This window comes from Streptosporangium sp. LJ11 (assembly GCF_051918945.1).
Taxonomy (GTDB): Bacteria; Actinomycetota; Actinomycetes; order Streptosporangiales; family Streptosporangiaceae; genus Streptosporangium.
The window spans coordinates 1-183,597 of record NZ_JBPXMB010000024.1; the positions used below are offsets into that span (position 1 = coordinate 1).

157 protein-coding genes and 2 pseudogenes are annotated in these 183,597 nt (G+C 72.2%); 71 read left to right on the forward strand and 88 right to left on the reverse strand.

From position 1 onward, the window contains the following. Window positions 1–206, reverse strand: a pseudogene (locus ACTOQ3_RS31085) (LacI family transcriptional regulator); the annotation flags it as partial. 802 nt (window positions 207–1,008) lie between these two features. Here ACTOQ3_RS31085 and ACTOQ3_RS31090 point away from each other — a divergent pair. The 13 genes from ACTOQ3_RS31090 (at window position 1,009) to ACTOQ3_RS31150 (ending at window position 13,371) form a co-directional block, all read left to right on the forward strand. After that, on the forward strand, window positions 1,009–1,923 hold the full coding sequence (locus ACTOQ3_RS31090) for an RNA polymerase sigma-70 factor (RefSeq protein WP_440086987.1): 915 nt from the start codon (window positions 1,009–1,011) through the stop codon (window positions 1,921–1,923). A gap of 125 nt (window positions 1,924–2,048) precedes the next feature. Continuing rightward, window positions 2,049–2,477 (forward strand): pyridoxamine 5'-phosphate oxidase family protein, encoded by a 429-nt coding sequence (locus ACTOQ3_RS31095; protein WP_440086988.1) that lies wholly within the window; start codon window positions 2,049–2,051, stop codon window positions 2,475–2,477. Window positions 2,478–2,900: 423 nt separating this feature from the next. Further along, entirely contained in the window at window positions 2,901–3,785 is an 885-nt protein-coding gene (locus ACTOQ3_RS31100) for a helix-turn-helix domain-containing protein (protein ID WP_440086989.1), read from the forward strand. Then, window positions 3,782–4,567 carry an SAM-dependent methyltransferase gene (locus ACTOQ3_RS31105; protein ID WP_440086990.1) on the forward strand — a complete coding sequence of 262 codons (786 nt, stop codon included), beginning with the start codon at window positions 3,782–3,784 and terminating at the stop codon, window positions 4,565–4,567. Before ACTOQ3_RS31100 ends, ACTOQ3_RS31105 begins: the two co-directional genes overlap by 4 nt. A gap of 218 nt (window positions 4,568–4,785) precedes the next feature. Next, window positions 4,786–4,914: a hypothetical protein gene (locus tag ACTOQ3_RS31110; RefSeq protein WP_440086991.1), complete on the forward strand. Its 129-nt coding sequence runs from the start codon at window positions 4,786–4,788 to the stop codon at window positions 4,912–4,914. Then, a complete protein-coding gene (locus ACTOQ3_RS31115) occupies window positions 4,911–5,693 on the forward strand; it encodes an SGNH/GDSL hydrolase family protein (RefSeq protein ID WP_440086992.1) in 783 nt (260 codons plus the stop codon). The genes ACTOQ3_RS31110 and ACTOQ3_RS31115 overlap by 4 nt, the downstream gene beginning before the upstream one ends. Before the next feature lie 455 nt (window positions 5,694–6,148). Continuing rightward, on the forward strand, window positions 6,149–7,819 hold the full coding sequence (gene mdcA / locus ACTOQ3_RS31120; RefSeq protein ID WP_440086993.1) for a malonate decarboxylase subunit alpha: 1,671 nt from the start codon (window positions 6,149–6,151) through the stop codon (window positions 7,817–7,819). Between the two features lie 7 nt (window positions 7,820–7,826). Continuing rightward, window positions 7,827–8,729 (forward strand): triphosphoribosyl-dephospho-CoA synthase, encoded by a 903-nt coding sequence (locus tag ACTOQ3_RS31125; protein WP_440086994.1) that lies wholly within the window; start codon window positions 7,827–7,829, stop codon window positions 8,727–8,729. After that, window positions 8,717–9,010, forward strand: coding sequence for a malonate decarboxylase subunit delta (locus tag ACTOQ3_RS31130; RefSeq protein ID WP_440086995.1), 294 nt, complete (start codon window positions 8,717–8,719; stop codon window positions 9,008–9,010). Before ACTOQ3_RS31125 ends, ACTOQ3_RS31130 begins: the two co-directional genes overlap by 13 nt. Next, window positions 9,007–10,764, forward strand: a complete 1,758-nt coding sequence (locus tag ACTOQ3_RS31135; RefSeq protein ID WP_440086996.1) for a biotin-independent malonate decarboxylase subunit beta — start codon at window positions 9,007–9,009, stop codon at window positions 10,762–10,764. The genes ACTOQ3_RS31130 and ACTOQ3_RS31135 overlap by 4 nt, the downstream gene beginning before the upstream one ends. Continuing rightward, entirely contained in the window at window positions 10,755–11,366 is a 612-nt protein-coding gene (locus ACTOQ3_RS31140) for a malonate decarboxylase holo-ACP synthase (protein WP_440086997.1), read from the forward strand. The genes ACTOQ3_RS31135 and ACTOQ3_RS31140 overlap by 10 nt, the downstream gene beginning before the upstream one ends. Then, window positions 11,363–12,466: an acyltransferase domain-containing protein gene (locus tag ACTOQ3_RS31145; protein ID WP_440086999.1), complete on the forward strand. Its 1,104-nt coding sequence runs from the start codon at window positions 11,363–11,365 to the stop codon at window positions 12,464–12,466. The genes ACTOQ3_RS31140 and ACTOQ3_RS31145 overlap by 4 nt, the downstream gene beginning before the upstream one ends. Then, entirely contained in the window at window positions 12,463–13,371 is a 909-nt protein-coding gene (locus tag ACTOQ3_RS31150; RefSeq protein ID WP_440087000.1) for an alpha/beta hydrolase, read from the forward strand. Before ACTOQ3_RS31145 ends, ACTOQ3_RS31150 begins: the two co-directional genes overlap by 4 nt. Before the next feature lie 473 nt (window positions 13,372–13,844). On the opposite strand, the gene ACTOQ3_RS31155 is transcribed toward ACTOQ3_RS31150, so the two are convergent. Continuing rightward, the gene (locus tag ACTOQ3_RS31155) at window positions 13,845–14,744 is read right to left on the reverse strand and encodes a LysR family transcriptional regulator (RefSeq protein ID WP_440087001.1); all 900 of its coding nucleotides are present in this window, start codon (window positions 14,742–14,744) and stop codon (window positions 13,845–13,847) included. Window positions 14,745–14,831: 87 nt separating this feature from the next. Between ACTOQ3_RS31155 and ACTOQ3_RS31160 the strand changes: the two genes are divergently transcribed. Together ACTOQ3_RS31160 and ACTOQ3_RS31165 are read left to right on the forward strand one after the other, a co-directional pair. Further along, window positions 14,832–15,677: an LLM class flavin-dependent oxidoreductase gene (locus ACTOQ3_RS31160; RefSeq protein WP_440087002.1), complete on the forward strand. Its 846-nt coding sequence runs from the start codon at window positions 14,832–14,834 to the stop codon at window positions 15,675–15,677. A 55-nt stretch (window positions 15,678–15,732) separates the two neighbouring features. Continuing rightward, window positions 15,733–16,581, forward strand: a complete 849-nt coding sequence (locus tag ACTOQ3_RS31165) for an alpha/beta fold hydrolase (protein WP_440087004.1) — start codon at window positions 15,733–15,735, stop codon at window positions 16,579–16,581. Window positions 16,582–16,673: 92 nt separating this feature from the next. On the opposite strand, the gene ACTOQ3_RS31170 is transcribed toward ACTOQ3_RS31165, so the two are convergent. Next, on the reverse strand, window positions 16,674–17,069 hold the full coding sequence (locus ACTOQ3_RS31170) for a RidA family protein (RefSeq protein ID WP_440087143.1): 396 nt from the start codon (window positions 17,067–17,069) through the stop codon (window positions 16,674–16,676). A gap of 136 nt (window positions 17,070–17,205) precedes the next feature. On the opposite strand from ACTOQ3_RS31170, the gene ACTOQ3_RS31175 reads away from it, so the two are divergent. After that, entirely contained in the window at window positions 17,206–18,180 is a 975-nt protein-coding gene (locus ACTOQ3_RS31175; RefSeq protein WP_440087005.1) for a helix-turn-helix transcriptional regulator, read from the forward strand. 46 nt (window positions 18,181–18,226) lie between these two features. On the opposite strand, the gene ACTOQ3_RS31180 is transcribed toward ACTOQ3_RS31175, so the two are convergent. Both ACTOQ3_RS31180 and ACTOQ3_RS31185 read right to left on the reverse strand, forming a co-directional pair. After that, complete coding sequence (locus ACTOQ3_RS31180; protein WP_440087006.1) at window positions 18,227–18,763, reverse strand: dihydrofolate reductase family protein; 537 nt, start codon at window positions 18,761–18,763, stop codon at window positions 18,227–18,229. 200 nt (window positions 18,764–18,963) lie between these two features. Continuing rightward, on the reverse strand, window positions 18,964–19,776 hold the full coding sequence (locus ACTOQ3_RS31185) for an aminoglycoside 3'-phosphotransferase (RefSeq protein ID WP_440087007.1): 813 nt from the start codon (window positions 19,774–19,776) through the stop codon (window positions 18,964–18,966). 219 nt (window positions 19,777–19,995) lie between these two features. Between ACTOQ3_RS31185 and ACTOQ3_RS31190 the strand changes: the two genes are divergently transcribed. From ACTOQ3_RS31190 to ACTOQ3_RS31200, 3 genes are all read left to right on the forward strand, one after another. Further along, window positions 19,996–20,574 (forward strand): DsbA family protein, encoded by a 579-nt coding sequence (locus ACTOQ3_RS31190; RefSeq protein ID WP_440087008.1) that lies wholly within the window; start codon window positions 19,996–19,998, stop codon window positions 20,572–20,574. 102 nt (window positions 20,575–20,676) lie between these two features. Next, the gene (locus ACTOQ3_RS31195; RefSeq protein ID WP_440087009.1) at window positions 20,677–21,585 is read left to right on the forward strand and encodes a LysR family transcriptional regulator; all 909 of its coding nucleotides are present in this window, start codon (window positions 20,677–20,679) and stop codon (window positions 21,583–21,585) included. After that, the gene (locus tag ACTOQ3_RS31200; RefSeq protein WP_440087144.1) at window positions 21,567–22,469 is read left to right on the forward strand and encodes a serine hydrolase; all 903 of its coding nucleotides are present in this window, start codon (window positions 21,567–21,569) and stop codon (window positions 22,467–22,469) included. The genes ACTOQ3_RS31195 and ACTOQ3_RS31200 overlap by 19 nt, the downstream gene beginning before the upstream one ends. 56 nt (window positions 22,470–22,525) lie before the next feature. Here the strand turns inward: ACTOQ3_RS31200 and ACTOQ3_RS31205 are convergent, their stop codons facing one another. From ACTOQ3_RS31205 to ACTOQ3_RS31215, 3 genes are all read right to left on the reverse strand, one after another. Continuing rightward, a complete protein-coding gene (locus ACTOQ3_RS31205) occupies window positions 22,526–23,470 on the reverse strand; it encodes a hypothetical protein (protein ID WP_440087010.1) in 945 nt (314 codons plus the stop codon). A gap of 23 nt (window positions 23,471–23,493) precedes the next feature. Then, on the reverse strand, window positions 23,494–24,015 hold the full coding sequence (locus tag ACTOQ3_RS31210) for a SigE family RNA polymerase sigma factor (RefSeq protein ID WP_440087011.1): 522 nt from the start codon (window positions 24,013–24,015) through the stop codon (window positions 23,494–23,496). 218 nt (window positions 24,016–24,233) lie between these two features. Continuing rightward, window positions 24,234–25,838, reverse strand: a complete 1,605-nt coding sequence (locus ACTOQ3_RS31215) for a condensation domain-containing protein (protein WP_440087013.1) — start codon at window positions 25,836–25,838, stop codon at window positions 24,234–24,236. Window positions 25,839–26,106: 268 nt separating this feature from the next. Between ACTOQ3_RS31215 and cseB the strand changes: the two genes are divergently transcribed. The 6 genes from cseB to ACTOQ3_RS31245 all read left to right on the forward strand — a co-directional run bounded on the left by cseB (window position 26,107) and on the right by ACTOQ3_RS31245 (window position 31,688). Then, window positions 26,107–26,829, forward strand: coding sequence for a two-component system response regulator CseB (gene cseB, locus ACTOQ3_RS31220; protein ID WP_440087014.1), 723 nt, complete (start codon window positions 26,107–26,109; stop codon window positions 26,827–26,829). Window position 26,830: 1 nt separating this feature from the next. Beyond that, window positions 26,831–28,099, forward strand: a complete 1,269-nt coding sequence (locus tag ACTOQ3_RS31225; protein WP_440087015.1) for a sensor histidine kinase — start codon at window positions 26,831–26,833, stop codon at window positions 28,097–28,099. A gap of 270 nt (window positions 28,100–28,369) precedes the next feature. Next, the gene (locus tag ACTOQ3_RS31230; protein WP_440087017.1) at window positions 28,370–29,467 is read left to right on the forward strand and encodes an acyltransferase family protein; all 1,098 of its coding nucleotides are present in this window, start codon (window positions 28,370–28,372) and stop codon (window positions 29,465–29,467) included. Then, window positions 29,464–29,745: a zinc-binding dehydrogenase gene (locus tag ACTOQ3_RS31235; RefSeq protein ID WP_440087018.1), complete on the forward strand. Its 282-nt coding sequence runs from the start codon at window positions 29,464–29,466 to the stop codon at window positions 29,743–29,745. The genes ACTOQ3_RS31230 and ACTOQ3_RS31235 overlap by 4 nt, the downstream gene beginning before the upstream one ends. Window positions 29,746–30,308: 563 nt before the next feature. Next, window positions 30,309–31,460, forward strand: a complete 1,152-nt coding sequence (locus tag ACTOQ3_RS31240; RefSeq protein ID WP_440087019.1) for an RNA-guided endonuclease InsQ/TnpB family protein — start codon at window positions 30,309–30,311, stop codon at window positions 31,458–31,460. Between the two features lie 27 nt (window positions 31,461–31,487). Further along, window positions 31,488–31,688, forward strand: coding sequence for a zinc-binding dehydrogenase (locus tag ACTOQ3_RS31245; protein WP_440087145.1), 201 nt, complete (start codon window positions 31,488–31,490; stop codon window positions 31,686–31,688). Window positions 31,689–31,759: 71 nt separating this feature from the next. Here ACTOQ3_RS31245 and ACTOQ3_RS31250 read toward each other — a convergent pair whose 3' ends face one another. From ACTOQ3_RS31250 to ACTOQ3_RS31270, 5 genes are all read right to left on the reverse strand, one after another. Further along, window positions 31,760–32,155 (reverse strand): hypothetical protein, encoded by a 396-nt coding sequence (locus ACTOQ3_RS31250; protein WP_440087020.1) that lies wholly within the window; start codon window positions 32,153–32,155, stop codon window positions 31,760–31,762. 114 nt (window positions 32,156–32,269) lie between these two features. After that, complete coding sequence (locus ACTOQ3_RS31255) at window positions 32,270–33,592, reverse strand: hypothetical protein (protein ID WP_440087021.1); 1,323 nt, start codon at window positions 33,590–33,592, stop codon at window positions 32,270–32,272. Window positions 33,593–33,749: 157 nt separating this feature from the next. After that, a complete protein-coding gene (locus tag ACTOQ3_RS31260) occupies window positions 33,750–34,739 on the reverse strand; it encodes an alpha/beta fold hydrolase (RefSeq protein WP_440087022.1) in 990 nt (329 codons plus the stop codon). Continuing rightward, window positions 34,736–35,170 (reverse strand): helix-turn-helix domain-containing protein, encoded by a 435-nt coding sequence (locus tag ACTOQ3_RS31265; RefSeq protein WP_440087023.1) that lies wholly within the window; start codon window positions 35,168–35,170, stop codon window positions 34,736–34,738. Before ACTOQ3_RS31265 ends, ACTOQ3_RS31260 begins: the two co-directional genes overlap by 4 nt. A 96-nt stretch (window positions 35,171–35,266) precedes the next feature. Beyond that, window positions 35,267–35,977 carry a TetR/AcrR family transcriptional regulator gene (locus ACTOQ3_RS31270; protein WP_440087024.1) on the reverse strand — a complete coding sequence of 237 codons (711 nt, stop codon included), beginning with the start codon at window positions 35,975–35,977 and terminating at the stop codon, window positions 35,267–35,269. A 145-nt stretch (window positions 35,978–36,122) separates the two neighbouring features. On the opposite strand from ACTOQ3_RS31270, the gene ACTOQ3_RS31275 reads away from it, so the two are divergent. Both ACTOQ3_RS31275 and ACTOQ3_RS31280 read left to right on the forward strand, forming a co-directional pair. Beyond that, entirely contained in the window at window positions 36,123–37,781 is a 1,659-nt protein-coding gene (locus tag ACTOQ3_RS31275) for an ABC-F family ATP-binding cassette domain-containing protein (protein WP_440087025.1), read from the forward strand. A 63-nt stretch (window positions 37,782–37,844) separates the two neighbouring features. Further along, a complete protein-coding gene (locus tag ACTOQ3_RS31280; RefSeq protein ID WP_440087026.1) occupies window positions 37,845–38,720 on the forward strand; it encodes a hypothetical protein in 876 nt (291 codons plus the stop codon). A 101-nt stretch (window positions 38,721–38,821) separates the two neighbouring features. Here the strand turns inward: ACTOQ3_RS31280 and ACTOQ3_RS31285 are convergent, their stop codons facing one another. Then, a complete protein-coding gene (locus ACTOQ3_RS31285; protein WP_440087027.1) occupies window positions 38,822–39,328 on the reverse strand; it encodes a hypothetical protein in 507 nt (168 codons plus the stop codon). A gap of 110 nt (window positions 39,329–39,438) precedes the next feature. After that, a complete protein-coding gene (locus tag ACTOQ3_RS31290; RefSeq protein ID WP_440087028.1) occupies window positions 39,439–39,885 on the reverse strand; it encodes a MarR family winged helix-turn-helix transcriptional regulator in 447 nt (148 codons plus the stop codon). Between the two features lie 222 nt (window positions 39,886–40,107). Between ACTOQ3_RS31290 and ACTOQ3_RS31295 the strand changes: the two genes are divergently transcribed. Then, on the forward strand, window positions 40,108–40,695 hold the full coding sequence (locus ACTOQ3_RS31295) for a DinB family protein (RefSeq protein ID WP_440087029.1): 588 nt from the start codon (window positions 40,108–40,110) through the stop codon (window positions 40,693–40,695). A 9-nt stretch (window positions 40,696–40,704) separates the two neighbouring features. Continuing rightward, window positions 40,705–41,721: an NAD-dependent epimerase/dehydratase family protein gene (locus ACTOQ3_RS31300; RefSeq protein ID WP_440087030.1), complete on the forward strand. Its 1,017-nt coding sequence runs from the start codon at window positions 40,705–40,707 to the stop codon at window positions 41,719–41,721. Between the two features lie 118 nt (window positions 41,722–41,839). Here ACTOQ3_RS31300 and ACTOQ3_RS31305 read toward each other — a convergent pair whose 3' ends face one another. Then, window positions 41,840–43,186, reverse strand: a complete 1,347-nt coding sequence (locus tag ACTOQ3_RS31305; protein ID WP_440087031.1) for a hypothetical protein — start codon at window positions 43,184–43,186, stop codon at window positions 41,840–41,842. 91 nt (window positions 43,187–43,277) lie between these two features. Between ACTOQ3_RS31305 and ACTOQ3_RS31310 the strand changes: the two genes are divergently transcribed. Genes ACTOQ3_RS31310 through ACTOQ3_RS31325 form a run of 4 tightly spaced genes read left to right on the forward strand, consistent with a single transcriptional unit; the run spans window position 43,278 to window position 45,584 of the window. Next, the gene (locus tag ACTOQ3_RS31310) at window positions 43,278–43,478 is read left to right on the forward strand and encodes a hypothetical protein (protein ID WP_440087032.1); all 201 of its coding nucleotides are present in this window, start codon (window positions 43,278–43,280) and stop codon (window positions 43,476–43,478) included. Continuing rightward, the gene (locus ACTOQ3_RS31315) at window positions 43,475–44,086 is read left to right on the forward strand and encodes a methyltransferase domain-containing protein (RefSeq protein WP_440087033.1); all 612 of its coding nucleotides are present in this window, start codon (window positions 43,475–43,477) and stop codon (window positions 44,084–44,086) included. The genes ACTOQ3_RS31310 and ACTOQ3_RS31315 overlap by 4 nt, the downstream gene beginning before the upstream one ends. Beyond that, the gene (locus tag ACTOQ3_RS31320) at window positions 44,065–45,165 is read left to right on the forward strand and encodes a molybdopterin-dependent oxidoreductase (RefSeq protein ID WP_440087034.1); all 1,101 of its coding nucleotides are present in this window, start codon (window positions 44,065–44,067) and stop codon (window positions 45,163–45,165) included. The genes ACTOQ3_RS31315 and ACTOQ3_RS31320 overlap by 22 nt, the downstream gene beginning before the upstream one ends. Next, window positions 45,162–45,584 (forward strand): hypothetical protein, encoded by a 423-nt coding sequence (locus ACTOQ3_RS31325; protein WP_440087035.1) that lies wholly within the window; start codon window positions 45,162–45,164, stop codon window positions 45,582–45,584. The genes ACTOQ3_RS31320 and ACTOQ3_RS31325 overlap by 4 nt, the downstream gene beginning before the upstream one ends. A 59-nt stretch (window positions 45,585–45,643) precedes the next feature. Here the strand turns inward: ACTOQ3_RS31325 and ACTOQ3_RS31330 are convergent, their stop codons facing one another. The 4 genes from ACTOQ3_RS31330 to ACTOQ3_RS31345 form a co-directional block, all read right to left on the reverse strand. After that, window positions 45,644–46,408: an SDR family NAD(P)-dependent oxidoreductase gene (locus ACTOQ3_RS31330; protein ID WP_440087036.1), complete on the reverse strand. Its 765-nt coding sequence runs from the start codon at window positions 46,406–46,408 to the stop codon at window positions 45,644–45,646. 77 nt (window positions 46,409–46,485) lie between these two features. Then, window positions 46,486–49,614 (reverse strand): BTAD domain-containing putative transcriptional regulator, encoded by a 3,129-nt coding sequence (locus tag ACTOQ3_RS31335; RefSeq protein WP_440087037.1) that lies wholly within the window; start codon window positions 49,612–49,614, stop codon window positions 46,486–46,488. A 201-nt stretch (window positions 49,615–49,815) separates the two neighbouring features. After that, window positions 49,816–50,373, reverse strand: coding sequence for an Ig-like domain-containing protein (locus ACTOQ3_RS31340; protein ID WP_440087039.1), 558 nt, complete (start codon window positions 50,371–50,373; stop codon window positions 49,816–49,818). A gap of 332 nt (window positions 50,374–50,705) precedes the next feature. After that, window positions 50,706–51,422, reverse strand: a complete 717-nt coding sequence (locus ACTOQ3_RS31345; protein WP_440087040.1) for a polyprenol monophosphomannose synthase — start codon at window positions 51,420–51,422, stop codon at window positions 50,706–50,708. Window positions 51,423–51,744: 322 nt separating this feature from the next. Here ACTOQ3_RS31345 and ACTOQ3_RS31350 point away from each other — a divergent pair, with 322 nt between their 5' ends. Further along, entirely contained in the window at window positions 51,745–52,770 is a 1,026-nt protein-coding gene (locus ACTOQ3_RS31350) for a DUF3800 domain-containing protein (protein WP_440087041.1), read from the forward strand. A gap of 177 nt (window positions 52,771–52,947) precedes the next feature. On the opposite strand, the gene ACTOQ3_RS31355 is transcribed toward ACTOQ3_RS31350, so the two are convergent. Continuing rightward, window positions 52,948–54,444 (reverse strand): aldehyde dehydrogenase family protein, encoded by a 1,497-nt coding sequence (locus tag ACTOQ3_RS31355; RefSeq protein ID WP_440087042.1) that lies wholly within the window; start codon window positions 54,442–54,444, stop codon window positions 52,948–52,950. A gap of 265 nt (window positions 54,445–54,709) precedes the next feature. On the opposite strand from ACTOQ3_RS31355, the gene ACTOQ3_RS31360 reads away from it, so the two are divergent. After that, window positions 54,710–55,255 (forward strand): DoxX family protein, encoded by a 546-nt coding sequence (locus tag ACTOQ3_RS31360; RefSeq protein WP_440087043.1) that lies wholly within the window; start codon window positions 54,710–54,712, stop codon window positions 55,253–55,255. A gap of 99 nt (window positions 55,256–55,354) precedes the next feature. Here ACTOQ3_RS31360 and ACTOQ3_RS31365 read toward each other — a convergent pair whose 3' ends face one another. The 4 genes from ACTOQ3_RS31365 to ACTOQ3_RS31380 form a co-directional block, all read right to left on the reverse strand. Then, entirely contained in the window at window positions 55,355–56,158 is an 804-nt protein-coding gene (locus ACTOQ3_RS31365; RefSeq protein ID WP_440087044.1) for a (2Fe-2S)-binding protein, read from the reverse strand. 249 nt (window positions 56,159–56,407) lie between these two features. After that, window positions 56,408–57,772 carry an FtsX-like permease family protein gene (locus ACTOQ3_RS31370; protein WP_440087045.1) on the reverse strand — a complete coding sequence of 455 codons (1,365 nt, stop codon included), beginning with the start codon at window positions 57,770–57,772 and terminating at the stop codon, window positions 56,408–56,410. Beyond that, the gene (locus tag ACTOQ3_RS31375; protein WP_440087046.1) at window positions 57,769–58,431 is read right to left on the reverse strand and encodes an ABC transporter ATP-binding protein; all 663 of its coding nucleotides are present in this window, start codon (window positions 58,429–58,431) and stop codon (window positions 57,769–57,771) included. The genes ACTOQ3_RS31370 and ACTOQ3_RS31375 overlap by 4 nt, the downstream gene beginning before the upstream one ends. Next, entirely contained in the window at window positions 58,424–58,948 is a 525-nt protein-coding gene (locus ACTOQ3_RS31380) for a PadR family transcriptional regulator (protein ID WP_440087047.1), read from the reverse strand. The genes ACTOQ3_RS31375 and ACTOQ3_RS31380 overlap by 8 nt, the downstream gene beginning before the upstream one ends. Before the next feature lie 508 nt (window positions 58,949–59,456). Between ACTOQ3_RS31380 and ACTOQ3_RS31385 the strand changes: the two genes are divergently transcribed. Further along, window positions 59,457–60,284 (forward strand): nitroreductase/quinone reductase family protein, encoded by an 828-nt coding sequence (locus ACTOQ3_RS31385; RefSeq protein ID WP_440087048.1) that lies wholly within the window; start codon window positions 59,457–59,459, stop codon window positions 60,282–60,284. A 42-nt stretch (window positions 60,285–60,326) separates the two neighbouring features. Here the strand turns inward: ACTOQ3_RS31385 and ACTOQ3_RS31390 are convergent, their stop codons facing one another. Then, window positions 60,327–60,917, reverse strand: coding sequence for a helix-turn-helix domain-containing protein (locus tag ACTOQ3_RS31390; protein ID WP_440087049.1), 591 nt, complete (start codon window positions 60,915–60,917; stop codon window positions 60,327–60,329). A gap of 83 nt (window positions 60,918–61,000) precedes the next feature. On the opposite strand from ACTOQ3_RS31390, the gene ACTOQ3_RS31395 reads away from it, so the two are divergent. From ACTOQ3_RS31395 to ACTOQ3_RS31405, 3 genes are all read left to right on the forward strand, one after another. Beyond that, window positions 61,001–62,665 carry an FAD-dependent oxidoreductase gene (locus tag ACTOQ3_RS31395; protein WP_440087051.1) on the forward strand — a complete coding sequence of 555 codons (1,665 nt, stop codon included), beginning with the start codon at window positions 61,001–61,003 and terminating at the stop codon, window positions 62,663–62,665. A gap of 200 nt (window positions 62,666–62,865) precedes the next feature. Beyond that, window positions 62,866–63,780: an alpha/beta fold hydrolase gene (locus ACTOQ3_RS31400; protein ID WP_440087052.1), complete on the forward strand. Its 915-nt coding sequence runs from the start codon at window positions 62,866–62,868 to the stop codon at window positions 63,778–63,780. 259 nt (window positions 63,781–64,039) lie between these two features. After that, window positions 64,040–64,429 (forward strand): hypothetical protein, encoded by a 390-nt coding sequence (locus tag ACTOQ3_RS31405; protein WP_440087053.1) that lies wholly within the window; start codon window positions 64,040–64,042, stop codon window positions 64,427–64,429. Window positions 64,430–64,532: 103 nt separating this feature from the next. Here ACTOQ3_RS31405 and crcB read toward each other — a convergent pair whose 3' ends face one another. The 4 genes from crcB to ACTOQ3_RS31425 all read right to left on the reverse strand — a co-directional run bounded on the left by crcB (window position 64,533) and on the right by ACTOQ3_RS31425 (window position 67,704). Beyond that, entirely contained in the window at window positions 64,533–64,919 is a 387-nt protein-coding gene (gene crcB, locus ACTOQ3_RS31410; protein WP_440087054.1) for a fluoride efflux transporter CrcB, read from the reverse strand. Next, a complete protein-coding gene (locus tag ACTOQ3_RS31415; RefSeq protein ID WP_440072199.1) occupies window positions 64,916–65,257 on the reverse strand; it encodes a DUF190 domain-containing protein in 342 nt (113 codons plus the stop codon). Before ACTOQ3_RS31415 ends, crcB begins: the two co-directional genes overlap by 4 nt. Then, a complete protein-coding gene (locus tag ACTOQ3_RS31420; RefSeq protein WP_440087055.1) occupies window positions 65,254–65,811 on the reverse strand; it encodes a fluoride efflux transporter FluC in 558 nt (185 codons plus the stop codon). The genes ACTOQ3_RS31415 and ACTOQ3_RS31420 overlap by 4 nt, the downstream gene beginning before the upstream one ends. A gap of 324 nt (window positions 65,812–66,135) precedes the next feature. Continuing rightward, window positions 66,136–67,704, reverse strand: coding sequence for an acetyl-CoA acetyltransferase (locus ACTOQ3_RS31425; RefSeq protein WP_440087056.1), 1,569 nt, complete (start codon window positions 67,702–67,704; stop codon window positions 66,136–66,138). Window positions 67,705–68,190: 486 nt separating this feature from the next. On the opposite strand from ACTOQ3_RS31425, the gene ACTOQ3_RS31430 reads away from it, so the two are divergent. Continuing rightward, a complete protein-coding gene (locus ACTOQ3_RS31430) occupies window positions 68,191–71,952 on the forward strand; it encodes a S8 family serine peptidase (protein WP_440087057.1) in 3,762 nt (1,253 codons plus the stop codon). 121 nt (window positions 71,953–72,073) lie between these two features. Here the strand turns inward: ACTOQ3_RS31430 and ACTOQ3_RS31435 are convergent, their stop codons facing one another. Then, the gene (locus ACTOQ3_RS31435) at window positions 72,074–72,913 is read right to left on the reverse strand and encodes an SDR family oxidoreductase (RefSeq protein ID WP_440087058.1); all 840 of its coding nucleotides are present in this window, start codon (window positions 72,911–72,913) and stop codon (window positions 72,074–72,076) included. A gap of 62 nt (window positions 72,914–72,975) precedes the next feature. On the opposite strand from ACTOQ3_RS31435, the gene ACTOQ3_RS31440 reads away from it, so the two are divergent. Both ACTOQ3_RS31440 and ACTOQ3_RS31445 read left to right on the forward strand, forming a co-directional pair. Continuing rightward, window positions 72,976–73,953 carry a helix-turn-helix transcriptional regulator gene (locus ACTOQ3_RS31440; protein WP_440087059.1) on the forward strand — a complete coding sequence of 326 codons (978 nt, stop codon included), beginning with the start codon at window positions 72,976–72,978 and terminating at the stop codon, window positions 73,951–73,953. Between the two features lie 342 nt (window positions 73,954–74,295). Beyond that, window positions 74,296–76,449 (forward strand): RICIN domain-containing protein, encoded by a 2,154-nt coding sequence (locus ACTOQ3_RS31445; RefSeq protein WP_440087061.1) that lies wholly within the window; start codon window positions 74,296–74,298, stop codon window positions 76,447–76,449. A 109-nt stretch (window positions 76,450–76,558) separates the two neighbouring features. Here the strand turns inward: ACTOQ3_RS31445 and ACTOQ3_RS31450 are convergent, their stop codons facing one another. Then, window positions 76,559–77,293 (reverse strand): helix-turn-helix transcriptional regulator, encoded by a 735-nt coding sequence (locus ACTOQ3_RS31450; protein ID WP_440087062.1) that lies wholly within the window; start codon window positions 77,291–77,293, stop codon window positions 76,559–76,561. Between the two features lie 278 nt (window positions 77,294–77,571). Here ACTOQ3_RS31450 and ACTOQ3_RS31455 point away from each other — a divergent pair, with 278 nt between their 5' ends. Continuing rightward, entirely contained in the window at window positions 77,572–78,756 is a 1,185-nt protein-coding gene (locus tag ACTOQ3_RS31455) for a globin domain-containing protein (RefSeq protein WP_440072190.1), read from the forward strand. A 104-nt stretch (window positions 78,757–78,860) separates the two neighbouring features. Here the strand turns inward: ACTOQ3_RS31455 and ACTOQ3_RS31460 are convergent, their stop codons facing one another. Together ACTOQ3_RS31460 and ACTOQ3_RS31465 are read right to left on the reverse strand one after the other, a co-directional pair. Next, window positions 78,861–79,211 (reverse strand): PRC-barrel domain-containing protein, encoded by a 351-nt coding sequence (locus ACTOQ3_RS31460; protein ID WP_440087063.1) that lies wholly within the window; start codon window positions 79,209–79,211, stop codon window positions 78,861–78,863. Between the two features lie 168 nt (window positions 79,212–79,379). Then, the gene (locus tag ACTOQ3_RS31465; RefSeq protein ID WP_440087146.1) at window positions 79,380–79,865 is read right to left on the reverse strand and encodes an NUDIX domain-containing protein; all 486 of its coding nucleotides are present in this window, start codon (window positions 79,863–79,865) and stop codon (window positions 79,380–79,382) included. A gap of 123 nt (window positions 79,866–79,988) precedes the next feature. Between ACTOQ3_RS31465 and cobF the strand changes: the two genes are divergently transcribed. From cobF to ACTOQ3_RS31480, 3 genes are all read left to right on the forward strand, one after another. Further along, the gene (gene cobF, locus ACTOQ3_RS31470) at window positions 79,989–80,774 is read left to right on the forward strand and encodes a precorrin-6A synthase (deacetylating) (protein WP_440087064.1); all 786 of its coding nucleotides are present in this window, start codon (window positions 79,989–79,991) and stop codon (window positions 80,772–80,774) included. A gap of 320 nt (window positions 80,775–81,094) precedes the next feature. Next, window positions 81,095–82,000: a putative protein N(5)-glutamine methyltransferase gene (locus ACTOQ3_RS31475; protein WP_440087065.1), complete on the forward strand. Its 906-nt coding sequence runs from the start codon at window positions 81,095–81,097 to the stop codon at window positions 81,998–82,000. Between the two features lie 82 nt (window positions 82,001–82,082). Then, window positions 82,083–82,922: a pentapeptide repeat-containing protein gene (locus ACTOQ3_RS31480; protein ID WP_440087066.1), complete on the forward strand. Its 840-nt coding sequence runs from the start codon at window positions 82,083–82,085 to the stop codon at window positions 82,920–82,922. Window positions 82,923–82,961: 39 nt separating this feature from the next. Here the strand turns inward: ACTOQ3_RS31480 and ACTOQ3_RS31485 are convergent, their stop codons facing one another. The 4 genes from ACTOQ3_RS31485 to ACTOQ3_RS31500 form a co-directional block, all read right to left on the reverse strand. Next, window positions 82,962–85,082: an MMPL family transporter gene (locus tag ACTOQ3_RS31485; RefSeq protein ID WP_440087067.1), complete on the reverse strand. Its 2,121-nt coding sequence runs from the start codon at window positions 85,080–85,082 to the stop codon at window positions 82,962–82,964. Window positions 85,083–85,315: 233 nt separating this feature from the next. Then, window positions 85,316–85,978 (reverse strand): response regulator, encoded by a 663-nt coding sequence (locus ACTOQ3_RS31490; protein WP_440087147.1) that lies wholly within the window; start codon window positions 85,976–85,978, stop codon window positions 85,316–85,318. Next, window positions 85,975–87,174: a sensor histidine kinase gene (locus ACTOQ3_RS31495; RefSeq protein ID WP_440087068.1), complete on the reverse strand. Its 1,200-nt coding sequence runs from the start codon at window positions 87,172–87,174 to the stop codon at window positions 85,975–85,977. Before ACTOQ3_RS31495 ends, ACTOQ3_RS31490 begins: the two co-directional genes overlap by 4 nt. Before the next feature lie 239 nt (window positions 87,175–87,413). Continuing rightward, window positions 87,414–88,352 carry an NADP-dependent oxidoreductase gene (locus ACTOQ3_RS31500; protein WP_440087069.1) on the reverse strand — a complete coding sequence of 313 codons (939 nt, stop codon included), beginning with the start codon at window positions 88,350–88,352 and terminating at the stop codon, window positions 87,414–87,416. Window positions 88,353–88,542: 190 nt separating this feature from the next. Between ACTOQ3_RS31500 and ACTOQ3_RS31505 the strand changes: the two genes are divergently transcribed. Beyond that, window positions 88,543–89,451, forward strand: coding sequence for an alpha/beta fold hydrolase (locus ACTOQ3_RS31505; protein WP_440087070.1), 909 nt, complete (start codon window positions 88,543–88,545; stop codon window positions 89,449–89,451). 17 nt (window positions 89,452–89,468) lie between these two features. Here the strand turns inward: ACTOQ3_RS31505 and ACTOQ3_RS31510 are convergent, their stop codons facing one another. Together ACTOQ3_RS31510 and ACTOQ3_RS31515 are read right to left on the reverse strand one after the other, a co-directional pair. Continuing rightward, the gene (locus ACTOQ3_RS31510; RefSeq protein WP_440087071.1) at window positions 89,469–89,894 is read right to left on the reverse strand and encodes a nucleoside deaminase; all 426 of its coding nucleotides are present in this window, start codon (window positions 89,892–89,894) and stop codon (window positions 89,469–89,471) included. Between the two features lie 11 nt (window positions 89,895–89,905). Further along, entirely contained in the window at window positions 89,906–90,742 is an 837-nt protein-coding gene (locus ACTOQ3_RS31515; protein ID WP_440087072.1) for an LLM class flavin-dependent oxidoreductase, read from the reverse strand. 111 nt (window positions 90,743–90,853) lie between these two features. Here ACTOQ3_RS31515 and ACTOQ3_RS31520 point away from each other — a divergent pair, with 111 nt between their 5' ends. After that, entirely contained in the window at window positions 90,854–91,309 is a 456-nt protein-coding gene (locus ACTOQ3_RS31520) for an Lrp/AsnC family transcriptional regulator (RefSeq protein WP_440087073.1), read from the forward strand. Window positions 91,310–91,466: 157 nt separating this feature from the next. Here ACTOQ3_RS31520 and ACTOQ3_RS31525 read toward each other — a convergent pair whose 3' ends face one another. The 7 genes from ACTOQ3_RS31525 to ACTOQ3_RS31555 all read right to left on the reverse strand — a co-directional run bounded on the left by ACTOQ3_RS31525 (window position 91,467) and on the right by ACTOQ3_RS31555 (window position 104,753). Continuing rightward, complete coding sequence (locus ACTOQ3_RS31525; RefSeq protein WP_440087074.1) at window positions 91,467–92,657, reverse strand: ice-binding family protein; 1,191 nt, start codon at window positions 92,655–92,657, stop codon at window positions 91,467–91,469. A gap of 265 nt (window positions 92,658–92,922) precedes the next feature. Further along, on the reverse strand, window positions 92,923–95,226 hold the full coding sequence (locus ACTOQ3_RS31530) for a hypothetical protein (protein ID WP_440087075.1): 2,304 nt from the start codon (window positions 95,224–95,226) through the stop codon (window positions 92,923–92,925). A gap of 4 nt (window positions 95,227–95,230) precedes the next feature. After that, complete coding sequence (locus ACTOQ3_RS31535) at window positions 95,231–97,558, reverse strand: AAA family ATPase (protein ID WP_440087076.1); 2,328 nt, start codon at window positions 97,556–97,558, stop codon at window positions 95,231–95,233. 101 nt (window positions 97,559–97,659) lie between these two features. Next, on the reverse strand, window positions 97,660–99,282 hold the full coding sequence (locus ACTOQ3_RS31540) for a hypothetical protein (RefSeq protein WP_440087077.1): 1,623 nt from the start codon (window positions 99,280–99,282) through the stop codon (window positions 97,660–97,662). Further along, entirely contained in the window at window positions 99,263–102,724 is a 3,462-nt protein-coding gene (locus ACTOQ3_RS31545; RefSeq protein WP_440087078.1) for a DEAD/DEAH box helicase, read from the reverse strand. The genes ACTOQ3_RS31540 and ACTOQ3_RS31545 overlap by 20 nt, the downstream gene beginning before the upstream one ends. After that, a complete protein-coding gene (locus tag ACTOQ3_RS31550) occupies window positions 102,721–104,091 on the reverse strand; it encodes a protein kinase domain-containing protein (RefSeq protein WP_440087079.1) in 1,371 nt (456 codons plus the stop codon). Before ACTOQ3_RS31550 ends, ACTOQ3_RS31545 begins: the two co-directional genes overlap by 4 nt. Beyond that, window positions 104,088–104,753, reverse strand: a complete 666-nt coding sequence (locus ACTOQ3_RS31555) for a vWA domain-containing protein (protein ID WP_440087080.1) — start codon at window positions 104,751–104,753, stop codon at window positions 104,088–104,090. The genes ACTOQ3_RS31550 and ACTOQ3_RS31555 overlap by 4 nt, the downstream gene beginning before the upstream one ends. A gap of 527 nt (window positions 104,754–105,280) precedes the next feature. Between ACTOQ3_RS31555 and ACTOQ3_RS31560 the strand changes: the two genes are divergently transcribed. Then, complete coding sequence (locus ACTOQ3_RS31560; protein WP_440087081.1) at window positions 105,281–106,915, forward strand: alpha/beta hydrolase; 1,635 nt, start codon at window positions 105,281–105,283, stop codon at window positions 106,913–106,915. Window positions 106,916–107,089: 174 nt separating this feature from the next. Here the strand turns inward: ACTOQ3_RS31560 and ACTOQ3_RS31565 are convergent, their stop codons facing one another. The 6 genes from ACTOQ3_RS31565 to ACTOQ3_RS31590 all read right to left on the reverse strand — a co-directional run bounded on the left by ACTOQ3_RS31565 (window position 107,090) and on the right by ACTOQ3_RS31590 (window position 112,473). After that, the gene (locus tag ACTOQ3_RS31565) at window positions 107,090–108,247 is read right to left on the reverse strand and encodes a winged helix DNA-binding domain-containing protein (protein ID WP_440087082.1); all 1,158 of its coding nucleotides are present in this window, start codon (window positions 108,245–108,247) and stop codon (window positions 107,090–107,092) included. Between the two features lie 160 nt (window positions 108,248–108,407). Beyond that, on the reverse strand, window positions 108,408–108,716 hold the full coding sequence (locus ACTOQ3_RS31570; protein ID WP_440087083.1) for a winged helix-turn-helix domain-containing protein: 309 nt from the start codon (window positions 108,714–108,716) through the stop codon (window positions 108,408–108,410). After that, window positions 108,713–109,198: a hypothetical protein gene (locus tag ACTOQ3_RS31575; protein WP_440087084.1), complete on the reverse strand. Its 486-nt coding sequence runs from the start codon at window positions 109,196–109,198 to the stop codon at window positions 108,713–108,715. The genes ACTOQ3_RS31570 and ACTOQ3_RS31575 overlap by 4 nt, the downstream gene beginning before the upstream one ends. Window positions 109,199–109,271: 73 nt before the next feature. Next, a complete protein-coding gene (locus ACTOQ3_RS31580) occupies window positions 109,272–110,087 on the reverse strand; it encodes a helix-turn-helix transcriptional regulator (RefSeq protein WP_440087085.1) in 816 nt (271 codons plus the stop codon). 104 nt (window positions 110,088–110,191) lie between these two features. After that, window positions 110,192–111,556, reverse strand: a complete 1,365-nt coding sequence (locus ACTOQ3_RS31585; RefSeq protein ID WP_440087086.1) for a sensor histidine kinase — start codon at window positions 111,554–111,556, stop codon at window positions 110,192–110,194. Then, entirely contained in the window at window positions 111,550–112,473 is a 924-nt protein-coding gene (locus tag ACTOQ3_RS31590) for a helix-turn-helix transcriptional regulator (protein WP_440087087.1), read from the reverse strand. The genes ACTOQ3_RS31585 and ACTOQ3_RS31590 overlap by 7 nt, the downstream gene beginning before the upstream one ends. Before the next feature lie 285 nt (window positions 112,474–112,758). Here ACTOQ3_RS31590 and ACTOQ3_RS31595 point away from each other — a divergent pair, with 285 nt between their 5' ends. Together ACTOQ3_RS31595 and ACTOQ3_RS31600 are read left to right on the forward strand one after the other, a co-directional pair. Beyond that, window positions 112,759–113,763, forward strand: coding sequence for a sensor histidine kinase (locus ACTOQ3_RS31595; RefSeq protein ID WP_440087088.1), 1,005 nt, complete (start codon window positions 112,759–112,761; stop codon window positions 113,761–113,763). A 17-nt stretch (window positions 113,764–113,780) separates the two neighbouring features. Then, entirely contained in the window at window positions 113,781–114,668 is an 888-nt protein-coding gene (locus tag ACTOQ3_RS31600) for a helix-turn-helix domain-containing protein (RefSeq protein WP_440087089.1), read from the forward strand. 116 nt (window positions 114,669–114,784) lie between these two features. Here the strand turns inward: ACTOQ3_RS31600 and ACTOQ3_RS31605 are convergent, their stop codons facing one another. Both ACTOQ3_RS31605 and ACTOQ3_RS31610 read right to left on the reverse strand, forming a co-directional pair. Beyond that, window positions 114,785–116,092, reverse strand: coding sequence for a DUF2716 domain-containing protein (locus tag ACTOQ3_RS31605; protein ID WP_440087090.1), 1,308 nt, complete (start codon window positions 116,090–116,092; stop codon window positions 114,785–114,787). A gap of 438 nt (window positions 116,093–116,530) precedes the next feature. Continuing rightward, complete coding sequence (locus tag ACTOQ3_RS31610) at window positions 116,531–116,824, reverse strand: hypothetical protein (protein ID WP_440087091.1); 294 nt, start codon at window positions 116,822–116,824, stop codon at window positions 116,531–116,533. Between the two features lie 203 nt (window positions 116,825–117,027). Between ACTOQ3_RS31610 and ACTOQ3_RS31615 the strand changes: the two genes are divergently transcribed. Next, window positions 117,028–117,681, forward strand: a complete 654-nt coding sequence (locus ACTOQ3_RS31615; protein ID WP_440087092.1) for a hypothetical protein — start codon at window positions 117,028–117,030, stop codon at window positions 117,679–117,681. 12 nt (window positions 117,682–117,693) lie between these two features. On the opposite strand, the gene ACTOQ3_RS31620 is transcribed toward ACTOQ3_RS31615, so the two are convergent. After that, complete coding sequence (locus tag ACTOQ3_RS31620; protein WP_440087093.1) at window positions 117,694–117,882, reverse strand: DUF6203 family protein; 189 nt, start codon at window positions 117,880–117,882, stop codon at window positions 117,694–117,696. Window positions 117,883–118,058: 176 nt separating this feature from the next. Between ACTOQ3_RS31620 and ACTOQ3_RS31625 the strand changes: the two genes are divergently transcribed. After that, window positions 118,059–118,544, forward strand: a complete 486-nt coding sequence (locus tag ACTOQ3_RS31625; protein WP_440087094.1) for a hypothetical protein — start codon at window positions 118,059–118,061, stop codon at window positions 118,542–118,544. 27 nt (window positions 118,545–118,571) lie between these two features. Here the strand turns inward: ACTOQ3_RS31625 and ACTOQ3_RS31630 are convergent, their stop codons facing one another. Then, window positions 118,572–119,363, reverse strand: a complete 792-nt coding sequence (locus ACTOQ3_RS31630; protein WP_440087095.1) for a TetR/AcrR family transcriptional regulator — start codon at window positions 119,361–119,363, stop codon at window positions 118,572–118,574. A gap of 76 nt (window positions 119,364–119,439) precedes the next feature. On the opposite strand from ACTOQ3_RS31630, the gene ACTOQ3_RS31635 reads away from it, so the two are divergent. The 3 genes and pseudogenes from ACTOQ3_RS31635 (at window position 119,440) to ACTOQ3_RS31645 (ending at window position 123,113) form a co-directional block, all read left to right on the forward strand. Continuing rightward, complete coding sequence (locus tag ACTOQ3_RS31635) at window positions 119,440–121,836, forward strand: ATP-binding cassette domain-containing protein (RefSeq protein ID WP_440087148.1); 2,397 nt, start codon at window positions 119,440–119,442, stop codon at window positions 121,834–121,836. A 145-nt stretch (window positions 121,837–121,981) separates the two neighbouring features. Continuing rightward, a pseudogene (locus ACTOQ3_RS31640) lies at window positions 121,982–122,062 on the forward strand (IS5/IS1182 family transposase); the annotation flags it as partial. A 559-nt stretch (window positions 122,063–122,621) separates the two neighbouring features. Then, window positions 122,622–123,113: a hypothetical protein gene (locus tag ACTOQ3_RS31645; RefSeq protein WP_440087096.1), complete on the forward strand. Its 492-nt coding sequence runs from the start codon at window positions 122,622–122,624 to the stop codon at window positions 123,111–123,113. A gap of 248 nt (window positions 123,114–123,361) precedes the next feature. Here the strand turns inward: ACTOQ3_RS31645 and ACTOQ3_RS31650 are convergent, their stop codons facing one another. Both ACTOQ3_RS31650 and ACTOQ3_RS31655 read right to left on the reverse strand, forming a co-directional pair. Further along, window positions 123,362–124,108 carry a DUF6069 family protein gene (locus ACTOQ3_RS31650; protein WP_440087097.1) on the reverse strand — a complete coding sequence of 249 codons (747 nt, stop codon included), beginning with the start codon at window positions 124,106–124,108 and terminating at the stop codon, window positions 123,362–123,364. A gap of 5 nt (window positions 124,109–124,113) precedes the next feature. Next, the gene (locus ACTOQ3_RS31655; protein WP_440087098.1) at window positions 124,114–125,112 is read right to left on the reverse strand and encodes an RNA polymerase subunit sigma-70; all 999 of its coding nucleotides are present in this window, start codon (window positions 125,110–125,112) and stop codon (window positions 124,114–124,116) included. Window positions 125,113–125,410: 298 nt separating this feature from the next. Between ACTOQ3_RS31655 and ACTOQ3_RS31660 the strand changes: the two genes are divergently transcribed. From ACTOQ3_RS31660 to ACTOQ3_RS31690, 7 genes are all read left to right on the forward strand, one after another. Further along, on the forward strand, window positions 125,411–126,172 hold the full coding sequence (locus ACTOQ3_RS31660) for a Mut7-C RNAse domain-containing protein (RefSeq protein WP_440087099.1): 762 nt from the start codon (window positions 125,411–125,413) through the stop codon (window positions 126,170–126,172). 461 nt (window positions 126,173–126,633) lie between these two features. Further along, entirely contained in the window at window positions 126,634–127,416 is a 783-nt protein-coding gene (locus ACTOQ3_RS31665; protein WP_440087100.1) for an SAM-dependent methyltransferase, read from the forward strand. 42 nt (window positions 127,417–127,458) lie between these two features. After that, window positions 127,459–128,676 carry a BTAD domain-containing putative transcriptional regulator gene (locus tag ACTOQ3_RS31670; RefSeq protein ID WP_440087149.1) on the forward strand — a complete coding sequence of 406 codons (1,218 nt, stop codon included), beginning with the start codon at window positions 127,459–127,461 and terminating at the stop codon, window positions 128,674–128,676. A 500-nt stretch (window positions 128,677–129,176) separates the two neighbouring features. Continuing rightward, on the forward strand, window positions 129,177–129,824 hold the full coding sequence (locus ACTOQ3_RS31675; protein WP_440087101.1) for a glycosyltransferase family 2 protein: 648 nt from the start codon (window positions 129,177–129,179) through the stop codon (window positions 129,822–129,824). After that, complete coding sequence (locus ACTOQ3_RS31680) at window positions 129,821–130,477, forward strand: TIGR04282 family arsenosugar biosynthesis glycosyltransferase (protein WP_440087102.1); 657 nt, start codon at window positions 129,821–129,823, stop codon at window positions 130,475–130,477. Before ACTOQ3_RS31675 ends, ACTOQ3_RS31680 begins: the two co-directional genes overlap by 4 nt. A 164-nt stretch (window positions 130,478–130,641) precedes the next feature. Further along, window positions 130,642–130,842: a hypothetical protein gene (locus ACTOQ3_RS31685; RefSeq protein ID WP_440087103.1), complete on the forward strand. Its 201-nt coding sequence runs from the start codon at window positions 130,642–130,644 to the stop codon at window positions 130,840–130,842. A gap of 30 nt (window positions 130,843–130,872) precedes the next feature. Then, window positions 130,873–131,544 carry a haloacid dehalogenase type II gene (locus tag ACTOQ3_RS31690; RefSeq protein ID WP_440087104.1) on the forward strand — a complete coding sequence of 224 codons (672 nt, stop codon included), beginning with the start codon at window positions 130,873–130,875 and terminating at the stop codon, window positions 131,542–131,544. Window positions 131,545–131,784: 240 nt separating this feature from the next. Here ACTOQ3_RS31690 and ACTOQ3_RS31695 read toward each other — a convergent pair whose 3' ends face one another. Continuing rightward, a complete protein-coding gene (locus ACTOQ3_RS31695; protein WP_440087105.1) occupies window positions 131,785–132,840 on the reverse strand; it encodes a DUF3466 family protein in 1,056 nt (351 codons plus the stop codon). Between the two features lie 295 nt (window positions 132,841–133,135). Here ACTOQ3_RS31695 and ACTOQ3_RS31700 point away from each other — a divergent pair, with 295 nt between their 5' ends. Then, window positions 133,136–134,089 (forward strand): cyclase family protein, encoded by a 954-nt coding sequence (locus ACTOQ3_RS31700; RefSeq protein WP_440087106.1) that lies wholly within the window; start codon window positions 133,136–133,138, stop codon window positions 134,087–134,089. Between the two features lie 343 nt (window positions 134,090–134,432). Here the strand turns inward: ACTOQ3_RS31700 and efeB are convergent, their stop codons facing one another. The 15 genes from efeB to ACTOQ3_RS31775 all read right to left on the reverse strand — a co-directional run bounded on the left by efeB (window position 134,433) and on the right by ACTOQ3_RS31775 (window position 160,148). Further along, window positions 134,433–135,692: an iron uptake transporter deferrochelatase/peroxidase subunit gene (gene efeB, locus ACTOQ3_RS31705; RefSeq protein WP_440087107.1), complete on the reverse strand. Its 1,260-nt coding sequence runs from the start codon at window positions 135,690–135,692 to the stop codon at window positions 134,433–134,435. A 35-nt stretch (window positions 135,693–135,727) separates the two neighbouring features. Next, a complete protein-coding gene (gene efeO / locus ACTOQ3_RS31710; protein WP_440087108.1) occupies window positions 135,728–136,888 on the reverse strand; it encodes an iron uptake system protein EfeO in 1,161 nt (386 codons plus the stop codon). 21 nt (window positions 136,889–136,909) lie between these two features. After that, on the reverse strand, window positions 136,910–137,788 hold the full coding sequence (gene efeU / locus ACTOQ3_RS31715) for an iron uptake transporter permease EfeU (RefSeq protein ID WP_440087109.1): 879 nt from the start codon (window positions 137,786–137,788) through the stop codon (window positions 136,910–136,912). A gap of 342 nt (window positions 137,789–138,130) precedes the next feature. Then, window positions 138,131–138,709 carry an OmpA family protein gene (locus ACTOQ3_RS31720; protein ID WP_440087110.1) on the reverse strand — a complete coding sequence of 193 codons (579 nt, stop codon included), beginning with the start codon at window positions 138,707–138,709 and terminating at the stop codon, window positions 138,131–138,133. Continuing rightward, window positions 138,693–139,115, reverse strand: a complete 423-nt coding sequence (locus ACTOQ3_RS31725) for a hypothetical protein (protein WP_440087111.1) — start codon at window positions 139,113–139,115, stop codon at window positions 138,693–138,695. The genes ACTOQ3_RS31720 and ACTOQ3_RS31725 overlap by 17 nt, the downstream gene beginning before the upstream one ends. A gap of 326 nt (window positions 139,116–139,441) precedes the next feature. Continuing rightward, on the reverse strand, window positions 139,442–140,086 hold the full coding sequence (locus tag ACTOQ3_RS31730; RefSeq protein WP_440087113.1) for a TetR/AcrR family transcriptional regulator: 645 nt from the start codon (window positions 140,084–140,086) through the stop codon (window positions 139,442–139,444). Further along, window positions 140,076–140,861, reverse strand: coding sequence for an SDR family NAD(P)-dependent oxidoreductase (locus tag ACTOQ3_RS31735; RefSeq protein WP_440087114.1), 786 nt, complete (start codon window positions 140,859–140,861; stop codon window positions 140,076–140,078). The genes ACTOQ3_RS31730 and ACTOQ3_RS31735 overlap by 11 nt, the downstream gene beginning before the upstream one ends. A gap of 52 nt (window positions 140,862–140,913) precedes the next feature. After that, window positions 140,914–141,117: a hypothetical protein gene (locus ACTOQ3_RS31740; protein WP_440087115.1), complete on the reverse strand. Its 204-nt coding sequence runs from the start codon at window positions 141,115–141,117 to the stop codon at window positions 140,914–140,916. Then, the gene (locus ACTOQ3_RS31745) at window positions 141,114–142,268 is read right to left on the reverse strand and encodes an anion permease (protein WP_440087116.1); all 1,155 of its coding nucleotides are present in this window, start codon (window positions 142,266–142,268) and stop codon (window positions 141,114–141,116) included. The genes ACTOQ3_RS31740 and ACTOQ3_RS31745 overlap by 4 nt, the downstream gene beginning before the upstream one ends. Before the next feature lie 175 nt (window positions 142,269–142,443). Next, a complete protein-coding gene (locus ACTOQ3_RS31750; RefSeq protein WP_440087117.1) occupies window positions 142,444–143,313 on the reverse strand; it encodes a sulfotransferase family protein in 870 nt (289 codons plus the stop codon). A gap of 110 nt (window positions 143,314–143,423) precedes the next feature. Then, on the reverse strand, window positions 143,424–144,581 hold the full coding sequence (locus tag ACTOQ3_RS31755; RefSeq protein WP_440087118.1) for an alkaline phosphatase PhoX: 1,158 nt from the start codon (window positions 144,579–144,581) through the stop codon (window positions 143,424–143,426). Between the two features lie 449 nt (window positions 144,582–145,030). Beyond that, window positions 145,031–145,336: a hypothetical protein gene (locus tag ACTOQ3_RS31760; RefSeq protein WP_362691486.1), complete on the reverse strand. Its 306-nt coding sequence runs from the start codon at window positions 145,334–145,336 to the stop codon at window positions 145,031–145,033. 129 nt (window positions 145,337–145,465) lie between these two features. Then, window positions 145,466–146,740, reverse strand: a complete 1,275-nt coding sequence (locus tag ACTOQ3_RS31765; RefSeq protein WP_440087119.1) for a lysine N(6)-hydroxylase/L-ornithine N(5)-oxygenase family protein — start codon at window positions 146,738–146,740, stop codon at window positions 145,466–145,468. Between the two features lie 99 nt (window positions 146,741–146,839). After that, window positions 146,840–147,871 carry an iron-siderophore ABC transporter substrate-binding protein gene (locus ACTOQ3_RS31770; RefSeq protein ID WP_440087120.1) on the reverse strand — a complete coding sequence of 344 codons (1,032 nt, stop codon included), beginning with the start codon at window positions 147,869–147,871 and terminating at the stop codon, window positions 146,840–146,842. Window positions 147,872–147,962: 91 nt separating this feature from the next. Further along, entirely contained in the window at window positions 147,963–160,148 is a 12,186-nt protein-coding gene (locus tag ACTOQ3_RS31775) for an amino acid adenylation domain-containing protein (protein ID WP_440087121.1), read from the reverse strand. A 130-nt stretch (window positions 160,149–160,278) separates the two neighbouring features. On the opposite strand from ACTOQ3_RS31775, the gene ACTOQ3_RS31780 reads away from it, so the two are divergent. Further along, window positions 160,279–161,688, forward strand: coding sequence for a salicylate synthase (locus ACTOQ3_RS31780; RefSeq protein ID WP_440087123.1), 1,410 nt, complete (start codon window positions 160,279–160,281; stop codon window positions 161,686–161,688). Between the two features lie 101 nt (window positions 161,689–161,789). On the opposite strand, the gene ACTOQ3_RS31785 is transcribed toward ACTOQ3_RS31780, so the two are convergent. Together ACTOQ3_RS31785 and panD are read right to left on the reverse strand one after the other, a co-directional pair. Next, window positions 161,790–163,421 carry a (2,3-dihydroxybenzoyl)adenylate synthase gene (locus ACTOQ3_RS31785; RefSeq protein ID WP_440087124.1) on the reverse strand — a complete coding sequence of 544 codons (1,632 nt, stop codon included), beginning with the start codon at window positions 163,419–163,421 and terminating at the stop codon, window positions 161,790–161,792. 3 nt (window positions 163,422–163,424) lie between these two features. After that, complete coding sequence (gene panD, locus ACTOQ3_RS31790) at window positions 163,425–163,832, reverse strand: aspartate 1-decarboxylase (protein WP_440087125.1); 408 nt, start codon at window positions 163,830–163,832, stop codon at window positions 163,425–163,427. A gap of 78 nt (window positions 163,833–163,910) precedes the next feature. Here panD and entS point away from each other — a divergent pair, with 78 nt between their 5' ends. Continuing rightward, window positions 163,911–165,152, forward strand: coding sequence for an enterobactin transporter EntS (entS, locus tag ACTOQ3_RS31795; RefSeq protein WP_440087126.1), 1,242 nt, complete (start codon window positions 163,911–163,913; stop codon window positions 165,150–165,152). Window positions 165,153–165,197: 45 nt separating this feature from the next. Here entS and ACTOQ3_RS31800 read toward each other — a convergent pair whose 3' ends face one another. From ACTOQ3_RS31800 to ACTOQ3_RS31810, 3 genes are all read right to left on the reverse strand, one after another. Next, entirely contained in the window at window positions 165,198–165,899 is a 702-nt protein-coding gene (locus ACTOQ3_RS31800; protein WP_440087127.1) for a hypothetical protein, read from the reverse strand. Window positions 165,900–165,970: 71 nt separating this feature from the next. Then, a complete protein-coding gene (locus ACTOQ3_RS31805) occupies window positions 165,971–166,621 on the reverse strand; it encodes a response regulator (RefSeq protein WP_440087128.1) in 651 nt (216 codons plus the stop codon). Next, window positions 166,612–167,781, reverse strand: coding sequence for a sensor histidine kinase (locus tag ACTOQ3_RS31810; protein WP_440087129.1), 1,170 nt, complete (start codon window positions 167,779–167,781; stop codon window positions 166,612–166,614). The genes ACTOQ3_RS31805 and ACTOQ3_RS31810 overlap by 10 nt, the downstream gene beginning before the upstream one ends. 311 nt (window positions 167,782–168,092) lie before the next feature. On the opposite strand from ACTOQ3_RS31810, the gene ACTOQ3_RS31815 reads away from it, so the two are divergent. Beyond that, entirely contained in the window at window positions 168,093–168,317 is a 225-nt protein-coding gene (locus ACTOQ3_RS31815) for a hypothetical protein (RefSeq protein ID WP_440087130.1), read from the forward strand. A gap of 1,216 nt (window positions 168,318–169,533) precedes the next feature. Further along, window positions 169,534–169,962, forward strand: coding sequence for a hypothetical protein (locus ACTOQ3_RS31820; protein WP_440087131.1), 429 nt, complete (start codon window positions 169,534–169,536; stop codon window positions 169,960–169,962). A gap of 533 nt (window positions 169,963–170,495) precedes the next feature. On the opposite strand, the gene ACTOQ3_RS31825 is transcribed toward ACTOQ3_RS31820, so the two are convergent. The 7 genes from ACTOQ3_RS31825 to ACTOQ3_RS31855 form a co-directional block, all read right to left on the reverse strand. Further along, window positions 170,496–171,908, reverse strand: coding sequence for a xylulokinase (locus tag ACTOQ3_RS31825; protein WP_440087132.1), 1,413 nt, complete (start codon window positions 171,906–171,908; stop codon window positions 170,496–170,498). A gap of 381 nt (window positions 171,909–172,289) precedes the next feature. Continuing rightward, window positions 172,290–172,964 carry a hypothetical protein gene (locus ACTOQ3_RS31830; RefSeq protein ID WP_440087133.1) on the reverse strand — a complete coding sequence of 225 codons (675 nt, stop codon included), beginning with the start codon at window positions 172,962–172,964 and terminating at the stop codon, window positions 172,290–172,292. Continuing rightward, window positions 172,961–173,506 (reverse strand): RNA polymerase sigma factor, encoded by a 546-nt coding sequence (locus ACTOQ3_RS31835; RefSeq protein ID WP_440087134.1) that lies wholly within the window; start codon window positions 173,504–173,506, stop codon window positions 172,961–172,963. The genes ACTOQ3_RS31830 and ACTOQ3_RS31835 overlap by 4 nt, the downstream gene beginning before the upstream one ends. Before the next feature lie 594 nt (window positions 173,507–174,100). Next, window positions 174,101–174,262, reverse strand: coding sequence for a hypothetical protein (locus tag ACTOQ3_RS31840; protein ID WP_440087135.1), 162 nt, complete (start codon window positions 174,260–174,262; stop codon window positions 174,101–174,103). A 38-nt stretch (window positions 174,263–174,300) separates the two neighbouring features. Beyond that, window positions 174,301–177,753, reverse strand: a complete 3,453-nt coding sequence (locus ACTOQ3_RS31845) for a non-ribosomal peptide synthetase (RefSeq protein WP_440087136.1) — start codon at window positions 177,751–177,753, stop codon at window positions 174,301–174,303. A gap of 156 nt (window positions 177,754–177,909) precedes the next feature. Beyond that, window positions 177,910–178,932, reverse strand: coding sequence for a FecCD family ABC transporter permease (locus tag ACTOQ3_RS31850; RefSeq protein WP_440087150.1), 1,023 nt, complete (start codon window positions 178,930–178,932; stop codon window positions 177,910–177,912). A gap of 2 nt (window positions 178,933–178,934) precedes the next feature. After that, window positions 178,935–179,954: a FecCD family ABC transporter permease gene (locus ACTOQ3_RS31855; protein ID WP_440087137.1), complete on the reverse strand. Its 1,020-nt coding sequence runs from the start codon at window positions 179,952–179,954 to the stop codon at window positions 178,935–178,937. A gap of 355 nt (window positions 179,955–180,309) precedes the next feature. On the opposite strand from ACTOQ3_RS31855, the gene ACTOQ3_RS31860 reads away from it, so the two are divergent. The 3 genes from ACTOQ3_RS31860 to ACTOQ3_RS31870 all read left to right on the forward strand — a co-directional run bounded on the left by ACTOQ3_RS31860 (window position 180,310) and on the right by ACTOQ3_RS31870 (window position 182,338). After that, window positions 180,310–180,774: a nuclear transport factor 2 family protein gene (locus ACTOQ3_RS31860; RefSeq protein ID WP_440087139.1), complete on the forward strand. Its 465-nt coding sequence runs from the start codon at window positions 180,310–180,312 to the stop codon at window positions 180,772–180,774. Between the two features lie 168 nt (window positions 180,775–180,942). After that, complete coding sequence (locus ACTOQ3_RS31865) at window positions 180,943–181,617, forward strand: pyridoxamine 5'-phosphate oxidase family protein (protein WP_440087140.1); 675 nt, start codon at window positions 180,943–180,945, stop codon at window positions 181,615–181,617. Window positions 181,618–181,696: 79 nt separating this feature from the next. After that, complete coding sequence (locus tag ACTOQ3_RS31870) at window positions 181,697–182,338, forward strand: response regulator (RefSeq protein WP_440087141.1); 642 nt, start codon at window positions 181,697–181,699, stop codon at window positions 182,336–182,338. 113 nt (window positions 182,339–182,451) lie between these two features. Here the strand turns inward: ACTOQ3_RS31870 and ACTOQ3_RS31875 are convergent. Further along, the coding region (locus tag ACTOQ3_RS31875; protein WP_440087142.1) for a GAF domain-containing protein at window positions 182,452–183,597 on the reverse strand (1,146 nt) is incomplete at its 5' end.

The window sequence follows — 183,597 nt, forward strand, 5'->3', positions numbered from 1 at the left end:
GTCTTCGCCGACTCCTGCACCGACTTGGTGTTGGCCGTACGCCAGCCGCTTTCCGCGCCGACCTGGGAGAAACCCATGACGATCTTGCCGTCGTCGGCGACCTTGCCGCTGTCGGTGCCGGTGGCCGGCGTGCTCGTGCTACCGCAACCCGTCATCGCCGTGGCGATGACGCCCGCCAGGACGAACGCTGAGACTTTTCGGAACATGGGGGGTGTCCTTTATGTGAGCGTTAACATTTTGGGCGGAAAACCGTGAATTGTGCTGGTCGTCCGATTTGACGGCTACCTCGGCCGAGTGCCGTTCTCCCGCAGGGTGAGCGAGGGCGTGCGCGAGATGTTCACCTGGCGCGCCCTCCGCGCGGACCCGCCACGGCAGTGCGCAGGCACTGCGTCGCCGCGCGGCTTCGCGGTTTCCGGACGCCCGTTCCGCGCGCGCCCGGAGACTTGTCGAGCATCCGGGCGACCGTCCGGCGTGACACGCTCGCCGACCCGGACGCCTTGGCAGCCACCGGCGGGTGGAGCCCCACACTTGTCTGCACGGCCGCTCCTCATCTTGCGTTGGACAAGACTGTGAACGCTAACAACCATGCCGTCAAGCGATCGCCTTATTACGGTCTAATCACACCGGAAACGTGAAGCCGTGAGCCACCGCGGTCCTCGCGGTCGCCGGCGGTGGCCGGGCGAGGGTGTTCGGCGTGGCCACGCCCGCCGGGGCACACCGAACACCCCGGGCCGGCCGGCGGAAATCCACGCCCACCAGATCGCGAAGAAGACCTGGAGGAAGGGGAGGAGCCCGGCAGAGCCGTGACCGTCGGCGATGCCGTGCACGAGCCGGCCTGTGACACCCCGGCGCCGGGAATTCGCGACCGGGAGGATCTCCGAGGGCGAGGTCGCGGGCCCGGCCGGCACCGGGCACGCACGCGAGGCAGCCGTGGACACCGGGCACGGGAAGCCGGCGGGGAGGGTCGTCAGCCCGGGACGTGGTCCCCGATAAGGTGAGAAAGGGGCGATGACCATGGCGGATACCGCGCCGACGAACGAACCCGGTGAATCAATAGATCTCGAACAGGCCGCGATGATCTTCGCGGACATGCGGCCGCGCCTGTTCGGGATCGCGTACCGGATGCTGGGCAGCGCCGGGGAGGCCGAGGACCTGGTGCAGGACGTCTGGCTGCGCTGGCAGACCTGTGACCGCCGCGCGGTGGTCAACCCGGCCGCGTTCCTGGCGACGGTGACCACGCGGCTGGCCATCAACGCCGCCCGGTCCGCGCGGGTCCGCCGCGAGACCTACATCGGCCCGTGGCTTCCGGAACCCGTCGACACCAGCACGGATCCGTATCTCGGCGCCGAGCGGGACGAGGCCCTGGGGTTCGCGGTCCTGCTCCTCCTGGAGAGACTTTCGCCCAGCGAACGCGCCGCGTACGTGCTGCGGGAGGCGTTCGACTACCCGTACCGGCAGATCGCCGAGATCATCCGGCTCAGCGAGGCGGCGGCCCGCCAGCTGGTCAGCAGGGCCCGCAAACACGTGGTCGCCGAACGTCGCGCGCCGGTGACCGGCGCCGAGCAGCACAGGCTCCTGAGGGCCTTCGTCGCCGCCGCCCGTTCCGGCGACCTGGCCACGCTGGAGGAACTCTTCGCGGCGGACGTGATCAGTTACTCCGACGGCGGTGGCGCCGTCCGGGCCTCTCGCATCCCCGTGGTGGGCGCCTTCCGGGTGGCCAAGTACCACAGGGCGTTCGCGAACCGGTTCTGGGCCGGTGTCGAGGTGGAGTGGGCGAGCCTGAACGGGCAGGCGTCCGCTCTGCTGAGCCGCGACGGCGTGGTGTTCGCGGTGGCCACCGTCAACGCCTCGGCCCAGGGCATCGACCAGGTGCTGTGGATGATGAACCCGGCCAAGATCGCCGCGGTGTCCGCCGCGGGCTGACCCGCCGCCGCGCGCCGCCGGCCACGGGTCGCGGCCATGGCCGCCCGCCTGAGGGCAGATCGGCGGGGATGCAGGGGACTTTCGTCCCTAACGTCGTCGTAGAGCGAACGGGCAGCCTGGAGGGTATGAAGCTCGACTCGGCAGGTCTGCAGATCCTCTCGCGCCAGGAGTGCGTCGCGCTCCTGGCGTCGGCCTCGATCGGGCGCATCGTGTTCACCGACCGGGCCCTGCCCGCGGTGCAGCCGGTCAACTTCGTCCTCGACGGCGAGGACATCGTGATCCGCACGGGCATCGGCTCCAAGCTCGCCGCCGCGGCCGGCGACGCGATCGTCGCCTTCGAGGCCGACGAGTTCGACCACATCACCCGCACCGGCTGGTCGGTCACCACCGTCGGACCCGCACGCGCCGTACGCGAACCGGACGAGATCGAACGCCTGTCCGCACTTCCCCTGCGCACCTGGGCACCGGGCAGCCACGACCACTACATCGTGGTACGCACCGAGCAGATCACCGGCCGCCGCCTCGCCTCCGGACACGACGGGCAGGAGAGCTGACCGTCCGGGGCTCTCGGCCCCGGAGCCGTCCCGCACGGACCTTCCGTCCCATCCCGGCGAGCCGGTCGTCATCAAGGACGCCGAGGTGCGACGGCGACCTGCGGTGGACGTCAACCGCATCGTCCTCGGCGTGACATGCCGGCACGCGTCCGGCCCGTGGACGCCCGCCGTCCCTCTTCGCCGCGCGGCCGGCCCGCACCGCCTCGACCGGCCGGCCGAGGGGGCGGGCAGGCCTTGACCGGACGCGCCTTCCGCAAGTTTTGTGATCTTGAAATTTCGCGGAACGGTATCCCGAATTCCTGGACAGCCGGAGAAAACAAGCAATAGCCTCAATTCCACTTTCCAGGTGATCTTGCCATGGCAAGTCGACGGGGGCGGGGGTTCCCACTGATCATCCGGCGGGCGGAGACACTCGGAGGGGATGTGGGCGCTCAAGCGGAGGCCGGCGACATGGCGCGCCAGATCGTCGGCGCCCGGCTCCGGCAGCTCCGGCTCCAGTGCAACCTGACCGCCGCCGAGGCCGGCAAGGCCATCCGTGCCAGCGAGTCGAAGATCAGCCGTATGGAGACCGGTCAGCGAGGCTTCCGCAGGGACGACCTGCGTGACCTCTTCACGCTGTACGGAGTCACCGACCCGTACCAGCGGGAGATGCTGCTGTCCGTGGCGTTCGGCGAGCGCAGGCCGGGCTGGTGGGACAGCAAGGAGCTTCCGCTGGACGCGGCGGTGGTGATGCGCCTGGAGCAGACCGCGGACCTCATCCGCACCTACCAGCCGTTCGTCGTCCCGCCGCTCCTGCAGACCCCGGAGTACGCGGCGGCCGCCTACCGGATGAGCCGGTACCCGGTCCCGCCCCGCCACGTCGAGAGAAGCGTCGAGCAGTTGCTGCGCCGCCAGAAGGTGCTCGCCGGCGCCGACCGGCCCGTGCTGTGGGCCGTGATCGAGGAGCCCGTGCTGTGGCGGCCGATCGCGGGAGTGGAGGCGCACATCCGCCAGCTCATCGCGCTGACCGCCTCGGCCCAGATGAAGGGCATCAGCATCCAGGTGAATCCGATGGGTTCACGGTTCATCCCCGGGCACGGGCCTTTCACGATCTTTCGCCGCGGTTACGGCCGGCCCCAGATGATCGCCGTCCACGGTGAGAGGGAGGAGGTCGCCGAGCGATCCCTTCGGGAGGAGCACGCCATCACGTTCGACCGGCTCTCGGTCGCGGCCTGCGAGAGCGGCGACACGACAGCGCTTCTGATGAGGATCTGTGACCGCATTCACGTAATGGACGACCACACACCTTCACCGAAAGGCGCCCAGTGACCCATCCCAGTGACGCATCGCAGGCGAGTGCGGCCCGCATGTACGACGTCATGCTCGGCGGCCAGGAGAACTTCGCGGCGGACCGGGAAGCCGTCAAGATGCTGGTGGCTCATTTCCCGACGGTCCCCGACGCGTGCCGGGCCAACCGCGGGTTCCTGCTGCGAGCCGCCAAGACCATGGCCGACGCCGGTATCGACCAGTTCCTGGACATCGGCTGCGGTCTGCCCACTCCCCCGAACCTCCACCAGGTCGTGCGGAGCGTCCACCCGGATGCCCGCGTGGTGTACGTCGACAACGACCAGACGGTCGTCACGCACAATCAGTCGACGGTGGACCACTCCGGCGTGTTGACGATCCACGGGGACCTGCGCCGGCCGCAGGAGATCCTCGACCACCCCCGGGTGCGGGCCACGCTCGACTTCACCCGGCCGATCGGCGTGTTCACCGTCGCGGTGTGGCATTTCGTCACCGGCGACACCGCGCACGACCTCATGGCCCGGTTGCGTGACGCCCTCGCGCCGGGCAGCTACCTGGGGCTGACCCACGCCTGTTCCGACACGATGCCGGAGGACGAGGCGTCCGCCGGGCTGGCGGTGTACGGGCAGACCCGCAACCCGGTCAGGCTCCGCACCATGCGCGAGGTCGGCGAGCTGTTCGAGGGGTTCGAACTCCTCGAGCCGGGACTGGTCCTGGCGGCGGACTGGCGTCCCGTCGACGACGACCCGTTCCCCGAGCGCGCGTTCGAGGTCGTCGCCGGTCTCGGCAGGATCCCGCCGCGCTGAACCACCCGTGGGCGAACGCCGGATCCCGCCGCGCCGAACCGCCCTTCGGGCCGGGAGGCACCTGCGGAAACCAGCCGTCGGCCGGCCGTCCGACCACGAACTCGGCTCACGTGCGCGAGGTGCGTCCTCACATGCGCGAGGCACGTCCGGAACGGCCCGATCGGTCCGGCCGCTCCCCGCTCCGAGACGAGGTCGCCGCCGCTCCTAGGATGAGCCGCATGCACATTCTCGAACTCGAGCGGCGGGCGAGCGACGCCTCGGGGAAGGTCACCGCCACCACCGACGGCGCACCGGTCCGCCGGCCGCCGGTCGCCCACCTCGGACGTGACGCGCGGTGGACCCCATGACGGACTTCGGCTTCGTCGCGCTCGGCGACAGCTTCACCGAAGGGGTCGGCGACCCTCTTCCCGACGGCACGTTGCGCGGGTGGGCGGATCTCGTGGCGGCGGATCTCGACGCGCCCGGCTTCGGCTACGCGAACCTGGCCATCCGGGGGCGCAGGTTCGACGACGTCGTCGCGCAGCAGGTCGACGTGGCGATCGCGATGAACCCGTCACTCGTCAGCATCGCCGCGGGCGGCAACGACGCGCTGTGGCGCGGCTTCGACCTGACCACGATGCGCGACCGCTTCGACCAGGTGGTCGCCCGCCTGCGCGCGTCGGGCGCGGACGTGCTGCTCTTCACCTTCCCCGACCTGAGCGTCCGGCTCCCGCTGCCCCACGTGCTGCGGCCCCGCATCGTCGCGATGAACGACCTCGTCACAGAGGTGGCCGAGCGGCACGGGGCCCACCTGGTCGACCTGTTCGGCGACCGGGCGTTCGACGACCACAGGCTGTGGAGCGCCGATCGCCTGCACCTCAACCCGCTGGGCCACCGCCGGGTCGCCGACCAGGTCCTGGCCGCGCTCGGCCGCGCCGCCGCCCCTCCCCCGCCCCCTCCCGGCCCGCCCGCGGCCGGACCGGCGCTGCTCGCCGACCTCCGCTGGGCCTCGGCGCACCTCACCCCCTGGCTGCGCCGCCGCCTGACGGGCCGCTCCTCGGGTGACGGGATCCTGCCCAAGCGTCCCGTCCTGACGGGCGGGTTCGAGTCGCCGTCCGGCCCGCCCCCGGACCCGCGGTCCGGCTGAGCGGCCCGCCGAGAGCCGCGCACGATCGGCCGGGGGCGGGCCGGGGATGGCGTGGCCCGGCGAGATTCGGATTCCTGTGCCGCTTTCCGTGTGGGGCGCCGACGGGCGCCCCACACCGGGCCCTCGGAACGGCCGAGGCGTTGCTCGCCCGCCGCGTTCCCGGCAAGGTCGTCCTCGACCTGTGAGGGGGGCCGCTCCTTTTCCCCGGGAGATCTCCTCGCTTTCCCTGGAAGTCTCCCCCCGCTCGGGAGATCTCCCCCGCCGGCTTTCCCGGGAGAGCTTCCCGCTCGGCGGGGACGCCGTATGCCCTTCCCCGCGTCGGCTCACCCACGGCGGCGAAGACTGCCGGATCGATACCGAACCCCGATCACCGACTGTAATGCTTTAACGTAATTTGAGTTAATTCTTATATTTCGCGAGGTATTAGCCCCAAAGACCTTAATTGGGGGCAGGCGATGGCACTCACGAAGGTGGCAACCCGGGACTGGACACGGCGGCGGACCGTGAAACGCGAGCGGCTGGAGGCGGTGAGACCCTTCACCTCCGGCACCTCGGGCACCTCGGGCCGGGTCCTGGACACCGGGCGCACGCGCGACGCCCTGCAGGCGCTGTTGCGGCCGGGCGACCGGGTGGCTCTGGAGGGCGACAACCAGAAGCAGGCGGACTTCCTCGCCGAGGCACTGGCCGGGTGCGACCCGAAGGTGGTGCACGACCTCCATCTGCTGATCTCCTCGATCAGCCTGCGTGAGCATCTGGACGTCTTCGAGCGCGGTGTGGCCCGCCGTCTCGACTTCTCCTACGCCGGCCCGCAGAGCGTGCGCATGGCGCGGCTGCTCGCCGACGGCACGGTCGAGGTCGGGGCGATCCACACCTATGTCGAGCTGTACGCGCGGATGTTCGTCGACCTCACCCCCGACGTCGCGCTGCTCTGCGCCGAGCAGGCCGACCGCGAGGGAAACCTCTACACCGGACCCGGCACCGAGGACACCCCGACCATCGCCGAGGCGACGGCGTTCCACGACGGCGTGGTCCTGGTCCAGGTCAACGAGCTGGTGGACAGGGTTCCCCGGGTGGACATCCCCGGCGACTGGGTGGACCTGGTCGTGGAGAGCCCCCGGCCGTTCGCGCTGGAGCCGCTGTTCACCCGGGACCCCCGCCAGATCGGCCAGGTGGAGATCCTGATGGCCATGCTGGCGCTGCGCGGGATCTACGAGCGGCACGGCGTGACCACGCTGAACCACGGGATCGGCTTCGACACCGCGGCGATCGAGCTCATCCTGCCCACGTACGGCGAGGAGCTGGGCCTGCGCGGGAAGATCTGCAAGCACTGGACGCTCAACCCGCACCCGACGCTCATCCCCGCCATCGAGAGCGGCTGGGTCGAGTCGGTGCACTGCTTCGGCGGGGAGCCCGGCACGGAGCGCTACGTCGCCGCCCGCCCGGACGTGTTCTTCACCGGCAGGGACGGGTCGCTCCGGTCGAACCGGGTGCTGTGCCAGCTCGCGGGCCAGTACGCCGTGGACATGTTCATCGGGTCGTCGCTGCAGATCGACGCCCGCGCCAACTCCTCGACGGTCACCGAGAGCCGGCTGACCGGTTTCGGCGGAGCGCCCAACATGGGACACGACCCGCACGGCCGCAGGCACGCCTCCCCCGCCTGGCTGAGCCTGCTCACCGGCAGGGCGTCCGCGCCCCGGGGGCGCAAGCTCGTCGTGCAGATCACGCAGACCTTCCGTTCCGGCGGCGTCCCGGCGTTCGTGGAGTCGCTGGACGCCGTCCAGGTGGGCAAGGACGCCGGAATGCCCATCCCGCCGGTCATGATCTACGGCGACGACGTCAGCCACGTGGTGACCGAGGAGGGGGTGGCCTACCTCTACAGGGCCGTCTGCCTGGCCGAGCGGCGCGAGGCGGTGGCCGCGGTCGCGGGGGCCACCCCAATCGGCCGCGACATCGCCGAGCGGCGCGTGGACGAGCTGCGCCGCGACGGTCTGGTCGCGCTGCCGGAGGACCTCAAGGTCGACGTCCGCAAGGCGGACCGGTCCCTGCTGGCGGCCCGCAGCATCGAGGATCTCGTCGCCTGGTCCGGGGGCCTGTACGATCCGCCCGCGCGGTTCCGGACCTGGTGACCGGCCGATGACCGTCACCGGCGGCGCGCTCGCGGCGGGGGAACGGACGGCGAGGCCCTCCGCGGCCCTGCTCGCCGACCTGGCCGTCCGCGCGCTGTGCCAGGAGGCGTGCCTGAGCCCCAAGCCGGGCCTGGCCGACCGCCGTGGGCGCGGCGCGCACGACGACATGGACCTGCCGCTTCTCCTGGCCTCCGCCCGGGCGCTGCGCCCCATGTTCCGCTCCCTCGCCGAGGCGGCGGAGCGGACGCCCGCCGGGATCGAACGCCGGGAGGAGCTGGGCCGGCTCAGCCGCGAGGGCGAGGCGGCCATGCTGCGGACCACCGGGGGGGTGAACACGCACCGCGGGGCGGTATGGGCGCTCGGGCTGCTCGTCGCCACCGCCGCGGGCGCCGCCGACGAGCGGGAGGCCGCCGGCCGGGCGGCCCGGCTCGCCGCCCTCCCCGACCGGTACCTCCCCGCGAGGGCGCCCTCCCACGGCGAGCGGGCCCGGCGGCGGTACGGGGTGCGCGGCGCCCGCGGCGAGGCCGAGGCCGCCTTCCCGCACGTCGTCGAGGTCGCCCTGCCGCGGCTGCGCCGGGCCAGGGCGGCCGGGCTCCCCGAGGAGGCGGCCCGGCTGGACGCGTTGCTGGCGGTGATGAGCCTCCTGGACGACACCTGCGTCCTGCACCGCGGCGGCCCCGAGGGCCTGCGCGTCGTACGGTCCGGTGCCGGGCGCGTCCTGGCCGGGGGAGGCGCGGGCACGGCCCGCGGCCACGCCGCCCTCGCCGAACTGGACGAGCGGTGCGTCGCACGGCGGCTGTCGCCGGGCGGGAGCGCCGACCTGCTGGCCGCCGCGCTCTTCCTCGACATGGTGCCGTGGCCGGAGCCCGTCACCCGGGCCGGACGGAAGGTGCTCACGTGCAGACGCTGAACTACGAGTTCCCCGCCGACCGTCCGGCCGCCCGGCGAGCGCACGTCGGGGTGGTCGGTTCGGGGGATCTGGAGGTCCTGATGACCCCGGAGCGGGCCGCCGTCGCCCGGGTGCGCGTACGCACCAGCGTCGACGGGTTCGACACGGTGTGGCGGACCGTGCTGGAGCGGTTCTTCGCCCGCCACGGGGTCGCGGGGAGTTTCGAGCTCAACGACTTCGGGGCGACCCCCGGCGTGGTCACCCTGCGCCTGCGGCAGGCCGTCGAGGAGGGCAGGGCATGACGTCACAGGACACACGAACGGACTGGACGGACTGGAACGCGCTGCTCGCCCGTACCGGCTTCATAGAGCTGGGCGCCCGGGCGCGCGCCGTCGCGCTGCTCGACACCGCCACCGCCCGCGAGCTGTGCGGCCCCTTCGACCGGATCGAGTCGCCCTGGCTGGAACCCCAGGGCGTCGTCCCGGAGTCCGACGACGGCGTCGTCGTGGTCAAGGGGAGACTCGGCGGGCGGCCCGCGGTCGTGATCGGTGTCGAGCAGGCCTTCCAGGGCGGCGGCATCGGCGAGGTCTCCGGCGCGAAGATCGCCGCCGCGCTCTCCCTCGCCGCCGCCGACAACCGCGCCGGCACCCCGACGGCCGCGATCCTACTGCTGGAGACCGGAGGCGTACGCCTGCAGGAGGCCAATCTGGGCCTGGCCACGATCGCGGAGGTGTGCTCAGCGCTGCTGGAGCTGCGCGCCCTCCAGCCCGTCGTCGGCGTCATCGCCGGAGCGCTGGGCTGCTTCGGCGGCATGAGCATCGCCGCCGGGCTGTGCACCTCCCTGATCATGACCAGGGAGGGCCGTCTCGGGCTCGACGGTCCCGAGGTGATCGAGTCCGAGGCCGGCGTCGCCGAGTTCGACGCCTCCGACCACACGCTGATCTGGTCGATCGACGGCGGCACGCGGCGCACCGAGACCGCGCTGGCCGACGCGCTCGTCCTCGACGACGTCACCGCCGTGCGAACCGCCGTGATCGACGCGGTGGGGCGCGGCGTGCCCGGCGAGCACCGCTCCCGGCGAATCGGCGAGCTGCGGGCCCGTCTCCAGGCCGTCGACCCGGCCCATCCGCCGGAGCCGGCCGATCTCGCGGCCGTCTGGGCGAAGGCCGTACCGCGGAAGGCCGCACCGCCGGAAGACCGCGCCACAGCAGCCCGTACCGCGGGAGCCCGCGCCGAGGGGAGACAGGTGCCGAGCCGGGGCCGGAACTGGACGCGGGCGCTCGCCGACGGCGACGTGAGCGACACGGTCCCGTCGGTGATCACGGCGGACGCCACCCTGGGCGGCGACGTCGCCCGCCTGATCGCCGTCGTGCCGGACCCGCGGAGCCCCTACCACCGGGCCCGCCTCGGCGAGGTCGGCCTCCGCGAGGGGCTCGCCCTCGCCGAGGCGGTGACCGAGGTCGTCACCGGGGACGCGCACCTGCCCGACGACCGCCGCCGCCCGATCGTCGCCGTCGTCGACGTGCCCAGCCAGGCCTACGGGCGCGTCGAGGAGGTGCTCGGCATCCACCACGCCCTGGCCGTCGCGGTGGACGCCTACGCCCGCGCCCGCACCGCGGGGCACCCCCTGATCACCCTCATCGTCGGAACGGCGCTGTCCGGCGGATTCCTGGCGCACGGCGCGCAGGCCGGCCAGATCCTGGCGCTCGACGACCCCGGCGTGGTGGTGCACGCCATGCACAGGAAGGCCGCCGCGAGAGTGACCCGCCGGACCGTCGACGAGCTCGACGAGCTGGCCCGGCGCATCCCCCCGCTGTCCTACGACGTCACCGACTGGGCGAAGCTCGGCCTGTGCGACGAGCTCCTGGACGTCGAGAACGCCGGCGACCCGACCGGCGAGGACGCGGGAAAGGTGAGGGAGGCGCTCACCGCCGCCGTCGAACGGGCCCGCCGCGGCCCCCGCGACCTGGGCAACCGGCTCACCTCGCCCGCCGCCCGGCGAACCCGGGCCGCCTCCCGGCGCGTCCGCGAGGCGCTCGCCGCCCAATGGCCGTGACCGCGCGCCCGCACGACCTGCTGCGGCTCTCCGGAGCCGCGGCGCTCGGCGACACGCCCCCGGGGTGGGTACCCGCGTCGATCGCCGCCTGCCCCTGGTGTGTCGTACGGCGGGCGCCGCGCCCGCCCGGCCTCGTCCCGGTCGGCATCCGCGGGACCGAGCGATGGCAGCGCCACGCCGCCCTGGTCCCCCGCGACGCGGTCATCCGCTCCGTACCGCCCGAGGAGCTGAGGGGGCGGCCCTGGCTCCCCCTGCTCGCCGTCACCCTCTCCGCCGTCACCCTCCTGCTCGCCGGCGAGCTGGAGGCCGACACCACCTGGGGCCCGATCGGCGGGGTCGGCTTCGAACTGGCCACCGGGCAGCCGGTCACCCACCCCGGAAGCGACCTGGACCTGCTGATCCGGGCACCGCGCAGGCTGGACCGCACCCTGACCACCCGGCTGGCGGCCTTTTTCGTCGCCCTCCCCGGTAGGGTCGACTGCCAGCTGGAGACACCCGGAGGCGGGATCGCCCTCGCCGAGTGGGTCCGCACCGGCGGCCCCGTCATGGCCCGTACCGACCACGGCCCGCGCCTGGTGGACGACCCGTGGGCCCCCGCATGAGCGTCGCGTTCCTCTACCCGGGCCAGGGCACCCAGCGGCCCGGGATGCTCCACGACCTGCCCTGCCATCCGGCCGTCACCGCGACCCGCGCCGAGGCCGAGCGGATCCTGCCCGGCTCGTCCCTGCGGGACACCGCCGAGGCGCTGGAGTCCACCGTCACCGCGCAGGTCGCGCTCTGCGTCGCCGGAGTCGCCGCGACCCGCGCCCTCGCCGGCGAGGGCGCCGTTCCCGACGCCGTGGCCGGGCACTCCGCCGGAGCGTTCCCGGCCGCCGTCGCGGCCGGCGCCCTGACCTTCGCCGAAGCCCTCACGGCCGTGCGCCACCGCGGCGAGCTGATGCGCGACGCCTACCCTCGCGGGTACGGCATGGCCGCCGTTCTCGGGCTGACCGTGCCCCAGGTCCGGCGAGTGGTCGAGTCGACCTGCACCGGCGACGACCCGGCCTACCTGGCCGTCGTCGACACCGACCAGCAGGTCGTGGTCGCCGGCAGCGACCGCGCCCTGGAACGCCTCGCCGCGGCGGCCGCCCGGGCCGGCGCCCGGCGCGTGCGGCGCCTGGACATCGCCGTCCCCTCACACTGCCCGCTGCTCGGCCACGTCGCCGACGCCATGGCGGACCACCTCGCCGCGATCCCCCGGCGTCACCTCGCCGTCCCCTATCTCGGCGACGCCACGGGCCGCCTGCTGCGCGACTCCGCCGCCGTCCTCGACGACCTCGCCCGTGGCGTCGCCACCACGGTGAGATGGCGCGACGTCATCGCCGTGCTCGGTGAGCTCGGCACGACCCTGTTCGTCCAGACACCCCCGGGGGACGTCCTCGCCAGGATCGCCCGGGCCGCGCACCCCCGTACCCGCGTCATCAGCCTCGCCGACACCGGCGTCGCCGACGCGGCGCTGCTCACCCGCCGCGCCCGGGGGGACGGAGCCGATCGACACGCGACCGCCCGGAGAACGGACGCCTCGACGAGACCGGCTCCCCGACGAGACCGGTTCTCCGACAAGACCGGTTCTCCGGCGAGACCGGCGACCGGCCGCGAAGACGCCGGGCACCACTCACCGGAACCCGAAGATCGCCCATCACGTCAAGGGGGAGAAAGATGAGATCCGCACGCACCTGCCGGCGGCTCCGGGGGATCGCACCCGCGGTGGCACTCGCCGCGGTCGCCGCCTCCGCGGTGGCGTCGCCGGCGACCGGCACCCAGACGGCCACGGCCGTCAGGGCGTCCACGGCGGCGCACGGGTCGCCGGCGCTCACGGCCGAGCCGTTGCCCTGCCGGTCGCCGGGCCGCGTCAAGCCCACGGTCGTCCTGGTGCACGGCGCCTGGGCCGACACCTCCAGCTGGAACGGCGAGGTGAGCTCCCTGCAACGAGCGGGCTACGTCGCGCGGGCCATCGCCAACCCGCTGCGGAACCTCAACGGCGACGCCGCGTCCGTCGCCGACTTCCTGAGAACCGTTTCCGGCCCGATCGTGCTCGTCGGGCACTCGTACGGAGGCTCGGTGATCACGAACGCCGCCGCGGACGTCCCGAACGTCAAGGCCCTGGTGTACGTCGACGCGGCGGCGCCCGACGTCGGGGAGACCACCGGCGGGCTCAGCGGCCGCCGCTCCGCCCTCTCCGCCGATCCCGCCTCCCTCTACGACATGGTGTCCTACCCGGACGCGCCCCGGGGAGCGACGGACCTGTACCTCAAGCAGGACGTCTTCGTCCGCTCGTTCGCCTCCGACCTGCCCCGGGACACCGCGGTGCGTCTGTGGGCCACCCAGCGGCCCGCCTCCACCAGCGCGTTCACGACGCCGTCGAAGGCCGCGGCGTGGAAGACGATCCCCTCCTGGTACTTCATCAGCACCGGCGACCGGATCATCACCCCGTCCTCGGAACGGTTCATGGCCCACCGGGCGCGCTCGAAGGTCACCGAGTTCCCCGGCGGCTCGCACCTGACCCTGGTGTCGCACCCGGACGCGGTGACGGCGGTGATCGGGTCGGCGATCTGCTCCGTCCGCTGAGCGGTGACCTCCGATCAGGCCGCGAGTCCGATCCGAAGCCTGAGCGGGCAGGATGGCCAGGGGCCCGGCGGCGACGGCCTGACGCAGCGAGCTCAGCTTCGCCTCCACGACGCTTCGAGCCGTCGGGCCCTCGGCGGGGCGGAGCGACGGATGTGGGATGAACTCGTCCCCGTTCCGCTCCACCAGCCCGGCCGCCTCCAGCACGGCGGTCCGTTGCGGAGCGGCGGCCAGCACGTCGGCCAGCGGGGCCGTCAACGCGTCGCGCGTCGTCCCGATCACGTCGGCCAGCGCCCAGGAGGCGGCCTCCGGCGCGGCCACCGGATCGTCGTCGAAGACCGGATCGACCTTGCCATCGAAGGACATAAAGCCCACAAAAGAGCATTTATGGGCACCAAGAGGGGGAAATAGTACAGGAACTTCTTGGCGCGTCCCGGCGAGCGATCCGTCTGCCGGTGGCACGAGGGAAGGCCGCCTCACCGACCGCGTTCGAGGTCGCCGGCGATCTCGGCGGCCAGCCGCGCGGCGCGGGCGGCGAGAGGCGAGGGAGTGCGGTGGGCCTGGCGCACCAGATAGATCTTTCGCGGGGCTATCGGCGGCCGTAGCGCGTGGACGCTCAGCGCCTCGTCTGCCGCGGCGCCGGCGGCGTGAACGACGAGCCAGGGGAGGATCACCGAGCCGAGGCCGGCCCGGACCATGGAGAGCACGGTTTCGTTGCCGGCGGCGCGAAAGACGATCTCGGGGTGGACGCCGTTGCCGGCGAGGGCCTCCTCGAGCGCCGGCTGCGCGCAGTCGGGTGGCCAGGCGACCATCGGCGCCCCGTCGAGCTCCACCAGGTCGACATGCCCGTCGGGAAAGCGCCCGCGGGGGGACACCAGGTGGTACGGGTCATGGAGGAGTTCGAGGTGCTCGACGTCGGTGCCGGCGATGCGGTGGTCGTGGAAGAGCAGGTCGACCTCCGACAGGTCCGGAGACCCCGGCTCCTCCTCGGAGAGCCGGATGTCGCAGCCGGGGAACTCCTCGCGGAGCCTGCGGACCAGAACCGGCAGGAGCGTGGTGGACACGCTCTGGAAGGTGCCGATCGTGAGGCGGCCTTCGCCGGCCTTGAACCGCTCGATGGCGGTGCGCATCGCGTCGGCCCTGGCGAGCAGCTCCGCGGCGTGGGTCAGCGTCACCTCGCCGAGCGGCGTGAGCCGGACCCTGCGCGGGCCGCCCGGACGGTCGAAGAGGAGGCCGCCGACCGCGCGCTCGAGGGCGGCGACGTGCTGGCTGACGGTGGACTGGGTGTAGCCGAGCCGCGATGCCGCCCTGCCGAAGGAACCCTCGTCGGCGACAGCGGTGAGGGTGACCAGATGTCGAAGCTCTACGTTCGCCACACCGGCCACGGTACTTCGCCAAATCCGATCATAAGCATCGAAAATCATCGCTTTTCACGATGGAGAAGGAGACCTAGCGTCGGTGGCATGCCTGCTAATCACCGATCGGCGTTGTGGGTCCCGCTCTTCGACGAGCTGGCCGACCCTCTTGTGGTGGCACGACTCGCGGCCGAGGCCGAGGAGGCCGGCTGGCACGGGTTCTTCGTGTGGGACAGGCTCACCTGGCCCGCACCGGTCCAGCGGGTCGCCGACCCGTGGATCTCGCTGGCGGCGGTGGCGACGGCGACCGGCTCGCTGCGGCTGGGCCCGATGGTCACGCCGGTCGCGCGCCGCCGGCCCGCGAAGCTGGCCCGGGAGACCGTCTCGCTGGATCGGCTCAGCGGGGGCCGGCTGACGCTGGGCGTGGGGCTGGGCGGCGATGTCTACGGCGCGGAGTTCGCACGCACCGGGGAGCAGGTCGACGACCGGGTCCGGGCGGAGATGCTGGACGAGGCGTTGGGCATCCTCACGTCCGCCTGGTCAGGGCGCCCCGTGCGCCACCGCGGACCGCACTACGTGATCGACGATCTCGCGTTCCTGCCCGCGCCGGTCCAGCGGCCGCGCGTGCCGATCTGGGCCGCGGGCTACGCGGGTCGCCGCAGACCGCTGCACCGGGCGGCGCGTGCCGACGGGTTCTTCCCGGTCGAGCTGCGGCACCCCGACCAGCTCGCGGAGATCGACGAGACGATCCGCGGCCTGCGCCCCGATCCCACGGCGCCCTACGACATCGCGGTGCCCCTGCCACCCGGCGCCGATCCCGCCGCGTACGTCGCCGCCGGCGCCACCTGGTGCCTGACGGAATTCGAACCGGAGGCGATGGCGCTCGACCACGTGCGCGGAGTGCTCAGGGACGGCCCCGCCGTCCCGGCCCCGGAGGAGGTCGCATCCTCATGACCACCGCGACGCGAACGGCGGCCCCCAGGGCGCGCGGCACGGGAAGGGACCCGTCGTGACCGAACGCATGATCACGGTACGAGGGGTGCGGCTGTGCGCCGAGTCCTTCGGCGACCCGGGCCGGCCGCCGGTGCTGCTGATCATGGGGACCGGCGCCTCGATGCTGTGGTGGGAGGACGGCTTCTGCCGCGAGCTCTGCGAGGGTGGAAGGTTCGTCATCCGTTACGACCATCGCGACACCGGCCGGTCCGTCACCTACCCGCCCGGGCATCCGGGCTACGACTCAGGCGACCTCGTCGAGGACGCGGTCGGTGTGCTCGACGCCTTCGGAATCCAGGCGGCGCACCTCGTGGGGGTTTCCGCGGGAGGCGCCCTGGCGCAACTGGTGGCGCTCGATCATCCCGGCCGGACCGGCACCCTCACCTTGATCAGCACCACGTTCGCCCTGCCCACCCCTCGCGGTCGCGATCTGCCCGGGCCGGCCCGCGAGTTCGCCGGGTTCCCGCGGGCGGCACGGCCCGGCCGGGCGGACCACGAGTCGGCGATCGACCACCTGGTGAGCCACGCGAAGATGCTCACCGGTGGCCGCCGGCCGTTCCCCGAACAGCAGGTCCGGGAACTGGTGCGAGCCGACACCGGCCGCGCGCGCGACCCCGCCTCGGCGCGGAACCACGACCTCCTCGAGGACGCGCCGCGGGAGCGTCCGCCACTCGCGAGCATCCGGGTGCCGACGCTGGTGGTGCACGGTGCCGCGGACCCGATGTTCCCGCTTCCGCACGGACACGCGCTGGCCGAGGAGATACCGGGCGGCCGGTTACTGGTCCTGCCGGACTCCGGCCACGGCGTGGAACGCGCCGACTGGCCCGTCCTCGCCTCGGCGATCCTCGAGCACACCGCCGGTTAGTCCCGATGCCGGTTAGTCCCGATGCCGGTTGGTCGAGGGCCGTGGGCGGGTGTCGAACCCGGGCCGGTCAGGACGGTGTTCGCGAGGCCGCGTCACGCGACGGCGGTCCCCTCCAGCTCGACCATCAGGTCGGGGATCGCCAGCCGTACCACCCCGAGCATCGTGGTGGACGGTGCCACCCCGGCGGCGCCCAGCCGCGACGCCAGCACGCCGTAGTGCTCGAAGAGCCGATCGACGTCGGTGGTGTGGACGTTGAGCCGGACGAGGTTCGCGAGGGACATGCCGGCCTCGCCGAGCACGGCCTCCAGGTTGTCGAGGCTCAGCGCCAGCTGCGCCGCCATGTCACCGGCATGCTGGGGTTTGCCGTCGCCGCTCATCGCGGTCTGCCCGGCGCAGTACAGGGTCCGGGTGTGCCCGGAGACGATCTCACCCTGGTTGTAGCCCAGCTCCACCGACCACGCCCACGGGTTGACCGCCGTTCGCTCCATCGCCACATCAGCTCCATTCGATTCGTCGACATCACGTACGTCGCCCGGCCCGGTAGTCACCGTCTTCGTCGTGATGTCGACAAGCCTCCCGGCAAATCACGACATCCTGTGTCGTGTATTTCTGTAGGGTTTTCGTATGCGTGCCGACCGGTTGGTCTCGCTGGTGCTGCTGCTGCGGCAGCACGGTCGGCTGTCCGCGGCCGCGCTGTCCCGCGAGCTGGAGGTTTCCACCCGCACCGTGCTGCGCGACATCGAGGCGCTGTCCGCGGCCGGCGTCCCGGTCTACGCCGAACGCGGCCGGCACGGCGGTTTCGCGTTGTTGCCCGGTTTCCGGACCGAGCTCACCGGGCTGAACCACGACGAGGCCCTCGCCCTGCTGGTCGCCGGATCGCGGCGCGGCGCACAGGCGTTCGGCCTCGGCTCGGCACTCGCTTCGGCGATGCTCAAGGTGGTCGACGCGCTGCCGGAAAGCTATCGGGACACCGCGGCCGGCGCGGCCGGGCGATTGCTCGTCGACCCGGAGACCGACCTGCTCTCACGCCGGCTGGCCGACGAGGAGGTGTCCGACGCCATAGCGGCCGAGGTCCTGCGCGCGGTGTTCGCCGGACACAAGCTGCGCATCCACTACGCGGCCGTGGACCAGACCCCGCGGTGGCGCACGGTGGACCCGATCGGCCTGGTCACCGTACGCGACCGGGGCTACCTGCTGGCCACGAGGTCCGGCGCGGACCGCACCTACCGGCTGTCCCGGATCCTGGCGGCCGAGGAACTCGACGAACCCGCACAGCGACCGGACCGGGTCGACCTGGACCGGGCCTGGCAGGAACGCGGCACCCGGTTCCGGACCGGCGGCGACCAGGTCACCGTGCTGGTACGGGTGGACCCCGCGCGGCGGGAGGACCTGGTGGGCACCGCGCTGGCCGTCCTCTCCGAAGAAGCCGGTCCGGACGGCCGGCTGCGGCTGGAGGTGACCTTCCAGGATCCGAGACACGCCGAATGGGCGCTGTGGCAGCTCACCACGAACGCGGAGGCCCTGGCCCCGCAGTGGCTGCGCGACTCCCTGCGCGACCGCGCCACCGCGATCGCCACCCGCTACGGAGTGCCGTCCTGAGAGGTGAGGTGGAGAAGCAGCCGGTCCCGCGCCCCGGAAGCGACGGTCAGTCGGCCGGGCGGTAGTCCAGGACGATGGCGCCGGAGCTGAAGGCCGCGGTGCCGGCCAGCTTCCAGGCGGAGGTGGTGACGCCGTCGGGGAACAGCCGCTTGCCGGAGCCGACCACGACCGGGTGCAGGAAGAGCTTCAGCTCGTCGATGAGCTTGTGCTCGATCAGGTAGGCGACCAGCTCGCCGCTGCCGTAGATCAGCAGGTCCTGGCCCTGCTCGGCCTTGAGCTTGGCGACCTCCTCGGCGACGTCCCCCTCGATCACGGTGGCGTTCCACTCGGGGTCGCGCAGGGTGGTCGAGGCGACGTACTTGGGCAGGCCGTTCATCTGCTCGGCCCCCGGCGTGCCCTCCATCTTCGGCCAGGCCTGCGACATGCCGTCGTAGGTCTTGCGTCCCAGCAGCAGCGCCCGGCTGGCGTGCAGCTGACCGCTCTGGAACCTGGCGTGCTCGTCGTTCCAGTACGGGCCGGTCCAGGCGGGCTCCTCCACGACGCCGTCCATCGAGATGTAGATGACTGCGACGACCTTGCTCATGATCTGCTCCTCGGAGGTGGCGGCCCGTCCGGCCCGCTGTTTCGATGTGCCTTCAGCGTGGCGGAACCCGTTTACGGATTGTTTACGGCTTCCGCTCCACCGGTCGCGCGGATCCGGCGACCCCGGCCCCCGGGCGGCGGAACCCGCACGAGCGTGGCCGCCGTGCCGGGCGCTCGCCGGGCGATCCGGGCCGGGGCCGGTCAGGCCATGTCCCAGAGCAGGCGGTAGTAGGCGATGCGCTCCGGGTCGGGGGCGATCCCGTACGCGTCGTACACGACGCCGTCGTAGCCCGGCTCGTAGTTCCACTCCATGCTCCACACCGCGACCGCGAGGTCCGCCCACCGGTCGGCCACGCCGAGCGAACCCAGGTCGACGTGCGCGGCGAACGTGCCGTCGTCGTGCAGCAGGGTGTTGGGGACGCACGCGTCCCCGTGGCAGACGACGAGGCGGTCGACGGCGGGCGGCTCGCCGATGCGCGCCCGGGCCTCCGCGAGGTCCAGGTGCCGATGCTCGGGAAACCGGTCGGCCGGCCCCTCGCCGCCGGCGATGCGCTCGTCGGCACGGACGAGCCGCCGGTCGACGCCCCAGTCGTACGGGCACAGGTCGACGGGCAGGGCGTCGTGGAGCAGGCGCAGCCCCCGGCCGATCGCGGCCGCCGCGGTCACCGGGTCGACGCTCCACCGGGGATCCACCGCCGAGAGGCCGGGAACCGCCTCCGTGACCAGCCACGCGCCGTCGGCGTCCGTACCGTGCTCGACGACCCGCGGGACGGTCACCCATCGCCGCGCCCAGGTCAGCCGCTCCGCCTCGCCGGAGAGGTCGATCTCCGGGGTGCCCGCGGAGACCCACTTGACGTATCTGGTGGCACCGTGCCCGCCTTCGAGGCGGAACGTCAGGCCGCCGAGCTCGTTGCGCCACACCGGGGTGACGGTGTCATCGCCGGCGAGCGCCGCGACGACGCCGGGGACGGCCACGGGGCCGGTCGGGATCTCTGAGATGACAGGACGGCTCATGAGAACCTGATCCTCCTGGCAGAGCGGTGCCGGTGACAAACGGGTTTCCGAACCGGTGAAGGCCCCCGGAGAAGCCGGTGCCGGGAGCGGCGCGAAGCCCGTTCCATGATTCCGGCTTTGACCGCTCTTAAGCTGCGGCGCCCCGGGGGTGGGTAGGAAGAGGGGAGTTCTCGGGCGCACGGGTCCGGGTCTCTCCCCGAACATCGCGAGGAGGACCTCATGAGCACGCGACCACAGCGGGCGACGGCGCCCGTCCGGGTGCCGGCCGGTGCCTCCGCCGAGGGGGACGGCATCGTCGTCGGTGCGGGCCCGGTCACCGTTGACGTCTACGTCGATTTCCTGTGCCCGTTCTGCAAGACGTTCGAGCAGACGTCCGGGCCGGCACTGAACGGGATGGTGAGGGAACGGGCGATCAGCCTGGTGTGTCACCCGATGGGCTTTCTGGACAGGTTGTCGACCACCCGGTACTCCTCCCGCGCGTCGGCGGCCTCCGGCTGCGCCTCGGACGGCGGGAGATTCGTCGAGTACACTCGCGCGCTCTTCGCCGGCCAGCCCCCCGAGGAAGGACCGGGACTCACCGACGACGAGCTGATCGAGCTCGGCGGCCCGGCCGGGCTCACCGGCCCGGCGTTCGGCGAGTGCGTGCGCGACGGCGCCTACCTCGACTGGACCGCCTACGTGACGCGGAAGGCCATCGAGCGGGGGGTGAGCGCCACGCCGACCGTCCTTGTCGAGGGCACACCCGTGCCGGCGACCCCCGAGGCGATCGTGGCCGCCGTGACCGCCGCCGCCCGCTGACCCCGCCCCTGGAGGGGCCGGCCCTCGCCCCCGATCACCGGGGCTCGATGCCATCCAGGATGGAAAAGGCGATTCAATGCTGAAATAGCATAAACTTGCTTCGTGGACGTCCTTGGCGCCTGGAGAGCGTTCGTCAACGTGAGCGATCGAGGAAGCTTCACGGAGGGTGCGGCGGCCACGCGCGTGCCGCAGTCGGTCGCGAGCCGCCGGATCGCCGCCCTGGAGAAGCACCTCGGGGAACGGTTGTTCGATCGGTCGTCACGCGGGGCGATGCTCACGCAGTTCGGCCGCGACATGCTTCCGTCGGCGAAGCGTCTCGTCCGCCTGGCCGACGACATGGAGCACGAGGCGGAACGGGCCAGGCTCAATCCCCTGCGTCTCGCCGTTCCCGACATCTGCACCGTTCGCGACCTCGCGCACCTCGGCGCGGAGGCCCGCGGCAACGACATCCACCTCGACTTCCATGCCGCCGCCCCGGCCGAACGGGCGGAACTCGTCCGATCTCGCGAGGTTCGCGCCGCCCTCACGGTGACACCGCCCGGCGACGCGACCTGGTCCGTACGGCTGGGCCTCGCCGGCGCCACGGATCTCCCGGTGGCAGCCGTCTACGTCGAGACCCTCCGGGCCGGCCGCGCCGCGCGGTCGTCGCGAAGAAGCCGGATCTGGATCCAGCCCGAGGACGACGTCCCTCACATCCGCGACCGGATGTTCCGGATCCGGGACGCCGTCGGCCTCCAGCCCGCGCAGGTCGTCGTCGCGGCCACGCTCGCCTCCGCCGCGGCGGAGGTCTTCGGCTCGGCGGATCTCCTCCTGTGCTCGGTCCGGCAGGCCGAGGAGCTCGGACTACACTGGCGCCCGATCGGCGAGGTCCACCTCGCCCGCGGCTTCGAGGTGTCGGCCGCCGTCGGGGACGACGCGGAGCGCATCAGGATCCGGCTGTGGCACGCGATCGCCCGCTGTCTCGGCGCGCGCGAACAGGACGGAGGGACGCCATCAAGGTCGAGAGCCTGATCCGCGAACTCCGGCGAACGCTCGACGACGCCGGGCTGCGCGGATCGTTCCTCGTCCGGGACCTGCACTCCGGTGACGAGGTCGGCATCGAGCCGGACCTCGAGTTCCCGATCGCCTCGCTCGTCAAGATTCCGCTCGCCATCGCGACGCTCGAACGCATCCGGAGGGGCGAGCTCGACGCCTCCACGCAGATCCTCGTGCGGCCGGGCGGGATCGTCACTCCGGGGCCGACCGGGCTGAGCAGGTTCCGGCATCCGGCCAGGATCGCCGTCGACGACCTGCTCTACCTCAGCACCTCCCTGAGCGACAACACCGCGGCGGACGCGCTGTTCGCCCTCACCCCGCCCGCCGAGGTCTCGGCGGTGCTGCACGGGCTGGGGCTGCGCGGCATCACGGTCCGCCACACCATCCAGGAACTCGTCGAGACCCCGATGGAACGCCTCGACCCGGCCGACGCCCACCTCGCCCACTTCCTCGCCATCGAAGCGGGGACGGCCGGGCGGGGGCATCGGATCCCGCAGCTCGACGTGACGCGCGCGAGTTCGGGATCCGCGCGAGCGTTCATCGACCTCCTGCGGGCGCTGTGGACGCCGTCCGCGATCGACCCGGGCGTCGCCGAGCGCGTGCGGGGCCTCATGGCCGACAACATCCTGCGGCACCGGCTGGCACCCGATTTCACCTCCGACGCGTCGAAGTGGTCCTCCAAGACCGGGACGCTTCTCAACCTCCGCCACGAGGTCGGCGTCGTCGAGCACGCCGACGGCCAGGTCTTCGGCGTCGCCGTCCTCACCGAGTCCCGCGTGCCGGCCGCCAGCCAGCCCGGAGCCGAGGCGCTCATGGCACAGGTCGCGCGCGCACTCCGCGATCGGTTACGCCACATGTGAGCCGCCGGACCCCGTGTGCCCGGGCACACGGGGTCCGGCGGATGCCGGACGGCCGGTCAGGGGTTCTTGACGATCGGCTCCTCGGCCGGCTTGTGGTCCGGCGCGCCCGCCGGTCCCTGGTCCGGCTTGACGATCGACTCCTCGGCCGGCTTACGGTCCGGCGCGCCCGCCGGTACCCGGTCCGCCTTGTGGTCCTGCTTGCCGGCCGGTAGCTGCTCCACCTGGTCGGCGGGCGGGGCCGTGACCGTCACCGGGGTGCCGAAGTCCCCGAAGTCCAGGACGTTTCGCTGGCTGGTGTCGCCGAAGACGACCTCCAGACGCCGGACCCGCCCCTGGTCGTCCACGTTCACGGCTCCGGTGATCTCCACCGGCCCGCCGGCGACCCCCTTGAGACCGGGATCGTCCGCGCCCTCCAGCGAGAACGTGAACCTCTGGCCGGTCCAGCCCTGGCCGGAGGCGGAGCCGTCCTCACGGACCTCGGTGGCCGAACGGAGTCGTTGCAGGGCCGCCTGGGGGTCCAGCGGAGCGAGCTTGACCAGGGCGACGGCCTGCGGAGCGCTCCTCAGCTCCGCTTCGACGCGCGGAGAGACCATCCACTTCGCATCGCGCTGCTGCCGGACGTACATCAGGTCGCCGACGAACCGGGTTTCCGCCCCGTCGCCGGCCCTCGTGATGACACCCACGCGCTGGGCGGGGTCGAAGGCACCGTCGAACGTCTTGGCACCGCTGGTGCTGTGAATCCGGTAGCTCTCCCGGCCGGTGTTCTCGGCCGCGGCGGCCACCTGGGCCTGCGCCGAGGACTGGCTCGCGGGCAGGAGCAGCGCGACCATCCCCACCGCCGCCGCGGCGGCCAGCGAGGCGATCGGGGCCAGGACCCGGGCCGGGCCGCGCCTCGGCGCCGCCGGTGCCGGTATCGCCGGCATCGCCGGCATGAGGTCGATGCCCGCCGGCCGATCCTCGGTGGCCCTGACGAGCAGTGCGCGGAGTTCCTTCTCGTTCATGAACGGCTCCTCGTGTCGGTGTCTCACCGGATCCCACTCCCCTCCGCCTCGGTTCGGTTGACCATCGTGTCCGGCGAGATCATCCGGCGCATCGCCCGCAGACCGCGGTGCGTGTGGGTTTTGACCGTTCCCGCCGAGCAGCCCATCAGCTCGGCGACCTCCGTTTCCGGCAGGTCCACGAAGAAGCGCAGCACCAGAGCCGTCCGCTGCCTGACCGGCAGCCTCGCCAGCGCGTTCCGGACCTCCTCGGCCACCGCCCGATCCTCCCCCACGTCCCCGGGGCCGGGCAGATCGGGCAGTTCGGCGCGCGGGATCTCACGGCGCCATCGGGCACGCCACCAGGATCGATAGGTGTTGACCATGATGCGGCGCAGATAGGCGTCCGGTTCGCTGCTGGTGTCCAGCCGGTGCCACACCCGGTACAGCTTGCCGAGGCAGGACTGCACCAGGTCCTCGGCCGTGTGCCAGTCGCCGGTGAGCAGGACCGCCGTTCTCAGATGGTGGTCTCCCCGATGTCGCACGAAGTCCGCGAAATCCGCGTCCACCCGGTCTCCTCTCGTCGGTGAAAGCCACCCCTGACACTCCCTGAGCCACACCCCGGGTTGACCGGAAGGTCATGGAGTATCCAGAAATTTCCGCTAGGCGCGGCAATCACCCCGAGCAAGCGGCCCGGCGAGCGCCGGCATCGCTCCCCCGGCGACGGCGAAACCGCCCCGGCGGGACGGTTTCGCCGTCGCCCCTCAGGCTCGGAAGGACCCTCGGTTCACCCGCCGGCCGTCCCGGCCACGACGGGTGCGGACGCGTCCGGCGCCTTCGCCGGGTCCTCGGCGGTACCGCCGTGGGAACGTTCCCGGCCGGGGGAACGCTCGGCCGGGGTGATGCCGCACAGGTCGGCGACGGTGTCGAGGGGGACGTCGGCGGCGACCGCGCGGACCAGCAGGGTCTCCATCCCGCGCAGCAGCGCGTACACCGTGGTGCGGGGCAGGTAGGCGGTGTCGGCCAGCAGGTGGAGCTCGCAGGCGTCCCTGGCCTGACCGGTGATGAACTGGACCGTGGTGGCGTCCACGTGCTCCCAGGAGCCGGCCGGGGAGAAGGTGGTCCGCGCGGTGAGGGCGGCGATCGCGGCGGGATCTCCCGGCGGCTCCACCGCGGGCAGGTCGGGCCAGTCGCCGCCGCCCCGCGTGTCGTTGAAGTAGGCCGACAGGTCGATGGGCCCGCCCCGTTCGCGGCCGAGATCCTCGCGCATCGCCATCAGCCTCAGCGGTTCGTAGAGCGCGTGGCGGTAGGCGGTCAGTGCCTGCCGGTGCCCGGCCCGGGTGGCCCCGGCCAACGTGCCGCCGGGCGGCACGTCCAGCGTGAAGATCCCGTCTTGCGCGGCCGGGCCCACCAGCACACCGATCCGCGGATCATGCCGGTTGGCCGCGATGAGCTGCATCACCACCCGCCGATGCCCGGTCAGCGCCGACAGCAGCACCGCGCTCGCCGTGGTCAGCACACTGGCCGAACTCACCCGCCAGCGCGCCGCCAGCGCCTCCGCGGCCACCCCCAGCGCCACCGACTCCATCCGCACCCGGATGAACCGCGGCTTCTCCGCCACCGCCGGCGGATAGTCGAACATCGACCGCGGCGCCTCCTCCAGCACCGCCCGCCAGTGCCGAAACGCCCGCTCCCCCCGCTCGGCCCCCGCCCCCTCCCGCTCGAAGAACGCCTGATCCATCGGCTGCCACCCCGGATCAGATCCCTCGGTCCCGGCCAGCAGCGCACGCCAATCGGCCGCCAGCAGATCCAGCGCACCCCCATCGGCCGCCAGGTGCGACACCCCGAACGCCACCGCCCGAGGCCGCCCCTCCACCGTCACCACCGCGCACCGCACCGGCAGCCCACCCGCGTAGTCGAACACCTCCGCCGCCAACCCATCGGCCACCTCCCTGGCCACCGCCATCGGCCGGACCCGCCCGCCCACTTCGACGATCTCGACCACCAGCCGCCCGCAACGCGCCACATGCTGCACCACGCCGTCGACGCCCGGCCGGAAATTCGTCCGCAACGTCTCGTGCCGCTCGAACAGCCGCCGCACCGCCCCCAGCACCACATCAAGATCACGCCTGCCGTACACCGGCAACGTCCAGGGCATGTTGAAATAGGGATCATCGTCACCCCGCCACGTGGTCAGCCGCCAGATCGACGCCTGCCCCCAGGTCAGCGGAGCCACCCCACCCCGCGCACCGGCGAACTCCACCACGACCGCACGCCGCGGCAGCTCGGCCACCACCACTCCCGGCCCGTCCGGCGGCCGTACCCGTGCCGCCGGGGCCGGATCGTCGATCCCGGCCCGGGCCAGTTCAAGATCAGATCGCGGAGAAATCACGCCGTCGGAATCCACGCCACAAGGCTGATCTTCCCGAACCATGGTGTCAACAGGTGTTTCGGCAGCTGGACCGCCGTTTTGCCCCTGCGGGACCCGGGTCTTCGCGCGGGCCCGAGGGTGCCCGGCCATCCGGCGCGAGAGGCGATCGATCCGTCCCGCGCGGTGTTCCCGCGACCGGCGCGAGAGGCGGCCGATCCGTCCCGCGCGGCATCGCCGTGAAGAGAGATTATGGTGTCCTGGGTGAGCCATCCGCCGCATTTGGGGAGATATGTCCGATTTAAAGGTCGACAGCGCACCGGCCGCTCCTGTCACCGTGCTGCTCGTCGAGGACGACGCGGTGATCCGCAAGACGGTCTCGATGGCACTGGAGCGCTACGGCTACGAGGTGTCCGTGGCCGGCGACGGCCTGACCGGCCTGGAACTCTTCCGGGACGGGCGGCACGATCTCCTGCTGCTGGATGTGATGCTGCCGAGCCTGGACGGCATCGGGCTGTGCCGCAGGATCAGGGAGTCCAGCACGGTCCCGATCCTGATGATGTCCGCGCGGGGTGACGCGCTGGATGTGGTGTCGGGCCTGGAGGCCGGGGCCGATGACTACGTCGTCAAGCCGGTCGACACGTCCGTGCTGGTGGCCAGGATCCGCTCGCTGTTGCGCCGGGCCACCTTCGCCCCGGCTGCCGGGCACGCGCCGGAGCCCGTCTCCGGCGGTGACCTGGTCTTCGGCGATCTGACCATCGACACCGGCGGCCTGGAGGTGCTCCTGGCCGGTGAGCCGGTCACGCTGGCCCCCACCGAGCTGCGGCTGCTGCTGGAGTTCGCGGCGCATCCGGGAATCGTGCTGGACCGGCACACGCTGTTGCGCGACGTCTGGGACTACGGGTGGGACGGTGACAGCCGCGTGGTCGACCTGTGCGTGCAGCGGCTGCGCAAGAAGATCGGCGCCGATCGGATCGAGACGGTCCGCGGGTTCGGCTACAAGCTGCGGCGCTGAGATGGGACACGCCGCCGCCCGGCCGGCACGCGGGCTGCCGAGCTGGAGGTCGCTGCGCTGGAAGATCGCCGCGCTGGTGACCGTGGCGTCCTGCGCGGTGGCGCTGGCCGTCGGGGTGCTGGTGCATCGGAGCACCCTCGATCGTTCCATGGACCTGGGCAGGGAGCAGGCCCTGACCGCGCTGGTGTCCGCGGTGGAGAACCACCGGCGCCCGGGCGGCGCGTGGAGCGGCGAGCCCGACCCGGCGCGCGTCCCGCCCGCGCTGCTCCAGCAGGTCAGGAGCACCGGGAAGGCCGGCACCTGGTACGACGACCGTAACCCGGACATCCCCTGGATGTGGGCGGCCGAGCCCGTCGGCGACCAGGTGGTGGCCGTACAGATCGACATGGGCGTCGAACTGCGCAGCAGGCAGGCGCTCGACCGGCACATCGTGATGGCCGCGCTGGCCACGCTCGGGGTCGTCGTACCCTCCGCGGCGCTGGCCGCCGAGCTGCCCAGCCGGCGGCTGAGACGGGTGGCCAGGACCGCGCGACGTATCGCGGACGGCGACCTGGACGCCCGGACCGCGGAGGGCGGCCGGGACGGTGACGAGATCACCGAGATCTCGGCCACCGTCGACTCGATGGCCGACAGCCTGCAGGAGCGGCTGCTGAGCGAGCAGCGCTTCACCGCCGACGTCGCCCACGAGCTGCGCACCCCGCTGATGGGCCTGGTCACCTCCACCGAGTTGCTGCCGGAGGGTGAGGTCACCGACCTGGTCAGGGACCGGGTGCGGGTACTGCGGGCCCTGGTGGAGGACCTGCTGGAGATATCCCGCCTCGACGCGGGCACGGAACACGCCGATCCCCGGCCCGTGGCGCTGGGCGACGTCGTCGAGGACTGCCTGGCCAGGACCGGGCTCCAGGCGCGGCTCACGGTCACCGGGGCCGCCGGGGACACCGGGGCCGAGACCGACCCGCGCCGCCTCGACCGGATCCTCGCCAACCTCGTCGCCAACGCCCACCGCCACGGCCGCGCGCCGGTCGAGGTCACCGTGGACGGCACGACGATCGTCGTGCGCGACCACGGTCCCGGATTCCCCGGCGTCCTCCTGGCGGAGGGACCGCAGCGCTTTCGCACCGGCACGGCCGAACGCGGTCGCGGCCACGGCCTGGGACTCACCATCGCCCTGGGCCAGGCCCAGGTGATCGGCGCCACCCTCACCCTGGCCAACGCCGCGGACGGCGGCGCGGTCGCCACGCTCCGCCTTCGAGACCCCGAAGGCTCCTGAGGTCTCCGCGTTTCCCGCGGCCTCTACGGCTTCCGGGGCGATGGGCGGCCTCCGGGCTGATACACACCCGATGCACAGCTGAGCGGCCCCGGATACGCGGTCCCGGCGGCACGGACATCTGCACCGCGCAAGGTGGCCGGTGCGCGCGACCGTCGCGCGCCCGTCCCCCGGAGGTGCCGCCCCATGCGCTCTGCCCGTACCCGCGGTGTCCCGGAAGAAGCCCATGGTCTGCCGGGAGAAGCCCGCAGCACGGCGGGAGAGGCCCGCGGTGTGCCGGGAGACGAAAGGCCGGAGCGCGCGCTCTGGGCCGACGTGGCCAAGGGCGTGTGCATCCTGCTCGTGGTGCTCTGGCACGTCGTCGTGAAGCACTACCTGCGGATCGACTGGGGGGTGTCGCCGCCGATCCCGGGGGCCTGGGGCGCCCTGACCGAGCAGTTGCTGCCGCTGCGCATGCCGCTCTTCTTCACCATCTCCGGCATGTTCGCCGCCGGAGCGGTGGCCCGGCCGTGGCGGGTCGTACGCCGCTCGAAGGTGGGCCGCTTCCTCTACCTCTACGCGGTATGGCTGCTGATCCACACCGCGGTCCTGGCGCTCGTGCCGTCCTTCGACACCGCCCGCGCCGACGACGTCGCCGACCTGCTGGCCCAGCTCACGATCACCCCGTCCAACCTGTGGTACCTCTACGCGCTCGCCCTGTACTTCGCCCTCGCCAAAGCTGCGCGCCGCGTCCCGGTCGCCCTGGTGCTGGGGGGAGCGCTGGCGCTGTCGGCCGTGGCGTCGGCCGGGCTGCTGGAGGCACCGGGCAACCGTGCCGGCCTGTACCAGAACCTCGTCTTCTTCCTCGCCGGGCTGTACTTCCGGCCGTACGTCGAGCGGCTGGCCGCCACCGCGGGCTGGGGACGACTGGCCCTGACCGGCGCCTGCTACGCCGGGTGCCTGGCGGTGGTCGCGATGACCGGCTCCCGGGCCTGGCCCGGTGTCTGGCCGGTGGTCTGCGCCGTCGCGACGGTCTTCGGCGTGACGGCCGCGGCGCTGCTCGGCCGCCGCGCCACGCTCGGGAACGCGCTGGCGAGGTTGGGACGCCGCACCCTGCCCGTCTACGTCATCCACATGCCCCTGCTCGCGCTGCTGCACCTGGCTCTCGTGCCGCTGCTGTCGACCGGCATGGACGGCGGGCTGCGGATCGTGCTCGCCGTCGTCGAACCGGTCGCCCTGACCGCCCTCGTGATGTGGCTGTGCCTGACCCTCCACCGGCTGCTGCTGAGGCTGGGCGCCACCTGGCTGTTCGATCTCCCCGGCCGCGGCTCGCGAGCGGCGGGGTCGGCAGCGTCGCCGTCCAGCTCGGACGGGCGTACGGCGCGCACGTGACCGCACTCGCCGGCGCCGGGAACCTCGACTTCGTGAGAGACCTCGGCGCCCACGAGATCTTCGACTACGCAACCACCAGCCCGGCCGACCTCGACCCCTTCGACGTCGTTCTCGACACCGCGATCGGCACCGAACTCAGCGCCTTCCACCGGCTCCTGGCGCCGAGAGAACGGATGGTGACGATCACCTTCGATTCCCGGCACATGCTCTCGTCACTGTCGTACATCCTCACGTCCACCGTGTTCGGCTCGCGGCGCGTGAGGTTCAGCGTTGTCTAGCGAGGAACCCTGGGCGTTCACGCCCGGGAGGAATCGCTTCCCGGTCCCGGGGTTGTGAACGTCTGGTCGTTGGTCCGGGCGTTTCTGGTTTTCGATGTACTTCTTGATGATGCTCAAGGGTGCACCGCCACAAGGGGGGCGGCGCAGGAGGACGGCGACCGGAAATGGCCGCCCCACGGGGGCGTGTGGACGTGGGCGGAGTACTCCTTGCACGGCAGGCGGGCACAGAGGCCCCCTGAGGGGGAGTTGACCAGGGTCGAGAGGGCGACCTTGGGCGGGGGTGGGGGTGGACGAGCAGGTGCACCCGGTCGGGCACCTGGTCGTGATCGGTGTTGAAGGCGACGAGCGGGGTGCCGAAGCCATCGCACACCCCGATCATGATTTCCGCGCAGGGGCGCAGGGGCGTAGTGGTTCGTCGGTGAAGACGTCGCGCCGGTATCTGCCGATAGGTGGGGATGCAGGCCGGATGCGCGTGCGGTGCGCGGACAACGGTTCGCCCCCGGGTGAATGCCGGAGTCGGGTTCTCAGGTCGCTGACATGGACCGAACGTTATTGTGGGCGAGGTGAAGCTGGTGGTGCAGGTGAGACTCCTGCCGACGCCCGAGCAGGCGGCGGCGCTGGAGGCGACCCTGCGCGCGGTCAACGAGGCCGCGAACCTGGTCTCTGCGGCGGCGTTCGCCGGCGGCGTCAGAGGCGAGTACGCGCTGCGTAAGATCACCTATGGTGAGCTGAAGGCCGCCGGGCTGGGAGCGCAGGCCGCCCAGCATGTGATCAAGAAGGTCGTCCACGCCTACGCCACGCTGCACGCCAACGTCCGCGCCGGGAACCTGGGAGCACCAGGGTCACCGCGCCGCCTGCGCGCGCAGTCCAAACCGATCGTCTTTCGCCCCGGCGCGGCGCAGCCGTTCGACGACCGCTGCCTGTCCTGGCAGCTCGACGCGCGCACGGTGAGCATCTGGACGACCGCCGGGCGGTTGCGGGGGGTGGCGTTCACCGGGTCCGCCGAGCAGATCATGACCCTTGCCGCGTATCGGCGGGGCGAGTCGGACCTGCTCACGCGTGACGGGATGTGGTTTCTGATCGCCACCTGCGACCTCCCCGACCGGCCGCTCACCGTTCCGAACGGATTTGTGGGGGTGGATCTGGGGATCGTCAACCTCGCGACCACCAGCGGCGGGACTCGTCACAGCGGCAAGGGCTTGAACGCGGTCCGCCATCGCCACCGCGAGCTGCGCCGCCGCCTGCAGGCCAAGCAGACCAAGTCCGCCAAGCGGCTGCTGAAGCGGCGCCGCCGGGCCGAGGCCCGCTTCGCCGCCAACACCAACCACACCATCGCCAAGCAGATCGTGACCGAGGCAGAACGCACCGGATGCGGGATCGCCCTGGAAGATCTCCGGGGTATCCGTGAGCGGGTACGGCTTCGCAAGCCCCAGCGGGTCACGCTGCATGCGTGGAGCTTCCACCAGTTGGGGAGCTTCATCGCCTACAAGGCCGCCCGTCAGGGCGTCGCAGTTGTTCACGTCGATCCGGCCTACACCTCGCAGGCCTGTTCCTGCTGCGGGCATGTGGACAAGAACAACCGGCCTGATCAGGCGACCTTCTTTTGTACGTCGTGCGGTTTCGCTGAGCACGCCGACGTCAACGCGGCCCGCAACATCGCCTCGCGCGGTGTGGCGGGCTGGGCAGTGAGTCACGCTGCCGACGACGCGGCCTGAACCGTCGAACCCATCGACGGCGAGGAGCTGCAAGCTCGATCGTTTAAGACCGAGAAGCTGACCGGCAACCCCACCCACCGGCTCTTCGCCGACCTGACCCGGCTGGTGGAGAGCGGGGACCTGCGGCCGGTCGTCGACACGATCCATCCCCTCGCCGACATCGCCGAGGCCCACCGGGCACTGGAGGCCGGCGGCGTACGCGGCAAACACGTCATCCGCATCGGGTGAGCGGAAAGGCCCCGCCGCCGGTGCCGGGCGCGGCGGGGACCTTCGACGACGGGACCTCCGGCGACGCGCGGTCAGGCGCGGCGCAACCCGACGTACTGGAGCTCGGCGAAGGCGCCGACCAGGAGAGCCTGGGCGAGGACGAACGCGACGCCCAGCGGATTGGGATCCACCCAGCCGGTGAACAGCAGCAGGACGCTGTCCACGGCCCACAGCGCGTTGACGGCGATCAGCGTCCAGACGCCTCCCCTGGGCGGCACCGGACGGCCGGCGAGGTAGGCGACGAACGCGGTGAACGGCAGCAGCCCGATCCCGGCCCAGCGGAGCAGCGGCTCGGGCAGGGCGAGCAGATCGGCCAGCGGGGCCGCCGCGACGGCCAGGCCGAGCGCGAACCCTCCGGTGAGGAGGGCGTCCGTCCGCAGCACGCGGGTGAGCAGAGGGGTACGGGAGGTGAGCGTGGTCGTGCTCATCGATGTCTCCTTCGCCGAGGATGCGGGCTTCCGGCTTCGCGGAAGGCGTCGGGGCTTCCGACACGCTCAGCACACCGCCTCACCCGCTGCCATCTGCAGACATGGCACTGCCATTCACTGCCAGTTCTCCCGGCGAAGATCATCCGCGACGAGTTTGGCCGCCGCGTTCTGCCAGTTGTAGAGCGTGCGTTCGGGAACCTCCCGGACGAACCAGTCGAACGCCTGCCGCTCGGCGGCGGCGAGCCCGCCGCGGCCGGCCCCGCGCCGGTAGGGACGCAGCCCCCGGACGTACGGGAAGTACAGGACGTTGTAGAACCGCCACTCCTCGCTGGTGCCGAATTCCCCTTCGCGGGGCTTGAGCCGCTGGATGCTCTCCAGCAGCAGGTGCTTCAGCTCTGCGGCCCGCTCCAGCGGGCTGCCACCGGTGACCCGCGCCCCGATCACCGGCAGGTTCGCGAGCGGGCTGCTGGCGAGCTTGCCCAGATCCCCGTAATTGGCCAGGGCACGCCGCGTCAGCCGTACGAACTCGGCCTCGTCCGGCGGCGGCGGACCCTGCTCGCGACGCGGCAGCGCCTCGGACGTCTCGCGCAGCTCGGCCCGCTCGCGGCGGATCCGCGGATCACCGGGAAAGGCGATCCGGTCCAGCGCCCGGTGCACCGGACCGGCCAGCGTCTGTACGGCGACGGCCACCGCGATCACGCCGAACAGCAGCGCCGAGAGGGCGGGCGCGGGCCCGCCGAGCGCGACGGCCAGCGCGACCTGGCCGCCGGACGCGACGGCCACGACCGCCGCCCCCAGCAGGGACCGCAGCATGTCGCGCCAGAGCGCCTCGCCCGCCTGGAACGCGCTGGACATCGCGATGGCCACGCCCAGCAGGACCATGTCCACGTCGACGGCGATGACGGAGAGCAGGCCGGGCGGGCCGAACAGCGGGAACATGAGCAACGCGGCCCCCAGCCCGAAGAACAGCGTGGCGACCGCCGCCAGCCACCCGGCCCGCGGCGGCCTGGCCCGCACGAGCAGCACCAGCACCCCGGCCAGCGGTCCCAGCAGCAACACCCCGATCACCACCCGCGCCGCGAGGTCCCCTCCCGATCCCGGTCCGGACGCCACCAGCCACGCGAACGCCACGAGCGTGAGCGGGACGAGCCCCCTGGACCAGGCCCGGTCCAGCCGTTCGCCGCGGGGAACGAGGGTCAGCACGGCCCCCGTCCAGAGCAGCGCCGGCAGGTGGACCAGCGTGGTCTCGACCGCGCCCAGGACCTCGGCCGCGGGCCCGGGTACCGCGGTGAGCACCTGGGCGATCGCGAGCGCGGCACCGTAGGCCAGCAGCCCCAGCCCGGCCCGCCGCGGCCCGCGCTCCCGGGGATCCCGCGCGATCACGTAACACCCGAGCCACCAGGTGAGCCCGAACACGGCCGCGACAGCGAAGAGCATCCCGCCCCCCTTTCCGGCCGCGAGCGTATCGGCCGCGCGTTCCGGCCCTGTCACCAGGTGAACCGGAATCCGCGCGGGATCGCCGGCGAGGGATGGCGGGTCAGGCGTCCGCCCGCCTGAACGGTTTTGAACCCGGCGGACGCCTTTACATTGTAGATTAAAAACTTTCCGGAGCGGTGGGCCCTTCCTCCCGGGAGCTCAGGAAGTCCAGGATCGGCAGGGTCTGCCCTCGCAGGAGGTGCCCGGCGCCGGGCAGCAGCCGGACCGTCGCGTGCGGCACGGCGGCCTCCAGCCGCCGCCGGGTGTCGCGGGAGTCCAGGAGCGCGTCGCGCCCGCCGACCGTCACCAGCACCGGCATGCTCAGGCGGCGCAGGGTGTCGTCGTCGAACACCGGGATTCTCTCGCGGCGGGGCCGGAAGTGCCCGTGCACGAGCATCGCGTGCTCGCCGTACGCCCGCATCGGCTCCGCCGAGGGCGGCGGAGGTTCCGGGGACGTCGCAAACGCCGAAGACACAGCAGACGCCGAAGATACAGCAGACGCCGGGGACGCCGGGGACGCTGAGGACGCTGAGGACGCCGGGGACGCTGCCGGGCCAAGGACCAGTCTCATCGTCCTGCCCCTCCCCCACCGGCCGAACGGCATCAGCAGCAGCGCCAGGAGAAGCACCCCGTACTTCTGCTTGCCGATGCCGCTGGGGCACAGCAGCGCCAGGCGGGCGACTCGTCCGGGGCGCCGCGTCGCGTAGTCCACCGCCAACCAGCCGCCGAGCGAGGTTCCCACGATGGAGACGCGCCGGACGGCGAGGGCGGCCAGCACGTCGTCGAGCCACAGCGCGTGGGCGTCGGAGTCCAGGGCGGGCCGCGAGGGGGCGCTCAGGCCGGGCTCGCCGATCGTGTCGACGGCGTACAGGCGCAGGTGCCGCGACCAGGCGGCCACGTCCTCCATCCACATCGCGCTGCTGGCGCCGGAACCGTGCAGCAGCAGCACCGGCGGGGCGTCCCGGGGCCCGCAGGCCACGACGAAGGTCTCGCCCTGCCGGGTCGGCACGCGCAGGTGCTCGGCGGGCACCGGCCAGCGCTCCAGCAGCGCGCGGCAGCTTCGCCCGACGGCACGGGCGCCTTCCTCGGAGGTGTAGACGCCGTTCACGGCCTCTCCTTGGCGAGCATGTCGATGACCTTGAGCAGCTCCGCGGTGCCGTCCAGACCGCCCAGCACGATGATCTTCATGCTGGCCCTCTCCTCGTCGTAGACGACCTCCACGCGCAGGCGCCCCTCGTCGGGGGCACCGCCCGCGGCGAGGGCCATGAGCGTGTTGCTCAGACGGCTCATCGCCTCGAAACCGATCGCGTCGATCTGCACGATGCTGGACACCTCGACGTGCCGCCGGCGCCCGGCCGTCTCACCGGCGGGCGGTGTCACCGGGTGGCCGGTGAAGGCCTCCAGGTCCTCGCGCGCGATCCGGTACTGCTTGCCGATGCGGACGGCCTTCAGCCGCCCGTCGCGCACGTAGGTGCGCACCGTCTTGGCGTGCAGGCCCAGCAGGTTCGCCACCTGTTCGACCGAGTAGGGCTGAGACACCAATTCCCCCGGAAATCCTTTGATTTCCTCTAAAGTACCTCACCATGGGACAGAATAGGGAGTGATAGGGAATGAAAGGGAAGTTCAGGCTTCGTCTCACCGGATCCGCGACTCGATGCCGTCCAGCAGGCAGTCCAGCCCGGCGGTGAACACCGGGTCCCAGTCGTTGCCGATCGGGGACCCGTGCGCGGCGAGGGTCGGATACAGCTCGCGGCGCGCCAGCACGTGCAGGTCGGCGGCCCGCTTCCACTCGGCCTCGCCGTACCCGGCCCCGGCGACCTGCATCGTCACGGAACCGATGACGTAGTTGGCCAGGGCGTACGCGGCGGCGGTCAGACGCGGGCCGGTGAGACCCGCCCCCGCCAGCACGGCGTGCAGGTGTTCGGTGCGGGCCAGGACGTTGGGGCCCAGCAGGGGGCGGTCCAGCGCCCTCACCGACCACGGGTGGCGCAGCATGGTGGCGCGCCACTCGGCGATCAGAGCGGTGACGTCGTCACGCCACGCGCCCTGTGGCCCCGGCGGGACGGGCACCTCGCCGAACACGGCGTCGAGCGCGAGGTCCAGCACGTCGTCCTTGGTCTCGACGTGCAGGTAGAGCGTGGTGGCGGCGGTTCCCAGCCGCTCGGCGAGCCGGCGCATGGTCAGCCGGTCGGCCCCCTCCTCGTCCAGCAGCTCCACGGCCGCCGCCACGATCCGCCCGAGGGTGACCACCGGCTCGGCCCGGCCCGCGCGCGGGGGGCGCAGCCACACCCCCGGCGCCGCCTCACCGCTCTGGCGCCGCGTTCTCCTGCCCGGCGTAGCGCTCACGCTCCTCCGATCCCCGCCTCGTCCACTCCGGAGATCTTAATGGCTTGAGAAGCGGGTCAATCAATGTTCATAGTGTATGACCAATGTTCTAACTGCGGTTTCTCTCCACCACCAGGGAGACTGCCGCCTTCGAGAGGACGCGACCGTGGGACATGTCGAGGCCGACGAGCTGACCTACGTGCTGCCGGACGGGCGGCTGCTGCTCAACGAGGTGTCCTTCCGCGTCGGCGACGGCGTCACCGCGGCACTGGTCGGTCCCAACGGCGCGGGCAAGACCACCCTGATACGGCTGATCGCCGGCGACCTCACCCCCTCCGCCGGGCGGATCACCGCGTCCGGCGGGCTCGGCGTGATGCGCCAGTTCATCGGAGGCCTCCGCGGCGGCCTGACGGTACGCGAGCTGCTGCTGGCGGTGGCCCCGGAACGCGTGCGCGCCGCGACCGCCGAGCTGGAGCGGGCCGAGCGCGCGCTGGAGGAACGCGACCTGGAGGAGACCCAGCTCGCCTACGCCCGCGCCCTCGGCGACTACGCCGACGCCGGCGGCTACGACCTCGAGGTCACCTGGAGCGCCTGCACCACCTCGGCCATGGGCGCCGGCTACGAGCGGGTGGCGGGCCGCGACGTCGGCACGCTGTCGGGCGGCGAGCAGAAAAGGCTCGCGCTGGAGGCGCTCCTGCGCGGCCCCGACCAGGTCCTGCTGCTCGACGAACCCGACAACTACCTGGACGTCTCCGGCAAGCAGTGGCTGGAGGAGCAGCTGGGGGCCACCCGGAAGACCGTCCTGCTCGTCTCCCACGACCGCCGGCTGATCGCCAACACGGCCACCCGCGTCATCACCGTGGAGTCACGCGGGGTGTGGACCCACGGCGGGAACTTCGCCACCTACGCCCAGGCCCGCCTCGACCGCAACGAGCGCCTGCACGAGCGCCGCCGCCGCTGGGACGAGGAGCACGCCCGCCTCAGGAAACTGGTCCACACCCTTCGCCAGAGGGCGACCAACAACGACTCCGTCGCCTCCGCCTACCGGGCCGCCCAGACCCGGCTGGGCAGGTTCGAGGAGGCGGGCCCGCCCGAGAGCGCGCCCAGGGAGCAGAACGTCCGGATGCGCCTGAGCGGCGGCCGTACCGGCAAGCGCGCGCTCACCTGCACCCGCCTGGAGCTGACCGGCCTGACGGAGCCGTTCGACATCGAGATCCACTACGGGGAGCGGGTGGCGATCCTCGGCCCGAACGGCTCCGGCAAGTCCCACTTCCTGCAGCTGCTGGCCGAAACGGGGAGCGGCGCGCCCCCCCGGGTGCCGGCGTCGCCCGCCCCGGCACCCCCGCCGGTACGCCACCGGGGCACCGTGGAACTCGGGGCCAGGGTCGTGCCCGGCCACTTCGTCCAGACGCACGCCCGGCCCGACCTCGCCGGGCGGACTCCCGCCGACATCGTCACGACCGCCGGGTCGCTGACGCTCAACGACGCCATGGCCGCCCTCGCCCGCTACGAGCTCGCCCCCGCCGGCCGGCAGCCCTTCGAGACCCTCTCCGGCGGCCAGCAGGCACGCCTGCAGATCCTGCTGCTCGAACTGTCGGGAGCCACCCTGCTGCTGCTCGACGAGCCGACCGACAACCTCGACCTGGCCAGCGCGCAGGCGCTCCAGGACGGGCTCGCCTCCTTCTCCGGCACCGTCCTCGCCGTCACCCACGACCGGTGGTTCGCCGACGACTTCGACCGGTTCCTGATCTTCGGCGCCGGCGGGGAGGTCCGGGAGTCCGCCGAGCCCCTCTGGCAGCCGGAGCGGACCCGCCGCGCGCGGTGACGGACGGGCGGCGTCCGATTCCTACAAGACGGCCGGGCCGGTCACCCGGCAGCATGGGACACCATGAGTGACAGCATCCTCGACACCGCTCGGGCCTTCGTCCTCCGCGAGGGGCGCCTGCTCGAACGCCGCCTGTTCGCCACCCTCTTCCAGGGGGCGCCCGCCACCGGGGTGGTGGACGCCCTGCGCGGCCACCGGAACGCGGACGGCGGCTTCGGCCACGGTCTCGAACCCGACAAGCGCTGCCCCGACAGCCTGCCCATCGACGTGGAGATCGCGTTCCAGACACTGCTGGCGGCCGGTGTGCCGGCGACCGGCCCGCTGGTGCCGGAGGCGTGCGACTGGCTGGCGACGGTCGCCGCGCCCGACGGGGCGGTTCCCCTGTCCCTGCCGGTCATGGAGGCCTATCCGAGGGCCGTGCACTGGTCGGAGTGGACCTACACGCCGGGGCTGAACCCCACCGCCGGGCTGGCCGGGCTGCTGCACCGGATGGGCGTGGAGCATCCGTGGCTCACCCGGGCCACCGACTGGTGCTGGTCGGCACTGGAGAAGGGCTTCCCCGAGGACGCGCACGCCATGTCCGAGACGCTCGTCTTCCTCGAACACGTCCCGGACCGCGATCGGGCCGAACGCCTCGCCGAGCGGGTGCCCGAGTGGCTTCCCGAGCTGAAGTGGTACCGGAGCGATCCCGCGGACCCGGAGTACGGGGTCACCCCCCTGCACCTCGCCCCCCACCCCGGCAGCCGCTGGCGCCGGCTGTTCACCGACGAGGTGATCGAGGGCCACCTCGACCGGCTGGCGGCCGACCAGCAGCCCGACGGAGGGTGGGCCATCACCTGGGAGCCTCCCGGCGCGGCCGCCACCCTGGAGTACCGGGGGGTCGAGACCCTGCGGGCCCTCCAGGTGCTCAGCGCCTACCGGAGGGTGCCGTCGAGCTGACGGGGCGGCGGGCGGTGGCGAGACGACGGGCCTGCGGGACGTCCCCGCGGCCCGTCACCCGGGGACGTGCTCACGAACCGGCCCGTCGCCCGAGGGCACGCTCACGGATAGGCCCCCGGGCGGGCGATCATCAGGACGACGACGCCCGCCCACAGCAGGTTGTAGATCCCGGCGACCATGGACAGCCCGCGCAGGCGCCCGCCGTCGTCGGGCACGGCGAGCGCGTCGCGTTGCTCCGGATATATCCGCAGAGCCAGCAGGCCGCCCGCGAGCGCGGTGAGGGCGATGGAGACGAGGATCCACCCCTCGCCCATCCGGCCCTGGACGAGGGCCAGGACGATCCCGACGACGGGCACGACGACGCCGAAGACGCCGTAGACCCGGGTGATGCGGTGCAGCGCGACGGCCACGGCCCGGTTCCGCTCCCCGGAGCCCTCCGGGGGCGCCGGGGCTTCCGGGGGGAAGCCGGCCTCGGCCCCCATGGCCGGACCCGCGGGAACGCCGGCGGCGACCGGCGCGTAGCGGGGGAACAGGCTCGTCGCGACGGCCGAACCCCCGACGAACACGATGCCGGCGAGCACATGGATCGACAGCAACACGGCTTCCACGGGTTCTCCCTTCCTCACGACCTTCAGGCAGGCTGAAGCCTAACACGGAAGCTTCAGCCAGACTGAAGCTGAAGGGAGGGGACGTGACGCACGGGCGCCGGGCGGGTGGATCAGGGCGTGGCGGGACCCCCGAACGCGGCGCGTACGGCACCGGCGACCTGCCGCTGGATCGGATCCGCGGCGGGGCCGAACAGCAGGTCGTCGACCTCGGCTATCGCGCCCGCCGCCGCGTCGAGGAGGCGCGCCCCGTCGGGCGTGATCTCGATGGCCGACGCGGAGCCGGCGCGGGCGGTGTTGTCGCGCACCAGCCCGGCGCCGGCGAGCACCTTCACCGCGCTGTGGACACTCTGGACCGTCGTGCCGGACATGCGTGCCAGGTCGCTGAACGACACTCCGGGCACGCCGGCGATGTGACCGAGCAGACCGAGCCTGCTGACCGTGAGATCGAGCGGCGCGAGGGCGGCGTTGAGCTCGGTCTCGATCCGGCGCGCCAGCGTGAGCAACACGATGGAGACGCTGGTCGCGGGCGGACCGGGACGGCTGTTCTCGATGGTCACCTCCCCAGTCTCCCGCACCGCGGAAGTACCGGGCCGTCACCGGCGGCGCGCGGCGCGTACGGCGGGCGGGCGCCACCGGTGACGGCCCGGCGAGATCCGCCCGTGCCCGGCCCGCGTCGGCCCGCACACCGCCCGGCCCGCACGTCACCCGGCCCGCACGCCGCCCTTCCGGCCGGTGAAAACAGGTGGCAGGCCGGCCGGGAGCGGTGCCAGAGTGCCCGGGTGACCGTACCTCGCGTTGATCTACTGATCCGGCAGCTCGACATCGCATGGGCGCTGTTCGAGTACCACCTGAAGGACCTCGACGACCAGGCCTGCCTCTGGGAGCCCGCGGCGGGCTGCTGGACCGTCCGGCCGGACGGTCAGGGCCGCTGGGTGGCCGACTGGGAGGTGCCGGAGCCCGATCCCGCGCCGGTCGTCTCCATCGGGTGGCTGACCTGGCACATCGGCTTCTGGTGGACGACCACCCTCGGACACTGCTTCGGATCCGGGGCACCCGCGCGCGAGGAGATCACCTGGCCGGGCGGCACCGCGGCCGCGGCCGACTGGTTGCGCGGGTTGAGGGACGACTGGCGGGCGGCCCTGCTGCCGCTCACCGACGCCGACCTCGACTCCACCGACAGGACCGCCGGCCTGCCGTGGGGACGGGAACAGAGGCTGGTGGACATAGCGGGCTGGGTCACCGTCGAGCTGACCAAGAACGTTTCCGAGATCGGCCTCGTCCGCCACCTTCACGCAGCGCGGGACATGTCCTTACGAGATGCGAACGTCGTCGCCGCGCCTCCTTCGCGCGAGCGGGGACGGGGATAGCGTCGCCGCATGAGGACACTGGTCACCGGCTCGGCCGGGTTCATCGGAAGCCACGTGGTCGAGGCCCTGGAGAGGGCCGGGCACGAGGTCGTCGGTTTCGACTCGCGGGCGGGCGGCGGGGATGTGCGCGACGGCGCGGCGCTGGACCGCGCGCTGGGCGGCGTCGACGCCGTGGTGCACCAGGCGGCGAAGGTGGGGCTGGGAGTGGACGTGTCCGATCTCCCCGACTACGCCTCGGTGAACGTGCTGGGCACCGCCACGCTGCTGGCCGCCATGGCGCGGCACGGTGTCGGGCGGCTGGTGCTGGCCTCGTCGATGGTGGTGTACGGCGAGGGCGCCTACGACTGCGAGGCCCACGGCAGGGTGCGGCCGGGGCCCAGGAGCCGCGACGACCTCGACCGGGGAGAGTTCGAGCCCCGGTGCCCGCGCTGCGGGCTTCCCGTGACGTCCGCCGTCATCGGCGAGGACGCCCCGGCCGACCCGCGCAACGCCTATGCCACGACCAAGCTCGCCCAGGAGCACCTGGCGGCGAACTGGGCGCGCGAGACGCGCGGCGCCGCCGTCGCGTTGCGCTACCACAACGTGTACGGGCCCCGGATGCCGCGCGACACCCCGTACGCGGGGGTGGCGGCCATCTTCCGGTCGGCGCTGGAGGCGGGCCGGGCCCCGCGCGTGTTCGAGGACGGCCGGCAGCGCCGGGACTTCGTGCACGTGCGCGACGTGGCCGCGGCCAACCTCGCGGCACTCGGCGCCCTCGGCACGCTCGGCGCCCTCGGCGCCTCGGCCCCGGGAACGCTCACCGCCTACAACATCGCCAGCGGGGAGCCGCGCACGGTCGGGGAGATGGCCGCGGCGCTCGCGGACGAGCGCGGCGGCCCGGCGCCCGTGACCACCGGCGAGTACCGGCTGGGCGACGTGCGCCACATCGTCGCCGGCTCGGAGCGCGCGCGGACCGGACTGGGTTTTCGCGCCACGATCCCGTTCGCGGACGGGATGAAGGAGTTCTCCACCGCCCCGCTCGGCTGACGGTGAGACTGACGGTGAGGATGCGGACGAACGCCTCCAGGTGAGGCCCGGCTCATCGTCCGGCCGACCGCGGCGCACCGCCTTCGGCGAGGAGCGGCGCCGCGCCGGTGGCGCCCGGTCACCACGGGGAGATGACGAGTCCCTGCAGCAGGAGTCCCGTCAGTGCCTGGGCGGCGAGCCATCGCCGGCCGGGGGACCGGACGGCGGCCAGGACGATCCAGACGGCATAGGGAACCCAGATGCGTTCGACCTCTCCCCTGGTCACCCCGCTGACGTCGAGGGCGAGCACGGCCACGATCGCCGCCGCGACCAGGGCGCGCACGCCGCCGGGGGTCGTCCGCACCAGGCCCGCGGCGGTGGCCGGGCCGGTCAGCAGCGCCAGCACGGCCAGATTCGCGACCAGGAAGTAGAGGTAGGGCCGGGCCGCGCCGGGGTCGGCGGCCCACTCCGCGTGAGTGGCGAGCACCCCCGAAGGCCACAGGAAGCCGCCCGCGGCGAACGCGGCCGTGACCGCCGCCACCCCCGCCAGGCAGGCGATCGCGGCCGCGCGGGAGATCCGCGTGACGACCGCGGCGACCACCGGGATCAGCAGGTAGGGCACGAGGCCGTAGCTGAGGTACGGCAGCGCCCCCAGCAGCACTCCCGCCGCCGCCCCGCAAAGGACGCGTGCCCTGCTCCCCGCGCTCCCCGCGCTCCCCGCGCCCCCGGACACCAGCAGGGCCACGCCCCAGGCGCCCACCCCCGCGAAGAGGGCGTCCATGCTCGTGGCGATCCAGACCGCGGCCGGGCTCAGCGCGAGGTACGGCAGCGCGAGCCGGGCCGTCTCCTCCCCCGCGAGCCGCCGGACGGTGACCGCGACGGCCACGACCGCCGAGCAGCCGACCAGCACGACCAGCACCGCCGCCCAGAACGGACCGGGCAGCCCCACCCTCGCCAGAGCCCAGAGCACCAGCACGGGCAACGGCGGGTGCCCCCGCACATGGGTGGGATAACCGGGAAGCCGTTCGGTGAAGGAGGCCAGCCAGCCCAGCGGGTCGTCCCCCACGGCGGGCAGCACGGCCGCGTACTCGTACGGACCGGTGAACGGCCTGGCCAGCCCCTCCCCGGAGACGGCCAGCAGCACCGTCCACGCCAGGGCCGTGCCGTACGCCACGAGCAGGGCCGCGCCGAAACGCGCCCGCGCGGTCAGGGCGGGCAGCACGGCGACCGCGAGAACACCGAGGAGCAGGGGCGGCAGGAGCGAGATCGACGGCGTGCGGAAGTGCCCGTGCAGCGGCGGCAGGTGGTCGATGGGCAGCATGCCCAGCGCGTGCAGAACGGCTCCGGCGGCGAACGCCGCGGCGATGAGCGAGCCCCACAGGACGAGCGCCGGCCCGCTCCGGCGACCGCCCGGACCGGCGGCCGCCCGCGACGGCCCGTCCGCCGCACGCGAAGCCCTGGTCTGCTGCCGGAAGTGCTTGATCACCCTCCTACATTAGGTACGAGCGGCGTTCTTCCCGGGACACGTCACTACTCCGTAAGGGTTGGCGGGCCCCGCCGACTTTAACGTCGCATGCATGAAGATCGATGTGGTGCTCCCGAGCCTGGGCGGGGAGACGGCCCTGCCGCGGGCACCGGAGCGCATGCCTGACGGTTGCCGGCCGATCGTGGTGGACGACGGGTCCACGGACGGATCACCGCGCGCGGCCGGGACGGGGGCGGTCCGGCGGCCGGGCGACACGCCGCCCGCCGCCCGCCGGGAACGGGCGATCCGATGATCGGGCAGCTCTACGAGAGATCCCTGGCGGGAGCCGCGATCGAGATGGAGTACGCCGACGGCCGGATCGCGCCGCTCGACGCGGTCCGCTGGCTCGCCCCGATCGACGGGGACGAGGCCATGCTGTCGCGGTGCGCCGCCCCCACGCTGGACGTCGGCTCCGGTCCCGGCCGCCTCACCGTCGCACTCGCGCGGCGCGGCGTCCCCGCACTGGGCGTCGACGTCGCCCCCTACGCCGTCCGGCTCACCCGGCGCGCGGGAGGCCGGGCGATCTGCCGGAACGTCTTCGACGAGTTGCCCGGCCCCGGCCGCTGGGCCACCGTGCTGCTGGCCGACGGCAACATCGGCATCGGCGGCGACCCCGACGCCCTGCTCCGCCGGATCCGCGAGCTGCTACGGCCCGGAGGCGAGGTCGTCGCCGAGGTCCAGCCGCCGAGTGCGGCGGGCCGCGTCGAGCACCTGCGGCTGCGCGGCCGCGGGCTCGCCGGCCCGTGGTTCGGCTGGGCCACCGTATCCGTCTCCGACCTGGGAACCCTCGCCGGGCGCAACGGTTTCTCCCGCGTGGAGTCATGGAAGGAGGCCGGGCGATGGTTCGCAAGCCTGCGCTGATGGAGAAGGTGGCGTTCACCAGCGCGCTGCGCTCGGAGGGCGTGGCCGCCCGGCTCGGCGTGCTGCTGGGGATCAGCTTCACCGTCGCCCTGGCCACCGGCCTGTTCAGCCACTTCCTGCAGCATCCGCCTCCCTGGCTGAACTGGCCGTCACGACCCGTCTGGCTGTACCGCGTCACCCAGGGCGTGCACGTCATCGGCGGGCTCGCCACGATCCCGCTGCTGCTGGCCAAGCTGTGGACGGTATACCCGAAGCTGTGGCAGTGGCCGCCGCTGCGTTCCGCCGCGCACGCGGCCGAGCGCGCGTTCGTCCTCCTGCTGGTCGCCGGTTCGCTGTTCCAGCTCTTCACCGGGCTGCTGAACGTCGCCTACACCTACCCGTGGTCGTTCTTCTTCACGACCGCGCACTACTGGACCGCGTTCGTCGTCTACGGCGCTTTGATCATCCATGTCGCCACCGAATGGTCCAAGGTCCGCCGCTCCATCCCCGTCCCGCTGGAACCGGACCGCCGCCGGTTCCTGCTCACCGCCGGCGCCGCCTCCGGCCTGACCGCGCTGCTCACCGTCGGCGAGACCTTCACGCCGCTCGAGCGGCTCGCCGTGCTCGCGCCGAGGAACCCAGGGATCGGGCCGCAGGGCCTGCCCGTCAACAGAACCGCCGAGGAGGCCGGAGTCGGACCGGCGGGCGCCGAGTACCGGCTGATCGTCGACGGCGCGATCCGGGCGGAGTACTCCTACGAGGAGCTGCTGCGGCTGCCGCAGCACACGGTCGAGCTGCCGATCTCCTGCGTCGAGGGCTGGAGCGCCTCCGCGCACTGGACCGGCGTGCGGATGAGGGACCTGGTGGCCGGTGCCGCGCCCGACGCCGTGGTCACGGTGGAGTCGTCCGAGCGTCCCTCCGGCGCCTACCGGGTCAGCGAGCTGCGACCGCCCCACTGGAACGACCCGCTGACCCTGCTCGCGCTGCGGGTCGACGGTGAGACGCTCCACCTGGAGCACGGCTACCCGGCCAGGCTCATCGCGCCGAACCGGCCCGGTGTCATGCAGACCAAATGGGTGAAGAGGGTGACGGTCTCATGAAGGTGGCCGGTTACGTCGCCGGGATCGGGCTGATCCTGCTGGGGTTCACCGGTCTCCTCGCCGACGCCGGCCAGACCCGGCCGTTGAGCTGGGCGATGTGGTTCGGCGGCCTGGTGATCGCACACGATCTGCTGCTCGTGCCGCTGGTGCTCGCGGCGGGGCTCCTGGTACGCCGGATGCGGTGGCCGTACCGGGCCGCGACGGTGATCGGCGCGCTGATCACCGTCGTCGCCCTGCCCGTGGTCCTGGGCTTCGGCCGGCGGCCCGGCAACCCCTCCCTGCTGCCACTGGACTACGGGGTGAACCTCCTCGGTGTGCTCGCCGTGATCGCGGCCGGCGGACTGCTCGCCGACCTGCTCACCCGTGTCCGTGAGAGGCGCGTCCGTGAAGCGCGCCGGGCGCCCCGCCCGCGCGGCTGAGGAGCCGATGGGAGCGCCCCCTCACGACCGCGTCCCCGCGTCGCCGGGACCGGGGGCGCTCAGGTGCGAGGGCCGAGATACATCCCGCCGCTGACGTCGAGCACGTGACCGGTGACCCAGCGGCCGTCGTGGGAGGCCAGGAACGCGACCGCGTCGGCGATGTCGGCGGGCAGGCCGATCCGGCCCAGCGCCGTCAGGCCGCTCATGAACTCCTCGACGCCGGGATCCTCCAGCAGCGAGGCGTTCAGGTCGGTGAGGGTGGCGCCCGGCGTGACGGTGTTCACCGTGATCCCCCGCGCCCCCAGCGCGTTCGCCAGGGTGAAGCCCATGGTCTCGACGGCTCCCTTGGTCATGGCGTAGGAGGTCTGGAAGGGCGTGGCCACCCGGGTGCTGGCGGAGGAGACGGTGATGACGCGCCCCCCGTCGCGCATCAGCGGGAGGGCCCGCTGGATGATGAAGAACGGCGCCTTCACGTTGACGGCGAACAGATGGTCGAACCCCTCGGGGGTGGTCTCCTCGATCGGCCCGGCCGGCGGTCCGGCCGCGTTGTTGACCAGGATGTCGAGCGGCTGTCCCGCCAGGCCCTCGCCCAGCCCGGCGAACAGGGTGTCCACGTCGCCGTCGACGCCGAGTTCGGCCCGGATCGGGAAGGCCCGCCCACCGGCCTTCCCGATCTCGGCCACCGTGTCGTTCGCCGCGCTCTCGTTACTTCCGTAGTGCACGGCGGTCAGCGCGCCGTCGGCGGCGAGCCGCCGGGCGATGGCCCGGCCGATGCCGCGTGAGGCTCCCGTCACCAGTGCCGTCTTGCCGGTCAGGCTTCCCATGCGAAGGCTCCCTCGTCGGTGTTGGTGCGGCCAGCCTCCCCGGCGGCGCTGACCGTCCGCGCACCGAACACCGGCCGTCACGCACCGGGTGGTGCCGGCCGGAGCAGGGCGAGGACGTCCTCGCAGGTCATCGCCGCCCCCCGTTCGAAGGCCGCGGCGTACCCGTCCGATCCGATCCGGTCCCGGGCTCCGGCCGCCACCTCGGGTCTCGCCACGTCGCCGGCGCCGCGTACCGCCACGGGTCGGGCGCCGCGTACCGCCGCGGCCGCGCCCAGCAGCAACGCGGCGCGCTCGGCGTCGCCTTCGAGCAGGGCGAGACCGGCGGCGCCCGCGACCGCCTCGGCCGCCACCGGACGGTCGCGGTGGCGGGCCGCGACCTCCAGCGCCCGGGACAACCGGGATCGCGCCCCGGCGATGTCCCCCTCGGCCTCGGCGATCCGGCCCAGCCCGATCAGGGCTCGCGACCGCGCCTGCCCGGCGCCCGCCGTCGTGGCGGCGTCCCCGTCCGGTGCCGGTCCGAAGTCCAGTGCCAGCTCGAAGAGACGCCGGGCGCCGGGCAGGTCGCCGCGCAGCCGCGCGACCTCGCCGAGCCCGCAGCGCGCCCCGGCCACCGTTTCCGCGGTGCCCGCCGTACGGGCCAGTTCCGCGGCGCGTTCGTAGTCGAGGTACGCGGCGGCGAGGTCGCCGCCCGCGCGGATCGCCCCGTACGCGCGCCGGCACAGCAGGTCCGCGGCGGCCCCGGCGGCGCCGAGCTCGCCGAGCAGCGCGAGCGCCTCGTCGCTCAGGGCCGACGCCCCGGCCCGATCCCCCCGCCAGCCGGCGATCTCGGCCAGCCGGTCCAGCGCGTTGGCGGCCCCCCACCGGTCGCCGATCGACCGGAAGCCGTCGAGTGCGCGCAGGAACGCCCCCTCGGCCTCGGCCGGCTCGCCGCCGAACAGCCGCCGGTGCCCCTCGCTCAGCCGTCCCAGCGCCTGCGACCACGGGTCGGGGCCGAGCAGCTCCCGCGGGATGGGGACGGGGGCGTCCGCGGGCACCATGGCCATGGAGTACAGGAGGAGAAGGTGCGGGCGCCGGAGCGGGCACCCGCGGGAGAGGATGATCGACTGTGCTCGTTCCAGACCGGGGGAGCCGGTCGGCGCGGTGTGGACGACGCACAGGACGTACTCCTCCACCAGCTCGGGCAGCACCGAGGTGCCGGGCGCCTCGACGAGCGCGGCGGCCGGCGGGGCGCCCTCGTCACGCAGGCCGCTGAGCCACCAGTGCCACGACAGCGCGGCGACCAGCCGCACCCCGAGGACGGGGTCGGCGCGGACCGCCCAGCGCAGCGCGGCGTGGAGGTCGGCGTGCTCGGCGGTCAGCGTGGCCGTCCACTCCAGCTGCGAGGCGCCGCGCAGGTGGGCGTCGGCGGTCTCGGCGAGGTCGTGGAAGTAGGTGGCGTGCGCCCGCCGTACCGCCTCCCGCTCGCCGGCCTCGGCCAGCCGTTCGGCACAGAACTCCCGTACGGTGTCCAGCATGTGGTAACGACCGCCGTGGGCCTCCACCAGGGACTTTTCCACCAGGCTGGTCATCACGCCGGTGGTGTCGGGCACACCGCAGACGCCGGCGGCCGTCTCCAGGGTCGCGCCCCCGGCGAAGACCGTGAGGCGCCTGGCCAGCAGCCGCTCCCGGGCGTCGAGCAGGTCCCAGCTCCACTCGATCATCGCGCGCAGCGTCCGGTGCCGCGGCACGGCCGTACGGTCGCCCCGCGACAGCAGCCGGAACCGGTCGTCCAGCCGGTCTGCGGCCTCCTCGACCGTGAGCGAGCGCAGCCGCGCGGCGGCCAGCTCGATGGCCAGGGGCAGGCCGTCGAGAGCCGCGCAGATCCGCGACACCGTCCCGACGTTGCCCGCGTCCACCACGAACCCCGGACGCACCGCGGCGACCCGGTCGGCGAACAGCCGCACGGCGGCGTGACCGAGTGCCTCCTCGGGTCCCGCCGCGGGCCCGGGGAGCGCGAGTGGCGAGACCGGGCACAGCGACTCGCCCGTGATGCCCAGCGCCTCCCTGCCGGTGGCCAGCACCCGCAGCTCCGGGCACGCGGCCAGCAGCCGGTGGACCAGCCGGGCCACCTCGTCGAGAAGGTGTTCGCAGTTGTCGGCGACGAGCAGCATCCGGCGGCCCTCCAGCTCCGCGACCAGGCGGCCGAAGGGGTCGGCCGAGCCGGGGAGCAGCCCGTACTCGCGCAGTCCCAGCGCCAGGCCCACCGCCTGCGGGACCCGCGTGCCGTCGCCGAGCGGGGCCAGGTCCACGAAGCACACCTCGCCCGGCTGCCGCCGGGCCACCTCGATGGCCAGCCTGGTCTTGCCCACCCCGCCGGGCCCGGTGAGCGTGACCAGGCGCGCCTTCTCCAGGAGCTCGCCGATCGTGGCGCGCTCCCGCTCGCGTCCCACGAAGCCGGTGAGCTGGGCGGGCAGGCTCGTGAGGGGCGGGCGGGCGTCTCGCAGCACGGCCAGGTGGATGTTCCCGAGTTCGGTGGACGGGTCCGCGCCCAGTTCCTCGGCCAGGGTGCGCCGGGCGTCCTCGAACACCCCGAGCGCCTCGGCCTGCCGGCCCGAGCCGTGCAGCGCCCGCATGAGCTGGCCGCGCAGCCGTTCCCGCAGCGGGTGCGCGTCCACCGTTCTCCGCAGCTCCGCCACCATCCCGCGATGTTCGCCCAGGGCGAGTTCGGCCTCGGCCCTGTCCTCGAAGGCGGTGACCCGCGACTCCTCCAGGCGAGCCGCCTGGCCCTCGGCGAACGGCGCGCCGGACACATCCGCCAGGGCCGTGCCCCGCCACAGCCCCAGGCCCTCGCGCAGCAGGGCGGCCGCGCGAGGGTGGTCACCGGCGGTCAGCGCGCGACGGCCCTCGCGGGCGAGCCGCTCGAACCGGTGCGCGTCGACGCTCTCGGGATCGGCGACGAGGCGGTAGCCCGCCGGATGGAACTCGACCCGCGCGCCGACGGCCCTCAGCCCGCGGCGCAGCCGTGACACCTGGGACTGCAGGGCGTTCGCCGCACCGGGCGGTGGCGCCTTCCCGTACAGACCGTCGATCATCCGTTCCACGGTGACCACCCGGTCCGCGTCCATCAGCAGCAGGGCGAGCAGCGCGCGCAGGCTCGGCCCGCCGACGGAGACCAGGTCTCCCGCGTCGGACCGCACTTCCACCGGGCCGAGGACACCGAACAGCACACCGCAGATTGTCCCCCATTCGTCTCCCCCCGGGGATCGGCCGGATTCGAGTCTCAACGCCGTGGCGGCCGTGGACGAGGGACCCGCGCCCCCCTGGACCGGCGCGCCCTGCACCGATCAGGACGGGAGGCCGATCGGCGGCGAGTCCGGGAGGGGGGTCGCCGCCGCTCGGTGTACGGGCCGCAGGTGCCGGTCACGCGGCTACGCGCTTTCGCCGAACACGATCCGGGTGCGGATCCTCTGCCCGGGGGCCGGGCTCCTGGTCTCCCCGTTGACCCGCACCCGGACCTGACCCACCTGGCTCCCCGGCGTGCACGGGCAGCCGAGGCCGACACGCTGGATCAGCAGCGGCGTGTTGCTGGGATCGAACCGGGCCGTACCCGGGTAGTAGGCGACGACGCGGTACACACCCGTGGAGAGGCTCGACATCGTCAGGGTGGCGACGCCGTCCACGAGCAGGGCCCTGCCCAGGGTGACCCCGTCGGTGGCGAAGGTGACCCTGCCCGTGGGGACGCTCCCGTCCGCCGCCGTCACCGTCGCGGTGAAGGTGATCGGGCCGCTGTCGTTCCCCGCGCCGCAGGTCGAGACCATTCCGCTCGTGGTGGCCGTTCCGCACACCGCGGACGCGGGCGAGACGACCGTGCCGGGATCGGGACTCGGGCCGGCGTCGCTGTAGGCGACGGCCGCGGCGCCGGGGACGGCGGCGACCCCCATCGAGACCAGGGTCGCGAGGATCCCGGCCAGCCCAGAACGCACCATGTTCCGCACCGCCACACGAGATCGATTGCCATATATCATAATATCGTTCTTTTCTTTGGGTATTATGCCGTCCAGACGCATTGGGATGATGCGCCACGCCTTTCGACATTACTGATCCGCGGCACAACACTCTCCATATGACATACCGACAGATCCCAGCGGAGAAAATTCATCCACGACGAATAACAAATCGCCCGGTGAAGCAGGATGATTGCGAATGAAGGCGACGTCCAATGCGTTCCCCGGCCCGGCGGCGCGCTCTTCGCGCCCGCCGCGGGGGCCCGGCCCCCGGGGACGGGATACGCGCGGAACCGGTGCGCCGCGCGGGTCCCTCAACGCTTGAAGATCAACCGCCACGGCATCAGGGCCGACTCCAGTTGCACCCGGAGGCTCATCTTCGAACTGCCCGCACGGCGGTCGGAGAAATGGATCGGGATCTCGACGATCGTCATCCCCGCCCTGGCCGCCCGGTAGTGCATCTCCACCTGGAAGCTGTAGCCCCCCGAGGAGATCGCGCCGAGGTCCAGAGCGGCGAGACTCTCCGCCCGCCAGATCTTGAACCCCGCGGTCACGTCCCGCAACCCGACGCGCAGGATGGTACGGACGTAGAGGTTCGCCCACCTCGACAGGGCCCGCCGCCGCAGGCCCCACTCGGCGGCCAGCGTCCCGCCCGGCACGTACCGGCTGCCGATCACGCACGCCGCCCCCGTCGCCAGCGCGGTGTCGAGCAGGCGCGGCACGGCGTCGACGGGATGCGAGAAGTCGGCGTCCATCTGCACCACGAAGTCCGTCCCGGCCGCGAGGGCGGTCTCCATGCCGTCGACATAGGCGCGCCCGAGCCCTTCCCTGACCCGCCGGTGCACCACGCCGACCCGGCCGGGATGCGCGGCGGCCAGCTCGTCGGCCACCTTCCCCGTGCCGTCCGGGGAGCCGTCGTCGACGACCAGGACCCGCAGGCCGTCAAGCGGCAACGCGAGCAGCGCCTCCGTGATCGGCGGAAGGTTGTCCACCTCGTTGAACGTCGGGATCACGACGGTGACGGTGGCCATGTTCGAGGTCAGGGCCTTCCGGGTTCGATGGTCGGATGTTCTCACCGCGGAACGGCGCGGCGTCCCCGTCCGGTGATCTCGAACACCGGAAGCGGCAAAGATCACCCCATGCTAGCGGCCGGCGGGGCGGCCGCGCCGGTCTCCTCCGAGATGGAGGAGACCGGCGCGGCACGGCGTACCGACGGCGGTACGAAGGGAAAAATCCGTTGCACGAGTATCAGGGTGACGTATCCTAAAGAATCGTCCATTAGTCATGGAACCGGGCAGTGACCGATATCGCAAGGACATCATGCGGGCACAATCCGTATCGGCCGATCAACCCGTGGAAATCAGCTGCGACGAGTCCGGCTCGGAGGGCGAGAAACTCATCGGCGGGAACACCGATGTCTTCACCCACGCCGGCCTGTGCCTGGACGTCGAGTCGGCGGCGCGCTGTATTCAGGGAATACGGGACAGGGGCCCCTCTCCGACAACGGAATACAAGGCGAACGTCCTGCTCCGCGAGAAGAACAGGCCCGCCCTCACGTGGTTTCTCGGGCCGTCGGGGCCGATCCACGGGAAAGCCCACGTGCATCTGACCGACAAGACGTTCCTCGTCATCGGCAGACTCGCCGGACTGCTCGCCGGGGAGACCGCTCACGCGCCGGACCCGGGCCCGCGACGGGACCGGCAGGCCGGTGCCATGGCCGCCGTCCTGTACCGCGAGGGCCGGCGCACGTTCGGGCACGAACGGTGGCAGACCTTCCTGGAGTCGTTCAACGACCTGATGCGCGCCGGGAACGGCCGGGGAGCGGGGACGTCGGCCGACGCGTTCTTCGACATGGTCGACGTCCTGTGCCTCACCGGCGCGGGGAGCGAGACCGGCGAGATCATGGGACTGCTCCGGCGGGCCAGGCCCCGGGTGGAATCGTTCCTGACGCGGCTTCTCGACGATCCGCGGGTGATCCCGACGCTCGATCCCCTGATCCCGGCCATCGTCCGGGCCGTCGACTTCTGGGGTGAGGGCACCAGGCCCGTCTCGATCGTCCACGACCGGCAGACCACGCTGACGGAGGAGCGCGTCGCGCGGATCAGGGAGATGCTGGGCGAGCCACGGCCCGACGGTCTCCCCTGGTCGCCGAGGAGCCGGCTGGCCGGCCTGAGGTTCGTCGCCTCGCACTCGGACGCGCGGATCCAGGTCGCCGACCTCCTCGCCGGAGCGGCGAGGAAGATAGCGTCGGACGAACTCAACGGCCGGGGCGACGCGGAGCTCACCGCCCTGTTGCGACCGTACGTGGACGCGTTCTCGATCTGGGGAGACGACCGGAGCTGGTCCCTGCTGGAGTCCGCGTCCGGCACCCGGTCATGAGCCTCCGCGGGCTGCCCCGCACCACCCCTCGCGAACCGACGTCACCCGGCGCGCGGAGCGCGGACGGCACGGAAACGGAAAAGGTCCGGCCGTTCCGCCGGGGACGCGCGGCGGAACGGCCGGACCCGCGCCCGCTCACCTGTCGTACGGTGCGGGCACCTGCCCGGTGCGGCGTGGTCAGGTCTGCAGCTGGGTGCAGACGGACTTCACCTCGGTGTAGGCGTCGAGGGCCTGGTGGCCCATCTCGCGGCCCCAGCCCGACTGCTTGTAGCCGCCGAAGGGCAGGGCGGCGTCGAAGACGTTGTAGCAGTTGATCCAGACGGTGCCCGCGCGGATCTTACCGGCGAGGGCGTGCGCCTTGGAGATGTCACGGGTCCAGATGCCGGCCCCCAGCCCGTAGTCGGTGGCGTTGGCCTGCGCGGCGATCTCGTCCAGGTCGGAGAACGGTGAGGCGACCACCACCGGCCCGAAGATCTCTTCCCGGACGACCTTCATCTCCGGGCGTACGTCGGTGAGCACGGTGGGCTGGACGAAGTAGCCCCGCTCCCCGTGCCGGTTGCCGCCGGCCAGCGTCTGGACGCCCTCCTCGCGCCCCGAGTCCAGGTAACCGGTCACCCGGCGCAGCTGCTCGTCGGAGACCAGGGGACCCATCTGCGTGTCGGGTTCCAGGCCCGGACCGAGCCTGATGCCCCGGGCGATCTCGGCGACGCCTTCCACCACCTGGTCGAACCGGTCGCGCTGGACGAACAGCCTGGATCCGGCCACGCAGCACTGGCCGTGGTTGAAGAAGATCGCGTTGGCCGCGCCCTGGATGGCGATGTCGGGGTCGGCGTCGTCGAAGACGATGTTGGGGCTCTTGCCGCCGAGCTCCAGGGTGACCTTCTTCAGGTTGCCCGCCGCGGCGTGCACGATCAGCTTGCCGACCTCGGTGGAACCGGTGAAGGCGATCTTGTCCACGCCGTCGTGCGCGGCGAGCGCCGCACCGGCGGTCTCGCCGTACCCGGGCAGGACGTTGACCACGCCGTCGGGCATCCCGGCCTCGGCGATCAGCTCCGCCAGCCGCAGGGCGGACAGCGGGGTCTGCTCTGCGGGCTTGAGGATCACCACGTTCCCGGTCGCCAGCGCGGGCCCGAGCTTCCAGGCGGCCATCAGCAGCGGGAAGTTCCACGGGATGATCTGGCCGACCACACCGACCGGCTCGCGCAGGGTGTAGGCGTGGAACGCGGCGCCCGGCATGTACGGCACCGACAGCGCGATCGTGTTGCCCTCGATCTTGGTCGCCCAGCCCGCCATGTAGTGGAACAGGTCGGCCGCCAGCGGAACGTCCGCGGCCCGTGCCACGGCCACCGGCTTGCCGTTGTCCAGCGATTCGAGCTGGGCCAGTTCCTCGGCGTGCTCCAGGATCAGGTCACCGATCCTCCAGATGATCCGGCCCCGCTCGGAGGCGGTCATCCGTGACCAGGGCCCCTGCTCGAAGGCCTTGCGAGCGGCACGCACCGCCCGGTCGATGTCCTCGGCGTCGGCTTCGGCGACGTGCGACAGGGTCTGCCCGGTAGCGGGGTCGGGAGTCGCGAAGGTCCTGCCGGACGCCGCGTCCACCCACTGCCCGCCGATGAACAACTTGTGGGGGGTGGTGATGAAGTCCTCGACGCTCTTTTCCAGGGTCACCGTCATCAGCGTCGGCTCCCTTCCTGTTCAGAGACGCTGTGCCGGGCCGTGCACCCGCCCGCACCGCGGAACCGTCCGGGGTACGCCGACGCTCGGCCCGATGAACAATTCCTCCCAATCAGACTACGGACGAAGTGAGAGCACAAGGACCGTCCTCCGCACGCCGTCGTCTTCTCACCACGATCCCGGCCGCCCGTGTCGGCGAGCGGCTTTGGATAGCGGCAGTATCCAACAATAGGATAGTGTCACTATCCAAATAAGGGATACGCCGATGTCCGCATTCGTCGTTGAAATCGTTCTCGTGGTCGCCACGCTGGGCTTCCGCGCCCTGGGCGCGTTCGGCGTCCGCCGGTTCGCCACCTGGCCCGCGAGCGCGGCGCACGGGATGGCCGTCATGCTCGTCGTCACCGCCGCCGCGCATTTCGTCCCGGCGGGGGTGACCGTCATGCCCAACCACGCCGACCTGGTGCGCATGGTGCCGCCGATCGTGCCGTTCCCCGGCGCCGTGGTCTACGCGACCGGCGTGCTGGAACTCCTCGGCGCCGTGGGACTCGTGGTCGCCACGACGCGCCGGGCCGCCGGAATCAGCCTGACCGCCCTGTACGTGCTGCTGCTTCCGGCCAACGTCTACGCGGCCGTCGCCGGCGTCCCCTTCGGGGGCGGCGAGGCGACGCCCCTGTGGATCAGGATCCCGGAGCAGATCCTGTACATCGCGGTCGCGCTCTGGGCGGCCGGCTCGGCCGGCACGACCCTGGCGCGCCGCGCCCGGACCTCGCCGCGCTCCCGCGCCGGGAGCTCGGAGCCGGCGCTCCGCTGAGAGTCCGGCGTCCCTCCCGGGTACGGGGCCCGGCGAGGGCCGTACCCGAGCGGGAACCCGGGCCCGTGCCCGAGCGGGCAGAGGCCGGGAGCGACACGGTCATCGGCCGGACTCCCGTGCGGCTCGCGCCCACCGCTCGCGGCGGATCCCGGGATCGACCAGAACGCAGTCGCCGCACATGCCGCCGCCGGGCAGGCGGTAGAACAGGCAGCAGCTGCGCCGGGCGAAGGCGGGATGGCCGGGAGCGGGTTCGGCCAGCTCGCCGGTGCCGCGCAGCAGGCCGGTGTCCAGCAGTTCGCGGCCCAGCGCCACGGCCTTGGCGGCGAGTCCGGGGCGGCGGCGGCCCAGTTCGAGGAGGGTGCCCGCCAGCGCGGAGGCCGCGTTGCCCCACAGCAGGCCGGGGGCTGTCGGCACGACCCGCCGGACCGTCTCGGCGAGCGGCTCCAGCAACCCGGTCACCACGGTGCGGTACAGCGGCCCGGCGATCCGCGCGGGGCCGCGGACCTCCCACCCTTCCAGGCGGGCGGCCCGCAGCGGCAGCGGGCCTTCGGCCACCGACCGCCAGTGCACGTACCGGGGAGCCAGGTCGACGAGCAGGTCGTGGGCGACCGCGGCGCCGAGGGGCGGCGACCAGAAACGGGCGGCCAGGCCCTGGAAGAGGATGGAGGCGGCCACCCGGGTCTCCGCGGTGCCGAGCCGCCCGGCCGTGTCCGTGATCCGGGCCTCCACGGTGCCGGGATCGGCGAGCAGGTCGGTGAGCGGCCGCCAGCCGGGCTCGCGGGGAACCGGCCCGAGATCGAGACCGAAGTAGCCCCCGGCGGCGGCCACGTCCGCGACCGCCGCGGCGACCACGGCCGGGGAGGCGGGAAACGGTCCCGGCGCCCCGGGCCGGACGGACGGCACGGCGACCACGTCCTCTCTGGAAGAGCTGGAAGAGCCCGGGGAGACCCGGGGCGGCTCAGGACGACTCGTGAACCCAAAACCCGTGAACCCAAAACCCGTGAGACCAAGGCTCACGAGCCCAAGGCTCACGAACCCGAGACTCACGAACCCGAGACTCGTGAAGTAAGGGCTCGTGAATCCGGGAAGAGCCGGGGAAGCTCAGGGAGAGCCACCCTCACTCCCATGTTCACACAACAACCCCGCTCCCCCTCACTCGTCGCGGAGTTCCTCCGTCCGCAGCGTCCGGCGCAGGATCGGCCGGGCGGCCCGCGCCACCAGCGTCGCGGCCAGCACCCCGATCCCCACCATGAGCACCGCCCGGGCGGCGGCGACGGCGAACGCCTCCGGCATCTCGCGGTAGGTGTCCCACAGCGACGAGACGAAGACTCCCACCCCCGCGACGGCGGCCACGACGCACACCGGCAGCGCCGCGATGAGCGCCTGCCGGGTGAGGACCCGGCCCAGCGCGGGACCGGGCACGCCCGAGGCGGCCAGGGCCGCGAACGAGTGCCGGTGGTCCAGCAGGTCCTCCGCCTGGTGCACCACGAGGGCGGCGGCCGAGGTGACCAGGGCGACCAGCAGGGCGAGGTCCACGAGCAGATAGGCCACGACCCGAGAAGGATCGAGATCGCCCCGGACAAAAGCGGGCCCCTGCTGGACTCCGACCACGGAGCCGAAGAACACGGTCAGCCCCACCACCGACAGCGCGCGGGCCCATCCCCGGGGGTCGGCCTCGACCATCCGGGCGGCCAGCAGGGTCTCCGCCGACCCGGTACGGCCGCCGACCCGCCGGGCGGCGGCCCTGATCAGCCACGCGGCGCCGAGGACCAGGCCGAACAGCAGGAGCACCATGCCTGCCGTTATGGACAGCACCGCGGCGTACGGCCCGCCGGGGAACTTTCCCTTGCCGACGAGCCCGGCGACGAGCAGCCCGGCACCCACCGCGACCAGCACCAGGTCGCGCGCCCGGGGACCGGCCGGGGGCGTCCGCCGGACCACGCCCAGCGGGGAGGTCACCACGTGCCGCCCCGCCATCAGCCCGGACAGCGTCCCGGCGAGCGTCACCGCGACGAGGATCGCCACGATCTGCGCCGCCGGGACCAGGGGCACCGCGCCCTCCAGCGCCCCCGCCAACGCCAGGTTCGCCACCAGGTACAGCGCGATGCCGGACACCCCGCCCAGCAGGGCCCGCCACCCGCTCTCGTAGGCCCCGAGCAGGCGCACCTCGCGCGGCGTGGCCCCGGCCAGCCGGAGCGCGGCCAGCCGCCGCTCCCGCGTCGCGGTGGCCAGGCGGCTCACCTGGTGGACGAAGGCCATCGTGGGCACGACCAGCAGGGCCAGCGCCAGCGCGGTGAGCAGCCGCGCGTCCCGGCCGGAGAAGAAGCCCAGGTATTCGATCCGCGTCTCGACCAGGAAGCCCTCGGGGTGTATCGAAAGGCCGAGGCCGAACGCCAGCAGGTTCGCCGCCACGCACAGCAGGAAGGTCGCGAGCGCCGCCCCCGCGGCCATCAGACGCCCCCGTACCCGCTCGCGCCGCGACCCGCCCCTGGCGAGCATCCGCATCACGGCGATCACACGGTCACCCCGGACAGCCTGCCGTCGCGCAGCGCGACCTCCCGGTCGGCGTAGGCTGCCACCCGGTTGTCGTGGGTGACGATCACCAGCGTGGTGCCGTCCGCGCGCGCCGTGCCGACGAGCTCGTCCATCACCCGCTCACCGGCCAGCGAGTCGAGCGCGCCGGTCGGCTCGTCGGCGAAGACCACCCGCGGGCCGGTGACCAGAGCGCGGGCCACGGCGACCCGCTGCAGCTGGCCGCCGGACAGCTCGCCGGGCCGCCGGGCCGCGCAGCCGGCCACGTCCAGCCTCTCCAGCCGGGACCGGGCGGCCAGCATCGACTCCTGGCGTCCGTGCCGGTTGAACAGCAGCGGCAGCGCCACGTTCTCCTCGGCGGTCAGCTCGGGAACCAGCCTGCTCGACTGGAAGACGACACCGAAGCTCTGCCTGCGCAGCTTCGTGCGGTCGGCGTCGTCGAGAGTGTCGACGCGCCGCCCGTCGAAGTGGACCTCCCCCGACTCGGGACGGATGATCCCGGCCAGGCAGTACAAAAGCGTCGACTTGCCCGAGCCGCTCGGCCCGGTGATCGCGACGATCTCCCCGTCACCGATCTCCGCGGACACGCCGTCCAGCGCGACGGTCCCGGCGAAGGTCTTGCGCAACGCGCGTGCCTCAAGCATCCATCTCCTCCTTAAGATCCGCGAGTCGTTCCATGGCCGTCTCGATCCAGCGCAGGTCGGCGTCGAGGTGCTGGAGCGCGTAGTCGGCGGCGAGCACCTGCGCGGGCGACCCCGAGGCCCGCTCCGCGGTGAGCTCGCGCATCCGCGCCAGATGGGCGGCGCGCTGCCTGACCAGGTACCCGTCGGCGGCGCCACCGGCGACGATCGCCACCACCACGCGCGAGACGAGCGCGCTGGAGACGTGCGGCGCGGGCGCCTCCACCTGTTCCAGCCACCGGGCCAGTTCGGCCAGGCCCTCCTCGGTGATCGCGTACACCGTGCGTTCGGGGCCGCCCTCCCGCACGGTCTCCGCCACCTCGGCGAACCCGTCCCGCTGCAGGCGCTGCAACGTCGCGTAGACCTGTCCGTACGCGAGCGGCCTGGCACCCGGCAGGCGCTGGTCATGCTCGCGTTTGAGCTCGTACCCATGCTTGGACCGCTCGGCGAGCAGCCCGAGCATGACGTGTCCGGTAGACATGATCGCGACTATACATCCGATATATACACCAAGTGAATAGTCGGACGTCGATCACCCGGCGTCGCGGGCGCGGCGTTGCCTTGGCGCGTCGGTGGCACTACGGTTGACCTCGTGACTGCCGGGTCGGCCTTTGGCCAACAGCGAGTAGGGCACCCGGCCGAGGCGTGAGCCCCGGGCGGGCCAGAGGCCCACCCTTTCCTTCTTCCGCGCGTTCAGCGCGACGTTTCCCGTGGCCCCCCATGGTCTCCCGTGGTCTTCGTTCCACGGTCTTCGCGTTTCCTGTGGCCGCCACGTTCCGCGTGACACCCACGTGCTCTCCCGGTGCCGGTCGTCGACGACCGTCGCCGATCCAGCGCCACCCGCGAACCGGCACCGGCCGGTCGTCCGGCGCGCCTTCCCTCCTTTCCCGCACCACTTTCCCGCACCACGGTCGCGGTCGCCCCGTGGTGATGTCGTCATGCCCGCGAACAGCCCGCGGGACCATCGATCCTGGAGAAGAAAACAGAGAATGCCGATCGAATTCAACCAGCAGGTCATCGAGGAGTTCCGCGCCAACGGCGGGAAGGTCGGTGGTCCCTTCGAGGGAGCCCGGTTGCTCCTGCTGACCACCGTCGGGGCGCGATCCGGCGCCCGGCACACGACCCCGCTCGGCTACCTTCCCGACGGCGGCGAGCGGGTCCTGGTCATCGCCTCGGCCGGTGGCGCGCCGAACCACCCCGCCTGGTTCCACAACCTGGTGGCCGACCCTCTCGTCACGGTCGAGGACGGCCTCTTCACCTACGAGGCACGAGCCGTCGTCCTGGAGGGCGCCGAACGCGACCGCCTCTTCGCCCGCGCGGCCGAGGCCGACCCCGGGTGGGCCGACTACCAGGCCAGGACGACGCGCGTCATCCCCGTGGTCGCCCTTCAGGGGGTCGACAGCGGGCCGCCGAAAGCGTCGTCGGCGGGCGAGACTCTCAAGCTGGTCCACGACATGTTCCGGCGGGAGCTCTCCCTGATCCGCAAGGAGGTCACCGAGTCGGGTGCCGGCCTGGGCGCCCAGCTGCGGGTGAACTGCCTCACCCTCTGCCAGGGGCTGCACAACCACCACACCGGCGAGGACATCGCGATGTTCCCCTTCCTCGCCGGACACCACCCCGAACTCGCCCCGACCCTGGAGCGGCTGGGCCGGGAACACGAGAGGATCGCGGTCCTCATCGAGGAGTTGCGGGAGATCCTCTCCACCGAGGGCGCGGACCCCCCGCTCGTGCTCGCCGAGGTCGAGCGGCTCACCGACGAGCTCGAAAGGCACCTGACCTACGAGGAGGAGCAGTTGCTCCCGGTCCTCGGCACGTAGGCCCCGCCGCCCGCGTACCGGCCACCGCCACCGGTACGCGGGTCACCTGCCGACGGGACTGGCCCGCACGTGCATTCGCTCGCCCTGCAGCCCGAACAGGCCGAGGAGCTCGACCGGCTCAGGACCTGCGGCGGCCCACCCGTGCGGGGTGCGGGTGTCGAACTCGGCCACCTCGCCGGCGCTGAGGACGAGGTCGTGCTCGCCCAGGAGCAGCCGCAACCGGCCGGACAGGGTGTAGAGCCACCCGTAGCCCTCGTGCGCCCGCTGTTCCAGCGGCGCGTTCCCGTGCGGCCTGCCCGGGATTATCTGCTTGTAGGAGCGCAGGCCGCCGAGATGGCGGGCGAGCGGCACGAAGGTCATGCCGTGCCGGGTGAAGGAACGCATGTGCACGCGGGGGTCACCGGTCGCCGGCGCGCCGACCAGCTCGTCCAGCTGCACGCCGTACGCCTTCGCCAGGGGCAGCAGGAGCTCCAGGGTCGGTTTGCGCTGCCCGCCCTCCAGGCGCGAGAGGGTGCTGAGCGAGATCCCGGTCGTCTCGCTCAGCTGGGCGAGGGTGGTGCCGCGGGCGCGGCGTAGCGCCCGCAGCCGCGGGCCCACGGCGGTCAGCACGCTCGCGAAGGTGTCGTCTGCCATGCCTCTATTTGCTGTTCCGGCAAGGAATTTTGTCAACTTCCGGGATGGGGGCGGACTATTTGCGGTGAACGGAGGTATCACACATGACCGAACGAACGGAACAGACGGTGACCGCCCCCTCGAACGGGGAACGGCGCTACGAGGTGGTGGTCGTCGGCGGTGGCGCCGCCGGATTGAGCGGGGCGCTGACCCTGGCACGGGCACGGCGCTCGGTGCTGGTGATCGACGCGGGCCGGCCGCGCAACGCCCCGGCGGCCCACGTGCGTTCCTACCTGACGCGCGACGGCGTGCCCCCCGCGGAACTGCTGGCCACGGGACGCGCGGAGGTGACCGGCTACGGCGGCGAGGTCGTGAAGGGCGACGTCGTGGCGGCCGAGCGGCTGGAAGGCGGGGACTTCCGCGTCGTCCTCGAAGACGGGTCCTCGGTCGTGGCGGACCGGCTGCTGGTGACCACCGGCCTGGTCGACGAGCTGCCCCGGGTGCCGGGGCTCGCGGAACGATGGGGGCTCGACGTCCTGCACTGCCCGTACTGCCACGGCTGGGAGGTGCGCGACCAGGCGATCGGCGTCCTGGCCACCGGATCGTTCGCGGTCCACCAGGCCCTGCTGTGGCGGCAGTGGAGCGAGGACGTCACCCTCTTCCTGCACACCGCGCCCGAATTCGGCGCCGAGGAGCACGAGCGGCTCGCCGCCCGCGGCATCGCCGTGGTGGAGGGACGGGTGGCGGCGCTGGAGGTGACGGACGACCGGCTCACCGGCGTACGCCTGGCCGACGGCCGGGTGATCTCCCGCCAGGCCGTCGTGGTGACCCCGCGCTTCACCGCCCGCTCCGGCCTCCTCACCGGCCTGGGTCTCGAGACGACCGACCAGGAGATGGGCGGGCACGTGGTCGGCAGCCACATCGCGGCCGACCCTTCCGGGGCGACGGCACTGCCGGGGGTGTGGGTGGCCGGAAACGTCGCCGCCCTGACCGAGCAGGTCATCGGCGCCGCCGCCGCGGGCGTGCGCGCCGGCGCGGCGATCAACGCCGACCTGATCGCCGAGGAGACCCGCCGGGCCGTGGCCGCCCGCCGCGCCGCCGACCGGCACGGGCACACGCGGGAGGGCACCCCCACGAAGGACGACGCCATCCCGGAGGAGGAGTTCTGGGACCTTCGCTACGGTGAGAGCGACCGGATCTGGAGCGGGAACCCCAACGTCATCCTGGTCCGTGAGATCACCGGCGTGGAGCCGGGCAGCGCCCTGGACCTGGGATGCGGCGAGGGAGCCGACGCGATCTGGCTCGCACAGCGGGGATGGCGCGTCACCGCCACCGACATCTCCGGCGTCGCCCTGGAGCGCGCCGCCCGGCACGCCGCGGCGGCGGACGTCGCCGGCCTCGTCGACTGGCAACGGCACGATCTGGGATCCTCCTTCCCCGACGGCGTCTTCGATCTCGTCTCCGCCCATTTCCTGCACTCCCCCGGCGACATGCCGCGAGAGAAGATCCTGCGGACCGCCGCCTCGGCGGTCGCGCCCGGCGGGACGCTCCTCGTCGTCGGGCACGCGGGGTTCCCCGCCTGGGAGCACAATCCCCATCCCGACGTGCACCTGCCCACCCCGGAGGAGGTCCTGGAAAGCCTGGAACTCCCGGACGGGGAGTGGGAGGTACTGCTCTGCGAGGAACACGACCGGATCCAGAACGACCCCGACGGGCGGCCCACCACCCGCAGGGACAACGTCCTCAAGGTCCGGCGGATGAAAGGCTGAACGGCCGGGCCCGCCGGGCCGGGTTCCGTACAGTGAGTACGAGCCCCCGGAACCCACCTAGATCGTGACTTGTGACGGCACGCGGAATTCTCCAGGGAAATCTTGCGCGAGGATGTCGAGAAGGCGGCCGCGGCTCCGACACCTCGGTGACCGGCCGAACCGAGACCGGCAAGCACCGAGGAGACACGAGCATGCGGCCCATGAAGACGAGCACCCTGAAGGTGCCCGGCGCGACCCTTCACCACGAGATCCGCGGCTCGGGCCCGACTCTTCTGCTGATCTGCGGCGGGGTCTACGACGCCGCCGGATACGCCGAGCTGGCCCGGCGGCTCGCCGACCGCTACACGGTGGTGACCTACGACCGGCGCGGCAACTCGCGCAGCCCCCTGGACGGGCCGCCGGAGCCGCAGAGCATCGAGACGCACGCCGACGACGCGCACCGCGTGCTGGTGGAGGCGGGCGTCACCGCCGACGATCCCGCGTACGTCTTCGGCAACAGCTCCGGGGCGATCATCGGCCTGGAGCTGGCCGCCCGCCACCCCGAGCAGGTGCGCATCCTGGTCGCCCACGAGCCGCCGCTCTTCGAGCTGCTGCCCGACCGCGACCGCTGGCGCGGCGTCATCCGGGACGTGGAGGACGCGTTCGCCAAGGAGGGCGCCGGGGCCGCCATGCAGGCCCTCTCCGCCGCGTTCGCGGCGAGCGACGGCGAGCGGGCGGAGGATGCGCGGGTGGAGAGCGAGCGGGCGGAGGGTGACCCGGCGGCCGAGGGGCCGGAACGCATCCCGGGAGGCGCGCAGGCACCGCAGGGGGCACCGGACCCGGAAACGATGGAGATGCTGGCGCGGCTGGAGAGGAACGCGGAGTTCTTCATCGGCTACGAGGTGCCGCCGTTCTCCCGGTACACCCTCGACGGCGCGGCGCTCAGGGCGTCCTCGGTGCGCGTCGTGGCCGCGGTGGGCGAGAAGGCGGAGGGCGAGCCGCCGTACCGGGCCGCCGCCGCCGTGGCCGGCCTGCTCGGCACGCGGCCCGCGGCGTTCCCCGGCGACCACGGGGGCTTCGGCTCCGAGCCCGAGGCGTTCGCCGCCAGGCTCCACCAGGTGCTCTCGACCACCTGAGAAGTCCCGCGCGGCGGTCGCGTCGCCGTCGTGCCCGGCCCTTCGACGGCGACGACCGGCCCGCACGGCAGGACGCCTGGCGCGACGGCACGGCCGGCACCGGCAGGCACAGCCGATGCGGCCGATCGTGGCAGTTCGGCCACTCGATCGCGGCTGATATCGGCCGAACAGCCGATGCACTGGATTCCGCCGCCGGGAAATCCTCGGGAAGCGCGCCGGACGGCGCGCTCACACCCCCGGCCCATCCCTGGAGGATCCGTTGACATCGCCCGTCACGACGCGCGTTCTGGTCTGCTGTGCGATCACCACGCTGATCGGCGGCCTGACCGCCTGTTCGGTGAACGCCGGGAACGCGCCCCCCGAGGAGAAGACCTTCGCCTTCAGCGGCAGGACGCTGAACGTGAAGTCGCACGAGATCCCGACGGACCTGGTCGCCGCCGACCGCGAGGACGTCAAGGTCACCCGCTGGTTCGACGCCAGGGCGGGCAGCTCGAAAACGCTCCGGTGGGATCTCAGGGGCGGCGTCCTCGATCTGGAGGCGGGCTGCACCGGGCTCGCGCTCTGCGACGCCCGGTTCAGGGTGGAGGTGCCGCGCGGAGTCAAGGTGCTGCGCGACGGTCGCAAAACGGATCTTCGAGGGAGTGGTTGACGGCGTCCGCCCGCGCGAGCCCGAGGTGACGTCGCACGGTTCTCCCCGCCCCCGGGACCGGGCGTCTTCCGGACCTTCGCTTCCGGACCTCCGTGGAAGAAGGTCACGCGAAGATCGCCTGAGCGAGGGCGAGACCGAGGAACACCGCCCCCAGACCGGCGACGACGGAGGCGACGACGTTGGTCACCGCGAAGAGGATCGCGCCGCTCTCGGCCAGCCGCAGCGTCTCGTAGGAGAACGTCGAGTACGTGGTCAGCGCCCCGCAGAACCCGGTGCCGAGCAGCAGCTGCACGCCGGTGCCCACCGCGCCGGACAGCGCCGCCCCGGTCAGGACGCCCAGGACCAGCGAGCCGGCCACGTTGACGGTGAAGGTCCCCCAGGGGAAGACCGTGTCGTGGCGGGCCTGCACGGCCCGGTCGGTCAGATAGCGCAGCGGTGCCCCGACGGCACCGCCGAGCAGCACCGGAAGCCAGTTCTGCGGCCCGCTCACGCCGGCCGCCCGCCCCGGTGGCGAACGACCTCGACCTCGTCCAGGATGGCCAGCCCCTCGGTGAGGAGGTCGTCCAGCTGTGGCAGGAAGGCGCGGATCCGCTCCTCGGTGTCGACGATCGTGATGGCCACCGGCAGTTCGTCGGCCATCGACAACAGCCGGCTGGTGTGCACGATCGAGGTGGTGCCGAAGCCCTCGAGGCCGTGGAAGACCGACGCCCCGGCCAGCCCGGCGGCGTGGGCACGGTGCACGATCTCGGTGTACAGGGGTCGGTGGTGCCAGGTGTCGGTGTCGTCGACGAAGATCGTCAACCGCAGCGCCCGTCCGGCTGGAATCATCGCGCTCTCCTCCTCGCGCTCCTCGTTCTCGCTGTCCTGGTCGTCCTCGTCGTCCTCGTCGTCCTCGTCGTCCTCGCCAGGAGCCGGCGGGTGGTCCACGTGCCGGCCACCACCGCGGCCAGCGCCGCCAGGACCGTCGCCGCCAGGTAACCGAACGCCAGACCGGGCCGGCCGGCGGAGACCAGGCGCTCGATGTCCAGGCAGTAGGTGGAGAAGGTGGTGAAACCCCCCAGCACGCCGGTGGCCAGGAACGGGCGTACCCAGGTCGGCGCGGCCCACGCCTCGGTGAGCACGACCAGGAGAACACCGATGAGCAGGCAACCGGCCGCGTTCACCGCCAGCGTGGTCCACGGGAAGGAGCCGGCCGCGGCCGGCCACAGCAGGATGGCGCCGTAGCGTGCCCCCGTACCGATCGCGCCACCGGCGGCGATCACCGCCAGGACCACGCGATGGGAGCGACGCGACGCGCCGCGCGCACCGGCCGGACCGGGTGGATCCGCGTCGGGGTCGATGGGCTCGATCGCCACCGTGAACCTCGCCTGGTTCGTACGCATGCCTCTCCCCACACGTGGTGGGTGCCCGGAACGGCTGGGCGGGCACGACCTGTCACGGGTAGGGACCGTTGGCGGCAGCGGGTGCCGCGGTCGAGTGCGGCGGGCCCCACCGCCGCAAGGACCCCGGCATCGGCGGGACCCTCGCCACCCAGCCTAGCGCGGCCGCTTCACGACCACCTGTGCGGCCACTCTCCGGAACCCGTGACCGCGGGAAACGTGGCGGACGCGCGGTTCCGGGAAACGCGCCTCGATGGAGCCTGTCTCCGATCATGAGCCCGTCCCACGCTCCCGGCGGCCGCGTGACGGCGGCGATCGTGTCCGATGTCAGCCGCCCGTCCCGGCGTCGCCGGCGGTCACCCGGTTGCCGAACTCGAAGGAGCGGGCGTGGACGCGCCGGCCGATGGGCTCGCCGTCGCCGAGCAGGGCGAGCGCCTCCTCGTCACCGCCGGCGGTCGTCGCCAGGAAGCGGCGGCCGTCGGCGTCGAGCCGCCCGATCACGATGCCGACGCGGGTGCCGTCACGCCGGTGCCTGACGGTGTAGGTCTCGATCGTGCCCCGGCCGTCGGCCCGGACGGCCTGCCGGACGGCGGGCCAGACGTCGATCTCGGCCTGCAGCGCGGCGCTGCGGTCCTGGCGCCACCCGGCGGGGGTGGTCGAGTAGACGCCGACCGAGTACTTGCTCAGCATCCCGCCGTTGGCCCCCACCATGCCGTACGAGCCGGGCCTGGCGCGGAGCCGCTGGACGATCTCGGCTATCGCGTGCGCCGAGTAGTTGTTGCCTGCTCCGCCGAAGAAGGGCAGGCCGCCGGTGACCGTCAGCCCGCGCGGGTCGTCGGCGGCCAGGCCGAGGCCGTCGCAGATGTTGGAGACGGCGATCGGGAAGCAGCTGTACAGGTCGATGGCGTGCAGGTCCTCCGCCCCGATGCCGGCCAGGTCCAGGGCGTGTCCGGCGGCCATGACGGAGGCCGGCCCCGCACCGAGGTCCGCACGGTCCATCAGGTCGCGCTCGCGCAGATCGGCGTGGCCGTGCAGGAAGACCCGTCTCTCCTCGGGGACGCCGAGACGCCGGGCGTCGGCCACGGACATCAGCAGGACGGCCGCCCCCTGGTTGACCTTCTCGCGCGCGACGAGGTAGCGGGTGTAGGGCTCGGCGATGAGCCGGTTGCCCTCGGTCGGGGTGACCAGTTCCTCGGGGCCGCGCTCGACGGGGGCGGCGGCGTGCGGGTTGGCGGCGGCGACCTTGGTGAAGGGGGCGAACAGCGCCCCCATCCCGGCCGCGTACTCCTGCCTCGTCTGCCCGAGGCGGGCCCGGCGCGCGTTGTCGAGCAGCGCGTACTGGCTCGGCGCGCCCGCCAGCCCGTGCGCGGCCAGGAACGGGGAGACCATGCCCTCGAGCCCGTAGCCCCGGTCCTCCAGATCACCTTCGGCCGTCTCCGCGAAATCGGGCCTGTCCTCGGCCCCTGCCAGGTGCCGCACCGTCGAGATGGCCTCGGACCCGACGACGAGGGCCACCCGCGAGGATCCCGCCGCGATCGTCGCGGCGAGCTCGTTGACCAGGTGCTGGGGCGCCTGCCCGCCCGCCACCTCCAGGATCGCCCGGCCGGGGTCCGCTCCCACCCGGGCGGCGACGGAGCGGGGGTAGTTGGTTGACCTGCCCAGCGGCGCCGGGACGCCGGGCGCGGAGATCTCGAACTGGCGCACCCCCGCCACGGTGTCGACGGCGGCGGCGACCCGTGCGGGGTCCGCGCCGGTGTCGGCGAGAGCCTCGCGGACCGCGGCCGCCGCGAGCTCGACGGGCGACAGCCGCCGGTAGCCGGGCTCGCCGATCCGCTCGGACGACTGCCCGACGCCCACGAGCACCGGCGTGCGGGGGTCGAGGCCCTCGAAGGTCATCTTCACGCTCCAGCGGATTCGGGAATGGGGTCCGTCACCGCCCCGGACGGATGATCGTCCTGGTCACCCGCGAAAACCGATGTGAACAGGCGAGATTTATAGATAAATATCGTCCTTAAACAGGATGGAGCGTATCCCCGCGTTCCGAGGCCGGGCAAACACCGGAACAGCCCCCGCGGCCGGCGTTCACCCCCCTCCCGAAGCGGCCCGCCGTCCGCGTGAACATCTCGCCCAGGCCCGCCATCCGCACGCGAAGTTCCTCGGCGGTCACCGTACTCGACATACGGCCAGGCCACTCGACCACGAAATGGTGTTGCGGTACCGGGCGGGACGGCGCCAGACATGGAACAACTGTCCGATATATGACCATATGACCGAAAAGTAAAGAAAATACGTGTTTCAGTAACAATATAGTAATAACAAGTGCTTTACAGCGCCTGTCCAGAGGTGATCGTATTCGTCCCGATCGCCAACTACGGAGGCAATGTGAGGCTCCCTACCCCCTGGAGCACTGCGGCATCGTTCGCCGCAGCCCTGGTCGCTGTCATGGTCACCCCGGTGGTGGCCTACAGCGCCGCTTCACCCCCCACGGTGACACCGGCCCCGGCCGGCGGCGCGCGACCCGCGCCCGTCACGGTAACGCTGATCACCGGCGACAAGGTGAAGGTGACACGGAGATCCGACGGCCCCCCCTTGGTGGACGTCGTACGCGCACCGGGCGCCACCGGCTCGGTGCGCGTCGCCACCGAACGCGGGCACACTTACGTGTATCCCGACGAGGCCGTCGCCTACGTCGCGACCGGCCGGCTCGACAGGCAACTCTTCGACGTGACCCAGCTCATAGACCTGGGCTACGACGACGCGCGCAGCAGTGAACTCCCTTTGATCGTCACCCACACGAAAGACTCGGCTGCCCTCAGGGCCGACCGCCCGCCGCTGCCGGGAGCCGAGACCACTCTGAGCCTTCCCTCCGTACGCGGCGCGGCGGTCCGCGCCCGCCGGGCGGAGGCCACGACCTTCTGGTCGGCCCTCACCGGCGCCGGGCAGCCGCCTTCGGCCCGGGCCGAAGGCACGCCGAAGGCCGCGGTGACGCCCCGGTTCACCGCCGGCATCGACAAGGTGTGGCTTGACGGCAAGGCGAAGGCGACCCTCGCCGACACCACGGCACAGATCGGCGCCCCCGCGGCCTGGGCCGCGGGGGGCACGGGCGCCGGGGTCCGGGTCGCCGTCCTGGACAGCGGGGTCGACCCCACCCATCCGGACCTGGCGGACCGCGTCGTGGCCTCCCAGAGCTTCGTCCCCGGCGAGGAGGTCGTCGACCGGAACGGGCACGGCACCCACACCGCCTCCACCCTGTCCGGCACGGGCGCCGCGTCCGGCGGCAAGGAGCGGGGCGTCGCCCCCGGCGCCGACCTGGTGGTGGGCAAGGTCCTCGACGACACCAACTCCGGGCCGATATCCGGCATCATCGCGGGCATGGAGTGGGCGGCGCGCACCCAGCGCGCCAAGGTGATCAGCATGAGCCTGGGGGTCGGCGTCTGGCACACCCAGGACGATCCGCTGAGCCAGGCCGTGAACCTGCTGAGCGCCGAGACGGGCGCGCTCTTCGTCATCGCCGCGGGCAACAGCGGGCAGAGTCCCTACAGCGTCAGCGCGCCCGGAACGGCGGACGCCGCGCTCACCGTCGGCGCGGTGGACGCCTCCGACCATCTCGCCGGCTTCTCCAGCGCCGGCCCGCGCACGGGCGACGACGGGCTCAAGCCCGACCTGACAGCTCCCGGCGTGGACGTACTGGCGGCGCGCTCGCAGTACATGAACGGAGGCGAGGGCTACTACCGCGTGGAGAGCGGTACCTCCATGGCGACGCCGCACGTCGCCGGGGCGGCGGTGCTGCTGGCCCAGAAGCACCCGGAGTGGACCGGGCGGCAGATCAAGGACGCTCTGATGAGCACCAGCGTGCCGACCCCCGACTACACCCCCTACCAGGCCGGCACCGGCCGGCTGGACGTGGCCGCCGCCTACCTGCGGGACCAGATCGTCGCGACCGGATCGGTGGACGCGGGACTCGTCCCGTGGTCGCCCGGTACGCAGCGGCAGCCGATCAAGCGGGAGATCACCTACACCAACACCACGGGCAGCCCCCTCACCCTGGAGCTCACCGTCGCCCCCGGCGGTTCCCCCGCGCGGGCGTTCACGCTCGCCGCCGACCACGTCACGGTGCCCGCCCGCGGGACCTCGACGGTCGGCGTCACGGTGGACCCGGACGGGCTCGCGGCGGGTCAGTACGCCGCCCAGGTCAGGGCCCGGCACGCATCCGGTGACGTGCACACGGCCGTGGGCGTCGCCGTCGAATCCGAGAAGTACGACCTCACCGTGCGCCTGAAGGACCGCGCCGGCCGGCTCGTGAACGGCGATGTCGAGATCAGGGGCGCCGACGGGACCAGCGCCTTCATGTGGGTCCAGGACGGGACGCTCACCAGCCGCTTCGCCCCCGGCTCCTACACGGTCCTGTCCTTCCCGGACGTGACAGGTCTGCACGGACCGAACTCCCTCGGTCTCGCGGTGCTGGCCGCTCCCGAGGTCGACCTGACGACCGATCGGGAGGTGGTGCTCGACGCCTCGCGGGCACGCCAGGTGAAGGTGGCGACATCCCGGCCGAGCGCCGTGGTCGACAGCCGGCTCGACATCTACCGCTCCTTCACCTCGAAGGAGCCCACGCCCCAAGATTGGGGCGCCCTGCGAGAGACGATCATGCCGTCCGCCACGTATGACAGCCTGTGGGCCCTCCCCACGCAGGAGAAGGTGAAGCAGGGCAGCTTCGTCCTCACCACCAGGATCCGCGCCGAGCAGACCCCGCTGCGGATCACCTACCCCGGCCACCACCTCGACGGCACCCTCGTCCAGCCCGGTTCCCGTCCGCTGCCGGACGGCACCTCACGGCTGGACGCCGTCTTCGCCGGCACCGGCTCACCGGCCGACTACGCCGGCCTGTCCGCCCGCGGCAAGGCCGTGGTCATCCGCGGCGGCGCCGTGGCCCCGGCGGATCAGGCAGCGGCGGCGCACGCCGCCGGCGCGGCGCTGCTCCTGGTGGTCAACGACGGCGCCGGCCGCGGGAGCGACTGGTACGGCGCCCCCGACGCCGTCTCGACCGGCCCGCTCCCGGTCGCCTCGCTGACCATGGACGAGGGGAAGGCGCTGATCGACGAGCTCGCCGCGGGCAGGCCCGGGGTCCGGCTGACGGTCGAGGCCCACCCCGCGCCGAAGTACCTGTACGACCTGGTCGACTACCACATCGGGCAGGTGCCCGAGGACCCCTCCGCCAAGACGGGTCCGCGTGACCTCGCCCGGATCGATCTCGACTTCACCCCGCCGCCGGGGAATCAGGTCACCGAGTCGCGGGTGGACTACCCGCCCTACGAGTACTACTCTGCCTTTCCCTTCGCCCTGAAGCCGGTCGCGCCGGGGCGGCGTACCGACTGGGTCTCCGCCGGGGACGGGGTCAAATGGCAGCAGAACACCGTTCTGGACGGCTGGGGAACGTCGAAGACCGACATTCTGTCCTACCGGCCGGGCAGCGTCCAGCAGGACCGCTGGTACGGCCCCATCTACCGGCCACGCATGATCGGCAGCGACATCCCGTACCGCGGCGAGAACGGGCTCAGCGCCTACATCCAGGGGTTCGGCGACGCGGGAGCCGCGCACAGCGGCGGGTCCGGCCAGTCGCAGAGGGCCACGATGTACCAGGGCGACAGGCAACTGGTCCGGGTCGAAGGCTGGCCCAGGCTCAACGTCGGTGAGCTGGCACCGCAGCAGCTGCCGTACCGGCTGGTGGTCGAGACCGAGAACGACGGCAGGATCAACCCCTACTCCACCGCCACCCGGACCGAGTGGCGCTTCACCTCCGGCGCCCCCGAGGAGGGGGTGCGGGCCGTCCCCCTGGTCCAGCTTGACTACGGGACGGACCTGGACGCCGCAGGCCGGGCGAAGCGCAGAACGGACCTCTCCATCACACCGGTGGTACTCGGCGGCGACCCCGCCCGGGACACGGTCTCCACGGTCGAGCTCGAGGTCTCCTACGACGACGGCGCCGGCTGGCGGCGGCAGAGCCTGAAGGAGAGGAAGGGCACCTGGCGGGCGTCCCTGGACGCACCGCACCGAGCCGAACACGTATCCATCCGCGTCACCGCCGAGCAGCGCAACGGCGGTGGCGTCACCCAGACCATCACCCGCGCCTTCGGTCTCGAGTAGTCCCGGCCGCAGGATGGGGCGCCGCCGGCAACCGACCGGCGGCGCCCGGGTCATGAAGGATCCCGGGGACCGGTCGCGCCGTATCACGAGTGGAACCGGTCCCCGTTCGGTACGAACGGCATCAGCCGAAGGCGGCGGCGTTCTCCCGTACCCACTCGGCGAAGGTCCTGGCCGGTTTCCCGGTGACCTTCTCCACGGTGGGGAGCACGGTGTAGCCCGCCTCGGGCGGGTTGGTCCGCATGGTCAGGAAGAACTCGACGTCCTCGTCGGAGTAGCCGGTCCGGCGCCACTCCGCGACGACCTCGTCCCCGGTGAGCTCGATGTAGCGCACCTCACGGCCGAGGACGTCGCCGATCACGCGTACCTTCTCCGGCGGGGTCAGCGCCTGCGGACCGGTCAGCCAGTACTCCTGACCCGCGTGGCCGTCGGCGGTCAGCGCGGTCGCGGCGACCGCGGCGATGTCCGCCTCGTGGATCATGGCGCTCCTGGCGCCGGCGAACGCCTCGCGGACGACGCCCTCGTCCCGCACGGACTCCGCCCACTCCAGGGTGTTGGACATGAACTCCACCGGCGCCAGGTGGGTCCACTCCAGGCCGCCGGCCTCGACGGCCTCCTCCAGCGGGCTCTTCGTCACGTCCCCCTTGAGCACCGTCACCTTGCGTACGCCGCCCTTCCTCGCCAGGTCCACGATCTCGGCGCCGTTGGTCAGCGGCGCGAAGTCCTCCCCGCTGAAGCCGATCAGGTGCGCGGCGTCGACACCGGAGAAGGCCCCGGGCAGGGTCGCGGTGTCGGCCAGGTCGCCCGCCACCACCTCGGCGCCCGCGGGGAGGTTCGCCTTCGCCGGGTTCCGGGTGAGGGCGCGGACCCGGTGTCCCGCGGCCAGCAGCTGCTCGACGAGGGGGCGGCCGACGGTGCCGGTGGCGCCGGTCACGAGAACGGTCATCGGATTTTCTGTGGTCATGGCGCAGACGTTAGGAGCATTCGCGGTCAACTCCTGTCCGCGATAGATGGAAAAATCACCTTATGTTGGGAACTTCGGCTCGGCTGCTCCGCCTGCTGGCGCTGTTGCAGGCCCACCGGGACTGGTCGGGCGCGGAGCTGGCCGGGCGGCTGGGGGTGAGCCCGCGGACCGTGCGCCGCGACGTCGACAAGTTGCGGCTCCTGGGGTATCCGATCAACGCGACCGGTGGCGTCGGCGGCGGCTACCAGCTGGCCGCGGGCGCCTCGCTGCCCCCGCTGCTGCTCGACGACGAGGAGGCGGTCGCGGTGGCGGTCGGGCTGCGGACGGCGACCGCGGGCGCGGTCACCGGCATCGCCGAGACCTCCGTACGGGCGCTGGCCAAGCTGGACCAGGTGCTGCCCCCGCGGCTGCGCTACCGGGTCAGCACGCTGAGCTCGGCCATGGTGACCATGCCGATGCCGGGCCCCACCGTCGATCCCTCGACGCTGACCGCGATCGCCTCGGCGGTGCGCGACCACCGGCGGCTGCGGTTCGACTACGTCTCCCACGACGGTTCGGAGAGCGTGCGGGACGTGGAGCCCTACCGCCTGGTCAACGGCGGGCGGCGATGGTACCTCTTCGCCTGGGACGCCGAGAGGTCGGACTGGCGCAGGTTCCGCGTCGACAGGTTGTCCCCGCGCGTCCCCACCGGCCCCCGCTTCGCTCCGAGGCCGCTTCCCGCCGACGACCTGGCCGGGTACTTCGCCAGGGGCATGACCACGGACCGCCACCGCTACCGGGCCGTGCTCACCATGCACGGCTCGGCCAGGGCGGTGGCCGAGGAGGTTCCCCCCACCATCGGCGTGGTGGAACCCGTGGACGACGACACCTGCGTCCTGCGCATCGGCTCCGACAGCCTCGACCATCTCGCGGTCTGGGTGGCCGCGTTCGGCTTCGAGTTCGAGGTCCACGAGCCGCCCGAGCTGGTGGAGCATCTGCGGACGCTGACCGCCCGCCTGCACCGGGCCGCGTGGCGGGACTCGTCCGGGACGCCCGCGTAACTACTGTTTGTAAACTTTCCTATTGACAAGCCTCCTGCCCCCCGTGTTTGATCCGATTTAATTTAAGAGCTGAAGTTATCGGGGCGCTCCTTCGAGCCGATGGAAAGGATCCCGGGTCCGTCACCTCGCGTACGGGCCGGCGGTGCCCGGCGCCAGGGCGCACGCACCGCGGCACAGGAAGAGAACACCACAGAGAAGAGCCACCGTGACCTCGCAGCACCCCCCACCGCCGCTCCCGGGCGCGGTCGCCGCGCCGGCACCCGCCACCACCGGTTCCGCCGGGGCACCGCCCCGGCGAGCCCGTATCTCACCCGCGTCACGGCGGGACTCCAGGAGGACCGGATGAGGCACATCCTCATGGCGCTCGCCGTGGTCGCGGCGTTCCTGGTCGTGCTGCCCGGCACGGCGCAGGCCGCCCCGCCGGCCGGGCTCACCACCGTGATCAGCCGCAACAGCGGCAAGTGCGTGGACGCGCGGGCCGCCGCGACCGCCAACGGCACCGTCGTCCAGCAGTACGCGTGCAACGGCACGACCGCCCAGCTCTGGCGGTTCCAGCCGACCAGCGGCGGGTTCCACCGGGTCAACAACGGCAACAACGACGCCCAGGCGTGGGACGTCACGAACGTCTCCACCGCCGACAGCGCCCCCGTCCAGCTCTGGTCGTACTCCGGCGGCAACAACCAGCAGTGGCAGGCCGTGGAGGAACCCGGCGGCTTCTACCACTTCGTCAACCGGCACAGCGGCAAGTGCCTCGACGTGCCGGGCGCCTCGACAGGGGACAGCGTGCAGCTCCAGCAGTACACGTGCAACGGCACGACCGCCCAGTCCTTCAGCCTGGGCAGTCCGCCGCCGACCGGGAACAACCCCGACCTCGGCCCGAACGTGAGCATCTTCGACCCGTCGACGCCCACCGCGACCATCCAGGCCAGGCTGAACTCGGTCTTCAGCCAGCAGCAGACCAACCAGTTCGGCGGCAACCGCTTCGCCCTGCTGTTCAAGCCCGGCTCGTACTCGGTGGACGCCAACATCGGCTTCTACACGCAGATCGCCGGCCTCGGCCTGTCCCCCGACAACGTCACCATCAACGGCGCCGTGCACGCCGAGGCCGACTGGTTCCAGGGCAACGCGACCCACAACTTCTGGCGCGGCGCCGAGAACCTGTCGGTCACCCCGCCCTCGGGCACCGACCGCTGGGCGGTCTCGCAGGCCGCCTCGTACCGGCGGATGCACCTGCGCGGCAACCTGCAGCTCGACGACGGCGGCTGGTCGAGCGGCGGCTTCATCGCCGACTCGAAGATCGACGGCCAGGTCAGGTCGGGCTCGCAGCAGCAGTGGCTGTCGCGCAACGCCGAGTGGGGCGGTTGGACCGGTTCCAACTGGAACATGGTGTTCGTGGGCGTCGACAACCCGCCCGCGGGCAACTTCCCGGACCCGCCGTACACCAGGGTGGCGACCACGCCGGTCGTGCGGGAGAAGCCGTTCCTGTACGTCGACCAGGCCGGCGCCTACCAGGTGTTCGTGCCGGCGCTGCGGACGAACTCCGTCGGCACCACGTGGACCGGCGGCAACCCGGCGGGCACCTCGATCCCGATCGATCAGTTCTTCGTCGTCAAGCCCGGCCACACCGCGGCGGACATCAACGCGGCGCTCGCGCAGGGGCTGAACCTGCTGTTCACCCCCGCCGTCTACCACCTCAACGACACGATCAGGGTGACCCGGGCCAACACCGTCGTGCTCGGCCTGGGCCTGGCCACGCTGATCCCCGACAACGGCGTGACCGCGATGACCGTCGCCGACGTGGACGGCGTCAAGGTGGCCGGGCTGCTCATCGACGCGGGCACGACCAACTCAGCCATGCTGATGCAGGTCGGCCCCGCGGGATCGTCGGCGAGCCACGCCGCCAACCCGACGTCGCTGCACGACGTGTACTTCCGGGTCGGCGGCGCGGCCGTCGGCAAGGCCACCCAGAGCCTCGTCGTCAACAGTGACAACGTGATCGGCGACCACCTGTGGATCTGGCGCGGCGACCACGGCAGCGGCATCGGATGGAACAGCAACACCGCGGCCAACGGGCTGACCGTCAACGGTGACGACGTCACGATGTACGGCCTGTTCGTCGAGCACTACCAGCAGCACCAGACCGTCTGGAACGGCAACGGCGGCCGGACGTACTTCTACCAGAACGAGATGCCCTACGACCCGCCCAACCAGGCCGCCTGGATGAACGGGAGCACGCAGGGCTACGCCGCGTACAAGGTGGCCGACTCGGTCACCACGCACGAGGCGTGGGGTCTGGGCAGCTACTGCTACTTCAACGTCAACCCGGGCGTCGTGGCGGCCCGCGCGTTCGAGGTGCCGAACACGCCGGGCGTCCGTTTCCACAACATGGTGACGGTGTCACTCGGCGGCGTCGGCACGATCCGCAACATCATCAACACGACGGGCGGCCCGTCCAACTCCGGCACCAACGAGGCCAACCTGGTCAACTACCCCTGACCGGATCTCCTGCCGCGTTCCGGGACCGCTTCGAGGTCCCGGAACGCGGTGTCCGGTCCCGCGGGGAGATGGCCCCAGGACCCGACCGGTCACTCAATGTCATTAAATGTCACGACTCGTCACGGACCGCCGCGAGGTGCGCGAGGCACAGGTCGGGCTCGGCGAACGGTTCGAGCCGGTCCACGGTCACCGGGGAGCCGAGTGCCGTCATCGTCCCCCGCATGAGCCCGAGGTGCAGCGGGCAGATGACCTTGCCCTGGGTCTCGACGAGATCGAGGAACGGGCAGTGCCGCAACCCGATCTGCTCGCCGTCACCCGCTGATCGCTCCTCGGGGGCGAACCCGATGTCGTCGAGCAGGCTCACCAGCTCGCGCACCGCCTCCTCCCGCGTGGGATCGGCCGCCGGAGCCGGCCGGCCCGCCGCCAGGGCGACCCCCCACGCCCGTCCGGCCTCGATCGCCCTGGCGGCGGGTTCCGGGCCGGAGGCCAGGCTGCCCGCCAGGATCTCGGCCAGCACGCGATAGTTGCGCGGCCCGGCGAGATCCATCCCCGGCCGCGCCCGGAACACCAGCGGCGGCCGGCCGGGACCGGCCGGCGCCGCGTGAACCCGCTCGATCCGGCCGGTGTCGGCCAGGGCGTCGAGATGGAACCGCACCGTGTTGGGATGGACGTCGAGCCGCTCGGCGATCTCGACCACGCCCAGCGGCGCCTCGGACTCGCGAAGCATCGCCAGGATGAGCCGCCGGCGGCCGGCCGGCGGCGGCGTGGGCTGTTCGGCGGCCCGCGCGGACGCCGCACCGCCCGTGACGTCATCGGTCCCGCGCGGCTTCCCTGGCTCGGCCATGGCCGGCTCACCTCCCCTGCGGCAGTGCCGCGACGCGTTCGTCCGGGTGGACGCGAAGACTCCGGCCGCCATCGTAGACGCGGCCGGCCGGGCACTCCCGCGCGAACACCCGGTCCCGGGGGCCCGCGCGAGGGAGCCCTATCTCACACTCCCCGAGGTTGAGTTTACACAAAAAGTACTTGTATAAATAGAGGCGACGAGAGGGAAACCGCGTCTGACCAGGAGCTGGGCGCATCCGCCCACACCCACTTGAAGATCATCTAGTAGTTGGAGGACCTGTGCTTTCCCCAGATTCGGCCGTGATCGTCCGTGCCACCCTGCCGGCGGTCGGGGGCGCCATCCAGGACATCTCCGCGCGCTTCTACAAGATGATGTTCACCGACCACCCCGAGCTGCTGCGCGAACTGTTCAATCGCGGCAACCAGGCCAACGGCGAGCAGCAGAGCGCGCTCGCCGGGTCGATCGCCGCCTTCGCCACCATCCTGGTGCAGCGCCCCGACGACCGGCCGGACGCGATGCTCGCCAGGATCGCCAACAAGCACGCCTCGCTCGGCATCGCCCCCGAGCAGTACGAGGTGGTCCACAAATACCTCTTCGCCGCCATCGCCGAGGTGCTCGGCGACGCCGCCACCCCCGAGGTGGTGGCGGCCTGGGACGAGGTCTACTGGCTGATGGCGAACGCGCTCATCGCCCTGGAGGCGGCTCTCTACCGCGACTCCGCGGCGGAGGGCTGGCTGCCGGCCACGGTGCTCGAACGGCGGCGCGAGACCCCGGACTCGGTCTCCTTCACCCTGCGGCCGCGGATCCCCCTGTCCTTCAAGCCCGGCCAGTACGTCAGCGTCGCGGTCACCCTGCCCGACGGCGCGCGGCAGATCCGGCAGTACAGCCTGTCGTGCGCCCCCGAGCGGGACGACTGGCGGATCACCGTCAAACGGGTACGCGGCGGCGACACCCCCGAGGGAGAGGTGTCCAACTGGCTGCACGCCAACGTCCGGGCCGGGGACGTGCTGACGGTCTCGGCGCCGTTCGGCGACCTGACCCTGCCCACCGACGGCCCCCCGCTGCTGCTGGCCTCGGCGGGGATCGGCGCCACCCCCATCCTGTCGATGGTCGAGCACCTCGCGGCGAACGGCTCCACCCGCCAGGTCACCGTCGTCCACGCCGACCGCAGCCCCGCCGACCACGCCCACCGGGAGGAGCTCGGGCAGCTGGTCGCCGCCCTGCCGGGCGCCACCCTGCACCGGTGGTACGAGGAGGTGGGCGACTGCTCCTGCCGGCCGGCGCCGAACGTCGGCCAGGTCGACCTGAGCGGGATCGACCTTCCCGACCCCGTGGTCGCCTACCTGTGCGGGCCGCTGCCGTTCATGCGCGGCGTGCGCACCGAGCTGCTCCGGCGCGGGGTGCCCGCCTCCGACATCCACTACGAGGTGTTCGGGCCCGACCTCTGGCTCGGCCAGAACTGATCGGAGGCCTCGGCTCGCCGGGCGCGGTGTCCGGACCGGTTTCCTCCCGCACATGACGAACGAGCCCCTCCCCGGGCGGGGAGGGGCTCGTCGACGATCAACGGTTACCGCGCGCCGGGGCCGTAGTAGCCGCCCAGCTTGTCGCGGTAGTCGGGCTCCCTGTAGGTCGCCTCGTCGAACTCCGGCGCGTCCTTGATCTCCTGCTTGGTGCGCGAGACATAGATCTTGCGCTCCTGCGGATCAATCTGGTGTACGGTGCCGGCCGGCAGTACGACCTTCTTGCCGAAAATCCAGAATCCGGTGTCGACGACGATGTAGCTTTCACCCACCGCGTTGCTCTCCTCGTCCACCGAACCGATCTTGCCGTCGGTGGCCTCCACGTCGAACCCCACGAGATCCAGCGTCTGCTCGCCACTGTAGGCCTCGGGGCGGTAGCTCCACACGTTCTCCGTCATGGCGTTTCTCCTCGTCAGCGAAGGTAGGACACCTGCCTCCTACCCGTCGCCTCCGGGCTAAACGGGCCGCGGGGGAAGGGCGGCCGTCCCGGGGAGGGCCCTCGGCGGTCGCGTCGCGCCTCCCGCCGAGGTCGGAGGCCGGACCGCTACCGCCGACGATCACCGTAATCATTTCCCGGCGAAGTACTCCGCCACGATCCGGGTGTGCAGCGGGAACGCCAGCTCTCGCGGCCCGTCGATCAGCAGCCACTCCGTCGTCTCGGCCGTCGGCACGACCGGCGGGAGGTCCGCCTCTCCGGTCCGCGGCCCCAGGGCGAAGACCAGCACGGTGCCGTCGGGAGCGCTGAGCACGTCGAGGAGCCGCACGCCGTCCGCGTCGACGACGACGCCCGTCTCCTCGCGAAGCTCCCGTACGGCCGCCTGCTGCCAGGACTCGCCCATGTCGACGAAGCCGCCGGGCAGGGCGAGCCCGCCCCGGTGCGGTTCGACGTCACGACGGACCACCAGCAGGCGGTCGTCCACCGGCAGCACCATCACCGCGACCGGCAGCGGGTTGAGGTAGGAGGTGTTCTCACAACCGGAGCAGGTACGCGGCCAGGACTGGCCGGGGGCGAAGGCTTCGCCGCAGAAGGAGCAGTGCGAGTTCCTGATCATCACGATCGCGAGACTAGACCAGGACGATGCGTTACCTCATGCTTTCACCGCTCCTGCCGGGAATCGGGGTCAAGGCCCGGCCCGGCGCGGCGTCCCCTTCGCGCAGGGGGCAGACTTTCCCGCGTGAAGCGAATCCTCATCATCGGTATCGGCGCGGGAAACCCCGACCACCTCACCCTTCAGGCGGTCAAGGCCATCGCCGCGGCCGACGTGTTCTTCATCCTCGACAAGGGGGAGGTCAAGCACGACCTCGTCCAGCTCCGGCAGGACCTCGTCGACGCGCACGCCCGCGCTCCGTACCGGCTGGTCGAGGCCCGCGACCCCGACCGGGACCGGACCACCCCCGCGTACGCGGGCGCGGTGGAGGAATGGCGATCGCGCCGGGCCGACATCTACGAGCGGCTCGTCCGCGACGAACTCGGCGACGACGAGACCGGCGCGTTCCTCGTCTGGGGCGACCCCTCCCTCTACGACAGCACGCTGGCCATCGTCGAGGAGGTCCTCGATCGGGGCACGGTCCGGTTCGAGTACGACGTCGTGCCCGGTATCAGCAGCGTGTCCGCGCTGGCCGCCCGGCACCGCACCAGCCTGACCCAGGTCGCACGGCCCCTGCACGTCACCACGGGCCGCCGCCTGTCCGAGGAGGGGCCCGGCGGGTCCGACGACATCGTCGTCATGCTCGACGCCCGCCACGCCTTCACCTCCCTGCCCGACCCCACCGGCTTCGAGATCTACTGGGGCGCCTACCTCGGCACCCCCGACGAGATCCTGGTGGCCGGGCCGGTCGCGGAGGTCGCCGACCGGATCCGCGACGTCCGCGCCGAGGCCCGGGAACGCAAGGGCTGGATCATGGACACCTACCTGCTGAGGCGGGTTCCTCGCGCGGAGCGCCCCGGGCCTCCCTCCTGAGCCGGAGTTCCCGGCGTGCCGGGTTCTCGCGGGAACCGGCCGCCGTCGGAGGCCACCGTCGGAGGCCGCCGTCGGAGGCCGCCGCTCTCACGGGTGCCCCTCGGGGCGGTGGCACACCTCTGCTCCCGGCACTCCCGGCTCGCCGTGAACGTGTTCGCACCGGGCATCGGCTCGGGTAGTGTTGCCCTCCAGCAATGGACGTGATCGAGGAGGTGAGACCCATTACCGCTGTGTCAGGTCGGGTGCTCCCGTCTCACGGCCGCGTGGTCCTTCCGACCTAGGTGGCCGAGGGAGCCCCAGCGGCATCCCGAAAGGCTCCAATGTCGGCTTCACCGTCATCTCTCTCCCAACCCGTCATCGTCACCAGGCTGCGGGCCGCCGGCTGTGTCTTCGCCGAGGACGAGGCACGATTGATCATCTCCACGGCGCGGACGCCGTCCGACCTCGCCGCCATGCTGGACCGGCGGATCGCCGGTCTGCCCCTCGAACACGTTCTCGGCTGGGCGGAGTTCTGCGGGCTGCGGATAGCGGTGGACACCGGGGTCTTCGTTCCCCGCCGCCGTACCGAGTTCCTCGTCCATCAGGCCGTCGCCCTCGCCCGCCGGGCCGCCCCCTCCACTCCCCTCGGCCCCGAAGAGCTCACCGTCCCCGCCGGTCAGGTCCCCGACCGGCCACGGATCGTCGTCGATCTGTGCTGCGGTTCCGGCGCGGTGGGCGCCGCGCTTGTCGCGGCCCTGGGCCGGGTGGAGTTGCACTCCGTCGACATCGACCCCGCCGCGGTGCGCTGTGCCCGGCGCAACATCGACGCCGCCGACGGCCTGGTGTACGAGGGTGACCTCTACGGGCCGCTGCCCGCCACGCTGCGGGGCCGCGTCGACATCCTGACCGCCAACGCGCCCTACGTGCCCACCGGGGCGATCGGGCTGCTGCCCCCGGAGGCCCGCGAGCACGAACCGCGGGTGGCGCTCGACGGTGGCGCGGACGGGCTCGAGATCCAGCGGCGGGTGATCGCGGCGGCGGCACTGTGGCTGGCACCGGGCGGCCACCTGCTGATCGAGACGAGCGAGCGCCAGGCGCCCGAGACCGCGGCGGCCTTCGCCCGCAACGGGTTGATCCCGCGGGTGGTCGAGTCCGGCGAGCTGGACGCCACCGTCGTCGTCGGCACCATGCCCGCCCTCTGTCCGCCCGGTCCGGCCCGCGATCAGGGGATGGGCGGGTTCGGGTAGGGTTCACTGGTGAAATCGCTGTTCACAGCCATTTTTACCGGCTGTGGACAGCGCGGCCGCCCGGCACAGGAGGTCCCGCGCATTGTCCGAGAGACGCGAACACGCAGCCGCCTCCCCCGCGGGGGAGCGCGCCGATCTGCGCGCCGACTGCGAGAGCTGCTTCGCGCTGTGCTGTGTCGTGCCCGCCTTCTCGGCCTCGTCGGACTTCGCGATCGACAAGAAGGCCGGGCAGGCCTGCCCCAACCTGCGGACGGACTTCCGCTGCGGCATTCACACGCGCCTCAGGGACAGGGGCTTCCGGGGCTGCACCGTCTACGACTGCTTCGGCGCCGGGCAGAAGGTCTCCCAGGTCACCTTCGGCGGGCAGGACTGGCGGCAGGCGCCGCGGACCGCCGCGCGGATGTTCGAGGTGTTCCCCATCATGCGGGATCTCCACGAGCTGCTCCGGTACCTGACCGAGGCGCTGACACTGCCGCAGGCCCTCCCCATCCACGGTGAGCTCGGCCTCGCCCTGGAGGAGACCGAACGCCTCACCCGCGACACCCCCGACGCTCTCGTACGGCTGGACGTGGCGGCGCACCGGCAAAAGGTCAACGCCCTGCTGCTGCGTACGAGCGAGCTCGTCCGCGCCGGAGCCGGGCGCGGGAGGAAGGACCGCAGGGGCGCCGACCTCATCGGGGCCAAGCTGAGAGGCGCCGACCTGCGGGGTGCCAACCTGAGGGGGGCCTATCTCATCGGGGCCGACCTCAGGGGCGCCGACCTGAGGACGGCCGACCTCATCGGAGCCGACCTCAGGGGCGCCGACCTCTCGGGCGCCGACCTCACCGGGAGCATCTTCCTGATCCAGTCCCAGCTGGACGCGGCGAAGGGTGACGCCAGGACCACGCTGCCGCCGTCACTCACCCGCCCGGCTCACTGGTAGTCCCCGCACGCACCTCACCCGGCGGCGGCCGGCCGTCACTCACCCGGCCGGCTCACCGGTGACCGCCGTCGCTCCCCCGACCGTCCCGCCGGCGGCGCGCCGGCCGCCGGTTCCGGGGAACCACCAGTTGCGGTCGCCGAGCAGTTCCATCGCCGACGGCACCAGGACCAGGCGGACCACGGTGGCGTCGATGAGCACGGCGGCCGCCAGGCCGACGCCCAGGATCCGGAGCGGCCTGTCGTCGAACGTGCCGAACGCGGCGAACACGCAGAACATGATCGCGGCAGCCGCAGTGATCACGCGTGCCGTCGCCGCCAGCCCTTCGGTGACCGCGCGGCTGTTGTCACGGGTGCGGGCGTACTCCTCCTGGATCCTGGAGAGCAGGAACACCTCGTAGTCCATGGTCAGCCCGAACGTGATCACGAACAGCATCATCGGCACCCACGCGTCGATCGGCCCGCCGGTGCCCAGGCCGAGCACGTCCCACTGGAAGATCGCGACGACCGCGCCGTAGGAGGCGCCGATCGACAGCAGGTTCACCGCGATGGCCTTCACCGGCACGACCAGGCTGCGGAAGACCGGCACCAGCAGCGCGAACGAGGCGAGCAGCACCGCGCCGACCATCCAGGGCAGCCGGTCGAAGGAGTGCTCGGCGAAGTCGACGCCCGCCGCCGTGGCGCCGGTGACCAGGACGGGGGCGGGCAACCCGGCGCGCAGCGCGTGGACCAGGACGGTGGTGGCCTCCTCCTGCGGGCCCGTCTCCGGTACGACCAGGGCGGTCCGCTCGTCCAGCACGGTCACCCCGGCCACGCCGGGCGTGCTCGCGGCCTGGGCGACCGCCCGGCCCAGGGGCTCGGCGGAGACCAGTACGAGCGGGCCCGCCGCACCGGGACCGAAGCCGTCGGCGAGCAGTTCGTGGGCGCGGCGGGTGGTGTCGGAGACCGGCCGGTTGCCCGCGTCCGACCAGCCGAAGCGCAGGCTCGCCGCGGGTAGCGCGAGCCCGAGGAGCAGCCCGAGCGCGAGGGCACCGGCCACGAGGGGGCGGCGCTGCACGGCCCTGCTCCACCGGCGGGCCAGCGGGCCGGTCGTCCCGCCGCGGTGCGGCAGGGAGAGCCGGTCGACGCGGGTGCCGAGAAGGCCCAGCAGCGCGGGCAGCAGGGTGAGGGCGGTGAGCATCACCATGAGCACGCCGCACCCGGCGGCCAGCGCGATGCCGCCGCCCAGCGAGGGGCCGAGGAACAGGATGCCCGCGCCGGTGATGATCACCGTGATGCCGGCGAACAGCACGGACCGGCCCGCGGTGGTCATCGCCCGCACCACGGCGTCCTCGACGGTACGGCACTCCCCCAGCGAGGCGCGGAAGCGGGTGACGACGAGCAGCGCGTAGTCGATGCCCACGCCGAGGCCGAGCATGACGGTCACGTACACGGCGAATCCCGGCGTGGGGACGACGTTCCCCAGCAGCGAGAGCAGGGAGACGGCGCAGACCACCCCGGTCACGCCCATCAGCAGCGGCAGCGCCGTCGCGATCAGCGACCTGAACGCGAGGAGCAGGATCACCGCGGCGGCCAGCAACCCGATGCCCTCGGTGAGACCGCCGGGGGTGAAGTCGGCGAAGTCGTCACCGGACAGCTCGGCGGTGAGGACGGGGGCGCCGGGAGTCGCGGGGGCGGCGGGGGCGGCGGGGGCGGGGGCGGCGGGGGCACGGAAGGCGTCACGCAGTTCCTTGAGCTTCGCGGCGCTCTCCTGGCCGGTGTGACGAATCGGGACGGTCGCGACGGTGCCGTCCGCGGAGACCTGCTCGTAGGGGGCTTCCCGCGACGGCCGGGACCGCGAGCCCTCAGCCGGTGGGACGGCGACCGTCACGCCGGGGACGGTGTTCATACGGGCGATCAGGCCGTCCACCGCCCGCCGTACCTCGGGGGCGCGCACGCCCGCCGGCGCGGACACCACGAGCCTGCCCTGGGGCTCGGCGGGGCGGTCGCCGAGCAGGTCGGCGGCCCGCCGGCTCTCCGAGCCGGGCAGTGCGAAGTCCTCCGTCGTGGCGCCGGGCGCGCGGGCGGCGCCCACGACGAGGACGGCGGCCAGGGCCAGCCAGGCGAGCAGCACCAGCCATCCGTGGCGGGCACAGAAACGGGCCGGGGAGTTGAGGAATGTCATGGTCCGACGCTAGGAACGGGCACCGCCCGCGGTCGTCCACCCTGCGCGGGCGACGCCCTGCCGCACCGGCGGTAGGGCCGGAACCCGGCGGGACCACCCATGGAAGCGGGCCGTCACCGCTCGGCTCGCCGGCGTCCTGCCCCACGTCACCCGGCCTGGCGACACCCCGGCCCGGTGACCCCCCGGCTCGCCGGTACCTCGGCCTGGCGACCGCCCTGGCTTGCCGCCCTGGTCTACCGCTTCCTCGGCAGGCCGGGACGGACCAGGCCGCACTCGTAGCCCAGGACGACGAGCTGCGCCCTGTCATGCACGGCCAGCTTCGCCATCATGCGGTTGACGTGCGTCTTCACCGTGGCGGGACTCATGTGCAGGCGCTCGGCGATCTGAAGGTTGCTCAGCCCCTCGGCGACCCTGGCCAGCACCTCGCGCTCGCGATCGGTCAGCGGCGCCAGCCTGGCCCGGCCGGGCGCGGGATCGGGCCTGGCCGTGAACTCCTCGATGAGCCGCCGGGTGACGCCCGGAGACAGCAGCGCGTCTCCCCTGGCGGCGACGCGTACGGCGTGGCGCAGCTCGGCCGGTTCCGCGTCCTTGACCAGGAAGCCGCTCGCGCCCGAGCGGAGCGCCTCGTAGACGTACTCGTCGAGGTCGAAGGTGGTGACCACGACCACCTTGGCGCCGCCCGCCGCCACGATCCTGCGGGTGGCCTCCAGCCCGTCGATCCCCGGCATGCGGATGTCCATCAGCACGACGTCGGGACGGAGTTCGGCGGCCAGCCGCACGACTTCGCGGCCGTCGGCGGCCTCCCCGAGCACGGTGAGATCATCCTCCACGTCGAGCAGGGCGCGCAGGCCGGCGCGGACCAGCGGCTGGTCGTCGGCGAGCAGGATGGTGATCATGCCGGAAGCCACGCGGCGACCTGGAACCCGCCCTCCGGCCGGTCGCCGACGACGAGCCACCCGCCGACCGCGGCCACCCGCTCCGCCATCCCCGCCAGCCCGTGTCCCCCGCCGATCCCGTCGTCACCCGCCCGCCCGTATCCGGCACGGATCCCGTCGTCACTCGCCTGCCCGTGCCCGGGGCCCGGCGCGCGCGGGCCGCCCGGCGGGGGCGTGCCGCTGCCCTGGCCGTCGTCGTCCACCTGGACGGTCACGCCGCCGGTCTCGAAGCTCAACCGGACCCGCGCCGTGCTCGCCTTCGCGTGCCGCATGGTGTTGGTGAGCGCCTCCTGGACGATCCGGTACGTGGTCAGGTCCACCGCCGGGGCCAGCGCCCGGCGTTCCCCCACGATCTCGAACGCCACCGGCAGGCCCGCGGCCGCGACCAGTTCCTCCAGCTGACCGGCGCCCGGCATCGGCCGCCTTCTCTCGGGCCCGTCCTCGCGCAGGACGCCGAGGACGCCCTTCATCTCCGCCAGGGCCTCGCGGCTGGCCGTACGGATCACCGACAGCGCCTCCCGGGCCGCCTCGGGGCCGCCGGAGCGGTCGATCGCCTCCGCGGCGACGGCGGCGTGCAGCGCGATCAGCGACACGGTGTGGGAGGTGACGTCGTGCAACTCCCTGGCGACCTTGAGCCGCTCCTCCCGCCCCCGCCCGAGCGCCATCTCCTCGCGGGTCCGCTCGGCCTCGACCATCCGCCGCTCCACCTCGGCGGCGTGCGCGCGCCGGGACCTGGACACCTCGGCGAGCTGCCCGACCACCACCGTGATGAGCGCCCACAGCAGCAGGCCGGTGAGGTTGTCGAGGCTCCTGTCGAGGAGCACGGCACCCGAGGGGACCGCCACGAGGAAACCCGTACCCGCCCAGCCCTGCACCCGGCGTCCCGAGGAGATCGTCGCGAACACCGCGATCAGCGCGGGGATCGGCCACAGCGCGTAGGCGTAGCCGAGGGCGAAGACGGCCGCCGCCGAGGCCGCGCAGACGACCAGGCTGAGCTCGGGCCGCTCGCCCAGCCTGACCAGTCCGAGCACGGTCAGGGCCAGCAGCGTGCAGCCGAGGGCGTCGAGCGGCCGGGCGCCGGGCTGGTTGCCGTAGGCCATGACCGAGGAGAACCCGACGACCACGGCCATGGCGGCCACCAGCGCGAACCTGCTCACTCCCCCACAGTAATCCGGCCCGCGGGCCGGGACGTCCACCCGTGGCGGTAGTCGCCTACCGCGAGGGGTGCACAGCCGGATGGCCCGGCCGCCCGCTTTCCCATGACGGCGGGTCAGCTCCTCACGGTGTCGGGCACCGCCGCCACGTAGCGCTCCTGCGTGCCCGGATGCCCGGCGAACCCGAAGAAGGCCACCGCCCTGCCGCTGCTCGCCGGGGTCCGGCCCGGCGGGGCGCCCGGTCAGCCCGCCGAGACCCTGAGGACGATCTTTCCTCGCACGTGACCTGTCCGGCTCAGCCGGAAGGCCTCGGCGGCCTCGGACAGGTCCAGGACGGTGGTGACCTCGGGGACGGCCAGGCCGCTCTCGATCATCCGTCGCAGCTCGTCGAGGTCCTCGGCGCTCGGCCGGGCGAACACGAAGGTGCCGCCGTGCTCCAGCACGCCGTCGTTGGCCAGCGAGACGACCCGTCCCCGCGCGTCCTCGCGCAGCAGCCCGAGGGACGACACCAGGTCCTCGCCGCCGTACATGTCCATGATCGCGGTGACCCCGGCCGGGGCGAGCGAGCGCACCCGCTCTTCGAGGCCGGGGCCGTAGGTGACGGGCTCGGCGCCGAGCTCTCGCAGGTGGTCGTGGTTGCGGGCCGAGGCGGTGCCGATGACGCGCGCTCCGAGGGCGGTGGCGATCCGCACGGCGAACGATCCGACGCCGCCCGCCGCGGCCTGCACCAGCACGGTGTCACCGGCCCCCACCCGCAGCGCGTGGACGAGTGACTGGTAGGCGGTGAGGCCGGCGATCGGGACGGTGGCCGCCTGCTCCCAGCTCAGGCCGGCCGGCTTGCGGGCGACGGTGCGCACCGGCGCGGCCACCCGCTCGGCGTAGGTTCCCCTCCCGATGGAGTCCTCGCGCACGTACCCGATCACCTCGTCCCCCGCCGCGAAGCCGGTGACCGTCGGGCCGACCTCCGCGACCACCCCGGCGACGTCCCAGCCGGGGATGACGGGGAAGTGGACGTCGAAACGGCTGTCCAGACGCCCGGCGGCCGTCTGCCAGTCGACCGGGTTGACCGACACCGCCCGCACGTCGATGAGAACGGACTCCGGGCCGAGTTTCGGCTCGGGGACGTCCGTCATCTCCAGGACCTCCGGCCCGCCGTAGCGCCGGTAAACGATCGCCTTCATCCCCTGGCCTTCCGAAGCGCGCGCCGGCCCGTGAGCAGCACGGCACCGTGGGTCGTTCTATAGCATCGAACAGCTCCTTTCAACGGCCCGGGTCCCAGGCCTGATCAGGGTATGCAGACAGGGGACGGACCGGGAGCCGCGAGGCGACCGGCCGATCCCGCGGACCCGTCGCGCCCATCGGAGACACCACGTGAGCATCCCCTTGCCCGCCTCGTTCGCCCACCATGTGATCGACGCCGACGGCGTGCGCGTCAACACGTACGTCGCCGGCGAGGGGCCCCCGGTCCTGCTGCTGCACGGCTACCCGCAGACGCATCTCATCTGGCATCGGGTGGCGCCCGTGCTCGCCCGCGAGCACACCGTGGTCCTCACCGACCTGCGGGGGTACGGGGACAGCGACAAGCCCCCCTCCACGCCGGACCACGCCCCCTACTCCAAGCGGGCGATGGCGCGCGACCAGCTGCTGGTCATGCGCTCGCTCGGCTTCGACCGCTTCGCGGTGGCGGGCCACGACCGCGGGGCGCGGGTCGGCCACCGCCTGGCCCTGGACGAGCCCCGGGCGGTGACCAGGCTGGCCGTGCTGGACATCGTGCCCACCCGCCACGCGTTCCGGCACGCCGACGCCGCGTTCGCGCTCGGCTACTACCACTGGTTCTTCCTCGCCGCGGGCGACGGCGTCCCCGAGCGCATGATCGGCGCCGATCCCGGCCACTGGGTCCGCTCCCACATGAAGGTCCAGCACGGCGGGACCTCGTTCGACCCGGCGGCCCAGGACGAGTACGTCCGTTGCTTCTCCGATCCGGCTGCCGTCCACGCCTCCTGCGAGGACTACCGGGCCGCCGCGAGCGTCGACCTGCGCCACGACGACGCCGACGCGGACGCGGGCCGGCGCGTGACCTGCCCCGTGCTGGCCCTGTGGGGCGAGCGCGGCTTCGTCGGGCGTAGCTACGACGTCCTGGACGTCTGGCGGCGGTACGCGAACGACGTGCGCGGCCAGGCGGTGCCCAGCGGGCACTACGTCCCCGAGGAGGTTCCCGAGATGACGGCGGAACTGCTCGGCTCGTTCCTCTCCGAGAGCCCGGTCACACCGGCGCGGTAGCGATGGGGGCGGATCGGTCAGACGTAGTAGCCCTCGACCGGGACGCGCGCCTCGTCGAACAGCGCGGGGCCCTCCTGGGGCACGTGCGGCCAGCCGCCTCCCGGCTTGAGGCCCGCGAACTGTTCGTTGGAGAGCGCGAACACGACGCGGCCGAGACCGGACCGTTCGATGGCGCCCGTGCACATGGGGCAGGGCTGGCAGCTGGTGTACATGGTCGTGGCCGCCGCGACGCCGGGGGCGAGCTCGCGGGCCGCCCACCTCGCCAGCTTCAGCTCGGGGTGGGCGCTGATGTCGCCGTCGCTGAGGACCGTGTTGTGCTCCTCGGCGAGGACCGTGCCGTCCGGCCCCACCAGCAGCGACCCGAACGGGGCGTCTCCGGTCGCCCGCGCCTTGGCGGCGAGCTCGATGGCCCTGCGGAGATGGTTCTCGTCATTGTTCGTCATGATTGTCCTGTTCATGATTGTTGGGTGCGCAGATCCCAGCGGGCGGCCACGGTCGCGAGCGCCTGCCAGGCTACCTCCGGGTGGCGCGTCTCCTCCGGGTCGCCGTCGAACGGGTCGAGCACGACGGTGCCGGCGCCGAGCAGGCGCAGCCGTTCGAGGTCGTCGAGGACCTGGTCGATCGTGCCCTCACCGGCGAGCCGTCCGGGAGCGGTGATCGGGGACTCGGTGAGCCGCAGGGCGATGCGAGGCGCGAAACCGGGCGCCGGCCGGCTCTCCTCGTCCGCGATGGCCTTCAGCCGGTCCAGTCCCTCGCGCATCCGGTCGAGGGTGAGGCGCAGCGGGTGCCAGGCCTCGCCGAGGCGCACCGCCCGGCGCAGGCCGGCGTCGCTGTTGCCGCCGACCCAGACCGGTATCCGCCCGGCCCCGTAGTCCTCCTCGTCGTCCCAGGCGGCGCGCATCACCCGGAGGTGGTCGTCGGTCAGCGCCCCGCGCCGCTCGAACGGGACCCCGAGCGCCTCGAACTCCTGCCGCGCCCAGCCGACGCCCACGCCGAGGACGAGCCGCCCGCCGCTGAGCCCGTTGAGGTTGGCGGCCATCCGGGCGACGAGCAGCGGGTGGCGGTACGGCACGATGAGCACCGTGGTGCCGAGCCGGATCCCGTCGGTGACCCCGGCCAGCCAGGCGAGGGTGGTGAAGGGCTCGTAGAACGGCGCCGGATACTGCTCGGCGACATCGGGGGTGATCACGACGTGGTCCGAGACCATGAGCAGGTCGAAGCCCAGGCCCTCCACCGTCCGCGCCCAGCCGCGCAGCATCCCGGGATCGGCGCCAGGTCCAAAATTAAGCATGTTAACGCCTATTTTCACCTTTTCAGACTATCGAGTGATGATCCACGGCCGGAAGGGATTCCTCGCGGCGTACAGCGCCGTATACCGTTGATATGCCGGTATCTTTGCCGGATGGCCGAGAATCTCGACGCGACCGACTGGTCGATCCTGGTCGAGGTCCAGCGGGACGGTCGCATCCCGATCACCGAGCTGGGGCGGCGGGTGAACCTCAGCGCCTCCGCCACGACCGAGCGGGTCAGGCGGCTGGAGGCGACGGGCGTCATCACCGGCTACCACGCGAACGTCGACCTGGAGAAGGCCGGTTTCCCCGTGCTGGCCGTCGTGCGCCTGAAGTATCCGGGCAGCCGGCACCAGCCACTGCACCGGCTGCTCGACGAGCGTCCCGAGATCCTGGAGTGCCTGCGGACCACCGGCGACGACTGCTACACGCTGAAGGTGGCCGCGACCTCCATGGGCCACCTCGAAGAGCTCGTCAACGAGCTGGCCCTGCTGGGCAGCACCACCACCAACCTCGTCTACAGCCAGACGCTGCCCTACCGTGGCCCGCGGGACCCCCAGCCGGGCTGACCAGGACGCCGGTGCCGCCGGCCTCCTCCCCCTCCCGCGCGGGAGACTCCCGCGGTCGCCCGTGCCGGTTCCCGCGTCACCGCCGCCCACCCGCCGCGAGGGCTAGGAACGGCGGGCGCCGCAGCCGGTCGCGACGGCCGTGATCCGGGTGCGGCCCCTACCTTTCCGCCGCGGGACCGGCGTGGTCGTCGCGGCGGGCGCCGTCTCGCTCACCGCTTCCCACCGGCAGGGGTCCCAGAAAGGGACATCCGAGGTCCGCGCGCCGGATCAGCACCGGTGAGTTGCTGGGGTCGAGCTGGGCCGTGCCCGCGTAGGTGGCGACGACGCGACTCACCCCCGCGGGCAGGTCCGAGACGGTCAGGGTGGCGAGGCCGTCCGCGTCGAGCTGGGCCGCGCCCAGCCTCACCCCGTCGGTGGCGAAGCCGACCTGCCCGGTGGGAACGGTCGCGTCCGAGGCGGTCACCCTCGCGGTGAAGGTGATCGGGCCGCCGTCTCCCGAGGGACACGCGGAGGTCAGCGTGGTCGTGGTCGTCGCCGTTCCGCAGAGCTGCGCGAAGGGCCGCACGACGGTGTTCGTGTCCAGGGTGATCGCGCCACGGCTCAGCAGGCGGCCGACCACGGTCGCACCGGTGGTCGCGGTGATCGCGCTCAGCGCGAGGACGTTCCCGGAGAAGGCGGAACCGGTTCCCAGCGTGGCCGAGGTGCCGACCTGCCAGAAGACGTTGGCCGCCCGGGCGCCGTTGACGAGGGTCACCGTGCTGGCGGGCGCGGTGACGAGGGTGGAGGCGGCCTTGAAGACGAAGACGGCGTCCGGGTCGCCCTGCGCGTCGAGGGTCAGGGTGCCGGTGAGCCGGAAGGCCCCGGTGGCGGAGTCGTAGACGCCGGGCGTCACGGTGGTCCCGCCGAGCTCCGCCGGGACGGTGGCGCCGGCGGGCCGGCCCGCGGCGTCGTCGTAGGCGGCGGTCAGATCCGTCTGGGCCTGCTGGGCGGTGGCGCCGGTCTGCAGGACGGTGCCGGACGGGAAGCCGCTCGGCGTCGCGCCCGGCCACGCCCCGAGGCCCCCGGTGACGAGGGTGGGACCGGTGTTCTTGACGACGTCCCGGCCCAGGACCACGAAGTTCGCGGCCGTGCCGAGCGGCACCGGCGTCGCCGCGCTCGCGGTCGCCGGGGCAGGGGCCACCGCACCCGCGACCACCGGGGCCACGGCCGCCGCGCTCCCGGTCGCCACGCTCGCGGCCGCCGGGGTCACGGTCACGGCTCCCAGCGCGGCCACGGCCGTGAGGAGCGCCGCCAGCCGGGAACGGACGGTGTTTCGCGGCACCACACGAGGTCGAACGGCCTCCATCATGATGTTTTCCTTTTCTTGTGAAACTGCCCCGTCGAGGCGCATTTCCAGCGATGCACCACTCCTTCCGACCTTACCGATCGACGAAGCCGCACTCGTTATACGACATACATACGAGTCTCATTGACACCGGCCCGCCTTCAACCAGCAGGAATGGCCTTTTTAACCGGAAATGAAAACGTTTGGTGCATCTATATGAAACTACAGCTGTAAATCATTTCCCGATTTCGAAGCACCGGGCGGCCGTGGACATTCTCCGTACACGTGATCAGGACTCCGCCGCCCGGCCGGTCGCGACGTCCCGCCCTTCGGGACAGCACCTTCGGCACCCGCTCCCTTTCCCGTCGAAGGCCACTCCACAGGTACCGCACGACGGGCAGAGGAAGACGGAGGGGCGCAGCCGGCAGGGCATCGAGACGACGTGGCTGCCGAGCAGCCGGTCGACGCCGTCACCGTCGAATTCGACGCCCTCCGGCACAGGCGCGGCGTTGATGACGGGATAGGTCCGGGTGCACGACGCGCACCGCCGCAGTTCCCAGCGGGCGTGGCCCTGCGGGCACTCGCACGAGTAGGTGCCGTCCGGCCTGGACCGGTACGCCCGCCAGGGATCCGGCCTCCGCTGCAGGCAGACCGGGCATCTCGTGTACTCGGCGAGGGTCTCGGCGTTCGCGGCCAGCTCGTCCGCCACCCGATCCAGGAGTTCCGCCTCTCCGGCGCCGTCCGGACGACCGGCGACCCGGGCCCTCAGCGACTGCAGCCTCGCGCGGGCTGCGGCCAGCTCGCCGGGCGCGGGGGGCCGGGTGACCAGGAGTCCGGTCTGCTCGGCCCGAAGCCAGTCCGCGCCGTCACCGACCTCCCGCGCGTACGCCTGGCGGCACCGTATGGAGAGCGGATGGTCGCGGTGCCGCTCCCGGGCGAGAACGCTGTACAGGCTCCGGGCGAGCCGGACCACACTGTCGATCTCCATCGGCGAGATCGGCAGCAGCCCCACGCCGCCGCGCCTCCAGGGCACAGGCGAGTCGCAGCCGGAGAAGACCTCGAGGCGCAGCCGTTCCGGCAGCGCCTGCCGCTCCTCGAACGTACCCGGATAGACGATCAGGGTGGGGATCACGGGTTTCTCGGTGATCAGCCGCTCCGTCTCGTCCCGGGTGGCCGACGTCCGGCCGTGACCGGTGAGGGCGTGCGGAAGAGCCAGGACGCGGAGCACCGCTCGCCCGCCGACGGCGACCTCGAAAACCTCTGTTGGCAGCCACGCGAGGGTCACAGCCGCGCCCGTGGCCGCGACGTCCCCGGCGCCCAGCCGGATCGGCGGTCCGCCGCGGGTGAACGGTGACGCTCCCCCCGCCCCCGCGGGTTCACCTGACCCGCCCGACGTGCCGAGCAGGCCGAGGTGGTCGAGCGCGTGGAGGAGCAGCAGACCGGTGTAGACGGTGAACCCCCGGCACCAGTCCTGGATCCGGGCCGAGGGGGCGTCCTCACGATCTCTCCCGGTACGGTCGTTCACCCACGCCTGCCACAGGTCGCGCACCCGGCGGTAGCGCCCCTCGTTGACGAAGAGGTTCGTGGCCCGAAGCGCGGTCCCGATCTCGGCCTGCCGGTTGACTCCCGGCAGGACGCCGCCGCCTCTCAGCGCGACGAGGGCGTCCCTGACCGCGCCGAGCTCCTTGCGTCTCACCGCGGCCAGGTCCTTCCACGTCTCGTTCGCCACGACCCCCTCGATCAGGTCGAACAGCTTGCCCTGCTGCCGCCATGGCCGATCGACGGCGTCCGCGACGTAACGGTCAAGGTCGCTGAACATCTCGTCGATACGCGCCACGGCGTTCAGCCGGGCCACGACGTCACCCCAGAGGTGGTCGACCAGCCGGGCGGCGACGCGGTTCTCGTAGAAATCCAGGTTCTGCTCACGCGAGGACGCGAGGACCACTTTCGGCTCGACGCCGTCCGGCCGCAGCCGGTTCCAGTCCTCGCTGTGCCCGGCCAGCCGGGTGATCGTCGCGGGCGTGATCCGCCGCGCCAGGCCCACCGGCACCAGCCGGTTCACGACCCGCAGCCGGTCGGCCGGGTCATGGCACACCGCGCGCAGCGCGTCGAGATGCTCGGCGATCTCGTCGTCCATCCTGCGCCGCCGCAGCCGCGGCCCGATCTCGGTGTCGCCGAGCAACGGGCTTTCCCGCAGCCACCGACCGGCCGGTTCGACGCCGAGCCGCTCGAGCCCGGCCGCCACGCCGAGGACGGCGCGTTCGGTCACCTCGTCGGGCAGCGCGCACGGGTCGCAGGCACCGTGCGTGGCCTGCCGCCGGTCCTCGTCCCACAGCGTCCAGTCGCCGATCGCGACGAGATGGTCGCCGGACCGGACGCGACGGCCCGCCAGGGACAGGTCGCGTCCGCCGGAGGGACCGCGCGGGCCGAAAACGCCTCGCCCGCCGGAAGGCCTGCGCCTGCCCGAGGCGCTCCTGCCGCCCGGCGCGCCCTGCTCGGCGTCGACGAAGACGTACCGCCCGATCGGCACCGGTCCCGAGGGCGGCGGATCGGCCTCGCGGTCGAGGAGCCGGTCCCAGAGCCTGACTCGCATGGCGTCACGCCTCCCCTCGGTGGTGCAGCTCGTCGTTGAGCAGTTCGACGGCCCGGATCGGGCGGTCGGAGTCGCCCTCCGCGGCGGGCAGTTCGGCCCAGAACTTCGGAAGGTCGTCGCGGAGCGCCCTGATGGTGTCGCTGCGGAACTCGTAACGGCCGCGGACCTTCCGCAGCACCTTCATCGCCAGCGCGTGGTCCGCGGCCTCCCGGACGGTCCCCCCGGCGTCGACGACCACGGGGACGAACCACGAGAGCTGCTTGACGCTCCGCGGCCCGGTGGAGATCCGGAAGTCCCGCCGCAGCCGATCACCCAGGTCGCCGCCCAGGAAGGCGCGCACCAGATGGGCGGACCGCTCGTGCCGTTTCCGTGCCGCGGCGAAGGCCCGGTTCAGCGCTCTGAACGAGAACGGCGGGAACGGCTCGGTCCGCTCGTACTCGAAGTGTTCCGGTTGCGCGGGCAGCTCGATGACGTTGGACCGGTCGAGCGTCTTCTCCGCGAAGCCCACCGTGGTCTCGTCCTGGTTGGCCGTGCCGACGAACCAGACGTTCCGCGGCAGGGGCAGCCTGATCCCGTCGACCAACCCGCGCGGCGCTGGCTCGACCCTCGCCGTCATCAGGTCGAGCCCGATCTGCCCGCCGGCCGTCCGCGGCCTGAGCTCGAGCACGTGCAGCACATCACTGAAGTACTGCTCGGGGTGGGACAGGTTCATCTCGTCGAGGACGATGAGGAACGGCTGGGACCGGTGCTCCGGGCAGTTGGCCCGGTAGAGCGCCTTGGTGAACTTCGACTCGTAGAACCGCCGTTCGAAGGCGTTGTAGTAGCCGGTCAGGTCCTGTGGTGTGCGCCAGTCGGCACCGACCGGCACGGTCTCGGCGTGCGTCTGCAGGGCCTTGGCGAACGCCAGCGGAAGTTGCGTCTTGCCGATGCCGCTGGCGCCCTGCAGCAGGTGCAGGCGGGTGGCGGCGAGCCCGGCGAGGAAGATCCGCAGGTCGGACTCCGCGTAGAACAACCTCTCCTGCTGGGCGATGACGTGCCGCAGCCGGTGGACGAACTCGTCGATCGGCGGCAGCTCCTCCACCAGGTCGTCGCGTTCCCCGGCATGGCGCGCGTCCATCTCGGCGCACGCGGGAAAGGGGGACTCGCTCTCCTTGCTCCGCCTGAGCCCTTCGGCGTTCTCCTTCAGCCGTACGACCTCGTCCTTGTAGGCCTCGACGTCGGCGGCCAGCGCCTGCTTGACCAGTTCCTGCCGCTCCAGCTCCATCGCGGTGATCTGGTACGCGGAGAGCTGCCGCTGCAGGCGGGAGTTCTCCTGCATGAAGAAGGCGTGGTCCTCCTGCCAGCGTTGCTCGGCCTCGCGCAGCCGGTTCAGCTCGGCCTTGACCTCGGCGGGCGGCCGGTGGCCGCGGAGGGTGGTGTTCTCCTCCTGCAGCCGCTGAAGGTCCGCGACGACGTGTTCGGGCTCGCGGCCACCGAGCGCCAGGCGCAACCGTTCATGGCCGGCCAGCCGCTGCTCCAGCAGCTTGTAGTCCGCGACCATGTCGTCGTGTCGTCGCTGCAGCGCCTGGAGCCTCAGCCGGTCCTGCTCGGCGAGCTGCTCGGCGGACCGTTCGATCCGCTGCTCGACGAGCTGCCTGGAGTCCTCGAGGTCCTCTCGCTCGATCTTCAGGCGCCGTTCCTCGGCGCGCAGCTCGCCGCGCTTCTCGTCGAGTCGCGCGCCTTCCCTGGCGAGTTCGGCGCGGGCGTCGGCCAGCGCGGCGCGGACGGCGGCCCCGGCCTTGCTCCGAGCCTCCTCGTCCTGCCGCGCCGCCCGCAGTTCGAGCTCGGCCAGGTGTTCCTCGCGCTCACCGCACTCGGCCAGCCGCCGGCGCAGCTCCTCGGTCATCCTGGCGGTCCTGGCGGCCCCCGCCTCCTCGCGGCCGGCGATGTCGCGTTCCCGTTCGTCGAGTTCGCGACCGCGTTCACCGATCGCCTTCTCGGCCGCCCGGATCCCGTCCCGCGCGTCCTCAAGGTCCCGCTCGGCCTCCTCGAGCGCGTGTCGCGCGTTCTCGGCCCGGCCGGTGGCGGCCTCGTACGCCCTCTTGACCTGGTCGATCTGCCGCCACAGCCTGTCGACGGCGAGGTAGTCGGCGTCGGCGGGCGGTTCGGCCGGCTCCGGCAGGTTCTCGGCACCGCCCACCGCTTCAGCCGCTTCGGCAGTCGCCTCGGGCAGGGCCTCGGCCAGTTCCCTCCGGTTGACCGGCCCGGCGGGCCTGCGGGTGGTGTTCGCCCGGCCGCCGGCCGCCGTCCCCGCGCGCTGCGCCTGTGCCTTCGGCCCTCTGCCCTTGCCCATTCAATGCCCCTTCGTGAAGTCTTTCGAGCCGTACGGGTGCTGTGCGGCCCGCGAGTGCTGCCGGTACGTGCGTCCTGGGTGCCGCCGGCCCGGCGCGCCGGTCACGAGACGGGAGGGAGCCCCAACAGCTCCGAGGCCGCCTGCTCCCCGAGTTCCTTGCACCACTTCAGGTCTTCGGCGACCGACTGCCTCCCGAGCCGGTGCAGCTGGCCGTTGCGCATCTGGCGCAGCTGGTCGTAACCGAAGAGCAGGTCGCCCCGGCGTGCGAGCATGCGGCGCATCGGGTGGTCGTCGCGCGCCTCCGCGCTGATCAGGGTGGCCGCGATGAGCACGCCGATCTTCGTTCCGTCCGGTGGCCTCGGTTCACCGGCCAGCTCTCCAAGGGCGTCCGCCCCGGTGTTCAGCACGGAGTAGGGGACCTCGAAGGCCCCCATCCGTTCGGCGGCCTTCCTGATCGTCTCCCTCGCCACCTGAGCGGTCCACAGCGGATCGGGGCCGTCACGCCGGCGACGCCGCCGCTCCGCCGCCCGCCTCCGAAGCGGCTCGGCGTGGTGCGCCGGCATCGGATACGCGATCGTCAACCGGTGGAACAGTTCCTCGAAGAGCGAGAACGCCGCCCACACCGCCATGCGCAGCGCCTGATCGGTCTCGCCGTCGTAGGACGCGGTCCGCAGGTCGACGAGTTTCTCCAGCACACCGGCGTCCTCGCGGACCCTCGCGCCGAACTCCATGGCCAGCTCCGCCCTGGCCTGCGCGCGGGCCCGCTTGGTGGCACTCTTCAGGTTCGCGCCGGCCGCCTCTCCCTGCGCCTTGAACAGCCGGTCCAGCCGTTCCGCCAGTTCCGGGCGGCCGGCGGCCCAGTGCTCGACGAGCCGGCCGAACATCGCGTTGGCGGTGACGCCGAACGGGTCGTGTGCGACCCAGACCTCGCCGGGCAGGTCGGGGCCGGCGGCCTCGATGACGCCGAGGATCTCGACCGGCTCCGGTTCTCCGATGAGGGCGACACGGGTGAGTTCGGCGAGCGGCTCTCCGGTGGCGACGCGGCCGCCGTAGACCGTCTGCTCCTCCTCCATGTCCTGGAGCGCGGCCAGGCGGTGTTCACGCGCGAACTCCTGGGAGCGGGCGTTGATCCGGGCCAGCCGGTCGCGGCGCACGACTTCCATGATCTGTTCCGGGTGCGGCGGCCCGGGACGTTCGCCGTCGGCCCTCATCCGCAGTGCCGGCACCTTGGCGGGCCGCCCGGCCGTCCCGAGATCCATGATCACTTCGTCGGTCTCCCGGTGGACGACGTACACGTCCGGCAGCCGCTCGGCGGTGCGCGGCCACAGGTCTCCGGTCGCCGGGTCGTGGAAGACGTAGCGCACCGCCCACTCGGTGTCCTCGTCGACGGCGCCGGTGCGTAGCGCCGCCCGTCCCCGCTCGGTGGGCTCGCCGCCGCGGTCCAGCAGGCCGTCCCGCTTGGCGGTGTCGATGATGTACGCGCACAGCCGCGTGTGCAGCCCTGTCAGCTCGCTCACCCCCTGGGGGGTGCGCACGCCGGTCTCGCACAGTCCGAGGACGACCCGCTGGAAGAGGTCGAGACCGCGGCGCGGGACGAGAGGGGCGGTGACCCGGTAGGCCCAGGCGGGAACGGCGACATGGATCCGCCTGTCCTTGTCCTGGCGGATCAGCGGGCCGTCGCCGATGAACGACAGGAACCTGGGGTTACGAAACGAACCGGCCATGGTCTCCTCCCTCACGGCACAGCAGCAGGAAGTCGGTGAGCGGCGCCACCCCGTCCGGTGCGCGCGGTTTCTCGAACATGGCCGCGTCACCGACCACCACCAGCAGCCGGCGCTGCCGGCTCATCGCCACGCAGAGCCGGTTGGTCAACGTGAGGTGGCCGTAGCGGCGGCCCACCCAGCGCCGGTGCGTCGCCGGATCCGCGGGCGGGGTGTCGTCGCCGGGCGGCGCCGATCTGGTGGCGGAGAGCAGGACGATGTCGAACTGCTTGCCCTGGAAGGAGTCGACACTGCCGATGTGCAGCCGGTTCAGCGGCTTGCCCCGGCTGTCGTGGCGGTACCGATCGGCCGCCTCGTAGTGGCCCTTGTCGTTGCGGACGGCCACGCCGAGGTGCTGCAGGGCGTCGCCGATCTCCTGCACCTGACGGGTGTAGAACGACATGACTCCGATCCTGAGGTCCGGAGCGGCCTCGAGCAGCGCGGGAATCCGCTTCACCAGCCAGTCCTTCTCGGCGGGGCGGTGGATGCTGCGGACCCGGAACTCGCCGCCCCTGTCGGCGGGGACGTCCGCCCATACGGCGACCGCCTCGCCGTACTCCGGCAGGCCGTGCGCGAAACCCTCGGTGCCGCGCGGAGACCCCAGGGTGTTCCTGTAGAAGTTGCGGCTGACGAAATCACCCAGGACGCTGTGCATCCGGAACTGCGCGTTGAGGGTGACGACCCGCCGGACCGGTGAGCCCTTGTTGTCGTGCGCGCGAAACAGCCGCTCGAAGAGGCTCTGCCGCAACACCTCCTGGGTCGACCCGTCCTGCCGTACGAGCGCCCGTTCGACGTCGGGCTCCAGCAGGGGCGGGAGCTGGAGATGGTCCCCGACCAGGACGATGCGGCGGGCCGCCAGCGCCATGGGGATCATCAGGTCGAGCGGGTTGGCGCGGGCCGCCTCGTCGATGATGACGGTGTCGAAGACGACGTCCTCGTCGGTGTCCACCTGCTTGGCCTCGACCACCTTCCGGGAGGCCGCCTGCTGGCAGGTCGTGGCGTACGAGGCGGTGTAGGCCCGCAGCGTCCACTCGACGGCCGGCGGGTCACCCTGCAGGGCCTCGTAGTAGTCGGCCAGGGCCAGCGTCACCCCCATGTCGGGGGTGCGCCGCAGAGACTCCTCCATCTCCGCCACGGCCTGGTTGAGCAGGTCGTTGACCGCCGGATCGGCGGCGCGCACCGGTTCGGGCCCGGCCTGCGGCAGCAGGCGGTCGATCAGGCGGTCGCGCAGCGCGGCCAGCTCCTCCCGCGGCACCGGCGGGTGGTCGGGATCGCTGTCCGCGACCCGTTCGAGAAGCGCGAGATCCGCCGCGGCGAGACCGCCGTTCGCGTCACCGCCCGCGGTCGTGATCGCGCGTAGCCGGCGCAGCGCCTTGGCCGCCGCCTGCGGGCCGTCGTCGGCGAAGGCCTCCGGCGTCGTGCGCAAGGCGCGTGCGGCCATCAGCGCGAGCTCGTGGGCCTCGTCCACCGGCCCGCTCCACCCGCCCGGCGGCGCGGTCGCCAGGGTGATCCGCAGCTCGTCGCGGGCCGCCCGCAGGCGCTCGGCCAGCGCGACGGAGATGTGCGCGCGGGCCCGCTCGTGCACCTCCGTCAGCAGTTCCACGGTGCCGTCGGGAGCCGGTGGCGTGAGCCAGTAGCCGGCGACGAGGCCGCTGAGCCGGCGCAGCGTCAGCACCGCCTCGCCCGGCTCGCCCAGCCGCTCGGGGAGGTGCGCGGCCGCCGTGTCCCGCAGCCGGTCGCGGAGCACGGCCGCACCCCGGTCGGCTCGGTCGATCTTGTTGGCCGGGATCCCGAAGACCATGGACCGCTCGGCCATCTCCTCGACGGCGGCGTGCTGGAAGCTGGCCAGCAGGATGCTGCCGCGCACGTGGGCGTACGACCTGCCGGACTCGGCCAGCCGGGTCTGGATCGCCGATATGACCTCCGTCTTCCCGGTGCCCGGCGGCCCCTGGATGATCGCGATGTCCGGGGTGTTGAGCGCCACGTCGATCGCCTGCTGCTGGCGCTCGGTCGGGTCGCCCCCGAAGATGGCCCAGGTCGCCTCGGAGTGCGGCTCGATCCGCTCCGGAGGATTCGCCACGACCTGCTCGCCCTCGAGGAGTGCGAGCAGGTTGGGGATGTTCGTACCTCCACGCAGGATCCGTTCGTACGCCGTCCTGCGCCGGACCAGTTGCCTGCGGTCACCGCGGAACGAGCGGAACAGGAATCCCTCCTGCCCCGGCTGGACGGCCTCGTCGCCTCCGACTCCCGCCGGGCCTCGGCGCTGCAACTCGGTCCGCTTGATGTCGATCGTGCCGTCGGCGACGTCCACCGCGACGACGGTGCCGCTGAACAGATGCTTCTCAAGCCGCTGCCGGACCACCTCCCAGTCGTCGGCCTCCGTGGCCTCCTCGTCGTCGGCCACGTCGGTGCCGGGGTTGGCCAGGACGGGTGGCAATCGCCTGGACGCCTCCAGTTCCAGGGTCTCGCCGCCCTTGAGCGCCTGCTGTGCCTGCTCCAGCAGGGAGCGCCGGTGACCCGCGGGATCGTCGGTGGCGACGACCTGGAACCGGTGGACCTCACCCGCGAGCCGGCTCCAGCTCCGGTAGGTGATGTACCCCGTCTCCTCCACCCGCCGCAGCAGATGGCGCGCCTCCAGCCGGTTGTACTGGTTCCACAGCGCCAGGAGACCCTTGCCCTCGGTGAGCCGTTCGATCCATCGCTCCATGTCGGCACGCATCTCGGCGACATGGGAGACGTCCTTGAAGTCGACGTTCGTGGTGACGAGCCGCAGCCGGCGGCCCAGGTCGGCGTTGGCGGTACGCCTGATCCGGTGCATGTGGAGGCGGCCGTCCCTGGTTCGGACGTCGGCGACGAAGCCCCTGCCGTGGAGGCGGTAGCCGGTCGGCGCGCCGTGCTCCCCGACCACCGTCGAGATGATCACACGTCCGGGCGTGTCCGCCGACGCGCGCGGTACCGCGGGCAGCAGGAAGCGCTCTCTCAGCCAGCCGATCGTCCGATCGGTCCGCGTCGCGTAGGCCTGGCTGCCCTCCCACGTGGCCACCGTCCGCGCGATGTCATGGTCGACGGCGATCTCCTGCGCCGGCAGCGTCCCGCCCGCGTCGTACCGGTGGAACGTCACTCCGAGCTGTGCCGCCCGAGGCCTTTGCCCGGTCAGTTCGCGTGACTCCACAACGATCGCGACGTAGTGCGCTCCACCGCGTCTGACCGACTCCAGCTTCTCCGCGTCCTCACGCTGTACGGGCGCCACCGGGGCCTCGGCGGCGCGTGTCCGAGCGAACGCCTGGTGGTTCGGCGACCACCACAGCCTTATCTCGTCCTCGCACCTCGGGCGGTCGGCGCTCTGCCACTTGAGCCAGACGAGGGCCTCGGCGCCCGGCAGCGGAGCCGTCTGCGGCCGCTTCACGACCGGGCCGCCGATCGCCGTACGCGGGCGAACCGCAGCATCCGGTGCGGACTTCCCGGCGGGCCGAACCGGATGATCCAGCGCGGCGCGGCCTGATCCGCCGGTACGGCCAGCTCGTCCGAGGGTTCGATGACCAGGCCTTCGTCCTGGTCGATCGCCGATGTCAGCCAGAGAGGCACCGGCCCCGGGTTCCTGATCGTCAGCCGGTGTCCCGGCTGCCAGTGCAGCCATGCCACCGGCGCGGTGTCGTACTCCACCGCGTCCATGCGCGAGGTGCGCCCGGTGATCGGGAGCCATGACCCCGGCGGTACCGCCAGCGTCTCACCGGCGGGCGCGGGCTTCGGCATCCCCGAGCGGACGAACTCCACCACGGCGACGAGGGGATCGGGGGCCTGGAGGCCGCACCAGGGACAGGCCGGCGCCCGCATGTCGACCGACTGCGGGCAACCGGCGCAGGCCAGGGTCAGATCGGCGGCCGAGCGCAGCGCCGTACGCCACTCGGCGACCGTGGGGCGCGCCCTGACGTCGCTCAGCCCGTCCTGGAACGCCCGGCGGGCGAGCTCTCCCAGCTTCGGTGTCAGCAACCGCTCGCGCGGCAGGCCGTACCGGGTACGGTTCGACCGGTCGTCCGGGTGGTCGATCCACGGCAGTTTCCCGCTGAAGGCGTGTTCGAGAAGTTCCGGGCCGCCTTCCTGGACGGCGTCGCCGAGGAACGGGTGCGTCAGGGTGAGGACCTCGAAGGCGATCACGGCGAAGGCGTAGGCGTCGGTGGCACCGCTCACCCCGGACCGCCCGTCCAGCACCTCGGGCGCCGCGTACCCCGGGGTCGCGACGGTGTCCGGCACGACGGACTCCGACCGCACGAAGTCGACGTCGACCAGGCGGACCTCCTCGTGCCGCGGGGTGTCGGAGACCATCACGTTGGCCGGGGACGGGTCGGCGTAGACGACGCCCTTGGCGTGCAGCGCGGCGAAGGCGTCCGCGGCGCGGCTGAGCAGCCGGAGCCGACGCCGCAGTCCCCCCGTTTCCGCGTACCAGCCGAGCAGGTCACGGTCGTCGGGCGCCGACACCAGCGTCTGGACCGCGACCATGTCGTCGAGGAGTTCCATCGAGTACCCGACGTGCGGCGCGGCCAGCATGGCCAGCGGGCGGGCGATCGGCACGCCGCCGAGATCGAGCCGTCTGATCACACCGATCCGGCTCCGCAGCCGCTGCGCGACCCGGGGCGTCCGGGCGTGCATCATTTTGACCGCCACCCTGCCCTCCGAGGCCCACACCTCGGCCTGGCCTCCCACCCCGATCCGGCGCAGCAGCGCAAGCGGCCGTCCCTGCTCGTCGCGGACGACCGGACGCCCGGCGTCGTTCATGCCAGGAACTCGTCGAGTTCGTCGAAATCGATCTCCGCGGAGGACTGCCGGCCCACGCGTGCCTGCCTGCTGACGCTCATGGTGAGCCAGGAGAAGTAGCGGCTCAGAAGATGCACCTGGTCGGCGCGTTGCGGCTCGATCGACGGGTCGGCGATGAACGCGCGCAACACCTGGAAGTCGTCGTCGTCCATGTCCTGGCCGATGCCGACGGCCAGCCTGATCGCCTTGGCTCCGCGCGGCGAGGCGAGCAACCGTCGAAGCGGCTCCTCCCACTTGTCGGTCGGTTTTCCGTCGGACACGAGGATCAGCGTCGGCATGAACGCGTTCCGCGGGATCACCTTCTCATCGGCGAGCAGCTCCGTGAGCAGGTCGAGCGCGGCGCCGAAGGGGGTGCGGCCGCCGGCTCGGAGATCGCTCCACTCCAGGTCGGCGGCGGGAACAGGCGGTTGGTGCAGCACTGCGCCCTGCCCGCCGAAGGCCACGACGCCGACCTGGATCTCGCCCCGGACGGGCCGCTCGGCGGCGAAGCTCCGGATCATCGTGGCGATGGACTCGTTGAGCGTCTCGAGCTTGCGCAGCTGCGTCATGCTGCCGCTGACGTCGGCGAGCACGATGACGGGCAGGGCCCGGGGTGGGGCGGCGCTGGGACGTGAGAGAGGCACATCGGAGGGTGTTGCCTGGGCCAAGGCTACCTCGCCAATTCATATTGATCAGCCGAAAAAGCAGAGCCTTACAGGCTGTCGACGTTCATACCGAAAGTCAAGATCTAACCAATAAACAAAAATGGACATTCTCTCTAAAATCCGACTTTCGCTTATTTTTGTCGCATATGCCTTGGTCAATACGTGACCGGAAACGGTTGATCTTTGGTATCTCACCCTTGTGATTCAAGCGCCCGCCCGGCAGGCGACACGCACCCCCGACCTGGCCCGGCCCGTACGGCGCGGCGGCCCGGACGGCTCGCGCGTCACTCCGCCCCCGCGAATCAGCCGAGAGGTCACTTCCGCTCCTGCCGACAGCCGTCCGTCAAGCACTACGAAAGCGGCCTGCAACTTGAAATGCCTACAAAGGTAGATAGAAGCGGAAGGATCTTCATTTTCTTACCCGAAGTTCTTTCCGGCCGTCCGGTGATCCTCGACTCCACCCGCAGGTGGGGCGGACCGATCAGGACCGACCCGAAGGAGAGAACATGAACGGCGAGAAGCCGACGAGAACGGCGAGGACCGGCGGTACCCGGCGCCGATGGACCGAGGCCGTGGCGGCGCTGGCCACCGCGGTGGCCGTGGCGGGCCTCGGGGCCGGTCCCGCCTTCGCCGGCGTACCGAACGGCGCGGCGAACACGCCCGGCGCCAGGACCCTCGCCACGGCTCCCGGCGCCCCGTCCGGCACCCCGTCCGGCACCCCGTCCGGCACAACGGCCCTCGCCACGGCTCCCGGCCCCGCGTCCGACGCCCGCCTGGAACGTTTCATCCGGAAGGCGCCGAAGTGGAGGAAGTGCGGCCTGTTCAGATGCGCGACCCTCACCGTGCCCGTCGACTACGCCGACCCCGGCAACGGCAGGACCTTCACCCTTCCCCTAATCAAGGCCCCGGCGAGCAGGCCCGACCAGCGGATCGGGACGCTCGTCGCCGCGGCCGGAGGTCCGGGACAGTCCGGCACCTGGATGGTGCGCACCTTCCACGAGACCTGGCCCGCGCAGATCCGCGAACGCTTCGACGTCGTCGGCTTCGATCCCCGCGGGGTGGGCGGCAGCAGGCCCGCCATCGACTGCAGCCTGCGGGCGGGTGACAAACCCATCGGAAAGCCACGTGCCGACCTGCCGCTGGTCGGTGAGGTCGCACCGTACTACCGGCTCATCGTCCAGGCCTGCGCCCGCGGCACCGGCAAGGACGTCCTGCCCCACGTCGGTACCGCCAATGTCGTCACCGACCTGGAACTGCTGCGCGCGGCGCTGCGCCAGGACACGATCAGCTTCCTCGGTTACTCCTACGGCACGAACATCGGCCAGCGCTACGCCGACCGCTTCCCGCGCCGCGTCCGCGCCATGGTGCTCGACGGCATCGACACCGCGCACCTGAACTGGGACACCGACTCCCTCCACGGCGCCAGGGCCCACACCGCGGCGCTGCACTCCTTCGCCCGCGCGTGCGCCCGCGACCCCCGGATGGCCTGCCCGGCCGGCAGCGCGAAGGGCGTTCTCGCCGCCATCGACAAGGTGATCGCGCGGGCGAAGGCCAGGCCCCTGCGCGGGGGCAGGTACGACCTCGACGCCGACACCGTACGAGCGGTGATCGGCGGCACCCTCATCGACCCCTCCTCCTGGCGGGAGCTGTCCACCGCGCTGGGCGCGGCGGCCGACGGGGACGGAGCCCCGCTCGCGGACCTGCGGGTCCGGCTCGGCGCCCCCTCGGTGTCCCTGCCCGTCGACGAGGTGACGAGCGTAGTCAACTGCCTCGACCGGCCCCACTCCGGGAACCTGAGGGACTACGAACGGCTCGCCGGGCAGATCCGCCGTATCGACCGTCTCTCCGACGGTACCAACCTGACCTGTGCCTTCCTGCCCTCACCCGCGGTCGCGCCCACCCCTGCCCGCGCCAGGGGCGCCGGGCCCATCGTGCTGATCAGCCACACCCGGGACGCGCGCACACCGTACCGCTGGGCCAGAGAGGTCGCCGGGAACATGCCCTCGGCCGTGCTGCTGACCTACGACGCCGACGGGCACACCGTTTACGCCACCGGCGTCTCCTCCTGCGTCGACGACACCGTCACCCGCTACCTCGTCGACCTGACCCCGCCCAGGAACGGAGCACGCTGCACCCGGTGAGCGGGAACGCGGCGAACCCGGGATCGCGCGGTGCCGGCACCGCGCCGCGCCGGACGGCGAGGGACACCCGAGCGTATCCCCGGCCGTGCGGTCCACCCGCGCCGGGCGCGGTCTCCTCGCCCCGGCCCTCCCCGCGCGTCACCCGGCGGACGTGCGCGGTGGCGCCTGAGGAGCTCAGCGCCTCCCGCCGGTGAGCCTGCCCGTGGACAGGGTGGCCTCGGCGCCGTAGAAGCGGCCGACGCGCTCGACCTCCCTCTCCAGCTCCCTGGTCCGGCCGGAGTCGAGCTTGACGAACGACTCCAGCCTGATCTCGACCCTGCCGCCCTTCTCCCTGCGCTCCCACATCCCGGAGACGACCCCGTCGACCAGCATGATCTGGTGGGCGACCGCGCCCTCGTACCTGCCCCGGCCGTGCTCGAAGACGCGCGCGGCGGTGTCCTTGGGCACGACGACCTCCTTGGGACCGCTGCCGAGGACGTACGCCTCGTACTGCGGCAGCAGCCGCAGGCAGCTCGGGCCGGACGGCCAGCGGTCGTCGTCGGCGGCCAGGACGTACGCCTCGCGCCCCTCGACCTCGACCCGGGCGACCTCGTCGCCGAGCGACTCCAGCGCCTCACGCGCCTCGGGCGGCCTGAGCGCGAACCAGCGGGCCAGGTCCTGGTGGGTGGCGGGGCCGTACGCGCGCAGGTAGCGGCGCACGATCTCCATCGCCGACTCCTCGGGGTCGGGCTGGTCCCCGACCTCGGTCTTCAGCCCCGCCCACCGGTCGGGCCTGGCATAGGTCACCTTGGCGCCCCGTACCGGCCCGAAGCAGAGCACGCCGAGGTAGGCGACGGGACGCAGCAGCTCGCCCCAGTTGGAGGCGAGCTTGTCCTTGGCCCACGCGCCGACGCGCCCGGAGACCTCCCCGGCCAGCTCCTCGCGGGTCAGGCACTCGCCGTCCAGCGCCTCGCGGACCGCGTCGACGAACGTCTCGCCCTGCTTGGCGGTGAGGCCGTGGTAAGCGTGCCAGCTGTCCTTGGCGCGCCAGTAGGGCTTCCAGCGCATCGCCGCCATCCACAGCGCCAGCTCGTCGGCGGCGTGCACGTGCAGGGTGCCGCGCAGGCTGTACGTCTTGACGAGGCGCTTGCTGTCGTACAGCTCCGCGCGGACCCGCTCCCGCGTGGCGCCCTTCACCCGCGACCCGATGGACAGCTCGGCCGCGGCGGCGACCTGCGACTGCACCCCGCACACGTCGCGCACGGGTTCGCGCGGGTCGCCGGAGACGGGTTCCACGAGATGGTGGCGAGCCAGCCGCCGCGCGTGGACCTGATCCCAGGTGAGTGCGTTCATGGTCCCCGTCTCTACCCCGTGGGGTGGAGGCGAACCTGGACGCGCCGGACGCCCACCCGCACTCGGCCACGCGGGCGGCCGTCACCCGCGGGCGCCTCGCCCGGCTCCTCGACGGGGGCCCCGATGTATCCCGGGGGGCCGTGTTCCGGCGGGTTCCGTCTCAGCCGGGGAAGACCGAGAGGCCGGACCGGGCGACGATGGCCTGGAGCGCGGCGACGTGGCCGGTGTAGGCCGCCCGCCCCTCGCGGGTGAGGCTGAACCACGTTCTCGGGCGCTTGCCGACGTGCCCCTTGCGGATCTTCACGTAACCGGCCGCCTCCAGAGCGCTCGCGTGCTTGGACAGCACCGAGTCGCTGACGCCCAGGTTGTCGCGGACGAAGGCGAACTCGGCCTCGTCGGCGGCGGCCAGCAGCGAGACGATCTGCAGCCGGGTCGGCGCGTGGATCGCCGGGTCGAGTCGCGGGGTCATCGCTTCGCCATCTCCGCCCGCCTCGCGGTCCGTCCCGACATCCATCTGGCCAGCAGCGGCGAGGTGATCGCCACGATCGTAGTCATGATCACACCCATGAGGGTGCGCGGGTAGGCGAGGCCCAGCTCGGTGAACCACAGCGCCAGCGGGGCTGACGCGGCGACCGTGACGAGCACCCAGCCGGTGAAGCCGGCCCATGCCCACGGATCCACCACGGAGGAGTGCGGGCGCAGCTTCGCGTCCCTGACGTCTCTCACGAACTTGAGAACGGCGAGGACGAGACCGGCCGACAGGGCCGGCACGGCGATCCCGAGCCACCAGGCGGGCGGGATCTCGGTGACGAACTGTATGGCGGTGACGAAGGCCCAGACCGCCACCGGATACCAGGCGGGGAACATCGGCGGCGCGGCGCGCAACACCTTTCGCTGCGTCTCGTGGACCTGGGCCAGCGTCCGCGCGGCCTCTTCGGGGGTGATGTCCATGCCCGCTCCTTTTGTTTTCCTAGTTGGAAAGTACTTTCTCCTTTCCGTATCGTCAAGTACTTTCCAGGACTGGTCAGCCCGCGTCGAGACCGGTCAGGAAGGTGAGGGACTCCTCGGAGGGGCTGCCGGGCTCGGCCTGCAGGAGGAGGAGCCGCTGCCCGGAGGCATGGCCGACGTCGTAGGTGGCGCCGGTCACGTCCAGCTCGCCCACCATGGCGTGCCGGACGCCCCGGGGCGTGCAGGTCAGGTCATCGGCGTCCCGGCGGGCCCAGAGCCTGCGGAACTCCGCGCTTTTCAGCGACAGCTCGCCGACGAGCTCGGTGAGGTGGGGGTGCTCCGGGTCCGCGGCGGCCACCAGGTGCAGCGACGCGACCCGCGCCCTGGCCAGCCGCTCCCAGTCGAGGTAGAAGCTCTGCGCCGCGGGGTCGAGGAAGACCATGCGCAGTAGGTTGTCGCGGTAGTCCATGCCGTCGTACAGCACGTCACCCGGCCGGTTCGTCGCGAGCACGTCCAGGAAGCGCCCGCACACGAGCGCGGGGGTGGCCGGCCAGCTCCGGATCAGCGTGACGAGCCCGGGGCTGACCGTTTCCGTGGTGCCGCCACGCCGGATCGGGCGCCGCTGCGCCAGCTCGTACAGGTGCCGGGAGGCGTCCGGCCCAAGGGCGAGCACCCGGACCAGCGCGTCGAGCACCCGTCCCGACGGATCCCGCTCGCGCCCCTCTTCCAGCCGCGTGTAGAAGTCGATGCCGACACCGGCCAGCATCGCCACCTCCTCGCGGCTCAGCCCCGGCTCCGGCCGGGAAGCGGAGTCCGGCGGCCCCACCTGGCGAGGAGGGGCAGCCTCACGCCGTTCGCGAAGAAAGTCACCAAACAGAGGAATATCGTCCATAAAATCACCGTATTTCGGGAATATGAGGTCAGGGGGACCGGGTGACTACCACCCATCAAGTCCCCGCCGCCCCCGCCATCGCACCGGCGCCGCAGGGGAACGGTTCATCCCGTCCGGGCGGGCGGACAGGCGTCGCGCGCGGGAAGGCGCAGGACGAAGCGCGCGCCCCGCTCGCTGTCCTCGACGGTCAGCGTGCCTCCGTGGGCTTCGGCGATCTCCCTGGCGATCGCCAGCCCCAGCCCGGTCCCTCCCGCGTCCCGGTTGCGCGCGGCGTCCAACCGGGCGAAGCGGTCGAAGACCGTCTCCCGGTGTTCGGCGGGGATCCCGGCGCCGTCGTCGGCAACCTCCAGGATCACCGACGCCCCCTCGCCCCGAACGCTCACGGTGATCCGCGAGACGGCGTGGCGTTCGGCGTTGTCGAGCAGGTTGCCCAGCAGCCGGGTGATCCGCAGCCGATCGCACTCGACCCAGGCGCTCTCGGCCAGATCCTCGACGATCTTGTTTCGGTGCGTCCGGCGCTTCAGTTCCGCCTTGACCAGCCGGCGCAGATCGGTCGGATCGCAGCGCAGGAGCGGGCGCGCGTCCAAACGGGTCAGGGTCAGCAGGTCGGCCGCGGTCGCCTGGAGCAGGTCCACCCCGGCGAGCACGGCGTGGGTCATCTCGGGCCAGTCGGTGTCATGCGGGTGCAGCAGCGCCCCCTCCAGGTGGGTGCGCATGGCGGTGATGGGGGTGCGCAGCTCGTGGGAGGCGTCCGCCGTGAAACGCCGTAGCCGGGTGTAGGCGCTTTCGAGACGGTCCAGGGTGTCGTTCACGGTTTCCGCCAGGAGCCTGATCTCCTGGTAGTCCGCGGGGACCGGGACCCGCCGGTCGAGGGCGGTGAGGGTGATCTCGCCGAGTTCGGCCCGGATGGCGTTCACCGGGGCCATGGCCTTGGTGAGGTCGCGGAAGGACCACGCGGTCATCATGGTGGTCACGACCAGGGACGCGCCGACGACCAGCAGGAGGTCCGCGGTCGCGCCGTACCAGGGCACCTCCGGGGTCACCACGTAGAGCAGCCAGACCCCCTGCGGCTGGTAGACCTTGTAGGAGGTGACGGTCATACAGCCTTCCAGCCCCCGCGGCGGGCACAGCACCCGGGTGGTGCGCACGTTCCGGGCGTCGGCACGGAAGGTCGCGATCGGCGGCCTGCCCGCGAGTTCCGGGGTCGACGCGACCACCCGGCCATGGGCGTCCAGCACCTGGATCGCCTCGACCCCGCCCCTGGGCAGGACGGACGGGAGCGGGCCCTGCCGGATGAGGGGCACCACCAGGTTCCAGGCGTCCGTGACGCGAGCCTGGGTGAAATCCGCCTCCCTGCCGCCGGCGAACAGCAGGAAGAGCAGGCCGACGCCGACGCACACACACGCCGCGACGGCGGCGGTCGCCGCTGTCCGGCGGGCCCGGAACGACGGCAGACACCGGCTCAGCATGACGCTTCCCCGGAGGCCGGGCGCTCGTTCCCGGGGTCGGAGCGCCGCGCGGGAGGGCCGGAGGCGGGATCGCGTTCGCGGGCCTGCCGGCAGAGCACGGCGAGCGCGCGCGCCGAGGGGCTGCCGGGCGCGGCCTGGAGGGTGACCAGTTGCTGGCCGGGCGCCTCGGCGACGGAGAACATGTCGCAGTCGACCGTCAGCTCCCCGACAAGATCATGGCGGAAGCGCACGACATGGCTGATCCTGGTCTGCACGTCGTGCCGGGCCCACAGGCGGCGGAAGTCGTCGCTGCGATCGGACAGTTCGTCGACCAGCTCGGCCAGGCGGGGGTCGCCGAGGTCCCTGCCGACGGTGGCGCGCAGGTGGGCGACCGCGTTGTGCGCGGTGGACTCCCAGTCGGGGTAGAACGTCCGCGCGGCGGCGTCGAGGAAGATCGTGCCGAGTACGTTGTCGCCCGCCTTCAGCCCCGCGCGCAGCCCCTGCCGGTAGAAGGCCACGGCCAGCGGGTTGATGGCCAGCACGTCCATGCATCGGCTCATCACGAAGGCCGGTGCCCGCCAGGTGCGCATCAACCGGATCAAATGCGGGCCGACCCGTGCCGTGGCGTCGGCCGGCACGTGTGGCCCCCGGTGGACCGGCATGTCCGTGCGCGCCAACGCGTACAGGTGAGCCGTGGCGTCCGCGCCGAGGCCGAACACCTCCGCCAGGGCGCCGATCACCTGGTCGGACGGGTGGCGTTCGCGTCCCTGTTCCAGACGGATGTAGTAGTCGGTGCTGACGTCGGCCAGCATCGCGACCTCCTGCCGTCGCAGACCCGGGGTCCGGCGGAGCCCGGAGTCCGGCAGTCCGATCTGGGCGGGAGTGGTGATCGCGCGCCGGGCACGAAGGAACTCGCCGAGCAGGCTTTCACTGGCCATTGCAGAATCATATGTCCGATTTATCCAGTTTGACTGGGTGTGTCACTACCAGTCAATCCACCCCGGGAAGCGGCGCGGCGAGCGGGGCGGGCGCGCTCGACGAGGACGCCGGTCCGCTCGCATCACTCGTGACCCGGCTCTGATCAGGGCGGATGCATGGGAGTGCCACGGTCAGCCTGGGTGAGCAATCCCGATTTATGGTGACGGCATGAACAGCAGTAGGCATCTCAGTGACCTCCTCCGGGCCCGGACCGAGGCGCTCGTCCTCCTCCCGCCGGAGAGACCATGATCATCGCTCGACGTCCCCGATCCATCCGCGGGCGTTGCACCGCGTCCACGTCCCTGCTGGTGCTGATCGCCCTGACCACGCTCGGCGCGAGCGCCCGTCCGTCCGTCCGCCACGCCCTGGAGTCCGAGGCCCACACCCGGGGCGGGAAGGTGGCCGACCTGGGCATGCCGTGGCTGCTCCAGGAGTACGGGTTCGAATACCTCATGGCCGTCCTCGTCGTGGTCCTGACCGGCGGCACGGGCATGGCCACCTGGTGGGTGATCGGCCGCGCGCTGCGCCCCGTCCAGGCCATCCGCACCCATCTGGACGAGGTCACCGTGAACGATCTCGGTCGCCGCGTGCGAGTCCCGCCGGGAGACGACGAGATCGCCGAGCTGGCCCGTACCACCAACCACGCCCTCGCCCGCCTCGACGAGGCCCTCGCCCGGCAACGCCGCGTCGTCGCCACCACCTCCCGCGAGCTGCGTAACCCGATCACCAGGTTGCGCGCCGAACTCAAAAACGCCCTCGACCACCCCGAGGACACCGACTTCCACCACACCTTGCGTACGGCGCTGACCATCGCCGACCGCCTCGACACCATCGTCAACGGCCTGCTCTCCCAGGCCCGCACGGACGCCGCCCGCGGCACGAGTTCCCCGACCCCGCCGAGTTCCTCACCCGGAAAGGCGTCCGCCGGCGCGTCCTCGGACGCCTCACCCGCCTCGACGCCGCCCGTCGTCCCGACGGCGGCGGCGACCTCGGCGATCACCCGCGACGCCGCCCGCCGGCACCGCTGCGGCCTCACCCTTGAGGACTCCCCCGTCGGCGCCCGCCTCGTCTCGTGCATCCCGCGGCTTGGCGCTCCGGCCGCCTTCCCCCGCGAACCGGTACGCCCCGCCGTCGCCCCGAAGCAGTCCAGGGAAAGCCGGCCAGGCCGCACGGCGGAAGGTGACGGTCCTGAGGTAAAAAACTGCCACCGATCAGCACAGGAACGTCACACTAGGCCAATCGGACAATAACGACATATCATCATTAAATGGACAACGGCCCCCGCAACCTGCTCGGCGAGTTCCTGCGCGCCCGGCGCGAAGCCACCAGTCCGGCACAGGCGGGCTTCCTGCACTCCCCCTCCTCCCGCACCCCGGGACTGCGGCGCGAGGAGGTCGCCATGCTCGCCGGGGTCAGCGCCTCCTACTACATCCGGCTGGAGCAGGGACGGGAACGCAACCCCTCCCCCCAGGTGCTGAGCGCCCTGGCACGGGTGCTGCGCCTGGAGCCCGACGCCACCGGCTACCTCTACTCGCTCGCCCACCCCTGGGTCCGTCCCCGGGTCGAGACCGGCGCCGTGGAGCGGGTCAGCCCCAGCATGCTCCGGCTCGTCCAGCTCTGCCCGCAGGCTCCCGCGATGGTGATCGGCCGGCGCCTGGACATCCTGGCCGTCAATCCGATGATCAAGGCCCTGTACGAGGGTATGACCAACATCGACAACTGCCTGCGCATGATCTACCTCGATCCGCGAGCGGCCGATTTCTACCCCGACTGGGAGAAAGCCGCCCGCGCCAAGACGGCGCAGCTACGCTCCGCCGTGGCGGCCGACCCCGACGACCCGTACCTGCACGGGCTGGTGGAGGAGCTCACCGCCCGCAGCGAGGATTTCCGCCACATCTGGGCCCGCCACGAGGTGCAGACGCGCGGCAACGAGGCCAAGGAGTTGCGCCACCCGACGTTGGGCGACCTCACCCTTTCCTGGGAGGTGCTCTCCGTCAGTGGCACCGGCCAGAAATTCGTCGCCCTGGCCGCCGAGCCGGGAAGCGACTCCGAACGGGCCCTGAAAGAACTGGCCGGCATGGTCGCCCGGCAGACCTCCCACCGGCCCGCGACAGGTACCGTACGATCGCCGGACCGGCAGAAGACCCGGTTGTAGCGGGACGTTCGCGTCCACCCCGGACGGACCACCTCCGCGGACGCCGGGTTCCCTGCCCTCGTCCGCGCGCCTTCACCCGCGGCCTCGACCAGAACCGCGATGCCGGTGGCATGTCCTCAGGGACCGAAGCTCCAGACGTTGCCGACGGGGCGCCCGCCGCGCCGCAGCACGGTGCCGAGGAGGTCGGTGAGGTCCTCGTCCACGCGGGCGAGGAGCTCGTCGCCGAAGACGCGCAGGGAGGATTCCCGCCAGTTGCCGAACGTGCCCATCCGCAGGTCCTCGGTGACTTGGATGACGTGTTCGTCGACGAGGTACGTGTAGCTCGCCCAGTGGGGCTGCCCTGGCCCGCCGACACGGGCCGGGTCGATACGGGAGCCGCTGACGCACCACTTGAGGCGGTAGAGCCGGTCACCGGGCCGTGCGCCGGCGCGCAGTCCACGCGCGACGATCGCCTCCACCTCGGCGAGCAGCAGGTCGTTCTGACGCTCAACGGCGTCGAGATGCCAGGTGGCGGAGGCCGGGGGTTCGGCGATTCCCCGGTCGGCCGTCTCGTAGGTCACGTCGAACCGGGTCTCGAACCGCTTCCAGATCTCGTCATGCTCGGGACCGGACAGGAGTTGCTTCGCGGGACGCTCCCGAGCCGGCTCACCGGCGGGCACCCAGCGGTAGGTGCTCACCCGCGCGATCTCGTGGAAGCCCGCCGCGACGTGGGCGGGAACCAGGGCGTCGGGCGCCTCGGCGACGAGATGACGCGGCGTACGAGGTGAAAGCGCGGGCGGGATGTAGTGCCGTTCCGCCCAGGCACCCGCGGCGTGGAACAGTTCGGGGCGGGGGCCGGTGATCCCGCCGATCGCCGCGAAGTCGGTGCCGTCCACTCGTTCGACCCAGAGCGCGTCCAGGATCCGCCCGTCGTGCACCATCGCCAGGATCTTCATCTCCGATTCAGCCCTGCGGGCCGTCCCGTCTGCCTCCAGCTCCGCCAGTGGCCTTCGCTGCTCGGGCGCGGCCGCGGCCATGCGGCGCAGCCGCTCCTCTTCCCCGTCAAGCGGCTGTATGCGTATGCCAGGTCGCAGGGCTTCGGGTGACGGGATGCCGTCGATGTCGGCCGCCAGGAGAGCGCGCTCCGGCCCCGGGACGAACCCCGCGGCTCGCAGCGACTCGGCGAGCGGTGGTGCGTCGTGGGAGTGGACCTTCCACTCGATCGGTTCACGGCGTGCGGCGAAGACCTCCTGTTGCCGGCGGATCAGTCCCGCCAGGTCACCGCGGGCCAGAGCAGCGTGATCGACGGTCCCGTGGGTGCCGTAGTGGGTTCGCACCAGCGGTCCGTCCCGCTCGACCACGGTCCCCCATGGCAGGTCCCGCGGTACCAACCCCCGCAGCTGGCTCTCGTACGCGGCCAGCAGCTTCTCAGCCACTCCGGTCACGCCGTCCACCTCCCGGTCGATCCCGACCCGGCCTTATGCCGGAGGGCTTGATCACTCCAACTGACGCGCATCCACGTTCACACGGCCGCCGTCAGATCGTCGGCGGGCCATCACGGTTGGCTGGCGATGAGCGACCCCCTGTCAAGACAGGAGTCTCCACGCCTGACCGTGCGCGCCGACCCCGCTCCCCGATCGATCGGACGCCGTCGTCCACGTGCCCGGAACAACCCGAGCGTGTGCAAATCCTGTCACCCGCAACGGGCACGGGCGGCTTCTTCGCAGATCTGCCCGCCACCGACGCCATCACCATGGTGATCACCCATCTGCGCCCGGCCGGATGGACTTCCTCACGGCGGTGAATCACGTCGCCGAGGTGGCGGCGGTCCTGCCCCGACCCGGGTCCGCCGACCCTCTCACTCTGAGAGCCGTCGCCGCGTCCTACCGCCGCGACATCCTGGAGCGCGGCCGGTTCGCCGATCCCGCCTGGCCGGCCGCCTCTGTCGAGGACCGGGCCGCGGGCCGGCGGGCGAGCCGGTGCGGCCCGGCCGCCGGGGTGACGTAGCCGAGCACGGTGCCGCCGTGCGTGGGGGTTCGCGGGTAGGTCTGCACGCCGTTCGTCTCCGACCGGTTCTCCGCCTGGACGGTCGTGTCGCCCCCGGTCGCGCCGAGTTCCTCGATCCTGATGTTGCGGAAAGACATGTCGTCCCCGGCGCCGTGGTTCTGGATGCCCATGTACCCCTGCTGGAGCGGGCGCGCGGGGTCGGTGTTCCACTGCCCCGGCGGGTTGAGCTAGGCGTCCCCCGGACAAAAAACTCACTAAATGCCATATTTACCATCAAAACCGGCTTGCAGGATTATGCGGAACGGCCGGGCCCGCAAGGAGCGGAGCGTCCTACGCCGCCCGTGACAGCGACCACCAGCTACCGGGGAGTCACATGATCTCGAACGAGACACCGCTGCTGCCGGACGCGGTCCGGGCCTACCCGTTCTCCTGGGGCTCGGGCTTCGTCTGGCCACCGGAGACAGAGGAGCGCGAGGAGAACCTGGCCTACGCGCGGGCCGTGCTCGAAGCGTGCCTGCCCCGGACCGTGCTCGCCTCGCCCGAGCCCCCGGAGGAGCCGGCCGTCTGGGAACGCGAGGACGACGAGTACCCCGAGTGGACCGGGATCCGGGCCGTCCTGCGCGGACACATGCCCTACGCCCGGCACGTCACCGCCGGGCGCATGGCCGGCGCCAGGGCCGAGTGCGCCCGCCTCGGCGTCGACACCACGGACTTCGAGGAGATCTGGACCCGGCGCATCACCGCCTGGATCGCCGAGCAGACCCTGATCTGGTGCGGCCTCATGGTCGATGACGAAAAGGCGCTCACGCCCTGGCTCATGGACCTCGCGGAGCTGTACGCGCGGCGGGGAACGGCCGTCGAGAAGGCCGTGTGGGCACTCCGCCACACCAGGGCCGTACCCGAGAGCCGTGCGGCTCTGACGCGGCTGGCCGCGTGCGAGGAACTGCCGGACGAGATCCGTGCGCGGATCGCGGACGAACTCCGCTCACGCCCCGGCCACCGGTCCCCGCCGTCCCCCCGCCCGTGAGGGCGGCGGGGTTCAGCGCCGGCCGGAGCGGGGCGGGCGTCCGCTCCCCCGCGTCACGTATCCCCGCCCACCTCGCCCGGCCTGCTCCTGCTCACGCCGCCTGCGCCGCCGCCCCAGGAACCAGCCCGCCCCCAGGATCGCCAGCCCGAACGGCGTACGGGCCAGCCAGCGTGCCACCACGACCTTGAAGAACTTTTTCATGAGATTGTTCCTGCCCCGCGGCGGTCCGGTTAGGCACACTTGCGTCGAGGCCGGGCGCGGCCCCTCGGGACGCTCACCGCCGAGACGCCCGGCGCCGGGCAGGACGGAACCCGGGGAGCCTCCCGCCCGTTTTCGAACCGGGGCCCTCATCACCGGCGCGGACGGGAGCCTGCGGCATGAAGGACACGGAGGAGAGGAACGGCTGCGGCGCGGGCTGCCTGGTGATCCTGATCGTGGCCCTGCTGCCGCCGGCACTGCTGCTGGCGACGCTCCTCGGGGTGACGACCTTCGACGGCGCCCTGCTGGAGATACGTGCCGCCAAACGCGAGGGCACCATGGGCGTCTTCACCGCCGAGGAGGTGAGGTGCCAGGGCCGCGGCCCCTGCCGCTGGTGGGGCTCCTACCTTCCCGACGACGGCCTGTCGGGCCGACAGGAGGTGTGGATCCACGGCTACGAGACGCACGAGCGGGAGCTGTCCGTGGGGGACGGGGTACCGGCCCTGGACGCGGGTCACGAGTTCAAGGTGCACAGACCGGGCTACTTCGACCCCCTCGGCCCGCTGCTCCTCGGCACGTCCGCCCTCCTCCTGCTGCTCGGTCCCGGCTATCTGGTACGGCGCGCGCTCTGGAGACGCCGGCCGTCCGCCTCGCCTCCGGCGTGAACGAGTCCGGTGACGCCGCCGGGCCCTTCAGGCTCCGGCCATGCTCACCGTCGCCTCGATCCCGTCCAGGAGGATGGCGAGCCCGGCGGCGAAGGTGTCCCTCCCCTCCTGTTCCATGTAGGGGACGGTCTCGTCCTGGGGCTCGTAGGCGCCCTCACCGGCGAGCCAGGCCGTCGTCGGGAAACGCTCGGCGAAGTCGGGCGCGACCTCCGTCAGCAGGGCCGAGCGGGCGTACCACCACTCCTCGTCCGACATTCCGGTCGCCGCCGGGGCCTGCCTCGACTCCGCGACCGTCTGCGCCGCCCCGCGCACGAAGTAGAAAAGCGTCCCGACGACGTACCGCAGCGTCCCGGCCTTCAGCCCGGTCTCGCGGAGGATCCGCAGCGCCTCCTCGATCATGACGTACTCGTTGGGGCCCAGCACGGGGCGCGCCTGCGACACCTGCAGCACCCACGGATGCCGTACGTAGAACTCCCAGGTCTCCCGCGCCCAGGAGGTCACGGCCGCCCGCCAGCCGCCCGCCAGGTCGTGGCGGGTGGACAGCTCGGCGAGGGCCCGGTCGTACATCAGGTCGACCAGCTCGCTCTTGCTGGGGACGTAGGTGTAGAGGGCCATGGCCGTGCGCCCGAGCCGCTCGCCCACCGCGCGCATGGAGAGCGCGGCCATCCCCTCCGCGTCGGCGACGGCGATGGCCGCGTCCACGATCAGGTCCACGCTCAGGGCGGGCTTGGGCCCGGGACGCGCCTCTCCCCGCCCCGTGGTGCGCCACAGCAGCGCCATCGAACGGCGCGCGTCGCCCTGTCCGGCGAAGACGACCACTTGCAACTCCTTACGGCACAAACTAACTTGGCCGGGCCAACTCTTTACAGCATAAGGATATCAAGTGAGAAGGTTCGTGTTCCCATCCGCCCCACCGGCCGGTGATCGCGGCCCGCGGCATGGCCAGGCCGTCGCGGACAGCCACGACGTGATCGAGGTACGCGGCGCCAGGGAGAACAACCTGGCCGACATCTCGCTGGACATTCCCAAGCGGCGGCTCACCGTCTTCACCGGGGTCTCCGGCTCGGGGAAGTCCTCCCTCGTCTTCGGCACCATCGCGGCGGAGTCACAGCGCCTGATCAACGAGACCTACACGGCCTTCGTCCAGTCGTTCATGCCGAGCCAGGGACGTCCCGACGTCGACGCCCTGCGCAACCTGAGCGCGGCGATCGTCGTCGACCAGGAGCGGATGGGCGCCAACTCCCGCTCCACGGTCGGCACGGCGACCGACGCGCAGACGATGCTGCGGATCGTCTTCAGCCGGATCGGCACCCCCCACGTCGGCACCTCGACCGCCTTCAGCTTCAACAGCGCCGAGGGCATGTGCCCGGAGTGCGAGGGGCTCGGCCGGGTGTCGGACATCGACGTCTCCCAGCTCGTCGACGTCGACCGCTCGCTCAACGAGGGCGCGATCACCATCCCGAACTTCACCGTGGACTCGTGGTACTGGCAGGGCCTGGCCCACGCCGGATTCTTCGACCCCGACGCCAAGCTGAGGGACTACACCCCGTCCCAGTGGGAGGACTTCCTCCACAAGCCCGCCACCAAAATCAAAATCGGCACGATGAACACCACCTACGAGGGGCTCCTGGTCAAGGTACGGCGGCTCTATCTCGCCAAGGACCGGGAGTCGCTGCAGCCCCACATCCGGGCGTTCGTGGACCGGGCCGTGACGTTCACGAGCTGCCGCGCGTGCGGCGGCAGCAGGCTCAACTCCGCCGCGCTGGCCTCGAAGATCGACGGCCGCAACATCGCCGACTGCGCGGCCATGCAGATCAGCGACCTGGCCGAGTTCGTCCGGGGCATCGAGGACCCGTCGGTGGGACCGCTGGTCTCCACCCTGCGCAACACGCTGGAGTCGCTGGTCGAGATCGGCCTGGGCTACCTGAGCCTGGACCGCGAGTCCTCCAGCCTGTCCGGGGGCGAGGCCCAGCGGGTGAAGATGGTCCGCCACCTCGGCTCCAGCCTGACCGACGTCACCTACGTCTTCGACGAGCCCACGGTGGGGCTGCACCCGCACGACATCGAGCGGATGAACAACCTGCTGCTGCTCCTGCGCGACAAGGGAAACACGGTCCTGGTCGTCGAGCACAAGCCGGAGACGATCGAGATCGCCGACCACGTGGTCGACCTGGGCCCGGGGGCGGGTTCGTCCGGCGGGCGGGTGTGCTTCACCGGTGACGTGGCCGGGCTCCGGCGCTCGGACTCCCTGACGGGCCGCCACCTGGACCACCGGGCCCGGCTGCGCGAGAAGGTACGGCCGGCTCGCGGGCAGCTGTCGATCACGGGCGCCACCCTGCACAACCTCAAGGACGTGAACGTCGACATCCCGCTGGGCGTGCTCACCGTCGTCACCGGCGTCGCCGGGTCCGGCAAGAGCTCGCTGATCCACGGCTCGCTCCCCCGCAGGGAGGGCGTCGCCGTGGTCGACCAGACCGCGATCCGCGGGTCCCGCCGCAGCAACCCGGCCACCTACACCGGGCTGCTCGACCCGATCCGCACCGCCTTCGCCAAGGCCAACGGGGTCAGGGCGGCCCTGTTCAGCGCGAACTCCGAGGGCGCCTGCCCCAACTGCAAGGGCATCGGCCTGGTCTACACCGACCTCGCCATGATGGCCGGGGTGGCGTCGGTGTGCGAGCAGTGCGAGGGCAGGCGGTTCACGCCCGAGGTGCTCACCCACAAGCTGCGCGGCAAGGACATCAGCGAGGTGCTGGGCATGTCGGTGACCGAGGCCCGCGGCTTCTTCGGTCCGGGTACGGGTTCTGCGGACGCGGCCTCGAAGGCGAGCTTCGGCGCGGCGCGGGCCGTCCTCGACCGGCTCGCCGACGTGGGCCTGGGTTACCTCGGCCTGGGCCAGCCGCTCACCACCCTGTCCGGGGGCGAGCGGCAGCGGCTCAAGCTGGCCATCCGGATGGCGGAGAAGGCCACGACGTACGTGCTCGACGAGCCGACCACCGGCCTGCATCTCGCCGACGTGGACCAGCTCCTGGCCCTGCTGGACCGGATCGTCGACGACGGCAACACGGTGATCGTCATCGAGCACCACCAGGCCGTGATGGCCCACGCCGACTGGATCATCGACCTCGGCCCCGGAGCCGGACACGACGGCGGCCGGATCGTCTTCACCGGCACCCCCGCCGACCTCGTCTCGGAAGGAAACTCCCTCACCGCCCGGCACCTGCGCGCCTACCTGGGAAAGAACGCCGACCGGCAGGACCTCACCGGAGCAGGGGACACCATGGCGAACGTCTGAGCCCGAAGCGGCCGAACGGTGACGCTCGTGGCGAGCACCCGCAAACGGGTGAGAGCCCCCAACGCGACGGGGACTCTCACCTCAGGCGATCACCGGGCGGGATCGGCGGACCTCAGATGTCGAACTCGCCGCCCTTGACGGCGCCCTGGCCGCCGGCTTCGCCATCGGCACCACCACGGCCCGGCGCTACATCCGCGAAAGCGTCGATCTTCTGGCCACTCTGGCCGGCTCGTGCGGGCGATCCTCGTCCTGCAACTCGCCGAAGAGGTCCGCTACCCGGGATGAAAAGGCTCACTTCGACGAGTACGGCGGGTCGCCCGCGCACGCCTCCGAAAAGCGCGTTCGATCGGAAGCGTTCGATCAGGCGCGAAAATCGGCCGGTGACACCGTCACATCGCCCGTTTCTGCGACCCGGTAGTGGGGTCATGCGGTCACCGTAGCCGATCATGGCTTAGTGGTGAACGTTCGATTCGCCAGAACCCGGAGTCCGGTTCAACGTGACAGTTCGATGCCGAGCCTCCTTTAATCTTTTAATCTTTGTATGGAGCAAGTAAGCCGTCGGGAGGCCGCCGAGCTGATCGAGGCTGATGAGAATGAAACTTTCAGCGCCACGCCGGATTTCTGTGCACTGCGTCTCCCCATATTCCCTGGTCGCCACAAGAACGGCGCGACCGATGATACGTAAGACGCTTTTGGGGCCGGCCCTAAAATCGCCGTGCTGGACGGTTCAAGACCCGCTATATAACCTCCGGGTGTTCCCGCACTTTTTAATGATGAGGTGTGAATTGACCGAACGCTCGTGGGGACGTCGCCTGACGACGTCGATCACACTCGCCGTCACGGCATTGGCCGCGACCTTCCTGCCCGTCACCCCCGCCCACGCCGCGTACGGCCCGGATCAGCAGGTCTACGTGCAGGTGACCGCCAACGACGGATCCGGGATGCAGCTGGCCCGCCTGGAAGGGACCGTCGCGTTCGACGATTCCAACACGAAGTACCGCTACTCGCTGAACCTTTGCTGGCAGAGCGGCGCCTACCCCCAGCCGTCCTTCCTCATCAAGGTGAACGGCTCGACCACGAACTACCCGGTCTGGACCGGTTCCACCTCGGCTACCGGGTGCCAGCAGGTGTCCCTGTACAGCGCCGAGGTCGATCTCGGCAGCGCCGTCCACAACCTCCGCTTCGACGTGACCGCCGGCTGGTTCAGCAGCAGCAACGGGTATCAGTACATGATGCGCACCAAGAGCAGTGGCACCTACGACAATCCCTTCAACTGAGCCGGCGCCGCCGCGACCGCCATGGAGACCGACGAGCGGACGGCGTGGCCGGCAACGGCGGAAGATGGGGACGCAGCACTCGTTCCGGCTGACCGATGAGCCTTTCCGACCTCCCATGTCACAAACAGCGCTCTCTGCCACTCCGGCCACGGCGTGCCGGCCTCCGGCACGCGTAGGTGTCAGTGCCCGGCTGCGAGCGCGTCCTGGCGCGGTTCGAGCCTGACGTCGACCCGGCAGTTGCGGGATCGTCAATCGGTCCGGTTGCGGAGGCTCCGCGCCAGGGTGGGGATCATCACCGCCGCAGGGACGAGGTGCAGCCCGAGGAGGGTGGTGACGGTGGCGGTGTTCGCCCCGCAGAGGAGGGGCGGGACCAGCGAGATCGCGGTCAGAGACACCGCCGTCCACACGAATCGCTCGGCGGGGCGAGCGCTCCAACGGAGAAGAGCGACGGCGATGACGATGCCCACGACCGAGAAGAAGCCGGTCACCACGGCGACCCCGGGCAACGGGATCGTCTCGCCGCCGTCGGGGACCTCGAAGTCGACGCCGGCGGCCTGGGCAAGCGCGGCGGCAAGGGTGGTGGCCGCCATCGCCGCGAGCGTGGCGACGAAGCCGGTGCCGGCGAGCCCGCGGAGCCGGTGGGCGCGGCTGGTCCGGCCCGATGCCGGGCCTGCGACGATCCCGGTGTCATTCATGCTGTTCATTTCCTCCTCCATCATTCGGTGACCGGCGTAGGGGTGTGGTGACTGGCAGGTGACGGTCCTGGCCCCGGGGGTGAGGATGCGTACCCTCGCCGTGCGACGGCCGGGGTTCCGCAGGGCGCGGACGCCGGTGCCGCGGAGCCAGAACCCGGCGTCGCGTCCGAGGACCGGCCCGGGCTCGCCGTCGCGCAGCTCCAGCTGCACCCGCCCGCGGGTGACGACGCCGAACGCGTCGCACCACTCGGCCGCGACCACCGCGACACGCGTGCCACCTCGCAGTGCGAGCGTCCGCACCGGGACTACTCCGTGCCGTCCGCCGGCAGGCGCTCCGGCAGCCCGAGCCGCGGGAACCGGTCCTCGTGGAACGTGACGATCTCGGTGATCGCCCCGCCGGTGACGCGCAGGACGTCGATCGTCAGCGGCAGGTACGCACCCTCCAGCTTCCGCCAGAGGTAGAAGGCGACGGCGGGCTGCCGGTTCACGGAGGTGAGGACGGCGCGCAGGTGCTTCATGCTCTCGAAGCCGCTCTCGACCCAGTCGTTCACCACCGTGTCGCGGCCTACGTACAGGCCCGGCGTGGGCGGCATCGAGCAGCGGACGTCGTCGCGCAGCAGCGCGGCGAGCCCGGCGACGTCCGTGGCCACGCTGGCGTCGGTATAGCGGCGTACCAGCTCGCGCGTCCTGGCGTCCTCCTCGCCGCCGGTCCAGTCCTGCCGCTCGGCGGGCAGGTGCTCCCGCATGCCGGCGCGGGCCCGCTGCAGCGCGCTGTTCACGGAGTTGACGGAGTCCCCGAGAAGCTCCGCGACGTCCTTCGCCGGCCAGCCGAGCACGTCCCGCAGGATCAGCACGGCCCGCGGGCGCGGCGCGAGGTGCTGGACCGCGACCAGGTACGCCAGCTCGATCGTCTCCCGCGCGACGGCGACGGTCTCCGGCTCGTCCGCGTCGCCCGCGGGCAGCTCGTCGAGCAGCCGGTCCGGGTAGGGCTGCAGCCACAGCACCTCGCCGCCGGTCGCAGGCTCCGGGCGGCACTTGGCGAGCAGGTCCAGGCAGGCGTTGGTGGCGATCCGGTACAGCCAGGCCCGGAACGTCGACCGCCCCTCGAAGGTCTCCCGCCGCCGCCAGGCACGGAGGAACGTCTCCTGCACGGTGTCCTCGGCGTCCTCGAACGACCCGAGCATCCGGTAGCAGTGCACGTGCAGCTCCCGCCGGTGCCGCTCCGCCAGCCCCGAGAACGCCGGCTCGTCGACCTCGTCCAGACCGCTCACGCCCAGCTCCTCCAGCCGCGTGTCCGCACTCATCTCGTCATCCTTCCGCCTTGTCGTGTCCCGTCGTAGGTGTGACGGGTACGGGCGCGACAACTCATCACCGGAGTCGGCCGGCATGGCCGATCCGGTGGCGGAGCACGACGCGCGGTACGGCGAGGAGGGCGCGGGTCCGCCGGAGTGGGCGCGGGTGCGCGACCGCCTGGCGCGTTCCGGGGTCGCCTGGTTCACGACGACGCGGCGGGCGGGGACGCACGGGCACGGCACGGGGTCCACCGAAAAGGATGGACTTGATCTTGAAGCCGAGACCCGGCTCACCTGGCATGCTGAAGGTGTGAGCGAATCCGATGTCAGCCTGCACATCGCCGCCGAGTTGCTGCTGTTCCTGCCCGCGCGGCGGCGGCGTGAGTGGCAGCGGGTGGCGCCCGACGGAACATCGACGCTGGGCCATGTCGTGGAGTCGCTCGGGGTTCCGCTGCCCGAGGTGGGGCCCCTGACCGTCGAGGGCACGGAGGTCGGCAGGTCCTATCAGCCCGTCGCCGGTGACGTGGTCCACGTTCACGCCGTGCCCCGCCCCCAGCGGGTGCCGCTCGAACCCGGGCAGGGCGCGCCCCGGTTCCTGCTCGACGTCCACCTGGGCACCCTCGCGCGGCGGCTCCGGCTGCTGGGCGTGGACGCGACCTACCACAACGACATGGACGACCCCTCGCTGGTCGTCGAGGCGAACAGGGAACGCCGCGTGCTGCTGACCCAGGACCATGGCCTGCTGTGCCGCCGGGCGCTCTGGTTCGGCGCCTACGTGCGAGGCACCAAGGCGGACGACCAGCTGCGCGACCTGCTGGAACGGTTCGCGCCACCGCTGCGGCCGTGGACCCGCTGCACGACCTGCAACGGGGAGCTGGCCCCCGTCGACAAAGCCGAGGTCGACCGCCTGCTGGAGGCCGGGACCAAGCGCTCCTACGACGTCTACGGCCGATGCCCGGAGTGCGGCCAGATCTACTGGCGTGGCGCGCACAGCGCGCACCTGGAGGAGATCGTACGGTCGGCCATGCGCGCGGCCCGCCCGGAGTCACAGATCGGCGGGGGTCCGCGCTGAGGCAGGCCGGTCCCGTTTCGGGAGTACCGCGAGGTGAGGCACCTCCGGCGGTCACGGGGACGGGGAGAGCCGTCCGAAGGTGACAGCCTGCTCGGCCACGGTCCGCGCGCCGATGACAGTGCCGGTCCGGATACCGGGAAAGGCGGTCACGCGTACCGGGCCGGCGAGAACCCGTCCCTTGAGGGTGCCGCCGTGGGCCGGCGGATCCGGGAGGACTTCCTGGCCGAGCGGGTTCTCCGGGACCGGTGATCCGTGCTGGTCACGCCGGGTATCACCGCCCGGCGGGCCCCGCGGGCGGCCGGACACCGCGGAAACAAGATCATGTAATCCGGGGCCAGGGTCCATGTATGGGCGTAATCTCCCTGCAAGGACACCGGAAGGCAGGAGATCCCCCCATGGCCGACGAGCCGACCGTCTCGAACCCGTCATCCCGTTCGTCAGAGGACGGGCGGAGACCCGGGATGGAACGGATCGACGCCGAGGTGCCGCACTCGGCTCGCATCTGGAACTACCTGCTGGGCGGGAAGGACAACTTCGCCGTCGACCGTGAGGCGGGCGAGAGGGTGTCCGCCGTCTTCCCCGGCATGGTGGACGTCGCCCGCCACTCCCGGTACATGCTCGCCCGCGTGGTGCGTCACCTGGCCGGCGAGGCGGGTATCCGCCAGTTCCTGGACATCGGCACCGGACTGCCCACCGTCGACAACACCCACGAGGTCGCCCAGCGGGTGGCGCCGGACTCGCGCGTCGTCTACGTGGACAACGACCCCCTGGTGCTGGTGCACGCCCGGGCGCTGCTCACCAGCACGCCCGAGGGTGCCACCGACTACATCGAGTCGGACGTGCGCGACCCCGAGCACATCCTGCGGACAGCGGCGAAGACGCTGGACTTCGGCAGGCCCACCGCGCTGATGCTGATGGGCATCATGGGCCTGATCGGCGACCACGACGAGGCGCTCTCGATCGTGCGCCGGTTGATGCGGGACCTGCCCTCGGGCAGCTACCTGGCGCTCTACGACGGCGTCGACACCGACCCCGCGTACGTCGAGGCGATGCGGCGCCACAACTCGGGGAGCGGCGTGGTCGCCTACACGCCGCGCAGCCCCGAGCTGATCGCCCGCTACTTCGACGGTCTGACGCTGCTGGAGCCGGGCGTCGTGCCGGTGCAGCGGTGGCGGCCGGATCCCGCCCCCTGGGGAGACGTTCCCGAGGTGGCGTGCGCCGGCGGCGTCGCGCGCAAACCCTGACCGCGTCACCACGCGCCCCGCCCGCCCGGGAACCGGACCCGCCTGGCAGAGACCGGCGCCTACGAAGAGGCGCTGCGGCTGTGGCGCGGCACGCCGTACGAGGAATTCGAGGACACCGGTTGGCTGCGCCCGGAGATCGAGCGGCTGCGGGAGGCGCATCTCTCGACGATGGAACGGCACCTGGCACGCCGTCTCGACGAGGGGCGTCCGCACGTCGTCGGCGAGCTCGAGACTCTCGTGCGGGCCGGCCCGCTGCGGGAGGGGCTCTGGGAGCTGCTCGCCCTCGCGCTGTACCGGCTCGGGCGGCAGGCCGAGGCGCTGCGGGCGCTGCGGTCGGCGCGGGCGCACCTGGCCGAGGAACTCGGCCTCGACCCCGGGCCCGGGCTCCAGCGGCTGGAGGCGGCGATCCTCACGCAGGACCCCGCGCTGACCCCTGCCCCGCTCCCCGTCACTCCCGATCCGCCGGCCGTCCAGGCACCTCCCGCCGTTCCCGCGCCCCCGGCCTCGCCGCCGGCGCTCTTGACCGCGCGTCCCGCACGGGACGTTCCCGCGCCCGCGCGGCGGCTGGTCGTGGGCAGGGCGGGCCGGCTCGAACGCCTGCGCGCCCTGGCCGGTGAGGTCGAGCGCGGCCGTCCCGGCATCGCCGTCATCTCCGGCGAGCCCGGCATCGGCAAGACCTGGCTGGCCGAGGCGTTCGCGAACGACCGTTCGGCGGCGGGATGGCTGGTGGCCTGGGGGCGTTGCCACGAGACCTCCGGCGCCCCCGCGCTGTGGCCGTGGCGGCAGGTGGTCCGGTGTCTGGGCGCCGAGGTCCCGCCCGAGGACGCGGGGGCGAGCTCCCTGCGCGTCCTGCTCAGGGAGGGCGGGCCCGACGAGACCTCCGAACGCCCGGCGGAGACCGGGGAGGCCAGGTTCCGGCTGCACCGGGCCACAGCGGCCTACCTCGGCCTGGCCGTACGCGACCGGCCCGTGCTCGTGGTGATCGACGACCTGCAGTGGGCGGACTCCGCGTCACTCGGCCTGCTGTCCGACCTGGCGGTCCTGCTCGGGGACGGGGACGGGGTCGGCGTCGTCATCACGATGCGCTCGGGAGAGGGCCCGGCGGAGATGTACGACACGCTGGGCATGCTGAGCCGCCACGACGCGCTCCGGCTGCCGCTCGCGGGGCTGGATGCCGGCGCCGTTGCGGAACTCGCGGGAGTCGCCGGGCTCGGTGGCGTCGGCGACCCCGGCGACCCCTCCTGGCGACCGCCCCTTTGATCATGCGGGTCCTCTACCGGCTGTCCTGGTGCCGCGCCTACCGGCGCCGCGTCGACCAGATCTTCGGGTGACCCCGTCCCGCCCCTCGGCGTGATCGCTCCATGTCGCGGAGGAGCGGGGCGGCGCCCCCTCCGGGCACGGCGCCCCCTCCGGGCGCGGCGATCCGGCCGGGCACGGCGATCCGGCCGGGTACGGCGGGGGCGCCGCCATGATCTCGGCGACGGGTTCGCTCGCGATCCTCACCCGGTGTCCCGCCGCCCCCGCCTCCTTCGGGGCCTCGTTCACGCGGCACGGCGGGCACCGTGGACCACCGGCCACGGTGCCCGTTCTGCGAACGGTACGAACGGGGCGGTTCTCGCTCATTCGACTCGCCGCCCCGAGTCGTGAACCACTTTCCCGAGGTAAAGGCGAGCCGACCATTTGCTGGACATACGTCTTGCTGGACATACGTCACCGCTTCGTAAGAGATGAGCGTCGCCTCCTGGCCTAGCCTCGACCTCATGAAGATCGACGTGGTGTTGCCGTGTCTCAACGAGGAGGCCGCGCTCTCCTGGGTGCTCGACCGGATGCCGCACGGCTATCGCCCCATCGTGGTCGACAACGGCTCCACCGACGGCTCGGCCGGTGTCGCCGCCGCGTACGGCGCGACGGTGGTGAGCGAGCCGCGCCGCGGGTTCGGCGCCGCCTGCCACGCCGGGCTGCTGGCCGCGACCGCCGAGGTCGTGTGCTTCATGGACGCCGACGCCTCGCTCGACCCGGGCCAGCTGCCCCGGGTGACCGGCCCGGTCCTGGCGGGCGAGGGCGACCTCGTACTCGGTCGCCGGAGGCCGCACGCCGGGCCCGTGCACGCCCGGGTCGCCAACGCCGTGCTGGCCGCACGCCTGCGGCGCCGCACCGGCGCCCCGCTGCGCGACCTGGGTCCGATGCGCGCCTGCAGACGCGCCGAACTGGTCGAGCTGGGACTGACCGACCGCCGGTTCGGCTACCCCCTGGAGATGGTGCTGCGCGCGGCCGCGGCCGGCTGGCGGATCACCGAGGCCGATGTCGACTACCTGCCGCGCGTCGGACGCTCCAAGGTGACCGGCACCGTGCGCGGCACCCTTCGGGCGATCGCCGACATGCGCCGTGTCATGGGAGAGACGACATGAGCGCCGCGCAGATCGTGGTCATCGCCAAGGAGCCGGTGGCCGGGCGGGTGAAAACCCGGCTGACCCCGCCGTTCACCCCCGCCCAGGCCGCTCACCTGGCGGCGGCCGCCCTGCGGGACACGCTGCACGCCGTGGCCGCGGCACGGGCCGGCCGGCGGGTGCTCGCGCTCGAAGGGCTGCCCGGGACCTGGCTCCCGGACGGCTTCACCGTGATCCCGCAGCGCGGCGACGGCCTCGACCAGCGCCTGGCCGCCGCCTTCGACGACGCCCACCGGCTGTACCGGCTGCCGGTGGTCCTGATCGGCATGGACACCCCCCAGGTGACCCCGGAACTGCTGAACACCGCCGTCACCCTGCTGGCCGGTCACGACGCGGTGTACGGACCGGCGGCCGACGGAGGCTTCTGGCTGCTCGGGCTGTGCCGCCCCGACCCGTCCCTGCTGCTCGGCGTGGCGATGTCGCGGCCCGACACCGGCGCCACCCAGCTGCGGCGCCTGCACGAGGCCGGGCTGAACGTGGCCCGCATGCCGGAGCTGAACGACGTCGACACCGCCGCCGACGCCTTCCGCGTCGCGGCGCAGGCGCCCCGATCCCGCTTCGCCGAGGCCCTGGCGGCCGTCGGGGCGGCGTCGGCCGCCGTCGACTCGGGATGAGGGCGCCGGCGTCCACCTCGCGATCTTCGAGACCACGGGCGCCGTCTCCGTCCTGCCACCCCCTCCGGCCACACCACCGCCCCCCGGAGGGAGGGGTGGCACGGGCCTTTGGCCACACCGCTGACAACGCACGAACCTGGTGAAAAACGGGAAGGACTGGGATTTTGACAGCGGCGTCTTCCGGTCAGGACCACCCGCGGGCGACGAAGCGGTCGTCCCACGCCGGCACCGGCTTCGTTCTCGACCCGGACGGCCACGTCGTCGGCGTTTACGCCGGTGGCGCCATCGGAAGACTCATGCCGGAGGACTCCACCGGTTTGATCCGCTACCTGCGTGAACACGACGCCATCGGTGAAACCCTGTAAAGATCGCGTACTGATCGGGAGGAGATTTCCATGACGAGGGTCGTCGCGTTCGACGTCAACGAGACGCTGCTGGACCTGCGAGCGCTCGACGCCGCCTTCGAGGAGTTGCTCGGCTCGGCCGAGCTGCGCGGGCCCTGGTTCGCGCAGGTGCTTCAGCTCTCCTTCGTCGGCGGCCTGACCGGCGAATACGTGGACTTCAGCACGGCGCAGCACGCCGCCCTGTCAATGCTGGCCGAGCGGCACGGCCGCGGCCTCACCTCCGACGACATAACCGGAATCGTGAACCGGATGAGCTCGTTGCCGGCCCACCCGGAGGTGGCGGGGGCCCTTCGGCGGCTGCGCTCGACCTCGCTGGCCGTGGTGGCGCTGACGAACTCCCCTGCGACGGTCGCCGAGGCGCAGCTCGTCAACAGCGGCATCCGGGATCACTTCGACGGCGTCATCTCGGCTGACTCCGTCAAGCGACTCAAACCCGCCGGGGAGCCCTACCTCGCCGTGGCGAAGGCCTTCGACGTCGACATCGCGGAGGTGCGGCTGGTGGCCGCGCACTGGTGGGACACCGCCGGTGCGCTCGCGACGGGCTGCAAGGCCGCGTTCGTCGCGCGTCCCGGTATGGTCCTGAACCCGATCGGCCCGCGACCTGACATCGTCGGTGCCGACCTCGACGCCGTCGTTGACCAGATCATGGCTCTCGACGCCTAGTGTCATGCGCTTGAAAGCCGTGAAACCGTCGGCTCAGCCTGCGCAAGTTCGGACCTTGACCTGCCACACCAGCGGGAAGAGGCCCGTCACCAGCGGAAACGTGATGACGGGCCTCTCGTGTGTCCGGCCATCTGCGGCGATCGTCGGAGCCCTACGGCTGCTCACGGCTCATGCTCGGCTGGGTTTTTCGGAGGGCACAGCCGCGTCCGAAGCGCGGCGGCTCCACTCCGGGACACCGGGTCAGCGCCAGATCACGGCCTGGGTGTGGCGACCGGTGGTCCAGTCGTAGGTGACGGAGCCGACGATCCAGCCCTGGTTGTTGATGTCGTGAGCTTGGGCGCTGGTTACCTTCGCGTCTGTGGGCAGCGGCAGGGTACGGGGCTGGGTGGTGGGGGTGTCCCACAGGGCGGTGAAGCCGTACGGGTTGCCAACCTTGCTGTAGCTGCCGACGATCTGGCCGCGGTCGTTGATGGCGACGGCGCCGGCGTTGGAGACGTCGGCGGGCAGGGGAAGGGCCGTCATGGAGGAGCCGTTCCAGAAGAAGCCGCGACGGTGGCCGTCGGCCGTATCGGAGTTGCCGACCACCTGGCCGAGGTTGTTGATCGAGTCGGGCCTGCTCATCCCGCCGAACGTGCCAAGCTCGCGGCCGGTGCCGTTGTGCCACAGGTACGCCCGGTAGATCGGCAGCGGGAGACCGTTCTCGTTGACGACGTAGTTCTCGGCGCCCACCACCTGGCCTTTGTCGTTGACGGCGTTGGCGGTCAGGCCGGGGCGGCGGTCGATGACGGTTTTGACGTCACCGGACAGCAGGATGGCGCGAAGCTCGGCGAAGCCGGGAGTGGGCGCGAAAGTGACGACGATGTGCCCGTTGGCGACCTCTGCGCCGCAGTAGCCGGGGGCTCCGTGTGCTCCGAGGTCCTCCATCTTGCCCTCGTGCCAGAGGAAGGGAGTCCACTGGCCCGAGGGCAGCTCGCTGCAGCCGACGACGCGGCCGTCGTCGTCGATGCCGGAGGCGAAGCTGGTCTCGCCGCCGAGCGTGCCGAGGTCGGTCATCGTGCCGTTCTTCCACAGGAACGCATGGCTGAGCCCGGACTCCAGCGGGCTGTCGCCGACGACGTGGCCGTGATTGTTGATGCCTCGGGCGATGCTCCATATGCCGCCGAGGGTGCCGAGGTGGACGACGCGGAGACGCTCCTGACTCGCTGCGGCGGCCGGCGGCGAGGCAAGCGGGGCCAGCGACATGGTCGCGATCATGGCGATGGCCGTGGCCATGGCACGGCGGAGGGATCGGTGCATGATGAGGATTCCCTTCGAAGGCACGCACGGGGGATGTCATGATCACCGTAAGCGCCACCCAGGCCGACATTTCTCACGTAATCCTTACGTCCGGCAGACACCGCGGCGCGCCGCACGGGCGAGGCTGTCGTGGTGTTCGTGCTTGCCCGGCCGATACAGGGCGGCGCCTCTCCGGGGGTTGGATCGAGGTTGCTCACACCGTCTCTCCCGCCCCGGCGAGGTCATGTCGAAGGAGGGGGCGGGATACCCTGCCTGCGGTGCCTCGAACCACGTGACCGGAGGAGTCGATGCTGAGATGACGGCAGGACGACCGATACCCACACAGGAAGACGTGCTCGGGTACTTCGACACGCTGTCGAACTGGGGACGGTGGGGCGACGACGACGAGCTCGGCACCCTGAACCACATCACCGACGACGTCCGGCTGGCGGCGGCGCGGGCCGTGCGCCACGGCAGGAGCGTGTCGTGCGCATGGGAGGTCGCCGTACCCGAGGACATGGAGCGGTCGACGACGACGTGCCCGTGCGCCGCCGACATGCCGGGGGCCGAGAACATGCCGGAGCCGTTCCACAACGACCGGCGCTGGGGCTTTTCTTCCGAGCGGCTCGGCGTCACGTTCCACGGCAACACCCTCACCCACCTCGACTCGCCGTGCCACATCTTCTGGGACGGCACGATGTACAACGGGCGGTCGCACTCGCTGGTCGACGCCGCGACGGGATCGGCGTGGGCGGCCGTCACGGCGGCGGCGAACGGGATCGTCACGCGTGGTGTCCTGCTGGACATCGCGAGGGTCCGCGATGTGCCGTGGCTGGAACCGGGGCAGGGGGTGTTTCCCGACGATCTCGAGGAGGCCGAGCGTCGCCAGGGTGTGCGGGTGCGACCCGGCGATGCGGTACTCCTGCGGACCGGCCACGGCCGTGTCCGGCACGAGAGCGGTGTGGTCAGCGGTTTCACGCAGGCCGGCTGGCACGCGTCCTGCCTGCCGTGGCTGCGTGAACGGGAGGTCGCGCTGATCGGCGCCGACACCCCCCAGGACGTTCAGCCGTCGGGGTACGAGGACGTGTTGATGCCGGTCCACGCCGTGAGCCTCGTCGCGATGGGTCTGTGGATGCTCGACAACTGCGACCTGGAGGCGTGCGCGGGGACGGCTGCCGAGCTCGGCCAGTGGGACTTCCACCTCGCGGTCGCGCCGGTCCGCTTCGCCGGTACGTCCGGCAGCCCGGTCAACCCGATCGCCACGTTCTGACCGCCATCGAGCTACGTGCCGCCAGGCGGCGGGCGCCGGCGGTCGGCCGCCCCAGCGGATGCCTTCCCGCTTCGGATGCGGGCGCGTTCGCGGTGTCGGGCGGCCGGACCGCCGCGGCAAGCGGTCCGTGATCATGCGAACTGGATGAAGATAACAGCGGAAATCAGGGTCCGTCGCTTTTTGGAAATTTGAACGGTTCCATATGCGCACAGCCCTTTATCGGGGCCTTTGGCGAAATTCTCGCCCCCGCCGGTCAGGTTTTCTTCGAGCCGCGGGTGACGTCCCCCGTCCGGGTGGTACGAGGGTCGAAACCCCAGGAGAATCCAGCAGAACCCGGCAGAACTCAGGAGAACAGGGCACGGCCCCAGTAGTCGCCCGCGTCACGCACGCCCGGCGGGCAGGCGAACAGGCCGCTGGAGACGTGCTTGATGTACTCGTTGAGGGAGTCCTTGCCCGCCAGGGACCTCTGCACGGCGACGAACTGCCGGTGGGGGTCGCGCTGGTAGGCGATGAAGAACAGCCCGGCGTCCAGGCGGCCCAGCCCGTCGGAGCCGTCCACGTAGTTGTAGCCGCGGCGCAGCAGGCGCGCGCCGCCGTTGTGGGAGGGGTGCGCCAGCCGTACGTGCGCGTCGTCCTTGATCAGGGCTTCCCCGTCGGGGCCCTTGGCGTCGAAGTCGATCGCGTCGAACTCGGCCTTCCCTCCCAGCGGGGCCCCCTCCCCCTTGTTCCGGCCAAAGATCTGCTCCTGCTCGGCCAGCGGCGCCCGGTCCCACGTCTCGACCAGCATCCGGATCTTGCGGGTCACCAGGTAGCTGCCCCCGGTCATCCAGTCGGCGCCGTCGCCGGCTCCCACCCAGAGCTGCTCCTTCAGCAGCGCCACGTCCTCCAGCTTGAGGTTGGCGGTGCCGTCCTTGAAACCCATCAGGTTGCGCGGCGTCGCCTGCGCGCGCGAGGTCGACGACGTACGGCCGAAGCCGAGCTGGGACCAGCGCACCGAGACTCGGCCGAAGCCGATGCGCGCCAGGTTGCGGATGGCGTGCACCGCCACCTGCGGGTCGTGCGCGCACGCCTGCACGCACAGATCGCCGCCCGAGATCTCCGGCAGCAGCGCGTCACCGGGCAGGTGCGGCAGGTCGGCCAGCGCGGCCGGCCTGCGGGAGGCCAGCCCGAACCGGTCGTCGAACAGCGACCCGCCGAAGCCGACGGTGAGCGTCAGCCCGGAGGCGGGCAGGCCGAGGGCCTCGCCGGTGTCGTCGGGCGGCGCCTCGGGCTGACCGCCGACCGCGCCGAACGCGCCCGCCTCCTGGCCCTGCGTCATCCGGGCCGCGGCGGCGGTCCACTCCTGCATCAGCTCGGCGAGCTCAGCCTTCTTCCCGGTCGTCACGTCGAAGGAGACGAAGTGCAGCCGGTCCTGGGCCGGGGTGACGATGCCCGCCTGGTGCTCGCCGTAGAAGGGGACGGGGTCGGAGGCGGAGGCGGTTCGGGCGGGCGCGGGCGGGGGCTCGCCGCCCGTCCCGCGCACCGCGATGGCACCCGCGCCGGCGGCCGCCACGCCCGCGGCACCCATCCCGAACAGCTTCCTGCGGCTGATTCTCCCGCTCATCGGACCCCTCCCCTACGGTGACGGCGCGTCATCCGCTACTTGGCCACCACTGCGGCGATCTTGCTGATCGGCTCGGCGAGCGCGTTGATCGCGTCCGACAGCTTCTTGAGGTCGTCCTTGGACAACTCGGTGTGCAGCTTCCAGCCGTCGCCCTTGCGGTGGGCGCCGAGCGCGGCCTCGGCTCCGGCGAACTTCTCGTCCAGCGTCTTCACCAGCTCGGGGACGCGCTCCTCCAGGACGGGCCGGAGCGCCTGCACCGCGGCCTTCGAGCCCTGCAGGTTGGCGTCGAAGTCCCACAGGTCGGTGTGCGAGTAGCGGTCCTCCTCGCCGGTGATCTTGCCGGAGGCGACCTCGTCGAGCAGGCCCTTGGCCCCGTTGGCGAGCAGCACGGGCGACAGCTCGGCCGCGTTGGACTGTTCCACGATGGTCTTGATGTCGGCCATCAGCTTGTCGGCGACCGGCCCGTCCTCGCTGACGTCCTTGGTGACCCAGAGATCCTTTTCGATCTTGTGGAAGCCGGTCCACTCCTCGCCCTCGGCCACGTCGTTCTCGCGGGCGTCGATGGCCGGGTCGAGGTCGCCGAAGATCTCCGCGACCGGCTCGATCCGCTCCCAGTAGGTGCGGGAGACGGGGAAGAGCTCCTTGGCCCTGGCGATGTCCTCGGCCTTGACCGCGTCGACGAACTCCTGCGTCTTGGTCAGCAGCGTGTCGCTCTGCGACCTGATGTAGCGCTTGTAGCCGGCGGTCGCGGCGGAGAGCCGGGCGTCGTCGCTGAGCGGCTTGTGTTCGCCCGTCACCTTGAGCGGGCCGCGGACGCCCTTGCCGATCATGCCGGGCTTGCAGGCGGTCTGGTAGCTGCCGGCCGGCAGCTCCACGATCACCTCGCGGGTCAGGCCGGGCACGATGTTCTCCACCTCGCCCATGACCCGGTCACCGGCGGCGTAGACGTAGAACTCGGTCACCTTGGTGCCGTCGTTGGTGATCGAGAACGTCGAGGTGCCCGCGGCCACCTCGGTGACGGCGACCTTGCACTCGGTGTCGGTGGCGGTCACCGCGACGGGGCCGCCCTTGGCGGGGGCGGCGGACGCCCCGGCACCCGCGCCCGCACCCGCGGTGGACGCGGTGGGCTCGGAGGAACAGGCGGCGAGGCCGGCGAGGGCGAGAGCACCCGCGGCGATGGCAAGGGAAGTACGCATGGTCGTCCTGTTCGAGCGGTTTCAGCCCGCGGGCTGCGGGTTGGTCGAGGAAGCCGGGGGATTCCGGGCCGCCGGGGAATCGGTGGGCGAGGCGGTGGGGCGGCTGCGACGCGGCCTCAGGAAGAGGGCGAGCGTCGGCACCGCGTAGGCGACCCACGCCACCGTCTCCAGCACGCTCGGCTGCGGGGTGATGTTGAACAGCCCGGCCAGCAGGGCGCCGTACCAGGAGTCGGCGGGCATCACGCCGCTGATGTCGAAGGCGTGGGTGGACAGGCCCGGCAGGACACCGGCCTCCTGCAGGTCGTGCACGCCGTACTTGAAGATGCCGGCGGCGACCAGGATCAGCAGCAGGCCCGTCCAGGTGAAGAACCTGGTCAGGTTGATCCGCATCGCGCTGCGGTAGATGGCCCAGCCCAGCGCGACCGCGGTGAGCAGGCCCAGGGTGATCCCGACCAGCGGGACGGCGGTGGTGGTGGCCCCCTGCACGGAGGCGAAGAACAGCAGCGCGGTCTCCAGGCCCTCGCGCGCCACGGCGAGGAAGGCCATCACGACCACCGCGGTCGCGCCGACCTCCAGGGCCTGGCTCAGCCTGGCGCGCAGCTCGCCGGAGAGGGTACGGGAGGCGCGACGCATCCAGAAGATCATCCAGGTGACGAACGCGGTGGCGAGCAGCGAGGTGATCGCCTCGAACAGCTCCTGCTGCCGGTATTCCAGGCGGGCGACGGTGAAGGTGAGCAGCGCGCCGAACGCGACCGACAGAACGAGCGCGGCGCCGACCCCGGCCCACACGAGGGGCAATCGGTCGCGCCGGTCGCTCTTGACGAGGAGCGCGACGAGCACGGAGACGACGAGCGTGGCCTCCAGGCCTTCGCGCAATCCGATGAGGTAGCTGGCGAACACCGTCACTCCATGGAAGGAAGCCTTACCTAAATTAGGGCAGGGCAACCTTACCCTTCACAAAAGGACGCACACCCACAGGGGGTATAACTCTGGGCAGGAATGATGATCGCGACGAGGGAGGTGGCGGTCTCGGCCCGGGAACGCCGTCATGTCAGCGAGGGGTTGACAGAGTGGTGAACGCCCGCAGGCATGATCACTCTCATGGTCGATGACGCGTTGTCCCTCTGACGTCATCGACGATTCGCCAACGAGGTCGTTCATCCGAGGCGGATACCGAAGGCTCCTTCGTCCGCTCCGGAACGTCCTGCCCGGTGAGGCCGCGTCGAAGGGTGGTGATGCCGGTCAGCGGGAGAATGTGATCTCCACGCGCCGGTTCTTCGCGCGTCCCTTCGGGTTGTCGACCACCTGGCCGTGCTCGTTGGTCACCGTGTTGGGCGCCACGGGCGCCGTGGCACCGCGTCCATCGACGGCGAAGGTGATGCCGGCCCCCTCCAGCAGCGGAGTGAGCGCCCGCTCGACCGCTTCCGCGCGCCTCAGGGAAAGGGCGCGGTTGTAGGCGTCGCCGCCCTTGGCGTCGGTGTGTCCGTCGATCCGCACCCGCTTGCCACCGGCCTCCTGCTTGAGCATGGCGGCGGCCTGGGTCAGCCGCCGCTCGGCCTTGGCGGTGATCGTGGCCTTGTCAAAGGCGAACAGGACGTCGGCCGCCATCGTGATCTTGTTGCTGGTGGGGGTGTCCGCATCGATGATCGACTCGTCCAGGGTGCCGATGCGCAGCTCGATGTCGATCACGCGCGCCTGCACATCGACGATGGGCGCCCGCGCCAGGGGCCCGGGCGTGGGATGAGGACCCTGGGTGGGTGCTGGAGACGGCGTGTGAACGGCCAGCCCGACGGCCAGCGCGACGCTAACCGAGCGGAACATTTTCGAACGTCCCCGCCAGCGGGATGAACACGTCCATGGCGTTCACGTCGGCCGGTGGAGCGGCGAACGTGGCCGAGAAGACAACGCTGCGATCCCGGTCGATCGTCACCATGCCGGAACTGCACAGGCATCTGCCGTCCGCGTCCGTGGCCACCAGATGCTTCTTGGCGTTCTTGGTGTCCACGAGGTGGACACCGTCCACCGTAGGGGTGTCGGAGGGAACGGCGGAGAACGCGCCGCGCACGTCCCAGCCGCCGGCGCGGTCGTGTTCCAGCACGGTCGCCGCGAAGTTGACCGTGACCAGCTTGTCCTGCCGGTGGAGCGCGTACAGGTCGATGCGGACCTTGTACCAGTTGTTACCTGTGACCTCCCGGCTACCGATCACCTGGTCGGCCGGCAGACTCACGGCCGCCGACGGCGAGACGGCAGGCGGCTTCGACGTCGTCGCGGAAGATGGGCCGGGTGAGCCGGGCGGAGCGCTCGAGCCCAACTGGCAGCCGGCCGTCAGCAGTGCCCCCGCGATCAGAACCGCGATCCTCTTCATACGATCGCGAGTGTAAACGTACCGGTTCACCCAAACCCAGTGTTTTCGATCCGACCGTTGCCGCAAATCTCGATATGGACCGGCCGCAAATCGCGGAAGGCGCCTGGGGTACAGATCGGTACGCGAAAAGGGACAGGGAGCCGTTTCGCGTTCGCCCACCGGCAGTGGCTCGATCAAGGGGGACGGCGTCACGGTGGGACGACGGCCCGCAGGGATCGCCAGATCCGCTCGGGAAGCAGCCTGCACGCCTCGTCCAGGTCGATGCCGGGAGCACCGGCCAGCCACCGGCGGGCCGTCTCCGCCACCGGGCCGACGACCAGCATCTCCGTCAGCGCGTCCGGCAGCTCCACGACCAGCCCCGCCTCGGCGTACGGCCGCAGCCAGCCCAGGATCCCGGCCAGTCTGGGCTCCTTCTCCCGCGCGACCAGGGCTGCGTGCGCGGGAAGGAAGGCGGCGTAGGCGGAGGCGTGGACGAAGTGCGCGGCGGCCCGGTGCTCGCGGGTGAAGCCCAGGTATCCGGTGACCACGGCCTCGATCCCGGCGGCGGCCCGCGCCTCGGCGTCCTCGCAGGACCCCGCCCCCTCCCCCGGCGGCACCGCGCCGAGCGCGGCGATGACGGCGTCGAGCAGGCCGGACAGGCAGCGGGCGTAGAGTGCCGCCGCCAGCCCGTCGAAGCTGCCGAAGTGGTGGTAGAGGCTGCCGACGCTGACACCGCTCGCGCCGGTCACCGCCGTCATGGTGAAGCCGTCCGCGCCCTCCCTCTCGTAGAGGTCCAGCGCCGCGGCGAGCAGCCGCTCCCTGGTCTCCTCGCCACGCCGGTGCCTAGGCGACACCGGTCAGCTCCGCGGCCTGCGCCCACAGCCTCACCGCCCGCGCCGGGTCGGCGGCCGCGGGGGCGAGGGGCGTCTCGCGGTCGACGTCGAAGTAACGCCCGGTGCCGGTGCGGTCGAGTGCCAGCCGCACGACGGGGGCCGCGCCGTCCGCCGGCGCCTTCCACAGCAGCTTCGCGGCCTTCAGCAGCAGTCCCACCGGGCCGCCCCGGTCGCCGAGCCCGGTCCTGATCACCCCGGGGTGCACGGCGTCGATCGTGACGTCCCGCCGTTTCCAGCGTTCGGCCCACAGCGGCATCAGCGCCAGGTTGCAGAGCTTGGTGTCGGCGTAGGTGCGCACGGCGGAGAAGTCGTCGCCGGCCGGGGTGCGCGCGAGGTCGGCCCTGCCCTTGACGTACAGGCCCGCGGTGACCTGGACGACCCTGGCCAGGCGGTCCTCCAGCAGGTGGTTGAGCAGGAAGGGCGCCAGGTGGTTGACGGCGAAGGACTCCTCGAACCCGTCCTCGGTGAGCCGTCGCGCCGACGGCCAGATCCCGGCGTTGTGCACCAGCACGTCGAGCCGCGGGCAGGTTCCGGCCAGCGCCTCGGCGACGGCCCGGATGCCCTTCAGGGTCGAGAGGTCACCGGTGACCAGCTCGGCGCCGAGCCGGGCGGCCTCGTTCGCCGCGGCGGGATTCCTCGCCACGAGCACCACCCGGTGGCCGCGGCGGGCGAACTCCTCGGCCGTGGCCAGGCCGATCCCGCGGTTGGCTCCGGTGATGACGGCGGTGGTTCTCATCCTGGGAGCATAGCCGATTCTAGAGAGTCTCTCTAGAATCCCGGGCGGGTGGTTACCTGGCGAGCATGACGTACAGGCCGAGGGCGATGCCGGCGGCCACCACCAGGAAGCAGAGCCCGGCCCCCACGCGACCGGCCGTCCGCCCGCTGGACAGGCCGACCAGGGCCAGGGAGAAGACGGCGACCAGGCCGGCGCCCGCCAGCAGCGAGGCGAGCAGGACCCTCCACAGCGCGTCCAGGTCGATGTAGTCGTTCACGCGGCGTGCTCCCTCGTCCCGGCGGCCGGGGCGAGCCGGCCGGTCCATTCGTCGTTGACGTTGCCGGCGTTGACCGGCCGGCGCCGCGAGGCCAGATACAGCGCCGCCGACAGGGCCAGGGCGACGCCGAAGACGACGGCGACGCCCAGCGCGCCGCCGATCACGTTGGCGCCCGCCCAGGCCAGCGCGCCGACCACGGCGGCGGCCGGCAGGGTGATCAGCCACGCGGCCCCCATCCTGGCCGCGAGGCTCCAGCGGACCTCGGCCAGGTGCTTGCCGATGCCCGATCCGATCACCGAGCCCGCGCACACGTGGGTGGTCGACAGCGGGAAGCCGAAGTGCGAGGAGGCGAAGATGACGGCCGCCGAGGAGCCCTCGGCGGCGAAACCCTGCGGGGTCTCGATGTCGGTCAGCCCCTTGCCGAGGGTACGGATCACCCGCCAGCCCCCCAGGTAGGTGCCCAGCGCGATCGCGGTCGCACTGGCCACGATCACCCACGTCGGGGTCCCGTCGTCCTTGCCGACGGCACCGGCGGCGATCATCGCGAGGGTGATGATGCCCATCGTCTTCTGCGCGTCGTTGGTGCCGTGGGCCAGGGAGACCAGCGAGGCCGAGCCGATCTGGCCGTATTTGAACCCGCGCTTCTTGGTGTTCTCGGGGACGTTGCGGGTGATGACGTAGACCAGGTAGGTGCCGATCGTGGCCACCAGGATCGCCGCCAGCGGCGCCAGCACGGCCGGGACCAGCACCTTGGACACGATCTCGGCGCCCTTGACGGCCGAGGCGCCCGCCGCGATCAGCGTGGCCCCGACCACGCCGCCGATCAACGCGTGCGAGGAGCTGGAGGGGATGCCGAAGTACCAGGTCAGCAGGTTCCAGGCCAGGCCGCCGATCAGCCCGGCGAAGACGACCGTCAAGGTGATGGCGCCGGCCTCGACGATGCCGGTCGCGATGGTGGCCGCGACCTTCAACGACAGGAACGCCCCTGCGAAGTTCAGCACCGCCGACAACGCGACCGCGACCTTGGGACGCAACGCGCCGGTGGCGATCGAGGTCGCCATCGCGTTGGCGGTGTCGTGGAAGCCGTTGGTGAAGTCGAAGGACAACGCGGTGACGATCACGATGGCGAGCAACACGAAGTTCGCATCCATGCCCCCGGATATGACACCTCAGACAACATATATGCAGGTCATGGGATTTCATGCACAGAATTCATCCTCCCGTCGACCGCGTGTCACCTTGGGCGACGAAGGTCATCGGGAGTCACGCCCTCCGCACCCGGGTTCCCGTGAGGGCGGGAGGCCGTCCCCCGGGGCGATCGATCGGTCAGAGGTATCCCCACTCGGCGCAGATCTCGCGCAGTTCCTCCGGGATCTCCTCGGGGGCGGGCAGCGGCCTGCCCGGCTGGACCCTGCCGCTCCTGATCTTGTCGCGCCAGTCCCCGATGCCCTTCACGAACTCCCCGTGCCCGTGGTCACCGTATGTGATCATGCCGGCCTCGTAGCCGACCCCCAGGTAGCCGCAGACCCGCCGCATCTCCTCCTCCGGATCGGCGACGAGCGCCTCGTAGGTCAGGGTGAGCCCGTCGAGCGTCCGCCTGGCCTCGGTGAGGTGGCGCATGTACTGCAGGGTGTGCCGGATCGCCTCCGCCCAGGGGCGCTCCAGCGGAGCGGCCTCGTGCCACGACAGGGCGATCGAGGCGGGGTGGCGCATCAGGAAGATGTAGCGCGCGTCGGGCCAGCAGGTCGCGAGGCGCCGGTGGGCGAAGACGTTGCTGGGCGTCTTGTCGACGATGATCTGCTTGCCGCTCCCGGCCAGCTCGCGGTGGAGCATGCGGTCCCACAGGATGTGCTCGATGTCGCTGGCGGACAGGCCGAGCGCCTCCATCGCCTGGCGCAGCGGGTCGGTGGTCAGCGTGACCGCCAGGCGCCGCACGTGCAGCTCGTGCGGCGCGTGGATCCGGGAGTGGCTGTTCAGCATGACGCGCAGCAGGGTGGAGCCGGACCGCACCGGCGACAGCACGAACACCGGTTCGCGCAGCAGCCGGTCGGTCTCCGGATCGGCCGGGGGCCGTGGAACGTCCACGGGCGGCGGCGGGGGTGGGGGCGGTGGGGGTGCGACCTTACGCCGCACCCTGGTGATGTTGTAGCCCGTCATCCCTTCGAGAGCCGTGTTGACTCTGGTCTTCCACGCCATGACCAGCACCGTAGGGATCCAAGGCGTCCGGAAAGTGAACGTGACCTGTGCGTTGGGATGCCGCGCCGTGCGACCGCCGCCGCACGGCGCGGTCCTCCCCCGGTCACGGATCAGGTACGGAACGGGCCGGTCACGCAGTAGGTGATGCCCCCGGAGGAGGAACCGGACGTGCCGCGCTGGGAGGAGAAGTACAGGCGGTCGCCGGCGGGGGTGAAGGCCGGGCCGGTGATCTCCGAGGACCCCTGGCCGCCGACGCGCAGGAACGGGGAGACGGTGTCGTCGGCGGTGATCAGGCAGATTTCCATGGTGCCGCCGTCCTCGGCGACGTAGAGGTCGCCGAAGGTCGAGCCGGTGACGTTGTCCACGCCGGTCAGCGGGGCGGTACCGGGGCTGACGAGACTGTCGTCGTAGGCGAGCTCGTAGGTGCCGGCGGCGACGTTGACCTGCCAGACCCGGTTGTCGCCCTTGGTGGTGAACCACACCGTGTCGTCGGCGTAGTAGCACCCCTCGCCACCGTTGAAGGACTTCGATCCGGAGACCTGGCTGCGGGTCGCGGTCGGGGAGCCGTCGGGATCCGGGACGTTCGCCCAGGTGAACGAACCCGAGGTGGCGGAGCCCGCGCGCAGCACCTGCAACGTGCCGGAGGACAGGTCCCCCCAGGTGGTGGGGACGAACCGGTAGAACCGCCCGTTGGTCTCGTCCTCGGTGAGATAGATGACCTTACGGACCGGGTCGGCCGCCGCCGCCTCGTGCTTGAAACGGCCCATGGCCGGGCGCTGTGTCGCCGTACCCCCGAAGGGGCGGGTCTCGTAGACGAAGCCGCGGTCGACCTCCTCGCACGACAGCCAGGTGTTCCACGGCGTCGCGCCGCCCGCGCAGTTCTGCCGGGTGCCCGACAGGATCGAGGAGGCGGAGACCACGTTGCCCGCGGAGTCGAAGCGGATCGCCGAGGCGCCGCCGCCGGGGTTGATCTCCGAGTTGGACACGTAGATCCAGCCGCTGCCGTCGGCGAAGCAGGCGCCGCCGTCGGGGGCGCTGTGCCAGGTGTAGGAGGTGCCGGGAACCACCTGGCCCGATCGGGCGATCACCCGGCTGGTGAACCCCGCCGGGAGCTGGATGCCGTTGGCGTCGGCGGCCAGCAGGGGGCCGTAGGGACCAGGGGCGTTCTGGGCCGGGGCCGCGAGGGCGGCGTCCTGCCAGAGACTTCCGGTGAGGGCCAGGGTGCTCGTACCGAGCACCGAGGCACGAAGGAATGTACGGCGTTCCATCGGCGAACCTCCAGGGCGAGGATCAGCAGAACCACTCTCCTGAGCGATCCCAACGGTAGGAGCACCGGTGAACACCTGGCGGTTAATACGGTTAACGGCATATGGCCTGTATGTGCTGATTGCAGTGGGATAGGGGGACACATCCCTTGTGTCCTACGTCAGGCGCCATTCCCGATGGGGCGGACGTAAAGGACTGCCGGGGGCACGCTCCCGGCCGGGAAACCCAAGACCCGGTCAGAAGCGTGGCCGGGCAGGGTGAGGGCGGGGCCGGCCGCCCGGCCGTCGGCGCCGGGGGGAGCGGGCCGGGTCGAGGAGGGCCTCGTCGCGTCGGGTCAGGACTTCCTCGGTGCGGGGGGAGCACCGGCGCTCTCTCTCGGAGCCAGCGGGAGGTGGCGAGCAACGCTCCCCCCACCGGCTCCGGAGAACGAACCCTCACGGCTTCACGTAGGTCAGGGCCTCTCGATCTGGGCGGGCGGTGTCCCTTCGGGCTTGGGAACGCGGATCGTGTCGGAAGGCCGGTCTCCCCTGTTGCGCGCGAGCGCGGTGGGATAGCAGTCGTAATAGCAGTAGTAGCGGTCGCAGTAGCGCAGGAAGCAGATCCAGCCGGCCTCGGCCGTCCGCTCGCAGACGGCCGCCGGAGCCGCCCGGGACGACGCGGCGTGGGCACCGGCCGCGGGGAGGCCGACGAGCAGACCGGCACCGGCCAGGACCGCGCCGGCCAGGACGACGCCGGCGTCGCGAATGAAGATGTTCATGATTCTCCTCGTCACGTGCGGAACACGACAAGGACGAACGTAATCATTCAGATACACAGAGTCACGTAGCCGGTCGGCACGTGTCGGGCGTCCCCGGCCGGCGGCGAACGCCGGACCGAGGCGGGTGGGTCACATCTCCGCGACCTGGGGGACCGACACCGAGCGCCGGGCGATGGAGCGCACGATCTCGCCGGTGCGGACGGCGGTCATGGACAGCAGCGACGAGGCGATCCCGTGGCTGCCCTCGGTGGCCCCCTGGAGGTAGACGCCCCAGGCCTGCCCGGGGTCGGTGGCGATCCGGTAGTCGCGCTCCACGAGCAGCTCGCCCGCCTCGCCCGTATGGCAGTGTTTGCGCGCCTCGCCGAGCAGGTCGAGGGGGTTGCGCTCACGGTAGCCGGTCGCGCAGACGACCGCGTCGGCCTCGATCGTGCTCACCTCGCCCGTGGGCAGGAAGCACATCCGGATTCGGGCGGTGTCACCGTCGTCGTGCACGTCGAGCAGGCGGGAGGCGTTCAGCATGCGCAGCCGCTGGACCCCGGCGACCTTCTCGGCGTAGGAGCGCCGGTAGAGCTCGTCGATGAGGTCGAGGTCCACCACCGAGTAGTTGGTGTTGCGGGAGTAGGCGAACAGCATGCGCTTCACGTCTTCGGGCGCGGTGAAGAAGTGGTCGACGGCCTCCGGGTCGAAGATGCGGTTGGCGAAGGGGCTGTCGTCGGCCGGCGAGTAGCCGTACCGGGTGAAGACGGCACAGACCTCCGCGGAGGGATAGGTGCGGTGCAGGTGCTCGACGGTCTCGGCCGCGCTCTGCCCGGCGCCGACCACGACGAACCGGGCGGGCTCGCGCCCGCCGAGGGTTTCGAGCCGGGCCAGCAGTTCCTCGGTGTGCCAGACGCGCTCGCCCTGCCGCACGCCGTCGGGGAGCACGGGCTCGAGGCCGACCGCGATCACGAGGTTGCGGGTCAGGCAGGTGTGCAGCTCGTCGCCGTGCTGCACGACGACCTCGAGGGTCTCGTCGTCGTGCGGGCGCACCGCGACGACCTCGGAGTCGTAGCGCACCAGGTCGGTGAAGGAGGAGGCGACCCACTCCAGATAGTCGTGGAACTCCAGCCTGGTGGGGAACATGGTCTTGTGGTTGATGAAATCGACCAGCCTCCCCTTCTCCTGCAGATAGGACAGGAAGGAGTAGGAGCTGGTGGGATTGCGCAGGGTGACCAGGTCCTTGAGGAAGTGGACCTGCATCGTGGCGCCCTCGATGAGCATGTTGCGGTGCCAGCCGAACCTCGGTTGCCTCTCGAAGAAGACCGCGTTCACGCCGGCGCCGTACTCCTCCTCCAGGGCCACCGCGAGCGCGAGGTTGGACGGGCCGAAACCGATGCCCACGACGTCATAGACCGGGCTCGACATGTTCGCCTCTCACGTACTGAAGGGATGGTCCCCCCGCGGCCGGGCGGCGGCGGGGGGCAGCATGGAACAGGATGGAACGGGATCGAACAGGGCGGGTCGTCAGGCCCCGCCGGCGGCCTTGGCGGCCTTGGCGACCTGGGGCACGACCTGGTCGATCACGTACGGGACGGCCAGCGGCGTCGGCGTGCGCAGCGGCCAGAACGCCTTGAGGTCGAGCGGCACGTAGGAGCCGCGCTTGACCACGTCGAGGCCGGCGAACAGCTGGTTGGCCTCGATCTTCTTCTGGGTGGCCGCGTCGTCGTTGTAGTGGCTGAGCAGCAGGTCGACGTCGAGGACCCCGACCTTCTCCATGCTCAGCTCGGCCGCGAAGCCCTCGCCGGGAAGCGCCTTGATCTCCTCGGGCAGCTCGAGTCCGAACTGGCCGAAGAGCTGGACGCTGGTGTCGGTGTCGGACTTCATCACGCCGATGTTGCCGGAGGGGAAGACGCTGGTCAGCGCGAACTTCTTGCCGTCCAGCTCGGGGTGGGTGGTCTTGACCGAGGCGATCTTCGCCTCGACGTCGCCGACGAGCTTCTCCCCCTCGTCGGCCTTGCCGACCGCCTTGGCGACCTGGCGGGCCACCACCTGCCACGAGTCCTGCGCGGGGCCGGTCTCGTAGGCGGTCGTCGGCGCGAGCTGGGAGAGGTTGGCGTACTCCTTGTCGATGTAGTAGTCGCCGCCCGCGAGGATCAGGTCGGGCTTGAGCGCGGCGATCTGCTCCAGCGAGAAGCCCGCCTCTCCGGCCTTCAGCAGCGTCGGCTTGGTGCCGGAGATCTTCGGGGCGGTCCAGGGGGCGAGCCCGTCGGCCTGGACTCCGGTCAGCTCCGCCATGGCGACCGGCTGCACGCCCAGGGCGAGCAGGGTGTCCTGGTCGACCTCGCCGAGGGCGACGATGCGCTGGGGCGCGGACTCGATCGTGGTGGTGCCGAGCTTGTGCGTGATGGTGACCGGGAATCCGGAGGCGGCCTGGGTCGCGGGGGCGTTCGCGGCGGCCTGTTCGGCTCCGCCGCTCTCACCGGCGCACGCGCCCACCAGGCCGAGGCCCAGCAGCAGCGTTCCGGTCGCGGCCAGGCGGCGCATCGTGTCGCGCATGAGTATGGGTTCCTTCCAAAGCCCGGAAGGGCTCTCAGTTTTAGGTTAGCCTTCCCTAACCTAACAATCTTTGACGGTTGTGTGAAGCGCCTCATTCCAGGCGGTTCATGAGTTCTGCCACGGTTTGGGCTGTCATGAGCGTCGCGACCTTCACTCCGGCGCAGCCCGGCTCCCGCCGGATGCGGCGCACCAGCTGCATGACGAGCAGCGAGTGCCCGCCCAGGTCGAAGAAATTGTCGTGCGGGCCGACCGCGTCCACCTCCAGGACCTCGGCGAACGCCCGGCACAGCATCGCCTCGCGGTCGTCGTCGCGCCGGATCGCGCCGCCGCGGCCCTCACCGGTCCCGGCGCCAGCCCCGGTGACCGTACGGGCCGTGAGCGTGACGGGCAGCTCGCCCAGGCGCGCCTCGGGGTCGGCCGCGACGGCCTCCAGCACGCCGACGAGCGCCCCGATCATCGTGTCGATCGTGGCCGGGTCGAACAGGTCGGCCGAGTAGTCGACGACGAGATGGAGCTCCTCCCCCCTCTCCCGGAAGATGAAGTCGAGGTCGAACTTCGCCGCGGGCGGGCTGAAGAGCGCCTCCCGCTGCCGCAGCCCGGGGAAGCGGACGTCGCCCATGGCCTGGTTCTCGTAGCCGACCATCACCTGGAACAGCGGGTTCCTGCCGGGCACCCGGGAGGGCCGCAGCGCCTCGACGAGCGCCTCGAACGGCAGGTCCTGGTTGGCGAGCCCGGCCAGGTCGGTGTCACGGACGCGGGCGAGCAACCCGGCGAAGGAGGGGTCTCCCGAGGTGTCGGCGCGCAGCACGAGCGTGTTGACGAAGAAGCCGACCAGGTCACCGGCCGCCTCGTCGGTACGGCCCGCGACGGGGCTGCCCAGCGGGATGTCCTCCCCCGCGCCCGTACGGTGCAGCAGCGCGGCGACCGCGCTCTGGCAGACCATGAACATGCTGGCCTGGGCTCCGCGCGCCAGCTCGCGGAGCCGCCCGACCAGCGAGGCGGGCAGCCGCCTGGTCGTGGTCCCGCCGCGCTGGCCGACGGTGGCGGGCCTGGGCCGGTCCACCGGCAGCGGGATCTCCTCCGGCATGCCCGACAGCGCCTTGGCCCAGTAGGCGAGCTGGCGGGCGTGCAGGCTGCCCGGGTCGACGGGGTCGCCGAGCAGTTCACGCTGCCAGAGCGTGTAGTCGGCGTACTGCACGGCGGGCGGCTTCCACCCCGGCACGCCCTCGGGTGCCGTCCCGTCCAGCCGCGCGGCGTAGGCGCGGGCCACGTCCCCGGCGAACGGCCCGAAGGACCACTCGTCGAACGCGATGTGGTGGAACACGGCGAGCAGCAGATGCTCGTCCTCCCCCTCCGGGATGAGCGCGACCCGCAGCGGGATCTCGGTGGCGAGGTCGAACGGCCGCGCGATCACCTCCTCGGGCGGGCAGGTGGTGATCTCCAGGACCGGCCGCGCCTGCTCCGGCGGCAGGATCCGCTGGTAGGGCACGCCCTCGTGCTCGGCGAAGACGGTGCGCAGGCTCTCGTGCCTGGCCGTCACGTCGCCGATCGCGGCCCGCAGCGCGTCCACGTCCAGCTCGCCGCGCAGGTGCACGGCTAGCGGCAGGTGGTACGCCTCGCGGGGGCCGTCGTCCTCGCGCAGGATCTGGTCGATCAGCCAGAGCCTGCGCTGCGCGTACGACAGCGGGACGCGCTCGGGCCGTTCCCTGGGCGCCAGCGGGGGCCTGAGCGTGGCACCGGCCCGGTCGTGCAGCCGGGTGGCCAGCTCGGCGACGTTCGGCGCCTCGAACAGGTCGCGGATCGCGAGCTCGGTGCGCAGCACCGCGCGCACCCTGCCGACCAGCCGGGTCGCCAGCAGCGAGTGCCCGCCCAGGTCGAAGAAGTTGTCGTCGATGCCGACGCCCGAGACGTCGAGCACCTCGCCGAACAGGGTGCACAGCAGGTGTTCCACCGCGGTCCTGGCGGCGCGGCCCGACCCGCGCGGGCCCTGCCGGTCGGGGGCGGGCAGCGCCCGCCGGTCCAGCTTGCCGTTGACGGTCAGCGGCAGCGCGTCCAGCGTGACCACCGCGCTCGGCACCATGTAGCCGGGCAGCCGCCTCTTGAGCCCCTCGCGCACCCGCGCGGCGAGCGCCCCGTGGTCGCGGGCCGCCGCCGGGTTGTTCGCGTACGACGCGGGCCTGCGGTCCGGGTCCGCCGGCAGGAAGGCGGCCCCTCCGCCGAAGACGGCGTCGTAATGGCCGACCTCGTCCGAGGGGGTGGTCACCACGCCGGGGTCGAGCGCGTACAGCAGCTCGGGCTCGATCCCCTCCGCCGGTGCCCGCAGCAGCTCGCGGGCCTCCCGGTGGGAGGCGCCGCCCTCCAGCGCGCGCAGCGCGGCGAGCTCGGCCGACAGCCTGGGGTCGGGGATGGCGCGCACCCGGAGCGGCCCGGAGCGGGCGGACAGGCGGGCCGCCAGGTCCTCCGGTCCCGCCCAGTCCACGACCGGGGTCTCGGCGGGCTGCGCGACGGGCGACTTCCAGAGGGTCACGTCGTAGCGGTGCCTGCTGAGCTCGTTGTGGTGGACGCCCCGCTTGGTCCGGACCTCCACCCGCGCGGCCAGGCCGAGGGAGGCGAAGAACGCGGGGTCGAGGAGGAGCTCCTTCTCCATCCGCACGGCCCGGTCGATCGCCGCCGTGCCGGTTCCGGTGCCGTCGCCGTCACCGTTCCCGCCTCTGCCGAGCTGGATCGCCGCGTGCAGGCAGCGCACCGACCGCAGGTCGCGCACGTCGCCGACGAACAGCGCGCCGCCGGGGGCGAGCAGGTCCATCGCGGCGGCGATCACGTCGGCGAGGTATCCGGCGCTCGGGAAGTACTGGACCACCGAGTTGACGACGATCGTGTCGAAGTGGCCGGCGGGCAGGCCGGTGGTGTCGTGCGCGGCCTGGCAGCTCAGGCGCACCGGCGAGTCGGGGCCGAGGTCGGCGGCGAGCTTGGCGATGACGGGGGCCGCGAAGTCGGTGCCCCAGTACTCGTCGCGGCCGGGGGCGAGCCGCGACAGCAGCAGGCCGGTGCCGACACCGATCTCCAGCACCCGCCGGGGCCCGAGGGCCTCGATGCGGGCCACGGTGGTCTCGCGCCACTCGCGCATGTGCTCCAGCGGGATGGGCGAGCCGTCGTAGCTGCTGTCCCAGCCCGCGAAGTCCTCGGTGTGGACGGCCGTGCCGATCTCGGTGTACTCGGCGTCGTAGATCTGCCGCCACTCGGCCAGGTGCTCGCGCTCGGCGTCGGGGCGCGCGGAGCCGTCGGGCACCACGTAGCCGATGAGGCGCTTCACCCCGGGCACCTCGGTGCCGGCGGCGATGACGGCGGCCTGCCCGACACCGGGCTCGGCGGCCAGCGCGGTCTCGACCTCCTCCAGCTCGACCCGGTAACCGCGGATCTTCACCTGCTCGTCGGTACGGCCGAGGAAGTCGATGTTGCCGTCCGGGCGCACCCGTACGAGGTCGCCGGTGCGGTACATCCGGCCGCCGCCGAACGGGTCGGCGACGAAGCGTTCCGCGGTCAGGCCCGGCCGGTCGAGGTAGCCCCGGGCCAGGCCGGCCCCGGCGATGTAGAGCTCTCCCGGCGCGCCGGGCGGGACCGGGCGCAGCCAGCCGTCGAGCACGTAGCCCCGGGTGTTCCAGATCGGCTTGCCGACCGTGGGCGTGGCGCTGTCCTCGGTGCCGCCGCCCAGCGTGTTGATGGTGTACTCGGTCGGGCCGTAGAGGTTGTAGCCCAGCACCCCCTCGGCCTCGGCGAGCCGGTCCCACACGGCCGCCGGGACGGCCTCGCCGCCCAGCAGCACGAGCGGCGGGCGGTGCTCGCCGTCGAGCAGTCCCTCCTCCAGCAGCTGCTGCGCGTAGGTCGGCGTCACGTTGATGACGTCGATCCGGTGGCGCCGCAGGTACTCGGTGAGCGCCTCGGCGTCGCGCCGCAGCTCCTCGTCGCAGACGTGCACCTCGTGGCCCTCGATGAGCCAGAGCAGCTCCTCCCACGACATGTCGAAGGAGAACGACACGGTGTGCGCGATCCGCAGCCGCCGCCCGGCGGACGCCACCACCGGGTCGAAGATGTTGGCCCGGTGGTTGAACTGCATGTTGGTCAGGCCCCGGTAGGGGGTGACCACGCCCTTGGGCCGCCCGGTCGACCCGGAGGTGTAGATCACGTACGCCGGGTGCTCCAGCCGTCCGGGCACGTCCCTGCCGAAGCCCGGCAGTTCCTCGGCCGTCAGCCCGGTGCCGGGCAGGCCCGCCAGCGTCTCCCGCACGGCGGGGTCGTCGAGCAGGATCGAGGCGCCCGGGTTCGCCAGTCCGGCGGCGATGTCGCGGTGCGAGACCAGGCAGGCGGGGGCGGCGTCGGCCAGCATGAAGTCGAGCCGGTCGGCCGGGTAGTCCAGCTCCAGGGGAAGGTAGGCGGCGCCCGTCTTGAGCACCGCGAACAGCGCGACGACCATCTCGGCGGATCGGGGCAGCGCGAGGGCGACCACCCGTTCGGGTCCCGCGCCGTGCGCCTTCAGCAGCCGGGCCAGGCGGTTGGCCGCCGCGTCCAGCTCGGCGTAGGTGAGCCGCGTGTCGGGCTGGGAGACCAGGGCGAGCTCGTCCGGGGTGCGGGCGGCCTGCTCGGCGAGCAGCTCGGCGATGGTGAGGTCGGGGACGAACCGCTCGGCCTCGGCCCAGTCGCGGCGCAGCCCGTCGTGCTCGTCGGGCAGGAGCAGGTCGAGCCGGTGGCAGGGGGTGTCGGGCGCGGTGGCGAGGGTCTCCAGGATGTGCACGTACCGGTCGGTGAGACGTTCGGCCTCGGCCTCGGTGAAGGCGTCACCCCGGTACATGACGCGCAGGCCCGCGCCGGGCTCGACGACCATGGTGACCGGGTAGTGGGTGGCGTCGCGGACCTGGCGGCCGGTCACCCGCACGTCGCCGCCGGGGCCGAAGCCGCGCCCGGTGGGCATGCCGGGGAAGTTCTGGAACACGAAGAGGGTGTCGAACAGGGTGCCCAGTCCCGTCACCCGCTGCACGTCGGCGAGCGCGACGTAGGAGTGGTCGAACAGCTCGGACTGGAACGTCTGCACCCGCTCCAGAACGGTGCGCAGCGGGTCGGCCGCCGAGGCGCGCACCCGGACGGGAACGGTGTTGAACAGCAGGCCGACGACAGACTCGACGCCGTCGACGTCGGGGTGCCGGCCGGACACCGAGACGCCGAAGACCACGTCGTCGCGGCCGGTGAGACCGGCCAGGAGCAGTCCCCAGGCGCTCTCGTACAGGGTGCCGAGAGTGAGGCCCGACTCGCGGGCGAGGGCGCCGAGCCGGGTGGCGAGGTCCTCGGGCAGCGCGCGGTGGATCTCCCCCGCGGTGGCGAGGTCGGCGGGGCGGTCGGCCAGCTCCGGCCGCAGCAGGGTCGGCTCGTCGAGCCCCTCCAGGCTGCGGCCCCACGTCTTGATCGTGGCCTGCCGGTCCTGGCCGTTCACCCAGTCGAGATAGGCGTGGAAGGGGACGGCGGGCCGGGCCCACTCGGCGGCGGAGTCGGTGTAGAACTCCAGCAGCGAGGTGACCAGCAGGCCGCCCGACCAGCCGTCCAGCAGGATCAGCTCGGAGGTGAGCACCAGCCGGAAGTCGTCCTCGCCCACCCTGGCCAGCGCGAAGCGGATCAGCGGCGGCTCGTCGGGGACGAACGGCCGTGCGCGCTGGGCCTCGACGAACGCCTCCAGCGCGTGCGGGTCACCGGTCTCGGCGTAGGTCCAGTCGACCTCGAAGTGCTCGGGGACGAACTGCACGGTACGGCCGCCGTCGGTGCGGAACCCGGCCCGCAGGTTGGGGAACTTCAGCAGCACCTCGCGCGCGGCCCCGGCCAGCCGGTCGGGGTCGACGGGCCCGGCCAGGGTCACCACGGCCTGCTGGACGTAGATGTCGCGGTCCTCACCGGCGAGCATCAGGTGGAACAGCAGGCCTTCCTGCAGCGGCGACAGCGGCAGCTCGGCCCGCCCCTCCACCGGCCCGCCCGCCACGACCTCGCCGGACGGGACCGCACCGGAACCGGACGGGACCGCGTCGGAAAGGGCCTCGCCCTCACCGGGCGGGGTCGCACCGGACGGGGCCGCGACCCTGGCCAGGGCCTCGACTGTACGCAGCCGGAAGACGTCGCGGACGGTGAAGGGGAGGCCCGCGCGGCGGGCGCGTCCCACCAGCAGGGCCGCGCTGATGCTGTCGCCGCCGGTGCGGAAGAAGTCGTCGTCGGCGTTGACGCCGTCCCGCCCGAGGGTCTCGGCGACGAGCCCGGCGATGGCGCACTCGGCGCCGGTCCGCGGCGCCCGGCCCTCGCGGGCGGCGGGCTCGGGCAGCGCGCGCCGGTCGAGCTTGCCGTTGGGGGTGCGCGGCAGCTCGTCGAGGCCGACGAGCACGGAGGGGACGAGATAGCCGGGCAGGATCTCGCCGAGCCCGGCCCGCAGCGCGTCGAGGTCGAGACCCGGCTCGCCCACGACGTAGCCGACGAGGCGCGGTCCCGAGCGGGCCGCCACGGCCGCCTGGCGCACGCCCGGCCGCGCGGCGAGCACCGCCTCGACCTCTCCCGGCTCGATGCGGAAGCCTCGGATCTTGACCTGGTCGTCGGCCCGGCCCAGGAACTCCAGCGAGCCGTCGCGGCGGCGGCGCACCCGGTCGCCGGTGCGGTAGAGCCGCGACCCCGGCGGGCCGAAGGGGCTGGCCACGAACCGTTCGGCGGTGCGGGCCGGGTCGCCGAGGTACCCGCGCGCCAGGCCGTCCCCGGCGAGGTAGAGCTCGCCGACCGGGACCTCGCGGAGCCCGGCGTCCAGGACGTACGCCGCGGTGTTGGCGATCGGGACGAGCCCGCCGGCGCCCTCGGCGATCAGGCTGTCGCCGGCCGCCTCCGAGCAGCCGTACAGGTTGACCAGCCGGGCGGGGACCCGCGCGGCCAGGGCCGCGGGCAGGGCCTCGCCGCTGCTCACCCACGTGGTGACCGAACCGAGCTTCCCGCGTTCCCCCGGTTTCCCGGCCCCCCCGGCCCGCGCGGCCTCCCCCGCTTCCTCCGTCTCCATGAGCGCGGCCAGCAGGCTCGGCACGACCGTCACCAGGTTCACATCGTGGCGGCGGATCAGCTCGGTCAGGGCGAGCGCGTCGGTGGCGGTGTCGTCGTCCGCGACGACGACGGTGTCACCGGCGACGAGGCCGCCGAGCAGCTCGGTGCTGCCGTCGATGAAGGCCGGTGAGCTCTTGGCGACCCGCACGCCGGTGGGGGCGAGGTCCGCGCCCCAGGCGAGCCGGTTGGCCAGCGCCCGCTGGGTGCCGACGACGGCCTTGGGAGTCCCGGTGGACCCCGAGGTGAAGATCACGTACGCGGGGTGGTCGGGGCGGACCTCGACCCCGGCACGGGGCGGGGCGTCCCGCGGCGGCTCGTCGGCGCCGAGGACCAGCAGCGGCCTGGCGGTGTCGAGCATCAGGTCGATCCTGGAGCGCGGGTAGGTCGTGTCGATCGGCAGGTAGGCCGCGCCGGTCTTGAGCACGGCGAGCAGGGCCACGACGAACTCGGCCGAGCGGGGCAGCGCGATCGCGACGATCTCCTCGGGGCCCGCCCCCGCCGCGGCGAGCCGGTCGGCGAGGGCCTCGGCGCGCTCGTCCAGCTCGGCGTAGCTGAGGGTCGCCGCGCCGCCGGTGACGCCGCCGGTGACGCCGCCGGTGACGCCGCCGGTGACGACGGCCGTGGCGTGCGGGGTGCGCGCCACCTGCGCCTCGATCCGCTGGGCGACGGTGAGCGGGGCGAACTCGCGGGCGGTGTCGGGCCGCGCGAGCCCCTGGAGCGGGGTGCCGAGCGACGACAGGCGCCGCGCCGGGTCCTCGGTGACCTGGTCGAGCAGCGCGCCGAGCTCGGCGAGCATGCCGGTGACGGTCTCGGCGTCGAAGAGGTCCGTGGCGTAGGCGACGAAGCCCTCGATCAGCTCCTCGCCCTCGGCGAAGTAGATGTCCAGGTCGAACTTGACGCCGCCGGTCTCGGGCAGGAACGGCTCGGCGCGCACGCCGGGCAGCCGCAGCCGCACGTCCTCCAGCCGCTGGTGGACGATCATCACCTGGAACAGCGGGCTGCGGGCGAGCGAGCGCTCCGGGGCGAGGCGCTCCACGACCTGCTCGAACGGTACGTCCGCGTTGGAGAACGCGGCCAGGTCGGTGTGGCGGACCCGTTCCAGGAGCTCGGTGAAGGTGGGGTCGCCGGTCAGGTCGGTGCGCAGCACGACGAGGTTGACGAACACGCCGACCAGGTCCGCGAGGTCCTCGTCGGGCCTGCCCGCGATGGGCGAGCCGAGCGCCACGTCGTCGCCGGCGCCGGCCCGGTGCAGGAGCGCGGCCACGGCTGCGTGCAGGACCATGAAGACGCTGGTGCCGGTCTCCAGGGCGAGCCGTCGCGCCCCGGCCAGCGGCAGCCGGAACGGCGCCAGCCCGCCCCGGTGGCTCGCCTCGGCGGGACGGGGCCGGTCGGCCGGCGGCGCGCTCTCCTCGGGCAGCCCGCGCAGCGTCCGCTCCCAGAAGTCGAGCTGGCCGGCGGGGGCCGGGGACTCGCTCCGCCAGACGGCGTAGTCGGCGTACTGCACGGGCAGCGGCGCCCAGTCCGGCGCGGTGCCCGTGGTGCGGGCGGTGTAGGCGCGTGACAGGTCGGCGAGCAGCGGGGTGAACGACCACTCGTCGGCGGCGGCGTGGTGCTGGAGCACGACGAGCACGGACTCCTCGGCGGAGACCCGCAGCAGGGTCGCCCGGACGGGCAGGTCGGTCCCGAGGTCGAAGACGTGCGAGGCGGCCCTGGTCTCGGCCGCGCGCAGCCGCTCCTCGGACCAGCCGCGCGCGTCCACCACGTCGAAGGCCGCCTCGCCGGTGTCGAGGACGCGCTGGACCGGCAGCCCGTCGGGGCCCTCCTCCAGCAGGGTGCGCAGCGCCTCGTGCCGGGCGACGACGTCGCCGAACGCGGCGCGCAGCGCGTCGACGTCGACCGGTCCGTGCAGCCGCAGGCCGAGCGGCAGCGCGTCGGCGGCAGAGGGGCCGCGCAGGCGTTCCTCGAACCAGAAGCCGCGCTGGGCGGGCGAGGCGGGGACGAGTTCGGGCCGGGTCACGTCGCGGACCCTCGGCCGGGTGCCCCGTACCAGCCTGGGCGCCAGCGCGGCGACCGTGGGCGCCTCGAAGACGTCGGCGATGGTGAGCTCGGCGTCGAGCGCGGCGCGCACCCGCCCGGCGAGGCGGGTGGCCAGCAGGGAGTGGCCGCCCAGGGCGAAGAAGTCGTCGTCGATGCCCACCGCGTCCAGGCCGAGGGTCTCGGCGAAGACCGCGCACAGCGCCGCCTCGCGGTCGTCGCGCGGTCCCCGGCTCGACACCTGAACCTCCGGCGCGGGCAGCGCGGCCCGGTCGAGCTTGCCGTTGACGGTGCGCGGCAGCGCCTCGAGCAGGACCGTCGCCGCGGGAAGCATGTACTCGGGCAGCGCTCCGGCCGCCGCCGCCCGCAGGTCCGCCTCGTCGAGGTCGCCGTCCGGCACGACGTACGCGACCAGCCGCTTCTCGCCCGGCGTGTCCTCGCGGACCACGACGGCGACCTGGGCGACGCCGGGGTGGGCGGCGAGCACGGCCTGCACCTCGGCGGGCTCGATGCGGAAGCCGCGAATCTTCACCTGGTCGTCGGTGCGTCCCAGGTACTCCAGCGTCCCGTCGCGGCCCCACCGGGCCAGGTCGCCGGTGCGGTACATGCGCTCGCCCGGCGGGCCGAAGGGGTCGGCGACGAAGCGTTCCGCGGTCAGGCCCGGCCTGCCCGCGTAGCCGCGGGCCAGCTGCGTCCCCGCGAGGTAGAGCTCGCCGGGGACGCCGACCGGGGCGGGGCGCAGCGCGGCGTCCAGGACGTACGCGCGGGTGTTGGGGAACGGCCTGCCGATCCCGGACGACGGCAGCTCGGCGGAGGTCGCCCAGATCGTCGCCTCGGTCGGCCCGTACACGTTGACGGCCGACGCCGCCGACGCGTGCAGGGTCTCGGCGAGCGCGGCCGGAAGGGCCTCCCCGCCGACGAGCACCCGCAGCCCGCGCAGCGCGGCCGGGTCCAGCGAGCCCAGCAGCGACGGGGTGCCCTGGACGACGGTCGCCCCGGCGAGCAGCGCGCCCAGCGCCGCCGGTTCGCGCACGGTCTCGCGTCCGGCCAGCACGACGGTCGCGCCGCTGATCAGCGGCACGTACAGCTCCAGCGCGGCGATGTCGAACGCGATCGTGGTCACCGCGACCAGCCGGTCGCCGGCGTCCAGGGCCAGGCGCTCCCTCATGGTGAGGAGGAAGGCGGTGAGCGCGGAGTGCGGGACGGCCACGCCCTTGGGCCGGCCGGTGGAGCCCGAGGTGTAGATGACGTACGCCAGGTCGCCGCCCCGGACCGGAAACGACGGCTCGCTCGTGCCGGGGGACGCGTCGCCCGGGGTCAGCGTCTCGGTCCCCGGCGGGAGGAGGGCGGCGGTCTCCGGGGTCGCGATCACACAGAGCGGGGCCGCGTCCCGGAGCATGTAGGCGAGCCGGTCGGCCGGGTGGTCCAGGTCCAGCGGCAGGTAGGCGGCGCCCGACTTCAGCACGGCCAGCAGCGCGACCACCAGGTCGGGGGTGCGGGGCAGGGCCAGCGCGACGACCTCGCCGGGTCCCGCGCCGCGCTCGCGCAGCGTCCGGGCGAGGGCCGAGGCCCGCAGGTCCAGCTCGGCGTAGGTGAGGGTGGTCCCGCCGGCGCCGTCGACGGCGACCGCGCCGGGGGTGCGGGCGGCCTGCTCCTCGAACAGGGAGGTCACCGTCGTGTCCGGGACGGGGCGCGAGGTGTCGTTCCACTCCGCGAGCAGGGCCGACTCGGCCGCGCCGAGCAGCTCCAGGTCGGCGATCCGCTGGTCAGGACGGCTCACCGCGTCGCCGAGCAGCGTCTCCAGGTGGGCGAGGAGGGCGTCGACGCGCTCGTCGTCGAACAGCTCGCGCCGGAAGGTGGCCTCGACGGTCATCCCGCCGGACCGGACGAAGGCCTCCAGCGACAGGTCGAAATGGGTGGTGCCGTTGTGGATGTGCGTCCAGCTCGTGGTGACGCCGGGCAGGTCCAGCTCGCCGATCTCCTGGGCGAGGAACAGCAACATGGTGTCGAAGAACGGCGAGCCGCCGCGCCTGCGGGCGGGCCGCAGCTCCTGCACGATCGTGTCGTAGGGCAGCGTCCGGTTCGCGAACCCCTCGGTGCAGGTGTCGCGGACCCGGTGCAGGACCTCGCGGAAGGTGGGCGCGCCGGACAGGTCGGTGCGCAGCACGAGGGTGTTGCCGAAGTTCCCGGCCAGCCGCTCGATCTCGGTGTGCTCGCGGTTCATCACGGCCGAGCCGATCGCGACGTCGGTCGCGCCGGTGTAGCGGTGCAGCAGTACCGCGTGCGCGGCGAGCATCACCATGTACGGGGTGAGGTTCTCCCTGACGGCCAGCTCCCGCATCCCGGCGGTGACGGCGTCGTCGAAGCGGCGTGCCCTGCGCCCGCCCCGCTCGGACGCGGTGGCGCCGCGCGGGCGGTCGGCGGGCAGGTCGAGGGGCGCGGGCGGCGGGTCGAGGCGCCGCCGCCAGTAGTCCATCTCCTCCGCCGAGTGCGGGCGGTCCTGCTCCCAGACGGCGAAGTCGGGATAGTGCACGGTCAGCGTGGGCAGGCCGTGCGGCTCACCGGAGACGGCGGCGCGGTACAGGGCCGACAGGTCGCGTGACAGCGATCCCCAGGTCATGCCGTCCCAGGCGATGTGGTGCACCACCAGGACCAGACCGTACCTGTCGCCGCCGAACCGGAGCAGCTCCAGCCGGATCGGCCGGTCGGCACGCAGGTCGAAGGGGAGCGCCGCGAGCCGCGCGGCGTGCGCCTCGGCGTCGGCCTCTGCGTGGTCGCGCACCGGCAGGTCGAGGGAGTCGTCGGCGACGACGTGCTGGAACGGCGTCCCCTCGTCGTTCTCGTCGTAGACGGTGCGCAGCACCGCGTGCCTGCGCAGGAGGGCGCGCAGCGCCTCACGGAGCGCGTCGGTGTCGAGCGCGCCCGACATGCGTACCAGCAGGCACACGTTGTAGGCGGGGCTGGAGGGGAACGTCCGGTGGTGCAGCCACATGCTCTGCTGCGCGTAGGACAGCGGGGCGGGGCCACCGGAGCGGCGTGGAGTGATGCGGTCCTTGTCGAGGCCGAGCCCCGCTTCGGCCATCATCCGCCGCATCAGTTCGCGCCGCCGTGCAACGTCCTGCTGCTGTTCCCGCACGCTCAACTCTTCCTTCGGGGCCGGGTCGGGCACGCTGTCCCGTATTAACACTTAGGTTAGCCTTGCCTCTTAAATCGACACAAGGTTAGCCTTACCTAAATTGATCGGTGTTGCCCGGTTTCGCAGAGGGGTGGGTTCGTTGTCCTTTGGTGTCCGCACGGACGAGAAACGCGCGGAAATAGTGGTCGAGAGCGCGACCGACCCGTTGCGTCTGGTCACCCGCCTGGCCGGGTCCGGACTGTTCGACGACTACACCGTGTACGAGCGACCGGGCCTGTGGACTTTCGCGGGCGGGGTGGCGGGCGAGGTGATCCTCGAACCCGGGGTCGTGCGCAGCCGCTGGCTGGACGGGCCCTCCCTGACCTCCGCGACCTCGATGGACCCGCTGGAGTCGCTCGTCTCGCTCGGCTCGCTCGACTCGGTGAACTCGGCGGACTCGGTGGACGAGCCGTGGTCCGGCCGTCCGGCCGCGGCGCTGGAGGCGGCGTTGCGGGCCGCCCCGTGGCCGGTCTGGAACGCCTACGGCTGGATCGCGTTCGAGTTCGCCGCGCTCACCCCGGCGGGCAGGCTCGCCCACCTGGTCGTGCCGCGCACCGAGGTGCGCATCGAGGCGGGACGCGCGCTGGTGGTGAGCGTGGACCCCGACGAGGCGGAGCGGGTCGCCGAGCTGCTGTCCGGCCGGGGCGGTGTGCCCAGGCCACCGGCACCGGCGCCGTCCCCGGTCGACGTGCGCCCCGGCGGCGACGTGTACCGGTCGCGGGTCGCCCAGGCGATCTCCGAGATCGACGCCGGGCTCTACGAGAAGGTCATCGTCTCCCGGCGGCTGCCGATCCCGTTCCCCGTCGACGTCGTCGCGACGTACGCGTGCGGCCGCGCCGCCAACACCCCGGCCCGCTCCTTCCTCCTCGACCTGGACGGCTTCCAGTCCGCCGGGTTCAGTCCCGAGGTGCTGGTGAGCGTCGACGGGCACGGCACGGTGATGACCCAGCCGCTGGCCGGCACGCGGGCCTTCGGCCGGGGCGAGGACGTGGACTCGGAGACCCGCCGCGAGCTGGAGAACGACCCCAAGGAGATCTTCGAGCACGCGGTGTCCGTACGCGCCTCGCAGGACGAGCTGTACCGGGTGTGCGCGCCCGGCACGGTCCGGGTCACCGGTTTCATGACGGTGAAGGAGCGCGGCAGCGTGCAGCACCTGGGATCGAGTGTCAGCGGCGAGCTGCCCCCCGGCCGCACCGGCTGGGACGCGCTCGACGCGCTGTTCCCCGGCGTGACCGCCTCCGGCATCCCCAAGACGGGGGCGATCGACGCGATCGCCAGGCTGGAGGAGCCCAGGGGCCTGTACGCCGGAGCCGTCCTGGCCGTCTCCCAGGACGGCGCGATGGACGCCGCCCTGGTGCTGCGCGCCGTCTACAGCGAGAACGGCCGGGCCTGGCTGCGGGCCGGCGCCGGCATCGTGTCCGGTTCGACGCCCGAGCGGGAGTACGAGGAGACCTGCGAGAAGCTCTCCAGCATCGCCCCGTACGTGGTCCCGCGCGCCTGAGGGAACGCCACCCCGGCGTTTCCCGCACACCGTCCACTGTCCGCCGTCCGCCCTCACGCGCCTTCCCCGCACGTGAGGGCGGATCTCCCGCGTGAAGGGGCTCAGCGCAGGCTCGCGGCGAGCTCCTTCTTGCTGATCTTGCCGACCGGGGTGCGGGGGAAGGTCTCGACCAGCTCGACGCGGTCGGGCCACTTGTATCCCGCCACGCCGCGCTCCTTGAGGAACTGCTTGATCTCCCGGAGGGTCGGCGCCTGGTCCCGGACGATCAGGAAGGCGCAGGTCCGCTCCCCCATCACCGGATCCGGGGTGCCGACCACGGCGGCGTCGTGCACCGCGGGGTGGGCCAGCAGGTGGTTCTCCAGCTCCTCGGCGGAGATCTTGTCACCGCCCCGGTTGATCTGGTCCTTATCGCGGCCCTCCACGACGAGGTGGCCGGAGGGGAGCACCCGCACCAGGTCTCCGGTCCGGTAGAAGCCGTCGGGGGTGAAGGACCGCGCGTTGTGCTCCGGCGCGCGGTAGTAACCGCGCAGGGTGTACGGGCCGCGGGTGAGCAGCTCGCCGACCTCGCCGGGGGCGACCTCGGCGCCGTCGGAGTCGACCACGAGGATCTCGTCGGCCGGGGACAGCGGCCTGCCCTGCGTGGTGTCGACCAGCTCGCGGGGGTCGTCCAGCCGGGTGTAGTTGAGCAGCCCCTCGGCCATGCCCAGCACCTGCTGCACCGCGCAGCCCAGCACGCCGGGGACCTGCGCGGCCCGCTCGGCGGCGAACTTGGCCCCGCCCACCTGCAGCAGCCGGAGCGACGACAGGTCCTCGCTCGACCAGGGCGCCTCCTCCAGCCAGAGCAGCGCGATGGGGGGCACCACCGCGCACACCGTCGCCCGCTCCCGCTCGATGAGCGGGAACGCCTCGTCGGGTGACCCCGAGGGTGCCAGGACGACGGTGCCTCCCTTGGCGAAGACTCCCAGCACACCCGGGCAGGCGAGCGCGAAGTTGTGCGCGACCGGGAGCACCACGAGGTAGACCGTCTCGCGGGTGAAGCCGCAGACCTCGGCGCTGGCCTCCAGGTTGTAGACGTAGTCGCGGTGGGTGCGCGGGATCAGCTTCGGCAGCCCGGTGGTGCCGCCGGAGAGCAGGAACACCCCCACGTCGGCCGGATCGGGCCGCTCGTACGACACGGGGCCTGCGCCGGCCCCGTGACCGGAGTCGAGCGCGGGATCGGAACCGGGATCGAGGCCTGGATCGAGGCCTCGATCGAGGTCGGCCAGGGCGGTGAACTCCTGGGCGTCCCCGTCCACCACGACGTGCTCCACGGCCAGCGAGCGGGCCAGCTCGCGGTAGTCGAACCCGCCGTGCACGTCGGGGATGACGTACGCCCTGGCCTCGCTCAGCTCGCACAGGTAGCCGATCTCGCTGCTGCGGTGCGCGGGCAGGGCGAGCACCGGGGCGGCGCCGATCCTGACCAGGGCGAGGAAGACGACGACGAAGGAGGCGGTGTTGGGCAGCTGCACCACGACACGGTCACCGCGCCGGACGCCCAGCCGCGCGAAACCGGCCGCGGCGCGTTCGGCGCGGCGGTCCAGCTCGGCGTAGGTCAGCCGTTCCTTCCCGGCCACGAGCGCGGTCCGTTCGGGGTCGCCACCGCGCAGCACGTCGCCGAGCAACCGGTCGCTCCAGTAGCCCTCGGCCAGGTAGCGCGCCGCGAACTCCTCCGGCCAGGGGGTGAATCCTTCCACGGGTCACCGCCCCGCGATCTGGGCCACCGCGCCCGCGACCGGCTCGGCCGGGTCGGTTCCGAGCGCGACGATGCGGTTGGCGCCGTCCACGTGGACGACCCTGGGCCGGTGCGCCCGCACCTCCGCGTCGTCGAAGTTCCCGTACGAGATGACGATGACCAGGTGCCCGGGGTGGACCAGGTGGGCCGCCGCGCCGTTGACGCCGATGACCCCGCTGCCCGCCTCGCCGGTGATGGCGTAGGTGACCAGGCGGGCGCCGTTGTCGATGTCGACGACATGGACCTGCTCGCCCTCGACGATGTCGGCGGCGGCCATCAGCTCGGCGTCGATCGTCAGGGAACCCACGTAGTGCAAATCCGCCTGGGTCACGGTGGCACGGTGGATTTTTCCGTTCATAAGGACCCGTTGCACTGGTCTGTCCTCTTTCCCTAAGGTCAACTAAGGTAAGCCTCACCTTATCCACTCTGCCCGTCGAGGAGAACCCCGAAGATGCTGCGCCGTCTGGCCATGGACATCAGCCCGCTCCGGACCAGCAGAGCCTTCCGCGACGTGTTCGTGGCGCGCACCGTGTCGGTTTTCGGCATCGGCATGCTGATGGTCGCGGTGCCCGTGCAGGTCTACGCGATGACCGGCTCGACCGTGCACGTCGGCGCGGTCTCCTCGGCCGAGGGCTTCGCGCTGCTCGCGGGCTTCCTGTGGGGCGGCGTGCTGGCCGACCGGCACGACCGGCGCCGGTTGATGCTGGTCGCGCGCACCGCGGCCGGCATCGGCTTCGCGCTGCTAACGCTGAACGCCTTCCTGCCCTCCCCCTCGCTGGCGGCGATCTACGTGCTCGCCGCCTGGGACGGGCTGGCGACCGGCGTGAGCGTCACCGCGCTGCTGGCCGCGACCCCCGCCCTGGTCCCCCCGGACAAGCTGGTCGCGGCGGGCGCGCTCAACGCGCTGACCGTACGGCTCGGCTCGATGCTCTCCCCCGCGCTCGGCGGCCTGACCGTGTCGGCGTTCGGCGTCGGCTGGAACTACGCGGCCGCGGCCGCGGGAACGCTGGCCACCCTCGGCCTGCTGACGAGGTTGCCCGCCCTGAAACCGGTCGCCGAGGTCACGGAGAACCCGCTGAGGGCGATCGCCTCGGGGCTGCGGTTCGTGGCCTCGCACCGCGTGGTCGGCTCGCTCATGCTGCTCGGCCTGCTGTTCATGGTGGCGGGCGGCATCCCGGTGCTCATGCCCGCGTTCGCGACCCTGCAGCTGGGCGGCGGCCCGGCCACGATCGGCCTGCTCTACGCCGCGCCCGCCTGCGGCGCGGTGCTCGGCTCGGTCACCAGCGGCTGGGCCGGGCGGTCGCGCGCGCCGGGCAGGGCGCTGCTCGTCGCGTCGGTCTGCGGCTTCGCGCTCCTCGCCTGCCTCGGGCTGGCGACCCATCCCGCGCTCGCCGTCGCGATCCTCTTCGGGTACGGCCTGGTCGCGTCCATCGAGGAGATCCTCCGCTACGGCCTCATCCAGGCGCACACCCCCGACGGCTACCTCGGCCGGGTGAACGCGCTGTGGGCCGCCCAGGAGACCGGCGGCGAGGCCGTCGGCGCGCTCGGCGCGGGCGCGCTCGGCCGCTACCTGGCGCCCGGCACCGCGATCGTCGTGTACGGCGCGGCCAGCGCCGCCCTGGCCCTCGCCCTCGCCCTCACGCTCACCGGCCTGCGCGGCGCGACCCTGGACGCCGAACCGCGGGAGGTCTAGGGCCTGTTCCGTAATCCGGAGAAGTGGTCGCGTCGATCCCGGCCGTCAACCGGCCATGCCGAGGAGCACGGCCGCGGTGCCCATGCCCAGCGCGAGCGGATAGGCCCACCACCTGGGCGCGGGCCCGTCCTTCAGGATGCGGGCCCCCAGCGGCACCAGCGCGACGCACAGGCCGAGAGTGGCGACGATCGACATCGGACCCGTGCCCTTGAGCACGCCGATCGGCAGCGCGCTCATCGATGCCAGGGCGACGGACCTGACGGTCCCCAGCACGCCTGCCCGCCATACGCCGACGGCCAGCACGACCCAGCCGAGGAGGATCGCGATCGACAACGGTTGGAGCACGTGGAACGCACCGTAGTAGCCGTCGACCGCCTGCCGCCCCGCCTCCACCCCCTGGGCGCCGGTGACCTGGAAGATCAAGTGATTGATCCCGGTGTGGAAGGCGCGGGCGAACAGCCCGAGCACGACCATCACACCGCCCCACAGCGCCCACCGCGGCTGGGTCGCCCACGCGCGCCGGACCAGGGCGATGACGGCAGGCCACAGCAGGACGTTCCCCGCGGCGAAGGCACTGTAGGAGGCGGTCATCCTGCCGGGGTCCGCGGCGAACGCCACGAGTTGCCCGGGGAAAAAGTCGTCGACGTCGACGCGGAGCAGCACTCCGGCGAGCATCAGAACCGGGCCGAGGACGAGCCCGGCACCCTCGGCCCAGCGGCCGGGGAATTCGAAAGAGGTGGTTGCCATGCCGTCGATCCAACCGGTGCGGCGCCCGCCGCACATTGGCGCGGGGACCAAGACCCGGGGTAGACCTGGCACTACCTCGGCTCGGCCTGCAAGTAGGCCAGGACGGCCAGGACGCGGCGGTGGCCGTCGGCGGCGGGAGGGAGATCGAGCTTGTCGAAGATGCTCGCGATGTGCTTGGCGACCGCCGCGCCGGTGACGGAAAGAGCCCGGGCTATCGAGGCGTTGGCCCGTCCCTCGGCGATCAGGGTGAGGACCTCCAGCTCCCGCGGAGTGAGGCGCCGCAGCGGATCGCGCCGCCCGCTGAGCAATTGCCGCACCACCTCGGGGTCGATGACCGTGCCGCCCTCCGCGACCCGGACGAGCGCGTCGACGAACTCGCCGACGTCCCCGATCCGTTCTTTGAGCAGGTAACCGATGCCCGTGCCGCGACCGGAGCCGAGCAGCTCGGCGGCGTAGGTCCGCTCGACGTACTGGCTGAGCACCAGCACGGCCAGTTCCGGGTGCGCCGTGCGCAGTGCGAGCGCGGCGCGCAGCCCCTCGTCGGTGAAGCCGGGCGGCATCCGCACGTCGACCACCACGATGTCGGGCCGGTGCTCCTCCACCGCGGTGACGAGGGAGACGGCGTCGCCGACCGAGGCGGCGACCGTGTGCCCGAAGCGCTCCAGCAGGCCGGCCAAGCCCTCACGGAGAAGAACGGCGTCCTCGGCGATCACTACCCGCACGGAATCTCCACTCGCATCGTCGTCGGCCCGCCGGCCGGACTGGACAGGGACAGCCTGCCGTCGACCACGGCCACCCTGTCGGCCAGCCCGATCAGGCCGGTTCCGCCGGCCGGATCGGCACCACCGGCCCCGTCGTCGCGGATCTCCATGATCAGCGTATCGTCGACCAGCAGGCCGAGCACCCGGGCCCTGCCCGCCCCGCTGTGCTTGGCGATGTTCGCCAGAGCCTCGGAGACGACGTAGTAGGCGGTCACCTCCACCGCCTCGGGCAGCCGCCGCGGCAGGGAGACGTTCACCTCCACCGGGATCGGAGAGCGCCCGGCCGCGTCACGGGCGGCGGCGGCCAGACCGCGGTCGGTGAGCACCTGCGGATGCACGCCGCGAATCAGCTCTCGCAGTTCGGCCAGGGCCCGCCTGGCCTCCTCGTGGGCCTGCTCGATCTGCTCGGCGATCGGCGAGTCCGGCGGCAGGTCGAGCCGGGCCAGTCCCAGCCTCATGCTCAGCGCGACAAGCCGTTGCTGGGCGCCGTCGTGCAGGTCTCGCTCGATCCGGCGGCGTTCCATCTCGAACGCGTCCACCAGCCGGGCGCGTGAGCGCACCACCTCGGCCAGCTCGGTTTCGTGTGGGGCGAGCAGCGCCCTGGTCATGGCTCCGCGCGCCCCCGCCCAGGCGGTGAAGGCGTAGGCGGCCACCGGAAGCAGGAGGAATCCGGCGGCCGAGGCCGTCAGCGCGGCGGTGAGCGCCCACGTCTCCTCCACCGGCTGGAGGACGGGCGACAGGATCAACACGACAGGGCCCCCGACGGTGAAGCAGACCACCACCAGGTCGATCCACCAGAGCGCGAGGAGCGAGGCCACCGTCAGGCCGACCCCGCGCCACGGCTCGTCAGGCGCGCGGGCGGGCGGGGCGAGGCCGATCAGCCGCAGTCGCCACCGCTCGAACCCCGTCACCGGTAAAACGAGCAGACCGGCGGCGGCCAGCCCGGCGGCGACCATGAGCGGGACGGATTCCAGAAAGGAGATCGACACCGCGACGATGACGACGGTGACGCCGAGCACGGCACTCGACGACAGGTACGCCAGTGATCGCCACGGCCACCGGGACCGCAGGAAGGACAGCGGATGCCGGGTGAGTGCCTGCAGAGCGGTCCGGGTGCGCACCGTCAGAGGCTAACCACTGGAAGCCGTCCGTCGCGGACTCGCCGAAGGCCTTGTGCGAACACCGGCCGAGGCGTCGCCCATGAGCTCCTGCCGATCAGCGCGAGCTCTTACCGGAGATGCCGTCGATCCACAACGTCACCCCGGCCGCCTCCGGCCCGATCACGCTCCGCTACTTTTTCCCGCCTTTTCCCGCCGATCGTTTGGCGCCGGACGCCGAATTTCAAAGATGGTCTTGCATATTGGTAATCGCTGGTTGAAGATCAATGGGCAGCGGCAATTCCCTGCGGGGGTCTATCAGGAAGGTCCAAAGCATGAGTCTCGTGAAAAGAGTGGTCGTCGGCGTCGCCGGCTTCGCCATCGCCGGAACGGTTCTCTCCTTTGGTGGTGTAGCCCACGCCGAAAGCAGGTTCTACGGTGGTTACTCGGACGCGGGTACCTGCAACTACTGGAGGTACGCGGTCAGGGATTCGGGATACCAGGTGACAGCCTGTACCTGGTCGCAGCCCAACAAGTGGCACTTCACGGCGTGGCGGTAGCACCCGTGGCGGACCCGGTGTGAACCACGAACCGGTCCAAGGGCCCGGCCCTTTGAGGGGCCGGGCCCTTCACGCGTCCCGGGCCGGCGCGCGGCGGTCCTTCCGGCTTCCGCCGCGTCGATCCGGGGGGGCGGTCCGGTCGCCACGCGCCGGGCGGTGTCGTACGCCGGGAAGGCCCGGCCGCCGGAGGAGGACGAGACGCCCGCCGGCGGGCCCGCCCTCCCGGACGTCGCGGCCGGAGCGGTCCATCGATGGCGATGCGCAAGCCTGCCCAGGTCACAGGCCAGATCGGTCCGGGAGATGCCGGGAAGAACGGTCCAGGACGTGCCCCCGGCCGCCAGGTGGCGGAGCGTGGTCGGCCCGGGGTGACACGGCGCCCGGTCCCTGCCACGAGGCCCTCGTCGCGTCCGCCGGGCAGGCCTCGCCGCCCCGGCCGTCCGCCCGTCCGCTCGTCCGCCCCGACGGGATCGGCGTCCCGGCGACCGCGCCGCGATCCGGCGGCGGGCCCCGCGGACGCCCGCCCTCGTCGTCGCCGGCGCCCTCGGCCATCACCGCGAGACCACCGCCCGTCTCCCCGGGAAAGGCGGTGGAGGCCGCACCACCGGGGAACCCGGAGAACACGGATCGTAACCGTCGGGCCTCACGGGAACGGCGACCCGCGAAACTCGGATAAGCGGTCTTACCAGTACCGGAACGGATCGGCCCGGACTTTTACCGAGCCTCTCCGGCGATCATATTGAGTTGTTCGCCATTTGGCCATGATTTCGGGAGCACTGAATTAACCTTGGCCATGACTTCGGAAGCACTGGATTCACCAGGGCGAATTCCGCTCGTCAATGTTTTCCGGCGGAAGCGACACCGGCGGCCTCGTGTGACCGGGCGTCGTCCATTCGGCACGCCTGACGAGGAGTCACCGGAAGCGGCCGTCTCAGCGTGAGGAACAGGCCCCGAAGGGCCCGGCCTGCTTCGAGGAACGTCGCACCGGTCCAGGACTCCTGGCCGCGCCGGGCCGACGAAAACCGGAGCCCGGGTGAGCCCGGCGAAACCGGCGAAGGCGATGTGAGGGAACGGCTGGAAAAACGGCCGACTCTGTCAGATGGTGAGGAGTGACAGCAAACCCGTCATATCCATGTCAACGTACGACCACCGGCGACGCCCGGCCGGCGAGCCACCGCCCATCCCGGGAGGAGTCCGGCGGAAAGACGAGAGGAAGAGCATGGCTCAGACGACCGTCGCCCTCCTGCTGGTCGCCGCCCTGACCGGCGGCACCGCACCGGCGCACTCCGGCCTGACACCGGCGGACACACGAGCGGCCGTCCTCGCGCCGGTCGCGGCCGCCGCCCCGGCGACGGGCGCCGCCGCGCGGGGGAAGACCGCCGCTCCGAATCTCCGCGCGTGCTACGACGGGAAGTGCAACCTCACCCTTTCGAAGGCGGTGCGCTTCCGGGTCAGCCCCCGGTTCGGCGTCACCCGGCTGTCCATCTCCTTCGGCCGGACCTCCGTGCGGGTGCGGGCCACCGGGCCCGGGGTGACCTCGCAGGCGGTGCTCGGCCTCCGCTCGACGGGGTCGGTCAACGGCATCGGAATACGGGTGGTGTCTCTCTCCCGCGGCAAAGCGGTGCTGAGGCTCTCCCCCAGACGCTGACTCGGGAAGGTGGCGCGAGCGAGGCGCAGGTATGCGATCCCGCTGTCCCAGTACACCCGTTCGACGGCGCCGTCCCTGGATCGGCCACTCCAAGTTTTCGCCGCCGCTTCGTGTTGACCCGCGAGGAGGGTGACTGAAGGACGAGGCAAGGCTCTCGACCGGAGGGGTGACGGGGGATGCGGTGGTGGCCTGAACGCCGGCGACGACGTGCGGCCGAATCCGACTCCTTCGCCGACCTCTTGCCGGCGGCGGCGCGGAAACAGGGTGTCCCCACTGCGCGGCGCCCAGCACGCGTACCGGATGGCCGTGAACTCTCCCAATCCCGAGGCGGCATTCGAGCGGGTCATCGCGACACGGCACCCGGAGTTCGCGCCCATGGCACACACATGCCTGATGGACTCACGCCGCCAACGGGGCTGATTTCCATCTCCGCTCGCGCGTTGTCGTCAGCCATGGCGACACCTTCCGAAGTCGGGGATCGTCCTGGCTCTGACCGTACGCCGCGCTTGGCTCGTCGAATCGCCGGATTGTCCTCATGGGATATCGAGGATGTTCGCGCAGGCCACGGCGTACCGTTCGCGGATCGCCGGCACGGCGTCCGCCTCGTGCGTCTCGACCTGCCCGACCGTCCACGACGGCGGTCGCTGCCCGCCCGACAACACCCAGGCCGCCTGACGGGCGGCGCCGTCGGCGACGTACTCCCCCAGTGGTGGGACGAGCACGGGGCGGCCGAAGACTGTGGGAGCGATCCGGCGCACCGCCTCCGAGCGGGCGCCGCCTCCGACCAGGATGACCCGGTTGACCGTCATGCCCTGCTCGATCATTGCGTCCAGCCCGTCGGCGAGGGCGCACAGCATGCCCTCCACCGCCGCGCGGGCCAGGTGTGCGGGGGTCGAGGTCCGCAGGGTCAGGCCGTGCACGGCTCCGGTGGCGTGCGGGCGGTTCGGTGTGCGCTCGCCCTCCAGGTAGGGCACCAGGACCAGCCCGTCGGCGCCCGGCGGTGCGGACAGCGCCAGCGCCGACAGCCCCGCGTGGTCCACTCCCAGCATGGTCGCGGCCGCGTCCAGCACCCGGGCGGCGTTGAGCGTGCACACCAGCGGCAGGAACCGGCCGGTCATGTCGGCGTACCCGGCCACGATCCCGCTCGGGTCCGCGGCCGGCACCTCGGAAACGGTGGACACTATGCCGGAGGTGCCGATCGACACGATCACGTCGCCAGGCTCGGCACCGACACCCAGCGCCGCCGCGGCACAGTCGCCGGCGCCGGGGCCCAGCGGCGCGCCGGTGCGCAGGTGCCCGGCCTGACCGGTCGGCCCGAGCACCTGCGGCAGCAGCACGTCGTCGCGGCCGAACGCCAACCGGAGCAGGTCCAGGCGGTACTCATCGGTCGCGGCCGACCAGTATCCGGTCCCGCTGGCCTCGCTGCGGTCGGTGCGCAGCGCATCGAGGCCCGGTGCGCCGGACAGCCGCCAGGTCAGCCAGTCGTGCGGCAGACACACCGCGGCTGTACGGGCGGCGTTGCCCGGCTCCGCCGAGGCCAGCCAGCGCAGCTTGGTGACGGTGAAACTGGCCACCGGTACCAGGCCGACCGCCTCCGCCCATGCTCGCTGTCCCGCCTCGCCACCGCCGAGATCCGAGATCAGGTCGGCGGCGGCGCCGGCCGAGCGGGTGTCGTTCCACAGCACGGCGTCCCGGACCACCGCGCCACCCTCGTCCAGGCACACCATGCCCTGCTGCTGCCCGGCGATCGAGGCAGCCGCCACGTCGTCCAGTCCGCCGGCCTGTGCGACCGCGTCGGACAGTGCGGCCTCCCACGCGGCCGGCGGCACGGCGGTGCCGACGGGGTGCGGTGCGCGACCTTCGCGCACCAGCTTCCCGGTCTCTGCGTCGCGGATGACGACCTTGCACGACTGGGTCGACGAGTCGACCCCGGCGACGAGGGGCATCGTTCCTCCGGGGGTTGTCGGGTGAGGGTCAGGTGGCGCGGTTGGTCGGCAGGGGGCGCGACCAGATGGCCGGCGGCGAGCTGGTCGCGCAGATGAATCCGAGGCCCTCGGCACCGGCCGTGTCCGGGGGCGAAGCTCTAGAATGCTTGGTTTATTTGTCGGGCGGCTGAATTATCTCGGTTGCGCCAGGTGTGTTGTCAAGATCATGGCGCAGCTCGCAGCGGGTTACCCAGGCTGGTCATCGGTGACGTCAACAACTGCCCCGAAGAACGGCAAGCTCAAGGGCAAGCAACCCAAACTGCCCGAACCCGCCCGGGACATCGGAGCACGCGGCCCGGCGGCCCCTCGTCGCTCGGGGGCCGCCGGGCCGTGCATGAGGCGTCACCCGGTCTTGCTGTCCAGGCTCGGGCCCTGGTCCTGCTTCTCCGTGCCCGTGTCGAAGCTGGGCCCCTGGTCCGGCTTCCCCGTGGTACCGCCGTCAGCCGGCACCGGCATCGAGGTGGGCTCGCACTGCGACACCGCACCCTGGACGATCTGCAGCGTGGTCGCGAACGGAGGCCTGTCGTCGCCGTCCTCGCTCTTCGAGACGGTCAGCACCAGCGTGGATCCCGCTGGCACCTGCCCCTTCTCGATCTTGAAGCTGATCCCGTCGCCCTGCCGCCCGATGCTCGCGGCGAACCGCCCGGAGCCGCCACCTCGCGTGCCCCGCGGCTGCTTGCAGGTCTGCCCCTGCGGCAGGTAGTCCACCACCGCCTTGACCCCTGCCCCGGCCAGCTCGGCCTCCAGCCCGTCGGGATCGGTGAACGCGTGGATCTCCACGCTGACCCCGCCGTCGGCGCCCCTGGTCACCGCGTAGGCCGGGCCGCCGACGACGCCGGTCGCCACCACCACCGCGGTGGTGGCCGCCGCGACCCCCGTCACCGCGGCGGACAACCTCACCGATCGCCGCCGGAAGCCGTCCCGGGCCGGCGCCACAGTCGTCATCTTGTCCTCCGCCTTCCTGCTCGTGATCTCTTCCTTGAGTGCACCGAGAAGACGATCTTCGAAGTTGCTCATGCCCGTCCTTCCGAATACACAGCCGATGGCGAGGTGAAGTGTTCGAGGGCACGCCTGGCCCTGTGCAGCCGGACTCGCGCGGTGACCTGCCTGATGCCCAACGCCTCGGCGGCCTCGGTGACGGTGAGCTGATCGATCGCCATGAGCTCCAGCACCGCGCGCTCGCCCTCGGACAGGCCCCTCATGGCCTCCAGAGCGCTGCGCATCTGACGCTCGGCGTCGATCCGCTCCTCCATCCGCGCGAGGTCGTCGTCGTCCATCAGGCGGCGCCCCGCCAGGCGACCGGTCGCCCGCGCCTCCCGCGTGGCCCTGCGAAACTGGGCCGACACGACATTGCGCGCGATGCCGTACAGCCAGGCGATCTCGCTGCCACGCCCCGGCGTGTACGTGTCCGCGGAATCCAGAACCGCCAAGAAGATGTCCGCCGTCAGATCGGCGGCGAGGTGAGGATCGCTCACCCGCCGGACCACGAACTTCAGCACGGCATCGATGTGGCGGCGATAGAAGGCCTCAAAGGCCGCAGGGTCTTCGTTGAGGCGCACCAGCCTCGCTCCCTTCGTCGTTCGCCCTTACACCCGTACTTGGACCGGGCGACACGAAGCGTTTCCTCGCGGGTCACAGGGCCGAGGAACGCGGAGCCGGCGGCCATGCTTCGGGCCGCGACGACCACGCCCCGACCCACGCCCGCACAGAAGGCTCCGAAAGCTCCACCATGTCCGCCCCTGCGCTCACATGCGCAGCCCCCGGTCGGGGCCCTTGGTGGTGGGTGGGAGGGTGTCCGGTCGGCCACGCCCTGCTCGATCCAGGCGCGGGCCATGCCGGCGACCCGGTGTACGAGCTGCTCCTCCTTTGCGCACCAGCCGGCGGGGCCGGCCTCGTCGTCGTAGCCGGCTCTGTTTCCGCCTTCCAGGCTGCTGGAGAACGAGGGCCGCCTGGACCAGCTCGAGGTGTTCGTGGTGCCGTTGAGGGTCCAGGCGGAGATGACGCGGGCGGCCGCGATGCCCGACCCGAGGTTGTCGCCACGCAGCCGGCCGTTGGGACCGCCGGACTTGCAGTTCCATACCAACAGGTCCGCGTCCACCACGGCCCGGCGATCCAGCACCGGGTGGAGGCTGAGCCGTAGCAAGGACCGCCGGTCAGTGGGTGCGGGTGGCCGAGACGGTGACGTTGTGGGTCCACCACGCGCTGCCGGGCGCGGAGTAGACCGGTGACCACGTCGTGGCGTGGCCCGTGCACGCCCGGTCCGCCGCCAGGAACACCACGCAGGCAGTCTGCGAGCCGTTCTCGACGGCGAACATGGGCGCGTGCCGCCCCGGCCCGAGGCGGTAACCAGGTCCTACCGGCCGGGCTCTCCGGCGCCCAGGCGCTCGGTGAGCTCGTCCTCGGACATGCCCTCGACCATGAGCCAGATCTCGGCGACCGCCTCCAGCCTGCCGGGGGTCTCCTCGAGCTCGGTGAACCGCTGGGCGACGCGTGACACGGTCCGCTCGGTGAACAGCGCGCGCAGCGGGAGCGAGGAGGCGTCGAGCGCCTCGCGCAGCCGCGCGATGACGGTGGTGGCCAGCACCGAGTCGCCGCCGAGCGCGAAGATGTCGTCGTGCGCGCCGACCCTCGGCACGCCGAGCACCTGGCCGACGATCCGGGCCAGCACCCGCTCCAGCGCGCTGCCCGGGGCGGTGTAGGGCGCGCCCGTCTCCCCGGCCGCCGCGGTGACGAGGGCGGCGAGCGCCCTGCGGTCCACCTTGTTGTTCGCGGTGAGCGGCAGCGCGTCCAGGGTCACCAGCAGGTCCGGGACCATGTGCGGGGGCAGCAGCTCCCGTACGTGGGCGAGCAGTTCCTCGGTCCCGGTCTCCCCCGCCTCCTCGGCGAGCACGACCGCGGCGGCCAGCCGCGAGTCGGCGAGCAGGCCGACGGCGCGGCGTACCCGGGGGTGGTTCTCCAGCGCGGTCTCGACCTCGCCGAGCTCGATCCGGAACCCGCGCACCTTCACCTGGTGGTCGCGTCGCCCGAGGAACTCCAGCGTGCCGTCGGGCCGGTAGCGGGCCATGTCCCCGGTCCGGTACCAGCGGGTGCCCTCGTGGACGACGAAACGGTCGGCGGTGCGCTCGGCGTCGCCGCTGTAGCCGTCCGCGACGCCCGCGCCGCCGATCCACAGCTCGCCCTGCGCCCAGTCGGGGCGGTCGCGCCCGGCCTCGTCCACGACCCGGCAGGCCACCCCGCGCAGCGGCACGCCGTACGGGATCGCCGTCCAGTCGGCGGGCACCTCGCCGTCGACCTCGATCACGGTCGAGTGGATGGCGGTCTCCGTCGTGCCGCCGAGTGCGACGAACCTGGCCCCCGGCGAGCGTTCCCGCAGCAGCGCGGGCAGGTGCGTGCCGACCCAGTCGCCGCCGAGCAGGACCAGCCGCAGGCTGGGCGCGGGGCCGGTCTGCAGCAGCATCTCCAGCACCGACGGCACGCAGTTCAGCACGGTCACCGACCACCGCCCGACCAGTTCGGCCCAGCGGGTGGCGTCACGGCGGTCGTCCTCCAGGGGGATCGCCACGGCGCCCCCGCGGGACCAGAGGGCGAACAGGTCGAACACCGACAGGTCGAAGTCGAGCGCCGACACGGCGAGCGACACGTCCGCCTCACCGATCGAGAACCGCTCGACCAGGTCGCCGATCGTGTTCATCGCGGCCCGGTGCGAGACCTCGACGCCCTTGGGCTCCCCGGTCGAGCCCGAGGTGAACAGCACGTAGCCGACCTGGTCGGGGGGGACGGGCACCGGCCCGTCCAGCGGGGCGGGGTGCGTCACGGCCGAGGTGAGCGAGACCGCGACCCCGGCCGTCTTGAGGATCCTCTCCCGCCGGGCGGCGGGCTGCCCCGCCCCGACGGGCACGTACGCGGCCCCGGCCGCCAGCGTGCCGAGCACCGCCACCGCCTGGTCGGGCCCCTTGGGCAGCTCGACGGAGACCCGGTCTCCCGGCCGCACCCCCCGCTCCACGAGATGGGCGGCGACGCGCAGGGCGCGGTCGGCCAGCTCGCCGTACGTGAGCGTGCCGCCGGCGTCACCGGTGCCCCAGTGCAGCGCCGCGAGGTCGGGGGTGCGGCGCGCCCGCGCGAAGAACTCCTCGTGCAGCGTCCGCGCGGGCAGCGCCGGCTGGGCGTTGAGCTCGTGCCGCAGGCGCAGCTGGTCCGGCGAGGCGCCGATCCGCAGCGGCTCGGCCCAGTCGGCGTCCGGCGCGCCGAGGCGGGTGATCGCGCCCGTGTAGGCGGCGAACATCGCGTCGGCGACGCCGTCGGGGAAGGCGGGGTCGCGCACGTCCCAGTTCAGCAGCAGCCCGCCGGAGACCTCTGTGACCTGGGCGTCGAGGAGCACCTGCGGCCCCTGGGAGATGATCCACTCCGGCTCTCCGAAGCTGCGCCGCGCCCGGTCGCCGAACAGCTCGCCGAGGTTGAGCGCGCTGGTGTAGACGATCGGCGCGAGCACCTGCTCGCCCCGCGCCCGCGACAGGTCGCGCAGCACCTCCAGGCCGGAGTAGTCGCTGTGCTCGCCGGCCGTGTGCAGCAGCGCCTGCAGCTCGCGGGCGCGCTCGGTGAACGGCAGCTCCCGCGACAGGTCGGCCTCGAGCAGGATGGAGCCGGTGAAGTCGCCGACCAGGGCGTCCACGTCGGGGTGGATCGGCTCGCGGTGGAACAGCGGCAGGTTCAGCAGGAAGCGCGGGGTCGCCGACCAGGCGCCCATCACCTCGGCGAAGACGGCGGCGAGCGCCATCGCGGGGGTGACGCCCTCCCGGTGGGCGCGGGCGATCAGCCGCTGCCTGTCCTCGGGGGCGAGCCAGTGGTGTTTGCGGACGACCCGGTCGCCCGGCTGCGGCACGACCGGCAGTTCCGGTGGCCCGGGCAGCTCGCCGAGCCGCTCGCCCCACCAGCGCCGGTCACGGGCGCGGGCCTCGGCGCGCGGGTCGGCGGCGAGGTAGCGCGCGTAGCTGTAGCCGATCGGCGGCAGGCTCTCGCCCTCGTACAGCGCCGCGAGGTCGGCCAGCAGGGTGCGGTAGCTCATCGCGTCGGCGGCGACCATGTCGACGTCCAGGTGCAGCCGCGCCGTGCCGGACGGCAGCAGGCTCAGCCGCGCGTCGAAGACGCGGCCCGTCTCGATGGGGAGCCGCTGGGTGGACATCTCGGCGCGCAGCCGTTCCAGCTCCTCACCGGGATCCGGCACGGCGCGCAGGTCGTGCACCGTGACGGCGGGTCCAGGCCGCTCCGGCAGGACGCGCTGGGTCCCGTCGTCGGAGATCGCGGCCCGCAGCATCGGATGCCGCTCGACGAGCGCCACGACGGCCGCCTCCAGCCGGGCGGGGTCGATCTCACGTCCGTCGAGTTCCACGTAGAGGTGCGCGGCGACGGAGCCGAGCGACTGGCCGGAGTCGCGGCCGATCCAGTAGGCGTGCTGCATGAGCGCGAGGGGGAACGGCCCGTCGTCCGGCTCCGCGGCTTCCCGCCGCGTGCCGAGGCCGGCGCCGGAAGCGCCGTCGAGGACGGAGCCGGGGACGGGGACGGGGGTGGGGGCCGGAAGCGGATGCGGTGCGATGGCGCCGCGCTCGTCGAGCAGTTCCCACCACTCGGCCAGCGTGGGCCGCCGCGCGAGTTCGGCGAAGCCGACCTCGACGCCGAGGCGGCGCAGGCGGCCGGTCAGCCCCATCAGCTGGATCGAGTCCATGCCCAGCTCGATGAGGTTGTCGTGTGCCTCTACCTGCTCTCCCAGCAGTTCTGTCAGCGAACGGTGCAGTTCTTCCCTGGTCAGCACGGAACTCCCCTTAAGTCAGGTAAGGCTAACCTAATTTAGGAGGGTTCACTCGTCAACGCGCGTCTCATGACAACCCAGACGATCCCGGACACGCGGTCTCTCGCCCCTCGGCCGGCCAGGACGTCCGGCACGCCGTCACCGCGAAACGCGAGTCCCTCACGCCCGCCCTCTCATCCCCTCGGTCGACAGCAGCCAGACCAGGTAGACGCCGCCGAGCACCCCGGTGACCACGCCGACCGGCACCGCGACCGGCAGGTGCAGCGTCACCAGGTCACTGAACACGAGCAGCGCGGCGCCCATCAGCGCGGCCGGTACGAGCTGCGTGCCGGGCCTGCCGGTGAGCCCGCGCGCCAGCTGCGGCGCGGCCAGCGCGACGAACGGGACGGGCCCCACCGCCGCGGTCGCCACCGCCACCAGCCCCACCCCGACCACCACGAGCACGGCGCGCGTCCGCTGGACCGGCACGCCGAGCGCCTGCGCCGCGTCGTCCCCGAGCTCGCCCATCCGCAGCCGCCTCCCGAGGGCCAGCACGACCGGTACGAGCACCGCCACGGCCACGGCGAGCGGCCACGCATGCTGCCAGCCCCTGCCGTTCAGGCTGCCGGTGAGCCAGAACGCCGCCTCGTACGCCTCGCGCAACTCGGCGCGGGTGACGAGGTAGGCGTTGAGCGCCTCGAGCATCGCGGCCGCGGCGACCCCCACCAGGACCAGCCGGTAGCCGTGCACCCCGCCCCGGTAGGCGACCAGGTAGACGGCGAGCGCGGTCAGCACCGCGCCGAGGACGGAACTGGCCGCGATGGCGACGGCGCCGCCGCCGACGACGAGGATCTGCAGCAGCGCGCCGGTGGCCGACCCCGTGGTGAACCCGATGATGTCGGGGCTGCCCAGCGGGTTGCGCGTGATGCTCTGGAAGACGGCCCCGCTCAGGCCGAGCGCCGCACCGGCGAGCAGGCCGGTGATTGCCCTGGGCAGGCGCAGCGTGAGCACGATGAACTCCGTGGCCCGGTCCCCCTGCCCGGTCAGCACCCCCACCACCTCGGTGAAGGAGATGGGGAACTCACCGCTGCCGACCACGGACACGGCCGCCCCCAGGGTGGCGGCCACCAGCACGGCGCACACCACGACGACGCGCGGCTCCCACCGCAGGGACACCGTCCCGACCCGCAGGACACGACTCATGCTCACAGCTGGGGAACCCTTCCGCGACGGACCATCAGTGCCAGGAGGGGAGCGCCCAGGAACGCGGTGACGATGCCCGTCTCCAGCTCACCGGGCGCCGCGACCACACGTCCCGCGATGTCGGCGGCGAGCATCAGCACCGGCGCCAGCAGCAGCGAGTACGGCAGCACCCAGCGCTGGTCGGGACCGACCAGCGCCCGGACCACGAAGGGCACCGCCAGCCCGACGAACGCGATCGGCCCCACCGCCGCCGTGGCGGCACCGCACAGCACCACGACCGCCAGCGCCCCCAGCGCCCGTGTCCGGCCCGGCCGGGCACCCAGCGCCCGCCCCGTGTCCTCCCCGAGGGCCAGGGCGTTGAGCGGGCGCGCCAGGCAGAGCGCCAGCACCGTCCCCGCCAGCAGGAACGGGCCGATCTGGACGAAGACGGCGAGGTCGCGCCCGGACAGCGAGCCCACCTGCCAGAAACGGAAGCTGTTGAAACTGCGCGGGCTGAGCAGCATCATCCCCGCCGTCAGCGAGCTGAACACCGCGTTGATCCCGGCGCCCGCCAGGACCAGCCGCGCGGGGGTGGCGCCGGAACGGCCGCGCGACCCGACCAGGTAGACCAGCAGCGCGGCTCCGGCGGCCCCGAGGAACGCCGCCCACACGTAGACGAGGACGTCGTCCACCCGGAACAGGCCGATCACCGTCACGACCGCCACCGCGGCACCGCCGTTGACGCCGAGCAGGCCGGGTTCGGCGAGGGGGTTGCGGGTCAGTGCCTGCATGAGCGCGCCCGCCAGTCCGAGCGCCGCCCCGACGGCCACCCCCAGCAGCGTGCGCGGCAGCCGCAGCTCCTGGATGATCAGGGCGCCCTCCGAACCGTCCGGGGAGAACACTCCGGACAGGGCCTGGTCGAGCGGGATCTGCTTGGCGCCGATCACGATACTGCCCAGCACGGCGAGCAGCAGCAGGCCGCCGAGCAGGCACAGACCGGCCAGCCGTTTGGGGAGATACGCGCTCTTTACGGGAGGAGGCACACGCTTCAAGTTAGCCTAACCTAACTGAGGTGTCGACGAACGGGCCGGGCGACACGCACGACTCCCCCCGGCCTCCGGAGCCGGGAAGCACGGTCACGCCCGCTCCGGGAAGCACGGTCACGCCCACCCCGCGACGGGCCACGGGAAGGGCACCGCGACACCAAGAAGCCCCCGGACACGCGCACCGGAACCCGTACGCGACCCGCGGGTTCCGTACCGTGCACGAAGGTGGCCACGCCGGATCGGGCGGCGGCACCCGCGTCCGGAACGAACCGAGGTGGTGCGGCCCTCCGGAATGGAGGCACGCTTTTTCGGGTGCCTCCGTCGCACGAAGCACGACCATGGAGATGGTGACATGACACGTCCGCCGGTCCCGCCCTTCACCCTCGAAACCGCCGTCCTGAAGGTCCGGCTGGCGGAGGACGGGTGGAACACCCGCGACCCGGAGAAGGTCGCCCTGGCCTACACCCCGGACTCCCGCTGGAGGAACCGCGCGGAGTTCGTCGACGGGCGGGACGCGATCGTCGCGTTTCTCCGGCGCAAATGGACCAGGGAGCTGGAGTACCGGCTCGTCAAGGAACTGTGGGCCTTCGACGGGAGCCGCATCGCCGTGCGTTTCGCCTACGAGTGCCGCGACGACTCCGGCAACTGGTTCCGCTCCTACGGCAACGAGAACTGGGAGTTCGACGAGGAGGGGCTGATGCGCGCGAGGCACGCGTCCATCAACGACCTTCCGATCGCGGAGGCGGACCGCAGGTACCACTGGCCTCTGGGACGCCGCCCGGACGACCATCCGGGACTGAGCGACCTGGGTTTCTAGGGAAAGCTCGCGGAGCCGCGGGCGGGATCGCGCTCCGGCGTGTTCCCGCGCTCCCGGCCGTGGACGAAAGACCCGCTTTCCAGGGACCTCGGCCCCTGCCTCGGGACCCGCCGTCGCGATGGAATGGGACCACTCGCCACCGTCCTCACCTTCTCGTTGGGAGATGTCATGACCGAACGCATAGCGACCCCCGGTGACCTGGGCAGGCGGGTGGCCCGGCTGCGTGACTCCCTGGGTCTGAGCCGCGAGCAGCTGGCCGACCGGGCCGGGGTCGACATCGGGTACGTGGGCTACCTGGAGGAGAGCGCGGCCTCGCCGGCGGCGGAGACCGTGAGCCGGCTGGCGTCCGCCCTGGAGGTCGGCGTCGAGGAGTTGCTGGGCGCGGCGGCGAACCTGCCGCCCGGTCGCGGCCGTCCCGCCGCCGGGTCCCTGCTGGAGAGGCTGACGGAGGAGGAGTGCCTGCGGCTGCTCTCCCCCGGCGGGGTGGGCCGGGTGGCCTTCAACGATCCGGGAGGACCGGCGATCCTGCCGGTCAACTACGTGATGCGCGAAGGCTCGATCATCTTCCGTACCGCCTTCGGCGGGCCGCTCGACGACAATCTGCGCACGGGTGTCCGGGGCGTGGAGCTCAAGATCGGTTTCGAGGTCGACCGGATCGACGAGGCCGGTCGCGCGGGCTGGAGCGTGCTCGTCCGGGGCGGCGCCCACCACGTCTCCTCCGCCGAGGAGCATGCCGCCGCGGAGGCCTCCGGTGTCCGGGCCTGGGCGGGCGGCGACCGCGAGCTGTACGTCACGATAGTCCCCGCCGAGATCACCGGCCGCCGCATCCGGCACGCCCCCTGAGCGCGTACGGCCGCGCGGGGGCGACACCAGGGACCTTGGTCCCTACCTGTGAGGTCACGAGGGGACTAGCGTTCGAGTCATGATTCGTGTGTTCCTGGTCGACGATCACGAAGTGGTACGGCGGGGCGTGGCCGCGCTGCTGGAGTCCGAAGGCGACATCGAGGTGATCGGCGAGGCGGGGACCGCCGAGTCCGCGGTGGCCCGCATCCCGGCGCTGCGGCCGGACGTCGCCGTCCTGGACGTGCGCCTGCCCGACGGCAGCGGGGTGGACGTGTGCCGCGAGGTCCGCTCCAGGGTGCCGGGGCTGGCCTGCCTGATGCTGACCTCGTTCGCCGACGACGAGGCCCTGTTCAACGCGGTGATGGCCGGCGCGTCCGGCTACGTGCTCAAGCAGATCCACGGCTCGGACCTGGTCGGCGCCGTGCGCACGGTGGCGGGCGGCCAGTCGCTGCTGGACCCGCAGACGACCTCGGCCATGCTGGCGCGGTTGCGCGAGCAGGCCACCCGCAAGGACCCCCTGGAGGCGCTGACGGATCAGGAGCGGCAGATCCTGGAGCTGATCGGCGAGGGCCTGACCAACCGGCAGATCGGCGAGCGGATGCATCTCGCCGAGAAGACCGTCAAGAACTACGTCTCCAACCTGCTGGCCAAGCTCAGCATGGACCGCCGCACCCAGGCGGCCGCCCTGTCGGCCCGGTTGAAGGCCCATCGGCGGAACTGACGGCGCCTCCGTCCCCGACCGGCGACGGCTCCTTCCTGAACGGCGGAGGTTCCGTCCCTGAGCGGCGACGGCTCCGCGCCCGACCGGCGGGGGGGGAGCCGGTGCCCCGGGGGTCACCCGGTGTCCCGCGAACCGTCACCCTTCCGCTCGAGCGGGACGCTCCACACCAGCCGGGTGCCGCCCCCCTCCGGTGTCCCGGTGCCGAGGAACCCGCCGAGGTCCTCGGCCCGTGTCTGGAGGTTGCGCAGCCCGCTGCGCCTGCCGTCGGCGGGAAGGCCGGCGCCGTCGTCCGTCACGGTGAGGACGAGCCGCTCCTCGCCGAGTTCCACCGACACGTCCACCTCGGAGGCCCTGGCGTGCCGCACCACATTGGACAGCGCCTCGCGCAGTACCGCTGGCAGGTGCTCGGCGATCTCCGGGGGAACCCCGGTGTCCAGCCGTCCTTCCATGATCAGGCCCGGCATGAAGCCGAGGTGGCCGCGCGCGCCCTCCACCAGGGCGACGATCTGGGCGCGCAGGCCGGCGTCGTCGTCGCCGGGGGTCTGCAGGGCGAAGATGGTCGAGCGGATCTGCCGGATGGTCTCGTCCAGCTCGTCGATCGCGTTACGCAGCCGCTCTGAGGCCTCGGGCCGATCGACGAGCCGTACCGTGCTCATCAGCGTCATGGCCACCGCGAACAGCCGCTGGATCACCACGTCGTGCAGGTCCTTGGCGATCCGGTCGCGGTCCTCCAGCAGTCCCAGCCGCTCGGCGTCCATCCGCCTCTCCGCCAGTTCCAGGGCGATCGCGGCCTGGCCCGCGAAGGAATGCAGGGTGCGTATCTCCGCCCGGTTGAAAGGGACGCGGCCCTGACGCTTGCCCAGCGACAGCACGCCCCGAACCCCTCCCGCCGCGCCGAACGGCACCGCGGCCACCGGGCCGAGCGAGACGTACTCGGCGATCACGATCGAGACCTCGGTCTCGGCCGGGTCGGTGACCGTGACCGGCTCACCGCCGGTGAACGCCAGGCCCGCCAGGGACCCGGCGATCGGGGCCTCCGCGTCCACCACCCGCCCGTGGTTCTCGCCGTCGGCGACAACGACCCGCAGGACCCGCCCGGTCTCGTCCGGCAGCAGGACCGCCGCGATGTCGGCTCCGGCCATCTGCCGAGCCCGCCGCGCGATCAGCGTGAGCACCCGGCTGGGTTCGGCGCCCGACAGCAGGCTGGTGGTGACCTCCGCCGAGGCCTGCAGCCACATCTCCCTGCGCCGGCTCTCCTC

Bases quoted from the DNA above. Each gene is read 5' to 3' on its own strand.
- ACTOQ3_RS31090 (WP_440086987.1), top strand. From the start codon at position 1,009: ATGACCATGGCGGATACCGCGCCGACGAACGAACCCGGTGAATCAATA.
- ACTOQ3_RS31095 (WP_440086988.1), top strand. From the start codon at position 2,049: ATGAAGCTCGACTCGGCAGGTCTGCAGATCCTCTCGCGCCAGGAGTGC.
- ACTOQ3_RS31110 (WP_440086991.1), top strand. From the start codon at position 4,786: ATGCACATTCTCGAACTCGAGCGGCGGGCGAGCGACGCCTCGGGGAAG.
- ACTOQ3_RS31115 (WP_440086992.1), top strand. From the start codon at position 4,911: ATGACGGACTTCGGCTTCGTCGCGCTCGGCGACAGCTTCACCGAAGGG.
- mdcA (WP_440086993.1), top strand. From the start codon at position 6,149: ATGGCACTCACGAAGGTGGCAACCCGGGACTGGACACGGCGGCGGACC.
- ACTOQ3_RS31125 (WP_440086994.1), top strand. From the start codon at position 7,827: ATGACCGTCACCGGCGGCGCGCTCGCGGCGGGGGAACGGACGGCGAGG.
- ACTOQ3_RS31135 (WP_440086996.1), top strand. From the start codon at position 9,007: ATGACGTCACAGGACACACGAACGGACTGGACGGACTGGAACGCGCTG.
- ACTOQ3_RS31140 (WP_440086997.1), top strand. From the start codon at position 10,755: ATGGCCGTGACCGCGCGCCCGCACGACCTGCTGCGGCTCTCCGGAGCC.
- ACTOQ3_RS31145 (WP_440086999.1), top strand. From the start codon at position 11,363: ATGAGCGTCGCGTTCCTCTACCCGGGCCAGGGCACCCAGCGGCCCGGG.
- ACTOQ3_RS31150 (WP_440087000.1), top strand. From the start codon at position 12,463: ATGAGATCCGCACGCACCTGCCGGCGGCTCCGGGGGATCGCACCCGCG.
- ACTOQ3_RS31160 (WP_440087002.1), top strand. From the start codon at position 14,832: ATGCCTGCTAATCACCGATCGGCGTTGTGGGTCCCGCTCTTCGACGAG.
- ACTOQ3_RS31170 (WP_440087143.1), bottom strand. From the start codon at position 17,069: ATGGAGCGAACGGCGGTCAACCCGTGGGCGTGGTCGGTGGAGCTGGGC.
- ACTOQ3_RS31175 (WP_440087005.1), top strand. From the start codon at position 17,206: ATGCGTGCCGACCGGTTGGTCTCGCTGGTGCTGCTGCTGCGGCAGCAC.
- ACTOQ3_RS31180 (WP_440087006.1), bottom strand. From the start codon at position 18,763: ATGAGCAAGGTCGTCGCAGTCATCTACATCTCGATGGACGGCGTCGTG.
- ACTOQ3_RS31185 (WP_440087007.1), bottom strand. From the start codon at position 19,776: ATGAGCCGTCCTGTCATCTCAGAGATCCCGACCGGCCCCGTGGCCGTC.
- ACTOQ3_RS31190 (WP_440087008.1), top strand. From the start codon at position 19,996: ATGAGCACGCGACCACAGCGGGCGACGGCGCCCGTCCGGGTGCCGGCC.
- ACTOQ3_RS31205 (WP_440087010.1), bottom strand. From the start codon at position 23,470: ATGAACGAGAAGGAACTCCGCGCACTGCTCGTCAGGGCCACCGAGGAT.
- cseB (WP_440087014.1), top strand. From the start codon at position 26,107: ATGTCCGATTTAAAGGTCGACAGCGCACCGGCCGCTCCTGTCACCGTG.
- ACTOQ3_RS31225 (WP_440087015.1), top strand. From the start codon at position 26,831: ATGGGACACGCCGCCGCCCGGCCGGCACGCGGGCTGCCGAGCTGGAGG.
- ACTOQ3_RS31250 (WP_440087020.1), bottom strand. From the start codon at position 32,155: ATGAGCACGACCACGCTCACCTCCCGTACCCCTCTGCTCACCCGCGTG.
- ACTOQ3_RS31255 (WP_440087021.1), bottom strand. From the start codon at position 33,592: ATGCTCTTCGCTGTCGCGGCCGTGTTCGGGCTCACCTGGTGGCTCGGG.
- ACTOQ3_RS31280 (WP_440087026.1), top strand. From the start codon at position 37,845: ATGAGTGACAGCATCCTCGACACCGCTCGGGCCTTCGTCCTCCGCGAG.
- ACTOQ3_RS31300 (WP_440087030.1), top strand. From the start codon at position 40,705: ATGAGGACACTGGTCACCGGCTCGGCCGGGTTCATCGGAAGCCACGTG.
- ACTOQ3_RS31310 (WP_440087032.1), top strand. From the start codon at position 43,278: ATGAAGATCGATGTGGTGCTCCCGAGCCTGGGCGGGGAGACGGCCCTG.
- ACTOQ3_RS31315 (WP_440087033.1), top strand. From the start codon at position 43,475: ATGATCGGGCAGCTCTACGAGAGATCCCTGGCGGGAGCCGCGATCGAG.
- ACTOQ3_RS31320 (WP_440087034.1), top strand. From the start codon at position 44,065: ATGGTTCGCAAGCCTGCGCTGATGGAGAAGGTGGCGTTCACCAGCGCG.
- ACTOQ3_RS31325 (WP_440087035.1), top strand. From the start codon at position 45,162: ATGAAGGTGGCCGGTTACGTCGCCGGGATCGGGCTGATCCTGCTGGGG.
- ACTOQ3_RS31330 (WP_440087036.1), bottom strand. From the start codon at position 46,408: ATGGGAAGCCTGACCGGCAAGACGGCACTGGTGACGGGAGCCTCACGC.
- ACTOQ3_RS31340 (WP_440087039.1), bottom strand. From the start codon at position 50,373: ATGGTGCGTTCTGGGCTGGCCGGGATCCTCGCGACCCTGGTCTCGATG.
- ACTOQ3_RS31345 (WP_440087040.1), bottom strand. From the start codon at position 51,422: ATGGCCACCGTCACCGTCGTGATCCCGACGTTCAACGAGGTGGACAAC.
- ACTOQ3_RS31355 (WP_440087042.1), bottom strand. From the start codon at position 54,444: ATGACGGTGACCCTGGAAAAGAGCGTCGAGGACTTCATCACCACCCCC.
- ACTOQ3_RS31360 (WP_440087043.1), top strand. From the start codon at position 54,710: ATGTCCGCATTCGTCGTTGAAATCGTTCTCGTGGTCGCCACGCTGGGC.
- ACTOQ3_RS31375 (WP_440087046.1), bottom strand. From the start codon at position 58,431: ATGCTTGAGGCACGCGCGTTGCGCAAGACCTTCGCCGGGACCGTCGCG.
- ACTOQ3_RS31380 (WP_440087047.1), bottom strand. From the start codon at position 58,948: ATGTCTACCGGACACGTCATGCTCGGGCTGCTCGCCGAGCGGTCCAAG.
- ACTOQ3_RS31385 (WP_440087048.1), top strand. From the start codon at position 59,457: ATGCCGATCGAATTCAACCAGCAGGTCATCGAGGAGTTCCGCGCCAAC.
- ACTOQ3_RS31390 (WP_440087049.1), bottom strand. From the start codon at position 60,917: ATGGCAGACGACACCTTCGCGAGCGTGCTGACCGCCGTGGGCCCGCGG.
- ACTOQ3_RS31395 (WP_440087051.1), top strand. From the start codon at position 61,001: ATGACCGAACGAACGGAACAGACGGTGACCGCCCCCTCGAACGGGGAA.
- ACTOQ3_RS31400 (WP_440087052.1), top strand. From the start codon at position 62,866: ATGAAGACGAGCACCCTGAAGGTGCCCGGCGCGACCCTTCACCACGAG.
- ACTOQ3_RS31415 (WP_440072199.1), bottom strand. From the start codon at position 65,257: ATGATTCCAGCCGGACGGGCGCTGCGGTTGACGATCTTCGTCGACGAC.
- ACTOQ3_RS31420 (WP_440087055.1), bottom strand. From the start codon at position 65,811: ATGCGTACGAACCAGGCGAGGTTCACGGTGGCGATCGAGCCCATCGAC.
- ACTOQ3_RS31425 (WP_440087056.1), bottom strand. From the start codon at position 67,704: ATGACCTTCGAGGGCCTCGACCCCCGCACGCCGGTGCTCGTGGGCGTC.
- ACTOQ3_RS31435 (WP_440087058.1), bottom strand. From the start codon at position 72,913: ATGACCACAGAAAATCCGATGACCGTTCTCGTGACCGGCGCCACCGGC.
- ACTOQ3_RS31440 (WP_440087059.1), top strand. From the start codon at position 72,976: ATGTTGGGAACTTCGGCTCGGCTGCTCCGCCTGCTGGCGCTGTTGCAG.
- ACTOQ3_RS31445 (WP_440087061.1), top strand. From the start codon at position 74,296: ATGAGGCACATCCTCATGGCGCTCGCCGTGGTCGCGGCGTTCCTGGTC.
- ACTOQ3_RS31450 (WP_440087062.1), bottom strand. From the start codon at position 77,293: ATGGCCGAGCCAGGGAAGCCGCGCGGGACCGATGACGTCACGGGCGGT.
- ACTOQ3_RS31460 (WP_440087063.1), bottom strand. From the start codon at position 79,211: ATGACGGAGAACGTGTGGAGCTACCGCCCCGAGGCCTACAGTGGCGAG.
- ACTOQ3_RS31465 (WP_440087146.1), bottom strand. From the start codon at position 79,865: ATGATCAGGAACTCGCACTGCTCCTTCTGCGGCGAAGCCTTCGCCCCC.
- ACTOQ3_RS31475 (WP_440087065.1), top strand. From the start codon at position 81,095: ATGTCGGCTTCACCGTCATCTCTCTCCCAACCCGTCATCGTCACCAGG.
- ACTOQ3_RS31485 (WP_440087067.1), bottom strand. From the start codon at position 85,082: ATGACATTCCTCAACTCCCCGGCCCGTTTCTGTGCCCGCCACGGATGG.
- ACTOQ3_RS31490 (WP_440087147.1), bottom strand. From the start codon at position 85,978: ATGATCACCATCCTGCTCGCCGACGACCAGCCGCTGGTCCGCGCCGGC.
- ACTOQ3_RS31500 (WP_440087069.1), bottom strand. From the start codon at position 88,352: ATGAAGGCGATCGTTTACCGGCGCTACGGCGGGCCGGAGGTCCTGGAG.
- ACTOQ3_RS31510 (WP_440087071.1), bottom strand. From the start codon at position 89,894: ATGACGAACAATGACGAGAACCATCTCCGCAGGGCCATCGAGCTCGCC.
- ACTOQ3_RS31515 (WP_440087072.1), bottom strand. From the start codon at position 90,742: ATGCTTAATTTTGGACCTGGCGCCGATCCCGGGATGCTGCGCGGCTGG.
- ACTOQ3_RS31520 (WP_440087073.1), top strand. From the start codon at position 90,854: ATGGCCGAGAATCTCGACGCGACCGACTGGTCGATCCTGGTCGAGGTC.
- ACTOQ3_RS31525 (WP_440087074.1), bottom strand. From the start codon at position 92,657: ATGATGGAGGCCGTTCGACCTCGTGTGGTGCCGCGAAACACCGTCCGT.
- ACTOQ3_RS31530 (WP_440087075.1), bottom strand. From the start codon at position 95,226: ATGCGAGTCAGGCTCTGGGACCGGCTCCTCGACCGCGAGGCCGATCCG.
- ACTOQ3_RS31535 (WP_440087076.1), bottom strand. From the start codon at position 97,558: ATGGGCAAGGGCAGAGGGCCGAAGGCACAGGCGCAGCGCGCGGGGACG.
- ACTOQ3_RS31540 (WP_440087077.1), bottom strand. From the start codon at position 99,282: ATGGCCGGTTCGTTTCGTAACCCCAGGTTCCTGTCGTTCATCGGCGAC.
- ACTOQ3_RS31550 (WP_440087079.1), bottom strand. From the start codon at position 104,091: ATGAACGACGCCGGGCGTCCGGTCGTCCGCGACGAGCAGGGACGGCCG.
- ACTOQ3_RS31560 (WP_440087081.1), top strand. From the start codon at position 105,281: ATGAACGGCGAGAAGCCGACGAGAACGGCGAGGACCGGCGGTACCCGG.
- ACTOQ3_RS31565 (WP_440087082.1), bottom strand. From the start codon at position 108,247: ATGAACGCACTCACCTGGGATCAGGTCCACGCGCGGCGGCTGGCTCGC.
- ACTOQ3_RS31570 (WP_440087083.1), bottom strand. From the start codon at position 108,716: ATGACCCCGCGACTCGACCCGGCGATCCACGCGCCGACCCGGCTGCAG.
- ACTOQ3_RS31575 (WP_440087084.1), bottom strand. From the start codon at position 109,198: ATGGACATCACCCCCGAAGAGGCCGCGCGGACGCTGGCCCAGGTCCAC.
- ACTOQ3_RS31580 (WP_440087085.1), bottom strand. From the start codon at position 110,087: ATGGACGATATTCCTCTGTTTGGTGACTTTCTTCGCGAACGGCGTGAG.
- ACTOQ3_RS31585 (WP_440087086.1), bottom strand. From the start codon at position 111,556: ATGCTGAGCCGGTGTCTGCCGTCGTTCCGGGCCCGCCGGACAGCGGCG.
- ACTOQ3_RS31590 (WP_440087087.1), bottom strand. From the start codon at position 112,473: ATGGCCAGTGAAAGCCTGCTCGGCGAGTTCCTTCGTGCCCGGCGCGCG.
- ACTOQ3_RS31595 (WP_440087088.1), top strand. From the start codon at position 112,759: ATGATCATCGCTCGACGTCCCCGATCCATCCGCGGGCGTTGCACCGCG.
- ACTOQ3_RS31600 (WP_440087089.1), top strand. From the start codon at position 113,781: ATGGACAACGGCCCCCGCAACCTGCTCGGCGAGTTCCTGCGCGCCCGG.
- ACTOQ3_RS31610 (WP_440087091.1), bottom strand. From the start codon at position 116,824: ATGGGCATCCAGAACCACGGCGCCGGGGACGACATGTCTTTCCGCAAC.
- ACTOQ3_RS31615 (WP_440087092.1), top strand. From the start codon at position 117,028: ATGATCTCGAACGAGACACCGCTGCTGCCGGACGCGGTCCGGGCCTAC.
- ACTOQ3_RS31620 (WP_440087093.1), bottom strand. From the start codon at position 117,882: ATGAAAAAGTTCTTCAAGGTCGTGGTGGCACGCTGGCTGGCCCGTACG.
- ACTOQ3_RS31625 (WP_440087094.1), top strand. From the start codon at position 118,059: ATGAAGGACACGGAGGAGAGGAACGGCTGCGGCGCGGGCTGCCTGGTG.
- ACTOQ3_RS31655 (WP_440087098.1), bottom strand. From the start codon at position 125,112: ATGAGTGCGGACACGCGGCTGGAGGAGCTGGGCGTGAGCGGTCTGGAC.
- ACTOQ3_RS31665 (WP_440087100.1), top strand. From the start codon at position 126,634: ATGGAACGGATCGACGCCGAGGTGCCGCACTCGGCTCGCATCTGGAAC.
- ACTOQ3_RS31675 (WP_440087101.1), top strand. From the start codon at position 129,177: ATGAAGATCGACGTGGTGTTGCCGTGTCTCAACGAGGAGGCCGCGCTC.
- ACTOQ3_RS31680 (WP_440087102.1), top strand. From the start codon at position 129,821: ATGAGCGCCGCGCAGATCGTGGTCATCGCCAAGGAGCCGGTGGCCGGG.
- ACTOQ3_RS31690 (WP_440087104.1), top strand. From the start codon at position 130,873: ATGACGAGGGTCGTCGCGTTCGACGTCAACGAGACGCTGCTGGACCTG.
- ACTOQ3_RS31695 (WP_440087105.1), bottom strand. From the start codon at position 132,840: ATGCACCGATCCCTCCGCCGTGCCATGGCCACGGCCATCGCCATGATC.
- ACTOQ3_RS31700 (WP_440087106.1), top strand. From the start codon at position 133,136: ATGACGGCAGGACGACCGATACCCACACAGGAAGACGTGCTCGGGTAC.
- efeB (WP_440087107.1), bottom strand. From the start codon at position 135,692: ATGAGCGGGAGAATCAGCCGCAGGAAGCTGTTCGGGATGGGTGCCGCG.
- efeO (WP_440087108.1), bottom strand. From the start codon at position 136,888: ATGCGTACTTCCCTTGCCATCGCCGCGGGTGCTCTCGCCCTCGCCGGC.
- ACTOQ3_RS31720 (WP_440087110.1), bottom strand. From the start codon at position 138,709: ATGTTCCGCTCGGTTAGCGTCGCGCTGGCCGTCGGGCTGGCCGTTCAC.
- ACTOQ3_RS31735 (WP_440087114.1), bottom strand. From the start codon at position 140,861: ATGAGAACCACCGCCGTCATCACCGGAGCCAACCGCGGGATCGGCCTG.
- ACTOQ3_RS31745 (WP_440087116.1), bottom strand. From the start codon at position 142,268: ATGGATGCGAACTTCGTGTTGCTCGCCATCGTGATCGTCACCGCGTTG.
- ACTOQ3_RS31750 (WP_440087117.1), bottom strand. From the start codon at position 143,313: ATGGCGTGGAAGACCAGAGTCAACACGGCTCTCGAAGGGATGACGGGC.
- ACTOQ3_RS31755 (WP_440087118.1), bottom strand. From the start codon at position 144,581: ATGGAACGCCGTACATTCCTTCGTGCCTCGGTGCTCGGTACGAGCACC.
- ACTOQ3_RS31760 (WP_362691486.1), bottom strand. From the start codon at position 145,336: ATGAACATCTTCATTCGCGACGCCGGCGTCGTCCTGGCCGGCGCGGTC.
- ACTOQ3_RS31765 (WP_440087119.1), bottom strand. From the start codon at position 146,740: ATGTCGAGCCCGGTCTATGACGTCGTGGGCATCGGTTTCGGCCCGTCC.
- ACTOQ3_RS31770 (WP_440087120.1), bottom strand. From the start codon at position 147,871: ATGCGCGACACGATGCGCCGCCTGGCCGCGACCGGAACGCTGCTGCTG.
- entS (WP_440087126.1), top strand. From the start codon at position 163,911: ATGCTGCGCCGTCTGGCCATGGACATCAGCCCGCTCCGGACCAGCAGA.
- ACTOQ3_RS31800 (WP_440087127.1), bottom strand. From the start codon at position 165,899: ATGGCAACCACCTCTTTCGAATTCCCCGGCCGCTGGGCCGAGGGTGCC.
- ACTOQ3_RS31815 (WP_440087130.1), top strand. From the start codon at position 168,093: ATGAGTCTCGTGAAAAGAGTGGTCGTCGGCGTCGCCGGCTTCGCCATC.
- ACTOQ3_RS31820 (WP_440087131.1), top strand. From the start codon at position 169,534: ATGGCTCAGACGACCGTCGCCCTCCTGCTGGTCGCCGCCCTGACCGGC.
- ACTOQ3_RS31825 (WP_440087132.1), bottom strand. From the start codon at position 171,908: ATGCCCCTCGTCGCCGGGGTCGACTCGTCGACCCAGTCGTGCAAGGTC.
- ACTOQ3_RS31830 (WP_440087133.1), bottom strand. From the start codon at position 172,964: ATGAGCAACTTCGAAGATCGTCTTCTCGGTGCACTCAAGGAAGAGATC.
- ACTOQ3_RS31840 (WP_440087135.1), bottom strand. From the start codon at position 174,262: ATGTTCGCCGTCGAGAACGGCTCGCAGACTGCCTGCGTGGTGTTCCTG.
- ACTOQ3_RS31850 (WP_440087150.1), bottom strand. From the start codon at position 178,932: ATGAGTCGTGTCCTGCGGGTCGGGACGGTGTCCCTGCGGTGGGAGCCG.
- ACTOQ3_RS31860 (WP_440087139.1), top strand. From the start codon at position 180,310: ATGACACGTCCGCCGGTCCCGCCCTTCACCCTCGAAACCGCCGTCCTG.
- ACTOQ3_RS31865 (WP_440087140.1), top strand. From the start codon at position 180,943: ATGACCGAACGCATAGCGACCCCCGGTGACCTGGGCAGGCGGGTGGCC.
- ACTOQ3_RS31870 (WP_440087141.1), top strand. From the start codon at position 181,697: ATGATTCGTGTGTTCCTGGTCGACGATCACGAAGTGGTACGGCGGGGC.